Genomic DNA, 230,686 nt, shown 5'->3' on the forward strand with positions numbered 1-230,686 from the left:
TACCATAACTCCAGCTGTTTCTGCTCTGCAATACTTTCCATAATGAGCTCTAAAGCATCAGGCACATTTTTATTAAAAAGCACCTGGCCTGGCCGGACAAGTATTTGCGATTCCAAAGCACTGATCCAATCCTTATCCTTATTTCTCATCACCGACTTTACTTTGAACATTGCCGAAGTAAAATACGCACCAAGGGTTTTATCGGTCATTTGTTGCATGAGTTTTTCTGCGGCAACAAAACTACCGGCTTCCTCGCGGGTAAACATAACCGGAGGCAGGCGGTATCCCTCCATAATAGAATACCCGGAGCCGGCTTCGGATAAAATAGGTACACCAGAGCTCTCCAGACTACGGATATCCCGGTAAATTGTGCGAAGGCTAACCTGAAAACGATCGGCAAGTTCCTGTGCTTTTACAATCCTGCTGGACTGCAACTGGATAAGTATGGCTACGATCCTGTCGAAACGTTTGGGGCTTTCATCGATCATTTTATCATTATTTGTTACCTGCTAAGATAACCATTCTCTGAACAAAAAATATTGAACCCCAATCTGTATTTCTTTATTCAAAAGAGGTTCTAAATGTAACCGGTGACACAGACATCTTGTTCTTAAAGAGCTTATTAAAGGATTGAGGATATTCGAAACCTAGTTTATAGGCAATCTCACTCACCGATAAACTTGTTGTTGTCAGTAGCTCCTTAGCGCGCTCCATCAATTTGTTTTGAATGTGTTGTTGCGCATTCTGACCGGTAAGCTGCCTTAGCATATCACTCAGATAATGGGGAGAAACGTTTAATTTCGCGGCAAGCAGTTGTACTGTAGGTACACCTTTCAGGATTAAACTGTCATCTTCAAAAAACGCAGTCAATAGCCCTTCAGCGCTGACTAACAGATCATGACTCACATGTTTCCTCGTGATAAACTGCCTGTTGTAAAAACGGTTACAATAGTTCAGCAACAATTCTATCTGAGAAATCATCACATCCTGGCTATACTGATCAATAGGAGAAAGGTATTCTTGCTGAAGCGACTTCATGATAGCGATCACCTGAAGTTCTTCTTTATCAGATAAGTGTAGCGCTTCATTGACGGCATAAGAAAAATAACCATACTCCTTTATGGCTTTAGACAGCGTATAATTTAAGAGAAAGTCGGGATGAATTACCAGCCACCAACCGGACAGCTTTAAATCAGGGGTAATTTCTGTAGTTACGACCTGATTTGGCGAAAAGAAAGACATCACTCCCTCATCAAAATCGTAGTCATTCTGTCCGTATTTCATTTTCCCTTCAAAACCTTTTTTAAGTGCAATACAATAAAGACCATAAGCCAGACTTTTGTAAGCTTCATCTGAAAAGCATGTTATTTCTTCAAAATCAATCACACTAACCAATGGATGTTCCGGTTTTGGCAACGCCAGGATACGGTGCAATTCAGAAATCGAATGGATGACATAGGGCTTATGGTTCTCTTTTTTCATGACCTGAACAAGCTAATGATAATTTATTGGTTAATCGTATTCATATCTATGACAAAGCGATACCGTACATCTCCTTTCAGCATTCTTTCAAATGCAGTATCAATGTTTTTAATATCAATCAGCTCAATATCCGAAACGATATTATTTTCCGCACAGTAGTCCAGCATTTCCTGAGTCTGAGCCAGGCCACCTGCACCAGATCCAGCCAGGACTTTATTACCGCCAACAATTGAAAATGGTGAAACGCTAAGCGGTTCAAGTGGAATGCCGACACAGATATGAACACCATTCGCTTTTAACAGCGATAAATAGACATCAATATCATGTTTGGCGGAAACCGTATCAAGAATAAAATCAAATGAAGATTTCACAGTTGAGAGTTGCGCCTCATCCTGAGTGACCACAAAATTGTGAGCTCCTAAAGCTTTTGCAGCTTCCCTTTTTGATTCTGAAGTACTTAAAACCGTTACCTCCGCTCCAAAGGCTACACCAAATTTCACGGCCATGTGTCCCAATCCCCCTAAACCTAGTACGGCTAATTTATGTCCTTTACCAACTTTCCAGTGGCGAAGTGGAGAATAGGTCGTAATGCCAGCACAAAGTAATGGTGCTACTGCGGCAAGTGACAGTTTTTCAGAAACGTTCAGGACAAACTCTTCTCTTACCACAATATTATTGGAATAGCCACCATATACCGGTAAACCATCCCTGCCGATATGATTATAAGTTTGTACGCCTGTAGCACAAAATTGTTCCTGGTGGTTATGGCAATTTTCACATTCCAGACAGGCATCCACCATCACACCAACACCAACTAAATCTCCTGTTTTAAATCGGCTGACCTGATTGCCAACCGAAGCTATTTTACCTACAATTTCATGACCAGGGACCATCGGAAAAACACCGGAAAACCAGTCGTTTTTAATAGCATGGAGGTCAGAATGGCAAACGCCACAGTATAAAATATCAATCAACACATCATTTTCTCCGGGGGTTCTTCTTTCAAAATCCCATGGAGCTAAATTCGTATGTTCATTTTGAGCAGCATATCCTTTTGATGGTATCCTGCTAATTGTTTTCTCTTCTAGCATTAAACAAAGATCTTTTATACCTAATCGCCAAATGTATCCACATTGAAGCTTTTTGTATCCGGATTGAATGAAAACAAAGGTTATTCCAGTTCTATTAATAATTCAGTGCAATTTACAAGTCAGATCTGCCCTTCAGTAGGTGTCATATTCTCCCACATCCAGTTGTGATGTGTAATGACCTGCACTGCACTTAAATGCGGGCGATCGGCTGTAGTATGGCCATCTCGTACGACTGTAACCGCATAATCATACTTAACTTTTCTAATAATGATTTCAGGCCGGTTTGATAAAATGAGTCATTGGCTGTCTTATTTATAAAATGATCCTAATTTGCATCTATTTTGGCCGCAAATCTAAAGTATCTGGCCGTAAAACTTCAATGCGGAGCGATAAATAGCAAATCGTTTGCTAACGTAAGTTAAAAATCAATCACCTGCTTATCTTTGATAAATCGGGTATTTTTTACCGCACCTGTGCCATTGAAGCGATATTGCAGGCCTATGATATCAGCAGGCTTACCAGAAAACGTAAGCGAGTAAGCTTCATTGTCATTGATAAAAAAGCGTATGTGTTGGTTTTTTGATTCTACCCTTATTTTCACCCATTGATCCAGGTTACAGCCAAATTTTGACAGATCAGCATCAATGCTCTGTACCTTCGTACCTGCTACATACAGAGAAAGATCCCCTACACAGCCTTTGGAACAAAGCGGTAACTGATGACATCATCTTTACATAGAATCAGCACGTCTACGCGCTGACAGGCCGCAGTCCCCTGGTTAAAATCGCTTTTCAAAGTCGTCTCAAAAATAAAGTGATTATTCTGTATCCCGGCGATATCCCGTACATTAAAAAAGCGCAATTTCGGCAGTGATGGCTGTAAAGGTATATTATACCGGGACAATAAATCCTCATTGACTTCTACTTTATTCTTTGTCAGCACCTCTTTTGTTTTAAAATAAAGCGGAACACCTCCATTGTTTTCTACCATTGCCAGCCAGCCGCCGGATGAAATCATTAAATCATGCTCCTTTACGATTTGATTGCCAACGATTAACTTAGCCCTGTAATAGCCCGGATTATAATAGATAGCAGAATGAATATGCTCCAATGGAGATACCGCTACTTTCCGGTTCAGGTCCCAGGACTGCGCAATAAACACAGAATCAGTCCCGGCAGCGGCTGCATTAAAATTGAAAACAACAGAGTTTGGTACTCCTTCCATTTTGATCTTATTACTCCTAAATACGTATGCTGTATGATTAGCTGGAGCTTTAATTTCGGCATTCGAGAAAAATACCAGGCAGCCAATAATCAGTAATGAGATCAGTCCAGGGAGCCAATATTTCGATTTCAAGAACTTTTTATTTGCATTCTTTGCTGCTGATCTGGCCTCAGGAAGTATTACCGGTGTTTCCTCCAATGACTTTTGGTGTTTAAACGTTCTCCAATTGTCATATCCAGCAAACTTTGCTAATGTATTTAATGTGGTGGTAGTGGGTACATTCGTGTATTTCAGTTTCCCCCAAAGACGTTTTAAGGTGGTTACACTTAGTATTACACCTGTCCCCTTTTTGATCTCAACACTCAACCGCTCAAAATCCTGTCCTGTCCATTCCTTGCCTGATCCCCACCCAAGCCTTTCCTCTATTACTTCCAAACACTTTTTAACACGCTCGACCTCCAAATCATTATCCATTATATATCAATCAGTTAACACAACAGTATCTATTTTGCACGAGTTTGCACGCTTTTGGCGCGACCTTGAATAGCTTTTTATCAAATAATTGTTCACATTTGACAAACTTATTCTTTTAAAGGTAAACAATTTACAACAAAAATAGCACACACTAATATAAACCCCATGTATAGGAGAGAAATAACATCAACAACCACTGCTTTATTGCTCATGATCTGCACCATGGTATGCGTTTCCAATTGCGTCAGGGCCCAGAATTTAAAAGATAAGTTTAGATTGGTCAACCGTACGGTCAGTCTGGAGCAAAAATCCGGAGCAGTACACCTGAATGAAATGGACAGTGCTGGCATTGCATGGATAATTGGCAAGGAATTTACAAAGGGTACAATTGAGTTTGATCTTAAGGGAAAAGATGAGTTTCAAGGCAGCTTTGTTGGAATTGCTTTTCATGGACTAAACGACACAACCTACGAATCCGTTTACTTCCGGCCGTTTAACTTCCGTTCAACCGACTCAAATAGAAAGGCCCATGCCATACAATACACAGCCCTTCCTGCATATGACTGGCCAATACTGAGGGAGAATTTTCCAAATAAATACGAACAACCGATCTCAGCTGCCATTGATCCTAACCAATGGTTTCATGTAAAAATACAAATATCAGCAAATCAGGTCAGCGTTTACGTAAATGGAGCTAAACAACCAGCCCTTGATGTGCGGTCGTTGGCCCACACACAAGGAAAAATGATTGGTTACTGGGTAGGAAATGGCTCTGGTGGGAACTGGAAAAATCTAAAGATCACACCAGAACGATAATCATTATAATGATGCAATTTAGTTTTTAGGAAGTCTTTCAAGTAGCTTTGCCGATTCTTTTTTAGACAACACTTTTGGCGTAAATGTAATTGGCTGTAAAGGCAGGTCATTTTTATCTGTTGGGGATAAATTGATGGCATCAGCAACCTCCATGCCTTCTACAATTTCGCCAAACACCGTATAATCCAGATCCAGACGAGGGATTCCTCCGATAGTTTTGTAAGCTGCTCTTTGTGCCAAAGAATATTGGTGACCTTTCTTTTTTTCCATCGCATCCAGCGCTGCGTCAGTCTGTGGTTTACCGACTACCAGGTAAATTTGGGTCAGATAAGAACTGTGTTCCGGATTGTCATTTCTACCGGCCCCCAATGCTCCCTTTTTATGAAAAAGGGCAGGAACAATCTCCGCAGGGATACGCGCTAAAGGCTTTTCAGGGCTCAGTTTTTCTCTGTCGAGGATAGTCTCATCTAACTCTCCCCCCTGACTAACAAAGGCCTTAATCACCCTGTTAAAAGCGGCATCATTATACAAACCTTTCTTTATACTTTTCAAAAATGCATCCCTGTGTTTGGGTGTTTCCTCGTAAAGCATCAGGGTGATATTCCCCTTATTCGTTTCCAAACGTACAAATCGTGGTTGTGTGTAACCAATAAGGGTAATTAGGACTAATCCTAAAGTGATCAAAAGAGATTTCATGTATTAAATTTTTGGCAGGCTATAACCGTTGTGGTATGGAGCCATTAAGTATTTACTGTTAATTTGTTTATTGGTAAACTGGTTTTTCTGCGCATCCCAGGTTAGCTTTTCACCGCTTTTATAAGCGATATTGCCCATTTGCGCAATGCTGGCCACATGGGCACCTGCCTGAATGGAACAATTCAGCTCTTCTCTTTTCCTTGACCTCACACAGTTAAAGAAGTTGATCATGTGGTTATTAAGACCATTATCTGAGGCTTTTACTAAAGGTTTACTGACCTTATTTCCGCTTTGTCTTTCTTCTATTACTTCCCACCCTCCTCTATTCAGAATTAGCGTTCCGTTGTTACCGATATAAGCGATTCCATGGTCTCTGTTGTAAGAACCATTGTCGATACCCATCGCAGAATCCCATACCATATTGAATTTATCAAACTCGTAAAGTGTGGTCAGGGTATCGGGTGTTTCTTCGTACAAATCCGGATAGGCAAAACGGCCGCCTAATGCAGAAATACTTTTCGGAATGGGCGATCCCATACCCAGTAAACCATAGTCCAGTAAATGTACGCCCCAATCCGTCATTAAACCTCCTGCGTAATCCCAAAACCAGCGAAAATTAAAGTGATATCTGCTGGAGTTAAATGCTCTTTTTTGCGCTGGTCCTAACCATAAATTATAATCTACACCTGCCGGAACTGAAGCATCCGGAACGATTGGTCCAGGCTTCATCCAACCCTGATAACACCATACTTTAACGGTCCGGATGTTGCCGAGTTGTCCGCCTTGCACAAAATCTACCGCATCTTTGAAATGCTGCTGACTCCGTTGCCATTGCCCTGCCTGCACTACCTTGTTATATTTTTGTTGTGCATCCACCATCGTTCTACATTCCAGGATTGAATTGCCAACAGGCTTCTCTACATACACGTCCTTCCCAGCTTCACAAGCATGGATCATCATTAAGGCATGCCAATGATCCGGCGTTCCGATAATGACCGCATCAATATCCTTATTATCCAGCAGGGCACGATAATCCTTATAAGTTTTAACCTTTGAAGCATCCACATTTAAGCCTTTCAAGTCTCCCATCCGTTTATCCAGTACATTTTGATCTGCATCACAAAGGGCCATCAAATTAACTCCGGGAACTTTTAGCGCTGCCACCAGGTCCGACCACCCCATTCCGTTAATGCCAATTACCCCGATATTGATCTGGTCGTTGGCACCAATAGTCCGTTCATACAAAGCATAAGCAGGATTGTCTAGTGCAGAAAGCAGGACAGTGCTGCCAATTGCGCCGGCACTATTGCGGATAAAGTTTCTTCGGTTGAGCATCGTATTTTCTTTAAAGGTTCATAATGAAGGTAAAATACTTAAAATCTTTCATCCTACCAAAACACGCCCTATTGACGTTTAAAGCATGTTGATTAAAAAAAGAAAGTATTATAACTTAAATTGATAGTATTACTATTACATTTGCAGTAAAGACATTTAAAATGGATCAGTTACTCGCAAACATCAAAATACAGGTGAACGACAAAATTTATGTCAAGGACCCTGAAACCACTACGCTCGGAAGGAAGATCATCAAGAATAGTTTAATCATGATGGATGAAATTGGCTTTGATAATTTCACCTTCAAAAAGCTTGGGGAGCTGATTGGTTCCAATGAGAGTTCTATTTACCGTTACTTTGAAAACAAGCATAAATTATTGGTCTATTTATCCTCCTGGTATTGGAGTTGGATTGAATATAAGATGGTATTTGCCACGGCCAACATTACTGCTCCTTTAGACCAATTACTAAAGGCACTGGAAATCGTGACCGAAAAAATTGAGGACGATCAGAACACACCTTACATTAATGAAGCTTTATTGAATAAAATCATCATTGCAGAATTCACTAAGACATTTTTAACGAAAGAAGTTGATGAAGAGAACAAAGAAGGCTTCTTCCTGATCTATAAAAGAGTGATCAACAGAATGGCCGCGATGGTGATCCTGATCGCGCCGGCATACCCTTATTCCAAAAGTTTAATTTCCAGCATTGTGGAGGGTGCACTACACCAGCATTTCCTGAAAGACCATTTCAAAACCATTACTGATTGCAACGAAATGGTTAGTCCTTCAGATTTCTACAAACACCTTATTCAGCACCTTTTAAGCCCTAAATCATGAGCCCCGCAAAAAGATTTTTCAGTCTGCTAAAACTTGATAAAAAAGATGTTACGCAGATATTTTTCTACGCGATAATTGCCGGACTCATCAGTCTCTCCCTGCCTTTAGGGATTCAGGCAATTGTGAATTTTCTTCAAAGTGGCAGGGTTAGCGTTTCCTGGATCATCCTGGTGATTGGCGTAGTTACCGGCGTTGCTTTTGTGGGCATTTTGTCGCTCATGCAATTGCGGATTACAGAAAATCTACAACAGAAAATTTTTGTACGCTCTTCTTTTGAATTCGCTTACCGGCTTCCGAAAATCAAATTCGACGAGTTGTACCAGGATCTCTACCCTCCTGAAATTGCCAATCGCTTCTTTGACACTTTAACCATTCAGAAAGGCGTTTCAAAGCTGTTGCTGGACTATTCTTCTGCCTTGCTTCAAATTGGTTTTGGAATCATTCTGCTGTCGCTATACCACCCCTCCTTTATCCTTTTTGGGCTATTGCTGGTGATCTTACTGTACCTGATCTATAAATTCTCCTATACGCGTGGAATTGACACGAGCATGAGTGAGTCAAAATACAAATATCGTGCAGCAGAATGGTTACAGGAGATTGCGCGTAATAAACATAGCTTCAGAAAGTCATTGAATTTCGACTATGCGCTTCAAAAGAACAACACTTTAACCAATAATTACCTGGATTACCGCGAGAAACACTTCAACATCATCAAGCGTCAATATGGGCAGTTGATTATCTTTAAAGTGATCATTACGGCTGGCCTGCTTCTGATTGGAGGTTATCTGGTATTGAACCAGCAAATGAACATCGGCCAGTTTGTGGCCTCAGAAATCATCATCCTTTTAGTCATTAATTCGGTAGAGAAAATTGTACTTGGTCTGGAAACTTTTTACGATGTACTGACTGCGGTAGAAAAGATAGGAAAAGTAACGGATATGGAGATTGAGGAAGTCCAGGAAAGTGAACGTAAGCAGCTTTATGATTGCATCACACTAGAAGCTGATCAATTGTCTATGAGATTCCCGGATTCCAAAAAAGACATGTTAAAAGACATTTCTTTGAAAATTGAGCAGGGCGAAAAAATCATTCTGAATGGAGGAAATGGTGCTGGAAAAACCACCCTAATCCGAACCCTTTCAGGAATATTAAAACCTACCAGCGGGGCCTTGTTTATCAATGATGATACTTTCCGAAAAATTGACATCAACCAGTACCGTTCACAAATTGGCACCATCATTCAGGGGGAAAGCCCTTTTGAGGGTACTATCCTGGAAAACATCACATTCAATGATCCTGCAATTACTGATCAGGATATACGCTGGGCACTAGATGCCGTACAGTTAAGCAGCTATATTAAGACGCTTCCTAATGGCCTGGACACTAAAATACTCCCTGAAGGCAAGCAAATGTCATCTTCCAACGCACAGAAAATTCTGCTGGCGAGAAGTATTATCCGTAAACCTGCAATCCTGCTTTATGAGGACCCGACAGACAGATTGGATCCCGACACTGCCGATGCAATTATCGACTTCATTTGTTCCGAAAATCAGGCCTGGACGGTTGTTGTATCTTCTGCTAACCCAACCTGGAAATTGAAATCCAACCGATCCATCACCATGGAAAACGGAAAAATTATCAGCGACCTAAAAAAATAAAGACATGCTCCATCTATCTGATCAGAATCATACGCAAAAACATTTACTCGAACGCTATAGCGCGGTCAAAAACCTGAGTAACCGGCCGCACTACAAGGTGCTGAACAGGGTGATTTTAGCACTCTTTGTCATTGGAATTATTGTGCTTTTTCTTCCATGGACGCAAAACATATCCGGTTCCGGAGCCGTAACCGCCCTAAAACCCAACCAGCGTCCACAAACCATAAATACGGTCATTCCCGGTAAAATTGAAAAATGGTACGTGCAGGAAGGGGATTTTGTAAAAAAAGGAGATACGATCATTTTCCTTTCAGAAGTAAAAGAAGATTATTTTGACCCGAACCTGCTGCAAAACACAAAAAACCAGGTTGACGCCAAGAAGATGGCATTGGAATCTTATGGCGGAAAAGTAAATGCATTAAATACTCAAATCACGGCATTGGAAGGTGAAAAAGCCCTGAAACACCAACAGGCAAAGAATAAAATCAAACAGTCTCTTTTGAAAATAAAAAGTGACAGCATGGATTTTGAAGCGGTAAAAACACAGGTAAAAATTGCAGGTACACAATCTGAACGCTCCATACAGCTCCACAAAGAAGGACTTAAACCCTTAACTGATGTTGAAGAAAAGCGGTTAAAACTTCAAGATGCACAGGCAAAACTGATCACCCAGGAGAACAAGCTATTGACTTCAAGGAATGAGTTCATCAATGCAAGATTGGAAATAGACCGCCTCTCTGCAGAGTATGCAGAGAAAATATCTAAAACCAGCGGTGATAAATATACCGCAATGAGCAGTCAGTTTGATGCCGCAGCACAACTGAGTAAACTGGAAAATCAATACGCCAATTACAGTATCCGTAATGGCCTGTACTACATCAAAGCTCCACAAGACGGTTATGTAAACCGTGCATTACAATCAGGGATAGGCGAAACCGTAAAAGAAGGCGTCGCTGTTGTCAGTATCATGCCCGCAGTTTACGAGCTGGCTGTGGAGACTTATGTAAGTCCGATAGACCTGACGCTTTTAAAAAAGGGCGAAAAGATCCGCGTTTGGTTTGATGGATGGCCGACAATTGTGTTCTCAGGATGGCCTGACATGTCTTACGGCACCTTTGGAGGGCGAATTGTGGCCATTGAGAATTTCATCAGCCCAAATGGCAAATACAGGGTCTTAATTGCGCCCGATGAAGCTGAAGATCCATGGCCGAAACAATTGAGCATGGGCTCCGGCGCAGAAACCATTGCACTTTTGGAAACCGTCCCTGTCTGGTTTGAAATATGGAGAACTCTAAACGGCTTCCCACCTAATTATTATCAATCGGAAAAACCTGCTACTTCTAAAAAATAAAGGCATGAAAATCAAATTATTTGTATTGCTGCTGTTCCTATTCGTTTGCCGTACACCAGTCAGCGCCCAACAGTTTAAACCAGAAGTACTGAGCTTTAATGAGTTTCTGGGCTATGTAAAAAAGTATCATCCGGCAGTGCGTCAGGCAGATTTATTACTCAGCAAAGCCGAGACCACACTCCTGATGGCTCGCGGTGGTTTTGACCCAAAGCTGGAAGTAGATTTCAACAATAAACAGTTCAAAGGAACAGCGTATTACTCCCTGTTTAACAGCAGTTTTAAATTACCTACCTGGTATGGAATAGAGGTTAAAGCTGGTTTTGACACCAATGAAGGCTACTATCTAAATCCACAAAACAAGACACCGGACAATGGTTTAGCTTCATTAGGGATTACTGTTCCTTTGGCACAGGGCTTACTTATCAATCAGCGGATGGCCGACTTGCGGATTGCAAAAATCCAGCTACAGTTGAGTAAATCCGAACGCCAGTTGCAGGCCGTAAATGTAATTTATGAAGCCACTACAGCTTATATCAACTGGAAAAGGACTAATGAGGAAGCAAAACTTTACCAGGAATACCTGTCTTTCGCAGAAAAAAGGGCGACCGCTGTAAAAAACTTGATTAAGGCTGGAGATAAGGCTCCTGTCGACAGTATAGAGGCAGGAATTGTTGTTAAAAACAGGCAATTAAATGTAGCTGAAGCCCTGTTAAAATTAGCCAAATCAAAACTCGAACTCTCTAATTACCTCTGGATCGAGAACACTCCTATGGAGCTAAGAGAATCAATCATCCCTGAAGATGACCTGGAAGATGTGATTAAGCTAGCGCTCAATTTTGAGGAGGCAGTAACGGAAGACCTGGTTTTAGCTAATCATCCTAAGTTAATGGCAATGCAAAACAAAATTGAAATACTGGGTATTGAACAAAAATTAAAACGCAATATGTTATTGCCGAAACTGGATGTTGGTTACCATTATTTATCTGACCCTTCTTATCTTAACGATTACCAGACTGGCAATTATAAGTTTGAACTAAAATTCAGCGTCCCACTTTTCCTGAGAAAAGAAAGGGGGGCTTTGAAATTAGCAAAGCTGAAAATCTCAGATCAGCAGCTCGACCTAAATCTGGAACGCTTACAATTGAAAAACAAAATTACCGCCCAGCAGGCAGAAATAAAGTCCATTCAACAACAAATTGCCATTACCGCTTCGCTGGTAAGCGATTATAACAAAATGTTGCAATTTGAGGAAAGGTTGTTTCTAATGGGAGAAAGCTCAGTCTTTTTACTCAATTCCAGAGAAAACAGCCTTGTTAGCACTAAATTATCCAGCATTGCACTTCAAAACAAGTTCTTGATTTCCAATGTAGACCTGTTTAAAATGAAAGCAAATACAGAATAAGGAGTTTAGGTTTTAATAATGCATTTTAATGACCATACTCCTGCCTTGTTCCTGTTTAAACCTGGTATCTTCAAATTTTGGTGCCGATAATTTAGGGATGAAATTTCTGGAAAAGGCGTAACCTTCTTTTGGAATACCAAGTATATTGGTGTTACATTTTCCATCACTGTTTTCGTCATGATATAAGGCTACAGCGTACTCTCCTTTAGGCAAATCATTGAAAGTAAAAGTCTCCGTTCCTGATTTCACCTCCCTGATCATTGATTTGTATTCCTTTCCTTTTTTAATAAACGAAGCCTCGCTATTGTACAAGCTGACCTGAATTTTCCCTTTCAGCTCTTTGATATTAGTAACCGTGATTTTTAAGGGACTTTGCTGCGCGTAACCAATTTGAACAGCAAATAACAATATTATTCCAATTAGATTTTTCATAGTTATACATTTTTTAATGGTCAGAAAACGACCATAGGTCATGATATTATAGTTCATTAAAAAACCGCGAGGCCATTTCCTTATCCTTATGAAGGAGGGCATGAAAGGGTTCTGATTTTTTCAGCAGTTGCTTTTTAACGGTGCCACTAAACACTGCCGCCAGTGTTCTTTTTATAGGCGAGACTGAATGTTTCAGTTTTTCAAAATAATCCTCGAGGGTATCCCTTCTGAAATGCAGCAGTTCTTCCAGCTCATCACCATCGGCATAATATCCGCAGTGAAAATTCTTCTCCGCAAAAGCGTGTTCCGGAAAATCCATTTCACCAAGTCCAAAAGCCTTAAATGAGCGGCTTAGAAACTTCTCGTAAGTTGTGCGGCACAATGCCCCACCTCCAAGATTAAAGGTCCTGCCGGCCAATGATGTCCGGTGTTCGATTCCATTTACAAAGGCTCTGGCGGTATCCTCAGGTGTCAAAATCTCCATCGAGGTCGCCAAAGGCATGTGGAACATGATACCGGAAGGCTTGTGATTGTTTAAGCCCATAATTGCGGCAAGGCGGAAAATGCAGAAATCCAGTCCGCTATTACGGATCAGCTGTTCAGACTCGATTTTGGTGACCGCGTAATGGTCTTCCGGGCTCGGTGACAAAGAATCTGTAATCTTAATCCAGGGTGTATTTAAACGATCCCCATAGACTGAAATCGAAGAACTATACATCAAAAATGCCTTCGGCGAATGTTGCTGTAAACCAAGAATCAGGTTTTTAGTACCATTCACATTGACGGCATGCGCCAGTTCCCGTTTTTCATCTGCTAATGGTGGGATGATTGCCGCCAAATGAATCAAACAGTCCTTTTCCATGCAAACCTCCGCTACTTTTTCCGGATTAGTAATATCCCCATAAACCACTTCCAGCTGTTTTTCAAAAGGAGCTAATAATTTTACGGAGTTGTCTGTCTTTTGATCAAAGGCGGTAATCTCATATTTATCAGACTGCAATACCAACTGTTTCAACACTTCGTAACCAACTGTTCCTGAAGCTCCTGTCAATAAAATTCTCTTCTTCACTTTCATATCCGCTATTTAATTTTGTAGACAAGAATTTGTTTATTATTCCTGATCATTTATTAATAAGCATTTATTATTCCAAAAAATTCAAATTCTAATTTATAGCCTGGTCGGCCCCCCTAAAAAGAGCAGATAATCTAACCATAATGCCACAAGCCAAACACCAGACTAATCCCAATAATATACAGCTCATTCATTTTATATTTCTTCATTAAGATCAGGGTGATAATAATCCAGATGATGGCCGCTATATCCATGTTTTGAAATCCGACTCCTCCGGGAAAAACAATATCTTTTCCCAGGAATAAAGTCAGGTTAAGAATAACCCCGACCACCGCAGCAGTAACGAAGCTCAGCACATTGGTGATTTTCTGATTTCCATGCGCCTTTTCGATGATTGGGCCTCCAACAAATATGAATAAAAATGAAGGTAGAAAAGTGTGAAAGGTGGTTAGCAGCAAGCCCAGAATACCCATGGAAATGGAGGCATCAAAATGATTGTATGCGGCCATAAATCCCACAAAAGCAACCACAATAATTAGTGGCCCCGGGGTACTTTCAGCCAGAGCAAAACCATCGATCATCTGCATTTTACTCAGCCAATGGAGTTTAGTAACGGCGTATTGCGCCACGTATGGCAATACCGTATACGACCCCCCGATGGTCAGGAAGGCGGTTTTAGAGAAAAAGAAGGTCAGCTCCCGCCAAAAGGCAAAATCACTGGTAAAATAATATAGAGCGACGGTAGGCATCAGCCAGAGTAGCATAAAAACCAGGATTTGTATTCCTGAACCTTTCCAGGTGGTGCCCGTTCCCGCAGCAACAGAATCCTTGTTGAAATAGTATTCATTTTCCTGTACCACAACCTGATTCTTTTTGCTATGCTCCTGATGAATTAAATCAGGCCATAAATAATTGAATACTATTGCCAATCCGATAGTTCCAAGAATGATAAACACCATAGAAATATTGAAAAAGAAGATGCAGGAAAAAGCGATTGTGGCGATGACAACATGATAACGTGTACGGAGTGCTTTTTTTCCGATTCCCAGCAAGGCCACTATAATCATGGAGATCACAGCAGGTTTGAAGCCATCAAACATGGCAAACATCCAGAGTTGATTTCCGAAGTAAACATAGCATACACTCAATAAAAGAAGGATAAACATGGCGGGCAGGACAAAAAGTATTCCTGCTGCTAAACCTCCCTTCCTCCCATGAAGCTGTCTGCCCATATAAATGGCCAGTTGTTGTGCTTCCGGTCCGGGCAATAACATACAAAGATTTAATGCATGAAAGAAACGGCTGTCACTGATCCATTTTTTTCGCTCCACCAGGAACTCATGCATGATATTAATGTGCCCGACAGTCCCGCCGAAGCTAATCCATCCTAATATAAACCAAAATTTTAATGCGTCCTTGAATAAGGGTTTTTCTGTCATGTGGTGTTTTTTCTGCCCATAGCAATGCCCTTCCCCGTATGGGGGATGTTAAATCAATTGCTAAAATTATGCAGGTTTAAAAAAATCAAACTGAACGGCTGTCGTCCGGAATTAGCCGCAGTTTTGTTAGTTATTTCTTGTTTCTGACGTGAAATTAGGCAAAAACAATGGACCACCAAAGGTATTTATGATGTATTTTTAGTTGCGATTTAAGGCCGGAATAAGGCTTTTTAAGCACAGAACACCAGCGTTTTTATATCGGGGGTTGCGGGCAGAGCATCAGAGTCTTAGAACTATTTAAAGCGCCGCCGGATTTAACCTTAGTTCCAACTCCTGTTTTTACCTTTCCTAAAAGAGAATTGCTGAAATACAAGAAGCAGGAAAATACAGTTATAAAAAACTGATTCGGTTTTAAACAGGAACGAAGATCTCGTAAGTAAAATCTCTTTAAGTAAATCAAGATAAACACCTTATTATCAAATCAATTCTTGTTAAACTATGTTAAATTAAAAATAAAGAATATCCATCCTGGTAATTTAGCCCTGCAAGCCTACCAAAACCAAACCTTGATGATTACGCTCCATAAACATTTATTGATATCCCTCCTCTTATTGGGCAGTGCTACGCTACATGCACAAACCAAAGCTCCGGCTTACCAGATCAAAGGAAAAGTCCTTGATGAAAATCAACAGGAATTAATCTATGCTTTGGTTAATTTATATCAATCGAAGGACAGTGCACTTGTGACCGGAACATTAACGAATGAGCAAGGTGAGTTCAACTTTTTAAAAGCTCTGGAAGGCAGTTATTTGATTGAGGTAGAATCAATGGGTTATCAAAAGAAATTCCATGGCCCTTTTTTAGTAAACACAAGCCATCAAATGATCACCATTACAAATATTGCGATGCAGCCGGAAACAAAACAGCTAAATGCGGTGACGATTTTCGCTAAAAAACCATTGATAGAAAGGAAAAACGGGAAAGTAATTCTGAATGTTGCCAGCAGCACCATCGCATCAGGGAATACAGCCATGGAAATACTCTCAAAAGCGCCTGGTGTTACCGCAGACAATGAAGGTAATTTCAGTTTAAGAGGAAAAGCGGGCGTCAACATCATGATTGATGGCAAGCTAACCTATCTATCAACAGCCCAACTCAGCCACCTGCTTCGCGCTACCCCTGGAAGTTCCATTCAGAATATAGAAATCATTTCCAATCCTACAGCTAAATATGATGCCGCAGGAACCGGAGGAATCATCAACATCAACCTGAAAAAAAACAGCAGTTATGGCACCAATGGCAACTTTCAGATTGGCGGAGGTTACGGTACCTTTTATAAATCAGACGTTGGCATCAGCCTCAACCACCGCAGTAAAAAAGTAAATATTTTCGGGAATTACAATTACGGCAATAACAAAGAATATGAAGATCTGTTTGTCAAAAGAAGTACGAAAGCTCAGGAATCGCTGACCTATTTCGATCAGGAAGCCAAACAGAATTATTTCAAAAGAAACAACACCTACAAAGCGGGGATCGACTACTATTTAAACGACCATCAGATCATTGGGTTTATGGCCAGTGGTTATGTCAACAATAACAAAACCACAGATCTTATCCTGACCAAAATCGGAGCTCATCCAGGGACAACCGATTCTACAGTACTTGGCGACAATCCTGGCAAAAGCACTTTCCGGAATCAGAGCTATAACTTAAACTACAAAGCTGTACTAGACACCTCAGGACAGGAATTCAATGCAGACATAGACTATTCAAGGATCAAAAACACGGAGCAAACGACTTACCAGAGTCAATTTACCGATGCTAATGGAACCGCATTCAAAAGCCCTTTGATTTTTCGGAATTCGACCCCTGCAAAAATCAATATCTTCGCTGCAAAACTAGATTACGCCTATCCATTTAATCCTGAACTAAAACTGGAAACCGGCCTGAAAAGCAGCTATGTAAACACCGATAACGACTTCCAATCGGCAGAATTACAGGACAACAGCTGGATAAACGACCCCACAAAAAGCAATAGATTTACTTACAAAGAGTCTATCAATGCGGCCTATGCAGCACTTCATAAAACGTTTGAAGGAGGCACGAATGTACAAATCGGATTACGCACAGAACTCACACATTCTGAAGGAAATTCCATCACTTTACAAAACCTATTAAAACGCAGTTACCTGGATTTCTTCCCAAACTTCGCCATCAATCACAGCTTATCAAAAGACCATGACCTGGGCTTTTCTTATAGCAGGAGAATTGACCGGCCGGGCTACCAGTCGCTGAACCCATTTATTTATTATGCGGATTTATACACTTTATCTCAGGGCAATCCCGCACTCAAACCGGAATATGCAAATGCCTTAGAGTTGACTTATGGTTATCAAAAGAAAACAAACTTTGCGCTTGCCTATACCAAAACCAAAGATGTGATTGCAACCACCCTGCTGACGGATACCATAAAAAAAACGCTCTTATTATATGAGCAAAATCTGGCTTCCAGAAGCACCATCAGCTTTAACATCAACAGGCCTGTGGTCCTGACAAATTGGTGGAGTACCAATAACGATGTGACGCTCTATTACAGTCGTTTTTCATCTCCGGAACTGATGGGTGCTCCTTTCAAAAACGGCAAAACAACCTTTATCCTGAACACCACACAAACCTTCCTGATCAACAAAACCCTGAATGCAGAATTAGCGGCCAATTACACCTCCGGACAAGCGTACGGCACTTATATTGCAAAACCAATCTATGGAATAGACCTGGGCATCAGCAAATCTTTTGCCAGTGAACGCGCCAATCTAAAATTCGCCATTAATGATGTGTTCAACACCAGAGAGATCAAAATTAACAGTGCAATTCCGTTACAGGATTACCGGCTTTCTCAGAAGCAGGAAAGCAGGATTTTCAGGTTAACCTTTAACTATAACTTTGGAAGCACGGTTATTAAACCGGCCAGAGAAAGATCCAACAGTTCTGAATTGGAACAGAACAGGGTAAAGTCAGGGAATTAATAAGCCTTACCATCTTAAAGATGGCAGCTTTCTTTTTTCTTCGGGGAGCTGCTTAAATTCTTTATACGCATCCATGATATACAACTTAAGACCGGCAATATCCAGACGTTCCAAATCTTTGAAAGCCGGCCGGTACAACACCATAAAGCAGTCTAATTCCGCTCCGTTTAATGGACATATCGCCTTTACGGCTGCATTATTGAAACGTTGATCGACTTTTCTTTCGACCAGCTCCAGTTCCATTCTGCGTTTAAATTTCCTGCCGGATTTCCCCTTTTTACTAAAAAAACGGAAAGGACTGAATGCCAGCGGACGGTTAACCCCAGTATTAAAAGCCTTTGCTTCGCGGAAAGCATCAGGATATTCAGCTCCCGGATCAAAAGTCCTTCCTTTAATCTCCACTGTACTTAAATCGTATCTGTTGTGTTGGAGGTATCGTTTAACAGGCTTTAAACTGATCAGAAACAAGGTGTCCGGCTTATATCCCGGCTGAATAAAGATAAGGACATGGTTTATAGCTGCCGGAATCTTAAACTCCCCTTTTTTATCCGTGACTGCTTTCTGATGGTTGTTGAGATTGAATACCTCTACGTATTCCTGAAGCTCACGAGTCTGCCAATCGGCTACAGTTCCCTTAATTTCCTGCGCAAACAAAGACGCGCTAAATAAAAAATTAATTGCTAAAAAAGCAAGGAGCCTACCTGAACTGATTTTTATTTTTATTTCCATTGACTGCTTGTTTTCTCAAAAAACACTACCATATCAAAGTTTTTAGCAATAGACAATTTTTTATTGACCGGGGTACTTGTTCCGCCTATCATTCTCATTTCACGTGGCTGAATTAAAAATTCATTTAAAACCGGATCCTTCAAAGCATTGGACACCTCAATTATAAAGTTCCTGAACTTACATTGCTTAAAAAAATATTCATATCCTTTGTCTGAATCGACCTCAGGAAAGTAATGCGCCTGAAATCCCAAAACCGGCTTGTTCTTAGCTACATAGACATAAGCTTCACCCTGATTGAAATCTGTAGCAATTGCAAAATACTTAGCACCGTATTTTTTGTCGAGCAAAGTGCCCATTGCAGGAACTCCATACAATTCATCCTTCGCAATATGTCCGTTATGAGCCCATAAAATCAGCTGCTGATCCTTTGCCCGTTCTTTCAAAAAAATTGCATTTGTAGCCATATACTGGTCCCTCGCTCCGATTTTAGTTTCGTAATAGCGATTGACCAGTTGTTGAAGTAAGGTGATATAAATCTTATCTGAGGCATCACCTTCAATTTTTTCCAGATTGTTCAACGTAACTTTCATTGCATTGATTTCTTCCTTTTCTATCTTTTGATAGTCTTTACCTTTAACCTTTTCCAGTAACATTTTATCTGCGGCTTCGATAGATGGATTTACAGCGAGAATTTTGTTAATGATGTTAGGAAAACTCCTTACTTCCAGGCCATAAACATGAACTTTATCTGCCTCTGGTCTGTCCTGATTATGCTTTCTTAACCAGGCTAACATCGGGCTGTTGTTGCTGATTAACGGTGTGCCGGATAGAAAAACTAAACTGTCCGTCTTTCCATTGATATAATCGTCTATATTTTCGACAGACAGGTAATCGCTTTCAAAAGCGATGGCTTTATAACCCATATTGGTTACTAAAAACCGAACCAACCGGTCTTTATATTTAAAAACTTCAGCAGTCCCATGAGTAACCTCCCCAAGGGAAATCAATTCTTTTCCTTTTAAAGTTTCCTTTAGAAAATCAAGGTCAGCAAAGCTACTGTCTGCCTTGAATGTTTCAATTGGCCGGATCAGGTTGTTTAAACTGTTGACAATTTGCGTGTTTTGCTGTTGCGAAAATAACTGGAAGGGCATCCATATCGCAAAAAAGACAAGGAGGAACCGGTGAATTTTAAAGGATTTCATGAGATAGCGGTTATTTTAACTAAAGTTATTATTCATGCGCGTCAAGCGAACAATTTTAACCTTATTTAACACACCCGAAACAACAAACCAGTCCGGCATCTTTTATACCTTTAAAACCTGGATAGATTTTAAAAGTATAAAAGCACCGATAACATACCTCTAATCTAGAATTAATTCTAGTATTTCTTTCAAAAATTCAATGTTCCTACAAACTGCGTCTCCGCAGCAAGTTTTCCATCTAAAGACACAAAGAAAATCCAGCAATGCAAAGGATCGCCAATATAGGATTCAGGTATCGGGATATTGGTTGTCAGATCAGATCGTTGAGGCCCTTCATGTTTTACACAGCGGTCCTTTTCGGAATTGTAAACAAGAATATAAGCCCGATCATCTGCTCTGGTATTGATACTTCTAAACCTTGGCATCTGCCAGCTCAGCGTTAGCATCTCCCCTTCCTGTATGGATAATTCTGGTTTAACCACTGCATCTATTCCTTTATGGAAACTAAGCTTTAGTCTGCTGTAGTCGATTTGACAGTCAGGATACACGCCAATCACTGCATTTTTCAAATGATAAGCGCAGGCTAAATTCATTGGAATAACCCGGTTACCAGCCGTACGGTATCCAATACTTATCAAATCAGAAAACTGACCCAAAAAGCGGTTTAAAAACTCAAACCGCCTGCGATGCGCTAATTGCGCGGCACTTGCTTTTTTAGTCGTTTTTTGGGGCAGATTTTTAACTACATCTTTGCCCTTCCATTTCGTGGCAACAACCTGCCCTACTTTACCTCTGAAGCTACCGAATGCCCCTGGATTATAACTTCCCATATTTCAATATTTAATATAATTACCAATACAATTGACCTGCATAAACGCTGTTGGAGATAGATTGCCTGCTACTGGAAATAAAGGAGAGGTATAATTCCATTAAAGCATTTTTCTTTTCGTAGGTTAAATAGAGCAGATCACTGCCGACATGCCGGTTTGCTCCTGCGGTCACAAATTGTGCAGTCATAGATTCCGGAAAATAAGCCAGCATCATCACCTGGTCAGTCCAATGTGAGCATTCCTCATCAATTTCTGGATTCCAGCTAAAACTCACTCCTTTTTCCACCAATGAAATAAGAACTGCTTCCGGTTTTGGCAACACCCCCTTAGTTAGCCTTACCTTTTCGAAGTCGACTTTAATATCAGGATACTCCCCTTTTAAAGCATTTTTCCAATGGTAAACAAAGGCCGGATTTTGCGGATGTTCTTTATTGAGCTTTGCTATAACCTCATAACCAATTTTGATGTACGGCATAACCGGATTTAAAAATTTGGAAGTCACCTTCGTTTTTTGCATCACTGCCAATTGTAATTTACTGCGTTTTTTAACACTGACTCCAATTGAGCGCGTTACCATTTTTCCATTTAACATGTAGGAGACTGTCCTGCCTAATTTCCCTGTTGGGAGCCTATCTTTTGAAGTTGCCATAATTAATAATTTAAAGGTTAATAATAAATCGAATATACCTATAGGGAATTCAACTGTCCAGTTGACCACCCTATTTTACCTGAAATTACCCAACTTTACCTCCAGATTTACCAAAATTGCCGGAGATTTCCGGAAATTGCCGCTCAACTGCCGGAAACTGCCGCTCGATTCCCCTTGAATGATCAAAAAAAAAGAGACTATTACTTAAAAAACCTTGATAATCAACAAAAATTCTTCGGAATTTCAGTCAACAAAAATCAGGAGTAGTTGATACAGGACTTTTATGGTGTTGCTCTTTGACGAAGGGCTGACGAGGAGTCAATAAAGGAGTGCTGAAGGGGTACCCTTAATCATTTCTACTCCGCATCTTTAACAATCCGTCATCAATCCTTCATCAACCCGGATTTCTACACCAACTCGATCTTAAATATCTCTATGCACAACAACGAGCCTCTAAAACCTCAATACTTTAAAAGCACGAATAGATTATAACAAAAAACCCCGGCCAATGGCCGGGGTTTCACAAAAAACACTTTAAAACTATGGGTTTGTGCTGATTTGCATCATTCCCGCATAATTATAAAAATTACCGTTATTCAGGGTACGCGCTCCACCTCTCACATAGTACAAGGTTCCCGGCTTTAACTTCGCCAGTGTAAATTCATACGTTTCAGCTTCCACCGTCGCATCGGAAATTGCTTCAGTATTAACCACTACAAGTCCATTTTTTGTACCATCAACATTATAATAGTTATTGATATCCACACTAGCTGTAGTTCCTGCAACCACTGCTACTCTGGCGATTTTCTGGGTATTTCCGGCCGCACGGTTCGTTTTAACCCTCACTGTAATTGAGGTTGATGTTTTGGACACCAGCTCACACCCTACTTCCAGGTATGGTGTAACTTTAAGGTCTGCCTGAACATTTCCATTAATATTCAAAGAAAGGGTATCTGTGTAGAAGAATGGTCCTTCTGCTACCACCTTATAATTCCCGCTAAAGATGAAAGTATTGGCATAACTTCCATCCGGCTTAATCGAAGAATTGATTGGCTGAGGATTCTTATAACCCGTTTGATACAAACGAATTTTCGCACCGTTTAAGGTTTGTTGCGGTACATTTCTCCCTGTTAAAGCATCCACAATGTTTCCGGAAATTCCGGCATCGGGTGCTTTATAATTGTCCTTCTTACAGGCGGCACAAAATACTGCTGCCGCGAAAGAAAAGTATATAAATTGTTTTCTCATTGGTTTTTCTTTAATACGCTGTTAATACAAAGGATTTTGAATGTAAGTAGGCGCTCCTTGTGGTACTGGCTCATAGTATAATTTCTCCGGAAAAGTCCTCGAATTTTTCGGTGCCAGTGCTTTTTCAAACGTATATTTCATCGTTTTAGGATCTCCGTTTGCTTCCCACATGATCCATGGGTATAAAGCATGAAACTGAGTATTGTTCAATACCGTTGTCGCTGTTCTCCACCTGCGTAAATCCCAGACACGGTGATTTTCAAAAGCAAGTTCTACTTTTCTTTCATGTCTGATTTTCTCCAGGCTTACGACACTAACTGTTGCAATTCCTGCGCGTTCTCTGATTAGGTTTAAGGCCGTTATCGCTTCCGGAGTTTTACCCAGTTCGAAGGCAGCTTCTGCATAGTTCAATAAAACTTCCCCGAATCTAAACACCATCCATGGCGTTGTAGAGCGTTCATATTGTACCCTGTTTACAGGATCCATAAACTTCTTGATGTAAAAACCAGTTTTAGTCGGGTCGTTAGTCGTCAACGGACCATCTTTACCTACCCTTTTAAATTCAGATTTTGGCTGTGGATATCCGTCACTCAAAACTTCAGAAGTATATTTAACCCCATTATCAATTACACCGCGGCGAATTTCTACCACTCCACCTTGCCAGGCATCAAACGGAGTAAGAATTGTGGCAAACATCCTCGGGTCTTTATCTTTGAATAAGTCGGTTGGCTTATTGTAAACGATAGGGTTTCCTGATCCGTCCAACACTTTTAGTGTACCCGCAGTACCATCAGTATATTCAAATTCTTCCACCATTTCCAGTGTAGGATTTGTTGCATTTCCATAATCTACACGGAAACTTTGTGGCGCATTGTAAAAGTCAAAACTATGCGCTTTATCCGGCGACTGAAAAGTCTTGGTAAAGATCGCCTCAGTAGCAGGTGCGTTTAAGAATAGTTTCTGAAAATTGGTCGCTTTATCCGCATCGCCCTTATAAAGAGAGAACTTGCTCGAGGCCATGATCAGCTCCGCAGCGTCCATTGCTTTTTGCCAGTAGGCATTTGCTAAACCAGCTGGAATCCCTACCAGGCCATTCAGCTGTACCGTTGCATATTTTGCGCTTGAAGCTGCATATAACATCGCTCTGGACTTTAATGCCAATGCGCCATATTTAGTAACACGACTGGCATTTGCCGCATCATAAGACTCCGGCAGATCCACAATTGCTTCATCCAGTTCTTTGGCGATAAAATCGTAAATCTCCTGTTCTTTGGAACGTTGCACTTCTAAGGATGCGGTATTATCACCAGGTGTGTACTGCTGAACCTTAGTCACCAAAGGAACTCCACCATAACGTTTTACCAATGCAAAGTAATGAAATGCACGAATAAATTTACCTTCTGCATTAAAGCGTTTTTTCTGATCATCAGTGATCATCGCTCCCGGCAATTTCTCGATAAAATCATTGACACGTCTAATGCGTGTGTAGTCCCAGCCACCATACCAATTGCCAACCACCGAATTGTTGATATCACCCCATGGATAAGAACGAACGGCTTCATCGGTACTGGTAGAAGCATATCCGGCTTCATTATTGACCGTAGTATTCAGGTCTTCCGTTTGCAAATCATTGTAAAGGGTAACGGTAAGCGCTTCAATACCACTCAAACTTCCATAAGCTTCCGCTCCTGAAACCAGGTTCTTTGGTTGTCTGTTTAAAAAATCCTTTTTACAGGATACAGTACCTGTTGCCAATACGGAAAGCAGGCCATAATATATTATCTTTTTCATTATTCAGTCAATTAAAGGCCAATATTTACGCCCATTGTCCATACTTTTTGTTGAGGGTAATAAGAACCGCGTCCGGTTGGCGCTTCAGGATCCATGTATTTGATCTTATCCGCAGTAAACACGTTTTGTCCGGAGATGTATATCCTCGCTCTGCGAATTCCTATTTTTTCCGTTAATTCTTTGTTAAAGGTGTAACCTAAATCAAAGTTTTTCAACCTGATATAAGTCGCATCTTTAAGCCAGAAAGTAGAATTTTTCTGATTATTAGTACTTCCTGAAATGATGGTAGAAGGATATTTCCCTGGAATCCATGCACTATTAGGGTCGTAAATATCAGCCCTGTGCCAGCGATCTTCAAACATCGCATAGGTATTGGCATTGTTAAACATTGGGTTCTGTAATTCCCCGTCAAAATAGGCGTTAAAATTAGTGGCTCCCTGGAATAGCAGAGAGAAATCGAAACCTTTATAGGCTACACTAACGTCCAGACCATAGAAAATTTCTGGTGTAGTACCTCTTCCAATAATGGTGACATCTGAATCATCGATAATACCATCGCCATTGATATCCTCATAACGGATATCTCCAGGCAATAAGGTTTGATTTCCTTTTTCATCCTGTACAGGTGCATTGTTAATTTCTTCCTGCGACTGGAATTGACCGCTAGCTACATAACCACGATATAGGTTATTCCATCGGTCGCTACCATTGTTTTTCCAGTTGAGCAATGAATTCGTAGAAGGTGCTCTTTCCAGGTATCCATTTTTTGTACGTGTGAAAGATACGTTTGGAGAAACCTTATATTGCCAGTCGCCAACGGTATTTTTATGTGATACCAAAAGCTCAAAACCACGGGTATTGTCTCCGTTAAGGTTTTCCTGTGGCAAAGTAGCACCGAAAGTATTCGGCAGACTTAATGTCCTGTAAGCCAGCAAGCCTGTTCTTTTACGGTAAAAGACATCCATTTCTGCACTTAACAACCCGTTCCATAAGGAGATATCAACCCCAAAGTTCATGGTAGTAGAATTAAACCAGGTTAGCAATGGATTAGCAAGACCTTTATCCGATAATCCGGGAATCAGACTGGTACCAAACAGGTAATTGCCGTTTGGATAGTTAAACCCTGTTAAATACTGGAATGGAAAGATGTAGTTACTGCCAATGCCTGGATCATCACCTCCATCATCTCCTACTTTACCCCATGAGGCGCGGATTTTCAGGTTGTCAATGGCCTTAAATTGTTTCATAAATGGTTCTTCACTGATTCTCCATCCTGCGGATACATTCGGGAAGAAACCATAACGCTCAGATGGCGCAAATTTATAAGTACCATCATATCTGAAACCAAACTCCATTAAATATTTACCGGCATAATCGTAATTCACTTTACCTACATAACCTAATCTCGCGATTTGTGCAGAAGAACCACCGTTGCTTTGATTTTGTGCAACTCCGGCAAATAGTTCATCGATGTTATCCAACAGGAATTCACGTGAAGCCTGGAAATTCGACAGGATGTTTTCCTGACTTTCAAACAATGCCAATGCAGATAAGTTATGCTTTGTTCCGATTGTTTTCTTATAGTTCAATTGAAACTGAAACACCTGTTTATCATTCTGAGCAGTACCTAGATACAACCTATTCGGATCATTACCTACGTAAGCAACATTATACTTATCCGTTGCTGCATCATATTTGTAAAGGTTGTATTTCCTGGTATAATTCTTAACATCCTGGTCTTCATTCTGATAAGAGTACATCCCTTTAGCACTTAAACCTTCTATAAATGGAATATCATACACCAGAGAGAAAATTCCTGAAAAGAATTTCTTTTTGTCGGTGGCATAACCAGAGTTGTCTTTATCCATCAGGAACACCGTGTTCTGGTGTGCATTGTTGGGTGGTGCAAAATAATTCGTATTGTTATTTGCATAGATCGGGAAGGTTGGGAATGACCTTTGAATACCGCCGATCAACGTCCCTGCACCTATTCCCGGATAGGAACGATCTTCCAGTCGACCACCAAGATTCAACTCAGCAGTCAGGTTTTTACCAATTTTAGCATTGATATTACTACGGAAATTGTAGCGTTTAAAATTGGTATCCTCGCTTTTCCAGATACCACCCTGGTTTAAATATCCGATGTTAAAAAAGTATTTCACCTCTTCTGTTCCACCATCTACATTGACGTTATGGTAAGATTGTGGTGCATTTTTACGGATTGATGCGCCAAACCAATCGGTGCTTGGCAGCTCACCGGTTTTATATTTCTCTACTATTTCCCTGGAAAAAGGCAAAGATAACGGAGTATTTGGATTGTTGTTTTTGATCCAGGTGTTGACTGCCGCTTCATTAGACAATTCTGAGAATAAAGCTGCGTTTGCCAGTTCCGGATAAGTAGCAATCCGCTGAATTCCCTGATAAGTGCTGTAATTGATGTTCGTCTTACCTGGTGTTCCCTTTTTGGTGGTCACCAGTACTACGCCGTTAGCGGCACGTACGCCATATACGGCTGCCGAAGCATCCTTCAGGATGGTAAAACTTTCAATCTCATTAGGATCTAACTGCGAAAAGTCTGAAGGTACACCATCCACGATCACAAGGGCATTTCCTAATCCCCTGATGTCGATTCCGCTGGCATCCTGTCCTGGTTCTCCGCTTCGTTGTGTTGCTCTAAGGCCGGGTAAACGTCCTACAAGCGCATTGCTGATGTTTGCCACAGGCGATTTCACCAGCTCTTTACCTTTTATCGTGGCTACAGATCCGGTAACGGATACTTTTTTCTGTGTGCCATAACCTACTACGACCACTTCGCCAAGCTCGTTGTTTTCTTCGGCCAGGGTCACGTTTATAGTAGTTTTCTCTCCAACAGGTACTTCTTTGCTGACGTATCCTACCATCGTAAATACCAAAACATCACCTGATGTGGTGTTTAGCTTGAAAGCTCCGTTGCCATCAGTACTGGTTCCGTTGCCTGACTTATTTTTCACCGATACGGAAACGCCCGGTAATGGCTGCCCTTTGATGTCTTTAACGACCCCCTGTACCATTGCAAAAGTAAAATTTTTGTTTTTTTGTGGTGTTTTTAAGAGGGAAAAACCGGGTGGTTTAGTCGCATGAAAATCAGCGTAGCCCTGCTGATTTATTAACTGCATCGCGATCAACAATGCAGTACCCTTTAAGATGGGTAATTTTCTCTTCATAGAAATAAAGTTTGGTTAGTTTATCGATTTAACACTTAAATTTTAAGCATTTTCATCAGAACCAAGGTATATGTTATTCCATCTGCTCAAAAGAATTAGGGCACACAACCGTTTGCGCTAAGCTCAAAATACTAGCGGCAAGACTACTAAGTCTCAACTAAGAAAAAACCTCAATTGATATAGCTAAATCAATTAATTGGAAGTTTTATTCTTAATTGATGTAAAATTATTCTCTATGTATTTAAATAGGCCACGCAAACGTTTGATATGGACAATGAAAGGAGAAATAAGATAAAAAATAATAATATTCCACAAAACTGGTATATTCGTGGCAATTATGGGTTACGCAAAAGAAAGAGGAAAGCTGGAGAAGCTATCAGGAAAAATTGTTGGTCTGGATATTTATAATGAGAAAAACTTCGCTATTCTCGTTGACAGCCATGAAAAATACTCGCATACAATCAGAATTCTTAAAAATAAGGAACCTGAATTGTTCATGGAGTTATATACTAATGAATTACAGGAACTAAAAGGCGCTAGAAACGCTGTGAAAGAAAGTGAAACTGATGAAGCTCGTCAGGCAAACTTCCTTCTATATAGAGATACGATTGTACGTATTATGGATAAAACCATTCAGATTACAAAACAGACCAACTAATTGGTTTCAAAGTATAAGGCAAGCCCCGGAGAAATCCGGGGTTTGTTTGTTTAAGGATATTACGAAAACAACAATGGCCGTTTTCTTTTCGGAAGACGGCCATTGTTGAGCATTCGGTTATTGATAGCCTGTATTCTGACCAAATTCCCCTTTATTACTTACTGCATCGATTTGTGTTCTTGGGATTGGTTTCAGCAGATTAAAATCTTTGATGTTCAATGCGTTTGGGTTGTACGCTTTTACACGCTCCAAAAGTTTTCCTGTTCTTTTCAGGTCGAACCACCGGATCTGTTCGCCGGCAAATTCCCTTCCACGTTCATCGAGGATAAAGTCCAGTGTCATTTGTCCTGCGGAAACCTGCATCGCAGCAATCTTACCCGCTTTTGCAGCTCTGGTTCTGAGCACATTGATATATTTAGCCGCATCGTCTGGATTTTGCAACTGCAAGGACGCTTCTGCGGCAATCAGGTATAATTCCGCAAGGCGGATTACGAAAACATCGCGGGCACTTTGCGCCTCATTGATACTACTTCTGGTAGGATCATCAAACTTATTCAAAGTCACATAATGCAACTGATCTTTTACGGTCCCATCCGCATTATAAACGGCATTACGGTCGTAGATTTTGTACAATTTACCGGTCGGGGCAAACACTTTTTTTGTGGCAAAAATAGCGGTATCCCCTACTTTCATTCCGGCAGGTCTGGTAGTCCCGTTGGCATACCATACCGTTTTAAACGAGCCTTCATAACGGGCATCATCATCACTAAACAGATCCAGTAAAAAACGGGTCGGCATATAGCGGTCAAAAGGCCTTCCGTTGATGATATCGCGCAACATTCCCGGCTGATCGTCGTATTTCATGGCGAACAACATGTGACTGCTGTTACTGCCCCTGCTATGCCCCAGAGGGTTTAAGATGGGGTCAGCAAGGTCATTTAAAGATAGATTTGTAGAATAATTTACGGCGTAAATCACCTCTTTATTTTTCAGATTCGCCATTTTCCATAGGTCTCCGTAAGCAGGTAAAAGCGAGAAACCATAGCCGCCGTCGATCACATTCAACGCCATTTCTTTGGCTTCTTTATATTTCTTTTGCGTCAGGTACATCCTTGCCAGCAATGCCTGCGCCGCAGGTTTTGTAGCCCTGCCATAATCTTTGGTAGTTGGCGGCAGATTGGTCACGGCGAACAATAAATCCTCAATAATCTGTTTATTGAAGGTCTCTACCGGGGTTTTATTGGCCGTAGTCGTTACTCCTTTAGTTTCATCAAGGGTAAAATGTACACCACCCCAGGATTCTACGATGTGCCAGTTGTAAAAAGCGCGGAGGAATTTAAGCTCTCCTTCTCTGATGGCCTTTGTAGCGGGATCCAGACCTGCACCAGCAATCTTATTGATCCCTGCATTACATAAATTTACGGCGGTATACAGCTGCTGCCATTCTGTGGTGACTGCAACATTTGTGCCCTGCAGATTGATGTATTGCGTTAAATCTGTGGTCACATCTCCCGCACCACTCATCCAGAGGTCGGTCCCCATTTCGGCCATCCCATACCCTTCTTCTTTTCCATACCACCATCGCTGATAAGAATACGCTGCATTCACTAAGGTTTCAAAACCTGCCGGCGTCGTGTATACACTTTCCGCAGTGATCCCGGAAAGGTTCTCTTCATTTAGCATCTTTTTACAAGACGACAAGGCCGCCAGTCCGCTAAAAATTAATAATCCTTTAATTATATGATTTTTCATGATCTATCTTGTTTGTTGATAATAATTCCGTTTAAAAGCTGGCATTCAGGCCAAACGTCCAGAGTTTCGTCATTGGTGCGCCTTCCGACCCGCCTCTTTCCGGATCATATTCCTTTAACAGTTTTGATTTGGTGTAAGTAAAAGGGTTTCTAGCGGTTGCATAGAACCTCAGACTTTTCACAAAGCTCTTTTCAAGCGTCAGTTTTGGAATGGTGTAACCGAGGGTAATATTCCTGATTCTCAGGAAAGAACCATCTTCATAGCCCAGACTCGTAGAATACAAGGTGGAAGCAAGAGAAGTATTCTTATTTGGTCTCGGATACGCGTTTGTTGCATTTTCAGGAGTCCAGTAATCGATGATCGTGGAGCTGTTGTTTACACCCTGTGGATCATAGCGGCGTAGGAAATCCGCGTATATCATCTGCCCCATTCTTGCATAGAGATACACGTTTAAGTCCCATGCTTTATAAGTGAACGTATTCTCCAGTCCGCCACTCCAATCAGGACGGTTGGTGCCTAATATTTTACGGTCGTTGGTACCGTCAATTTTACCGTCACCATTCAGATCACTCACCTTGATATCGCCAGGTTTTTGTCCGTATTTTGTGGCTTCCGCAGCTTCGTCAGCCTGCCAGATACCTATCTTTTCATAGTCGTAATAAGATTGAATCGGAGAACCTACAAACCAGGCATTCTGTACGTCTGCCTGAGCGCCACCAGCCAATTCGATGATGCGCTCCTTATTTCTGCTAAAGCTCAATGCGGTAGTCCATTGAAAGTTTTCGCTGATGATATTTTTAGATGACACGTAGATTTCCAGTCCTCTGTTGCCGGTTTTAGCGACATTCTGAATCACGCTGCTCAAACCTGTGGAGGTCGGTAAGCTTCTGTTCAGGAGTAAATCATAGGTTTTAGAGTCATAATAATCGACAGTTGCAGAGATTCTGTTTTTCAGGAAGGAGATTTCCAATCCGATATCGCTGGTCTTGGTTTTTTCCCAGGTCAGCTGGGTATTCCCTGTTCTTGGCGAATAAGTATAGGCTGGTGCCGCAGCATCATCATAAGCAAATGCAATTTTCGACAAGGTGCTTTCTGTGGAATAAGGACTGATGTTGTCACTTCCTGCAATCCCGTAACTGTATTTTAATTTCAGGTCACTGATTACTTCATTGTCTTTCAAAAACGCTTCATCGCTTATTCTCCATGCGACAGCCCCCGAAGGGAAGAAAGCCCATTTATTGCCCGCTGCTAGTTTTGAAGAACCATCCGTACGTCCGGTCAGGGTAAGCAGGTATTTTCCTTTGAAAGCATAGTTTAAGCGCCCGGCAAAGGAAACCAGGTTGTTCATCGTATAAGAAGTAGTTACCGCCTGATTGACGGTGTTGCCCAGGCCGTAAAACAGCTGAGATTTTAGCAATTGGTTTTCACCGGAAGCGTTCACATTGTCCCCTCTGTTGAACAGTAAACTGTTGATACCAGTTAAGGTAAAAGCATGATCTTTGATCTGCTTGTTGTAAGTCACAAAGTTTTCAATATTGATCAAATGCCCGTTAGAAGCACCATAAGTTGCTTTGGGATTGGAACCATTACGGTCCAGAGAATAACGATCCGCATAAGTACCGATGCGTTCCATGTTTAAGTTTGCGCCAAGGTTAGAGCGAAAAACCAGCCCTTCCAATGGTTTCAACTCCATGTATGCCGACAAAATCGTACGGTTAATCACCGACTCGCTGGTATAAATATCTGGTTGCTCATCCGCCAGTGGATTTACAAACGTTCCAAAAAGCGGGTAAAACATGAATTGTCCTGCATCATCATAAATTGTTCCTAAAGGCGCTACTTTATTTGCTTGATTTAGGGGATCTCTACGGTTTTCCTGCTCATAATGGGTAAACTGAGCCTGTAATCCGGTGGCAAACATTTTCCCGATAGATTGGTCTACGTTTAAACGCGCAGAATAGCGATCCGACTTGTCTTTCTTCAACACACCTTTTTCATTCATGTAGTCTAAAGAGAAGTAAACCTTTGTTTTTTCTGTTCCTGCACGTACTCCGATTTGGTGGTCCTGCTGATGGCCATCATGGAAAAGCAAGTCCTGATAATCCAGAAACTGATTATTTTGAATGGCTGAGTATTCTGCGGTGTTGAAAATCGAAGCATCATCTGCCGGAGTTTTCCAGTTTCCTGTAGTCCGGTTTGCCTCTCTTTTCAGTGCGATATATTGCCCGGCATCCATTACAGAAGGATACCTCGACACTTTAGAAATCCCGTAATAAGAATTTAAAGAGATGGTTGCTTCTCCGCTGATTCCTTTCTTAGTGGTGATCAGGATAACACCGTTCGCCCCTCTTGATCCATAAATTGCGGTCGAGGAAGCGTCTTTCAGGATGTCCATAGAAGCAATATCGTTGGGGTTTAAATCCTGAATACTGGAATATTGCACCCCATCTACAATGATAAGTGGTCCGTTTCCGGCAGAAATAGAGCGGGTTCCACGAATATTGATATTTACTCCCGAAGAAGCAGATCCAGAACTTCTGGTAATGTCTACACCGGGAACTTTTCCCTGAATTGATTCCAGTGGATTGGCGGAAGGAACTTTTGCGATTTCATCGCCTTTAACGGAAACGACTGAACCCGTCAGGTCCCGCTTTTTCACCGTGCCATAGCCCACCACCACGACTTCATTCAGGTCATTTTGTTCGGGCGTTAATTTAATATTGAGGTTTGTCTGTGCACCTACACTGACTTCCTGTTTTTGAAAGCCGACATAGTTTAGCAGGAGAATGGGATTGGAAACGTTTGCAGGAATACTTAAACTAAATTTTCCATTGGCGTCGGTGCTTGTCCCGCGGGTACTTCCCCTGACCTGGACGCTCACGCCGATCAATGTTTCCCCGGTTTTGGAATCGGATACCTGGCCCGAAATTTTGCGGTCCTGGGCGTACAGTGAACTGCATAAAAGACACAGCACGGCCAGTGTTAAATAGAATTTGCTCATTATATTTGGTTAGGTTAATTTCTTTCGTCCTTAAACAAGTCTACAAAGAATCAAACACCAAAATTTAAAACGGAGGATAAAAAACTGTGCAATCGTTCCCGAAACCAGTGAAACAGAATACACTAAGGGGAATTCAGACCATCAAGACTAACTATCAGTGTCTTAGGCGGCACACTTCGTTTTACAAAAGCGAGCAGATGAGATTGGTTTAAACTAAAAAAGGCCATCATGAAGACGGCCCTTTTCTCTTGAAACTATAAAAAACTACTTTGATTTCTCTTTCAAAAGATCTAATTCTTTCTTTAAAAGGTCAATCTGTACCTGTTGTTCTTTGATGGCGGCTACCAATACAGGGATCAGGCTTTCCGTCTGGACTTCACTATATTTCACCACTTTAGAATCATTTTTCCCAGCATTATATTGCTTAGAAACTTCGGCTACCATTTGCGGAAATTCAGGGAGCACATTGCTCACCAGAAAACCATATTGGGCTCCTGCCGGAAGCTCCAGATAATTGAACTTTTTAGTATCGTACTGAAAGGTAACCGGCTCAAGATTCTTCAACTGTTGTGTTGAATTAGCAATCTTGTCTACATTAACTTTCAGTTCTTTTTCATTGATTTTTTGTGCGCTCACACTCATTGCACAGACTGTTAAAACAAGTCCTAATGCAGCCGTTTTCATTAACATTTGACGTTTCATGATTTTAAATATTTATTAAAAATTCACGTTATTATTCTTCTTATTCTTCAGACCAATTTCTTGATCTTTCTACTGCTTTTTTCCAGTAGTGAAGGTAGTTTTTAGCCTGATCTTTTTCCATAGAAGGCTCAAATTTCTTCTCTACATTCCATTGTTTTTTGATCTCCTCTACGCTACTCCAATAGCCAACAGCAAGACCTGCAAGATAAGCTGCACCAAGGGCTGTAGTTTCCAGGATTTTAGGTCTGACTACATTGCTGCCAAAGATATCAGCCTGAAACTGCATTAATGCATTATTTTCTACTGCTCCTCCATCTACTCTTAATTCTGTAGATTTCTTTCCGGAATCAGATTCCATACTTTTCAAAAGATCATGCACCTGGAAAGCGATACCTTCCAATGCCGCACGTGCGATGTGCGCTGCAGTGGTTCCTCTGGTAATACCAAATATCGCACCACGTGCATATTGATCCCAGTAAGGGGCACCTAAACCAGTAAGGGCAGGCACGAAATAAACACCACCATTGTCTTTCACCGAAGCGGACAAGGTTTCACTTTCTGCGGAAGTCCTGATGATTCCAAGACCATCACGCAACCATTGAATCGCTGCTCCTCCCACAAAAACACTGCCTTCTAAAGCATAAGTTACTTTATCATTGATTTTCCAGGCTACGGTAGTCAATAAGTTGTTTTTTGAGAATACAGGTTTATGACCGGTATTCATCAACATAAAACAACCCGTACCATAGGTGTTTTTAGTCATACCTTCGTCTACACACATCTGACCGAATAATGCAGCCTGCTGATCTCCCGCAATTCCTGCAATAGGAATTTTAGAGGCGAAAAGCGTGGTCACCGTATTTCCGTATACTTCAGAACTTTGTCTGACTTCCGGTAACATGCTTTCTGGAATAGTTAGCAATTCCAATAATTCTTTATCCCATTCCATGGTATTGATGTTGAACATCAAAGTTCTGCTGGCATTGGAAACATCGGTAATGTGCATTGCACCACGGGTAAATTTCCAGACCAACCAACTGTCTACCGTACCAAAACAAAGTTCTCCGCGTTCTGCTCTTTCCCTTACTCCTTTAACGTTGTCCAGGATCCATTTCACCTTTGTTCCGGAGAAATAAGCATCAATGACAAGGCCGGTTTTTTCCTTTATCTTATCTGTCCATCCTTGTTCTTTAAGCTCATCGCAATATTTTGAAGTACGTCTGTCTTGCCAAACGATGGCGTTATATACTGGAATTCCGGTTTCTTTATCCCACACAATCGTAGTTTCCCTTTGATTGGTGATTCCGATTGCAGCGATATTCAATCCGTTTAAATCAGATTTAGCAATTACTTCGGCCGCGACAGAAGATTGCGAGTACCAGATTTCATTTGCATCATGTTCTACCCAGCCTGGTTGCGGAAAGAATTGCTCAAATGGTTTCTGCGCTACAGCAACGATCTCTCCATCATGATTAAAGATAATGGCTCGGGAACTCGTTGTTCCCTGATCGAGGGCTAGAATGAATTTTTGGTCTGGCTCCATTTTATATGAATATTTAGAGTTTAAAATTTTAATTAGTTTGTACCGGGCTTAGAATATGGTATAAGTTTTAGCCAGTTTTTTGAAATCTTCGACTTCCTTTTCTACCCATACCTGATCGCGTTTCAGCTCTTCGGCAATAATCCTGGCAACTTCTGGTGCAGCTTCAATTGCAGCCTTTACATCCAGGAATAGCAACCTGAAACGACGGCCTACCACATCTTCTACCTTACGGGCATATTCATTTCTAACTGCCCATACCACCATTGCTTTCGTATATGGATATGCTGAAACAAGTCTTTCCTGAAGGGAAGGATTTTCCTTAATCAGGTTCTGAATACCTTCAAGGTCAGTTCCATAAAAATGAAGCGGATCTGATTTATCAGGTGCGGCAACATAGCCATGAATATGAAGTTGTTCGGTTTTACATGGTTTTGCCGGTAGATATCCCTTTTCAATTGCTTTATCTACGGTATCCTGCGCCATCCTTCTGAAGGTAGTCCATTTACCACCGGTAATCGTGATCATTGCTGAATCTGAAACGATGATTTTATGACTTCTGGAAATTTCCTTAGTTTTTGATCCCTCCTGTTTTGGGGCTGCCAATGGGCGTAAGCCAGCAAAAACAGCCAGTACATCTGCACGGGTTGGTTTTTTTCTAAAGTATTTAGCTGCTGTAGAAAGGATGAATTCGATCTCCTGATCTAATGCCTGAGGCTCTAGTTCCGGGTGATCTCTTAAAGTATCGGTTGTTCCTACAATTAGCTTATCATGCCATGGCACGGCAAATAGCACCCTTCCATCGTCAGTTTCAGGAATCATCAAGGCATTATCACCTTCCATGAAAGAACGGTCGAGCGTAATGTGTACTCCCTGACTTGGGCGTACCATATGCGGTGCTTCAGGTTTATCCATTTGCAGGATATTATCTACATATACACCGGTTGCATTGATGACTACCTTTCCAAATACATCATAAGTCTGACCGGTTTCTATATCTTTCACTTTTACGCCGTTTACTTTTTTATTGCTGTCTTTAAGTAAACCTTCTACTTTCATGTAGTTTAACACGGTGGCACCGTTTTCGATAGCCGTCTGCGCGATGTTTAATGCCAGTCGGGTATCATCAAACTGCCCGTCATGGTAAACTACACCACCTTTCAATCCTTCTCTTTTAATAGAAGGTAATGCGGCGATAGTTTTTTCTTTATTGATATATTTTGAAGAACCAAGGCTTAATTTACCCGCTAAAAGGTCATAGAATTTCAGTCCTATGGTGTATTTCACATTGTCGAACCAAGAGTAATTCGGAATCACAAATGTTTCATTTTTTGTCAGGTGAGGTGCATTTTTCAGTAAAAGCCCTCTTTCATGACATGCTTCGCGCACGAGGCCGAGATCGCCCTGCGCCATATAACGAACGCCGCCATGCACTAACTTGGTCGCCTTACTGGATGTTCCTTTGGCAAAATCCGCCTGTTCCACTAATAAAGTTTTATAACCACGTGTAGCCGCGTCCATTGCAATACCCAAACCTGTAGCTCCCCCGCCAATGATGACTACGTCCCATTTTTCGCCGGTTGCTAAATTTTGTATCAATTTAAGTCTGTCCATAGTAGAAGCTTTTAACAAAATGAAACTTTCAATTAGTTTCGTTTTCTTTCACAAATTTGTCTTTTTATCGTTTAAATTCCAAATTATTATCTTGTTTTTTTCGGGCAGGATTTGTTTAATTACATAGAATTGAACAAAATGCATAAAAAATTACCCGGGCTTTACACAATTGGTCAAGCCAGCCAGGCATAAACTGTAATATTGGTCAAGAGGATAATGAAGAAGAGCGCCAATTTGTTTGACACAGGCAGCTATTTCTGGTAAATAATTTCCCAACACATTTGTTGGGTAGGCTTGAAAGGGAATGAAAGCAGACATTTTTCCGCTAATTCTGATAAGTATCTCCTGGTTAATCCTTGCTTGTACTGCAAAGAAGCCTCATCCCGGCTCCTGACAGAAACAATTGGTCTTTTTTTGTAAAAATATTTCAGCTGTATTTCAATGTGTTACGAAATTTATTTAATTATAGTTCATTTTTTTAGGCAGAGAGTATACGGATTAAAGGAAAATTTCTATCTTTGCACTCCCGAAACAAGGGAACATAAATGATTCCGTAGCTCAGCTGGTAGAGCATTACACTTTTAATGTAGTGGTCCTGGGTTCGAATCCCAGCGGGATCACAGAAAAAGGCCTTTAATCGTATGATTAACGGCCTTTTTACTTTTACAGGGCACCAAAACCTGCACCAATTCGGATCAATGCCAAATGTTGGGTACCCGTTTTTTTCATCGCTTTAGAAGTTACCCGGCAGCTATAAGTTTTATAACTTCTGTTTGATTTGTCTCAACAGCTCGATCTAAAGGACTACCATCATAAGACAACATTTTACCTTTGAATTTTGCTTTTGTTTTAAAATCTACGTTTAGCTCCAGTAAAATTTTAACAATTTCTGTATAACCCAGTCCGCAAATCCAAAATAACAATTCAGATTTTGAGGTTGTTTCGCCTTCAAAAGCTGCCCCAGAATCCAATAGGTATTTTGCGATTTCCGGGTTATTCCTCCAACAAGCCCATTTAAAAGCCGTTGCGAAATATTTATTGTCAATTCCATTTTCAACTAACGTTTTGGTCGCCTCTAAATTCCCACCACCTAAGCTTGTTGTAAAGTCCAGCAAAGAGCTTTTTAAGCTGTCCACCAAATTTATATCAATGCCTTTTGATAATAGTAATTCAATGATTTCCCGATTCCCATAGGAACAAGCAAAATGAATTGGTTGTAAGTTATTTGGTCCTTTAGAATGAATATCCGCAGCAGATTCTATAAGATATTTTGCAATGCCATCATGTTTGTTTGAAATAGCAATTGATAAAGGTGATTGTCTCCCAACGTCTTTAATTTCTTTGTCTGCACCTGCTTCAATTAAAAGTTTTACGATGTCAAGATTACCATTGTTACATACAATTTGCAAGGGTGTTCCTTGAATTAAGTTTGAATAGTCGGTAAGTTTTTTATTAAGCAAAGTCGGCTTAATACCTACCAAAAACTGTTTTACTTCTTTTATGTTTTGGTTGTAACAAGCCTCATGCAAGTCTCCTTTTTCGATCATTTCATTAAATATTAAATCCTATGTTTGGCCGTCAATAGTAGGACCCATAGCACGCTGTTGGTGGTAATTATCTTTTTAGAAAAGCTTATTTTTCCAGTACTGGTATTATATGTTCCCAATTCATTTTTTTCGCAAAGTCCAATGCCATCTCTCCTTGTTTTGTCTTCTCATTTTTGTCTGCACCAACAGACAATAAGACTTCAATGGAGGTCAGGTTTCCTGCTATTGCTTCTTTATGTAATAAGGTCAAACCATGCTCATCAGCATTTACTATTTCATTTGGGTTTTCTTTAAGAAATTCAAAAAGTTTCTCCCTCATGTTTTTACTCATTGGGTGTTCTATTAAATTCTCTGGTTTTTCTTTTTGTTCATTAACCAGCAACACTTCATTATAATCTCCAAAATCTAGCCCCCAGGCATTGTCATGCTCTTTTCGTTCTTGATTTGTCATCTCGGAACGCATTGCCTGAATAGTGAACCCACCATAAACTTTTGGTTTTGGTGTGGAAGAAAACAGTTTAGAAAGCCCTCCTTTTGGTTTATTTTCAGCTATGGCAAACAGCCAATCACTAATATGATTTAAAGGAATATCAACCAGATCTCCATTAGAAATATTGGTTAATTCATGCGGACTATTAATCAGAACACCTTTTACATGATTACCCTCAAATTCCACTTCATTGATCCACATATGTTCAATAATTGGTGCATTATTTTTGTCTGTTTCTTGAGTAAATGCAATTTTCACACAAGCAACATTAAGTGCCGGAACTATTCTTCTATATTCCCAGGATAATTCTCTCCAAAAATATTTAAAAGTGTTTTGGGCATTTTTAAAGGCTTCAATCATTTTGGGGCTGTTCCCATCTGCATAAAATATCTCTGTGTCTTTCATTTATTCTTGTTATTACTTTTGTTACCTGGATGATGTGGAGCGCTTTCTTACAATTTTTATGATCTTTATAATTGCGAAATTGATATAAAAACCTGCTGGCTTTATGCCATGATTAAGCATTTTGCAGGAAGGCAAATTAATATTTTTTTAGTATAAAGTATAATGGTGGCAATGACTGTGCCGTTTATGAGACTATACAGAGCTTAGAAGGATTTATCCTGCTTTTCTGCATTAGGAAAAGCAGCATTTCAGACAGAACCAATTGTTATGGGGGTTAATGAGCATTACGTGATCGACTGCCATAGAAACTGGAGTAATCTGGAAGGAGATGATAACCTTGACCTGTTTTGAATGTAATGATTTCTATATTAGAGATCATCCTGATCTTCCAACTCAAGAGACAATGTAGTTAAATCTTGCTTTATCATTTTAACATAAGATTCAATCTGATCGTACATTTTAGCACGATTATAGAGATCATCAGTGCCATAAACACCTTTATCCTGAAAGTACTGCAATGTAAACTTATTCATCTCTTCTGTATTATCAACCGCCACTTGATTAAAACCTTTCCAGCTTTCTTTAATTTTTTCTCTTAATGAAAGCTCATTTGGTTTAGCTGGATTTTTATAAGTAATGAAATACCATACTGAAGGTGGGAAGATAGAAGAGTCTTGTCCATACCATATATCTTTTAAAACGTTACGCGGATGTTGCAGTTCTGTTATCATACTATTCTTTAAAATAAGAACCCCCAAAATAGCTTCTGCTATACCAGTACCTATGCCAACATAATCCCCGCTATGGCCGGCGTTATCGTTCGATGAAAGGAGGCCTGAAGCTACACCACCGATAGCACCTATTCCAATAGCTGCTACGGTCAGACGGGTTTCCCGTTGCTTTTCCTTCCCCTTTAAAAAATCTGCCACCTGCGTAATTCGTTCCTCCTCGCAATCGAGCTCAGACGCAAAAGAAGAAATTTCCAATGAAGCGAGATTAATCTGCCCGGAAAGTTTCATAGTGGTTTCTATTCTCCTCAACCGGTTTTCTGTAACAGGTGATCGTTTAAAATCTTCTTTAGCCTTTACAAGCTGTTGCAATAGATCCAAAAAACCAAAAGCATTGGCAATATTCAAACTTGCAAAGCCAAAATGATTTATAAGTGCGGTATCAATATTCAGCTCGTTAATAGGACGAGGCTTAAGTGCCCTGGCCTTAAATGTCCTCTGCTGGTGACAACTAATCAACCCGGCGTACTCACTTATTTGCACTTTTTTACCTAATGAACAGGAACTACAGAGGAATGCCACAACAGCAATCAACGCAAGCGGGTTTCTAACAGATTTTATCATCACTAATAAAGATAAGATTTTCCATCCTATATCCATTCTCTGCCCCAATTCAATAGGGTTTTAAGGATGGAAATTCACCCTACTCACCTTAACCGGGCGATGGACTAAAATTGGATAGAGAAAAACATCACCCGGCTTTAATTGCCGCAACAGGGCTTACTCCTGATGCTCTGATTGCCTGATAAAACACCGTAACCAAAGAGATCAACAAGGCTAAAAATCCGGCAACCATAAAGAACCAAAGTTGCAGATCTATGCGATAAGCAAAGGAATCAAGCCAGTTTTGACATAGTAAATAACCAATTGGCAATGCTATAAGGATGGAAATGAGCACTGGCTTTGTAAAATCTTTAGATAATGGACGGTTTATGTTCAGATTTGGACAAATACTATGGTCTACCCTACTCACCGGATAACAGCTATTCGACTAGATATTTTCATCCGATATCAGCTGACTTATTTTCTCTTGAATCAGTTGCTGTTCAGCTGATGTTTTTGCCAATATTTTTGACCTTTCAAAGTATTCTTTTGCCTTCGTTTTATCTATACTTTTATAGAGCTCTCCAAGCAGTATGAAATAAAAATGGTTGTTATCCAGCTTTAACTTTTCCGCTTCAGGTAGCGCAACGGCTGCTCCATTCGCTTTATAGAGCGCAAATGTTCTATTGAGGGCAGCCCCTGGAGAATAATTTATGATCACAAGCTGATTATACAATTGCAAAATCTCTTCCCATTTTTCTACAGTATCTTCTTTTGTACAATGGCAATAAGCAATTTTGGCTTCCAGGTGATAAGTACTTAATTCTTCACCGGTAGCGGAACGCTTCAAAAAATAAATACCTCTGCTCAGCAGCTCTTGATCCCACAGACCTTCATCTTGCTGTTCGTATAAAATCTGTTCCCCCTCACTACTTTGCCGGGCATCAAAGCGCGAAGCGTGAAAACACATCAAAGCGATCAGCGCATTTGTTTTTGGCTGGTTCGTCTTTTCATTTGCTGTAAGCAAGACGCCCAACCGCAATGCTTCAATACAAAAATCCTTTCGCAGAATCTGATTCTGAGTTTTAGAGTAATACCCTTCGCTAAAAAGCAAGTAAATGATATGTAGCACATTATCCAGGCGTTTAACAATTTCATTTTCGGCAGGAAAAGCCAGTTGAATCTGCTCGGTTCGCAGTTTTTCTTTCGCTCTGAACAACCTTTTATTTATGGTTTCCTTGTTGGACAAGAATGCTTCTGCGATTTCATCAATCCCAAAGCCGCAAAGAATACGTAATGCCAGACCAATTTGTGCTTCGCTGGCAATTTCCGGCGTACATATGGCAAAAAGCATTTGCAGCTGGCTGTCCTTGATGTTTTCTTCTGAAAAGCTAAATTCATCTGTACCTTCCAGCAATTCCTGCTTTTGGCTAAGCGCTGGTACTACCTTCTCTTCAAAAATTTTGTTCCTTCTAAAATAGGAAAGTGTCTTTTGCTTTGCGACAGTATAGAGCCACGCGGATGGGTTTGCCGGTAGCCCTTTTATTTTCCAGGTTTCCGTTGCCAGTAGAAATGTTTCACTAACGATGTCTTCAGCCTGTTCTATATGCTGCAACCCGTAGCGCTTACTGATTACAGCAACCATCTTAGAAAACTCCTGCTGGAATAAATGCTTTAAAAATTCCTTCTCCATAAGTATTTACCAGAGCAGTGGTCACAAAACACAGCTGCTCTGGCTTTTATTTTAAACAAAAACCGGTCTGATTTCAACACTACCATTTGCGTCTAGCGCCGGACAACCGTGAGCCAATGTGGTTGCTTCTTCCAGATCGTTAGCCATAATGACAATAAAGCCACCCAACCTTTCTCTGATCTCTACAAAAGGACCGTCCGTAACCACACCTCCCGGCTTAAGTACCTTGCCCGCTGGCTCCAGTCTGGCCCCATGGTTTTTTAATTTCCCCTGTGCCGCAATCCCACCTATCCAATCATTCCATTTTTTATTTAGCACCTCCTTTTCCTGATCCGTGGTATTGCTTTGATCATAGCTAGTCTGGCGAAATACGAATATAAAGTCTCTCATTTTATTAGTTTTTATAATGTCTCAATATATGAATTTGCTTGAATAGCATTTACTTCTATTTTACCAATTGCACTTTATGTTGACCAACCTGGTAACCTCCAGCTGTGGTACGAAATGAAATATTGATTCGATTGTAACTATTAATCGTGGTTATTGCCAATGTCAGGTCAATAAGTTCTTCGTCAGAAAACTGTGCAGCAGCCTTTTCATAGACGTCATCGGCAACATTTCCATCCCTGATTTTCGTCACAGCTTCTGCCCATTCCAATGCAGCACGTTCACGTGCGCTATAAAAAGGAGCTTCCCGCCAGGCATCCAGTAGAAAAATACGTTGTGGCGTCTCCCCTGTTGCAATCAAGTCCTTGGAATGCATATCCAGGCAATAAGCACAACCATTAATTTGTGATACCCGGAAATAAATCAGGTGTAAAAGCTCTTGTTCAATTGAACATTTCCCAAGGTAGGCACCTATACCGTACATTGCTTTCATTGCATTTTGGCCTTTTTCAAAGGCATTAATTCTCTGTTCCATGTTATATTGTTTTATAAAATTTGATTTATACCACAATAATGCATGAGCATATAGAAATTGGACAGCTGATTGAAATTATTTTAAAATAAAAATCTTTTACCCAATTAAGAAAACCTGATTCATGAACAACTTATTAGCGATAGTGGATGTTTTATACCTGCTATTATTTAATGAATTTTAAATCCAATATTGTTATGATACTCCAATATCTTACCAGTGAATTCGAAAATGAAGTAAACAGCACACAGAAATTATTACAGGCGGTTCCAGAAAACTGCAAGATAACTGGACCCTGAAAGTAGGCGAATGGATAGTTCCTGGCCCAATGCCAAGGGGCATCGCGACGCGGGGATTTCTTTTTAATCATCTTTATCACCATCGTGGCGAATTGATCGTTTACCTGCGGGCAACAGGAAACAAAGTACCGGGCATGTATGGCCCTACTTATGAAGACAGTAAGAAAATTTAATCCTCTTACCTCATTATCCTCCAATTAAAACTGTTGGAAATCCCAGAGTAACCGTACCACCATGAGCGGTAGAATCACCCATTCTTACTGCGGGTTTGCCACAGATCAGGACGGTTGCAGATCCTTTTATCACTGAATCCGGAGGACCTACACAAACCGCCATATCCCCCACTAATGCGGCTGGCAAACCACCAATCAAAACCGTAGGGGCTCCGGGCCCAATCAAAGGACCTCCTACATGCGGAATCGGGACTATACCGGGGGTAATCATCGGACATACATGCATATCTGTTATTCTGGCAGCCATCATTCCCATAATTTGCTAATTAATCATTACAATACTTCCTTTAACTATGGTCTGACCCGATGATTTTAACTCAGCGGTGGCACCTCCTTCGGCTATAAAGCCAATTTTAGCTTTATTAGTCACGTTCATGCCTGAAACAACTGCGTCTTTTTTAGCCATCAGCTCTATTTTCCCACTTGCATCCAGGCTAATATCCCCTGATGCTTTAAGACTGATATCTTTGTCACTCACCATGCTAATTCCCTTAGAATCCATGGTGATGATATTGCCATGCTGATCGGAAATTACCATCCTTTTATTTTCATCATCCAGGGCGATTGCATTCCCTCCGGGAGTTCCCAGGGTCATCACTTTCTTTTCATCATCAAAAGAGATTTTAAGATTCCCTTTGGTGATGATAGACTTGATAAAATTGTTATTGTCTTTTGCCGGATGGACAGGTGCTTTTGAATTGCTGTAAAGTGAGCCTATCACTACGGGATAACGGGGGTTTGAATCCAAAAAGCCTACCACTACTTCATCCCCAATCTCAGGAAGAAATCCGGAACCTGCATTTGCCGTAGCATAAAAATTGGAGACCCTCGCCCAGGTACAGGTTTGGTTATCGGCACTTGAATTTAAAGTCAGCTGGATACGATGTAAAGATTGTGGATCTTCAAAAAGATTTTTAACCGTAGCGATCTGTAAGCCGCTGACCGCAGGCAACTGACCTGCAGCAAGAGGAAGATTAAAATTTCCCTGCTCGGCAATGGGTGCAACATCCAGACCAAAGCCAACGGTAGTCTTCCAGGATCCATTTTCAATACAATGGTTTACCGAAGAAACAAAGGCATTTCCGCTATACCTGGAGCCAACACCTTCCAGCAACACCAATTTTCCAGGCAGAACTGATCCATTCCCCTGAAAAGTAACACTCCCCTTCAATGCTGAAAGGCGCATTTTTAACGAAGAAGCATTTGCCCGGGCTTCAATTTCTGCCTTTTCCATGGCTGCGCAGGTAAATATATTGCCTTGATCAGGAAGCCCCGGTTCTGTGGCATTTGCCTTCAGCAAAGTCAGCGTTTTAATATCCCAAACAGAAGCCTCCAATTCCGGAGACTGCATCCGGGCATCGAGTTCTGCATTAAAACTCTGGATACTATCACCAAAAGCAAGTCGCAGTACCGGATCAGCACTCAGCTTTGGCAAAGCAATCTCTACCGTATTACCTTTTACGCAGGTGACTAATAACCCATAAAACGCTGCTCTTGAAAGGATGAAATCCCAATCAGTTGCCCCTTTCTGAGTAACCGTTTCCTGGATAAGCGAAGTACTGTCAACCACTCCCTTCAATTGATTATCTTTGATGATCTTCTTTAGAATATCACCATCCGACAGACCGGTAAACTCCACATCTTTACGATTAAAAGTCATGCCAATCGCCTCATGTTTACAGCTCAGCATTAACCTGAAAACATTGTCACCACTAATCTCAATACTTTGTTTAACAATCACTCCACTGAATATGGACAGTTTATCTTCAGCACCGTAACCACCGAGAATTTCAATCTTATTTCCAGGCACAAAACTATCACTGTCAATGATCGGGAAAGCCATGGTATCCACAGCCCCATCAGCAAAGGTCAGTTCAGCATACGAGATGCGATTTACCTCATGATAGATCTCTACAGAGATCAGGGGATAATAATCAGGAATAATGGTGCCTGAAACTTTCACTACCAGGGAAAGAGTAGGATCTATGATGTCTGCCGGTGATTTGATTGCCATTTAATTTAGTTATACTACTCCCATCCAAATAATTATTTTTTATCGCTTTGCTGGTATTTTTCAAAAGCATCCTTTGAGACTTTTTCTCCCAGGAGGTAATAACTTTCGAAAAGAATGCTTCCATCGGGTTTGTACATGTGCGAAACGCCGTGTCTTTTCCCGTTTTCAAATGTTGAATCCATACTTTTTTTACCCGATAGGTATGATACTGATAAACCGTTTTGCAAATCGTCCTTATAATTATTCTCAGTCACAATTTTACCCCCATTATAAACACGATAAATTCCGTTTCGCTTATCATTTTCATAATTAGCCTCGGTAGTAAGCTGATCGTCAGAATAGGTTAAGGACAAACAATCTTTTTTACCTGCCTTATATGCTGATTTATTGACGATTTTACCCCCGGTATACATTTCGCTTGTACCGTGTTGCTTCCCATCTTTATATTCCTGACGTAACCAAACTTTGTCCTCACTGTCGTAATTTTCTTTTAAACCGTTGCATACACCTTTTTTATAATACAGTTTACATTCCATTCTTCCGCCTTGCGAGTACCAAAAGGCCTCACCCGTAATCAACCCCTTTTTAATGGTGTACAAAGCGAAGCTACTCTCATCTAAAGGAATTTTATACTGGCCTTCCAATAGTTTATCATTTAAGGACAGTACCATTTCTGTACTATCAGCATTATAGGTTTTAACCAGATGTTTCCATTGAATCTCTTCAGGCAACTGCGCAAAAAGGCTTGTACCCAGACCAAGAAAGATAAAGGTACAGCTGAGTTTTAAAATAATTTTTTGATGATTTTTCATATGGAGAACTTATTCTATTCCTTTTACCTTCATTGGCAAAGTGTAAATCGCTTCACGGGCAGTAATGAACAGCACATTCTTATCTTTTCCTGAAAAACAGATGTTACTGGGTCCATGAGGAACCTTAATCCGGGCAATCATTTGCCCCTTAGCGTTGAAAATCAGGATACCGTTACGAGCCGTTAAGTAAATATTTCCATTTTCGTCCAGGGTCATACCATCCGAACCAGACTCCATCAGCAATTGCTTTCCAGCCAGGTCCCCATTATTTTCAATGGAGTATTGGTACGTTTTACCTGCCCCGATGTCGGCGATATACAAATACTTTCCATCAGCAGTTCCAACGATGCCATTTGGTCTGATCATCCCATTGGCAACACGTCTTGGCTCTTTTGCCCCTTTCGGAAGATAGTAAACATCATTGCTACTTAAATCTCTGGCAGTTCTTGTCCAATAATCACGTTTATAATAAGGATCTGTAAAATAGATATCTCCTTTAGCATTGATCCAAAGGTCATTCGGTCCGTTAAATTGTTTTCCCTGAAAATCTGCCAGTAACACCTTTCTTTTTCCATTGGGTTTTATAGCCCATAACTCACCGTTTTCATCAGCACAGGCTACCAGATTCCCTTTTGGATCGAAATAGGTTCCGTTAGCTCTCCCGGATTTATCAAGGAATACCGACAATTTTCCATCCGTACTATATTTCCAGATTTTATCGTTTGGCTGATCAGTAAAAAACACATTCCCTTGTTTGTCCGGGGAACATCCTTCTGTAAAACTGAAATCATTGGCTATCAATTTAAGCTCGTCCTGAACAAAGAGGTTTGCTGTTCCCGGATCAACTTCCTGCGCATATAGAAAGGAAGAACAAAACAACAGCAAGAACATTAAATTAAGCTTACATAGATTCATAGGAGATGGATTACATTTCAAATGTAGAAAAAAGTATCAATTAGTTTTTTCTACATTTTCTTCAACCGCTGAAAGTGCTGATTAAAAAAATAGTGTCGGTATTATTACGGATAAATTTACCATATTAGGTAAAACCTTTAATTTTATGATGGACAAGAAATACCTTATCGCTTTAGGTGCATCAGCGGGTGGGCTCCATGCTTTATCAGAATTCTTTGATAATACGCTTCCTGATGCCGTTTCCTATGTGATTACAACACATTTGTATCCACATCAAAAGAGCACTTTGACTGAAATTATACAAAAACATAGCAGCCTTCAAGTTTGTGAAGTAGAAAATGACATGCAAATACAGCCTAATATCATCTATGTGATGCCCGAAAACAAAGTAATGTCTATAATTAATGGCAATCTGATTTTAACTCAAAGGGACTTATCTATAAAAGTGAACATGGCCATTGATATATTTTTCAGTTCATTAGCTAAGGATACTATGTTTAAAAAAATCGCTGTTATTTTATCCGGAATGGGTAAGGATGGTACTAAGGGTGTGAAAATGATTGCCGAAGCAGGTGGATACGTTATTGCCCAAAGCCTCCTGTCTGCTGGTGAAGATAGTATGCCGGAAAGTGTTATTATTTCCGGATGTGCCAATGAAATCCTGTCCCCTAAACAAATGCCACAAGCTATAATTGATTATGTGGGAAGATCATCATCAAAGAACAATTGAAACCAGGCGAGGTGCCCGGGGAATTAAAAAAGGCTTAGAGAAAATCTAAGCCTTTTTCGTTTAATTTATGGAAAATAACCTGCTATTATTTGTCAAGCAAATCCGTAAGCTTTCCGTCTACCTTGTTATTGCCCAGATCTGCACCTATCACTCTTTCAAAAAGAACTCTTTTTTTATTGCTATGATATGCAGGGTATGCAGTATTGGTAGTGATCCTATTATTTTTAAAAACCAGTCCATTTACCGATTTGGCATAAAGTATAGGTTGATCAAAAGTATCAAACTTATTGTTTTCTATCTTTATACCCGAGTGAAAGTATTTCTTTTGCCCTTTAAGATCAGGTATCTCGGGATAAATGGAAATGACAGCACTGGTAAATTGGTACATACTGGTTAAGGCATTGACAAACGTATTGTTACGAATCGTAATATCTCTACAAGATCCGGTTTCGTACCAGCCATTGCTGTCGCCACACAGCACTATGGCACTGCCCGACGTATGATCAAATAAGTTATCAGCTACCAATGTTGGTTTTGGCGTACTAAATAATGCACCCCTTGCCCTATTGTTGCGGATTGTATTACCGGTAAAAATTACTGATGGCGTCCAGGATAAGTTTTCTATCCCTACATCCGTTTTTGACGGATCAATATCCTTGTCCAAAACATTAGTAAATTCAATCTTAAACTCCTTAACAGGATCTCCGGGATTAGATTTTATAGGGGTAATCGAAGCAATAGTATTCTTCGCATCCCATAAATCCATGGTTTTCGACTGAATAAATTGAATCGTATCTTTTAAGTTTCCCCAGTCAAAACCATAAGATTGCCCTTCCATATATCTGCCAATCACCGTACGATCGTCCAATCTTTTTATCATTTTCAGATAAGTTCCATGAATATTGATCGCATCGTCCATCATGCCTTCGTACAAACCATTTTTAGAGACAATCTCCCCTTTACATCCGGAAAAATGCGTAGCATCTGCTTGAGTAGTAAAATATCTCGGGTCGTTTTTCCCTCTTAAACACACACCAAAACCATCCATATAGATGTTTTCTGTCAGCTGTGCCAAAAGGCCCATTCCTTCTGCATAATGTACTTTTACGTTCAGGAGCGTAATATCCTTCCCTTTATGTACAAAAATACCTGGAGTTGGACGGTGCCAGCTTCTCATGGCGATAACCGTTCCGGGAATCAGCATTTTGTTCTTCCAGTGATGCGCCTTTATCCTTCCGGGGGAAAGCTCAGTTACACCTTTAGTGCCTACTCTGATATCTCCACTATTGTAAATGATATGCTTAGTCTTATTTTCAAAAGCGATCCCTGAAGTCGGATTCATCTCCCAACCTTCTCCTAAATTGTAAAGCACACTATCTTTTATTTTGTAAGTCACCCAGGGAGCTGTTTCATAGATTATAGTACCTGCAATTGGATCATTTTCTACAATCTTGATCTGCGTAATTTGTGGTTTTTCGAAATCAATACTCAGGTTTTTGACTTTCACATTCTGGCTTTCAATTAATGCCAGGGGAATCATACGGCCATGAAACATCAGGTCCGCGCCATTGCCGTCCAATGTAATGTTTTTGAAATGATCTAGTTCAATACCTACTGTCTTTGGGTTATTCTGATCGTGGTTCGAGATATAGTATTCTCTTTTTAGCGCTCCTTCCGGATGAAAATTATACTTCCCTTTCTGGAACTGAATGACAATTGCATCCTGATCAGTAGTCTTGCTTTTAATTTCTTTAAGTAATTCCCCTAATAAAGGGCTTATATTTTCACCAGTATTTGGTTTTATACCATAAGCGGAAAGCTTATATACTTTCGTACTGATTTGTGCTTTTAATGGGACTATTAAACTGAAGGTTAACAGCACCAATAAGATGTTTTTTTTCAAGTGATTAAATTAATTAGGGTTCATGAATTATTTACGAGCGGAATATACAAAGTAAAAAATAAGAGCCCGCGTTAATGGCTCTTATTTTTGACCTTCGTCTATAGTATTATGGTTAGAAATTAATAACCTGTGTTTTGGTCATTTTTCAATAAAGGATTCAAATCCATTGCTGATTGCGGAATTGGGAACAAGAGTAAACGGTTATCCCAGGATTTTTTAACCACCGAGTAACCATTCGGTGCAAAGGTCTCTCTGTTCATTACAGATGCCGCATAAGTGCCGCCATAACGACGTACGTCAACATTATATTTATCAGAAAATTTAGTCCGGTTTTCAATAGATAACTTTATATTTAGTTATGAATAATTCAGTGAAGTATATCGGTTTATTATTGATATGGCTGGTCGTTCTCACCTTTTGTTTCTGGCCTAAGCCAGGCAAGATTGAGGTAGTAGATGACCTGGCCTTGAAAGTTACTGGTGTGAAATGGAACGATTCATTATTTAAACATCTTCCACCAGGAATTGACACCAGTATCCTGGTAAAGGACAGCAAAGGAAAACCCATGAGTTTTCGTCAGTATCTCATTCCTGTTTTTAACCACGAAGCCATGATTTATCAGGATCGTGGCACATGGAGATTACACTGGCTAACCAAAGAAGCTAATGATTCACTGGAAAAGGATGACGATGCGGTTGCCCGCCATGAAAGAGTCTCCGCTTATCGTAGACCGGACGAAGAACAAAGTTGGAAATATAAACTGGAGAACATTGCCCATACGCTTTCCCTGGCGGATCATATTCTAGTCCTCAAGGGCAAACGTAAAATGATCGTTAGCCGAAAAAACAAACCGATAATTTCCTTTAATATAGATCTTGGGTTTAGTCCGGTGGGTAATAAAATAACAGAGGGGGATGGTAAAACCCCGGAAGGCATCTACAGCCTTGATGTGAAATTTACGCGAAGCGATAAGTACTACAAGAGTTTCCTGATCTCTTATCCGAATGAAGCAGACAAAGCATTGGCGAAAAAGTATGGGCTAAAACCAGGTTCTTCCATAATGATTCACGGCACGACCCCCGCAAAAGTTAATGCAAAAGACTGGACTGCCGGCTGTATCGCACTACAGAACAAAGACATTGATCAATTATTTAACCTGGTAAATTCGGGAACAATTATCGAAGTACGAAAATGAGTGGACTATCGGCTTATACCCTTTAGTCAGTCAGAATGATTTTCAATTTAAGGACGGCTGCTTCCATCAATTCCCGACTAAATCCGGTAAAGCCCAGAATCAATGCTGCAGGATGTTTAAAGGCCACAGACAGTTCGTCTACTGCGTATATAAAAACACCATTGGCTCTTGCTTTACAGGCTACGGCTGTGGCTTCCTGATCATTTAACAACCAGGCTGCCAGGTGCATTCCGGCATCTGTCGTATCCACCCGAAGGTAGTCTCCAAGATGCTGCTTTAACAAAGCGACCAATTCCTCCTGAGCTTTGCGGTAAACTAACCTCATCCTTCTCAGGTGTCTTGAATAATGCCCGCCGAGGATAAATTCAGTTAAAATTGCCTGATCAATTACCGGGCTTTGCCGATCGATGACTGCTTTAGCAATCGTAAATTGTTGCGCAAGGGCTACCGAAGGCAGCACCATATACCCAATTCTCAAGGCAGGAAATAAGGTCTTGTTAAAAGTGCCCACATAAATTACTTTTCCAAAAGTATCCAGTCCCTTAAGGGCTGGTATTGGCCTGTTCACATAACGGAACTCACTTTCATAATCATCTTCTATCACCCACATATTTTGTTGTGCAGCCCTTTTCAGCAACTTTATCCTTTCCATTAGCGGCATCGTTTCCCCCAGAGGATACTGATGGGATGGCGTTACATAGGCCAACTTTGCAGCAGGAAAGTGGTGTATGGCATAGTCCAGATCCATACCTGAAGCAGAAATGGGAACCGGACAGATTTTAGCACCGAAACGGGCAAAAGCTGATTTTGCTCTCAGAAAACCAGGATCCTCCATCCAGCATTGGTCCTCTTTTTTTAAAAGCAGTTCCGCAATAAGATGCATCGCCTGACTGGAGCCATTGACCAGGACAATATGATCCGCAGTACAGCTAATCGAACGATTAATCCGAAGGTAATCTGTCAACGCCTCCCTTAAGGGAAGATAGCCCTGTGCACTATCATAACCCAGATGAAGCTTATGAATATTTCGGTACACATTGGCTGCTATCTTTGCCCATATCTGGAATGGGAAATCTGCTAAAGAAGGGATGGAGGGCTGAAAAGGCAACATCGCTTCCTGCCCGATATAGTTTAAAACGAATTTCGCATGTAAGGGAAGCTCTTCCGTTTCAGTAGCAATCAAAGTGCTTTCTTCGGTTCCTAAAATCTTCTTTAATTTTCTGACAACAGGTTTCAATTCATTGAGCTGCTCACAAACATAGGTACCATCACCAGTTTTACTGGTTAAAAAACCTTCCAGTGTCAACTGTTCAAAAGCCAGTAACACACAATTCCTGGAAATACTGAATTCCGCAGCCAGACTTCTGGTAGAAGGCATCCGATCCCCATGCTTAAGCATCCCATCAAACACCCCCCGCTTAATCTCATCATATAACTGAATGTAAAGTGGTGTTTTAAGTGTACGTTCCAGATGGATAAAAGTCAACAGGATCTCGGGTGAAATTTTGCTCATGAATTGGCTCTATTAATTCTTTGTATAATGGCTCTTTACAAAGAACCAATGTAAGCTTAGTTTTGCAGATAACAAATCAGCTTTCCGATCATGCCAAAGACTATTCCGCATCCCCTCCTTACGACACTTACCTTAGGTATTTTAACCGCCATTGGATCTATCTCCATTGACATCTACCTACCTGCATTTAGTGCAATGTCCACTTATTTTAAAGTGCCCATGGTGCGGATAGAGCATACAATAACGCTGTTTCTTTTCGGGATGGCCTTTGGTCAGTTATTCATAGGCCCTCTTTCTGATACCTGGGGTAGGAAAATACCATTAAGAATTGGTTTAGCAGTTTACATTGTTTGTAGTGTTTGTTGCATACTGACCAACTCTTTTACCTGGTTGCTGGCACTAAGGTTTGTACAGGGGCTGGCAGGAAGCTCCTGTCAGGTGATATCCAGAGCATTGGTAAATGATCTTTACAAGGGCCGAAATGTGGCACATGTTTTCACGCTTCTACAAATTCTGATGGGCGTATCACCAATTCTTGCCCCTATGATCGGGGGTATGCTCTCAGATGAATCCACCTGGAAGTATTTATTTTTGATTATGGCTCTGATTTCAGGAGTTGGATTGTTGGGATGTTTGACTGTTCTGCCAGATGGGAAGCCCGGCACTGAAAGTAAAGTATTAAATTTTCAGACCATCCGATACGGTTATCTTCAATGTATTAAGCATCCTGCATTTGTAAATTATGCTTTAGTCAGAGCGGTTAGTAATAGCGCAGCCTTTGCCATGATTACTGGTTCTCCATTTGTATTCACCAATATCTATTCCCTGACCAGGAAACAATTTGGCTTCACCTTTTCTATGTTCGCCGTAGGAATTATCTGCGCAGGGCTGATCAACACCAGATTACTAAAATATTTTGAGATCAAAGTCATTACAAAATTTGCACTGATCTGTCAGCTGATCACCGGGGCGACAATGGTTTTGGTCATCTATTTTAATGGACCATTCTACCTATTGCTTTCGCTTGCGTTTATATTTCTCGCTATGCTAGGTCCGATTTTGCCAAATACAACCGCTTTATACCTGGCTTCCCTCCCTACGTTTACAGGTTCGGCATCAGCACTAATTGGCTCACTGAGTTATTTGTCGGCCTTCCTGATTACCTCAATCCTAAGCTTAGTCCACAACAATACCGCTTACCCTATGATTTCCACCATGTGGGCCTGCACAATAATTGCTTTAGGCTGCTTGCTTTATAGGAAAACAGTCATCGGAACGCTGGATAAAGGGATATAAGTCCTATCTCCTTATATTTTTTTTACCTACAAATCAACAGATTAAACCAAAAAACCATGTTAAATTAAAATTAAGCCCATGTTAATGCAGAAAAGCTGCATAATTTTGATACTTTTGCATTCCCTCAAAAAGGGAAATGATTCCGTAGCTCAGCTGGTAGAGCATTACACTTTTAATGTAGTGGTCCTGGGTTCGAATCCCAGCGGGATCACAAGATTCATAATCAAAACGTACAAAAGGCTGTTAATCGCATGATTAACGGCCTTTTTACTTTTACGGGGGTACCAAAACTTGCACCAATTCTCATATAAAAAGTGAGCGATTAGGTGAGTCATTTGGAAAATCCACCCTACTCACCGAATTGCGCATATTTAGCTACTGAACAGGTAGTTACAAACTGAACATCTTGTAAGCGTTAAACTGCAAAGCTATTTTTGTTTCACCCTTAATCATTAAATGATGAAAACGAACTTCAGCCTGCTTTTCTATCTGAAAAAGCAAAAGAACTACATCAGTGGCAACACCCCTATTTACATGAGAATTACGGTTGACGGTAAACGCGCAGAAATTGCGACCAGCAGGGATTGTAACCCAAGCCGTTGGAGTAAGCGATCCAGCCGATTGATCGGAACTAAAGAAGATGTTAAAATGCTTAATTCCTATTTGGATCAACTGCAAAGTTCCGTTTATCAGGCACATCAGGAGTTGGTTAGTTTCGGTATTGGAATCAGCTCGGAGGCCATTAAATGCCGGTATCTGGGAAAAATGAACGGTTCACACACTTTACTAGAGGCTGTTAAAGATCACAACGTAAAGATGCAGTCTCTCGTCGGCAAAGGCTATGTACAAGGCACATTGAACCGTTATAAGGTCTTAGAAAAACACTTGGCAACTTTTCTCGTTTCAAAATATGAGCTGACGGATATGGATATTAAAAGAGTAGATCAAGCCTTCCTGAATGATTTTGACTACTATTTAAGGTCTGATAAAAACTGCGAGAATAACTATGTGGTTAAAAACGTCAAGAATTTAGGAAAGATCCTGCGCATTGGTTTGGAAAACGGCTGGGTGGAAAAAGATCATTTTCTAGGTTACAAAGGCAAAACCAAGAATGTTGACCGTTATTACCTTAATCAAGAGGAACTGGAACAGATCGCCGGAAAAGAGTTCCTATCTGAAAGATTAAGGCAGGTTCGTGATGTTTTTGTCTTTTGCTGTTTTACCGGACTGGCTTACGTAGATGTATTTAAATTGAAACAGGAGCATATCCAAAAGGGAAATGACGGGGAACGCTGGATTTTCACCAATAGGCAAAAGACAAAAACCAGATCGGCAATCCCCCTGCTACCCACAGCAGTTAAAATAATGGATCGTTATGCAACAAACAAGGTTTGCGTAAATAAAGGGAATTTACTTCCTGTTCCCAGCAACCAAAAGCTAAACGAGTATCTGAAAGAAATAGCAGATCTCTGCGGGATTGACAAGAAACTAACCTCCCACATTGCCCGCCATACTTTTGCAACTACCGTAACGCTTTTAAATGGGGTACCGATTGAAAGCATATCGAAGATGTTGGGGCACACAAACATCAGAACGACACAACACTATGCTAAGATATTAGACATTAAGGTCGGTGCAGATATGGCTTTATTAAGGGAGAAATACCATTAGCAATTCATGAAACTGGCTTCTCTGCCAAAATTCTTACTCTTTTTTATGGCTTTTGAGAAACCCCAAGTTGCGCAGGGGTTTCCCTCCTTTATTTATTCTAGCCTTTTGGGGCTAGAATAAATAAAGGCAAGGAGTTTTTGGGTACCCAAAAACACAACCTGCCGATTACAAAACAAAGAGATTTTGTAACCGGAAGATGAGGTCTAGAAGCGGATTTCTGCATATCATCTGCACAGAACAAAGCTACTATTCCGCTTAGCTAGCCTATTGTTATACTAACTAATCAGCATTACACATAAGCAATTAGTTTACTAAACCTACAGCCATATTGCTGTATAGCTGAATAAGCACCGAGGCGTTGACCTATTTAGCCATTTCGGCATCAGTGTAATCGAAATTTATATCTTTGACTTAGATATCAAATTCTAATTATCTTCAAAATCAGTTTTATTAAAACCAATGGACAACATATTTGACACAAACCACTTATATCCTGAGTATGAGTCAACATTAAAACAACACTTTGGCGACTATTTTGACAGTGTATTCATTGCTTTTTCTCCTTTCTTTCAGCTGAACAACAATGAGCAAGGAGAACTTGAAGTCAGCCCTACAAAAACCATAAGCCTAGTAGAGCTTCAGGAAAGGGATGATATTTTCAAAAATCTCAAACCTTTTGATGGGCGGGTAATTTATACTCAAAATCCTAATTATCCAACTAATGAGGAGATAATTAAGGATGGGGTAATTGTACCCTGGCAATATATATTAGAACATGGGGGCTTTAGCGAATTATCTGAGATTAACCTTGCATTAAGAACATCAATTGGCGCTCTAAGAAAGGATTTAAAAAAAGAAGATCTTCACAAGATACTTGACGAATTCACTAATAAAAATGGCATTTTTCATCCGACTGAAGGGCGTATTGAAATTTTAAGTTTAATTAAGATTTACAATTGCTTAACTGCGTTAGGGAAGTTAAAGCTTGTCGTAACCGATGAATTTTTTGAGGACAGAAAAACACTTAATATATCTGAGTTTACCTGTTCGGAATTTGTATTGCAGGTAAGGGGATATATGTACTTTTTCCCTATTGATAGGTCACTACTTTTTACCATAGACTGGGATAGCTTCTTCTATTTAATTTGTGGAGATCACGAATTACTCAATTATATTATACCTAAATTTGAGTTTGAAGGCTTTTATTGTAATGACGACACAATGCATAATTGGGATTTTTAAACATGGCAAAGAACCAATACATATATAGAAACCTTACAGTAGAAATTTTAGACGAACCAAACTACATATTTGGTTCTGCTGATAATAACTTCAAATATTCGAAACATCACTTTGGAGAAGCAGGGGGTGAATACCCAACTTCAAAACATGGAATAAAAATATTTAATGAAAATCAACTGGTAAATGATTGTATTATTATCGGATCAGGTGGGGCAACAATCATTAATCCAGATTCCTCAATTATCAACAATGATGAATTAATTATATGTTGCTGCGACACTGTTTACTGTTTAACAATAGCTGACTTGGAACTAAAATGGCAAAAAAGGGCCGATCAGGTTACTTGCTTTGGGGTCTATAAATTACAAAATGACTATTTAATTCATGGAGAAGTTGAAATATCTCGGCTTGATAAAGAAGGTAATACCATTTGGAAATTTGGCGGTTATGATATTTTTGTTTCTCTTGATGATGAATCATTTTTATTAAACGTCGATCATATTGAGTTAACAGATTTTTGTAAAACAAAATATAAAATTGATTTTAATGGAAAAGTACTCGACTAAGCCCCACTACTTATACCTGTAAAATTATCTTCCTACCCGCATTTCATAAATCATTAATATAATATAGGCACTAAATACGACCGCAGCTATAATAAAGGGCTTCCTTATTGATTTCGTGCGGTATTTTGTGCTGATTCCAATGTACCTTCCCCAAAACAATTCATACATAAGCAATACACCCACTCCATTAGCTAAAAAGACATAAGATGTCCCTATATTTATGTAATCCGCAACAACTAAAGCTAGTAAATTATATAAAATACCATACAAAATTACTGGCCAGGTTGGCTTATTGGCATCCTTACAATTGGCCGCCAGCATAAACGAACCAAAGAATACTGAAAACAAAATAGAGAAGCAATAAATGGCTCTTTTTGAGTAATACTGCGGAGTATCAAGATTAACAACGACATTTTCATCCCAACCTGAGACTCGTTCGTTCTGCTCCTTTTTCCTTTTAACTTCCAGCTGTATTTCGATATTATCAATTAACCCTTCAGGCAATTGTACATTCCTATTATTCAGTTCTTTTAAGGCCAGACCAACAGCTTCTTCTGTATGTTTATCAATATTTTTAACATAAAACATTAATTCATTATTTGTTTTTTCGGACAAGATTTTCTTGAGAGCGCTCATTTTTATATTTTAGTTGACGAACTTAACCCAAAAATTTCAACTTTAGAAGTTTCTTCAACAGAACAACTGTATGTCTTGTCCGGAAATAGCTATACAGTTATATAGCCTATTGCTTATTTGCTGTTAGCTGCCTACCATCGCATGATTTCAAGTACTTTGCTACGCTCGAAAACACCCGTTTATACAGCCGTAAAAAGGGCAGCCCCTTTTTCATCCAGTCTGATTTCCACAGCCTTTGAATTTGTTCTTAGTTTACCTGTCATTACTCGATAATAACTCCTTCACTCTTAGGTATTCAGGCAGATAAAAGCCGTCCGAAAAACTTTCATAGTAGTGTTGATATTTCTCTTGAAGAATTCCAAAATCCTTTCTCCCTAATAATTTGGCCAATATTAGCCCCTTGGTTCCTTTAAAAATAAACCCAGTTAAAACGGTATTATCATCATTAATTTGATGGTCTACTGCGGGGAGATTATTATACTTTTCAAAAAATGGAGTTCCAACCGACTTAAAGAGTTTAAACAATTCACTCGCTACACGATCGATTTGCGCTTCTTCAAATAAATCAAATCTTGCCTCCAATCCGTTGATGTTTAAATTTTCTATACTGGTACCAAGTGTAGGTGTTCCCTTATGATACTTTTTCTCAAAATTAGATACCTGATGAAACAAGTCTTCTACCACATTAAAGCGTATTAATAAACCTGGTCTAATGTTCCAACCTTCGCTCCTTACAAGGAAAGTAGTACTAAACATATTCCATCCAAACTCAGTTTTTTGAATAAAAGAATCATCAGATTTTTTTAATTTATAATCATAAGGCTTGAGCTTTTCGCTCAAAGCTTTCAAGATCTCATTTTTTAAGAAGTTCCTTTTCGTCATTTTTTATTACCAGTAAAGATCAGAGGTGAGCGATTCGGTTAGTACCAATCCAGAAACTCCAAGATAATGAATAAATCCAGATTTTCGCACTAAGTGTGAATCCCAACGGGATCACGAAAGCCTATCAAATTCTTTCATAAGGCCAATAGCATAAAGTCTTTCATTAACAGTCATATCACCCAAACCTTCTATCTTAGCGATCTCCTTCAGGTAACTTTCATCACTCTTTCCAAACATAGATGTAAGATAGCACTTTGCTTCCATCCTTTCATATTCATGCTTTGTTGTTGTTTATTAAGAGAAAGGTCCGGATCGTGGATATTGTAACTACTGGAAGACTGTAAACATAAAGTTCAGAATCGGAATCCTTAACAGATATAACAGTAACAACAATATTGAAACCAGCAAGTAGGATTTTGCATTAGATAGACTGTGTTTCGCTGTATTTCGGTAGAAACCAAAACCAAGAAACATTAATGCTATGATTAAGGGTAGCCATTCACCTACAAAGGTCATCGCCGGTAGCCTCCCAATTCTATCTGCACTAGCACCACTACCGTAAATGTTCCAGAATACAAACGGAATCAGAAAGATATATAAAAACGTTGTAGCTAATGCGATAGCAAGCAAGATGAATACCAAATGCCACCATCTAGTCTCACTATTAACAATATGTTTAACTTTGTACTTCATTTTAATTGGTCGTAACTTTTTTAAACTGACAGGAACAACTTGTTAATCGATCGTGACGCTACCATAAATCCCCCCTTTCATAGAATTACCCTCATTGTCAAGAAATAGGCCATCTACCATAACGGAATAGTATTGCATTAGTGGCTTGAAAGATGGTTTCAATCCCCTCGGCCGAAGCTCAATTAAGTTGCTTAACAAGATGAAATCTTTAGGTTTTATGAGCTCCACCACTAACCGTTTACCTCCTCTGTCATTGACAATAGTGCCAAAGAGGTTGCCGTTCTTCCAATCATCTGGTTCGTGAACAATTATCCTTACTTGCGTTCCTCTCATAATTACTAACAAACTTACATCATAAATAAGAAAGAGAATGTGCCCTAAAGCAGTCTCAATAGACCAATAACTAAAAGAAATAGTCCACCTATAATGAGATAGTTTGAGTATTTCTTTGCAGAACTCCATCCATCATTGTTTGTCGAATACTTGGCCATTATACCCAGAAATATCAGACAACCAGAAGAAATTAGACCCATGATGATTTAGCTATAGTTAACTTTGTTGGAGCAATATAAATACATTTCTTCAAGAATTAAGCCTCTAATTCAAGTCTTGCAATTAGATTCAGTATAATATGCTCACCAACACGCGAATTGAGAGAGAAATCTAAGCATAGGCAATCCACAGGATGACTGCTTAGTATGCCTTGACGCAAGCCTTTGGCGTCAATATCTGCTTCAAATATGATCACAAAGGTATAGTTTTACTCGACAGAATGGTGAACACGTAATGAAGGAGAGCTGATGTAATTAAAAATAAATTGAACCCAGTGATTGCAGATTATGAATGCGAGGAAACCTATCACGTAATCGGGACTTTGTGGAAATCATTAAGTATAACAGATATAGTTTAGACTGAATGAATCCAGGATAAGTACTTATCCTAGATGAACGAAGGCATATCTGGTGTCGTTAATGCACCTACTTAGTAGCGGTGGAATACCTTATTTCCAAGCACCAGCCGAAATGCCATGTTTTGCAGAAAGTGCTGTCGATCCAATTCTACCCTCAAGAAGCTCTTTGACCAAAGACTCCTTGAAACTTACACTAAACTTTGTTTTTCTATTCATAAAAATGCCCCAAGAAAGTGTCTAACTTTTTGGGGGCTGTGCAGTCTAACTTTATGGGGGCATTGCATACTTTACTCCCCCCTTTTTTTTTGATCAACCACTCGAATACCGACTTCATTAACCTGTGGAATAATCAGATACCGATCAATAAGATTCCAATCTCCAAAAGATGTTAATCCAATTTTTGGGTCATCAAATATTGAATTATGATGAATTATATGAGGGCTATCAAAAAGCCCCATTAAAAAATATCGAATATCAAAAATTTCTTCTATTTCTTTTAAAATAGATTCAATATCCGGTTTTGTTATAAAAAATACAGTCTGTTTACTACCCATTGTTTTTTAACTAACCCTAACCATCATCCCTATTGAAAAAAGGCTGCACTCACCTCAAAACTTTCCATTAGAAAATAATTATTTACATTTGTACGTGACAACACCAAGCACTTCACCTCAGAAAAAACTACTTTGTTCTTTTGCTTCAATTTCTGCTTAATAATTAAGTTACCATCTAATTCATAATAAAAGATATTCCAAAATAAAGAAATGCTCAATGACCCAAGAATTTAAACCTAAATTTAATTTCCTAATTCCAATTTTTCGATTGATTTATTGCGTTTTTCTATCGGGAATTACTGTCATATTTGCCTACCATTTAGTCCTAAGCATTATGGATACAGAACGCGCCCCAATAGAAATCGGTGCTATTCTATTAGGCTTATTATTGTTTTATTCCTATAGTTATGTAATTACAAAATCATTCTTCCTCCAAACTAAGAAAATTGCCGTTACAAAAGACTTTTTAAAAGAAATCAATTATTTAAGGAATACCACTAGGTTAATAACAAAAGAAGATATCATTGGATTTAGTACTTCTGTAATACCATATAAAATTGGCAGATTCTCACAAATCATAGTTTATCTAAAAGATAATGAAAAGATAGAACTTATACAGTTTTGCTATTTCAACTTCAAAGAGATTGAACCTGTATTACTTAACTGTGGGTACAAATATTTAGGCTTTGAAATATACCGGTGGAAGTGGTTTGATAGTAGACACTATAAATACGAAACAGCAGCATCTCCAAACAACCAAAACTAGTTTAACTCAGTTATTATCACTTTTTAGTATATTTACAATGTAGCAATTGTAGCAAAAACGTACAAATAAAAGGTGAGCGATTCGGTTAGCACCAATTCAAAAACCTCCCAGATAATGAATAAACGCTGATTTTCGCACTAGGTGTGAATCCCAGCGGGATCACAGAAAGGCTTAGAGAAATCTAAGCCTTTGTTGTTTTAAACCCTATAAATTGTACTACTAACCGTTTTTAAAAAAAAAATTAGAGGTTGCCAAACGATTCACCGAATGGCATATATTATTAATTCTATATTGCACCATCCCGTTTTTCAATATCATGAACTGTTCGGCAATACTTGTCGTATATCATTTCAAAAGGTTCATAATTACTTTCTGGCTTCCACTTTTCTATTGTGGTATGCGTCTCTCCTTCCGTAAACGTTTTCGAATCTATTAAAGTCCCTTTTCTACTGTCTTTAAATTCAAAACCAACTTGATCGTAAATACTTTTCAACCAGATCAGGTAGCGCTTTAAAATTTATAGCATCACTTTTTATTCTTATTTTATTGTTTTTTTGCTTGTAGGGGAATAACCTATTTAGCCACCATGGTTTTTCCTTTTGAGTACATATTGGTAATTCATTAACAAAAATGATATACTCAGCGCAATGCTCATTTCTGGAATCTGAATAAATAATGGTATCAATACTATTCCATTTAATGAAACAAGAACAGTCAAATAAAGTCATTTCAAAATCAATTCCATCCGGGTTGAAAACCAATTGGTTTCTATTGGACTCTATGGCTTTGCAAGGGCTGAAACCAAATACCTGCCCATATGTCAATAATATTGGGATGATGATAAAAGCTCCAATAACAATCCAGCCATAGAATGGAATGATTTCAATTTTTTGGACTGCGAAATAAAGCAATGCACATCCTATTAAAAAGAAAATGATAAGCGGAATAGCAAAGATTAAAATGGGATTTTTTTTCAATTATTCTCTTCATAAAATTTCAATAAACTCACATGAAATTCCTTCCTAATCGCTAAGTAAGTTGAAAAGAAAGCTTCAGCAGGCTGATTAATACTCAAATTATAATGTTGCCATATCAATTACAAACCTGTAACGTACATCTCCTTTTTCCATACGTTCATAAGCAGTATGAATATCTTTCATGTCAATCATTTCTATTTCAGAAACAATATTATGTTCTGCACAAAAATCAAGCATTTCCTGAGTTTCAGCAATCCCTCCGATACCAGAGCCTGCAACGCTTTTTCTTCCCCCCAGCAAACTGAAAGGCTGTATTTCTGCTGGTTTAGGTGGAACGCCCACACAGATCAGCGTACCATCAGTTCTCAGTAAAGATAAGTACATATTAAAATCATGCTCTGCTGAAACCGTATCCAGGATAAAGTCAAATGTGCCCATTGCAGCCTTAACCTGAGCTTCATCTGTAGTCAGAACAAAATTGTGGGCGCCCAATTTTCTTGCATCTTCTTGCTTTTTAGGGGAAGTACTTAACACAGTTACTTCAGCACCAAAGGCAACGCCAAATTTTACAGCCATATGCCCCAGTCCACCAAGCCCCAATACGGCAAGTTTATGACCTCTTCCTACTTTCCAATGCCTTAAAGGAGAGTAAGTAGTAATACCGGCACACAATAGCGGTGCTACGGCAGCCAGGTTTAACTTATCTGATACATGCAGTACAAACTCTTCCCTAACCACTACGGTATTGGAATAACCGCCATAGGTTGGTGTTTTACCGTCTCTTTCTAAACTATTATAGGTACCCGTACTTCCTTCCAGACAATATTGTTCCAGGTCTTTCTTACAGTTTTCACAAACCTGACAAGAGTCTACCATGCATCCGGTACCGGCAAGGTCGCCTACTTTGAATTTTTTCACATGGTCGCCAACTTTAACTACACGACCAACAATCTCATGTCCGGGAACCATTGGGAATATACCTGGAAACCAATCGTTTTTAATTTGATGCAGATCTGAGTGACAAACACCACAAAATAAGATATCAAACTGTATATCATGCGGACCAACTTCCCGGCGTTCAAAAGCCCAGGGAGCCAAATTTGTATCTGCGCTTTGCGCAGCATATCCTTTTGTTTCTATCATCTTATAAAGATAAGTAATTGTACAATTGGCTATTCATTAAATTGGTCCCTTTTGATAAGGGAGTCCTGGATGTCCTCTTAAAGTATTTGAAGTATATTCTTCGCATAGCAATCCTCGTTTCTGTAAAATTGGAATTACTTGTTCCACGAAACCCTTAATTGAGGAAAGTCCAGAATCCGGGACCACACTAAACCCTTTTCCCACTCCGGCTTCAAACCATTGCTGAAATTTATCGGCAATAGCCTCAGGTGTCCCTAAAAAGATCGGATGGTAATTGATAGGGCCAAAAGCCAATACCTCCCTGATTGTATAACCCTTCCTGGCTAACTCATAAGCATACATTGACCTTTGTAATAAGATGATTGACCCGGTTTCCGGCAAATGTATTGGCTGCTATCGTTTGCGGGGCAGAGCCATTCATTTTAACAGTTCCTGCTGATGTTTCAAATGCCCCGGAATTGTTGATCTATCCTGTTATCTCCAATGTTCCACCTGTTATAGTTAGTGAGGCATTACTTTGAACAGTTACATTTTTTACAGCACCTGTTCCTGTATTTAACAGTGGGTAACGAGGAACACCTGCAGGCACTGTCATATTGGTTGTGGTGGTTGATCCTGTCCAGGTTGTTTCTAACGAACACATAGCAATCGTTGCAGACAGGCCATCAATCGCTATCGCTCCTAAAGTAGAAAATAACCTTCCTTTAAGCGTGCCTCCGGCCATAACTGTTGAAGCACCCGTTATTGCCCCTTCAACTTTCCAATATACATTACACCCACTAATTGGGTTGATGGACAAACCTGTGGTTGAAGAATAGGTACCTCCAGCTGTCCCTGTTCGGGTTACTGTAGCAGTTGCCATATCTGAACGGTAGGGAGAACCGGAATAAGTAATCGCCGCAGATGGGCCGGCTGTAATGATAACCGTGATGATTGCCGGCAAACTAAGACATCCATCTGTTTGTGTAACTATATAATTTGTAGATCCAATTGTTGTTGTAGAGGGAGTGGGAGCCGCTAAGAAGTAAATTGAGGATTTCACCGACTTTCATATAAAGCAACGATTATCTGTAATGTAAACACTTAAACGACTATTATCTCACTAAACACAGAACTATGGCAATAGCGAGCAACTAAAAGATGAACGAGTATTTAAATGAAAATGCTACCTGGTGTGAAATTGATAAACCACTTAACATTACATAAATATTTTCGTTATTAAATCCTTAGCATAGCGTTTCAAAACACCCCGGATCGACAAATTAACCGCCTTGTTTTTAAGCAGTAGCATAATTCACTCTGCTGATTTGTCGGTACTGATCAACATAATCCCGGGGTGTTTGGCCGATAATATGCTTAAATACCCGATTGAAATTGGTGATACTATTGAAGCCAACTTTAAAGGCTACACCGGAAATGCTTTCCGGGCTTTCCCCTAACACCAGGCTTTTGCAGGCGTCATTCACGCGAACCTCGTTTAAAAAGGAAACAAATGTATGGCCGGTATGCTTTTTAAAATAGCGGCAAAAGCCTTGTCTGGTCATACATGCGGCATCAGCAACATCTTCCAGGGAGATCTGATGATTGTAATTGAGGGTAATAAAATTGATGATTTTACTTAAACGCATCCCCTCCGATTCTGAAAAATCAGGAGAATAAAGATTGGAACACAGCGACTCCGCGCGCTCACTGATCCCATTTAACCGATCCACAAATTCCAAAAAATGGTGTAACATATTCGATCCGCTTGCGGTATGGATGTCCAGCATTATTGAAGTAAGCTCATTCCGCATGGATGCCGGAACTTTAAATCCATGTCTCATTTTCAAAAGGAAAGAGGTACTCAACTTCATCTCCGGCAGATTAAACAAGGGTGCCATTAGTCCTGCCGGATTGAAGTAGAGTGAACATGCCTGGATTTCGATATTACTATCCGGGGCAAAATATTCAGGGTTACTTTTAAAGAGGTGTGGCAGTTTTGCGCCTATTACATAAACATCTCCGGATTGAAAGGCATGAAGGTCATTTCCAGCCAGTAAAGTCCCTTCTCCTTTTTGTATCCAGGTCACCTGCCATTCATCGTGGCGATGAAAATGAGGATAAAAGTAAGGTTGCGCTATTATTTCTGAAATGACGCTTTTATCGTCTGGAACAAGAATTGTAAATGGTAATACCTTCATGTTGATAGCTTTATTGACCTGATATTAAAGCTACCAATATTCGCCTTTATTACAAAAGAAACTAAGCATTTCGGTTAATATACTACCATATATTTAGACAAAACTGCAAAACTAATACCCTAACGGTCAGGAGAAAACATGGAAACATCCATTTCCAGAGATTCCTCTCCAATCAACTGGCTCACCAAAAAACCGGTTGCCGGCCCTAAACTAAGGCCCATCATTCCATGCCCTGTAGCCACAATTAGATTCGTCAGCTGTTTTGTTCTACCAATATAAGGTAAGCCATCTGGCGAAGAAGGTCTAAACCCAAACCATACCTGCTCTGCTGATGGCAACGCTGGCTTTAAATCAGGGAAATATTTGGGTACGGATTCAACGATTCCTTTTACCCTTTGCATATCAATCCTGTTATTAATTTTATCGAGTTCCATGGTACCGCCAAATCTCAAACTCCCATTCATCGGCGTAATGGCAACCCTGGCCTCACAAAGCAAAGCCGGAATAGTCATTCTTTCTTCTTTTTCGGGCTCCATAAATGAATAGCCTTTACCTGGCATAATGGAAATACTCAGACCAGCTGTCTTTGCAATCGCCGGCGACCAGGAGCCGGCAGCAAGTACGTAATGATCTGCTTCAAAAACGCCATTTTCGGTATGAACACACACGATCTTTCCCTCTTGCTTTACGATGTGCTGAACTTCTTCGCCTCTCCGGATCTCCACACCGTTGTTTTCCAAATAGCTGCTGAGTGCAGAAATTAGCTTTGCAGGATATAAATGGGCATCACAGCGGTAATGAACCGCGCCTAGTACATCAAGATTAAGCTTTGGCTGTAACTTCCTGCACGCATCGGCATCCAGTACTGCCATATCCAATCCTAACTCATTTCCTTTAGCGGCAAGGTGTGCCTCTTCTTCTGCCGCCTTTTCCGTTTTATAATAGGCCAGGATACCATGATTGCTCAGCTCAAATTTAAAATCCTCTTCCCTTGCGAGATCCTGGTACAGTTTTTTACTGAGCAAGGAAAGATCCCGCAAGGGAATTGCTGCTGCTGAGACATGTTTCTTGTTGGCATACCTCACAAATTTAGTCCCCCATTTCAGCAGATCCATATTTAAGGAAGGACGCACATAAAATGGACTTTTACGATCAAACATCCACCTGATTCCCCGGGTAATCATTCCAGGTGAGGCCAAAGGCACAAAATGGCTGGGTACAATCATACCTGCATTGCCTAATGAACAACTATCTCTGATCTCCCCCTTATCAATGATCGTAACCTGATATCCTTTTTTTTGTAAATAATATGCTGTGCTGAGCCCCATTATGCCCGCACCGATAATTAAGACCTTAGACATAATTCTGTTTAAAATAATTATTGATATATTTTTAAATGACCTGAAAGCCATGGGCATAAGGATCATCGCTATCTATCTTGATGGTATTATAGCCAAATACCCTGGCCCAGCCTTCAACACTTGGAACAATAGCCTTGATCCCATTAAGATCAACCTCTTCTTCTACACGGCCAATAAACTTGCTGCCAATAAAGCTTTCATGAATAAAGTCTTCCCCTATCTTGAGCTTTCCTTTTGCATACCATTGGGCTAATCTGGCAGAAGTTCCTGTACCGCATGGAGACCTGTCAATGGCCTTATCGCCATAAAAAACCGCATTTCTAGCGGTTGAATTCTGATCCAGGGTTGCTCCCGTCCATAAAATGTGGCTGCAACCATTAATAGTGGGGTCCAATGGATGGACAAAAGTATAAAGCTCATTGATTCGCTTCCGGATCGTCTGACTCCAGCTAATCAACTGTCCTGCCGTATAATTTTCCAGGCCTGGAAAGTTTTTCTGGGGATCTATGATTGCATAGAAATTGCCTCCATAGGCTACATCAAAATTCAGCTCCCCTAAATCCGGACATTCCACACTCATATTTTCTCCTGCGAGGTAAGCTGGAACATTCCTCAATTTAACAGACTCCACCTTATTCCCCTTTTGGGTGTATTCAATTAATACCAAACCTGCAGGAGCCTCCATCCTGATGATTCCAGGTATTTTCGGTTTAATAATCCCCTCCTCAATGGCTATGGTGATGGTGCCAATTGTTCCGTGTCCACACATCGGAAGACAGCCGCTGGTTTCAATAAAAAGTACAGCAACATCATTTTCCAGGTTGTGTGGCGGATATAGGATACTGCCCGACATCATATCATGTCCACGGGGCTCAAACATAAGCCCGGTTCTAATCCAATCGAACTCCTTCAAAAAATGTTGTCGCTTTTCGCTCATATTGTTGCCGGTCAATTGAGGGCCGCCACCTGCAACCAGTCGTACAGGGTTTCCACAGGTATGGGCATCTATGCAAAAAAAGGTTTTACTTGCCATTTTATTTCTTTAATTGTTGATCAATTTTTCTATAAATCCCTAATGGATTACCATCCTTTAATGCATTTGGCAGCAACTCCTGCGGCCAGTCCTGAAATGCCAGTGGTCTGACAAATCTGTAGATAGCTGACGTTCCTACGGAGCTGAAACGACTATCATTGGTGGATGGAAATGGCCCACCGTGTTGCATTGCAGCGCAAACCTCCACCCCCGTAGGTACACCATTAAGAATGATCCTTCCGGTTTTTGACTTTAAACATTCTACTATATTTTGATGCGCCTGAAGGTCCTTGACTGTTGCCATTAGTGTGATCGTGAGTTGGCCATCCAGTTCAGCCAACGCTCTTTCTAACTCCAGCCTGTTTTCGCAGAATACCAATAGCCCATGCGGTCCGAAAACTTCCTCCATTAAGCCCTTATTTTTAATAAAACCTGAACCACTTACCGCCAAAATTCTAGGAACAGACTGACATTGCAGATTTTCATTGATAGCTGCTGATTCCGCTAATAAGGAAACACCTTTCTCTTTCAACATGGCATTAGAGCGGGACAGGTAATTTTCTGCAATTCCAGGGGTTAGCATCGTTGCAGAGGGTGTTTTGGAGATCGCCTCAGCTAATGAAGATTTGAAACGGTCTAAGCCATCACCTGAAATAGCAAACGTTATCCCTGGATTGGTACAAAATTGTCCGGCACCTAAAGTAATGGATGCGGCCAGCTGTCTGGCCATTTCTTCAGGCCTGTTGTCCAGCATTTCAGGAAATAAAACTACCGGATTAATGCTGCCCATTTCGGCAAAAACAGGAATGGGCTCGTCCCGTTCCTCTGCCAGTTTGATCAGTGCCATCCCCCCCTTAAACGATCCTGTAAAAGCGACTGCTTTAGTCAATTTATGTTGTACCAGGGCGGCACCAATGTCCAAGCCATTATCAAAAAGCAAAGCGAATATTCCCTTTGGCATTCCCGTTTCTGCTGCCGCTGAAATGATGGCCTGACCAACGAGCGCACTGGTCCCAAAATGCGCAGGATGTGCTTTCACAATTACCGGACAACCTGCCGCTAACGCCGATGCTGTATCGCCTCCGGCCACTGAAAAAGCCAAAGGGAAATTACTGGCTCCAAATACCACAACGGGTCCAATCGGAACTAACATTTTTCTGATATCCGAACGAGGCACAGGACTTCTTTCCGGCATGGCGGTATCAATCACAGCATCCACCCAGGAACCTTCCAATACAAGATCCGCGAATAAACGCAACTGCCCGGTTGTTCTGCCCAATTCTCCCTGGAGACGGGGAATCGGAAGACCACTTTCCTCCGAAGCTCTGTTAATAATCTCTTCTCCGTTCGCCACTAATGCATCGGCTATAGCTTGTAAAAAGAGCGCTTTCTTAGCCTGATCAATCTGCTGATAAATGTAAAATGCCTGTTCGGCAGCCGCTAAGGACTCCTCCACGATTTTAGCATCAGCCTTAAGAAAGGTACCTGCTAACTTTTGTCCGTTTGCAGGATTAACTGCATAAAGTTCTACCCCGCTCATACCTCTGCCGTAACAGATGCTCCCCAGCTACCCACCGGAAGTAATGGGCGTTCCGCTAAAGCATCATTTATAATCTTAAGCACGCTCAATCGCTCTTCCCCTGTTAAAGGTAGACGCGGTGCCCTCACTGCTTCCGTTCCAATTCCAGTGGCGACTTCCGCAAGCTTAATATATTGAACTAATTTAGCGTGAATATCGAGTTCCAATACAGGCAAAAACCAACGATAAATGGTAAGGGCTTCCGGAATTCGGTTTTCTTTGATTAAGTTGAAAATCGCTACAGTTTCTCTAGGGAAAGCATCCACTAAGCCGGCAACCCAACCATGAGCACCCATTACGATACTTTCCATTGCCAATGGATCTACACCGGTAAAGATCTTAAAGCGATCTCCAAACCTGTTGATCAACCTGGTTACATTTGAAACATCCCTGGTTGATTCTTTAATCGCCTGAATATTCGGATATTGGGTTAGCACTTCAAACATATCCAGGGTAACTTCAATCTTATAATCAACAGGATTATTGTAAATCATGATCGGAAGTGGTGTACTCTCTGCTATAGCGCCAAAAAAGGTTAAAGTTTCTTCAGCCGATGCATTATAACGCATTGGAGGCAGCAACATTAATCCATTTGCGCCAATTGATGCTGCTTTTTGTGCAACTTCAATTGCCCTTTTAGTGGTTCCTTCTGCAATATTTAACAATACAGGAACTCTGCCCTTTACAAATTCCAGCGTATGAGACAGCAATGTGAATTTCTCCTCATCGGAAAGCACACTAGCTTCGCCTAAACTACCCCCAAGTATAATTCCGTTAACTCCGGCCTCGAGCTGTGCGGTAAGGTTTAGATCAAAAGTCTCTAAATCAAGTTCGTCGTTTGCTGTAAATTTCGTCGTTACAGCGGGGAAAACCCCGGTCCAGTTAATACTCATTTCAAATCGGTTCTTTAAGTTTATGATGGTAATAAACCAAAGGTATCATCCATAAAAATGAGAAACCTACCTGATATTAGCCGATAATAACTACATAATATCTTATTAATCAGAGAACTGGAAAAACATACTTCTGACCGCTACATTACTGTAATTCCCGAAATTGAAATGCCTGGCTATGCTCCAGCTGCATTAACGTTCTATAGCTATTTAGGCTGTACCGGTGGGCCATACAAAGTTCAGGTAACCCGGGCCATCAAACCTTACAGTTATGTAACCAAAAAAATGTATCATCTATATCACCTTTGTACCGGATATTCCTATTAAAAAGGTACCTATTATATAAAACATTTTGCGTTGCGGCATGTTAACACCAAAGAGTGATTAATGAAATATGACCCCCTATTAGAACCTCTAACCTAGTGGATAGAGAATGTATATCTAGTTCTAAAAGTTTTCATTATGCCAGTTCATAGCAAAATATCTTTTGATTATCTGACGCATCTAAAAGATGCCGGGGAGATGGGGTATTTAATATACTCAACCAATTGGTCTAACTCCAGTTTAGGTAGTACGGAGACATGGCCGCAAAATTTACTAACCGCTCTGGACATTATTCTAAACTCAAAATTTCCAATGTTTCTATGGTGGGGCCCTGAGCTTATTCAATTTTATAATGATGCTTATAAACCAACCCTGGAAAAATTAAATAAGCACCCCGAAGCATTAGGGACAAGAGCTCAGGATTGCTGGCTGGAAATCTGGCCGGCAATAAAAACCCGTATCGGAATGATGATGGCCGGGGACACCATGTTGTGGCATGAAGACCAATTAATACAAAAACAAACCAATGGTCACCCTGAAAATAGTCACTGGGTTTTTAATTGCAGTCAACTCTATAATATCGAAGGAAAAGTTGGGGGACTATTGGTTACCTTTTATGAATCCAATAGCCAAATAAAATCTGAGCATCAGCTTTATGACACTTTAAGACAACTTTCAGAACGCGAAGCCAGATTTAGATCACTGCTTGCTGATGCACCTGTAGCCATTGCGGTTTTTAGAGGAAGAGATCTGATTATCGAAACGGCAAACGAAAAAATGCTTGAAGTTTGGGGTAAACATGCTACAATTATAGGAAAACCGCTTAAGTTAGCCATACCTGAGTTAGAAGCCCAGGGTTTTCTCCAGATCATGGATGAGGTTTACATGAATGGCACTCCTTATTATGGAAATGAAATGAAAGTTTTTCTGAAACATAATAATAAAACAGAGGAAGTCTATTCAAACTATGTCTATCAGCCCTTGAAAGACACAAACGGTAAAACTGTCAGAATAATGCTGGTAGCCAACCTAATTACAGAACAGGTAAAGGCAAGGTTACGAGCCGAAAAAAGTGAAAAGCGATTCCGGGCTTTAATCAACGCGCTTCCTCAAATGGCAATGACCAATACAATCAAGGGAAAAATGACTTATTTTAACAACCGTTGGTATGATTATACCGGGCTCAATCCCACTGAAACATACGGCAGCAAATGGCTCAAAGTGATTCATCCAGATGACGTACATGAAACACTTCGCAAATATAATTTAATCAGGTCAGGTCATGAAGGAGGAGAATTTGAAAACAGATATCGCAACACTGAAGGAATCTACCGTTGGCATTTAAACCGAATGCAACCAATTCTGGAAGATGGGATGGTTGGCCTTTGGATTGTAACGGCAACCGATATTCAAGAGCTAAAACAGCTTCAGCAACAGAAGGAAGATTTTGTTAGTATTGCTGGTCATGAACTAAAAACACCAATTACGAGCTTGTCTGCTTTTATGCAACTCATCAGCCGACTCCATGAGCAGCCACAAACAGAATCTTTGCCCATTCTAATTGAAAAGGCTTCCAGAAGTCTGGATAAAATTACCATACTGGTTGATGATCTGCTAAACGCAAGTAAGTTAAATCAGGGGGAACTTTATATAAAAAAAACCTGGTTCACCATCTCTAAATTGATAGGAGACTGTTGCAATCACCTCAAAATTGAAGGCACCTATAGTATTAAAACTACCGGAGACCTGGATTTGAAGGTATATGCAGATGCTGATAGAATCGATCAGGTGATCATAAACTTTGTCAATAATGCCCGAAACTATGCCCCGGAATCTAAAGAGATTATTGTTGATATTCAAAAAATAAAAAAAAGAGCAAAGGTTTCTGTTATAGACAAGGGCCCGGGAATACCAAAAGATCAGATCCCGCATTTGTTTAACCGTTATTACAGAGGCGATAAAAGTCGAAGCCACTATTCAGGTTTAGGCCTTGGCTTATATATATCGGCAGAAATTATAAAAAGACATGATGGTGAAATTGGAGCAGAAAGCGAGCTTGGAATTGGTAGTGTTTTTTGGTTTACACTACCAATTAAATAGTAATGAGTTGTTAGTTCTATTTGACTCTGTTCCAGGTTTCATTGAGCTGGAATTTTTCCTGCCCATCATTTCCCTTGATCACCCCCTTTAAAGACAATTGGTTTTTATCAGCCGAGAAACTATACTTCAGTTTATAAGTCTCTCCACTTAACTTTCCATTACTCTGTGCCGATTGACTCTCAATAATTTCTTCATAACTGTTATCATCCAGGACAACAAACTTGCCTTTGTGCGAAAGCCTGGATTCAACCGGAGTAAATGCCAGGTTTTGAAAGGTTCCGTCTTCACTGAAAATTTTAACCAGATGAACTAAGACCAGCTGCTTTCCATCGGGTGTTGTTACTTTTGGGCCATCCAACTCCCAAATCCCTTTGAGAAAAGTTTTATTGGTTTCCTGTGCGTTAGCATAAGAGATACTTGTGAATAGACAAGCAGACAAAATGATGGTTTTTAAGGCGTTTTTCATGTTTTGGTTTAGGGTTAAATTTAATTACGAATCAATATGGCCAGGCTTCATTGTCAACCCGGGGCGATAAAAATCGTAGGAGGTCGCAAATACCCCCTTAGAAAGTCCTGTTCACACAGTATCAATTTTAGAAAACCAACTTAACTTCGAATATCAAAACAAATTAAGTATTTAAATTAATTATGGCAACTAAGATTTTTGTGAACCTCGCAGTTAAAGAACTGAAAATTAAATTCTTATTTGGCCATTCACAAAGTACCCTAATTTTCAACCCTTTAAACTTAAGCACATGTCATTTCAAGGATATCTAAAAACTATCAAAGAGAAAACCGGCAAAGGTCCGGCGGATTTTAAAGCACTTGCAGCCGAAAAAAAATTCCTGCAAGATGGCGAGTTAACTGTAAAAGCAGGAGAAATTACTGCCTGGCTTAAAGATGATTTTGATCTTGGTCATGGCCATGGCATGGCTATTTATGCCCTTTTAAAAGGTATTAAAGATGAAAATAGTAAGTAAATATTAAGCGAAGAGAATAGTAGCTCATATTGTATACATTTGGTTAACCAAATATATACAATATGAAAGTAAACCTCCCCCTACTTACCCTGATCGCATTTTGCTACCTTAGTCTGGCTTGTAAAAAACACATAACCAGCACTCCTCCGGTTAAAAATGAGGAGCGTGTTACCTTAAGTGCTGATGGTAAAACGGACACTTATGCCTTGATAAATAAGTTTTTTGGAGGCAGTGGTGATGTTGTTGAAGTTCCGGACTGTGGCCATCTGGCTTTTGGAAAACACATTCAACAAGTCTTTGACAAAGACCTCAATACCTATGTATTTCTTTTTTTCTTGCACGTTAGTCCGGACAATGACCGTTGTACCCCTAAAACGGATCGCCAGCGCATTGAGATTAAAACCTATGATAAATCACCTGATTCCCTGATCGCAGCATTGAACGATACATTTGTGTACAAATGGAAAATGAAGCTCGACAAAAATTTCCAGGCCTCCCCTTCATTTTCTCACCTTCACCAAATTAAACCAGGCGATGGCGATGCAGACATGCCCATGATTACCCTGACTGCCAGGAATAAAAAGGCCGGAAATAAACTGGAGGTTATCCATAATGGCGGCGGAGATGACCAAACCAGTCTTGGGAAATTGTATGAGGTACCGCTCAAAGAATTTGAAGGGCAATGGGTTGAATTTACCGAAACAGTCCGGTTTTCTGAACATGGTAGTTATGAAATCAAGGTGACCAGAGTCGCTGATAAAGCGGAACTACTCCATTTTAAAAAAGAAGATCTAAATCTATGGCGCAAGGAAACCACTTTTTGCAGACCTAAATGGGGCTTATACAGGAGTTTAAATGACAAAGGCTTTTTAAGAGATGAAGAGATTCGTTTTAATGATTTCAGCATTCAAAGGCTAAAGAAATAATTAAGCTGAATATTTTGCTAATGTAATTATGTTTTATATATTTGGTTTACCAATTAATTGGTAAACCAAATATAACGTATGAAAGCTTTTATTGAAACGATTAAATCAATCGAGATAGAATCGCCCGTTGATAAAATAATCGGGCAATTGAAACAACTGATTACTTCCGGACAATTACAACCTGGCGACAGGCTACCTGCAGAACGAATGCTTGCCGAGAAATTTGGTGTAGGCAGAAGCTATGTAAGGGAAGCGATTTTGAAACTGGAGTTTTATGGTTTGTTACGCACCAATCCCCAAAGTGGCACCTATGTATCTGGCTTAAGTATCAAAGTATTGGATAATATTATTACAGATATTATAAAATTCAATAAAGATGATTTTAATGCCCTACTTGAAGCCCGCTATTACTTAGAACTTGATGCCGTAAAACTTGCTGCCGAAAGAAGAACAGAACAAGACCTGATTAGTCTGAAGGAAGCCATGATTGATTATGAATCTAAGGTAGACAGCGGACAGAATGCTGTGGAAGAAGACATGATCTTCCACATTCGAATTGCAAGGGCGACCAAAAATCCTGTCATTGAATCTATGATCCTGATTCTTATCCCTGACCTCATCAAAAACATTGTAGAAAATAAGATATGCGGCGAGAATCGTGGTATTCAGGCTAAAAATGAGCACCGTCTGATTTTTAAAGCCATCGAAGATCAGGATATTGATGCTGCAGAAAATGCTGTAGCGACCCATCTTGATGATATGTTTCAAATCAGCAGAGCAGGATTTACTGCGCAAAAACTAATTCAAAAAATTTAACTCTATGACTTGGCTCCGCTCCTGATCATTCTCTATCAGGAGTAATCCTTTTCTTTAATTCATCATTATGAACTGCTTTAAGAAGTTAGTATTAGGTTTCTTGTGTCTGTTTTTTTCATTGACTTTGGTCGCCCAGGTGCATCCTGGTTTAATGATGACCAAAGAAAATATACCTGCAATCAGGAAAGGAGTGTTGACCTATCCAATATTAAAAAACTCTTATGAAGTGGTTAAAAAAGATGCTGATCTGGCCTTAAGTCAGCCAATAGTAGTGCCTACTCCTGCTGATGCAGGAGGTGGTTATACCCATGAACAGCATAAGAAAAATTACACCCATATCCTGAATTGTGGGATCGCCTGGCAAATTTCCGGTGATAAAAAATATGCAACATATATCAGCAATATCTTATTGAAATATGCTGAGGCTTATGAAAAATGGCCCCTACATCCTAAACGTAAAGATGGTCACCAGGGTGGTCGAATTTTTTGGCAGAGTTTAAATGATTTTGTCTGGCAGGTTTATACCATTCAGGGTTATGACCTTGCTTATGATGCCATTACCGCACAAGACAGGGCAATGATTGAAAAACACCTGTTCAAGCCCATGATGACGTTTTTCACCGTCGACTGTAAAGAAACTTTCGATAAAATTCATAACCACGGTACCTGGGATATTGCTGCAGTAGGTATGACCGGCTATGTCCTCAATATCCCTGAATATGTTCAGATGGCTATTAAAGGTTCCAATAAAGATGGCAAAACCGGCTATCTGGCCCAGGTAGATCAGTTGTTTTCTCCGGATGGTTATTACACCGAAGGTCCCTATTATCAACGCTATGCTTTGTTACCATTTGTGATATTTGCGAAGGCTATCAACAATTACCAGCCTGAATTGAAAATTTTTGAATACCGTAGTCAATTGCTCGCGAAAGCTATAAATACCTCCCTGCAGCTCACCTATACCAATGGTTTCTTTTTCCCGATTAATGATGCCATTAAAGACAAAACTTATGAGTCTGCAGAATTGGTATATGGGGTAGATATTTCCTATGCAGATATTAAGGCCCAACCTGAATTACTGGATATTGCAGAAAAACAAGGTCAGGTGGTCGTTTCAGATGCGGGTTTAAAAGTAGCAACTGCGCTCCATGAAAATAAAACCAAACCCTTCGTATATCAATCACAATGGATTGGTGATGGAGCCGGGGGACTGGATGGTGGTTTAGGGATATTGAGGTATGGCAAAAACAGCGATCAGCAATGTCTTTTACTAAAAGCAGCATCTCAGGGAATGGGACATGGACATTTTGACCGTTTAAATATCCTGTACTATGACAATAATGTGGAAGTCTTCCCTGATTATGGTTCCGCACGTTTCATGAATATTGAATCTAAGAAAGGTGGCGATTACCTTCCTGAAAATAAAAGCTGGGCAAAGCAAACTATTGCGCACAACACCCTGGTGGTTGATCAGACTTCTAATTTTAAAGGAGACTGGCAGGAAGCACAGAAACATCCTGCTGTTAAACTCTATTTTAACAAGGAGGCGACCCGGCAAGTGGCAAGTGCGATGGAAGCGCAAGCCTATCCCGGGGTAACCATGAAAAGAACTTCCGCACTGGTAAAAGTACCATCGCTTGCTAAACCACTACTACTGGACGTTTTCCAGGCATTGTCTTCAAAACCTCATCAATATGACCTTCCGTTTTGGTATAATGGCCATTTAATTGATGCCTCGTTTAAGATTAATGCTTATACAAACAATTTAAAAACGCTGGGCAGCAAAAATGGTTATGAGCATATCTGGGTCAATGCGGATCAGACTTTACCCGCTTCAGGCGGATACATTACTGTGCTAAACAATAAACGCTTTTATACCACACATTTTGTAACCGACTCCCCTATTCAGGTAAAATTGCTTTCTCTCGGAGCCAATGATCCTGATATGAATCTGGTAGAAAGCAAAGCTTTTTTACTTTCTCAAAAACAGGCAGAAAATCAGGTATTCTTTACCATTACAGAAGCCCATGGCGGTACAAATCCAGTGACTGAAACTACGGTCGGTTCGGCTAGTGTAGTCACTGAACTAAAAATCAGAAGTGCCGACGATAAAAGTGTAGCTGTTTCATTTAAAGTTAAAGGTAAGGTTTATGATTATAGGATAAACTACCAGGATAAGGACAATTATATACAACTCACAAATGCAGATATTACAAAGTAATTTATTTCAGATAGAAGAAGAAACAACCTGGGAAGACCTGGGGAATGGTGTAGCCCGGAAAGTTTATGGTTATGATGACAGGATTATGCTTGTTAAAGCAAGGTTTGAAGCCAAAGCCGTAGGGACTTTACATGAACATCACCATTCGCAGGTAACTTACGTTGATAGTGGTGTTTTCGAAATGACCATTGGTGAAAATGTAAGTATCATTAGAAAAGGTGATGGATATTATGTGCCTCCTCATGAAATACATGGATGTATTTGTATTGAACCAGGAATATTAATAGATATTTTCAGCCCACACCGCGAGGACTTCCTGAATCGCTAAAAATTAATTAACCTCCTTAAAAACAATTAACTATGAAGTCAATATTCATATTATGTGGATTGCTATGCGCAAATTTTACGCTCTATGCTCAGGAAATTGAGCCTAAAAAAGTTCAGTATCCGAATGGCTTTACCGAACAGCTGAATGTGGTTTATACCAAAGTTGGCGATTGGGAAGGCAAGCTGGATCTTTATTTACCTCCCCTGACTAAAGAGCCTACGCCTGTTCTCATTAACATTCATGGTGGCGGTTGGAATAAGGGAACCAAAGAATCTCAAACTGGTTTTAGCCGCTTTTTTAAAAAAGGCTATGCAGTAGCTAATATTGAATATCGGCTAACAGGTGTCGCTACTGCTCCGGCGGCTATTGAAGACAGTAGATGCGCTTTGATTTATATCATCAACAATGCTAAAAAACTAAATATTGACCCGGATAAGATCGTGATTATGGGTGGTTCGGCAGGTGGTCACCTGGCTTTAATGGCTGGACTACTAGAGAACAACCCTGTCTTTGACACCAATTGTGCTACGAATACACGGGTTAAAGTGGCTGCAATCATTGATAAATATGGAATCACTGATGTCTGGGATTGGGCATACGGGCCAATTAAAACCAGTAAATCTGCGACCAGTTGGTTAGGAGAAAAAGCTAAAGATGATGCTTTCATTAAATCAGTGTCTCCATTATATCAGGTCAAAAAAACAAGTCCGCCAACTTTTATTGTACATGGTGATGCAGATCCTACCGTCCCTCATCAGCAATCCATCGCCCTCAAAGAAAGGTATGACAAAATGGGTGTAAAAAACGAGTTAGTGATCGTTAAGGGCGGCTTGCATGGTAAGTTTTCTAAAGAAGACAACAGTATGGTAGATGGAAAAATAATGGACTTCCTGAAAAGCTTAGGACTTTAAATACAATCAAATTATAGATAAAAAATGAAGATCAAAGGATTAAGATGGTACATTATAGCGCTGATTGCCCTTGCAACGGTAATCAATTATATCGATAGAAGTGCCATTAATATTTTATGGCCTTATATATATAAAGACTTCGGAATTGCAGACGAGGACAATAAAAATGCACTTGCATTAATTACGACCTTTTTCATGATTGCCTATGCCCTTGGGCAAACGTTTACCGGAAAATTGATGGATGCCGTAGGTACAAGATTAGGAATGACCATTTCTATCGTTAGCTGGAGCATTTCAATCGCTTTACATGCTTTTGCAAGATCACTATTCTCTTTCAATATCTTCCGGTTTATGCTTGGTTTTAGTGAAGCAGGTAACTGGCCCGGAGCCACAAAAAGTAACGCAGAATGGTTTCCTGTTAAAGAACGTGCTATTGCACAAGGTATTTTTGGTGCGGGAGCGGCTATGGGTTCCGTGATCTCCGCTCCGATTATCGCCTTACTTTATATTGCTTTTGGCTGGAAAACAACTTTTGTATTGATTGGCGCATTAGGGCTGATCTGGGTTATTCCATGGTGGTTTGTCAATAAAGCAACACCCGACAAGCACAGTTGGATTACCGAGGAGGAAAAGGTTCATATCCTGGATGAAGGCACCAATGCAACACACACAGCTGACCTTGCCCCGGTTTTAACCTGGAGAGAACTACTGAAATTCAGGAACACCTGGGGTATCCTTGCAGGCAGGTTTTTTATTGACCCGGTCTGGTGGCTGTTTGTAACCTGGCTGCCCACCTTCCTGAAAGAGCAGTTTTTGTTCGACATCAAACAGATTGGTGCCTTTACCTGGTTGCCTTATCTATTTGCTGCTGTTGGCAGCTTACTTGGTGGCTATTATTCTTCCTGGCGGATTAAAAAAGGTGTGAATGCCGTAAAAGCCAGAAAAGATGCCATTGCTATCGGTTGTGCCATTATGATTAGTGCTTTGATAGCCATCGTATATTTCCTGAGTATACTCAAAGAAAACCCTACACTGGCCATGTTGCTTATCGGTGCTACCCTTTTTGGTTTTCAATTTCTGATTGGCAATATCCAGACCCTTCCGAGCGATTATTTCCATGGAAAGAATGTAGGTACGGTAGCAGGAATGGGTGGCACGGCTGCTGTTGCAGGTACGCTATTAACCACATGGGCAGTTCCTATCATCACAAAAACAAGTTATGAATCCTTCTTTGTACTGGCCGCTGTGCTGGTACCAATCACCTGGGTTTGTATCAAATATATAACCTCAAAAAAAATAATCATTTCATAAATAAATTAATTATGCGTCTAAAAAATAAAGTAGCGATTGTAACTGGTGGTTCAAGGGATATAGGTAGAGCCGTTTCTATCGGATTAGCTGCGCAAGGTGCCAAAGTGGTGATTAACTATCATGGAAGTATTGAGAATGCGGAAGAAACACTTCAGATCATACAGGAAGCAGGCGGAGAAGCTATTATTGTTAAAGCCGATGTGACCAAAACCCCGGAAACACTGCGTCTTGTTGAACAAGCCAGACAAGCTTTTGGCGAAGAAATTCATATTCTTGTGAATGTTGCCGGCGGCATGGTTGCCAGAAAAACAACAGCAGAACTTGATGAAGACTTTTGGGATCAGGTGATGGACCTAAACTTAAAAAGTGTGTTTCTGGTTTCTAAAGCGACCATCCCTTATATGCCCGCCGGATCTTCGATCATCAACTTATCTTCTCTTGCCGGCAGAGATGGTGGCGGTCCAGGTGCCAGTGCCTATGCAACCGCAAAAGGTGGTGTAATGACCTATACACGCGCCCTTGCCAAAGAACTAGGTGTAAATAATATCCGCGTAAATGCAGTATTACCCGGCATGATTGCAACCACCTTTCATGATACTTTCAGCAAACCGGAAGTAAGAGTGAATGTAGCTAAGGCCACACTGCTTAAACGTGAAGGAGATTCAAAAGAAGTGGCAGACCTGATCATTTATCTGGCTTCCGATGACGCTAGTTATATCACAGGAACAAATATTGACATTAACGGAGGATTAAACTTCTCCTAACACTGATTTGGTCAGCAGATAAACTGCTGACCAATACCAGCAGTTTTCTACCCCCCAAAACCGAGGTAGATTTTAGCAAAATGACCTTCATGCTTTTAAACCAATCCACACTGGATTGGGTATAAAATAAATTCTAACCAAATAGAAACTAATATGAAAAAATTTTATTTGCAATCTATTCAGCTTGCAGTATTATTTACCTGCCTGTTGTTTATGAATTCTGCTATTGCTCAAACAAAAGTAAAGGTTCAGGGCCTGGTAAAAACTGCAACAGGAGAAACGCTACCTGGCGCTTCAGTGAAAGTAAAAGATGCGAAGCAGGGTACGATGACCAACCCAAAGGGGGAATTTACCATTACTGTTGAAACCGGAAAAACACTGGTATTTAACTACCTCGGTTACCAGCCACAGAGCCACTTAGTTACAAAGGCTGAAAACATCAACATCATACTTCAGGAAATTAAGAATGTAATGGATGAGGTAGTCGTTATCGGCTATGGAGTGCAGAAGAAATCTTCCGTTACCGGTGCGGTGAGTAAGCTCAAAAATGACAACCTCGACGAGATTCCTACCTCAAGACTCGATAATGCACTAATCGGAAAAATTGCCGGTGTAACCATACAGAATGTAAGCTCAGAAGTTGGAGCAGATCCTGTAGTCCGGGTTCGGGGTTTCAGTTCGATCAGTGCCGGTTCTCAACCTTTAGTGGTAGTAGACGGCTACCCTGTCCCCGATGGTCTTTCGTTTGTTAACCCACAGGATGTGGAATCAATCGAGGTCCTTAAAGATGCGGCTTCAAGCGCTATTTATGGCTCCAGAGCTGCAAATGGGGTCATATTGATTACCACCAAAAGCGGCGTTTCCGGTAAACCCAGCTATACCTTTAAAACTTATTACGGCTTTAAAAAGCCTTACGAGCTTAACCCGATATTGAGTGTTACCGAATACACCAACCAACTTTTTGCAGATGCCGCATTGCGGGAAAATGATCCAACGGTACCTGCTAATGAGAAGAATTTAATCACCCCGGCAGAAAGAGCCGCTTATATTATTGAAAACCAAATTGCCGGGGGGCCTACCGACTGGCAAAGGGAAGCGCTGCAAGATGCTTCGATCAAGAATATCCAGCTAGGTATTTCCGGTGGCAAAAAGGAACTAAAATATTACTTATCTGCCAGCGGACAAAAAGATGAGGCCGTATTAAAATATAGTGAAAACACCAGGTTAAATGTAAAAGCAAAGGTTGATGGTGCCCTAAGCAAAAGAGTAACGTTCAGTTTCAACTTCAATCCTTCATACATTAAAACACAGCGACCAGCCGTTAATTTTACCGATTACTTTAGGTTTGGCTCTTTTCTTCCGGTTCAACATGATGAGTTTACCGCAGCTTTTGTTCAGCAAAACTCACAGTGGACAGGTGTTAAGGCCGGAGATTTTGTACAGGCGAGGCATTTTAACGGGCTAAATTATTCCGGCTTAATGCCAGACGGTTCCCTTTGGAGTAGTAACGGTCCGGTTGAACCTTTTGCAACCAGTAACAATACACCCGCATCTATTGCTGCAAGGGAAAACAGGTCACAGGAAAACTTCCGGATGCTTGGCGGTGGAGACCTGAGTGTCAACATTTTAAAAGGCCTTAGTTTCAAAACTTCTGTAGGCGGATATTATACCAACCAGGAAAACTCAACATTTACTTTATCAGATGCCCGTAAAGATGGGGATGTAAACGAGGCGACCATTTATACCCGTCAATACCTCGATTTTTTATGGGAGAATACCTTGAATTACACGCTGAAAAAAGGCAATCACAATTTCACAGGATTATTAGGGTATACCACGCAACAAACTAAAATCAAGGAGAGCAATATTGTGGGGAGAAATTTCCCTACAGACAACTTTAAAACCTTAAATCAGGCGGGGCAAATTGACCAGGCCCTGACCAGAACACTCGAAGACCGGAGCGGATTAATTTCCTATCTGGGTAGGATTACCTATGATTACAAAAGCAAATACCTGTTTTCTGCCAGTTTCAGAACAGACGGAAGCTCTTATTTCGCTGAGGGACAAAAGTACGGTTCTTTCCCTGCTGTTTCGGCTGGATGGGGCATTGGCAGAGAGGACTTTATGAAAAACGTAAACTGGGTTAGCAACTTAAAATTAAGAGCAAGTTATGGTGCTACAGGGAACAATAATATCCCAAGTTTCTCTTTTGTTAACCTTCTTTACCCGGGCAACTATTCCTTTGGTTCGGGTACAGGATCAGTGGATTTGGGCTTATCCCCTAACAGTGATGTTTTAGCGAATCCAAACATTACCTGGGAAAGAACTTTTGAATTCAATTCAGGTATCGACTTTGGTTTTCTGAAAGACAGATTTTCATTAACCCTGGAATATTATAATGCAGTTACCGACCGCTTGTTATACAAACAGGCCACACAGTCCTTTAGCGGTTCTTTTGAATACATTAACAATGCCGGAAAAATCAGAAACCAGGGACTGGAATTAGAATTCACGTCTAATACCATAAAAAACAAAAACTTTAGCTGGACCACTAATTTTAACATCTCCGGAAACAGAAATGAGTTGCTGGAATTGGGTGGTGAGCCATTCCAGTATAATTACGGCGAGCGTAATGAAATTTATGCCGCTATTGTGGGTAAGCCTGCTATCCAGTTTTTTGGTTATAAAACGGATGGCATATGGACTTCTCAGGAAGAAATTAATGCCGCTAAAGCAAGCGGACAAACTTCTACCCTATCCAAGTATTTTGCTGCCGGTGGTTTAAAATATGCGGATGTAAATGGGGATCAGAAAATTGATGTCAACGACCGCGTCATCATTGGCAGTCCATTTCCGGATTTCATCTGGGGCATCAATAACTCTTTTAAGTATAAAGGCTTTGACTTGAATATTATGATCCAGGGTGTACAAGGTGGAAGTGTAATTAACGGGGATGCAAACTATAACGAATCCAGGAAATACAATAAGAACTTCACTGAAAACCGCTGGATTAGTGCTGCAAATCCTGGTGACGGCAAAACGCCTTATTATACCAATGGGGAGAACTGGTTGTTAACAGATTATGTGATCGAAGACGCTTCTTATGCTGCTTTGCGAAACATCATTTTCGGTTATTCTTTGCCCGGTAAACTGGTTAAAAAACTAGGTGTAAATGGCGTAAGAGTTTACAGCTCTATTGATAATGTACTTTACCTGATGGGAAAAAGTTACAGAGGCATTAACCCTGAAGCGAGAGCCACCAGCGCTGCCTATGCTTCTCCCCTGGTAAGCGGCTATCAACGTGGAGCGTTCCCAATCGCCAGAACTTACACTTTTGGATTAGATGTTAATTTCTAGGCATAAACCCAATTAAAAAACTGACCATGAAACATTTAAAATATTCCTTTTTTGTAATTATATTTTTCACAATTAGCTGCAAAAAGATAATTGCTATTGACCCCATCTCAAATATAGGTGTAGAAAATTTCTACAAGAATTATGAGGAGACTAAAGTTGGACTTACCGGTAGTTATAATGGATTGCAATTGCCATTGGAAACGGAATGGATGCTAACCGAATTGAGGTCTGACAATACCAAACAAGGGGTTCCTAATAGTTCAGCTTCAATCAATGTAGAATTTAATGAGCTGGACATGTTTACCTTGAATTCTTCTCATGATAAGGTTTACAGATATTGGCTACATACCTATAAAAATATCCGGTCTGTCAATTATGTATTGAAGAGCCTGGGCCTGATCTATGAAAATGGCAGCCTCAAATTTACAGAAGGATCAGCAAAAATGACTGAGGCACAAAGTAATCAATTGGCGGGTGAGGCTTTGTTCCTTAGAGCTTACCATTATTTTAACCTGGTTAGGTTGTATGGAGGCGTGTTTTTAATCACCACACCTGTTGATCCCAAACAATCTAAACAATTAAACAGAAGCTCAATACAGGATTGCTATCAATTGATTGTGGCCGACCTTTCTAAAGCAAAAGACCTGATGTCTCCGGCTTCGTATGGCGCTATCCCTGATGCTGACCGTGGAAGGGCAACCAGCTGGGCAGCAAAAGCATTGCTGGCTAAGGTTTATTTAACTTTAAATCAGAAAAATCTGGCTTTGCCCCTATTGGATGATGTGCTCCTGAATAGCGGTTATGGTCTGCTTAATTCCTATTCGGATGTATTTTCCATCAACAATGAGTTGAATAAAGAGATTCTTTTTTCAGTTCGGTTTAAAGCCGGTGGATTTGGCCTGGGCAACAAGATGGCAAATTCTTTTGCACCAACTTCCAGTGGCAATGCCGTGATTAATGGCGATGGATTAGGCTATAATTTCCCAACAGCAGAATTGGATGGTAATTATAAAATATTAGCAGGTGCTCCTGTAGATCAAAGAAGAGATATAGCTATTGGCAAATATGGTTCGAAGTTATATGTAAAGAAATTTATATCACCGGTTCTGCTGAAAGATGATGCAGAGAATGATTTCCCGGTCATCCGTTTTTCTGATGTCATGCTGATGAAAGCAGAAGCTTTAGGATTTGATGGTCCGTCCGGAGTTGCTATGGGTCTCATTAACCAGGTCAGGGAAAGATCAGGTGCCGCAAATTTCGTTGCTGGTGATTTCAAAACTGGTTTTTATAAATACCCGTCAGATGCAAGTCAGACGAATGCAGTAACAGATGACGGAAAGTTTATAGCTGCACTTTTTAATGAAAGACGATTGGAATTTTCATTTGAAAACCAGCGGTTCTTTGATTTATTGCGCAGCGGACAGGCAATTGAAGTCCTGAAAGCCCATTTTTCCACTGAATTCCCAACCCACTACAAGAGCATTGTACCAGCGATAACAGTGGTTCAATTACAAAGTAATGTGGTAGACAACCGGATGCTATTACCAATTCCACAAAAGGAAATTGACAGCAATGATCAGCTTAAAATCACTCAAAACAATGGTTATTAAAACTGTAATCAAATGAAACAAAAGCTAAAATTAACGGTACTTATTCTTTGCATCTCCGCATTAGCAGCCTGCAAAAAAGATAAGATAGCAGAAAAAGGCACAACTAAGGTTACTGCTAAAGAATTCAGTTATAATATGGCCTTAAAAGCGATAACACCTGATGAAGTGATCAATGGGAATATCAGCTCTGGTTCGGGAATTAAACAGATTTACGGCTACCTCGTTCGTTTGAATAAAACCGATTCCCTGATCTACAGAAGTACGCAGGATGCGATCAATCAAAATGATTTTCACTTCGTTATTCCTACGGTAAGTTATGCTTCAGCAAATCTTGAAAAGATGCAGGGCATTAAGTTAACGATCAGGGATATGGATAACGACACGTTTGAAGGCTTTGTCAAAGTGACCGCTTTTAGTCCTCCTATGCCGCAGTTAAATAACATTCCTACGCGTTTGCTGCCAGACGAAAGTGGGAAAATAATGATCACTGGAACCGCTTCATCAGAAAATGGAATTAAAGAAATCGCGATTTACGATGATTATCAGGGGATTGATGCCTTAGTTGATAAAATTGACTTGCTCAACAAGGAGAAAACTTATGATTTGAATTACACGTATACGTACCGTAAAAATGCTTCCAGACTAAAGGTGGTGATTACTGATCTTTATGGTTTAACTGCAAGTTCGGTTACTACTATTCCATTGCTTAATTACAATCTTTTTAAAGGCATTGAAATGATGGCGAATGGCACTACCGCCAGCCCATCTACCAGTAGCTTTTTTATGGGTGAAACGGGTACTGTGACCGGAAGTTGTAACATTAGCGGACAAGAGCAAAAAACTGACTTTGTAGGTTATTGCACGAGTACTTTTATTTACACCATTTACAGTCCGGCGAATACAACTACCATTTCAAAAAACTTTAAATGTGGTACAGCTATCTGGGAACCAAATGCGGCTAATTTAAAGGCAACGAAGTTCAGGGTTTTAGTACCCGGCACCTCAGCAGTAGATCAGGTTTATGCAGCATTTAATACAAATACGATTACAGAGCTTAGTGATGCATTTTTTAATGGGATTCCTGTTCCCGCCGGGAATACCGCAAAATTCGATGCCAATCCGGCAAACCAAACAACCGCAATATTCAACCTGACCAACGCCTGGTTAATTTGGGTACGTGTACCAAAAGCTGACGGATTAACCTTTACAAACCAACTACTTAGGGTTAAAGAGGTTAACATTGCTTCAACAGCGGCACTTTCAACTATTAAATTTGACATTTTAGTATCTAAATGATGAGAAGATTAATATTGATTTTCCTGATGTTTAATGCGATCAGCTCCATTGCCGGCATAGTTGTCCATAATCCGGAAGAACTTCGAAAGACCGTTCTAAAGGCAAAACCTGGTGATACCATTGTACTAAAAAACGGAGCATGGAAGGATGCTGCATTAATTCTGAATGGTAAGGGTACTGCTAAAAACCCAATTGTCATCAGACCTGAAACCCCTGGCGAAGTAGTCCTGACCGGCAACTCTTATTTGCAATTAGCCGGTGAATATCTACAGGTCATGAATCTCCACTTTAAGGACGGTTTTACACCTAACAGAGCTGTGATTTCCTTTAAGACAGACCATAAAAACCTGGCTAATCATTGCAGGGTTACTGGTTTAGTGATCGAAAATTACAGTCAGCCACAACGCCTTAAAGGGGATACCTGGGTAATTCTTTATGGAAAACACAACCGGATAGACCATGCTACATTTGTTGACAAACTGAATTCCGGGCCAGTAATTATTGTGGAGCTGGATGATGAGCGAAGTCAGGCGAACTACCATCGTATTGATAGCAACTATTTCAAGGGGCGTAAGCGCTTCGGTTCCAATGGAGCCGAAACGATCCGCGTAGGAGTTTCCAGATATTCTTTGACCCCTTCCAGAACCAGTATCAATCATAATTATTTCGAGCGCTGCAATGGAGAGGTGGAAATAATATCCATTAAGTCCGGAGAAAACAAGGTTAGTTATAATACTTTTTATGAAAGTGAAGGTGGTCTGGTTTTAAGACATGGTTCGAACAACCTGGTGGAAGGCAACTTTTTCAATGGTAATAACAAGCTATTTACTGGCGGCGTAAGGATTATTAACCCCGGTCACAAGGTCTTAAACAATGTCTTTTATCAGCTTAAAGGAACTCAATTCAGAGCACCTTTAAGCATTATGAACGGGGTACCTAACTCTTTAATCAACCGCTATTACCAGGTTAAGGATGTAATTGTAGAAAAAAACACTTTTATTGATTGTACAAATCTCCTTTTTGGGGCTGGAAAGGACGCGGAAAGAACACTGTCCCCTCAGAATGTAGTCTTCAAAAACAACCTGTTTTTTAGTAAGGATTCAACAATTTATGAGAATTTAAACGATGACAATGGGCTGAAATTTGTTGACAATGCCCTCAGCGCAGAAAACATTGGGGATCTGCCTGCTGGTTTCAAAAAAACAAAGGTAAAACACTTGCGCCTAAAAGGATTTGAACTGCCCTACGACTCCGGGTACGGAGCTGATCTGAAGCAAATTTCATTTATTGAGGCCAAAAACACAGGTGCCTCATGGTTTCATCCAGTTGTTAAAACTGCAGCGCGCAAAGGCAGAAGTTTTAAGGTAAGCGCAGCGCAAAGTGAAAACTTTAAGAGTTACATTCAGCAGGCTTTGTCCGGGGATACCATTATCCTTACTGATACAGGTTATTATAAAATGAAGGAGAGCATTCAAATCAATAAAACACTGATGATTATGGCTGCGAAAAACCTGACTAAAAGACCAATACTCTTAAATGCAACTTTCAGTAGTATGCCAGCATTTTTTATAGTTGAGAATGGCGGTCGCCTGAGTGTAGAAAATATAGCCTTTAAAGGGACTTTTGAAAGTTTTTCTGGTGTTGATGCAGGTATTAAATCTACTGAATTGCCAATGAACAGGCCTTATTATTTAAATGTCAATGGCTGTGAATTTTATGATTTTAACGAAAGTACACAGAGTGGAATTGCGGGTTCAAAAGGTACACTTGCAGATAGCCTGCTGGTCAGTAATTCTATTTTTCATCACCTTTCCGGGACTGGTATAAATCTGGCTTCAGAGAAAGACGATAAAGGTATTTACAATGCTGAAATTGTAAGTATTACCAATTGCGTATTTACAAATTTATTGGGAAGTGCCATAAATATATATCGTGGGGGAAATGATGAAAGTACCCTGGGGCCTTTTGTAACGATCAATTATTGTTCATTTAATGAAGTTGAAAATAGAGAACAAGGTGCTGCCATCAAACTTATTGGTGTACAGCAGGCGAAGGTTACTAACTCCGGGTTTTCAAAATGCGGTCAGGGAGGCCGTTCGATACAGTTTCAGGAGTACCGAACGGACAATATTCTTGTTGATTATTGTAATTTCTACAAATCCGGAAAAATAGAATCTTTTTATAATAAAGTTGCTGGTCAGCATGTGTATACTGAGGAACCGGAATCACTAAAACTTACAACCGCATCAAATAGTCAGCAGCCCCTTGGGGCAAGTGTTCCACTACTTCAATCCTATAGCTATTAAACTCAGCATTATATTTCACTAATTATTAACAGGTTGTGTTGCTTCCGAATTTCGAACAAGCACCATGTATTGAAAGTAGTCTGTTGTATATTTTCCTTTTTCATCCAGGAGTACCCGCATGTTTTTCGGCATCATATCAGCGTATTTAATATTTAAACTTTTAAGCAGATATGGTGATCCTTTAGCCTTTAAATTAAATAAGGTTGCTGTATTCGGTTTTGTCACCGCTTTAAAATCCGCTATCCCCTCCACGTTGAGCAGCGGACCATCATGATTAAACTGAGTAATCATGCTAAATCTTTTTCCTTTGTCCTGCCAGGCTTCCGGAATTGCAAATGTAGGAATCATCATCTTTGAATCTACATAAAGCATAACGATAGAAAGTATTTTACCTTTTAGTGGTAGGTTTTCATTTTGAGCAAGCAGAACTGCTAATGATTTTCTTTTCCCCGGATTTACCTCAGCTTGAATGACATGACCAAAACCAAAAAAACCATACAGTTTTTTATCCTTCCAATTTCTTACTTTAAACAGGTCTACGAAATTATCATGCAACAAAGTCTCCCTATCAGAATTTATCATCATACAATTTTTTAGGGCAAATCGTAAGTCTTCAAATTTACTGACGCTTTTAAATTGCGGATTAAGTTCAAATTCGCTCTTTAAACCTGTTGAAATAGATATAATTAAGCTGTCATTTTTTGCCTCTAAAGCATTGATTAAAGGATGGAATGCTTTGCTTATTTTCTGTAAGGACGGGTCTTTCAAAACTTCTTTAAAATACCTGGCAGCTATCACTGTATTTTCTATATGATCGATGCCTTCAAAATATATTCTTTGATTTGGTTTGAGTTGCTGATTGTAGAGCCTTATCTTCCTGATCTTATTTTGAAAATCCTTGTTCCCCCACTGAATATCCTGCTTTACCCAATCGTCAAAGACATCATCTATTAACTTTTCATTTCCAGTTTCCAGGTATTGGTTTAGAAAATATGCTTTAGCAAAGTCAAATTCTGCAACATACGTGTTTAAGTTAATTTCACGATTTAACATAGTGACCATTGTATAGTCAATATCTTGCCCTTTTTGAATACCATGTATTTCACTTAACAGGAAAAGCTTATGATTAAAAAATGAACTATCGAGTTCATTCCTATTTAAGATGTCCTTTGACAGGTCAATAGCATGATTAGAAAGATAGCTCTTGACAGTTTGAGCAGCCCCGTTCAATGATAGAAATAGAGTAGCTACTAAAAATAAATTTTTGATAAGCGTCATAAAGTTGTATGTTTTCACAATGCGGTCTTCGACATACTTTGAGAAAGCACGCAACACATTTAGTGTAAAAATGTTAATTATATATTGTAATTATTTAATTATTTACCATTAATTAACTTAAACGCCGACAACAGAAAACACAGATTATCTAAGTGCCGGATTAGCTGCTTTAAAATATTTTTTACCAGGGACATCAGTAACTTAATTTTGTTTAAATTATATTTTGTACAATTTCCGGACTAATCTTTACAATATATTTGAGCCAGCATCATAAGACCCCAATCATTAAACCATGAAACCAAAATCCATGCTCGCCTACCCCTGTTTTCTTCTATTTTACCTGGGATTTATTATGGTAGCTCCAGCACAAAAAATAAGTTCAATTTAACTAAACAGATCCAGTCGGTAGTTTCCAAAGACAGTTTGCCTGGCCTTGCTGTAACTATTGTTGACACCAAAGGTGTCATATATAAAAAAGGCTTCGGATTTGCCAACATCCAGGCAGCAGAACCTTATACCTTGAAATCTATACAACCTATTGGGTCAGTCAGTAAAATGATATTAGCTGTAGCACTTATGAAGGCAACAGAATTAGGCTACTTTACTTTAGATACCGATATCAATGAGATTCTTCCTTTTAAAGTAATTAATCCTTATCAACCTGATCATGTAATTACAATAAGAAAACTGACGACCCACACCTCCGGCTTATTAGATAATCCAATTACTTTCCCCAATACTTACAAATTTGACCTGAAACGCAGGCCTTTCAGCAAGGATCTTATGCAGCTCATGAAAAGCATGGGTTATCAGCAAAAAATCAAGGACTCTACACTGAAAGAATTCAATTATAACTATTTATCTACTGAAGGCAAATACTACAGTAAGGATAATTTTGTGAATATTTCTGATAGTCAAAAGTATGTTTACAGCAACATTGCAACAGCACTTATTGCCTATATAATTGAAATTAAATCCGGAACTTCCTATAGTGCCTTTACCTCTGAATATATTTTCAAACCACTATCAATGAACCATTCAAGCTGGTTCACCGCTAATGTAAAGCTAAAAGATCAGGCAAGACTATATCACAACTCAAATCTCATCTTCCCATTATATGATTTCATTACTTATCCGGATGGAGGATTGAAAACTAATGCATCCGACCTAAGTAAGTTCCTGGTAGATATGATCAATGGATTATCAGGAAGATCCGTTTTATTAAAACAAAAATCTTTTCAGACCATGTTTACACCTCAATTTTCTAATCAGGATCCACCAAAGGGAATAAAGCTTGAGAGTAGAAACAAGGGTATCTTATGGAATTTGTACACAAATGCTACAATTGGACATGATGGAGACGATCCGGGTGTTAGTGCATATATCCTTTTTAATCCCTCAAATGGTTTAGGAGGATTATTTCTCTGCAATAAATATCTGGAAGACAAGAGCCCCCTTGTAAACATCCTTACACAGACTGTAACTGAGGGTAAATAAACTTTTCACATTGCAACTTATTGGACAGATTGAAAACTTTGATAAAAGTGTTCGGTAAGATAAAGACAGCATCACAAAACAACTCAGTGCAGCCTGAGGTGTTTTGTGAAATTCAATTCTAAGCTCGTTCTACCCTATATCCAATACGCTTGTGCTTTAATATTTTTCGGAATCACGCCCATCATCTTTAAAGCACGTCTAAACCTTTGAATTGACAAACCATTTCCTGTGAGGTAAAAAAGCCCTTCTTTAAACATATCCGGACAATCATTCCTCATCACTTCCAGACAAGATATTGCATTTTTAGCGGGGTTTCCCGGCGATTTTAAAACACCATGAACAGACAAGTCCAGCCGCTTTATAACCTCTAAATTCTCCATCCTAAGTTCTAGTATTCCATGGTAATATTGGTTGTTGTTTCTAATTTCCCTGGCAAAGAGACTTACCAGACTTAGGCTTGTTTCGTCGCCAAAAAAGAAATGATATTTCTTCTCTTTTTCAAGCATTTTTCTCCCCCTGGGAATGACCATTTTCAGCTGCTCCCCACCTAAAAGATGTGTGGCAAAATGACTGCCCGGCCCGGCTCCATGAGTATGAAATATAATCTCACAACTCCCCTCTCCCTTATTAAACGCTGAAAGGGTGTAATTGCGAAATTCATGATCGCTTACGCGGAAAGCGACTGCATCTCCAGGGTAAAAATCTGTTTCAGAAAAATCACCGGAAAAGCTTATTTTCTTAATTTCAGGAGTCAATTCTAAAACTGAACTTACCCTCACCGATAGATATTTTGAGGCTAGTAAGCGCTCCATCGTATCACCGACCCACTTAAGTATTACACTCTTATTTCTTTCCATGTCCTTCCGTTTTTTGTTGGGACAAAGTAATGGAAAACAAGAAAATCAATCAATGAACAGATCTGCGGAAACACAGGACTATTTGCGGTATTAAGAACTATATCCTATGTTTTTTCCGAAAATGCATGGGAGGAATACCGACTATCTTAGTAAACAGCCGGATAAAATAGGCCGGGTCAGAATAGCCTAGGTTATAAGCGATCTCTTTGACCGTATTATCAGAATAATAAAGCATCCTTTTAGCCTCCATAACAATTTCCTGATGTATCCAGTAGCTTACCGGATAACCGGAACTCTCCTTCACTGCTTCATTCAGATAAGATGGCGATAAATTTAGGGATGCGGCATATTCAGACGGACTTTTCATTGTCCTGTAGCTCATTAACAACAAGCTTCTGAATTCACGGTTAATAATTGTTGTACGGAGATTGGATGGAGAAGATGACCGGATTTTCTTTTGATAACCTACAGTGAACAAGCTCAGACAAACATCAAGCATGGCACGTTTTGGCTGCTCATCAAAACTACCATACTTTTCGGAATCAAATGTCTGCAACAATTGAATGCAATCTTTTAACAGGGTTGATTCATCCTGGTCTATGTTAACCAGCGTGTTTTGAATACCAGCTTCCATTAAAACCATACGGAACGGATCTTGAATACAAACCGGGTCTACTACAATGACGTATGAAAGAGTCTCTTCGGTCGAAATTCCGTAGTGTACTTGTCCCGGAAATATGCAAAAAATAGCAGCGCCTTCAATTACCACCTCCTGAAAATCAACCATCAATCTGGTACTTCCAGATTCCTGATGTATCAATACATAGTAATCATCCCGATGCGCCGGATGAGTTGACAATGTATACCACTCAGGCTCTAATTGTAGGACTTCGAATAAAGCTTTACCCCTTTCCTGTAACTTGAATAAAGGTATTGGGGAGGACTTGTTCGTCATGAATTATATAGTAACAGTTTAAAACTGTAAAGTACGGTATATATCTGTAGAAAGGTAGACAAGAGATCAGAATCACTGGACTTTTTAGGGTATATACATCTTCATTGATAACTAATTACATGACCTACTCAACGAATAAACACGTTGTATGTATAAGCTGGCAGAGCCGATTCCGTTTTAAATTGGCAGATATTTACTATCGTATCATTGCCAAAAAAAACGGCAAGAAACTCTCGACAACTTGTTTAAAAACAGGCATTGGAAGATCATTAGCTTAATGATATGATCAGAATTTCAGGATGGTTTCCCAGGCATGTGTTTCAATTTCTCTTTTAAAACATGGTATTCTTTTTCCAGATGTCGGAAAGCGGCTATAAATTCTGGACGCTGTAAGCGATAGTATAATTTAATCCGGTTGATTCCCCTACGATGATACTCCTTTACCTTTTGTCTTGCTGCTCCGTGTGTTTCCATCATTGCATGTCCAATATAAGGTACCCGTTGTTCCTTTGAAATTAACGCCCCACCGGCTATAAATAAGTCTACATTATCCGGTTCAGTCTGTTTCTGCCATTTTAAAAGCGGCTCTAACCAGTTTTCTGGTTGTCCCATTGTTAATACCGTGGTCGTTCCAAAAGGCAGGTACTGAGCGGAAAGTCTTTTACGAAAAACCTTCAAAGAATCCCTAGCCAGAAAGACAGGTGCTTTCTTATAATCGCCGAACACATCGGTTGGATGAATGTGCCTATCAATAAAACCAGATGTGACCAACTTTCCCTGCGCATCAATTTCCTTTTTTGTCTTGAATTTGACTGAGCTTTCGGGTATAATGCTCTCAATGTTACTCCAAAGTAAAAAAACAATAAAAAGCATATCATTACAACTGCCGGTCGTACAAGGTATAAATTCATCAATCTTTCTTTTAGAAGTTTTAGGTCTAAACCAAAATAGCATAACCTATTTAAATTCCCATTACCTAAATGTATCCAAATTAATCTAACAACAAACCAATTAACCCTGTAAACCAAACGATAACACTCAGCTCTCACTGGAAAAACCACTAAAAAAGGTAATATACCGATCCCGAAATACCTTAGAGAAATCCAGGTTTTTCAAACAAATTTCGTTTTACACTAAGGAAAAACTAAATTGAATGCAACGTTCTATCTCAGAATCATCATATCTCTAAAAAACAATATGAAAGCGCTCTTAATCCTCCCGATATTCTTATTAATACTCAGCTGTAGCGAGGCTCAAACCCCGACTGAATCCTATGTTTTTGTTACTTACACTAATGAACTCAATAAAAAAGTTAGTGCCGAGGATCATGAATATTTTGGCAGAAGCCAGGGTCTTTTTAAATACCCCTTAAAGCTCCACCATTGCCTTGATCACACCATAATCAGGATCCAGCCAATTTTCAAATTCACCTTTAACTTCGCTAAACATCACGCGATGTGTGATATATGTTGAAGGCTTAACCTGTCCGGTTTTCATAGAGGCAATCACATGATTAAAATCCTCAGAGGTCGCGTTCCTGCTACTCATTAAAGTGGCTTCACGCTTGTGAAACTCCGGATGATTGAAACTGATATCGCCTTTTTGTATACCAACTAGTACATATCTGGCACCATGTGCGAGGTATCGAAATCCATCATTAATAGCCTTTAAGCTTCCTGTAGCATCGATCACTACGGTCGGCATATCGCCATTAGTGATCGAAGTAATGGCTTCCAGACTATCTTCTTTCAGCGGATTTACGGAATGTTGCACCTCGAGGTTATCTGTACAAAACTTTAAGCGATTGTCGTTAATATCCATGGCAATTACCTTTGCTCCTGCAATACGGGCAAATTCCATGACTCCTAAACCAATTGGTCCGGCGCCGATCACCAGCACAAATTCACCAGAAACGATATTCGCTCTCCGGACGGCATGTGCGCCAATAGCAAGCGGCTCCACAAGGGCCAGTTCATCATAACCTAGCCCCTCGCCATGAACCAGCGAATACGAAGGCAGATTTAAATATTCAGTCATCCCACCATCAATGTGAACACCGGCAACATTCATTTTAACACAGCAGTTGGGCTTATCCGATTTACAGGCAATGCAGACACCGCAATTAAAATAAGGAATACAGGTGACCATTTCTCCGTTTTCAAAACCCACAGCGCCGTTGGCCTCGATTAATTCGGCCGAAAGTTCGTGTCCGAGGATACGAGGGTAATTAAAGTAGGGTTGCGTCCCCTCAAACGCATGCAAATCAGTTCCGCATATGCCAATTCTCTTAATTTTGACCAGCGAATATTCTTTCTCTACTGACGGAATTTCCTTTTCTGAATACACCAGATTACCGGGTGCCTCGCAAATTAATACTTTCATTTTTATACCTTATTTATTTTATGCTCCGTAATGGCCGTTGTAATTTGATCAAAAATATCCTCTGGCAATGCGCCCATAGTCCAGTCCTCAATTGTACGTTGTATCTGCACGATATTTCTCGCTCCCATCACCACACGTGTGGCTTCCCGGATAGAAAACAAATAGCGTTGCGCCAAAGTAGCAAGCGGTATATTGTACATTTTTGCGATTTCATTAACTTTTACAGCATGGCTGATGTCCTGATTGCTAATCAGATCGCTGCCCGGAGGATTTTCCCTGTACGCTTCAAAGCGATTTCCTAGTAGGGAAAAATGCAGTGAAGAGGCCGCGTAATAAGAGATATCATGTGCTTTGAGGTAAGGAATATCGCTTTCGAATGCAGATAAGTTACAAGCATCCAGCTTACAAAAACCTGATACTACCTGAAAGTTCTCCCTGGTGATATATGGTCTGAATTCAGCTGTTGGATTCCCTCCAACACCGATCATTTTTGTGAGTCCATCCGCCTGAATCCCCTTTAAAGTCGCTATAATCTCCTCAATTTTGTCCAGAGGAACGCATTGAGGCTCATGTAAAAACAGCAGATCAACCTGATCCACACCTAACAAGTCCAGGCTTCTTTTCACGCTACTCCGCATGCCTTCAGGCGAATAGTCCAGCTTAAAATCATACGCTCCTGCTGCCTGCAACCGGCCTACTTTAGTACTGATGAAAGGACGTTCTCCAGTCCAGCTTTTTAATGCTTTCCCTACATATTTTTCAGAATTGCTATAGGATGGCGCTGTATCCAAAGCTGTGATCCCCTTTTCAAAGGCGTAATGTAGACAAGCTATTGATTCTTCGGGATCTACCTCGCCCCAAACGCCCCCTAGACCAGAGGTGCCGTAAACTAATCGACTTCCTGCTCCGGGAAAATCACTTTTATAAATGTCCGGTTTAAATGTTGGTGTGAATTGCATGTTTAAATTTGGTTAAATAGCTGCGTTTTCCTGATCTTGCCAGTCACCTTGCGAATCACCGGATCAATCAACTTTTCAAATAAACGCTGTTTTCTAAAACATAATCCCTGAAAATTGTCCAATCATTAAGATATATTGTCATCATCCGCGAATAAATGATGACTTTAGGTATAATTATGAAGCCGCAACTGCTAAAAGTACTTTATGAAAATGACCATTCTTTTGGTATCAGAAAAGAAATGGTGCCAAATATTAACAACAGGTGGCATTATCATCCTGAAATTGAACTCATACATTTTCATGCAGGTGGCGGCACTCAATTCATCGGCGATCATATTTCTCAGTTTGAACCGGGGGATGTCGTATTGGTTGGACGTAACCTTCCTCATTTCTGGAAATATGACGAGGTATTTTTGAATGATCAAACAGGTGCGACCCCTTATTCTACCGTCATACATTTCTTTGAAAACTTCATTGGGGAGCGTTTTCTTCACCTGCCGGAAGCGAGGCAGATCAAAATATTGCTGGAAAAATCGGAAAGAGGAATCCTGCTAAAAGGAGATTCGGCAAAAAAAACAGGAAGTTTAATGGAGCTCATTTACCAATCAGCGGGCATCCAGCGGATTTTAGCATTAATAAACTGTTTATCTGAACTATCAACCAGCGACAACCTGATTCCCTTATCCTCTTTAGGTTTCAAATATAATTTCAGGGAATCGGAAAACCACCGCATCACCCTGATCTATAATTATTCCTTAAATCATTTTCAGAAGAAAATCAGGCTGGCAGATATTGCTGAAGTTGCCGGGATGACGGCCAGCTCATTTTGCAGGTATTTTAAGCACCATACCAGTAAAACGTATTCCGATTTTTTAATGGAAATAAGGATCGGTTACGCTTGCAAACTGTTGCTGGCGAATCAGACCTCAGCAAAACAGATATGCTATGAAAGTGGGTTCAACAATTTCTCCAGTTTCCATCAGTGCTTTAAAAAAGTAACTGGCAAGACGCCTCAGGACTATAAAAAAGAATACAAATCCTAAAGAAAAACAGGCTGTCCTTCATTTTCGGACAGCCTGTTTTTAAAGATTAAGTACTCAAGAATATCAGGCATTCAAGCCACCATCAATTGTAATGGCAGTTCCGGTAATGTATCTTCCTTCTTCGCTGGCCAGATAAGCAACCAGACCAGCAATATCCTCGCCTGTTCCATAGTCTGAAAGTGCCATGCGGCTCCTCAGAAAATCGGCCAGGTCAGTATCTGAAGGGTTCATATCGGTATTAATCGGGCCTGGCTGTACAAGGTTCACCGTGATGCCCTTAGCACCCAGATCTCTGGCTAATCCCTTGGTAAAACCTGCAAGCGCAGCTTTACTCATGGTATACAAAGTAGTTTGAGGACTACCTGCGTTATCAGCCATATTGCTGCCAATGGTGATGATCCTGCCATTGCCGGGCATCTGAGGTGCCGCAGCAAGGGCTGCTACATATACCGCCCGAACGTTGATCGCCATGATTTCTTCGTAATCTTCGAGTGTGTGTGATTCAAATTCCTTACCGATATATATTCCGGCATTGTTCACCAGAATATCAATAGGACCAAGTTCTGCAATGGTTTTTTGAATGGCAGCTGTTAAAGCTTTCGGGTCGATACTGTCTGCTTCCACAGCTGAGGCTTGTCCGCCATTCGCGTTAATTTCTTCAGCTACAGCGTCTGCTTTTTTCCTGGATTTAGAATAGGTTAATACGACAGTTGCACCTTCTTCTGCCAGTCTTTTGCTGATTGCGGCTCCCATTCCACGGCCACCGCCGGTAATAAATGCTATTTTGTTTTCTAAACGTTTCATATTATTTTGTTATTGATTTCTATTCAAAAGTAGATACTAATAACTATTTTTGTGGGTAAACACTAAATTGTCAGGTACTAACAAAAAGGTAAGAAATGAGAAAGGAATCATCTACGAATGCTATCAATGAAAAACAGATCAAAGACAGTTGCGGTATGGCCTATTCATTATCGGTATTAGGGGGCAGATGGAAGCCTGCGATACTTTGCCGGTTGATGTACCAAACCATGCGCTATAGTGATCTGAGAAATTCGATAGAACAAATTTCTGAAAGGATGTTGGTTTCGCAATTGCGTGAGCTGGAAGCTGATCAGGTGGTCAAACGGACGGTTTACCCGGTTGTTCCGCCAAGGGTAGAATACGAACTAACCGCGCTCGGTTTAAGTATGAGACCGATGCTGAAAGCCATGTCCGACTGGGGCAACATGCACCGCAGCAAGGTTAATCCGGATGCCGATATTGTGGTTTCGGAATTTTAGTTACGTTAAAAAAATATTATTCATGACGAGCTTTTCTTTAAGCATCTCAATCTTTCTGTCTTTTCGTTTAACCTTCTCTTCCAGTTCCTGAACCCGTTTCGTTAAAAGCTCCTGATATAATCCTCTTTCCAATAAAACCCGTTCCAACAAAGCAACATTACCCAGGTCAGTAGCTGAGCTTTGTGCCGCCTGAAGCGAGCTCTCTTGTAATTCTTTTACCAGATCACCCGGCTCAACATCAAAGAATTTAGCTATTTTCAATAACTGATCCACATTGATCATGTTCTGGCTTTCCAATTTGGAATAAGCAGATTGTGAGATTTTCAAGTATTCTGCAACGGTTTCCTGCGAAATCCCTTTATCCACACGGATTTTCCTGATTCTATCTACTATATTCATATTTGCGCTAAATGATAATATAATATTACGAATATTATTCCTGTATATATAACTATACTTATTTCGATTTTTTTTTACTATTGAATTATATATCAATAACATTGATAATGTGATTTCTTAAAAAAAAGCAGCTATTCTGAATCCCAAAAACATGAAAATATAATTTAAGCACATCCTATGTCACCGCCACTTGAAATCAAGAACCTGAGCTATACATTGAAGAATGGGACATTGCTTTTTGACAACCTAAACTTAACCGTACAAAAGGGCAAAATCTTCGGATTACTTGGCCCCAATGGGACTGGAAAAAGCACACTGTTTAAGCAGATACTAGGCATCACGAGATACCATGAAGGCGAAATTCTACTTTTCGGAAATCTAATGTTAAGGGAAGATACTGACAGCAGAGCAGTCTTAAAGCAAGTGGGCAGTTTAGTAGAACACCCTTCGCTTTACGATCATTTAACAGCCTCCCAGCACCTTAAAATGCAATGTAATGTGTATGGCATCAATCCGGAACAGATCAATAGTACGCTTGAATTGGTTAAGCTTACTCCTGCAAAGGACCAGAAAACGAAAACCTTTTCTATGGGAATGAAACAGCGTCTTGGCATTGCTATGGCCTTAATCACCCGGCCTGAATTTGTCTTGTTAGATGAACCATTAAACGGGCTGGATCCGGATGCAATTATTGATATCCGGAACCTGATCATCAGCCTGAATAAAGAACACCATACTACATTTCTCATCTCCAGTCATATTCTTTCCGAAATGGAACTTGTTGCAACGCATTTAGGGATTCTGCATCAAGGTAAACTGGTTTACAATGACATCAATCCATTGGGCCGAAGGGAATGTATCCTGACCAACAACGACTCGATAGGCCAGCCCTTTCTGGAAGCTCTATCCGCATCCAGCTTAAAACACCATATCCGGATTAACCAGATCGCCATTTACCTGCATACGGATCATGAGGAACAGCTGTTTGAGGAACTCATAAAGGATTATCCCGGAACACCACACCTCATCAGTGAGGGAAACATCGAGAATCTGTACAAAAGATATACAAGTGCATGAGGGAATTACTGAAGAACGAATACACGAAATTTAGCAAGGCCATTTATGTGTGGATCATCGTTGTAGTGCCCGTGTTAATCTGTATCATTTCATTTTGCATTTCCAATTTAATGACCACAGCCAACCTTGAATTCCTGATGGAGAAAACAGGAATCAGGAACCCCTGGGTTTTTGTTGAAGTTACTCCTCTTACCCTCTTAAGCATCATACTTCCTTTGATTACCTGTGGTTTATGTGCCTATAATTATGACGTTGAGCAGCAAGCCTATGGCTGGAATAAAATGCTGAGCTACCCCTTTTCAGGGCGCTTGGTGCTACTGGCAAAAGCAATATCAATGAGTGCATTGCTACTCGGTAGCCTGATTTTTAGCCTGATACTTTCTATTGTACTAAATAAAGTACTGATCTTAACCAGACCCGAATTCCAGTTAGACCAGCACCAGCTAAATCATTATGTCCTTATGGCAGCCGGTCTTTTTCTTGTATTTAAATGTTTCCTGGTGATCACCACGGTTAACCTATGCCTTTTCCATATCAAACAAATCTGGCCTGTGGCGATTGTATGTGGGGTACTTTTTTCAGTGGCACCGCTGCTTTCATTCCAGAATTTCGATGGAAATCTGATTGACAGTTATAGCAATCAGGATATTGGTTTTGTATTCCGGGAAATGCTGGGTGGCAAAATGCAACTTATGCTGGGAGGTCTATTGGTATTAGTCCTCACTTTATATAAGTATGCTCCTGCTCAAAGATTAACACAATAGATTATGCTGATCAGACTTTTACGCAATGAATGGATCAAATGCAGTAATGACAAGGCACTCTTGTTCATCCTTTTTTTACCCGCTGTTTATCCATGGTATTTCGTGTTTGAGCAGTACCTCAAAACGGATATACGCCTTATAAATGATATTGATAGCGGACAAAACGACATCCGGAACATTTACCTCCTGCTCTATCACAAGATTTATATTACTTACGTATTTTTGATCCTCCCCTTATCTACAACTTTTCTGATCTCATTTTACGGTCGGACGATGCTTAAGAAAAAAGAACTGAGCACTTTGATGGTCTACCCGGCAGCTCTGGTTTCCATTACGAAGAGCAAACTGATCAGCCTTTGCGCTTTAGTGATTGTATCCGGAATCATCTTCTATTTATCGACTCAGACCGCGCTTTTTTTGCTATTTAAATTTAAACCACAGCTCAGCCTCTATATCATTACCTTATCCGTTTGGGATGTTTTCTCCCTGACCTTCCTATACCAGTTGATTTTTATATTTTTAAGTCTTCCGGTAGCCTTTTTATGCTACATCATGGCCCTTAAGTTCAGGTATGCCATTCTCTTGAATCTGATCATTTCGGTACTCCTGCTGATACTTGGATTACTTAACACGGTACTTGCGAAGATCAGCCTGTTCATTTTTCCTTTTAAATATTACATGAACATCGCGCAAAAGCTGAGAAGAGATTTGGTTCCACCAGCTCCGGGCAACATTCCTCTGGATTCAATATGGTTACTCAGCACCGTTATTTTCACGATGTTACTTAGTTACCTTATCCATCGGATGATATTAAATTATGAGGACAAATAGTCTTCAGGTCTGATCCGAATAATTCAACCAGAGCCGCGGCTATTCAAAAATCAGGCAGTTTAAAAGACAAAAAACATCTGGAATTCTTCAACAGCTTACTTTGCAGAGAGCTGCCTTGTCAAGGGGGAAGCTTTGGACGCAATCGGCGGGACACGATAAACCTATTCATTAAATAGCTTATCAAGGTCCTCATGAAAAATGAAACGGCCACCTTTTTAGGGGCGGCCATTTCAACAAAAGGAATCAGCCCAACCGCAGATTCCAATAAATTTAAATCCGACTAATAACCTGGATTTTGCGTTAACCCATTATTTCCGGAAATCGCCTTGGTAGGTACCGGGAACCGATTTAAATGTATGGATCCAGAAGGCTGATGATCCCACCAGGTACCGCTGGTAAACATTTCCCATCTGATCAGGTCTGTCCGCCTTCTACCCTCTCCTAAAAACTCAATACTCCATTCGTCCAGCATTCTGTTGCCATCCAGATTAGCAATTGTTACCGGATTAGGATCTACCCCGTTTGTAAAATCACGTTTCCTCACCTCGTTAATCAGGCTTACTGCCCCGGCCTTATCGCCCGCGCGCAATTTACATTCCGCCAACATATATTGAATTTCGGTCAGCCTGATTGCCGGGTTATCAGCAGCCCATCTCAAGCTTTTATCCTGATCACCGGGAATTGGTACTTTTACCAACCTGATGCCGGTATTTTCTTCTCCTTGCGACATCTTTGAAGGAAGTTCTGAATTAGAAGCATATTTTTTGCCCGGGCCAACTTCAGAGAACCGACCTACCTGATCCAAAAAGACCAATGGTTTATCTTTATATTCTTCCCCACCATTAATAATCCCTCCGGCAGGTGTAAGATGTGGTCCAACGATAAACATCCCTTCATAACGACCGCTACCAAGGTATTTATAGCCCTTTTTACGAAGGTCCCCATTGTCAAACTTCTCAAAAGGAGAGCCCAGTTTAAAGTCGGCGCTATACAAGGTTCCATCAGGTTTTCTAGACGGTGTAAGGTGACCACCATTATCGGCACCCATATCTACCCCAAAATACTGTCTGGAATTGTAATGATAGAAATTGGAATAAAACCAATTGTATTGCAGCTTATTGAACTCTGAAGGTATCGACCAAATGAGCTCCGGAGATTTATCATTTGTAAAAGTATGCGGTCCACTCCAGGTGGCATCAACCGAATACACTCCATATTTTTGGTCTATGATATCCTGAGTAATCTGCTGGCATTCTACGAACATATTTTTACCGATGTATGCTTCCGCATTAAAATATAAGCTCGCCAACATTGCCGCTGCACCTGCTTTTCGGATAGCGCCTTCTTCTTTATCACCTGCTTTTTTTGCCGGAAGCTTTTCAATCGCGTTTTTAAGGAGGTTTTCGATATGTGTAAATGTTTCCAGATCAGTACCCCTTAACACCCCCTCTTTATCAAGCGAATCGAAGATTGGTAATCCGCCAAAAAAATCTAGTCCCCGAAGGTAGAAATAAGCGATTAAAGCGTTCAGCTGGTTCACATGGTCATCCTGATCGGCTTTGCTCATTGCGAACTTAGAATAATCCAGTTTTTCAAGATCATTTCTGGCATCCAGAGACAATGCAATACCCATCAGGGTTCCACGCCATGTTTCCCAGATCCATCCATCATCCGGTGTCCAGCGATGGTAATGATACCGCTCATTTTCTCCTCCATTATACCAGTGACGGCCCTTAGTCGTAATGGCAAAATTATCCGCCGTAAATTCCTGTAACCTCCAGCGGTCAGCACCAAGATACCAGTGGACATGAGTAAACGGTCTATACAAAGCAGCCATGATGTCTTTCTTGCTTTTGAAAAAAGTTTCGGGAGTTACCTTATCATAAAACTCCTGATCAAGTTTTGTACATCCTCCGGAGATCACCAGGAATAACACCAGCACTCCTATTTTTATGTTGATTCTATTTTTCATGGAATATAATTATCTTTCAATCGTTATGAAGCTATCATAAGCCTATTCATTGCTTTTTTTAAGCGGTAAGCTTATGATGGTTTCATTAGAATGTGTTTTTTGGTTAGGAAACGATTTGTGAATTGGACCTGTATTAGAAACCGACCTGCACACCGAACATAAAAGTTCGTGTTTTAGGATAAGCATTTCGCTCTTCAAATCCGGGATCAAGACCATTGATATTTACTTCCGGATCGAGCCCACTATACCTGGTTAAAACAAACAAATCTCTACCCGTTGCATATATCCGCAGGTTCTTAAGTGACTTAATCAGGTTCTGCTTAAAAGTATAACCAAGGCTAATGGCATCTACCTTCAGGAAGTCGCCTTTTTCCAGCCAGTAATCACTCAGTTCCTTCTCTCCTTTGATGTCTTTATGTTTCTCGTAGGCTTCACGCAATACATTTTGCCCCTGCACATTCGGAAGACTATAGTACATATTGATCATATTAAACACATCATATCCGAGCCAGCTTCTCAGGTAAATCCCCGCATCAAAATTCTTATAAGCGACAGAATGGCTCCAGGAAAGAATGACTTTTGGAATCGCATTACCTACAAAAGCTTTATCAGCAATGGTTTTAGAACGCTTGGTTACGTCAAAGGCCTGTCCGTCTTTATCGTAAAGCATCCAATTCCCTTCAGGGGTAAAACCGGCAGAACGCCAAAGGAAAAACTCACCAATATCATGGCCAGGAAAAAGACGCACTGCATTTCCCGGAGATCCCGGTGCTGGAAAACCCATTCTATCCGCAAAAGTCTGGCTACCGGACAGCGTGGTCAGGCTACTTTTATTTCCCGACATCACAACCCCCGTCGTGTATTTAAAGTCGTCACGGTCTATAGCATTCCAATTCAACTCGACTTCAAAGCCCTTATTTTGCATACTTCCAATATTCACGGTCGTAGTTTCATAAATAGCAGGTGGCTGAGAAACATTGATATTATAGATAATATCATCGACTTTACGCTTGTAAAAATCTAATCTACCAGTGATTTTGTTGTTCAGCAATGCAAAGTCCATCCCCACACTAAATTCCTTTTTAACCTCCCATTTAAGGTTTGGATTTTGATTGTGCCGAACCCCATATGTACGTTGCCATTGCCCATCAACAAGCCACCAGGCATCCGGAGCATACATTCTATAGGCTACATTGGCATCGAAATCCGCATTCCCGGTTTCGCCATACCCGCCTCTAATTTTAAGGTCGTTGATAAACTTCAGGCTTTTCATAAAAGGTTCTTCCGAAATTCGCCAGGCCAGAGAAACACCCGGGAAAGTTCCCCAACGCTTACCCGGCGCAAACTTGGAGGAGCCTTCTCTTCTCAATGTTCCGGTAACGATATACCGATTCATAAACGAATAGTTTACCCGACCAAAAAAAGCAATCAGTTTCACGGCCGGATCTTTGAAAGAGGTCATATTAGCTCTGCCATCGGTTAAGAAAGTACCATTATTCATATCATTTTCGCCAATTCCATCTACGGAAAAATCAGAATTCTCCGCCATAAATCCCTGTCCGTTGAAGTCCTGGTAAGAATAACCAGCTACCGCATTAATACTATGGTTATCGATCACCTTATTATAGTTGGCAGTCCATTCGAAAGTACGGTCGGTATAGCGCTTATACTCCTGTTTGGCATAACCATCAACCCCATCCGTTCGGGAGATCCGGTGTTGCGAAGAGCGATAATATATTGGGTTCTCGCTATTGTTCTTTACTGCGACCATAGCTGAAGTATACAAATCTTTCGTCAGGTCGACCTTCAATACAGAGCTCGCCAACAGATATTTATTCTGCCTTTGTTCTTTACGAAGCCTCACCTCAGCTACAGGGTTCCAATAATCATAACCACCTACCATCACGTTTAAACCAGTAATATCATTCGGATCGTATGGTGATTGAGTGGGGTTAAGAACCAGTGCCATATTAAAAATATTGTTGTCCGTAAGATTGGCATCTACATGGTTGTAGCTTACATTCGTACTCAGCTGCGCTTTCCCATCAAAGAACTTGAAAATCGTGTTGATTCTCCCACCAATTTCTTTTCTATCTGAACCTATTGCAATCCCTTTAGCGTTACGCATGGTTACGGTGGAATAAACCTGTGCGTTTTCGCTACCTCCATTGGCATTTAACACATACCGCTGACTAAATGGTGATTTATTGGTCACCTCCTGATACCAGTCTGTACGCGAACCAAAATCAGTGCCTAATCCTTTTTCAATGAACTCATCACCGCTCAGCGACTCCGGACGTCGTCGGATACTTTCGGTAAACAGCTCCGTAGTAAAAGTAATATTGGCCGGGCCTACTTTTGCTCTTTTGGTAGTGACGAGGATCACCCCTCCAGAGGCCCTCGTACCATAAATTGCAGCAGCCGAGGCATCCCGCAGTACGTTAATAGACTCTATATCTTCCCGGGCAACCGAATTGATGCTTCCACCGGGAACCCCATCTATCACAATTAACGGCCCTTGTCCGGCATTGATAGAATTGACACCACGAAGTTGTACGGTTACATTGGCATTAGGATCGCTGCCATTAGAGGAGCTAATTGTTAAGCCCGGTACTTTCCCTTGTATCGAAAGTAAAGGGTTTACAGAACCTGAGATAAAATCTTTTGGCTTAATGGTAGACACTGCACTGGTCAGGTCTTTCTTTTCAATGGTTCCATAGCCGACCACCACCACTTCATTCAGGTCATTTTTTTCTTCGGTGATGACAATTTCAATTGTTTTTCGGTTATTCACAGGCACCTCCATTGGGGTAAATCCCAATGCAGAGACTACCAGCACCGCATTTTCAGGTACACTCAAAGAGAAATTACCGTTAGCATTTGTAGAAGTCCCCCTTCCTTTAATACCTTTTACAATTACTGATGCACCGGGAACAGGTTTTCCTAAGGCATCTTTAACCGTCCCTGTTACGGTGATATCCACATTTTTTTTATCATTGACGATTATTGTTAAGGAGGAGACCGTATAACTCAAGGGTTGATTGACAAAGCACTCCGCTAATACGCCTAATAGCGGGGCATTTTTCGCATCAACAGTAACAGGTCTGGCTTTTTTGATCAGGTTAGAATTAAAAATGATATCGTAATCGCTTTGCACTCCGATTTTTTCAAGAACAGTTTCCAGGGGAGCATTCTTTTCTGACAAGGTAATTTGCGCCAGTACTGAGGCATTTACCTGCACAGAGAGCGAAAAAACCAGGACAGTGATCAGCTTTGTTTTAAACGCAATCTTATCTTTTACACAGGTAAACCTGCATAAGTTAAACTCGTAAAATTTCATACATTTGGTTGGTTAGGTTGTTTGACACTCAGCGCATTAAACAAACAGACACATGATCTTCATCGACCATGTATTATTCAGATTGAAAAGGAATAATGTTCTATTTGGTTAATCATTACAATTGTTGGTATCGGCAGACAGCGTAACTAAAGTTTACCCCCGGAAATGTGACCGCATTTCCGGGTTTCTTTTGATTACCTGCTGCTAAGATCATGGCATAACGCTTACCCTCCTTCCTTCGACTTTAAATTTAACATCACCTGTAAGCGTCAATACTTTAAGTACTTCGCTCAGGTCTTTGGATCTGGAAATTTTTCCGCTAAAATTAAGTCCATCCAGTTTCCCATGATATTCAGGATCGATATCATACCAGCGGGATAGCTTTCTCATGATGTCCTGGATACTTGTTTCCTTAAATAAAAAGTATCCGTTCTTCCAGTCTATAATCGAATTTGTATTCACCATCCTGACCTGGAAAGCCCCCTGATCCATCAGGCATTGCTGACCTGGCTTTAACATGGTGGAATGGTTCCCCCGGGTCACCTTTACGCTGCCTTCCAGCAAGGTTGTCCGGATAAATGACTCATCCTCATAAGCATTTACATTGAAATGAGTTCCATATACCTCCACTTCTTCCTTATTGGTGATGACTTTAAAGGGCTGAGATTTACGTTTTGCTACTTCAAAATAAGCTTCTCCATCGAGCATTACTTTTCGCTCTGCGCCGGCAAACTGCGCCGGATACTTCAAGGAAGATGAAGAGTTTAGCCAGACATTCGTTCCATCAGGCAAGTGGATTTGATATTGACCACCTTTCGGGGTTTCTATAAGGTTATAAGTAATTTGTCCTTTTTCAGGAGCATTACCATTATCAGTAGCCGTATAAACCAATTGTCCTTCGCGGTCCTTTTTAATCGTAAAGCCAGCCTGTTTTGCGAGAATACCATCACCTGCATCATCCAGATTAATAACCGATCCATCACTAAGGGTTAACCTGGCTTTATTCCCACCAGGTTTGATGACTGTTACACAGGCAGATTTTGGTGCCGCAGGTTTATTTATGGCAGTATCCGGCCTGTGATACAGGAAACTGAACACCCCAATGATTACGAAAATGGAAGCGGCTATACTGAACCAGGTTACATAAGATGTATTCCGGGGAATCACCCGCTCTTCCTTTATACTTTGCATGATCACAGATTTCAATGCAATCCCATCAGGTTCAGGGAAATTTAAAGCGGCTCCTTTATCATCCATCCGCTCATAATATTCCTCCAGCAGACGACTTTCCCCGGGACTTGCCTCATCATTTAAATAGCGATCTATCAGTATTAAAAAAGTGTTCTTGTCCATAGGCTATACTTATAAGTACCAAAACTTACCGGATACCCTATGGTATTTTTCGTTTTTCTTTTAAGATGGAAAAACAAATGAAAAAAAAGAAGTATTTGAAAGTAATTATTGATGAAATTCACACCAAAGGAGGATGGTGATACAGGTTTCTACATTCAGTCCGGCCCGAATCGCTTTTAGCGACTTGGAAATTCTCTTTTCGACGGTCTTTTGTGAGATACTTAAATAGCTGGCAATTTCTTTATAGGTCATTTCTTCCTCCCGACTCAATAGAAATGCTTCCTTACATTCATCAGGAAGGTTATTTATCAGGTCTTGAATGAGATGTTGCTGTTCTTTAAAAAGCAAGGGATTTTCAGCGATGATCTCGGTGGTCACATCCGCCAGTCTTTCATAAAACTGCTGATCGGTTTTATGTTTGCGGATTACTTTTAGCACGCTAAATCTTAGCGCCTGATGGAGGTAGGGTTTCAGCGCCAAAATATCTACTTCCGTACGGCGTTGCCAAAGTCTTAAAAAAAGATCCTGCAAGACATCATCCGCCGCCTCTGGATCTTGCAATATATTGTTTGCTTTTCGATAAAGCTCCTTCCAATATCGATCATAAATCTCACCGAATGCCTGCTCTTCCCCTTTTTTTAAAGCAGTTATTAATTCAGCATCGGACAGTAGATCACAGCTCATCATCTATTTTAAGGGAAAACCGAATCTAATAAAAAAAGATGGAACTCCGCTGCCAATCAATAGACCTTGTTTCTACCTGAACATTTTCATCAAGTATTGTATGCTCCTTTTTTTACTTGCGCTTTCAGGTAGCTGACCATCCCTTCCACTTTTTCCGGATAGACATATCGTGTTTTTAAGGATATCCTTACGGAGTCCAGCAGTTAGATGTTTTTTTAGCAGTCAAAACTTTATTTGGCTTTACCTGAGAAAAACCATTAAAGCTGACAAAAGAGCCAAGTAAAGCGGCTAGCACAACAATAGACTTTTTCATAGGAACTTAATTTTCGATATTTACTTAGAAGAATGAAGATAAAGGATAAGCATCCATTTTAGCTAACACGAATTGCAATTGTAGAATTTGCCGGTATTTTTAATAACTTGTAGTCATAAATACTTTACATGAAAACGCCAAACTTAATTTTAGACCTGAGGAATAATGGCGGTGGGGCAGACTTTGCCTACGAACCAATCGTACCTTATCTCTATACCAATCCTTATCAGGTTATTGGCTCAGATCTACTTGCTACGGATGACAACATCAAAGGTTGGATGGCGCTTACTGGCACAGAAGGTCTGCCTGCCAACCAAATCGCCTCAATTAAAAAGGTAGTTAAAAAAATGGAACAGCACAAAGGGGCGCTTTTCAATTTCTATGCGGATCAAAGTTTCTCCTTAGATAGTGTTTCTACCTATCCCAAAAAAGTCATTATATTGATGAATCAAAATTGCGGTAGTACTACTGAACAGTTTCTTTTCTTCGCTAAACAAAGTGCTAAAGTCACCTTAATGGGCGACCGAACCAGGGGTGTTTTGGATTATTCAAATATGAGAAGCGCGGAGTTTGGCTGCATGCCATATATGCTTTATTGGGCCACAACAAGAAGCAGAAGAGTTGATGCCGGTCAGGCTATCGATAACGTCGGTATTCAACCTTCGGTAACTTTGGGAAATGACGAAAATTGGCTGGAGCGCGCTAAACGCTATGCTGAAGAGGGTTCAAAATAGCTATCATAAATAGTTTTGATCCTGCATATCTATAATACATAACATTTGTTAAACCATAAACTGCTCGGTTATGAAAAGTTTTGACTGGACTTCCTTTACTAAAACTATAGCCATTAAGGCTCCCTTAACAGACATTTATAATGCATGGACACGCACTCAAGAATTGGAAAAGTGGTTTCTCCAACAAGCGATCTTTACTGATGCCGGTACAGTGATTGACCGGAAGCAGAATGTGACCACTGGATGTTCTTATAGTTGGTTCTGGCATTTATATCCGGATCCAATGCCCGGACTGATCAAAGACACAAATGGCAAAGACTTTTTACAATTCAGCTTTGAAGGAGAATGCCTGGTCGATGTAAATTTGACGGAGAAAGCCGGATATACCATTGTGGAGTTAAGCCAATACAATATCCCTACAGATGATCAGTCTAAACAGTTTATCAGACTAGGATGTGCAAGTGGCTGGGCTTTTTATCTGGTTAATCTAAAGTCTGTTTATGAAGGCGGACTGGACCTTAGAAATAAGGATGGGAATTTGCCCCCGATGATCAACAATTAGTTTATTGTGATAAGCTCTCTTTACGAAGCTTTAAACAGTGATTTCTTCCTGTTTTTTCTTTGGCAAGCTGTTAAAAACGAGGTCATAAGAATGATCTATCAACTCCTGCAACTGCTTCATCGTTAAACGACCGTCCATATAAACCGTATTCCAATGCTTTTTATTCATATGATAACCTGGTATGATTTCCTCATACTGTTCCCGCCATTCTATGGCGCGTTCCGGATCACATTTGGCATTAAACCGATTGCCGGTAACCAAACTACAGAGTAAAAAAACCTTTTCTCCGACTTTAAAAACCAGGGTATCTTCCCCAAAAGGAAAACCTTCCGTTGCTCCCTGCTTTTGCAGACAATAATCCCGTAATTCTTCTATGTTCATAGTATACCAAATGTAAATAATCTATTGCTAATTGCTACCTTTATTCATGATGACAAAAACCAGTTATAAAAACTACCTGCCTTTCTTGTGCCTTTGGCTTTTAGCGTTTTTGCCAGAGAAATTGTTGGCACAAACCTTTCGGTATCCTCAGATATTTGATTTTTGGAGCGATGCCGTCAGCTTACATCCACAAATGTTAAAGAAAAAAGGTTTTACAGAAGTATATGGTGGTCCCAAAAAACAAGGTGGCTTTATTTATTTATACCATAACAAAAAAGCACAGGAATACCTGTTCATTCACTATACAGATTCCTCAAAAACTTCCTCCATTACCTATTATCTGCCTACAAAAGCAAAATATTTAAACTTTCAGATAGACAAAAAAACATTAAATCCAGGCGAAGAGATGAGCCCTCATGGAACGACCACTTACAATGACGGAAAAAAATACTATCAGGTTAGTTTTATGCGCTCAATCCGTTAATATCGGTAGTCAGTACTTCACTCATATAATCGAGAAAAGGACGCATATTTTTAAAAGTCTGACCTACCTCTTTTAGAAAATCAGGACTTAGCACCTCTTCGTCAGAAAACTTACGGAGCAGCAAATACTGCTTGTAGCGTAAAAGATCTATGGCCTCATCATTGGCATCAAAACCTTTGGGTGTCGTCTTCAATTGCTCCCCTTTTAAGTTTTCAAATGTAGCGCTAAATGACTTGCTGGCTAAGATTTTCCGCAGTGGTGTTGAATCAAATGAGAGGTCTTCCCTGATCAGTTTCAGATCATTGGTATTTGGACCCCAAAAGCCACCCCCGATAAAGCTATTGCCCGGTTCAATATGAAAATAATATCCTCCTCTACGGTTTTTTCCTGCCCGTTTAAAACTGCCACTCCAATGTGTTTTATAAGGAGTTTTGTCTTTAGAAAAACGGGTGTCCCTATAAATACGGTATACGCTTTTGGCGCCTGAAGCAGTTTCTATCACATCATGCGTATTCAAATCCTGTAATAAAGCCTCCGCAAAGTTAACAACCATGCTTTGCTCTTGTAAGAATTCCTCTTTATTGGCATTGAACCAATCCCTGTCATTGTGATCCTTTAGTTTGTTTAAAAAAGCAAGGTTAGATGGAACTATTTGTGTTGTGATTTTCATACTTATGTAATTTCAGATCTTAGATAACCCTTGTTGTGCTGTAAAGTTCGCAAACTAGCTAATATTGATACACTTTAACCCAATCCACAATCATTTGCACCGGTAACTGGTCCTGGTTTACTTTTCCAACCCAGCTACCACCCAGCTGTTGATCAATCATCACATAAAAGGGCTGATCGTATGGCCACTGGCTGGCATCAACGCCTGTTACACGCGGATAACGGAAGGTTTCTACGCCGTTAAGTGTAAACACTAAGCGATCCGGATACCATTCCAGTCCGAAAGTATTGTAAGTATTGATGTTTATTTTTGCAGTACCACCATGCGGAGGGTTGTCTTTTTGCTTCAGATTGAGGGTATAATGAGAATGTGTGGTCTGATAAATGATCGAATCCCGATTCAGGTGTTCCATGATATCTATCTCCCCGTTATTCGGGTACTTTCCATACTTATTCTTCTCTGCCAGCATCCACATTGCAGGCCATGCTCCTGCTGCACATTCCAGCTTTGCATGGATTTCAATTTTACCATATTGAAAGGCAAATTTTCCCCTGGTGTATAGTCCACCAGTAAGGAAAGGTCTTGAATCTGTTAAAGTATCCGGATTTTTAATGCCTTTCAGATACAATTTCCCGTCCGATTGCGCATAACAGGAAGGGTCGCTGCTCATGTGTTTATTCCAATCCGCAGTCCCTTTCGGGATTTTACTCCACTTACTGCTGTCGATCACAGCGCCATTGAAATCATCTTCCCAAATCAGTTTCCAGTTTGGATTCCCTGTTTTCTCTTTTTGCAGGTAAATATAATTGTCTGCTTTCCGGTAAGGTAAAACGCTGCAGGAGGCAAGCAAAATAGCCGGGCAGCAGATTAATAGTAAGTATTTATTCATAATTAAAGCTCATTTTTTTATGGCTGATAACAATTTCCCTGTCCTGATTCCCCCGCTGCAAAGTCCTGAATACACGCCGTTATTTATCAATACATATATTAACTTTAGGTTGCTGCACTAAATATCAGTTTTTAAACAATTAAAACCATGAGTAATCACAACTTTACCACGACCATTTCAGTAGACCAAACGCCACAGGAAGCATTCGATGCCATTGTTAACGTTCGTGGATGGTGGTCTGAAGAAATTGAAGGAGGTACCGAAAAAATAAACGATGAATTTACCTATCATTATCAGGACATACATCGCTGCAAAATAAGGTTAGTTGAAGTTGTTCCAGAGGAAAGAGTAGTATGGCTGGTTCTTGAGAATTATTTTGATTTCACGAAAGACCATACGGAATGGACTGGTGATAAAATTAGTTTTGAAATCTCCATAAAAGACAACAAAACAGAAATCAAAATGACGCATTGGGGCCTCGTTCCAACCTATGAATGTTACTCTATCTGCTTTGAGTCATGGAACAAATTCATCAACGAAAGCTTGTACAGTCTGATCACTACCGGTAAAGGACAGCCAATTTTAAAAGAAGAGCAGAAAACGCTAGAGCGGTAAATCAGGTTGGGCGACTTTTTCTTTTGCCCTTTCTGAAATGATATTGATCATTACACCGGTCAGGATAAACGCGATCCCAATGATTAAGCTAAGGGAAAGACTTTCATGAAATAACATCACACTGATCGCTACTGCGACAACAGGTTCCAGTGCGCCTAAGATGGAAGTCGGCGTGGATCCGATTGTTTTAATTGCGTAGACCAGCGAGGACATAGAAAGTACCGTCGTTACAAAAGCAAAGGCCGTAAAGTTGAAAAACACGGCTACATTAGGGATGGCCAGTGATTCTTTCAACAACAGTGTTTTGCCAAGGTAAAAAACCGCCGAAAACACCAGGGAATAGAATGTAATCTTGAATCCGGAAGCGGCAATCTTTGCTTTATTCACCACTACCATGTACAAAGCGTAAAAAGTTGCACTCAGGAGCGTAATTAAAAGTCCGGTTAAATTGATATTCAGTGCGCCATCCTTAGCACTTAGCGCTATGATACCGCCAATGGTAATAATCAGCGAAAGTACGGTGAGTCCTGTAATTTTCTCTTTGAAGAAAAACGTCATGACAAGTGCTACTATAACCGGGTAAACAAAGAGTATTGTAGAGGCAATTCCCGGCGAAAGGTAATCATAGCCCAGGAACAGAAATTCAGCAGAAAGTGCATAAAAAAGTCCGAGTATCGCCAGAATCATAAACTCCGATCTATTAACCCTCAGGCTCTCCTTTTTATAAACCAGATAGCCCAAAAGAAACAATGCAGAGATAAAAAAGCGGTAAAACAAGGTGGTATCCAGGGAAAAGTGACTCGCTTTTACGGGTAAAATAAATAACGGGATCAATCCATAAGAGATAGCCGAAATGGCGGCCAGAGCATACCCTTTAATTTTCATGTTTTCTAATGCTTTATTCGCTGCTATACAGCTTATTTTGTGAGGAATTCACAGAATTTTGGCGCAAAGATATAGATATATTTTGGAAGAAAACACGAATGTTTCAAAAGGAGATTAACGCTTTGAATATTGCTTCGGTTTTATGCCATGATGCTTTTCAAATAAACGGGAAAAATGACTGAGGTTAGTAAAACCAAGAAGGTAACCGATCTCTGCTACTGACTGCCCTTTTCCAGACAATAACCGGGCTGCTGCGTTCATTCTCAAGGTCTGATAATAATTATAAATACCCGTCCCAAAGATCTGTGCGAACAGTTTTTTCATTTTACTCTCACTCATGCCGCTGGCCTGTGCCAATTCCGGAAGTTTTGGCGGAACACTTAAATCCTTCATCAAGCCATCACGAATCGCGTAGATCAGCTTCACATCTGCCTCATTTATCGGATATCCGGGCGCCGTCCCTCTTTTTAACAATTCCGCAAAAAACAAATAGACCAGTTCTTCCGCTTTTACCCTGAAATAGAAATCAGACAGACTTTGCTCTATCTTAGCCTCCAATACCTGAATCACCACTTCCTGCATTTCCGGTGATATAAACGCTTCATAAAAAAACGCCTGATTACCAGAAAAGATGGTTTGTAAGCGCTCGTCATCTTCCTTTGGCTTGAGCAATGATTTTAGAAATTCGGAATGAATCGCGATGACAACCGTATTTACATGGGAATGAATCGGAAAGAAATCCTCATAATTAATTCCAGCAGAAGTAATCTGAACAGTCGGTAAATGATCTTGAATCGTAGGAGCGGCCTTCAATTCCGCTTCCGTATAAAAATTATGGAAAGCCAGCACGATGGTCTTTGTTCCTTCTTCCATTGCAGTCCGGAAAATGGCTAAATCGGCATACAATTCATACCTGCGGATCATCATTTTTAACTGCGGATGAAGATCAAACCCTCTAAAATAACCTTTACCAAGCTCCGCGGGGAAATGCACATAGCCGTTTTCAACCTTGCTGCCGATTGCTTCCGCAAATGCAGTTAAAAACCCTAGTCCCTTTTTTCCATCAAACTTAAAGATCATAATGCCGTTTAGGACTATTTTTAAGTCAAAAGTAGCTATTTTATCCTATAATTGTTGCTGATTTTTGTGTCCTGAGGATTGGCATCATTAACAACCTCAGCGAATAAAGCCAATTTCTTGTTCCGGTTGAGCCGGAATTTAAGGACCTAAAATTCAATACAATGATCATAAATAACAAAAAAATAGCCATTATAGGAGGCGGCCCCGGTGGGTTAACCCTTGCCAGACTCCTGCAACTACAAGGTGCATCCGTAAAAGTTTACGAACGCGATATCGACCAAAACCAACGACAACAAGGCGCAACACTGGACCTTCATGAAGAATCCGGACTAAAAGCCTTAACAGCGGCAGGTCTTATCGAAGAATTCAAAAAACATTACCGACCGGGTGCTGACAAGATAAAGCTCATGGATGAGCAAGCCAATGTCCATTTCAGCGACCATAATGATCAGGCAGCTGATTTTGGACACCCTCACTTCAGGCCCGAAATAGACCGCGGACCTTTAAAGAATCTGTTGATGAACTCCTTAGAGGAAAATACCATTCTATGGGACAGCCAGTTCATGGCGATGAAAAAACTAAATCAGCAATGGGTATTGAAGTTCAAAAATGGAGAAACTGCCATTGCTGACCTGGTCATTGCCGCCGACGGTGCGAATTCAAAAGCACGACCGTACCTTAGCTCAACAGCAGCCATTTATTCTGGAGTTACGGTGATTGAAGGCAATATATACCATGCCCATAAGAACGTCCCTAAATTGAATAATTTGCTGCAAAATGGGAAGATATTTGCCCTTGGTAAAGAAAAATCCATCATTCTAAGTGCCAAAGGCGATGGCTCCCTCTCCTTCTATACCGGGATAAAAGCGGCAGCAGAATGGATCGCAGAAAGCGGGATCGACTGGAACGACAAGAACAGTGTGCTGGCCTGGTTCAAAACACAATTCGCAGATTGGAGCCCAATATGGCAAGAGCTTTTTGCTACAGATGAAATGTATCTTGTAGCGAGGTCCATGCGCCATTTTCCCTTAAACCAAAGCTGGGAACCGCAGCCAGACCTGACCATGATTGGTGATGCTGCACACCTGATGCCACCTTATGCTGGTGAAGGAGTCAATATGGCCATGCTCGACGCCCTGGAATTGTCCAGATGTTTAAGCGATAATCGGTTTAGTACTTTACTGGAAGCTATAGCTGGCTTTGAACAACAAATGTGCAAGCGTGCCGCGGAAGTTACTGCGTTCACACTGGAACAAACCGAAGCCCTGCTTGCTCAGAACGCACTTCCTTACCTGGTTAATCTGTTCAGTGACCATGCTTAAAAACAAGGTAACAAAAGAAAACACCGGGGATTGCTCAAAAAGAAAGGGTGGTCTTTTCAGACCACCCTTTCTTTCATTTTCAGCCCTGGTAAAACCAGCTGTCAAATGCGCAATATTACCATCCCGGATTCTGGATTAGTTTCTTGCTCACCGTAATCTGACTCAAAGGAATTGGGTACAGATACATAGCACGCGAAAATAACCTGGGTGCACGGTCATAATCATTGCGTTGATAAAAGCTTAGATCATCGGCTCTACCATCCATGTTCATCCCATGGAAAACACCTCCCTGACGACCTTCCGGTTTATCGGCAATCATCCATCTGCGCACATCAAAGTACCGCTGACCTTCAGTGAACAATTCCACCTGACGTTCCTGTCTGATTGCTTTTGCCTGCGCGGCATATTGACCGATCACGCCTGTTTTACTGCTATTCGCCTGCATCGCCAGATATCCCGGAATACCGGCCCTTACCCTCACCTTATCCAGATAAGTGATGATTTCAGGATCAGCTGGATTCACCTCGTTCAATGCTTCCGCATACAGCAGGTAAAAATCCGCCAGGCGAAATATAATCGATGGTCTGAATACCGTTCTGATACCCGACCCAACAGTTGGATGAATCGTTCTGTTACTTCGTTTGTAACACAGATATCCTGTACTTGGGAATCCACCGGTACGGTTGTCATTGTTTGCAATCCCACCATAACCTGGCAAAGGATTAACCGAAGAAGGAACATCTCTGGCAAACAACACTTTTGTTGCTTTTGAAGTGGCAGCGGTAGTGCCTTGCAAAGCAGCATTTGAAACCACATCATGCCAGCTTTTCCCCTGATACGTTACCGATGCATAGAAACGAGGCTCTCTGTTGGCATACATATTTGAAATATTTGCATCCGTCATGATCACCGTACTTCCACTTTTTACAAATCTGGTTGTTGGATTAGGAACACTTGAAAAACCAGTCTCTGTGTATTGAGAACCTGCATCATGGATATCCAATCCATCTTTGGTAAAGAAAGCATCCACCATCTCCTGTGTCACCCCAAGGTTGGCCCCCATGCCCCCACCTGCTGTAACCGAAATATCACGTGGCGTTTGGTTGGCCTCTACTGTAGCAAAATTCTGAATAGGGTTAGCCCAGATAATTTCTTTGTTATAACGCTGAAACAGCTCATAAATATTTAAATGCGGGTTGTTTGCGGTGGCACTATAATACAACTCATAATTACCCGCATTGGCAAAATCTATAAAATCTTTCACCGCATCTTTCGCTTTTATCCATTTGTTCTGATCTTTCGTAGGAAACAGTTTTTTTCCATCGCTGTTAGCCAGTGCTAAAGCTTCCGAATAACCGCCATTGTATAAAGGAGAGGCGGCATACATCCATAGTTTTGCGCGGATAGCCAGGGCAACACCTTTTGTGGGAATGGCCAGTTTATTCTCATCAAAACCACTGGCAAAGGAATTTGAAAACCTATTTTCCGATAAATCTTCTTTGGCCTTTAGCAAATCTGCATCTATTGCCGCCACAACCTCATCTACAGAATTCCTGAAGAAATCAACATTAGGATCTGTAGGATCAGCTTCTGTAGTCATAATTGGAATAGGTCCGTATTGTTCAAACAAGAGGTAATGAGAATAGGCGCGGAAAAAATAAGCTTCTGCTTTTAACTGTTTTAATTCTGGTTCATCAATAAAATCAGGGTCCCCCTGTGCACCGATTACCCTTCCTGAATCAATATAAATGGTGGCCTGACGAATTACTTTATACAAAGTTTGCCAGCGGTGAAAAGTATTCCCTGCCGCTGTATTGGCCGTATAACCCTGAGTAACGATGTTCCTGAGCACCCCATTTGCGTTATTTTTGAGCTCATCGCTCATACTCGCCCATGGATTTCCTAACCCGTTGGCATTAGAACTAGCCGCCGAATAGTCGGAATAATCAGGCATTGCTTTATAGATGTAACGTTGAAACCTTCTGGACTGACCAGGGTTGGTAAAGATAAATCCCTTACTATCTGACTCCGAAAAGTCGTCGCTAACATCCAGATATTTTTTGCAGGAACTGAAAGTAAGTAGCATTAGTACTTCTACAAACAGTATTAGATAGGTATATTTTCTCATGACTTTTTAAAACTTTAATTCTACTCCGAAATTAATTGTGCGTTGAATAGGATACCTCAACCCTGAGGAAGCGTTACCTTGTTCTGGATCATAAAACTTAATATCATCCCAGATGATGCCTAAGTTTTGTCCGAGTGCATACACCCTTAAACCTTGAATGCCTATTTTTTCCAATTGCTTTTTAGTGAAGGCATAGCCCAATTCCATGTTTTTGAACCTTAAGAAACTTCCACTTCTAAGGAACCAGGTGCTTCTGCGATTGTCATTCAAATTGGTATTGTTCAACTGCAAACGTGGTAGCATTGCCGATGGATTCGGGTTTTCTACCGACCAGCGATCTGTTGAAAAGCTCTTTGCCGAGGTGGTCATCGGATCAACTCCGATAAATGGCATCGTTAATGAAGGCTCTAAATACAAACTTGTATTGCCCACTCCCTGAAAAAAGGCGCTGGCATAAAATCCTTTATAGGTCAAATTGAGACCAAAACCATAAATGATCTCAGGATTTAAAGGTCTCGCATTCGGAGGTAATTTAGTCCAGTCGCTGTCATCAACTACACCATCATTGTTTAAATCCACATACTTGATGTTTCCAGGATAAACCGGACCGAATTTCGATACTGGTATTCCTTGTTTTAAGACGTAAGATTTAGCACCATTTACCGCATTGGTGCTGATGTCAAAATCATTGTCGGTATACAAGCGTTCTGCCACCCATGCATCTACCTGAGCGATACTTGTTCCCGTAGAATTTTGATAAGCATTGGGTCTCGGAATTTCATCCATTTCGATGATTTTATTGTGCGCATAGGTGAAAGTTCCCCTTACACTTACACCCAATTCGCCAAACTTTCTGTTGGCATTAAGACTCGCATCAATCCCTTTATTGGTCACGACTCCAAAATTCTGAAATGGGTTGTTCATAAAACCAGCTACCTGATTTACCGTGTTCCGCTGTAAAAGGATATCGTGTCTTCTGTTGTTAAAGTAATCAATCGTAAAATCAAGCGCCCCCTTAAAGGCCATCAGGTCAATTCCTATGTTTCGTTTTTCTTCGATCTCCCAACTGATATCCGGGTTATAAGCTTTGTTTTCATAGATCATATTGCCGGTATTATTTGTCCCTCCACCGGAAGTCATACCTAGATTTGTGCTTTCAGAAGACCAGGTCAGCGCCTCTTTATAAGGGAATCTTGCATTGGAAACCTGATCATTTCCTGCACGTCCTATCGATAGTCTTAACTTTAACCGGTCCACACCTATGGCACTGAACATACTTTTCAATCCTTTTTCATTAGATATGGTATAGCCCAGGCCCAATGCAGGGAAGAATCCAAATCTATTTCCTGCTGCAAAGTTCTCACTTCCGGTAAATCCGAAACTGGCATCAAAAAAGTATTTGTCTTTATAGCCATAGCTACCGCGTCCAACAATACCTTGTTTTTTATACAAGTACGGGTTGTTTTGCAGCTGACTTTCCTTCTGCATGTACAACAGTAAGCCGGACACAGAATGGTCTTCAGAAAAAGCGCGGTTATAATTCAAGGAAGTTTCCATATAAATTCGCTTATTACCCTCTGAAAACCCACCACCAGCAGCTTCAGTAGCAGTATTTAATCCGTTTATAATTTTCCTGAAAACCAGATTCCCGTCCGCATCCCTTCCTGTGGCCAGAAACTGACTTGGGGTACGTGTACGGGAAACCAGAGAGTTAAAGTCGGTATCAAAACTTACATTCCCTTTCAGCAGTAAACCTGGTATAAACGGTAATTTTTGCTCCAATCCTACATTCGTTTGTAAAGCCACACGATATTCTTTGGTGTAGCCTGAGAAGTTCAACTGGTTGTAAGGGTTTTCATATCCGGCGGCAGCACTATACCTGGATGGAAAATTATTAGAGTAGATCATCGGAATCAGATGAGGGGCACTCCGCATCATATTGGAAAATATGGTGGCTGTTCCTGTACCCGGATAATTGGTAGTCAGGTACTGACCGCTCATATCAACACGTAAAAGGGTCGTTTTACTAATGTCCAAATCTACATTAGACCTTAAATTATAACGGTCTAAGCCAATATTGGTATTGTACTTTGCCGTTTTCGCAAATTCATTGGCATCTACCGGGTTGGATTTAAACAATCCTTCTTCGGTATAATAAGAAGTGGCCACAAAAAAGCGTAGTTTATCGCCACCACCACGGAAATTAAGGGCGTATCTTTGGCTGATTGCATCTTTTTTCAGCAGGTCCATCCAATTGGTACTCGGGTATAAATCGGGATCCTCGCCACTGGCATATTTAGCGATTTCGGCCTCTGTTTTATATGGAATAAAAGAGCTCATATTCGGATTGCCTTCTGTATTCCATTTTGCTTCATTATAAAGACGGAGGAAATCAGCAGAGCCCAAAAAATTGATGGTTCTTGTTGGTTGATTCACATTGTAGTCTGCCCTGAAATCTATCGTAGTTTTTTGATTCTTCCCTCTTTTGGAAGTGACCAGGATTACCCCATTCGCACCTTCAGCACCATAAATTGCCGTTGCCGAAGCGTCTTTCAAAATGGTGAAAGTTTCTACTTCTTCCGGACTGATGTCCGATATTTTCCTGGGTACTCCATCTACCAGCACTAATGCTCCGGTTCCTCCGGCAAAGGAACTGATTCCCCGGATCCAGATTTCGGCGTTGTCATATCCCGGCTCTCCGCTTCTTTGAACAGCAAACAAACCGGCAACCTGACCGGCTAAGCCATTCTGTAAACTCCTGCCCGGCAATTGCAGCTGTTCGCCCTTAATCGTGGAGATGGAACTCACCAGTTGTGAACTTTTTTGCTTGCCATAACCTACCACAAGTACTTCATCGAGACTTCCCTGAGTAGGCTCCAGTACCACATTGAGGTCCATTCTGTTACGCACAGGCATGATTTGTTTCTTATAGCCGATATAAGAGAACTCCAGCGTGTCTGTTGGTTCTACTTCGATGGTATATTTACCCTGGCTATTGGTGCTTGTTTTATGGCTGCCATGTACGACAACCACGTTTACACCCGGAATTGGGTTTGATAATTCATCGCGCACTTCCCCGGATATTTTATAGGAAAATGCGGCTTTAATTTTCTGAACCGCCCCCTGCTTCTCCTGAACAATGATCGTTTCGGTATCAATGGAGTATTCAAACGGTTGATTTTTAAAACAAATCTTTAAGGCTTCCTCCAGAGAAACATTACTTACGGAGATGTTTACCGGAGCAGCTTTTGCGAGTGTACTGGAGACTACAACAAGGTCAAAACCGCTTTGTTTCCCGAGGGTTTTCAATATACTCTCCAGTGAAGAATTACGTGCGGTTACCGTAATGTTTTTCTGGGCATAACCCGCCGCACTGACTTGTAGGATGGCTGTGGTGACCAATAAGATAATTAGTTTCATAGTGCATATTATCCTGGTTGCTGTGCTGGAATTCCAGCACGCACTTATATTACAAAAATTCATACATTTGGTTAGTTGGTTTAATGAAACAGGTGGTTAACTCCTGTTTCCGGTTTAGTTGATTGCTTGAAATGATTCGACGGAAACCATAACCCAGCTCATTTAACCGGAAGCGTTCCCGCGCTTTCGGTTCTTTCACCAGGTCATGTATTTGGGTAGCTTTATGGCATGACGGTGACCCTCCTTCCTTCGACTTTAAATTTAACTTTACGGCTCAGCTGGATTACCCGCAATACCTCTGAAAGTTTCTTTTTGCGGGAAACTGAACCCAATAATCTGATCTTGCTGAAATCACCTTTATAAATCACTTCGACATCGTACCATCTCGCGATTTTACGCATCACAGCTTCTACGGATTCATTTTCAAATGTGAACTTTCCATTTTGCCAGGCTACCGCACTCTCTACATCTACCTGCTGTACCTCAAATTGATCCTCATTTATCAAGGATTGCTCTCCCGGAACAAGGAGTTTTGCTTTTTTACCGGTCGCCGCCACCCTGACACTTCCTTCTAATAAGGTGGTTTGTGTGAGGTCCTCATCGGCATAAGCATTAATGTTAAAATGAGTCCCCAAAACAACGACTTCCTGCAAGGCCGTCTGAACTTTAAATGGTTGGTTTTTATTTTTAGCCACTTCAAAATAAGCTTCGCCCTTTAAGCTGACACGACGTTCGTTTTTTGACTCGAAAGAAGTGGGAAAAGTTATCGAAGAAGCGGTGTTGAGTGTAACTAGAGTTCCGTCAGGAAGGACGACTTCATATTGCCCCCCTACCGGAGTTTCAATGGTATTTGATAAGTTGCTGTCTCCGGTTTCCCTGTTCTTTACTATATATACCAGTTTACCATCTGCTGTTTTGGTGATATTGATGCCCGATTGATTCGCTACACTTCCATTTTTTGCGTCTGTTAAAGAGATCCGTTTCCCGTTGGCCAATATTAAGAATGCCTTATTTCCTCCGGGAAGAATGTCCTGAAATGCAATTTTTACTTTTTCTGAATGATCTTGTTGTTGATTTACATAATAGCCGATACCAACTCCGATCAGCAGCACTGCCGCAGCGGCGATTGATGGCCATAATTTGATTTTCTTTGGATGAGTTTCCTGATGGATGGTCTCCCAGCTCTGTGCTTCAATCCTATCCAGCTCATCCAGGGTTAAACCAGTCTCCTTTTCCAGATCCAGCTGATGAAACCAGTTCTGTAATTGAATCCGTTCCTCTTCAGTACATTGGTTCGCACGATATTTCTCTAATAGCTCTTTAGCCTTCATAAGGTATCCGGGTCATAATCTTAAGAATCCTGCAGGTTGCCTGATTAACGGTAACTGAGGCTCTTCGTAATCAATAACAGGTAAGTAATGACCTTAAGGTACAGGCTAGAAAAAAATATGTAAAAAAATGCAAGTTCCCAGTTTAGTTCGTAATATTTTGAGTGCCCTTTTGATCTGAGTAGCTACGGTATATTCAGATATGTTCAACTCCAAAGAGATCTCCTTATAGGATAAATGGCCTTTTCTGCTCAGTTCAAAGACCTCCCGCATCTTTGGAGGCAGTCTGTCGATTTCAGCGGCAATCCATGCGGCAATCTGACGCTCGCGAATCAGATTATCGGCACTATCATAATTACGCTCTAAAAAGTCATCTAAAGATTCCAGGTATTTATTCTCGATCTCCCGGTGTGCAAAGATATTTAAGGCCCGGTTTCGTACTGCACGATATAAATAACCGGCAATAGACACCTCAGCGCTTAGCGTGTTGCATTTATTCCAAAAGGAAATGAATACCTCCTGAACTACATCCTCGGCTTCCTCCTGGTTGTTTAATTTTCTAAAGGCATAAAGGAACAACAAACGCTGATATTTTTTATAAACCTGCAGATATGCCTCCCTACTTCCCCCTTGAAGTAGCTGCAATAATTCCTGATCCCCATCGGTTATATTGTATGACATAATAATTATATAAAGCGAATATATATAATATTCAGATAGATAGCAACCTCCGATTTTCTTACCTAAAAAGAACCCTCAATCGTTAACAACAACGATTAAGGGTTAGAGAACGTAAAAACCATTGAATAATTAAAGCTATTGAACTTAAAGTCCATTTTGCAACAGACAATAAATTGATCAATAAAGACCAATGTTGTATTACATATTAATTGAACCGGGGCTAATAATCCTGAAATAACTACCTCTTTATTCTAATTATTTTCCTTCAAGCAATCCATTTAATTAGGCTACTAAGTCCGGATTTGAGGGGCTTTTCGTATCGTTATCAATTACTTTTCCATCAGGACCAATCAGGATAAACCCTGGTATGGAAGTCAGGCCGAATTTTTTAACAAAATTCTTTTCAGAAACCTGTTTGTTCTATTATTGATCAAGGGAAATGGCCTTATAGTTATAACAGCAAAGCTTAACATCAGACATTACCTGATCACAAAAACATTTAGTACTTTTAATACCAGGGTATAAGTCTGCTGTTAACCAAAAAAGCACCATACCTGGCATTAAATGATGTTCAATCTTAAATTAATAACATATGAAATTAGGTGCCTGCTCTATCAGCCTGAATGTAAAAGACATTAAGGCTTCCAAACAATTTTATGAAAATCTTGGGTTCAGTGTGTTTGCCGGCAGTCTGGACATGAATTACCTCATTATGAAAAATGGCAATGCTTTAATTGGTTTATTTGAGGGGATGTTTGAAAAAAACATGATCACCTTTAATCCGGGTTGGGATGAGCATGCGAAACTCCTCGACTCCTTTGATGATGTCAGGGTTATTCAGCGTCATTTGAAAAATGCAGGCGTTAAATTAGAAACTGAAGCGGATGAAAACACAAGCGGACCAGCCAGTATTATTCTGATCGATCCGGATGGGAACCCTGTTCTTATCGACCAGCACGTTTAAATTAAGAAAGAAACACGCTTTATCAAGGCTATAGAACAGAACGTTCTACAGCCTTTTTTTATTTATTTTCCGGTTTTTGCTTCCAGATCGGTAATTGCCGTCCACAATACCCCTGCTTCGCCTCTAAAGCTGGCAGAACCCTTAGGTTTATTATCCGGCGTGTACCATTCATAAAAGCCCTTGTTTGCAACTACACGGTCCAACATTGGCTTCATGGCCTCGCAAGCCTCTGCGATCAGGTCATAACGTATCAGTTGAGTAACCATTCTTCCGCCAAACCAGGTCCAATCTCCCCCATTCTGGTAAGAATAAGGTCCCATTCCTGCGTTTTTGAAAAAGCCCTCAGGGTAAACCGGATAAATGGTTAGTCCGATGCTGGCAGCATTGGCTTTCTTAACATTTTCCTGCATCCTTTGATAAGCATGACGAACTTCTTCCTTACTCAACAATCCTGCTTCGATCGCCACTGCGGTTCCTCCATGGTAATAAATCTCCGACTCGTTGAAAGAAGCTGGAAACGGCGAGCCTTCCAGATAAATATGTGGAATGAATTTCTGTTGTTTCTTATCCCAAAGATGTTTCCTGGTATTGGTAGCAATGCTGTCCCTGATACCTTTCCAATGTTTCTTCTGAGCATCAGATAAATCAGCAATACTTAAAAAGTCGTTGATGGCGATGATAAACATCGCATTATCATAGATATCAATGGTCCTGTGAGAGTTAGAATCTAACACTACGCCCCAGCTATGCTCTGGCTGTACATCTCCCCAGTCTACCGTAGTAGCTCCCCAGATCAATCCGTACTTTTTCACAAAACGATCCTTTAACAGAAATTCCATGGCACGTTCCAAATGCCTTTGCACCGGCTGACCCTCAATTTGTTCTTTAAGAATCGAGTGATCCCCTGTTCCCTTTATATATTTCGCGACAGCTTGTACTAAAGAAGTTTCCTGATCCGTTTCTACCGTATTCTTATGTCCCGCATAGTTTGGAGCCAGTTTAGAATGGTAAAAATTATAGGAAACACCACCAGGTTTTTTCGGAACATATCCATCCAGAATAGCCCCATCTGGCTGCTGGAAATCGAAAAACGTCAATAAATGCTTTTTGATCTGCGCTTTATCATTTACTTCACAAGCAACGGAAACAAAAGTATTTAAATCTCTGATCCACACTTCAGCATAACCATCGCCTGCTGTAAATCCGGATTTCACCAGCTTTTCAGCCATGCGCTTTACCGAATCCGCCAGAGGAGTAATTGCCTTAACTTCCTTTGCGGCGCTGGTATTCAATACCTTTTGCGCATTGGTATTACTGTATAAAGCAACAACACCAAGACAACCTAATACTACTGTTTTTATTTTCATGTGTGATCTGTTTAAATCCTTTTAGATTCGGCAAGGCTCCCTGGAACAGCGTCCATCAGCCTTATTCAAGCCTGGCTATCTACCTGATTATATTGTATGTACATATTTACACATTAATTTTTAAACCACAAATTTTATTTTATACGGAACCGGCGAACAGCATTTAAAAACACTCAAAACAAGAGCATTAACAATGATACATAGACATAGAACAAATGACGCAACATGTATATACATATAAAGAGCACCTGAATTAAACCAGGGGAAACAACTGGTATCAAAGCGCAACACTCATCAGCCTTAGATTCATGCACAGGCGGCCGTCGATTTTGTCCTCAGCCCATAACATATACCGTTCAACAGCCTGTTTGCCATCTAAAATAATTATCTTCGCCCCTTTGATTCAATTACAAGAACATTTTTAATATAAGGACCATGAAACTGGAAGAACAATTGCAGAATAGAAGTGAAAACAAATGTGAATTATGCCAATCTGCGGAAACGCTTAGCGTATATGAAGTGCCTCCTCAAACTGCAAACACTGCCGATAACTGCATCCTGATTTGTGATAAATGTTTGGCTCAGATTGAGAAAAAAGAAGAACTGGACAGTAAGCACTGGCAATGTCTGAGCGGCAGTATGTGGAGTGAGGTTCCTGGTGTACAGGTAGTTTCCTGGCGTATGCTGAACCGTCTGAGCAATGAAAGCTGGGCAATGGACAACCTGGACATGATGTACCTGGATGAAGACCGTTTGGCATGGGCTAAAGCCGCCGATCTTGACAATGATGCAGCCGTTGAACTTCATAAAGATTGCAACGGTGCTATACTTCAGGCAGGAGATTCTATTGTACTGACAAAATCTTTAGACGTGAAAGGTTCTACTTTAAATGCTAAAATGGGTACCGTAGTAAAAAACATCCGTTTAGTGGATAACAATACCGATCAGATTGAAGGAAAAATCGAAGGACAAGTCATTGTAATCCTTACAAAATATACGAGAAAACAAGGTGCATAACCTTGTTTGACACCAAATAAAAAGCGCGCTGCAAAATTAACTGCAACGCGCTTTTTGTTTCAAGGAATAAAATATCCCATTGGATTAATCGATCTGCAATATCGTTTTGGCCAGATTGATCATGCGTTCCGTGCCTGTATATTTGCCATGCTCATCGGATAGTTTCACCACTTCGGTCCACTCCCCGTCTTTAGGCTGCGCTTCGGTCATTTTGATCACAATATTCATAGGATCCGGGCCGGCATCATTGGTTAAATTGGTCCCGATCCCAAATGACATTCCTATTTTCCCCTGGCAATGTGCTGATATTCGTTCCACTTTATCATAATTAAGCCCATCAGAAAATATAATAGTCTTAGATTTTGGATCAATCCCCATACGCTGGTAATGCCTGATCACTTTATCTGCAAATAAAACCGGATCACCGCTATCGTGCCTTACGCCATCAAATAATTTGGAAAACATCTTGTCGAACTGACTAAAAAACACTTCCGTGGTGTAAGTATCAGACAATGCAATTCCCAGATCTCCACGATATACGTTTACCCAATGCTCTAATCCCATTGCATTAGCCATCTTAAATCCATATTTGGCTGCATGAAACATAAACCATTCATGTGCATGCGTTCCGATAGGTTTAGTCTGGTAGATCATGGCCATATGTACGTTGCTGGTTCCAATAAATGAACCGCTACCGAATTGATTCAAGGCTTGTAATACCGAACGGTGCACCTGATAAGAATACCTCCTTCTTGTGCCAAATTCGGCTACGGTTACCCCTAGTGCTTTATATTTTTCTATTTTTTGTGCAGTGAGCTGCATCACTTCTTCATTGCTGATTCTATGTGAACCATTCATAACATAATACAATTCACAGATCAGGGACATTAAGGGTACTTCCCATAAAATGGTGCGGTACCACAACCCTTCCACACGGACTTCCAGCTGATCTCCCTCCTGTTCAATCTGCACTTCTTCCGGCTGGTAGCGATAACCTTCCAGAAAATCCAGGTATACCGGATCAAGATACGGGCAGGTTACCTGAAGAAAATGCTTTTCCTCTTTCGTCAGTTTTAGCAATGCCATTTGATCTACGGCAACTCTTAAAGCCTTAGCAAATCCTTCAGGAAAAGAATGTTTCCCCCGGTTGATAAATTTATAGCGTGCTTTTGCTGCCGGAAACAAGCGAATAACCCCCTGCTGCATCGTGATTTTATAAAAATCATTATCAAGAATAGAGGTAAGTGCAGTAGTAGGTTGTATTTGCATCATGAGGTTGTCGACAAAATTTATCCCAAAAGTACCATGTTCTATTCAATTCTCCCTATAAAAGCTTTACAGAACCTCATTATAAAGGTTACAACCTTTATTTTTATAATAAGCAGGGAAAACATCGCCTGAAATTTAAATACACCGAAACAGAACAATAGATAAATTATGTAATTTTGAGAAGAAAAACTAACAAACGAAAAATTTAACCTAAACCAAACAACAATGAAAATTCTTAAAGTGATTCTTGCCGGAATTGTTGGCCTGATCGTTCTGGCCTTAATCGTTGCGTTATTTATTAAAAAGGAATACGCGGTAGAACGCGAGATCGTTATTAACAAGCCAAAACAGGAGGTTTTCGATTACCTAAAACTGATCAAAAATCAGGATCAGTATAGCGTTTGGAACCGACGATTCCCTAATAAAAAAACAGATTACAAGGGCACTGACGGCACAGTTGGTTTTGTGTATTCCTGGGATGATAAGGGAAGTGCCGGAGCGCAGGAAATTACTAAAATAACGGACGGGGAACGCATTGAAATGGCCCTGCGTTTTAAAGTGCCATTTGAAGCGAATGACAATGCCTACATGACCACTGAAGCCGTTTCAGATGGACAAACCAAAGTGAAATGGGGCTTTAGTGGTGCCCTGAAATATCCAATGAACCTGATGTTATTATTTCTCAACATGGAAGATATGCTGGGAAAAGACCTGCAAAAAGGATTGGATGATTTAAAAGTTATTCTTGAAAAATAACAGGATAAACAAAACAGCAATAATTAAAAAAACCAGATGGCCGCTAAGCCATCCGGTTTTTTGTTAATCTACGATACTTTTTAAATGCTTGTAATTGGATTTCACAGTATCCAGCACTTCATCGAATTTCCCGCCCAACATGAGCTTAGTCATGGTTAGCGCCATTCCTTTCATCATTTTGAACTCAATTTTAGGAGGCATGGCCATCGCATTAGGATCCGTCATCACATTTACCAATATCGGACCATCATGCAGAAATGCAGCTTTCATTCCTTCTTCCAAATTATCGGGATCATCAATGGTCATTCCTTTGATGCCCATTGCGGTGGCAAGCATTGCAAAGTCCGGATTCAGCATATCTGTTTCGGAATCCGGAAGACCTGCAACTTCCATCTCTAATTTCACCATCCCCAGAGAGCGGTTGTTAAACACGATCAGTTTAATGGGTAGGTTATATTGTTTAATCGTCGCTAAATCACCTAACAACATGGAAATCCCACCATCACCACACAGCGCAACTACTTGTCGGTCTGGACTAGATAATGCTGCACCAATGGCGTGAGGCATTGCATTGGCCATTGAACCATGGTTAAAAGAGCCCAACATACTCCGTTTTCCTGTAGCCTCAATGTATCTGGAACCCCAAACACAACACATTCCGGTATCTACCGTAAAAATGGCATCATCGGTTGCCAGCTTATTGATTTCAAAAGCGACGGCTTCCGGATGTATAGCATCCTTTTCGCCTTTATCTTTCACGTAAGTATTCAGATGTTCTTTTACCTTTTCATATACTTTCAGCTGTACCTCCAGAAAACTATCATCAGTATTTACATCCAATAAAGGAATTAAGGCCTTCAAGCTGGTTTTGATATCGCCATGTAGCCCCATTTCCAGTTTTGCCCTCCTACCCAGTCTTTCCGGCTTGCTGTCGATTTGCACCAGAACCTTATCCTGTGGAATAAATGGTACGTAAGGAAAATCTGTGCCCAATAGAATGATCAGGTCACTTTCGTGCATGCTATGGTAGGCCGATGGCAGGCCCAGCAGGCCGGTCATCCCTACTTCATAAGGATTATCATACTGTATTCCCATTTTCCCGCGGAAAGAATAGCCTACCGGAGCTTTTAAAATTTCCGCCAGTTTAACAACTTCATCATGGGCTTCGGAAGCACCAATTCCACAAAATATAGCGATCTTTTTATGTTGGTTGATTAATCTCGAAAGTGCCAGTAGCTCTTCCTCTGCAGGGCAGATCGTTGCTTTAGAAAAATAGGTTTTATCTGAGGATAGGTTCTCCACCGCTTCCATGCTACTCACATCACCAGGCAAACCGAGGATGGCTACCCCTTTATGGTGAAATGCATGTTGCAAAGCTGCCTGTGTCATTCTCGGTAGCTGAGCCGCGGTTGTTGCAATTTGATTGTAATGGCTACAATCATCAAAAAGCTTGATGGTATTGGTTTCCTGAAAATAACCGGAACCGAATTCAGTAGTTGGACAGGTAGAGGCAATCGCCAATACCGCGGCGCCGGCACGATGGGCATCATAAAGACCATTGATCAAATGAACATGACCAGGACCACTACTGCCGGCACAACAGGCAAGGCCATGCAGTTCTGCTTCTGCGGCAGCTGCATAGGCACCTACTTCTTCATGCCTCACATGGATCCAGCGGATGTTATCGTTGCGTCTTATCGCATCATTTAACTCATTTAAACTATCACCAGTTACGGCATACACGCGTTTAATACCTGCATCAACGAGCATATCGACCAATTGTTCTGCTACTTTTTTAGACATAGTATGATTTTTTAAGGATCATAACATCACAGATCATCAGGAAATGGATGTTATAAAAGGATAACACCAGGTCTTATTGATAGTTTTAGTATTTTCGATTTTAGCCCGTCAGTTCTTTCATCAGCTGGTCAAATGCAGTTTTCAATTCTGCAAGTTCTGTTTCCAGTTTTACCACACGATTTTCTAAATCTGAGGCAGGTTTCTGAGCTGATTCTTCAAAGGGTTCTTCCGCATTTAAATCTGGTGTACCGGAAAGCAAATGTGCATAACGCATTTCCTTTTGTCCTGCCCTTCTCGGCAATTGAATCACATAAGGAGGCTCCGCATCAGTAAGACGTTCCAGTACCGATTGTACTTCTTCCAATGATTCAAATTCATAGAGTCTGCCGGAATTGGTATTCAATTCTCCCGGAGTCTGCGGACCTCTTAGCATTAATAAACAAAGAATAGCTACCTCCTGAGGCGTTACAGGGAACACAATTGCGAAGTTATGCTTATACTTTATACTGCGGCTGGATCCTCCGGTAGCTGTTGAAATCAGTCCTTTTCTTTTGAGGGTATCCAGCGCCAATACAACCGTCTGCTCATCATACTGCACCACCGGTTTACGGGAGGTCTTCTGATTACAGGCAGCCGTAAGGCTATTGATGGTCATAGGGTAATATTCAGGGGTGGTTTTAGATTTCTCCATTAAAACGCCTAGCACACGAAGCTCCTCTGCGTTTAATTCGGGCAAATTTTGTATAGATTCCATGCCCTAAGTTAAAAAATAAGGTGGAATGCCGTTTCCCTTTTGATCTCTTTTAATACAAAACTACTACTCAAAGTAGAAATGTTAGAAAGTGAAGATAGATGAGTCACCACAAAAGTATGGTAATCGTCTACATCATCCACGACAATCTTTAGCAGATAATCTTGTCCGCCGGCAATACACAAAACCTCCAGGACCTCCTTAAACTGAACTACCGACTCCTCAAAGTTCTTTAAAGTGGCAATAGATTGCTCTTTTAAGGTGACGGTGCACAACACAAGGAGGTGTTTCCCCAGCTTTTCCCTATTCACCAAAGCCACATATTTCTCTATATATCCTTCCGCTTTCAATCGCTTTATGCGTTCATGGGTCGGAGAAATACTTAAGCCAATTTCTCCGGCAATATCTTTTGTACTTAAAGAAGCGTCCTTTTGCAGGATATTCAAAATCCTGGTATCGAGCTTATCTAATTTCTCCATCATAGTATTTTGCTGAAATAGGATCCGGCAAGACACAAATATGGTAGTTTTTACTGTCATAGGTTATCAATACAGGATTTTTTATTGAATATCAGATAAGCAAAGGAAAATATATGGCACTTATCTAATTTTGAAGAATTAAACACCAGATACTTTAACCTTATCCAATGAAGACTCAGTTAAACACCAAAGATAACGATCGTTTAAGCTCCTATATGAAGCAAGCTGAAGAGCGCGCCAGGCACTTCATCGGTTACCCTATTGCACAGGATTTTGATTATTCGGAACTATATCCACTTTTAAAACTGCCATTAAACAATGTGGGTGATCCATGGGTAGAATCTACTTATGACCTGAATTCCCGTTCTCTGGAACTGGAAGTACTGGAATTTTTCGCAGAGCTATTCAATGCACCGGCAAACAACTGGTGGGGTTATGTCACCAATGGTGGTTCAGAAGGTAATTTATATGGACTATATGTAGCGCGTGAACTCTACCCTAATGGTATTGTTTATTACTCTGAGGCCACACATTATAGTGTTCAAAAGAACATTCAACTCCTTAACCTACGCAGTATTGTGATCAGAACCCAGAAAAACGGGGAAATGGATTATGAGGATCTGGATGCCATGGTGCGGATGCACAGAGATCAACCGGTGATTATTCTGGCCAATATTGGCACGACTATGATGGAAGCAAAAGATGATTTGCAGCAAATCCAGCAGATCCTTCGTAAGCAAGCCATTAAGAATCATTATATCCATTGTGATGCTGCCTTAGCGGGTACTTATAGCGCCTTGTTAGATTTAAAACCAGGTTTTGATTTTAACCATGGGGCAGATAGCATGGCCATCAGCGGACATAAATTTATCGGTTCCCCTATTCCTTGCGGATTGGTGCTGGTAAAAAAGAATTATAAAGACAGGATTGGAAAAGCAATTCCTTACATCGGCACAGTGGATACTACAATTACCGGTAGCAGAAATGGACACAGCCCTATTTTCATCTGGTATGCCCTTAAAAAGATGGGTAAAGAAGGATTGAAACAACGTGCTCTGGAATGTCTGGAAACGGCGGCTTACACTGTAAAGAGTTTGAACGATATCGGTGTACCGGCATGGACCAACCCTTCTGCATTAACAGTGGTTTTCCCTGCGCCTTCTATCGCTTTGCGACAAAAATGGCAGATTGCTACCGAAGATGGCAATAGTCATGTGATTTGTATGCCTGGAGTAACGAAAGCACGGATTGACCATTTCGTACAGGATTTAAAAGCAGAGCTTGAATTGACTGCAGCACTGACCTTATAAGCATATTAAGCGGCTGTCTTGAATATTTCATTTAAGACAGCTTTTTATTTCATAAGCTTATGAAGCTAAGATCTGATCAATCTTTTGCAGTTCTTCTGTACTAAAAGTAAGGTTGTTCAGGCATTTTAAAGAATCTGAAAGTTGTTCAGGTTTGCTGGCACCCACCAATACGGAGGTAATGCGGTCGTCCCTTAAAATCCAGGATAAGGCCATTTGTGCAAGTTTTTGTCCCCTGCCTTCCGCAAGCACATTTAATTCATTCAGCTGTCTGACTCTTGCCGGAGTTAACTGCTCTTCCTGCAATGCACCATGCGACTTTGCTGCGCGGGAGTCTGAAGGTATTCCTTTCAGATACTTATCAGTTAACATGCCCTGGGCAAGTGGTGAAAATGGAATACATCCCACACCCTCATTTCCTAATAAATCTAACAAGCCACCTTCAATCCAACGCTCATACATGGAATACTTTGGCTGATGAATCAGACAAGGTGTACCCAATCGCTGAAGGATTTTCATTGCTTCCGCAGCTTCTTCCGCCTGATAATTAGAAATCCCGACGTATAATGCTTTTCCCTGACGCACAATCAGGTCCAATGCAGCCATAGTCTCCTCTAATGGGGTTTCCGGATCCGGACGGTGGTGGTAAAAGATATCTACATATTCCAGCCCCATTCTTTTCAGACTCTGATCCAAACTGGATATCAGGTATTTTTTCGAACCCCAATCTCCATATGGGCCATCCCACATCGTATACCCTGCTTTAGAAGAAATGATCAGCTCATCTCTGTAGCCTTCAAAATCTCTTTTCAGCAAGCGACCGAAGTTCTCTTCTGCTGATCCGGGAGGCGGACCATAATTATTAGCAAGGTCAAAATGAGTAATGCCGTTATCAAAGGCCAGTTTTAAGATGTTACTGCAATTCTCCAGTTGATCTACATGTCCGAAATTATGCCATAAACCAAGGGAAATCGCAGGGAGCTTCAATCCACTGTTTCCGCATCTGCGGTATTGCATTTGAGTGTATCTGTTAGGGGCGGCAGTATAAGGCATGAGCTGGGGAATTAAATAACAGTAGCCCTGGTAAAAGGGCTACTGTCTTCGAATAATCGATATTATTTATCGCTGTTTTTTTTCTCTGTAACTTCAGTACGGATTTCCTGAGCAAGAACTTTTAAATCCTGCATAGCTTTACGTACTCTTGTTCCTGCAGCACTGTTTCCTGCACTATAAAACTTCTCAGCGTCAGCTTCAATAGAAGCTAATAATTCTTTAACTTTTGAAAATTTTTCCATGTTTTAATTTTTTAATTTCTGGCCAAATATATATTATTTTAGAAATAAACGTACATAACTTCCATTCTATTGCGTTTTTTCTACTAAATCTCCCTTTATTTATCCTTATTGGCTCTTTTATAGGACGATTTCAACTCCCCACAACCCTTACTAACAGGCCGGAGAGGGGCTTCTACCCCATCAGCTTTTCTTCATCATGACTGCTAAAATCGTAGGAACGATAACACCAATGTCAATTAAACCCATGAATACCAATATAAATGTCCTTTTACTTTGATATTATAAAAAACCTACCGAGATTAGCAATAATGAAACAAAGAACAGGTAGATATCAGGCAACGTTAATGACTTATAATAAGAGTCAGCTGCAAGTCTATGCCCTGTTCAAAAGGTTTTTCAGGGAGAACTATCCCTTCGGCTTTACTTATCAGATAACCAGTAAAGACTTTATTATTTAAGCCCCGAATCATTTCATTCTACTCTTCGGTTCAGGGGCATTTTTCTTCTGATGAATTTCGTTATTTTATAATTTAAGAAAAAGCAGTACATTGTTTTTTTCTTTTTTTATATTATAAACTTACGCTACGTAAGTGATGAAACCCTAATTTTTCAGTTGTGCCTCCCTGTATCCTTATAAGAAGTTAATTTATTCAATCATTACATTAAGACATTTAAAACATGGAAACAAAAACATTATCACTTTCAAAAAGCGATTTAAAACTATTAAAAGAGCATTTGGAGAAATCCAATATGAGCCCATATAACAAAGAAAAATTAAGAAAAGAAATTAAAGAAGCCACTATATATGCAGATCAGGACCTTCCTGGAGACGTAGTATGTCTTAAGTCTGAAGCGAGAATTGCCAATACCAAAACCGGTAAAGAATTCAGTTTTAAGATTGTGATGCCGGAAGAAGCCAATATTAAAGTACAAAAGGTATCTGTTTTTGCGCCAATCAGCATTGCTTTATTCGGCTATAGAACAGGTGACATCATCAACTGGGAAATGCCTGACGGCATTCAGGAGTTTAAAATCCTGGAAGTTAACAAGTTGAACTAAGCGCCATTATCAGGTTCTAAAACCGCATTCCTCTTTTTTACGCGAGAAGTAAACAAGGCCGGGATTGCGGTTTTTTTTGTCCCCTACCTCCCCGCCAACTTGATCATGCGCTGCGAAAGGTCTTTCCCCAGGTAACGATCAATAATGTAATGTACCAGGTATAAGAAAGGAGTCATTAGGATAGCGACTACAAATTTATAGGTGTAGTTCACCAATCCGATTGCAGCAACCATCTGCCAGCTCCAGTGGTATTGAGGATTCAGGTAAAAGGCAATAAAGATCACGACAAAACTATCTATGAATTGAGAAATTAGTGTAGACCCTGTGGCACGAAGCCATAAAGCACGTTCTCCGGTTATTTTCTTAATCTTATGAAAGATAAACACATCGGCGATCTGCCCCACCAGAAAAGCAACAACAGAACCTACGATAATCCACATCCCCTGCCCGAATATTCCGGCAAAAGCAACATTCATATTGAGTGGCTGGCCATCAATCGTTTGGTTCACCCAGAAATCCGAAGGAGAAAGTTTCATCGCTCCTCCGACCACAAAGAAGGCATAAGAGATTAGTATCGCTGCCAGTATCGATAAAAAACGCACTTGCTTAACCCCAAAATATTCATTGATAATATCCGTCATGATAAAAATCAGTGGCCAGGTGAGTACCCCGGCAGACATATTATAGGAGAGATTTGGAACTCCCAGTAAGTCAATATCGAATGGTTTGATTCCCAGCGTCCCCTCTACCGTAAATATCTTTACGCCTATAAATTCTGAGAGGATGGCATTGGCAACGAAAAAGGAGCCTAGAATCAGTAATAATCTACTTTCTTTGGTTTTAAAAGTCATAGCACGATGAAATTATTAAATAAATCTGATATAAGAGGATAAATATTATTTCTATTTTCGCTGCAACATGATAGCTACACAATCAAAACTACCTGGCACAGGAACGAATATATTTTCGGTCATGTCCAAATTAGCGGAAGAACATCAGGCCATTAATCTTTCTCAGGGATTCCCTGATTATAATTGTGATCCGAAACTCATCGAATATGTAGCCGATGCCATGCGTCAGGGCTTCAATCAATATGCACCAATGACCGGCTTACCTACCCTGCGGGAGGTGATTGCTGAAAAGATGAGCCTTTTGTACGGGGCAAATTACAACCCGGAAACAGAGATTAATATTACTGCAGGAGGCACTCAAGCAATATTTACTGCCTTAAGCGCTTATATCCATCCCGGAGATGAAGTGATCATATTTGAACCTGCTTATGATGCTTATGCCCCTACCATAAAATTATTAGGTGGTCTTGTAAAACCGTATGAACTTGCTCCTCCAAATTATGAGATCGATTGGGAAATGGTTAAAAAACTATTCTCAGCCAATACCAAAATGATCATCTTAAACAGCCCACAGAACCCAACAGGCTGTGTTTTGTCGGAGAAAGACATCAAAGCACTGATCAAATTAACCAAAAATACGGACATCATGATTTTAAGTGATGAGGTCTATGAACATATTATTTTCGATGGCAAGCAGCACCATAGTGTCGCTTTGTATCCGGAACTCCGCGAAAGAAGCTTTATCGTGGCTTCCTTTGGTAAATTACTGCATACCACCGGCTGGAAATTAGGTTACTGCCTGGCTCCGGAACAGCTGATGAAAGAGTTCAGAAAAGTACATCAGTTTAACGTATTCAGTGTGAACACACCCATGCAGGTTGGCATAGCGCGTTACTTAAAAGACCCGCAATCTTACCTCGGACTATCAGCTTTCTTCCAGCAGAAGCGCGATTTGTTTCGCAACCTACTTGCTGAAACCAAGTTTAAATTATTACCTTGCGATGGTTCTTATTTTCAATGCGTTAGCTATGAGCACCTCAGCGATGAAAAAGATGTCGCCATGGCCGAAAGGTTAATCAAAGAATATGGAGTTGCCTCCATCCCGGTTTCAGCCTTCTACATCAGAAATACGGACCACCATGTTTTAAGGTTTTGTTTTGCTAAAAAGCAAGAAACGTTAGAAAAAGCCGTTGAAAGACTAGTTAAATTATAATTTACATCCCTTTAAATTACAATAAATGGAAAGTCCAGATTACCTAAGTATTAAAAACCTGAAAATCACAATTTTCCAGGCCTATTTATTTTGGGAGAATATTGACAAAAACCTACAAAATCTATCTTTAAGATTATCATCAGGCGTTAAAGAAAAAACAGACCTGATTGTACTCCCTGAGATGTTCAATACCGGTTTTAGCATGAATGCTTCAGCACTTGCTGAGGAAATGAATGGTAAAACGATGCAATGGATGAATGAAATTGCACAAAAATATGAGTGTGTAGTGACCGGCAGTCTGATCATCAAAGAAGACGGTCATTATTATAACCGATTGATCTGGATGCTTCCTGATGGTGGCTACAGTCATTACGACAAAAGACATTTGTTCGGTTTAGGCGATGAGGATAAAAACTACTCTCCGGGCAAGGACAAAGTCATTGTAGAATTAAAAGGCTGGAAAATCCGCCTTGCAATCTGTTACGACCTCCGCTTCCCGGTATGGTTGCGCAATCAGAATGAAGAATATGACATCTTGTTATTGATCGCCAGCTGGCCTGATAAACGCGCCATTCACTGGAATGCGTTGATTCCTGCACGTGCTATCGAGAATCAAAGTTATGTGATCGCCGCCAATCGTGTTGGTCATGATGGCAAAGAAGTATACCATAGCGGACATTCCCAGTGTATTGATCCGATGGGTAAAACTGTTTACTACAAACCTGAAGACGAAGATCTTTACACCTTCAGCATCGGCTATGAAGAACTGGCTAAAACCCGCAGGGCTTTCCCTTTCTTAAAAGACGCTGATAACTTTCAAATTATTTAATATCTCCTAAAAACCAAGCTCTATACCAAAAATGTTTAACCGTAGAAAATTCATCAAAGCATCTGCGCTTTCTGCCTCCTTATTAGCTATTGATAGAAACAGCGCCGCTGCAATGATCCCTGGCCTGTCCACTGAACCTGTAAAACCAATCGTGATCTCTACCTGGGATTTCGGTATTGCGGCCAATCAGGCAGCATGGAAAGTTTTATCTAAAGGGGGAAGAGCCCTGGATGCGGTAGAACAAGGTGTTCATGTTCCTGAAGCTGATCCCAACAATCAATCGGTAGGATATGGTGGATTACCGGACAGAGATGGCCATGTAACGCTGGATGCCTGTATTATGGATGATTTAGGTAACTGTGGTGCCGTTGCTGGTTTAGAACATATTATGCACCCTATTTCTGTGGCAAGAATGGTGATGGAAAAAACGCCTCATGTGATGCTTGTGGGTGATGGTGCCCTCCAGTTTGCCTTAGAAAACGGTTTTAAAAAAGAAAACCTGCTGACTAAATCCAGTGAGAAAGCCTGGAAAGAATGGCTGAAAACGGCAAAATACGCGCCGGTAATGAACATAGAAAATAAGCTTTACGACAAAGCCGCTCCAACCAGATTACCTGGAAATCAATATAACCACGATACCATTGGAATGCTTGCTTTAGATGCAAAAGGAAACATTTCGGGCGCTTGTACCACCAGTGGTATGGCTTATAAACTACATGGCCGTGTAGGGGACAGCCCAATCATTGGTGCCGGTTTGTTTGTAGACAATGAGGTTGGCGGTGCCACTTCTACGGGTGTTGGTGAAGAAGTAATCCGTAATGTGGGTAGCTTTTTAGTGGTCGAACTGATGAGACAGGGATATCCTCCTGAAGAAGCTTGTAAAGAAGCGGTAATGCGGATCATAAAGAAGAAACCGGACATTGCAAAAGGCATTCAGGTAGGTTTCCTTGCGCTAAATAAAAAAGGAGAATACGGTGCTTATGCCATTCAGAAAGGCTTCAGTTATGCCGTATGTACCCAAAGTAAGAACGATTTATTAATCCCTGGAAAAAGCTATTACTAACCCGCATAACCGTACAAAATGATTCAAATGGAAGTATGCGCCAACTCCCTTTCTTCTGCTTTGGCAGCACAGGAAGGTGGCGCAGTAAGGGTGGAATTCTGCGACAATTTACCAGAGGGAGGTACCACTCCCAGTTATGCACAGCTAAAGCTGGCAAAAGAATTACTGCACATTTTAGTGTATCCGATCATCCGCCCCAGAGGTGGAGATTTCTTATATTCTGACCTGGAGTTCCGCTTAATGAAGGAGGACATTAAAATCTGTAAATCATTAAATTGCGATGGCGTGGTTATTGGCATACTTAAAGACGATGGCAGCATAGATAAAGCACGTTGTGCCGAATTAATTGAACTGGCCAGACCGATGAAAATCACTTTCCACAGAGCCTTTGACATGTGTAATGACCTGGAGCAAGGTTTAGAAGACCTGATCGAACTTGGCTGTGAAAGAGTATTAACCTCTGGTGCCGCAGCTTCGGCATTGGCAGGTGCAACACGAATCAAAGCCTTAATCAAACAGGCCGCGGGAAGAATCAGTATCATGCCTGGTGCAGGCGTGAAAACAGATAATATTGCGGAAATCATCCGCATTACCGGAGCAACAGAATTCCATGCTTCGGCTAAACATGCCGTAAAAAGCGAGATGCAATTCAGAAATCCGAACCTAAGTATGGGCACCAGCGAAGATGAATTTAGCTATGACCTAACCGATGTCAATACCGTTAAAACCCTGATCCAACTGGCCAACGCTTAGTAATGCTGAAGTCATTACAACATACTATGATTAATTTCCGATAAATTAATCGACTCAAAATCCTATATTTGCGCCACTGATGAAGCACATACGTAATTTTTGCATAATTGCACATATTGATCACGGGAAAAGCACACTAGCTGACCGTCTGTTAGAATATACTGGAACCATTACCCAACGTGAGGCTCAGGCTCAGTTGTTGGATAATATGGATTTGGAACGTGAACGTGGGATCACGATAAAAAGCCACGCCATTCAGATGAACTATAAGGTTGGTGATATTGAATACAATTTCAACCTGATTGATACGCCCGGACACGTAGATTTTTCTTATGAAGTTTCCCGTTCCATCGCTGCTTGCGAAGGTGCCTTACTTATTGTTGATGCATCTCAGGGAATTCAGGCACAAACCATTTCAAATTTATACCTTGCTTTAGAGCATGATCTTGAAATTATTCCGATTTTAAATAAAATGGACTTACCAGGGGCTATGCCTGAGGAAGTAAGTGACCAGATTATTGATTTAATCGGCTGTAAACGTGAAGATATTATTCCTGCCTCAGGTAAAACCGGATTGGGTATTCCTGCTATCATTCAAGCTATTGTAGACCGTGTTCCGGCACCGCTTGGTGATCCTGAAGCACCATTACAAGCCTTAATCTTTGACTCTGTTTTCAATCCCTTCAGAGGAATTATTGCCTACTATAAAGTAGTTAACGGTCAGATTAAAAAAGGTGATAAAGTTAAATTCATCAATACAGGTAAACAATATTTAGCAGACGAAGTTGGTATCCTTAAACTGGATATGTCGCCACGTAGTGTGGTTAAAACCGGTGATGTAGGTTATATCATATCTGGTATTAAAGAAGCTCGTGAAGTTAAAGTTGGTGATACGATCACTACTGTAGACAGACCTTCCTTAGAGTCTATTCAAGGTTTCGAAGAGGTTAAACCAATGGTTTTCGCAGGGATTTACCCGGTGGATACGGATGAGTTTGAAGAACTTCGTGAAGCCATGCATAAATTGCAGTTGAATGATGCCTCTATCGTTTTCGAACCTGAAAGTTCTGCGGCATTAGGCTTTGGTTTCCGTTGCGGATTCCTTGGCATGTTGCACATGGAGATCGTACAGGAACGTTTAGAACGTGAGTTCAACATGACTGTGATCACCACTGTACCCAACGTATCTTATATTGCAAGAACAACTAAGGGTGAAGAAATTATTGTAAATAACCCTTCAGACTTACCAGATCCAAGTAAACTGGATGCGGTTGAAGAACCTTATATTAAAGCGAATATCATTACTAAAGCTGACTTTGTTGGCCCGGTAATGTCGCTATGTATCCAGAAGAGAGGAATTATCGTAAACCAATCTTACCTGACTTCAGACCGTGTAGAGCTTGTTTTTGAAATGCCTATGGGAGAGATCGTTTTCGACTTCTATGACAAGCTAAAAACAATTTCTAAAGGTTATGCTTCCTTTGACTATCATCAGATAGGTTACCGTAAATCGGACCTGGTCAGATTAGATATGTTATTGAACGAAGAACCTGTAGATGCTTTATCTTCGTTAATTCACCGTAGCAATGCTTATGATTTTGGAAAGAAAATCTGTGAAAAACTGAGGGAATTAATTCCTCGTCAGCAATTCGAGATTAAAATCCAGGCTTCTATCGGCGCAAAAGTTATTGCCAGAGAAACGCTAAGTGCATTACGTAAAGATGTAACCGCTAAATGTTATGGTGGTGATATTTCACGTAAACGTAAGTTACTTGAAAAACAAAAGGCAGGAAAGAAACGTATGCGTCAGGTAGGTAATGTGGAAATTCCACAATCTGCTTTCATGGCCGTACTTAAATTAGATTAATAAATAACATCATAAGAATTACATGCAGTTACTTGACGGAAAATTCGCATCAGAGAAAATAAAACTGGAGATCGCAGCTGAAGCTGCTTCTTTCTTAGCAGAGAGTGGCAGAAAACCACACCTGGTTGCAATATTGGTGGGAAATGATGGGGGTAGTGAAACCTATGTTGCCAGCAAAATGAAAAACTGTGAAAAGGTAGGTTTTCAATCTTCCCTGATCAGATACGACAATTCGGTAACAGAAGCAGAGTTGCTACAAAAGATTGAAGAAATCAATCAGGATGCCGGAGTAGACGGACTAATTGTTCAGTTACCCCTTCCTAAGCACATCGATCCTGAAAAAGTAACTGAAACCATTGATTATCGTAAAGACGTAGACGGATTTCATCCGGTTAACCTTGGACGTATGATGAGGAATCTTCCTTGTTTTATCCCTGCTACTCCTTATGGCATCATGTTGATGCTTCAGGCTTACGAAATCGATACTACCGGAAAACATTGTGTGGTAGTAGGCAGAAGTAATATCGTTGGTAGTCCGATGAGTATCCTGATGGCTAGAAACGCTAATCCAGGAAACTGTACGGTAACGTTAACACACAGTAAAACGGCTAACTTAAAAGAGCTGGCTTTACAGGCAGATATTATTGTTGCTGCAATTGGTAAAAAGAACTTTGTAACTGCGGATATGGTGAAGCCAGGTGCGATCATCATTGATGTTGGTATCAATAGAGAAACTTCTACAGAGACCAAATCAGGATTTAAACTGTATGGTGATGTGGATTTTGAAAACGTAGCTCCTAAAGCTTCATGGATCACTCCGGTTCCCGGAGGTGTAGGTCTGATGACGATTGTAGGCTTGTTGAAAAACACATTAGCTTCTGCAAAGAAAGAAATCTATTCTTAAGCAAGATATACCATTACTTAAAAAGCTCTTTAGTTATCTCAACTAAAGAGCTTTTTTATCCAGCTTTCTTTCAGGCCCACATAGATCCCATCGGGTCTTGTTTCTACAGGGTAAGTATCAATATAATCCCCCTGTCCTTCTGCCCCTCTTCCGGTTTGCAGGTTATATTCCCAACGGTGTATCGGGCAAATCAGGTACCCATTTTTACAGGTTCCGCCACTCAGTATTCCTCCGGCATGCGGACAACTATTCTGAACGACAAAAACATGGCCCTGATGTCTGACCAGACATAATTTCTTGCCATTCACCTTAATCTGTTCTACAAAGTCTTCCTCAGGAAAGTTACCTTCCAATTTATACCACTTTAGCATACGCCATATTTAGATAAATGATTAAAAATGAACCTTCTTTTTTCATAGGTTGGTCATATAAATCCGCTCAATATACATATAATCCCATTTCCCGTGATTATTTTATTTACCTTTGCCGAATAATATATGGCACACAATATACCAGCAGACGGCACATTACTTCCATTAATGGAAGAGTTTTACACCATACAGGGCGAAGGATTTAACACAGGAAAAGCGGCTTATTTTATCCGTTTAGGAGGCTGCGATGTAGGTTGCCACTGGTGTGATGTTAAAGAAAGCTGGGATGCAGAATTACATCCGCTAACTTCAGCAGATGATATTGTAGCCAAAGCAGATACCTTTCCGGGTAAAGCAGTAGTCATCACCGGTGGTGAGCCTTTGATCTATAATCTGGATTATTTAACTCAAAAACTAAAGGAAAAGAACATCCTGACCTTTATTGAGACTTCCGGAGCTTATCCCCTTTCAGGCACCTGGGATTGGATTTGTCTTTCTCCAAAGAAATTTAAAGCTCCCCGTCCGGACATCACTCCATTCGCCAATGAGTTAAAAGTCATTGTATTTAACAAGAGTGATTTTGAATGGGCAGAGCAATATGCAGCTACCGTTTCGGACACCTGTAAATTATATCTACAACCAGAATGGTCTAAATCTAAGGAAATTACCCCTTTGATTATTGACTATGTGATGGCGAATCCTAAATGGGAAATTTCCTTACAAACACATAAATATTTAAATATCCCTTAATCACGAACACAGATTTTTCGCTATATTTAATTCTAAATGATTAACAATAGCGGTTTGAAAAGAATATCTGTTGCGCTTTTGCTGTATTTCCTGATTATTGCCGGTGTTAAAGCCCAGACTTCTACGGTCAGGAAAGCTATGGCTAGCTTTGAGGAGGCGCAGGTCCATTTAAATGACAATCACTATGTAGAAGCCATTGCGGCTTTAAAAGAGGCTGTAAAGGCTGATCCGGCATTTCAAAATGCCATTCTCCAGCTGGCAGAGCTCAACAGGAGAATCAAATCTTACGAAGAGGCAAAAGGATATTACCGCAAAGCGATTGAACTAAATGCTCAGCCCGAGCCACGTATGTATTACGGACTTGGGGAATGTGAGCTTTTCAGCGGCGACTATCCCAATGCCTTACAACATCTCAGCTTATTCATCAGCAAATACCCGGGCAATGACCCTGCTTTCCTCGCCAGAGCAAAAAAATATCAGAAGGATTGTGAGTTTGCCATTGAGGCAATAAAGACACCGCAGCAATACGAACCGGTTAATCTGGGGCCTCAGATTAACACTGCCTACCGCGATTATTTCCCTGCCATCACTGCCGACAATGAAACCTTGATTTTTAGTCGTAATATAGACGGAAACGAAGATTTCTTCCTTTCTAAAAAGGCAAATAACGAATGGGCAACAGCGCTTCCCCTGAGTAGCAAAATCAATACCCCGCAATTTAATGAAGGTGCACAATCCATCTCACCAGACGGCTTATATTTGTTTTTCACGGGTTGTAACCGTCCAAATGGACTGGGGCGCTGCGACATCTACGTGAGTCACAAAGAAGGAAATAACTGGGGAGAACCCTTTAACCTTGGAGCACCGGTAAACAGTGCTTATTGGGAATCTCAGCCTGCCATCAGTCCGGATGGCAATACCCTTTACTTTGTCAGCAACAGGCCCGGTGGAATCGGTGGGTATGACATCTGGAAATCCAATCTCAACGGAGAAGGCGAATGGTCTGCGCCTGTTAATCTGGGTCCGGAAATCAACACCCCTTACGACGAAAACACCCCCTTCTTACATGCAGATGGGAAAACACTATACTTTTCTTCGGATGGATGGCCGGGAATGGGTAATAAAGACATTTTCATCAGCCGTATGCTGGACAATGGCCATTGGAGCGCTCCTTTAAATATGGGCTACCCCATCAACACCTTTAATGAAGAAAGTGGATTGATTGTTAGTCCGAATGGTAGCAGCGCCTTCTTCTCTTCCAACCTGAAAGATGGCTACGGAGATATGGACATCTATCAGTTTAAACTACCCGTTGATAAACAACCCCTGCCCGTTACTTATGTAAAAGGAGTAGTTCGCGATAAAGAAAGCCGGAACTTTCTGGATGCCAGAGTGCAAGTCGTTAACCTCCTCACTAAAAGCACGGCCTACAACGATTTTACGGCTAAAGAAAACGGCGAATTCCTTGCGGTAATGCCTATAGGTGCCAATTACGCCTTCAATGCCAGTGCAGATGGCTACCTGTTTTATTCAGAAAACTATGAGCTGGGTCCAGGCAGCAGAACGCAGCCTTTTCTGCTGGAGATTAACCTGGAACGCTTAAAACCCGGCAACAACATGGTGTTAAGGAACATCTTTTTTGACACCAATGAATACCGTCTGCTACCTGCATCGGTTACCGAACTGGGCACCTTAATCGAATTGTTAAAGAATAACCAAACGCTGGAAATAGAAATCCAGGGACATACAGATAATGTAGGAAACGATCTTCAGAATGAGAAACTATCGCTGAATCGTGCTAAAGCCGTATATGACGAACTGATTGTGCAAAAAATAGATCCTTCCAGATTAACCTTTAAAGGTTATGGCGAAAGTAAACCTATCGCTGGTAATGATACCGAAGAAAAGCGTAAGCAGAACAGAAGAACTTCCTTCCTGATTACTAAAATCTAACCTGCATCACAGGCTGAGCGCAAGAACAGGAATGCGAACACTTACAGGAGGAGGCCTCCCGGATATTACTTTCCCTTATAAATAAAAAAGCGGTTAAATAACCGCTTTTCTTATTCTAACTAGTTTTACCAGCAAATCTTCCAGTAAATCAAGGTGTAACATATTCGCGCCATCTGATTTTGCATTTGCAGGATCAGGGTGTGTTTCAATAAACAGACCATCAGCACCTACAGCAATTGCTGCTTTGGCAATGGTTTCAATCAATTCCGGTTTACCACCGGTAACACCAGAGCTTTGGTTAGGTTGTTGCAGGGAATGCGTACAATCCATTACTACAGGCACTCCGAAGCTTTGCATTTCCGGCAACCCACGATAATCAACAATAAGATCCTGATAACCGAAAGTGTTACCACGATCCGTTAAGATTACTTTATTATTTCCTGACTCTACAATCTTTTCTACAGCGAATCTCATAGAACCAGCAGATAAAAACTGTCCTTTTTTTACGTTTACAACCTTGCCGGTTTTCGCGGCAGCGATTAGTAAATCGGTCTGGCGACAAAGAAAAGCCGGGATTTGCAGTACATCCACATATGCGGCAGCCATTGCAGCTTCTGCACTTTCGTGGATATCAGTTACCGTAGGCACATTGAACGTCTTACCTATCTTTTCTAAAATTTTCAAAGCTTTCTCATCCCCGATTCCGGTAAATGAACCACCTTTAGAGCGGTTGGCTTTACGGTAGGAACCTTTAAAAATAAAGGGAATCTCTAACTTATCAGTAATCGTGATGATCTTCTCTGCAATGCACATAGCGATATCCTCCCCTTCAATAGCACATGGTCCGGCCATTAAAAAGAAATTATTTGATTCCTGGTGTTTTAAATTATCTAGTGGAAAATTGATCATTTTTGTGGTTGTAATAATTACGTATTGAGACCTGTTAATTACCTAATTCAGACATGAACTTGATGCGCATCAATTGAATCTCTTCGCGGGAATAATCTGCTTCCCCCAATTCTTTCAGTGCTTCATCAATCGAATCATTTTCGGCAGACTGGAAGTAATCGAATACTTCATCCTGACGATCTTCATCAATCAATTCATCTACGAAATAGTTCAGATTTAGCTTAGTTCCGGAGTTCACGATGGCCTCAATCTCTTTTAAGATATCAAAATAAGTGATGCCTTTAGATTTAGCGATGTCTTCCAGACTAATCTGTCTGTCTACATTTTGGATAATAGATACTTTCAGCTGCGATTTATTGGCCTGAGTTTTAATGATCAGGTCTATCGGGCGTTCAATATCATTGTCCTCCACGTATTTTTTAATCAGCTCAATAAATGGGGAACCGAACTTCATGGCCTTACCATTTCCAACTCCAGAGATCTGTTTCAGCTCATCCATAGCAATTGGATAATGCGTACACATTTCTTCCAGCGAAGGATCCTGGAACACCACGAATGGTGGTACATTCTTTTGCTTGGCGATTTTCTTTCTCAGGTCCTTCAGCAGTTGCAACAACTGTGTATCTAAAGTTCCTGATCCATGTTTCACATCATCTTCGTCATCATCTGCCGCACTTTCTATCGGCTCGTTGAGTACAAATTTAAGGCTATATGGATTTTCGATAAAATCTCTACCGTTATTTGTCAGCCTTAAAAGGCCATAATTGTCAATATCTTTAGAAAGGAAGTTATTTAATACCGACTGGCGGATTAAGGACTTCCAATAATTTTCTCCTTCAACCATTCCTAAACCGAATTCAGGAATCTTACCATGCTCGTAAGCGATAGTCTGAGCTGTTTCTGATCCGGTAAAAATGTTCAGGATATGTGCATCGTCAAATTTCTCGCCAATACGTTGAATCAACTTCAGTAAAACCAATAGGTTCTCTTCCGCTTCAAAAAGTTTCTTAGGCTTTTTACAGTTGTCGCACATACAGTTACAACCTGTTTCATTGAAGTTTTCTCCAAAATAATGCAGGATCTGTTTTCTGCGGCATACACCTGATTCGGCATAGTCGATTACTTCTTTCAGGATCTGTGTACCGATTTCACGCTCAGACACTGGTTTATCCTTCATGAATTTCGCCAGCTTATCTACATCTTTCTGTGCATAGAAAGCAATACATACGCCTTCACCGCCATCTCTTCCAGCTCTACCAGTTTCCTGATAATAGCCTTCCATACTCTTAGGAATATCATGGTGGATTACGAAACGTACATCAGGTTTGTCGATCCCCATCCCAAAAGCGATGGTTGCTACAATTACCTCTACATCTTCCATCAGGAACTTATCCTGTGTATCTGCACGTACTTTAGGCTCCAGACCGGCATGATAAGGCAAAGCCTTGATGCCATTCAGATTTAGCGCTTCCGCCACCTCTTCCACCTTTTTACGGCTCAGACAGTAAATGATTCCTGATTTTCCGGTATTGTACTTGATGTACCTGATCATTTCCTTGATAACATCTCTTTTCGGGCGGATCTCATAAAATAAGTTTGGCCTGTTAAAAGACGATTTAAACAAGGTTGCATCAGACATCTGTAGATTCTTAATGATATCCTGTTGTACTTTCGGGGTGGCCGTAGCCGTTAAAGCGATAATCGGGATATCCTCACCCAGCCCGCAGATCACCTGTCTGATTTTTCGGTATTCAGGACGAAAATCGTGTCCCCATTCCGAAATACAGTGGGCTTCATCAACAGCTACAAAGGAAATCTTGATCAACTTTAAGAATTCAATATTATCTGGCTTGGAAAGAGATTCCGGAGCAACGTATAATAATTTAGTTTGCCCGCTCAACAGATCACTTTTTACCTGGGTAATTTCCGCTTTGTTTAAAGAAGAGTTTAAAAAGTGTGCAATGCTGTCGCTTCCACCAAATGCCCTCAGCTGATCCACCTGATTTTTCATCAGGGCAATCAGGGGCGATATAACAATTGCAGTACCTTCGCTCATGAGCGCGGGTAACTGATAACATATGGACTTCCCTCCACCTGTAGGCATAATCACAAACGTATTCTTTCCTTCGAGAACATTGGTGATGATAGACTCCTGGTCACCTTTAAAATTATCAAAACCAAAAAAGGTTTGCAAGTTATCAAACAACGACTTTTTCACATCCATTACGCGTATAAAATATTCAGTGCTATATTTACTTCAAAATAACATAATTTTGCACTAATTCAAAGCATCAATATACTAATTAATTCTGTTTGAAAAGTAAAAAAGCTATTATCGGGGACGCAGTCAACACGTTACAACTGGAAGCTCAATCCATTTTGGGGCTAATTGACCATATAAATGATGATTTTTGCCAGATTATCGACCATATTCTTCAATGTAACGGACGTGTTATCGTCACTGGAATCGGCAAAAGCGCCATTATTGCGCAAAAGATAGTGGCAACTTTCAATTCTACGGGCACTCCATCAAGCTTTATGCACGCGGCAGATGCGGTACACGGAGACCTTGGAATGATCCAGAAAGACGACATTGTGATCTGTATTTCCAAAAGCGGAAACACGCCGGAGATCAAAGTCCTTGCTCCTTTACTGAAACAATCGGGGAACCTGATGATTGGAATGGTTGGACAACTCAACTCCGATCTTGCCGTACAGGCGGACCTGATTCTGAATACTACCGTAGCCAAAGAAGCTTGTCCGCATAACCTGGCACCTACCACCAGCACTACTGCGCAATTGGCAATGGGTGATGCCCTCGCCATTTGTCTGCTGAATGCAAGAAATTTCAATGAAGAAGATTTCGGCAGGTACCATCCCGGAGGCGCATTGGGAAAACGACTTTATTTAAAATCCGGCGATATCGCCCTGAAAAACCAAAAACCATCCATTCCACCAACGGCTTCGGTAAAAGATGTCATTATTGAAATTAGTCAAAACCGTTTAGGCGCAGTGGTTGTTATTGAGGCGGATACGATTTTAGGAATCATTACTGACGGAGATATCAGGAGAATGTTAGAAAAACATACTAATTTAGCCGATATTAAAGCAAGTGATCTCATGAATCCTCATCCTAAAAAAATTGAAAAAGATCTTTTAGCCATCAATGCACTGGAAATGATTAAGGAGAATAACATCACTCAATTATTAGTGACAGATGGCGGAGCGTACTTTGGGATGATCCATTTACATGACCTTCTACAGGAAGGCATAATTTAATACTTTCGATTTAGCATGAATAAAAATAATTACGCGTTAATAATGGCCGGTGGCGTTGGCAGTAGATTCTGGCCTGTCAGCAGAACAGAATTCCCAAAGCAGTTTATCGACTTCTTCGGAATCGGTAAAACCCTGATTCAAAGTACATATGAGCGTTTTTTAAAAGTCTGTCCACCAGAAAATATCTTTGTTGTAACCAACGAGATCTATACAGGTATCGTTAAAGAACAACTTCCGGACCTGCCCGCAAATCAGGTACTTGCGGAACCAATCATGAGAAATACCGCACCATGCGTTTCTTATGGCTCCATGAAAATTCTGAACCTGAATCCCAACGCAACGATTGTTGTAGCGCCTTCAGATCATACCATTACCAATCAGGACGCATTTATCGCTGCAATAGAGCAATCTTTAAAAGCAGCATCAGAAAACGACTGCCTGATTACCTTAGGCATCAAACCGAGCAGACCTGACACAGGCTATGGCTATATCCAGTATGTAGAAAACACCCTTCCTACCGACGATCAGATCCATAAGGTGAAAATCTTTACGGAGAAACCCAACCTGGATCTTGCAAAATCATTTATTCAGAGTGGTGATTTTTTATGGAATGCAGGGATCTTCATCTGGTCGGCCAAATCGATCACTAAAGCTTTCGCCAGACACCTTCCGGACATGCATGACATCTTCCTTCAGGGCAATCCGATATACAACACCGAAAGAGAAGCCAGCTTCATTAGCGACGCTTATCAGCAGTGCACCAATATCTCTATAGATTTTGGGATTATGGAAAAAGCAGATAACGTATACGTTCTTCCGGCAGATTTTGGATGGTCAGACCTGGGTACCTGGGCTTCGATCTACGAAATTGCAGCACATGATTACGTTGGTAATGCGGTGATTCCGGCAGAAAAAGTAATGATGTATGATTCCTCAAACTGCATGGTCAACGTCCCAAAAGACAAGCTGGTGATCCTTCAGGGCCTTCACGACTATATTGTAGTCGAGTCTAACAACACCCTCATGATCTGTCCGAGAACAGAAGAACAAAACATTAAACAGATTGTTGCCGATGTAAAATCAAAATTCGGCACAAAATATATATAATCAGGACTTTACCATTTTACAAGATGCATCCGGATTCTGGCTAAGGCTGAATTCCGGATGTATTGTTTTTAACAATTTTTGCCTCCAAATTTATCATTACAATGACTAAGTACTTATACGGAATTGACTTTGGAACTACCAATTCTGCCCTATCCATTTATGACGATGAAAAAAAAGAAATCATCGCTACCATTACCGTTCCTTCTATCCTGTACTTCAAAGATGAGGCAACTGAAACAGATGCTCTAACCCACTATGTTGGGGAAGAAGCGATAAACGCCTATATCAATGATGGTATGAAAGGTCGTTTTATGAAATCGGTGAAAAGAGTATTACCAAGAACCAGTTTCATCGAAACCCGGGTATTCAGTAAAAAATACAACGCTTCTGACCTGGTCACCCTGATTTTAAAAGACCTGAAATTCAAAGCGGATCAAATCATCGGCTATGACTGCCAGAAAGCCATTATCGGCCGACCTGTTTTCTTTGATGATGAGAGCAGTGCGAAAGATGCATTAGCCCAGAAACGCTTAAACAAAGCTGCAGAGAGTGCCGGATTTACCAATATTCGTTTTCAGTTTGAACCTATCGGAGCAGCTTTTGCTTACGAGCAAACCATCACTAAAAAAGAAAAAGTACTCGTTGCCGATCTTGGCGGTGGAACAACAGATTTCACCTACCTGGAATTAGATCCGGCAAAAGTGGGCAGTAAAGACCGTAAGAATGACATCTTAGCTACCGGTGGTATTTACATTGGCGGAGACAGCTTTGATTCCTCTTTCATGTGGGATCAGGGAACTCCTCACTTTGGTAAAGACACCCTTTACGAAGCTGCGCCAGGTAAAATGCTGACTGTCCCGAACTCCTATTTCAGCAATATCTGTTCCTGGGAGCAGATGAATTTCTTTAATGGTATCAAAGTAAGGAATGATATCCAGACTTACTACCATTACTCTAAACAAGACCCGAAATTCAAAAACCTGATCACCCTGACCGATCATAACCTTGGTTATTCTGTGTTTCAATCCATTGAGAAAACGAAAGTAGCTTTATCCAAACAAGAGGAAGCCCCATTTACGTATAGCAACATGGCAATCGAAATTGATCAGAACGTAACCTTAGATCAATACAACAAGATTATCCAAAGGGATTTAAGAAAGATCAGCATGTATCTGGAAGAGTTTCTAACGAAAAACAAGATCAATCCGGCGGAGATCGACAGTTTATTCCTGACTGGCGGAACCTCTATGGTATCCGCAGTAAAAGATCTGTTTAACAGCAGATTCCCGGAAGTACCTGTGAACTCAGGAGATAACTTTATCAGTGTAGCCAAAGGACTGGCTTATAGCGGATACTTATTCGAAGAAGCATAAAAAAAGGGAGCCTGTTGCTGGCAGGCTCCCAAAATATCAAGGTATTGTAATATTTATGACTGACGTTGTCTGATCGCTTCGTAAAGAATTACGCCTGCTGAAACAGAAACATTCAGTGAACTGATCTCTCCAATCATTGGGATTTTAGCCAGGTGATTTGCCATTCTCATGATCTCATTTGAAATTCCTTCATCTTCTGCGCCCATTACAATTGCCGTAGGGGCCGTATAATCCGGTGCATAAATCAAATCATTTGTTTTCTCTGTACAAGCAACAATCTGCAAGCCACAGTCTTGTAAATACAAGGCAACTTTATGAAGGTTTGGGTGTCTGCAAACCGGAATACTGAATAAGGCACCTGCAGAAGTTTTAATTGCATCAGCGTTGATCTGAGCCGAGTTTTTCGTAGGTACGATGATCGCATGCGCACCAGCACAAGCTGCTGTTCTGGCAATTGCACCCATGTTACGTACATCTGTGATACCATCCAGGATCAATACCAATGGCACTTCACCTTTCTCATAAACCGCAGGAATAATGTCTTCAATTTTCTGGAAAGAAATGGCAGAGATTACTGCAATCACACCCTGGTGATTTTTCAAGGTCATTCTGTTCAGTTTTTCTACCGGAACATTATGAACCGGCGCATCTACATCCTTCAAAAATCCTTTCAGCTCCACGATCAAATCGCCGCCTAATCCGCGCTGAATATAAATACTTTCAATATCTTTACCAGCTTTAATAGCCTCTATTACAGCTCGTATGCCAAATACGAATTCATTATTTTCTTTAGCTCTCGCAGGTCTCCTCGAATGTTCCATCTTTCTTAAAATTGAAGCGCAAAAATAGCTGAAATAATGCGATTAAAGGAAACCAATTTTCCGAAGGAGCTAACTAACTCTTTTCCACATAGTTCGGTTGATAAAATCCGGCCTTATGGAAAATCATTAGCGCAAATCCAGTATTTCTCCTTTTTAAATGTTCATAAAAGAATTAAGCAAAGGCCCTAATTTTTCCATATTTTTGTGCCCATGAGTAACGACAACGGAAATCAGGGACAAGATAAAGCGAACTTCACAGCCAGGAAGACCAGATTAAACAATTCCATGAACACCATGGGAAAGATACCTCCACAGGCATTAGACCTTGAAGAGGCTGTTTTAGGTGCTTTAATGTTAGAAAAGGATGCCCTATCTACGGTAATTGACATTTTAAAACCAGAAGTGTTTTATGCGGAAGCGCATAAGAAAATCTTCGAGGCGATTGCCTTATTATTCCAGAAATCAAAACCTGTTGATATTTTAACCGTTACCGCAGAGCTTAGAAACCTGGGTCAACTGGAAATGGTAGGCGGTGCTTACTACATTACCAATTTAACCAACAGGGTAGCCTCTGCTGCAAACATCGAATACCACTCGAGGATTATTTCTCAAAAATACATTCAAAGAGAGCTGATCAGAATCTCTTCGGAGATCATTCAGAATGCTTACGAAGACACTACAGATATTTTCGACCTGCTGGATCATGCAGAGAAAAATCTATTTGACATTGCACAGAATAACCTGCGTAGAGATACCCAGAAAATGGATGAGATTGTAAAACAATCCTTAGCCACCTTAGAAGCCCTTCGTGGAAAAAGCGACGGACTAACAGGGGTTCCTTCCGGCTTTACCGACCTTGACCGTATTACCGGTGGATGGCAGCCTTCAGATTTAGTGATCATCGCGGCACGTCCGGCGATGGGAAAAACCGCCTTCGTACTGACTTGTGCGAGAAACGCAGCAGTAGATTTCAAACGTCCGGTAGTGGTATTCTCCCTGGAGATGTCCTCAGTACAGTTGGTGAATCGTTTGATTTCCGGAGAAACCGAAATCGAGCAGGAGAAAATCAGAAAAGGAAACCTTGCAGAGTGGGAATGGCAACAGCTCCATAGCAAAATCGGTACCTTAACAGAAGCACCATTATTAATTGACGATACCCCTGCCCTGAACATCTTTGAATTCAGAGCGAAATGCAGAAGGTTAAAATCACAATACGACTTACAACTGATCATCATCGATTACCTGCAGCTGATGCATGGTAAAGGTGAAGGCGGTGGTGGAAACAGGGAGCAGGAAATCGGTAGTATCTCGAGAGCCCTGAAATCTGTAGCCAAAGAATTAAACGTCCCTGTACTGGCACTTTCTCAATTGAGTCGTGCGGTAGAGAGCAGACCCGGACAAAACGGTAAACGCCCGATGCTATCCGATTTGAGGGAATCTGGTTCCATTGAGCAGGATGCGGATATGGTACTCTTCCTTTACAGACCGGAATATTACGGAATTACAGAAGATGAGCAAGGACGTTCACAAGCAGGTATCGGAGAGGTAATTATCGCGAAACACCGTAATGGTGAAACCGGTATCGTTCCATTACGCTTCATCGGTAAATATGTTAAATTTGTAGATTTGGAGGATAACTTTGCTGCACCAACTTCCTTCTCTATGGACACCAGTGCAGGCATGGCCCCTTCGCAGGACTTTGACCGTCCGGCAGGAAACATCATCATCAAACCATCCAGAATGGATGATATGCATGACGATGACGCTCCTTTTTAAAACAGGATAAAATCTATACGAAATAACCTAGTAATATGCCCGCCAGTACAATTATTGGCGGGCTTATTTTTGTAAAGGTCAGCACCAGAAAAGTGCAGAGCATCACTCCTATTGACAATAGATTTAGGCCCATAGGCTGCACCAACAGCATAAAAGCGGCAATAATAAAACCCACACTGACCGCATTGATGCCCACCATCGAATACTTGATGCGGGAAATCTTTTTCAGGTCTTCCCAAAAAGGTACAATAAACAAAACCAGGATCAGGCCTGGCAAATTTATACCCATTACCGCGACAAAACCGCCCAGAATCTGACCGGTTAGCCCATAACCAAAAGTCTTCATGCTCAACGCACCAACATAACTGGTAAATGAAAACGTAGGACCTGGTAAAGCCTGTTGCAAAGCAAATCCGGAAAGGAAGTTCGTCCCGTTCAGGTAATGCTTCATTTCTACAAACTCCGTAAACATCAGGGGCACCAAAACCTGTCCGCCACCAAAAATGAGGATTCCGTTCCGGTAAAAATTCTCGAACAACCTGATCGGTAAACTAAAAAGAGAGGTACGGTTGATGATGGCACCTAAAGCCGCCAGGATCAGTAACACCCCAATAAAGTAGATCAGTTTTTTAGGGTTGATGTTAGAAAACAAGCGTACCCTAAGCTCACTCTCCTCTTTAGGCGTACCGATCGCGGAGGAGATCATCCCTCCTATTAAAATGGAAATAGGGAACACATAGGCATTTTTCAACACCATCGTAATCACCACTGCAGCAACGGCCAGAAAGATCGTCAGCTGCGAAACCAACACTCTTTTTGCCAGATTAAAAGCACCAAAAGCAACAATCCCTAAAGCGATAGGCTGGATATACACCAGAATCCCGCTGAATTTTTGCTGCTGATCCCATTTCGCAAAGCTGATGGCCGCGAAAGTCATCACCGCAGCCGAAGGAATAATCCAGATGAGAAAAGTAATCAGGGCCAGTTTCAGACCGCCTACTTTGTAAGCGATCCCCACCAGCGTTTGGGTAGAAGCCGGACCTGGCAGCACCTGAGACAGTGCATTTAATTCCAGGAGTTCCTCTTCCGTAATATACCTGACGTTTTGTACAAAATATTTAAGCAATAAAGCAAGATGTGCCTGTGCACCGCCAAAAGCAGTAAACGTAAAAAGGAACACATCTCTGATAAACAACAGTTGTCTTTTGTTCACCATCCCCATGGCTAATCGTCTTCGTAATCCAGGCCGGCAGCAGAATTATAGGCGCCCTGCAATTCAGAAAATGCATGCATATCTCTTTTATTTCTGGCAACAACCATCCCTTTCTGATACGTTTCCAGGGCAGCATCTTTTTGCTGTTCCTTCTCATAAAGCTTGCCAAGATGGTAATAAGTACCTACATAATCCGGGTGATCAGCGGTTAGTTTTAAGTAATATTCAAATGCCTGTTCTACGTCATTTGAATTGTTGTATTCCGTAGCTAAAGCGTACAGAACGAATGGATCATGAGGATCATTGGATAAAAACTCCAATAACTTTGCTAATCGGGTACTTTGCATTTTAAATCCCTGCTTTTTTAATTAGATTTGCAAAAAGACAATTTTATGAAAATATTAGTTTGTATCAGTAATGTGCCCGACACAACGACAAAAATAACTTTTACTAACGATAATACACAATTCAATACATCAGGCGTACAATTTATTGTAAATCCGTATGATGAAATTGCCTTATCAAGAGCAATTGAACTGTGTGAGGGTGGTAAAGGAACCGTTACCGTAATCAATGTTGGAGAAAGTACTACAGACCCAACCATAAGAAAAGCACTTGCCATCGGAGCAGATGATGCTGTCAGAATTAACGCTGCACCTAGAGACGCTTACTTCACTGCTTACCAGATTGCGGAGTATGCTAAAACTACAGACTTCGACATGATCCTTTGCGGTCGTGAATCTATTGATTACAATGGATCACAGGTAGCTGCAATGGTAGGCGAATTTTTAGATATCCCGTCGATCTCTATCATCAAGAAATTGGATTATGATGGAACGACAGCAACTATAGAACGTGAAATTGAAGGTGGAAAAGAAGTAGTTTCTGTAACGGGCAAGTTTGTTGCTAGTTGTGCAGAAGGTACTGCTGTGGCCACCATCCCAAATATGAGAGGTATTATGTCTGCAAGATCTAAACCGCTACAAGTAGTAGAAGCCAAAGAAATCGCGCAAATGAGCCAGGTGACTAAGTTTGAAACCCCTGCCCCTCGTGGTGCGGTGAAACTGATCCCTGCCGAATCCGCAGCAGAGCTGATTGGTCTTTTACACACCGAAGCAAAAGTGATCTAAACCGTTCTATTCCTATTTTTAAAATTATTTAACAAAGATCTTATGTCAGTTTTAGTATATGTAGAACAAGTCGATGGTAAGTTTAAGAAATCTGTTTTCGAAGCAGTATCTTATGCTAAAGCCATTGCAGATATACAAGGAAGTAGTTTAACCGCGATATCTATTGGTAATGTTGGAGAAAACGAACTTAAAGAGCTGGGTAAATACGGCGCTTCTAAAGTGTTAAACGTTGCCAGCGACCAGTTAAAAAACTTCGTAAACCAGGCTTATGCTTCGGTAATCGCGGAAGCCGCTAAAAAAGAAAATGCAGACGTTATCGTATTGTCAAACTCTTTCTCCGGAAAAGGTTTGGGACCACGTGTAGCGGTAAAACTGGAAGCAGGATTGGTAGATGGTGCAGTAGAATTGCCTAAACTGGATGGCGGTAAGTTCAGCGTAAAGAAAAATGCCTTCTCCGGAAAAGCATTTGCCATTACAGAACTGACTTCAGCGATTAAAGTGATCGCTTTAAACCCGAATGCCTTTGGCGTAAAGGAATCTGCGGTTGATACTTCAATTGAAACTTTTACTCCTGAAGTGAAAGCGACAGACTTAGCGGCAATCGTTAAAGAAATCGTGAGAGCAACTGACAAAGTATCTTTACCGGATGCAGAATTGGTAGTTTCCGCAGGGCGAGGTCTTAAAGGACCTGAAAACTGGGGAATGATTGAAGAGCTTGCCGGACTACTTGGCGCAGCTACAGCATGCTCTAAGCCAGTCTCAGACGCAGACTGGAGACCACATTCAGAACACGTTGGACAAACAGGCATTGCCATCAGTCCGAATTTATATATCGCCATTGGTATTTCCGGAGCAATCCAGCATTTAGCAGGCGTAAGTTCTTCAAAAGTAATCGTCGTGATCAATAAAGATCCGGAAGCTCCTTTCTTTAAAGTTGCGGATTACGGTATCGTAGGTGATGCCTTTGAAGTAGTTCCTCAATTAATAGAAGCATTAAAAGCACATAAAGGATAAATAGATATCCGGCTGAAGCATTTGTTTTGGCCGGGTATTACTTAAGATGAAAAAAGTAAAACTCGAAATTATCGGTTTGTCTTACAGCCAAACCCAATCAGGTGCATATGCCCTGGTTCTTGGTGAAGTAAATGGCAGAAGACGTTTACCGATTATTATCGGTGCGTTTGAAGCGCAGGCTATTGCCATAGAAATTGAGAAGATGGTCCCAAGCAGACCCCTTACTCACGACCTGTTCAAGACTTTTGCACAGACTTATCATGTACAAATCACAGAGGTATTGATTTACAACCTGGTAGAGGGTGTATTTTTTGCCAAACTCATTTGCACTGATGGAGAAACCATCCAGGAAATTGATGCCAGAACATCTGATGCCATTGCATTGGCCGTTCGTTTCAATGCCACCATCTATACCTATGAATTTATCCTTTCTTCGGCCGGTATTGTCATTGAAGGTAATGACTTCCTCTTCTTAGAAAACATGGAAAACATTCCAAAAGAACACAGTTCTGAAGACATGAGCACCAGCATCCCTGGTTCAAATTACTCGTCACTTAGTACGGAAGAGCTCAATCAGAAACTTCAGGAGGCCATTGCCGAAGAAGCGTATGAGAAAGCCGCAAGGATCCGTGACGAAATAAACAAAAGAAATTCCGCATAACTAACTATCAATATTATTTTAAATATCTTACCTCAATTTAGATGATCTATTCAAAATAGTTCTATCTTGAAGTATAAATTCAAAAAAAACTAAATTATTATTATGAATGTTAAGTTGCGCTTAACTCTGATGAATTTTTTACAATTCTTTATCTGGGGGTCATGGCTTATTACTATTGGCGTGTATTGGTTCCAGAATAAAGGGTGGTCAGGTGCAGAGTTCGGAGTGATCTTCTCGACCATGGGAATTTCTTCTATTTTCATGCCTGCACTTGCCGGAATTATCTGTGATCGTTTTATCAATGCGGAAAAATTATACGGAACATTTCATATTCTTGGTGCATGTGTACTGTTTTGCCTGCCAATGGTGACTAACCCCGGAACATTTTTCTGGGTGATCCTGCTTAACATGATCTTTTACATGCCCACGCTCTCGCTATCGATTACCGTTGCCTATACTGCACTAAAAAATGCCAAACAAGATGTTGTAAAAGACTACCCTCCGATCAGAATCTGGGGAACAATTGGTTTTATTGCGGCCCTATGGGTGGTGAGTTTAACCGGAAATGAAGCTTCATCCAACCAGTTTTACATCGCCTCAGGCGTTTCTCTGGCTTTAGGTATCTATGCCTTTACCCTACCGAAATGTCCGCCATTGTCTAACAAAGTGGAAAGTAAATCTTTTGTAGATGCCTTAGGACTAAGAGCTTTCACCTTATTCAAGCAAAAGAAATTTGCTGTATTCTTTTTATTCTCTATGTTTTTAGGTGCGGCATTACAGCTCACCAATGCGTATGGAGACACTTTCTTACACGATTTCAAGGAAAACCCGGAATTCACAAACCTGCTTGCAGTAAAGTATCCGGCAATTATCATGTCGATTTCTCAAATTTCTGAAACCCTATTTATTCTGGCGATTCCCTTTTTCTTAAGGAAATTCGGCATTAAATACGTGATGTTGTTCAGCATGCTGGCCTGGGTACTGAGATTTGGTCTTTTTGCCTTTGGCGATCCTGCCGGCGGATTATGGATGATCATTATGTCTTGTATCGTATACGGAATGGCTTTCGACTTCTTTAATATCTCCGGTTCTTTATTCGTAGAGACCCAGATTGACGAGAAAATCAGAGGAAGTGCACAAGGCTTATTCATGATGATGGTCAACGGATTTGGTGCTTTATTTGGAAGTTTCACCAGCGGACTCATCATTGAACACTTCTTCACGGGAGCAAATCAAAGTAAAGACTGGCATGGCATCTGGTTAACCTTTGCAGCTTATACGCTGGTATTGGCAATCACCTTCCCTTTCATCTTCAAATACAAACACAACAAAGCGGAATTAAATGCGATTAATGCATTGAACCATTAAAAACCAACCGAACCAACCAACAACCTACTTACTATTATGTCTGGTAAATACCGTAAAGAAAAGGACTGCTTAAACTGCGGTCATGAAGTAGAAGCTCATTTTTGCTCCTGGTGCGGACAAGAAAACATCGTTGTTAAAGAAGATGCACTACATATGGTAGTGCATGCCGTATCCGATTATTTTCATTTCGAATCTAAGTTTTTTGGCACCATCAAACCTCTATTATTTCAACCTGGCGTATTGACACAAAAATATGTGGAGGGTAAAAGGGCTTCCTATTTACACCCCATTAAACTGTATATCTTTATCAGTATTGTTTTCTTTCTGGTCGCCCTTGGTGGTAAGGACGAACCAGATATAGAAATTAAAAAGGATACGCCTGCGCTAAAAAAAGACACGACCACAAAGCAGGTCGACCCGGCTAAAATAAAAGGAGAATCGATTGATTTTTATGGGCCAAACATTGTTGAGACCATTAAAAAAAATAAAGACCGGGCTAAAAAACGCGCGAAAAAAGCTAACAAAGGTCATCATGTTTCTGCACTCGGTGAGGTACTGGACAGTACGATCGAGGCTTATGAGAAAAGACAACTCAATTTACCAGCCGGGAAACGTGATAACTTTGTCATGGCTGCACTTCAGAAAAAGAACATCAAGTTAAATCAAACCAATGAGTCAGTAGAAAAGTTTGAGGACGGTCTCTTGCACAATGTTCCGAAAATGATGTTTCTTTTACTTCCTCTTTTTGCACTGATCCTTAAACTTGTTTATTTTACTAAAAAGAAATACTATTTTGAGCATTTGATTTACTCCTTCCATGTTCATTCGGCCATATTTCTGATTGTCCTGATTAGTACCCTGGTCACCTGGCTTGTGGGTTATGTTTATGACATCGGTGAGCTCACGTTTGTTCTGAGCTTCTTTTGGATCAGCTGGTACATTTATAAGTCTCTACGGACTTTCTATGGCAATAGCAGGTGGATGACGATATTAAAATACTTCCTGTTGATCGTTTGTTATAGTATTGCAATGACAATCACCTTGATCTTAGGGATTGGAATATCAGCTTTTATGGTCTAGAAAAACAAGCTCATAAAAAAACCGCTTCATCAAATGATGAAGCGGTTTTTTTATGAGCTAAATGAACTAGCGTTTATCTAAAGGCACAAACTCTCTGTTCGTATGACCAACATACACCTGACGTGGGCGACCGATTGGTTCCTTGTTCTCATGCATCTCTTTCCATTGTGCAATCCATCCTGGTAAACGACCTAAAGCAAACAATACGGTAAACATATCCGTAGGGAAACCTAAGGCTCTGTAAATGATTCCAGAATAGAAATCTACGTTTGGATAAAGCTTACGTTCAACGAAGTAAGGATCGCTCAATGCTGCTTCTTCCAGTTTCTTAGCAATCTCCAATACCGGATCATTGATACCTAATTTTTCCAGGATATCATCACAAGCTTTCTTAATGATTTTTGCTCTTGGGTCAAAGTTTTTGTAAACTCTGTGCCCGAAGCCCATCATACGGAAAGGATCGTTTTTATCTTTTGCTTTGTTGATCCATTTTTCAGTATCACCACCATCTTCTTTAATGCGTTCCAGCATTTCAATTACGGCCTGATTGGCACCACCATGAAGTGGACCCCATAAAGCAGCAATACCCGCAGAAACAGAAGCGTAAAGATTACAGTCTGATGAACCTACCATTCTTACAGTCGATGCAGAGCAGTTTTGCTCATGATCAGCATGTAAAATCAATAAGGTATTCATCGCACTTACGACAACCGGATCGATATCAATTTCTTCTGTACGCTGACCGAAGATCATGTTTAAGAAATTGCTGACGTAGTCGTATTTATTTTTTGGATAGATCAGTGGGTGACCTAAAGATTTTTTATAAATGAAAGATACTATGGTTGGGAACTTAGCCAGTAATTTAATCATGGTCAGATCCATGGTTTCCGGCGAAGAGTTTGCATTTAAAGACTCGGGGTAGAAAGTCGACAATGAGCACACCAATGAAGCCAGTTGTGCCATCGGGTGAGATTTAGAAGGATAACCATCTAAAAACTTCTTCATGTCTTCGTGAATCAATGTATGACGGCTGATCGAAACCTGAAAGTCAGTTAATTGTTCTGTTGTAGGTAAGTCGCCATATATAAGCAGGTATGCTACTTCTAAAAAGGTAGATTTTTCCGCCAGTTCTTCGATAGAATAACCGCGGTATTTTAAAATCCCTTTTTCTCCGTCTAAAAAGGTAATTGCACTTTTAGTGGATCCGGTGTTTTTGTAACCAAAGTCTAAGGTAATGTGACCGGTTAAATCTCTAAGTTTCGAAATATCTATAGACTTCTCCCCTTCGGTACCGGTAATAACGGGAAATTCATAGACTTTTCCGTCAATCTTAATTTCTGCAATATCTGACATATATATATCTTAAATTTATAATAAACAAAATTAGCTAATCCAACTTGATTAGCATTTGATCAGTGCTAACAAAGCTGTTAAATAATTATTAAATGTGAGTCAAGGGTAAGTAAGAATCTGCGAAATTACTTCGCTGATTTAATTTCCTCTGTTACGCGACCACATTCCATCATTTCATCCCCGTAATATGGGTTTTGAATTTTCTTTTCAGAAGACAACCAGTCGCCGCCATCGCCTTTATTGGCCATTGGGCAATGTTGTACATAGATGGTTCCTGCTTCCACATCTGCATGTTTAAACAAGGCAATCAGGTCTGCGCTTAAAGTAGTAAAATCTTTTCTTTGGCTGGCGATATCTTTTGCTACAGCCATTTTATTTGCGGTAACAGCAGTGCTTTCGCATCCTTTCTGACTGGTTAAACTTACTTTCAATTCCGCAGCCGCTTTTTGCGCGTCTTCGAATTTAGCGTTAACCAGGGCGTCTTTTAAGACAATATAGCCGTTATAGATGGACTGTACATTGGCGTCCTTTAATTTAATGCTTGCCGGTGTTGCGGCATCAGCTACCGTTGCAGACGTAGAATCGGCGGCACTTAAAGCCACTTTCTGATTCGTGTTGCTGGTACAAGATGTAGCGACCATAATTGCTGCTACAGCGAAGTATCTTTTCATATAAGTTTCTTTGTTTTATGAATAACAGATCTATGATAAGCTGTTTTTTGGTTAAATTACAGTTTTAATTTTAAATAAATAAAAAAGCCCCTGAAAAAAACAGGGGCTTAGTGTAATTAAGTCTTTTTCAGACCTATAATTTAAAGCCATAGGCAACACGTAAAGCAACCTGGCCAGTATTTAAACCGCTCTTAGGTAAGCCTTCATATTTCACACCCAGATCCAGACCACTGCTCCAGGCATAGCCGATTGCAGGAGAATACAGAAATGAAGTACCGGAATTTTTGGTCACCCCAAAGGCCGCCCCCACTTCTCCCATCCCATATAGACCGGATCCACTTGGGTCAAAAAACACTTTCAGACCAGCTTTCAATGGGATATAACCATAATCAGGCACATCAACACCATTCTTGTTTTCACCAAGGAAATGCGTGTATCCAGTTGTAATCGGCACGGAAATTTGTTTTGAAACATCGAACTGCATTCTTGCATCGGCACCTATAGCAAAGCTATAGCCGTCTGTAGTAGGAACACCCAAATTAACACCTACACCAAGTTTCTGCGCATTCACACTCGTACTAAATAATAAAGCTACAACAGCTGCTGTCGAGGCTATAAAGGTGGTAGATTTTTTCATTTTATGATTTCGTTGATATACCAGGACCTTTACAAAAGGTATGCCATTGGAAATAATTTATACTTTAAAAAGACAAATCCTGCTGGTAAGCCGTCATTATTTTTCCATATAAATCCGCTTCATTTTGTGCGGCATCAAACCAGTGAATTTTCAGTCCATCCTTTTCCATTTTCCTGAAAAAGGTCATCTGACGCTTTGAAAACTGGCATATTGCCGTCCCCAGACGTAATTTAAGCTCCTCCATATTTAGGTTACCATCCAGATAAGCGATAATAAACTTATACTCCAAACCATAAAAAATTAAAGTCTCGCGGTCTACCCCCATTTCCAGCAGCGTTTTTACCTCTTCAATCATCCCTTCTTTAAATCTGGCTTCCATTCTGTACAGGATTTTTTGCCTGCGCAACGCGACATCAGTTTGCAGTCCGACGATAAAAGGAGTAATTGACGGCCTTTTTACCGGTCTAAAATCATGATGTTGTAAGTATTCTGCGATCTCCAGGACACGAATCAATCTCTTATGAGAAGAAAGGTCGGCATGGGCAACTACATCTTCCGGATAATTACGCAACATTTTCCTCAGCCCGTCAATATCTTTTGATAATAATTCTTCTCTTAAACTTTCATTTACCGGAATTGCGGTATACTCCTGTTCCAGTAGTATACTATGCACATACATACCTGTCCCGCCACATAAGACCGGCAATACGTTTTTAGCGGTAAGCGATTCAAAAATCCGGTAAAAATCTTCTTTAAACTCGTTTACATTATATTTCTCTCCGGCATCTTTGATATTGATCAGATGATAAGGAATATCTTTTCCATTGATATGGTACTCTTGCAGGTCCTTACCGGTCCCGATGTCCATATTTCTAAAAACCTGCCTGCTGTCGGCACTGATAATCTCCGCAGCAAGTGCTTCCGCCAGCTTTACTGCAAGCTGAGTTTTTCCGGAAGCCGTAGGTCCGAGTATGACCAGTAGTGGGTGATGCTCCATTTACAAGTATAAAATGTATTTTAAATTCCCTGTATTGAAAACAGGAAGATAATTCTGTGTTATTAAAAACTGTCGCTGTCTGGCTTCATCCAGGGGCTTCAACGCATCCTGCAGTGTTGCCGGCAGGCGAAGTAACGTCTTTCGGTTAAAATCCTTTAAATCCAGCCACAAGTCCAGAGGTTCCGTGGTACTGACCAGTTCAAAACCGGAAGAAGCATAGGCATTGCCCAACGACCAGTCTCTGTCTGCATAACTCATCAGGTCATTTGGCTGAACCAGGTTGATAAAATGTTTAAGCAGTTTACTAAAACCGCCAGTCACCGTAAAACCAACCTGACTGGCGAAACGCACCAATTCGTAGGAACGGTAATCAGCTGCAATGCGCGTCATCGGCCTTGCGGCACTAAATAGCGCGACTGCCACGATCTCCTCCCCAATCACCAACGCGAATTTATATTTTGTCTTTGCAGAACCTTGTAAATGATGATTTAAAAGAAACTCATCGGCCTGTACCTGATTAATGGTCATGATTTTGCCTTTACGGCCATGGAGCGTTTTATTCAGACCAAGGATGGAAGCTATTCTTCCCAATACCTGTTCCCTGCGACTGTACCAAATGTCTTCCCATAAATGAACCAGGTAGCAGTTTTGCTCCTGATAACTCCTTTGCAGGGCGATAAAATCTTCCGGACTCCCGCCATCTGTTAAGGAAACCAAATGAATGGCCACCTTTTGCTGGTCCAGAAAGACCAGCTCATTCCCCGCTGTTTCGGTAAAGACGATGCCTTTATCCGTTAATGCGGTAATAAAATCTAATTGCCAAACCGGTCTTAATCTACCCAACCCTTTTCTTTATATAATTTGAATCCCTCTGCCATGGCACTTTCTAACATCGAAAGCAGCTCAAAATCCAGTTTTTTGATGTGGAAACAAGACTTCCCCTTTAAATGCTTCAATAGCTTCAGATCAAAAGTAGTTTTCATTTCCGGTTCTACATATACCGGCATAAAATAAAAGCCAACATATCCCTTTGCGATGACCACACTGGCAAAAAACCACCCTAATCTCTTCTTACCATCAACCAGCACCTCTTTTTCGCTCCACAATTCATAAGCCGTTTCACTATTCACACGGTCATTGAAACCCACAGCCTCATAAGGTTGCATGGTGGCTCTAATCGTTTGAAAAATTTCTACAAAATCAGTTTTCATGAGTATTGGTTTTAGCGGTGTATAAATACAATAACATGATTTACAGGATATTGTTTAGGAGAAAACTAATCCAGATACCATCTTTTCACAGGATAATCCTGATCCAGGACAATGGCCTCCCCTAACATTGGCGTGGTAATTTTCAAATTCATTTCTTCTCCCTTTTTAACCGCTCTGATTACCGGCTCATTCCAGTCGTGCAAAGCCAGTGTAAATTTACCCCAATGTACCGGCAGCAGGACTTTCGCCTTTAAATCTATTGCCGCCTGAACCGTTTGCTCAGGAAACATATGGATCATTGGCCAGTAAGGATTGTACTGTCCGCATTCCAGTATTGCCAGATCGAAAGGACCATATTTATCTCCGTCTTGTTTAAAATGGGTATCATAACCGGAATCGCCGCCCAGATACAGCTTGTGTTTTGGCGTTTGCAGGATAAAAGCAGACCATAAAGATTGGTTTCTTTTAAAAAGCCTACCCGTAAAATGTCTTGCAGATCTGGCTAAAAATTTCAGTCCCACACGTTCCGTCTCTTCTCCCCAGGCCAGTTCCGTAATTTTATCCGCAGGAATTCCCCAGCGTTCCAAATGGGCACCGGCACCTAAAGAAGTGATAAAATGCTTTGTTTTATTTTTTAATCTAAGAATCGTTTGGTGATCCATGTGGTCATAATGATCGTGAGTAATCAAAACCACATCTAAAGCGGGAAAATCTTCCGGCTTTACAAAATCTGTCCCTGCGTAGTTTTTATTGCCCAAAAAAGAGAATGGCGAAGTCCGCGCAGAAAACACCGGATCTACCAGAATGTTCAAACCATCTACCTGCAGGAAGTAAGAGGAATGCCCAAACCAGATCAGTTTAACCCCGGCTATATTGGAAAAATCCGGTTTCACATGCGGAAGCGTTTTCTTAGGGGTCGAATGATCATTTCCTTTGATCATCGCCAGCAACATATCCAGATAACTTACCTCATCGGGTTTCATAGAGGTAGGTGATAAATTCTCTAATGCACCATCCTTATAATTTGGCAAAGCTTTGATCCTGTGGAGGCGTGCCCCTTCAGATAAACTGCCAAACACCGGTAAACTCATCACCCAAAAGGCAAAACCGCCGATCAGGATGACCAGCACTAACAACACATACATAAACTTCTTCATTAAAATCCCGCCTTCATTAGCTAACTTTTGGCTTCATTACTTAACATCCGAAGCCGGAACTGGCGCTGGTGGCGCTAATTTAGCCGCAAGGCCATTTCCTGCCAGCAACATCTCATTGGTAATCTCTTTGGTATATTCTGTAATCTCCGCTTTGAAATCAGCCACAGAAGCTCCTGAACGGATTTCTTCGAGGCGTTTTTCCCATTGACCGGTCAATTCTGCCTGCGCAATTTTCTGGTCTTTCACCACATCATAAACCGCAAGCCCTTTCGGTGTAGGTACTAAATTCCGCTTCTCACGGATGATATATTCTCTGTTGATCAGGGTTTCGATAATTGCTGCTCTGGTGGCCGGAGTACCCAAACCACTGTCTTTCATAGCATAACGCAACTCTTCATCTTCAATATCCTTACCCGAAGTCTCTAAAGCTTTCAAAAGAGAAGCCTCATTGTACATTGGTTTTGGCTTGGTTTGTTTCTCCATGAAGGCCTTGTTCACTACTGGCAACAACTCTCCTGCCTTCACTTTCGGCAATGCCGGATTTTCCTCATCTTTCTTTTCTTCATCAGACTCATTGAATACCGATCTCCATCCCGCAGAACGAATCACTGTACCATTGGCGATAAATACAGAACCGGATTCAACCGTTATTTTGGTGATTTCCTTCACACACTCCTGATGGAATGCTTCCAGCATACGACCAACAACCATATCATAAATGGCCTGTTTGTCGCCGCTCAACTGATAGGCAGACTCTCCGGTAGGCAGAATGGCATGGTGATCCGTAACTTTCTTCGCATTCACACTGCGCTTGTTCAGCTTGGCGGTACTCAGAAACTGGGCTTGTTTACCAAAATCTTTATGGTCTTTTAGCTTTTCAATCAGTGCAGGCACACCGGCAAATACGTCATCACCGATAAACCTACTCCCTGTACGGGGATAAGTAATCAGTTTACTCTCATATAAGCCCTGTAGCAAACTCAAAGTCTGATCGGCAGTAAATCCCTTCTTTTTATTTCCTTCCTGCTGTAAACTACTTAAATCATGCAATAGCGGAGGCGGTTCTTTTCTTGGTTTTGCTTCTACGCTGAGGATTTTTCCACCATTCGGGAAACCAGAGGCTACATCTTCAATTTTATCGAATAATTCCTGTGCTTCTTCTTTCTTGCTAAAATTGGCGATCGACATGGCTCTAAACAGCTGTCCGTCTTTATCCAACTGTATTGCCAGTTGGTAATAAGTTTGGGGCACAAAGTTTTTGATCTCAAGGAAGCGGGAGCAAATCATGGCCAATGTTGGGGTTTGTACTCGTCCCAGCGACAATACAGAGCGGTTTCCTGCGGAAATGCTCAAGGCCTGGGTCGCATTCATTCCTACCAGCCAGTCGGATTCCGACCTGCAATGTGCAGAATTGAATAAGGTATCGTAATCCGTCCCGGGTTTCAGGTTTCTAAAGCCTTCTTTGATCGCTTCATCAGTTTGCGAAGAGATCCAGAGCCTTTTAAACGGCTTTTTACATTTCAGGAAATAATAGATATAGCGGAAAATCAGTTCCCCTTCCCGCCCGGCATCCGTTGCGACAATGATCTCTGTAGCCTCGTCGAACAACATCTTGATGGTATCCAATTGTTTTCTTACCCCGGGATCTTCCACCAAACCATCTTTGGTTTTGATTTTACGGATCGCCAGTTTAAACTTTTTGGGTAACATCGGCAGGTGTTGCCTTCTCCAACCTATAAAACCATATTCCTGCGGTGGCGCCAATTGAAGTAAATGACCAAAGGCCCAGGTAAAAGAATACCCTTTTCCTTCAATGTAACCATCTTTTTTTGTCGTAGCACCGAAGACTTTAGCTAACTCACGCCCTACGGAGGGTTTTTCTGCAATTACAATCTTCATAATTATTCAAAAATATCTAAACCAATTTTAAAAGTATGACAATGTGCTTCCACAATGTCCCGGATGTTTGGGGAATATCCCCCGCCCATACTCACCTGTACGGGCAGGTTGTTGTCTTTGCAAAAGGCAAAAACCACTTTGTCCCGGGCCTTACAGCCTTCTTTTGATAAAGCCAGTTTGCCCAGCTTATCACTTTCCAGCACATCTACGCCAGACAGGTAAAACACAAAATCAGGCTGATGTTTTAACAATTCCGGAAGCGCAGCTTCCAGTTTCCTCAAAAACTGATCATCCTTTAAACCATCTTCAAGCGGAATATCGAGGTTTGAAACCTCCTTTCTAAAGGGAAAATTCTTCTCCCCGTGCATAGAAAAGGTAAATACCCGATCTTCCTTTTCAAAAATCTCTGCGGTACCATTTCCCTGATGAACATCCAAATCTATGATTAAGATGCGTTGCGACAAGCCTTTATTTAATAAGTAATTTGCGGCAATCGCCTGATCATTCAACAAACAAAAGCCTTCGCCCCAATTACTTCCGGCATGATGCGTACCACCAGCCACATTAAAGGCGATGCCATTCGACTGCGCGAAAATAGCGCCGTCAATAGTCCCCTGCGCGATGCGGAGCTCCCTTTCCAGCAATTGTCCGGTTAAAGGAAATCCGATTCGCCTTTGTGCTCTTGCTGGTAAAGTCAAATCCCTCAATTGCGCCCAATAACCAGCTTCATGTGTTAACAGTACTGATTCTTCACTGGCTGGTGCCGGCTCAAAGAGCTGTTTCCGGGTAATTACGCCCTCATGCATCAACTGCTCAGGAATCAACTCGTACTTTAACATCGGAAAACGATGGCCTTCCGGCAAAGGGTGGGCAAATAAAGGATGCCAGGCAATTCTCCCCATTTAGTTTAAAATCTCCCCCACATGTTTCTCAATATTGTTGCAGATATCATCCACAGGAAGGTCGTTCGCATCCTCTCCAAAGGGATCTTCAATCTCTTCAGCGATCAGCTCTAAACCGGCCAGAACATATAGGATAAAGGGCACAATCGGCACCACATAATAGCCTAAACTGAACACCCATCCGATGGGCAGACTGATCACATAAACAAAGATGAATTTCTTGATAAAAGCACTATAGGAATATGGAATTGGCGTTCTTCTAATTCGCTCACAACCACCACAGATATCCATAAACTTCTCAACATCTGCATTAAGTATAATTAACTGCTCATGACTGATCTTTCCGGCGACTTGTAAATCGTATACACGACCAGAAATACTGGTTGCAATCTGAATTGGAATGTGCTTTCCACCATCCACTGCAATCAGCAAACTATTCTTCCCGAAATACTGTTTTTCCCGCAGGTGTTCCTTGAGTGCAAAGGCAAATTTAGGGATGGCATATTCGAAGAATTCCTCATCTTCCTTTGCTAATCTTAAAGACTTGATTTTGATCGCAAAGTTGCGGCTGACATTAGTTAAGCCACCTAATAACCGGCGGCCTTCCCACCACCTGTCGTAGGAAGTATTCGTTCTGAACACCAATAACATGGAAATGACGAAACCCAGCAGGCTGTGCATCATACCTATGTTTTTCACGTATTGCGTCTCTGAAAGTTTCAGATAGTTCAACTCTAAAAATGCGATACCAGCAGAAAAGATCGCCACACTGACCATCAGGGCCCATAGCTTTCTAAAAACATCTGCCTGATCGATATGGAATATAAAGGTTACCCAATCCTTAGGGTTATAATTGATCATACGAGTATCTCCTTACTAATTTTTAGCATCAGCTCAGCTGTCTTAAAAACATCTTCAAAGGAATTGTATAAAGGCACCGGACTGAGGCGAATCACATTCGGTTCCCGCCAGTCGCCAAGCACATTATGCGCCACCAGTTGCTGGAATATTTCCTTCCCTTTGTCTTTTGCAATGATGGAAACCTGTGCGCCACGGTCGGCGGATTCGGTTGGGGTAATCACCTTGAATTGCTCAAAACCCAAATCCTTATTCACCTGATTTACAGCAAAAATAAGATAAGCAGTTAAAGCTTCACTCTTAACCCTTAAAACCTCCATAAAACCTGCTTTCTGAAAGATTTTCAGAGATGCGTGGTATAAAGCCATGGGCATAACCTGGGTACAGCTCACTTGCCAACCATCGGCTCCTGCCTCAGGCACAAAGCCTTTTTCCATTTTAAAACGTTGTTCTTCCTGGTAGCCCCACCAACCTGCAAAGCGATTCAGGCTTTTGTCGGAAAAGTGTTTATCGTGGACAAAAATGCCACTGATTCCACCCGGACCGGAGTTCTGGTACTTATAAGAACACCAGCAGGCAAAGTCGATATCCCAGTCGTGCAGTTTCAAAGGCACATTTCCTGCGGCATGGGCCAGATCAAAACCAACCAGTGCACCTGCTGCATGACCAGCTTTAGTGATCGCTTCCATATCGAACCACTGACCCGTAAAGTAGTTTACCCCTCCAAACAACACCAGGGCAATTTCTGCACCTTGGTCCTTTATCTGTGCAATAATATCTTCGGTACGCAAGGTGTATTCCCCTGCCCGGGGACTTACTTCAATAATGGCTTCTTTAGGATCGTAACCATGAAAACGTACCTGACTTTCTATCGCATACTGATCTGAAGGAAAAGCACCGGCTTCCATGATAATCCTGAACCGCCCTTGCTGAGGTTTATAGAAACTTACCATCAGCAGGTGAAGATTTACCGTCAGCGTATTCATCGGGCAAACCTCTAATGGACTGGCTCCAACGATGGGTGCCATCAATGATTTCAATTCTTTATGATAGAACATCCAGGGGTCTTCTCCCTCAAACCAACCCTCTACCGCAAGGTTTTCCCAGTTGGCCATTTGCTGCTCCAGCACTTCACGTGAGGCTTTAGGTTGAAGACCTAAAGAATTACCACAGAGATATATAAATGGCTTACCATTTTGCTTTGGAAACAGAAAATCATTTCTAATATCAGCCAGTGGATCAGCAAGATCCAGCTCTTTTGCAAACGCTAAAGTGTAGTCAAAATTCATTGTCTCAAATATCAATAAAAAAGGCAAATAAATATACTTACCTGCCTATTTGTTATCCACAACCTATCCCCAATCTGATCAGTCAGCTCCGGGGTTTACTCACATATTTATTTCCTTTAAGGTAGTACCTCCAGGGTAAAAAAGCATGATCATCCGCATAAGCGACACCCACCCTGTGACTTGCCACCACCGTTCCAGGCAACCATTCTTCCGTTGCATCCTCAATCCAGATTTCCGTTCCGTTAAGATCCAGACCATTCAGGCGCCGGTCTATGCCCATCGCTTTTGCCAGGGAACCGGGACCAGCACTAAGGTTCGGTTTCAATACCGGCATACCTCTTCGCTCCAACATCACCTCTATACCGATTACTGGTTCCAATCCACGGATCAGCACCGCATAAGGTGTACCTTTTGCAGCTGTCACCACATTAAACAAATGATGAATCCCGTAACACAGGTATACATAAGACAAGCCCCCTGGCTCATACATCACCCTGGTGCGGTCCGTAAACCGCCCCCCATAAGCATGAGAAGCCTTGTCTTCAATTCCTTTATAAGCTTCCGTTTCTACAATTACCCCCGCAGTCAGTTGCCCATCTACAAAAGTAAAGAGCTGCTTGCCCAATAGCGCTATCGCCAGGGCATTCACATCGTCTTGCTGGTAAAAAGAGAAAGGTAGTTTAGCCATTCAATAAGTTAATTATTTCCTTTAAGTACTTTGCATCAACCTCATCGAAATGAGCAAGATGCTCACTATCAACATCCAATACACCAATCACTTCATCCCCTTTAAAAAGCGGTAAAACGATCTCTGAACGGGAAGCCGTTGCACAGGCAATATGCCCCGGAAAGGCATCTACATCAGGCACAATTAAGGTTTCTTTTTGCAACCAGGAGGCGCCACACACCCCTTTTCCTTTATGAATCCTGGTACAGGCTACAGGTCCCTGAAAGGGACCTAACACCAGCTGATCTTCTTTAACCAGGTAAAATCCTACCCAAAACCAATTGAACTGCTCTTTTAATGCCGCTGCGATGTTTGCTAAATTAGCCACCTGATCTGTCTCTCCGCTAATCAATGCCCCGATCTGAGGGATCAAAGAACGGTACTGCGCTTCTTTACTTATATCTGTTAAAATCTTTAAATCTTCTGCCATATCCGGTTGCTATTAATACCCAAAGATACAAAAGCCCGATACTTTTGTTGCCATCCGGACGTAAAAGCAATCGAATTCAATTGCGAAATTTTATCTAAGTTTGTGGTTTTATAATCACATACACCAACGAAATGAATAAGAAAATCTTATTAATCACTTCCCTGCTCGCTTTTGGCGCGGTCTTCTCCAGCTATAAGCTGTGGGACGAAGGGATGTTTCCTTTAAGCGAGATTAGCAAACTTGACCTAAAGAAAGCAGGCTTAAAGATAAATCAAAATGAAATTTACAACCCTAACGGCACAAGTCTGGTAGACGCATTGGTGAACGTAGGTGGATGCACCGGATCATTTGTTTCAGGCGAAGGTCTGATCATCACGAACCACCATTGCGCATTTAGCGCAGTACAACTAGCCAGCACGCCGGAACACGATTACCTGACCAATGGATTTGTAGCCAAATCACATGAAGAAGAAATTGAAGCAAAAGGACTAACTTGCCGTATTACTGATAGTTATGAAGATGTTTCAGACAAGGTATTAGGTGCAGCAGCACAGGTAGAAGACCCTGCTTCAAGACTACAAATCATCAACAATGCGATGAAAAACATCGCCCTTGAAGCGGAGAAAAAAGACCCTTCTATCAAAGCGGAAGTGTCGGAAATGTTTATCGGAAAAACCTATGTACTGTTCCGTTACAAAACCATCCAGGACGTAAGATTGGTTTACGTTCCGAATCGTCAGATTGGCGAATTCGGAGGGGAGACAGACAACTGGGTATGGCCACGCCACACCGGAGACTTCTCTTTTATGCGCGCATATGTAGCTAAAGACGGCTCTCCTGCGAAGTACTCGAAAGACAACGTTCCTTATACCCCTAAAAAGTTCCTTAAAGTAAACCCAAAAGGTACTAACGAAGAAGATTTCGTATTTATTTTAGGTTACCCGGGGAAAACTTTCCGTCACCGTCCGGCTGAGTTTATCCAGTACCAACAACAATTCTTATTGCCATACACTTCTGAATTGTATGATTTCCAGAACACAACCATGGAAAATGCAGGTAAGAAAAACAAAACTACTGAGATTAAACTAGCCACCAGAATCAAGAGAAATGCCAATGTCATGAAGAACTACCGCGGTAAACTTCAGGGCTTAAAAGGTATTGACCTGATTGCACAGAAAAAACAGGAAGACGCTGCCCTTGCCGAATTCATCAACAACAATGTAGATGTAAAGGCAAAATACGGCTCTTTAATGGCTGATATTGACAACCTATACAAACTAATCAATGGCGATGCACAAAGAGACCTATGGTTCTCTCAAATCTACAATTCGACAAGTTTATTAGGGGTTTCCAAAAACATCAACACCTTCAAAGCAGCACTTGATGCACAACCAGTGGCTCAGAAACAAGCTTTCTTTGACAAAAACATCGACAGACTTAAACAAAGTCTGGCTGTAAATTACGAGGCATACGACCTGGATGTCGACAAAAAGATCTTCAAAAGAATGCTTTCGGATGCCGCAGCCTTCAATCCTATGCAAAAAGTTACTGCCGTGAATAAAATCACCAGCAAAGGAACAAACAGCAACGCCGTTATTGACCAGTTTATCGACAACAGTATTGGCCTGAGCAAGCTTAAAGACGAGTCTTACGTCATGAATACCTTGTTAAAATCACCTAAATCAATAGCCGACTACAACGACGGCCTGTTGTTATTTGAAAAAGACATCGCTAAACAAATCGCCGAAATCAAGCCTGAAAAAGAGCGCCGTGAAGGCCTTTTAAATAAGGTCATGGGGGATTATGTGAATGTAAAAGAGAAGTTCATGAAAAAAGATTTCATCCCTGATGCCAACAGTACCTTGCGACTTACCTACGGTTATGTTAGGGGATACTGGCCAGCTGATGCCTCTTACATGAGACCTTACACCACTGTTAAAGGCATTTTAGAAAAAGGAGCCAGCGGGAATCCTGACTTCGGTTACCCTGCACAAATCAAAGCTTTATGGGATGCTAAAGACTTCGGTCCATATGCCAAAAAAGACCTGGATGACGTCCCTGTAGCCTTCTTATACAATATGGACACCACAGGAGGGAACTCAGGCTCACCAATCATGAACGCTTATGGCGAACTGATCGGTGTTAACTTTGACCGCGCTTACGGTGCTACTATTAATGATTACGCCTGGAACGAAAGCTATAGCAGATCGATTGGCGTAGACATCCGCTATGTATTATGGGTAGCTTCAAAAATCGACAAAGCCGATTACCTGATCAAGGAAATGGGCGTTAAATTATAATCCTAACTTTACATCATCGGGTCGTCTTTAATCAACTTTAAGACGGCCCTTTTTTTTATAACCACAACACATGAGAGTAATCGCAGAACTACCGCATCCGGAATGCAAAATCACCTTGTTCAATATGAACCAGAAATACATCATTAAATTCGAGCAAGGCGGTCTGGAGCAGAGCTACAAATTGTCCGAGCTAGACCTCACAGGAGGTGGAGCAAATGAGATTTTTCAGATACTGGACGAGGCTTTTATCGCCACTGTTGTGGCAAGATTCAAAGAGATGAGATCTGATTTTTCAGCAGCCTACAACCGTCAGCAATATTAGTAGACCAAAACCAAGTTAACAAGCTGTAATACAGAACGATTAACTCAGTAACAGAATTTAATTCTGTAAAATACAACCAAAAAGAAACTCAAAACCTAGCTAACACTCAGTATTACTTTAACTTATTACTATAAATTACACTGAAAAACAAATAGTTAAGATACTACACAAAACTTTATATGGGTAGATAAATTAGCCAAATATTAGGGAGGTTTTGAGTTTTTACACTAAAAAACAGATACCAGAAGAGGTCCTGCTAAGGTAGGTGATTATCTTCAAAAAAGGTATCTTCCCTCCTATTTTGTTCCCGCTATAAAGCCTGAGTCCGCATCAGGAGCCCGTTCTTCTACAGGGCTCTTTCTCCTAAAATCAGCTCCTGGTTTCTATATGAAATCCGTTTTATAATTCCGCCAGTTAAACGTACTTTTGCTGATATGAAAGCGAACTTACTTTTAATAGCGGCTACCCTTTTAATGGCATTGTCTGCCTGCAATAAAGTTTCGGAAAGCATCCAGCGCGATATCATTATTAAACCAGACTCCCTGTTGTTTTCCATTCCACCTACAGCCTTAAGTAGTGATTCCATCGTCATCGACAATCTGCCTGCTACGGTAAATATCATTGATGAGATCAACAACCCTGGCGGAGAAAACTTTAGTCTGGAAAACATCACAAAGGTTAAGGTTTCCGATTTCAGCATCACCTATGTACCCAAAGTAAAGGACAGCGTTGATGCGAAAAACAATTTCAGCAGCATCTCCACACTCAGGGTCAACTTAATTAACGGGCTAAAAAGGGACAGTTTAGCAAAATATGCAAATACCGGCTCAATAGATGCCGTTCCCCTGCGACTGTCATTAACACCTGTAATTGATGGAGAGGTTCTGAGAACCTACCTTAACAATGGAAGCTTAAAATACAGCGTGGTGATCAGACTTAGAAAATCTACTACAGATACCATTAGGGCAAAGCTCAGCGCAAGCTATACCTTAACACTTGAGAAATAACAGGCATTGTCCATATAAAATCCAATTCAACTCCATTTTTTTTGTAAGGTCAAATAAGTGTGGGACAGTTCGGGATACCCTCGTACTGCTGCCGCATTGTGTCCCTACTTCTTTAATCCTTAATAGATCCTTGATAGATGGTTGATAGGTCCTTGATAGGTCCAAATGACCTATCAACGATGGTGCAGGGACCTATTAAACATGGAGAAATGACGAAGACAATCGAGAAGCATACCGAAAGGATGTTGAAGGCAAACTGAAGACAGCAGCAATTGAACGTCTTGCCTGAAGGAAGTTCCGCCATGATGGGATTGCGCTTATAAACCAGCAGCCATTCGAGGCAGCAATGAAAAGCAATCCCAAAAATACACAAACGCAAAAAGGTGCCCAAAACAAATTGAGCACCTTTTTTTAATCACCGGTTAAATCGCCCGGAAACCTCCTTACTTATACTTTTCTTGGAGGAAGTTCGAAAGCAACTGCATCATGCTCAAAATGACCACGGTGAGCTCCATCACAGAAAGGCTTGTTGGCAGATAATCCACAACGACAGATCGACAATGCTGTTCTGCCTTGCAATCCGTATTCATTTCCCTGCATATCTACGATTTCAAAGTCTCCTTCGATCTTCACAGATCCGTTGTTATTTATGGTTAATTTCGTTTTTGACATCTTTAAATATTTTTGACAAAAATAGAAATTGAAAGCTCAAACAAAGCGCCTGATTGCAATTTAGATTCATTCACATTAAGCACAAAAACGTGTCTAAACATCAGCTTTCTTCAATAACCACGATTTAACAATGTTCAAAATTGATTATGAACTTAAAAATGTTTATATTTGCATGAAACGGGATATCATTACAACTATTCTCTTTCTACTTACCCACTAATCAATCTTATGATTAGGTTTCAATTTCTCCAGGTTGCTGATCCGTTGCCTCCCGAGAATTAAATTACATTCTAGCCATTATTGATTCATAAAGGGATCAAATAATCAAGCAAACAGAATAGGTAAAACCAGAGGAGAAGGTTATTTTTTAACTAATACATTGAATTTATGGCTAAATCTCAGGCTACCTTCATGAAGAAGCAACTAGAAAAAAACAGGCAGAAGAAAAAAGAAGATAAAGAACATCGCAAGCAAGAGCGTCAACAAAATTCTTCTGGTGGTGATCTTGAAAGCATGATGGCTTATGTGAATGAATTCGGGGAGATTGTATCTACTCCACCGGAAAAGGCCCCAGAAAAAGGACCAGAAAAGAAATAATAAAATAAGAGAGCTGCTATAAAGCGGCTTTTTTTGTACACTATTGGGTACAGAATACCACAATAACAGGCATTAAACCCCTGTTATCCTATTTTCCCGTTTCCTTAACGGGATTTTTTTTTCTTTATTTTAGAAAAAAAACAACAGTACACTCCCATCCCTTTTCCCCGGAAGACACCATTCTTAAGACCAGACAGGTAAGACTATCCATTGGGATACACATAGTTACCTTATCACTTTACTTCCATTATGTTTATCTCTGTAGAAATAAACCTGCTATTTTACTATTTTTGATTAGGGAAAATGTTTAATTTTCATTAAACATTAGTATTATTTTTAAAACAAGCCTGTTTTTTGATGAACAACAAAATAATAAAAGAGATTAAACGCTAATCGCTATGAATAACCTCTCCAATTTTTCGGATAGAAATACCATTCTGGATTTGTTTGCTGAGCAAGTCAAATCAGTACCCCATCAAACCGCCGTATTATTTGAAGGCCATGCCTTAAGTTATCAGGAATTAGACCAGATTTCTAACCGGCTGGCTCATTATCTGATCCGGAAGGGAATACAAAAAGAGACTTTAGTGCCCATTTGCCTGAACAACCCTGAAAGTATGTTGATCAGCATTTTAGCGGTTTTCAAAGCCGGAGCTGCCTATGTCCCTATTGATGAAGATTTCCCATTGGCCCGCATGAAATACATGGTTCAGGACAGTGCTGCGTCCCTGGTGATCACCGATTTAAAATCCTTACCCTTTCTCACGGCAGCCTCAGGTTTACAGGTGATCCTGGCGGATGAGGACTGGACAATCGCCGCTGAATCACCGGATACCGCAGTTCAGCTGACCATTGACCCGGATCAGGCGGCTTATGTCATTTACACTTCCGGCTCTACCGGATTACCTAAAGGCGTGTTAATTGAACACCATTCCTTAACCGACTATGTGTTGGGTTTAGCCACCCATTTGCCCTTATCCAGCTGCAAAAACTATGCTGTGGGTGCAACTATGGCTACCGACCTTGGCAATACCGCTATCTTTAGCGCATTGACCCTTGGAGGTACTTTACACCTTTTCAGCAAAGAAAACTTTAATACGCCCGAATATATTCACCCTTATTTCAGGGACCATACCATTGACTGCCTCAAAATCGTACCCTCTCACTGGAAATCACTGGCTTTAGATGGTCAGGATTTAATGCCTCAACAGCTGTTGATATTTGGAGGAGAAGCACTGAGTGCCAGCATGGTTAAAGAAATTAATCGTCCTGTATCAAATACCTGCAGGATTGTAAACCACTACGGTCCTACCGAGACCACTATTGGAAAACTCCTGCACCTGGTGAATGAAACCACGGTTTATGACCATACCATCCCTATTGGCAAGCCATTTACCAATGCGAAGGTTTATATTCTAAATCCGGAGTTCCGGGAGGCCGCCGTAAATGAACCCGGAGAAATCTATATCGGAGGCGCTGGCCTGGCTCGTGGGTATTTAAACCGCCCTGACCTTACCGCAGAACGCTTTGTCAAGGATTTCTTTTCTGAGGAACCTGGTGCACGTTTATACCTGACCGGTGATCTTGGCAAAAAACGCGAAGACGGGGAAATTGAGTATCTCGGTCGCATTGATGACCAGGTGAAAATCCGCGGTTACCGGATTGAGCTTGGGGAGATTGAAAGCATCCTTCAAACGGCACCTGGTATCAAACAAGGGGTAATTTTAGCCAGAGAAAACAAGCTCGGTGATAAAAGACTAATTGCTTATGTGGTGGTACAGGAGGATTACGATAAGAAAACCCTGATCAGTTATTTAGAAAGCAAGCTACCAGGTTATATGGTGCCACAGCTTATTGTACCTATGGAGGCGCTGCCTTTTAGTCCGAATGGAAAGGTGGATAAAAAAGCTTTACCAGATCCGGATGCGGCTACCTTATTGACAAACACCTATGAGGCACCAAATTACGAAACAGAAAACAACCTTTCGGCAATCTGGAAAGAGATCCTTGGGGTGAGCAGAGTGGGTATTGAGGACAACTTTTTTGAGCTTGGCGGGAATTCCCTGCTGGCGCAGAAATCTGTTGCTTTATTGAAAACCAGACATGGCTTGCATTTGCTGGTTACCAGGGTGTATCAATTTCCAAGAATTAAAGACATTGCTGCCTTTCTGGATGGCAAGGATCTGGTTAAAACCTATAAAAACAACGTTAAAGCACAAAACGAAGATCAGGATATTGCGGTCATTGGGATGAGTGGCAGGTTTCCAGGGGCTGATTCTGTAACTGAGCTTTGGGAACTCCTTAAAGCAGGAAAAGAAAGCACCAGATTTTTTACTGAAGCGGAAATTGACCAGAGCGTTCCTGCGGAAATCAGGAATCATCCTGATTATGTGAAAGCAAGGGGAATTATTGAGGAAGTACAGGGTTTTGATGCTGGTTTCTTTGGCATCACGCCGAAGCTGGCAGAGCTCATGGATCCGCAGCAACGTATATTTCTAGAGATTGCCTGGCAGGTGCTTGAAAAAACCGGTTATACTGCTGAGCATTATGAGGGCAGAACCGGTGTTTTTGCAGGCGTCCGCGTGAATACCTATTATGCGAACAATGTGTTGCCCAATCCGGATCTGATCGAAAATGTAGGTCGGTTTCAGGTGGTAACCGTTAATGATAAAGACTATGTATCCACAAGAACGGCGTATACGCTCAATCTAAATGGTCCGGCGGTCAATGTGCAATCGGCTTGTTCTACATCGCTGTTGGCAGTCGCACAGGCTGTACAAAGTATCAGAGCGGGCCAGTGTGAGATGGCACTTGCAGGTGGCGCAACGATAAACGCCCCGGTAAATGTGGGCCATCTTTATGAAGAAGGTGCCATGTTGAGCAATGACGGCCATTGCCGGCCCTTTGATGCCGGTGCAGAAGGTACTGTTTTTAGTGACGGTGCCGGTGTAGTCTTATTGAAAAATAAGGCCGCAGCTTTAAGAGACGGCGACCTGATTTACGCGCTTATCAAAGGAGTCGGCATCAGCAATGATGGTGGTGGTAAAGGCAGTTTCACCGCACCTAGTGCCGAAGGACAAGCCGCAGCAATCCGTATGGCTATTGATGATGCAGGGGTCGATCCTGCGCAGATTAGTTATATAGAAACCCACGGAACTGCGACTCCACTTGGTGATCCGATAGAAATTGAAGGCCTAAACCTAGCCTTTGGCAAGCAGAAAAAGAAACAGTACTGTGCTATTGGCTCTGTAAAAAGTAATTTTGGTCATCTTACCTGCGCTGCAGGAGTAACCGGGTTGATTAAAGCCAGTCTGGCCATGCACCATCAGCAGATTCCAGCCAGTATAAATTATGAGAAAGCAAACCCGAATATAGATTTTGAAGACAGTCCTTTTATCGTTAATACGGATTTAAAGGATTGGAAAGGTGATCAACGCCTTGCTGGTGTGAGTTCTTTTGGTGTGGGGGGAACGAATGTGCACCTGATTCTGGAATCTTATACTGATCAGACCCGGGATAGTGCTTCCTCAGCTTCGCATACTTCGCGTCCTTTGCAACTGATCACCTGGTCTGCTAAAAATGAGCAGAGTTTAAACCAGTATGGCGAAAAACTTGTAACGTTCTTAAATGATGCCAGTACTGTGGAGCTTCCCGACATTGCTTATACCTTAAATCAGTTCAGAAAATCTTTCCCTTTCCGTAGGTTTGTATTGGCCTCAGATCTGGAATCGCTTAAAATAGAATTACAAAAAGGCGGCAGTTTAGCTCCTGGACAAACGAAGAAAAACCCCGGAGTAATCAGGGAGACGGTATTTACCTTCCCCGGACAGGGGGCACAATTCCCTGGCATGGGGAAAGCACTATATGACCAGGAACCTGTGTTTCGCGCAGCGATGGATGAATGTAATGCGCTTTTAAAATCTAAATTACAGGAAAGTCTCTTAGATATTATCTATCCCCCGGAGCTGAATAAAGCAGCGGAAGAACAATTGAAAAACACGAAGTACAGTCAGCCAGCCTTGTTTATGATCGGCTATGCCCTCGGTAAATTATGGATGAGCTGGGGGGTATATCCTTCCGCATTTATCGGCCATAGTATCGGGGAATTTGTAGCGGCACATTTTGCCGGTGTACTCGACTTAACTGATGCCTTAAATATCATCGCCACGCGCGGACAACTGATGTCTGAGCTTCCGGGTGGCAGTATGCTTTCGGCGCGGGAAAAGGCGGAAACATTGAGACCACTCCTTCCTGAGGATGTTGCTATTGCTGCCATCAACTCCCCTGATCTTTGTGTACTGGCAGGAACTGATGAGGCTATCGCTGCATTTACTGCCGTCTTAAATGAAAAAGAAATCGCCAACAGACTGTTACATACCAGTCACGCTTTCCATTCTTATATGATGGATCCTGTGCTGGAACCTTTTACAAAAGCGCTGTTACAGCTGAAATTTAATGCCCCTCGCCTGCCCATTTATTCTACGGTAAAAGGAAGAAAAATGACTGATGAGGAAGCTACAGACCCGGGCTATTGGGCCAACCACCTGCGTTCTACCGTTTTATTTGACGATGCCGCAGCCTTGTTGCTTGCAGAAAACCAAGGAAAAGCATTTATTGAAATGGGCCCTGGTAATGCTACAGCTACGTTTTTACGTCAGCAGCCAGCAGGAAAAAACAACCTGATCCTAAGCTCACTGGAAATGCCAAAAGACAATGAATCCGCTTACCATAGCCTGTTAAGGGCTTACGGCGCTTTGTGGTTAAACGGCTACCAACCAGATTGGGCTGCTTTTTATAAAGAAGAAAAGCGGATCAAACTAACGAACCTGCCTACTTATGCCTTTAATAAAACAAAATACTGGGTTCAGCCACCTGCTTCAACCGCAGGTTACAATGCTACCCTTTCCATGGCAGGTTTCAACGCCTCTGTTTCAACGGACGTTTTTACCCCTCCTGTTTATATAGAACAACCCTTTACCTCAAACCAACAAACTACACCAGTAATGAGAAAGCAATCGTTAATCAGTCAGATCAAGGATATTCTGGAAAATACCTCAGGAATAGATATGCAGGACGCTTCTTCGGAGATCAGCTTTATAGAGATGGGACTGGATTCCCTGTTGTTAACTCAGATTGCAATTGCCCTGAAGAAAAGCTTTAATGTACCGGTTACCTTTCGACAATTAAACGAAGAGTTCAGCAATCTTGATCAGTTAGCCAGTTACCTTGACCAGCAATTGCCTCCTGAAACGGCAAGCCCTCCAGTAGCGGCTGTTCATACACCAAACCCATCTGCCGCTGTAAATGGAGCAAGTTCAGCAAACGGAAATCACCCTCCTGCAATGGGTTATCATGCGCACAATTCCGGCGCTGCGATTGAGCTGATTAGTCAGCAAATACAGTTATTGGCCAGACAGGTTGCTTTGTTGCAAGGGAACCCGATAGCGGTACAAAGCGTTGTGGTAACACCTCCTGTTCCACCTGCTATGCCTTTGCCTGATGCACCTGTTCCGCCTCGTAATACTCCTTTATCGAATGCTACAACTCCCGATTTAAGTCCTGAGGAACTGGCAGAGATTAAAAAACCTTTTGGCGCCAGTCCGAAAATAGAGAAACAATCTGCGTCCTTAACTCAGGATCAGCAACAATATCTGGACGATTTAATAGTCAGGTATACTGATAAAACGAAATCCAGTAAGACTTATACCCAGGAAAACCGGTCGCACATGGCCGATCCAAGGGTAGTTTCCGGGTTTAAACCGGCGACTAAAGAATTGGTTTATTCCATTGTGATCAACAAATCCAGGGGCAGCAAGTTCTGGGATCTGGACGGAAACGAGTACATCGATGCCTTAAACGGCTTTGGCTCAAACATGCTGGGTTATCAGCCTGATGTAATCAAAAACGCTTTATTGGAGCAGATTGAGAAGGGTTATGAGATTGGGCCACAGCATGAGCTTGCCGGAGAAGTGAGTAAACTGATTTGTGAATTCACTGATTTCGACCGTTCTGCACTATGTAATACCGGTTCGGAAGCCGTTTTAGGTGCCATGCGCATTGCACGTACCGTAACCGGCCGTTCCTTGATTGTCGCCTTTACCGGTTCTTACCATGGAATTGTGGATGAGGTGATTGTGAGGGGCAGTAAAAAACTGAAATCATTCCCTGCGGCACCGGGTATTATGCCGGAAGCCGTACAAAATATGCTGATCCTGGATTATGGGACAGACGAATCTTTAAGGATTATCAAAGAGCGTGCGGATGAAATTGCAGCAGTTTTGGTAGAACCTGTTCAGAGTCGCAGACCAGAGTTCCAGCCAGTTGCCTTTTTGAAAGAATTGAGAGCAGTTACAGAGAACTCTGGAACAGCTTTAATTTTTGATGAGGTGATCTCTGGTTTCCGTTTTCATCCGCGTGGTACACAGGGTATGTTTGACATTAAAGCGGATCTGGGTACTTATGGAAAGGTAGCCGGTGCAGGGATTTCTATTGGCATTATTGCAGGAAAAAGGAAGTTTATGGATGCGCTGGACGGTGGTTTCTGGCAATATGGTGATGATTCCGTTCCTGAAATCGGGGTCACCTATTTTGCAGGAACTTTTGTACGCCATCCTCTGGCGCTGGCCACCGCCAAAGCCTCCTTAACTTATATGAAGGAACAGGGCCCTGGCTTACAGTCCGGCTTAAATGAAAAAACAAAATACATTGCGGATACTTTAAATGCAATCCTCAAAAAGCTGGACGTACCGATGTTCATCGCACAGTTTGGTTCTTTATGGCGCGTTAAGTTTTTAGAGGACTATGCCTATACCGAATTGTTCTTTACATTAATGCGTTTGAAAGGCATCCATATTCTGGAAGGTTTCTCCTGCTTCTTAACGACTGCGCATAGTCAGGAGGATATTGATAAAATCATCACCACTTTTGAAGTCTGTTTAGCAGAGTTAAAAGCTGCCGGTTTTATTCCCACCTATATCCACCCTGTGGAGGAAAAAATCTCCTCAAAAATGGATATATTTAATAGTCCGCCTTTGCCAAATGCCAGATTGGGAAAAGATAAAGATGGCAATCCGGCCTGGTTTATTGAAGATCACCAGAATCCAGGAAAATACCTACAGGTAAATTAAACATAAAACTTAATGTCTCTACATACTTTTACACCAGTTGATTTTGACCCCTTTGATGATAAGTCAAGGGAGATAGAAAAGATTGTATTCACGAATGAGCCGCAGAAGGAAATCTGGCTGTCCTGCATGATCGGCGAAGTGGCCGCCAACCTGGCCTACAATGAATCTGTGTCTTTGGAGCTTAAAGGTGAAATTCAGTTTGCTCATTTTGGAACTGCCTTACTGGCGGTTCTGGACAGACATGAGGCTTTACGCGCTACGGTGAGCCCTAACGGAGAAACGCTGATCATTTATAAAAATCAGGACATTGCACTTGACTTCCATAATATTTCTGAGGAAAGCGATCAAAAAGCAGTGCTGGATGCGTTTATTGAGCAGGAAATGCAATCTCCTTTTGACTTGCAGGAAGGCCCTTTAATGCGTTTATTCTTACATAAACTTTCTGAAACCCATTACTACTTTACTATTGTTAAGCACCATATTATCAGCGATGGCTGGTCTACCGGGGTGTTTCTGGAAGATCTGAGTAAGATTTACAATGCGCAAGTGCAGGGGAAACCGATCAGCTTAAGTCCTGCCCCACAGATCAGCGAATATGCGGCTGAAATGATCGTTTTTGAGCAAAGTACCGAATATCAGGAAACGCTTAATTACTGGCTGGATATGTACCGTGATAGTGTGCCGGTCCTGGATCTTCCAACGGATTTCCCAAGACCAGCACTAAGAACTTATAAGGCTTCCCGGTTCGACTTACATCTTTCTACGGAAATCGTGGCGAAGTTAAAAAAAACAGGGGCCTCCTCAGGAGCCAGTCTCGTAAATACTTTACTGAGCGCATTTGAGATCTTCTTATACCTGCAAACCCATCAGGAGGAGTTGGTAGTAGGACTTCCTGCCGCCGGACAAGCCGCAACGGAGAAATTCGGATTGGTTGGTCACTGTGTAAACCTGCTCCCTTTAAAAACCAGGATAGATCCGAACTTGTCATTCACTGAATACCTGAAGCAACGAAAAAAAGCTTTCTTTGATGCTTATGACCATCAGAAGTTCACTTTTGGACAATTGGTAAAAGCGCTGAACCTTAAAAGAGACCCTTCCAGGATTCCGCTGGTTCCGGTGGTTTTCAATATTGATATGGGTATGGACAATTCCGTATCATTTGAGGGGCTGGATTATGAGTTGATTTCCAATCCCAGGGCTTATGAGACTTTTGAGTTGTTTTTGAATGCAACCAGTTCCAAACGCGGACTTACGTTGGAATGGACCTATAATTCCGGCCTTTTTACGCCGGCTACTATAGAGAAAATGGCCGGAGACTTTGAAAATCTTTTAAAAGACTTTGTTGCTGATCCGACTAAGACCATACAAAGCCATAGTCTGGCGAATTCTGAATCCTGGCTGAATCAATTGAAACAATGGAATCAAACCACTGTTGATTTCGATAAAAATATAAATATCTCCCGGCTGATTGAAGGGATGGCTTTAAAGTTCCCAAATCAAAAGGCGGTGACTTTTAAAAAGGAACAACTCACTTACTCTGAACTCATTTACCGTGTCAATCAGTTTGCGGCGTATTTGCAGGATAAAGGGCTCAAAACCGGCGATATCGTTGCCATAGCGACCGACCGTTCTATAGAAATGGTAATCGGGCTGCTGGGAATTCTGAAAGCCGGCGGGGTATATCTGCCATTGGACCCTGATTTTCCACACGATAGAATTGTATATATGCTGGAAGATTCCAAAGCGAAAATGCTGCTGGTTTCTAAAGCTTATGCAGGCAAATATGCTGCTGCCAAAGCGGGAGAATTTGTGATAGAAGACATTTGGGCTGCCCTGGATCATCATCCTGGTCAAAATATAGATGTTCCGGTTTCGGGTACTGATCTGGCCTATATCTTGTATACTTCCGGCTCTACCGGCAAGCCTAAAGGGGTTAAGATCATGCATGTCAACCTGATGAATTTCTTGCTCAGCATGCAATCTGCGCCAGGAATTAACCCTTCGGATCGTTTATTGGCGATCACCACAATTTCTTTTGACATTGCCGGTCTGGAATTATACCTGCCGCTTATTACCGGCGCAGAGCTGGTTTTATGTGACACAGAAAGTGCCAGAGACGGGCGTTTATTGTTAGACCTGATTCGGGATCAGCAGATCACAATCATGCAGGCCACTCCTTCTACCTGGAGAATGATGATAGAATCCGGCTGGACCAGCAACATTCCATTAAAAGTATTGTGCGGTGGAGAAGGACTTCCTAAAGACCTTGCCACAGCGCTTTTACAGCGTTGTTCGTCTTTATGGAATATGTACGGGCCTACGGAAACGACGATTTGGTCGACCATAAAAGAAGTTAAAAAAGAAGATGAGGTCATCACCATTGGTAAGCCCATTTTCAATACCAGTATTTATCTGGTCAATGAGAACGGGCAATTGGTCCCTCCGGGAAACATAGGAGAGATTTTAATCGGTGGTGAGGGTCTGGCCGCCGGCTACCTGAATCGGCCAGAGCTAACTGCTGAGAAATTCATTAAAGATATTTTTAGTGGCTCAGATCATGCAAGGCTTTACAAAACCGGAGATCTCGGTAAATTTACCGAAGATGGAGAGGTTATTTGTCTGGGCAGGTCTGATCAACAGGTTAAAATCCGTGGTCACCGGATAGAATTAGGAGAGATTGAAAATGCCATCACGGATCTGGGAGATGTAAAACAGGCCGTAGTCATGGCCAGAGCCGATCAGTTGGGCGAGCAGCGTTTAGTGGCTTATGTGATTCCGGAGGATCTGGAACCAAAAAACACTACGCCTTCCTGGAAAGACAGATGGGACACCATTTATGATATGGCCGCACAATCATCGGCAGGAAAAGCGGAATCTGATCAAAAGATAGACGGGATTTTACTGGAACAATGGAAAAACAGCGATAGTCTGGTGGAGCAGGCAGCGGAATGGCTGAAGGTTTCCGCAGAAAGGATTAAAGCGCTCAAAGCACGGGATATTCTAGAAATTGGCAGCGGCGGCGGTCAGCTGATGTTTGAGCTGGCTCCTTTTGCAAGTTCTTATATGGCTACAGATTATGCGGAAACGGCGATTAAAAAGCTACAGCAAAAACTGGATGCTGATTCGGATAAATGGCAACATGTAAGCACAAAGGCCAATGCAGCTGACGATTTCAGCGGGATTAACGGTCCTACCTTCGATTTGATTCTGATCCATAGTGTGGCTCAATATTTCCCCGATACGGCCTATTTTCTGAAGGTGATCGGCGCAGCGGTAGAACGTTTAAAAAAAGGCGGCTGTCTGTTTATCGGTGATATGCAGGGCAAAAATAGCTTAACCATGTATCATGCGATGGATTACCTCGCCAATGCAAAGGATAGTAGTACGCTTCCTGATTTCCAGGAAGTGGTGACTAACCGGGTAAGAATTGAGGATGAGTTTGTAGCTGATCCGGCATTTTTCTATCTCCTACCGAAGTTGATTCCGGAGATTTCTGGCATAGATGTCCAGTTAAGAAGGGGTTCATCATTAAATGAAACCACCAAATATCATTATGATGTGTGGATTTATGTGAATGCTGATCATAAAACAGTTAGTCCGGATTTAACACTGGACTGGCAACAGCTGAAAAGTGTCGCTGCAGTTGCAGATTTGCTTGAAAAAGAGCAGGTAGATTGCATCACCCTGAACCGGGTATTTAATGCGAGAACAGCCAAAGATTATGCTTTATTGAATTGGATGAATTCCGCAGCGCCGGCTACTTTAGTTGCCGATATTAAAAACCAGCTGGCAAATTTAGAGGATGGAATTCATCCGGATGAATTCTGGGAATTAGGCAGAAAACTGGGTTACAATACACATATCCGATGGAGCACTGACGGGACGGATGGCTGTTACGATGTCGTCTTTATTAAGGTGGGGATTGCAAATGCGATTCCAGCTGCCCCCCTGGCCATTGATCTTACGACAGCTCCTATTTTAGACTTCGCTAAAACACCGGTTTCGACCAACGAGCTTTTCCTTTCTAAAAAAACGATAGCGGAATGGAAAGAAGCCCTGGCGGCTCAGCTTCCGGATTACATGATTCCGGCTGATTTTATCGCATTAAAAACTTTCCCCTTAACGCCCAATCATAAGATCGACAAGAAAGCACTTCCTAAACCGCAGCCAAAGGCCGAAAACCAATGGCAGTCGAGAGAGTTGCCTCAGAATAAAAATGAGCAGCTGGTATTTGATATTTGGTCGGCGGTTTTAGGCCTGGAATATATGGATACTACTGCCGACTTTTTTGAGCTTGGAGGTCACTCCTTACTCGCCGTAAAAGTGATGGCTGCAATTGAGAAGAAAACCGGAAAGAGGTTGCCATTGGCTACGCTATTTGAAAATGCAAACATTCAAAAGCTGGCCAAAAAACTGCATCATGATGAGCCGGAAGTACAATGGGATGCATTGGTCCCGATTAAAACGACAGGTACAAAACACCCGCTATTTATGGTTCATGGTGGTGGATTAAATGTATTGGTATTTCAATCTATGAGCAAGTATCTGGATGAGGATCAGCCGGCTTATGGTCTGCAAGCCTTAGGTCTGAACCGGAAAAGGGAGCTTTTTGATAGTATTGAGGAGATCGCCGCCGTATATGTTGCGGAAATTCTAAAAGTACACCCGGATGGTCCTTATTGTTTATCAGGTTATTCTTTGGGTGGTTTCATTGTTTATGAGATGGCCAAACAGCTGACGAGTATGGGTAAAGAGCTGAAGTTTTTAGGGATTTTAGATACCTATGCCGGGGATGTGGGCAGTTCCGTTCCTAAATCCGTTAAGTTGTTGAATAAGATTAAAAGGCAGTTTTGTAAAGTTCCATTTTTCATTGGCTCTTTCTTCCGTTATCCCGGGGCTACCCTTCATTATCAGTTACAGATGATTAAACGCAGGATGGATGATACCATGCTGCCTCAGGGCCAGGATTACACGCGGCATTTTAGTCCTTATGAGAAGGAGATTTATAAAAGTTACGATCTGGCCCACAATCATTACAGGATGGTTCCGGAAGACCTTAAAATCAGCTTATTTACCGTGAAGAAGCGGTTATATTACCTGGATGACAACCAAACTCTTGGCTGGGCAAAATATGCAACTCAAGGAATAGAGCGTCATCATGTTCCGGGGGATCATGAGACTTTCTTATACCCTCCAAATAATGAAGAATTTGCAAGAATTTTACAGGCTGCTTTAAACAAAATCTAATGGAATCAACTGCTGACAACTTGCTGAACGGACCAATCACCTGGCTCCCTTACGATGGACAAGACCTTTCTATAAAGGGTTTTGTTCATATTTTTAAGATGAAAGCCAGTGATTATTTTAAAAAAATAGAGGCTAAAGAATTATTGTCTGCGGAGGAATTGGCTAAAGCAACACGGTTTCTACACCAGCAGAGCAGGGAAAATTATACGGTCCGCAAGTATTTCTTGAGGAAACTCCTCTCTCATTTTCTTCCTGTGCCGCCCAAAGCATTGGTTTTTCATTTGAAAGACAATAAGAAGCCGGCTATTGATGGGTTATGTTTTAATGTAAGTCATTCAAAAGACCTGATTACTATCGCTTTCAGCGAAAGTTCTATTGGTGTTGACATTGAATATATAGACCCTTATTTTCAATATAAAGAGGTAATAGATCTTTGCTTTTCGGAAAAAGAAAAAGCGATGGTGGAAAGTGCTGCACTCCCCATCCTGACCTTTTACCTGCTATGGACCAGAAAAGAGGCGATTGTAAAAGCTACCGGCGAAGGTATTGTAGAGCAGTTGCCGGAGGTACCCAGCCAGGATACTACGGTTTTAAGAAGTGGACGGAGCTATCAGGTAAACAGCTTTTTTGCTACAGAAACCCATTTATTGACCACCGCTATCCCACTGGATAATAAACCGGTTAAATTCTGGGATCTGGGTACCAGCGGACTGAATTTCTTATAGCTCTCCTTCTCTTTAATACTGCCTTTAGTTTCAGTTATTTTCTTTTAGACTTTTCCCAGGCCGCACTTTGGTTCTTTTTATAATACCTGATGATGCCCGCAATCACTGCATAATTCATCACACAGAAATAGTAAGGGATGAACAGCGCTTTGATTCTGATGTTTCTATTCTCAAAATAGAGTCCGATGAGACTCAATACGTAAAAAAATACCTGAAGGCCAAATAACACCTGATAAAACAGTGAGCCCGTTTCCAGGGCAATGATTCCGTTTAAGATAAAGGCAAGGATCAATAGAAATGGAGTGATGGTCCAGCGCAATACCCGATGACTCAGGTATTGAAAAGTAAAGATGGGGTTATGAAAAGGATTTGCGGCTTTTTTTAACCTTAAGATCGATTGGATTCCTCCTGCTGCAATTCTTATTTTACGTTTCAGTTCTTCTTTTACATCCGCAGAAGCGGTTTCCATAGCATAAGCATTGGCTTCATAGGCAATGATGTATCCGTTTTCGGCGATACGCATGGCGATCATATGGTCGTCTATAATGGTGTCAGATTCTACCGGCTGGTACAATGCTGTGCGAATACTAAACAGCTCCCCTGCTGCTCCCACACCCGAATATAGCGCATAGTCCCATTTTTTCAACAGAGATTCGTATTTCCAGTAAAAACCTTCTCCGGCAGAGCTGGCATCTGCAGTTTCGGGTACCAGTATTCTTTTTTCTCCGGCTACGGCACCTACTTTTGGGTTCTGGTAATGTTTTACCAGTTCCAGCACCGCGTCTTTATTTAGAAAAGTATTGGCATCCGTAAATACGGTAATTTCTCCTTTGATAGCCGGGATTGCGCGTTTAATCGCCGCCATTTTCCCTTCCCTCGCCTCGATATGAAGCAAGGTGATTTCCGGATATTTACGCACCTGATCCGGCGTACTGTCAGAAGATCCGTCAGTCGTAAATATGAACTGTATTTTATCTTTGGGATAGTTCAGTGCAAGGGTGTTTTTGATCTTCTCTTCAATCAGTTCGGCTTCATTATAGGCAGCCACGAGCAAAGTTACGGTAGGTAAGTCCTCCCCCTTTTTGAAAGAAAAGGGTTTTACAAATAAGCTTTTGAGCTTCAGCAACAGGTAGAGCACAAAGCCATAACCTACAAATGTATATACGATCAGAAAAATGCTGATCCAGAAAAGTATGATCATCAATATTATATTTTAAAGCCTAAGTACTTACTGGTTTTGGACTGGCTGAAATTCCATAACACACCTTTAAACACCCATTTCACCAAATCTGTTCTTCCCTTTTTAAGATAGGTAAATATTTGTTTTGGACAGGCAATACCGATATAAAAGCAACTGAAAAGGAGGGTATTTAGCAAACCGGTATTTCTACGGATGAACAGCATCCTGTTCCTGGTCATGAAATAAGTTTTGATGCTGCTTTCTTTCCCCACACTCATCGACTCTTTATGGTAGATTTTGGTCTGGCCGGTAAACCAGATTTTCTTTCCTGCGCGTTTGAACTGTTCACACCAGTCTAACTCTTCATAATATAAGAAATAGTTTTCTGCCATCAGACCGGTTTTGTCCAGGTCCGACCTTCTGCACATCATGGCTGCGCCATGGCAAAATCCCGTTTCTCTGCTATCCTGGTCATACTGACCCTGGTTGTGTTCCATGTTGCCGATTCCCATATTCCTCGCAGTGAGGTAATTCATCTCCGTAAATCCCGCATACTGGATGGTGTCCGGTTGATCATAATAAAGTATTAGTGGAGAAATGATCCCAATTTCCGGATGGTTATTCATCGTCTCCGTTAACACGGTAATCAGGTTAGGACTGATCTCGGTATCGTTGTTCAATAAGAGCAGGAACTCGCCTGTAGCTATCTTAATACCTATATTATTACCTCCGGCGAAACCTAAATTCTGTTCGGAGCGCAGGTATTTCAGGTCGGGATAAGCAGCCGTAAACTCCGCTTCATGATCTTCTCTGCTCCCATTGTCTACTAAAATCAACTCTACGGGAATCCCTGTGGTATTATTCTTGACTGATCGTAAGAACGCTAACGTTACCTCAGGTTGATTAAAGTTAACGGAAATTATTGAGGTCAGTTTCATCTGCTGTAAAAGTAGGATTTTGATTGGTTATTTTTCAAGGAATTAATTTGCAAAAAAGCTATTATTGTATCAGCTTACTTATATTATAAATACAAATACTGCTCCACCTCATGAAACAAAAACATGTCATCACTAAATAAAATATCAAGGGTATTAAAATATGTGGGCATACTCATGAGTACCTCGCTTACGCAATGTAACCGACCGGTAACGGCTGGCCGCCAAATGGAAGCCAGTTCCATTGTGACGCCGATCGTCCTCCCGGCAGTGAATTCAGGAGATACCTCAAGGCTGGTATCCATAGAAATGGACATTAAAAAAGCAAAAATACCTCATTTCCGATTTACTGACCTCGCCTACAATAAAAGTAAGGGCTTCATGCTGATGAAAGATGATGGCCTGGCTTCAGATTATACTATTGTTTATAAAATCCTCAGCGGCGGGGTAGTTAATGGGAAAAAGTACCCCGGTTTTACCTATACCGATGGTGCGGGTAAAAATATTGGCTACAAATATTCTTTTGCTATCAATCCGAATGAAGCGCATGGCAGTTCGGCAAATGTGACCTCCTGGCCACAGATCATGGAAATTATTTCTAAGGGGCATTCCATCATGAACCATACCTTATTTCATGGGGGAACAGATAAGCTGAAAGCCATAAAAGATGCCGAAAAAAACCTGTGGAACCATACGCATTACCGGATGACGGAGATCGTGATTCCTTCAAATGATGAGGGTTTTGTAGCAAGTGGTTTACAGCTGGGGTATCATTTGATTAGTTCAGAATTCGGGGAGCCTATACCTGATGGCAACAATAGTCCGGGAAATGAAAATGTAAGCTGGGGTAGTGTCATCAGAATGAAGACCCAGAATTTCAACAAAGTCCTGATTTCCAGAACTAATTTAGGAGACCAGTGGAATCCTGAAGAGCTTAAAAATGCAAAAAGCTATGTTGATGATGTGTTCAATCACCCTGAAAAAGATAAAAAACTAATCGGGGCTGCCTTTAGTCATGGGCCCTTTGGAGATAAGAAAGAGGGTGCTGAGATTTTCTTTGAATTCATCAATTACATTAAGAACCATCCTGCAAACCGCGATAGCGCCTGGATGACTTCTTCAAAAGAGCTGATGGATTATGAGAAAACAAAAGCGAAGGTAAAAATTATTAAAGAAAAGTATGATCCAGGCACCGGAAAGTACCATATTACACTGGACATGAAGGCCGTAGACCCTAATGTCATTTACAGAAACATGAGTTTAATTGTAAATGGCGGGGAGATTTCTAATGTAAAAGCAACCGGAACAAATGACGTTACTTTTAACGCTAAGACCGGATTGATCAATATTTATAAAACGGACAGGTCTAAAGTCCGTGATCCTTTTAAGGATAAATTACCTCCTCAAATTTCGAAAATCAGTTATCAGGGGAACGTGATTACCATCGTTTACGATATACCCGTAAAACAAAGTAAAACAACAGGTTACGAGATTACCGGAAATAAGGTATTACAATTAAAGGGCTCAGGAAAAGTCTGGCAATTGCTACTGCAAAATCCGGTGACAGAAAAACAGACCTTTTTCTATCGCATGCAACGTGGAGATGCCAGTCAGGCAGATGACCCTTCATTTAGAGTTTGTACTTATGCTGGATCACCTCTTTTAAAGGAGAATTGATCCAGGCTGACAGCGCTCAGAAAAAAATAACCAAGCTTGTAATATTTTAGGCACAATCCGGGTACTGCTAGGATTTCTAACATATTGGCACTATATTTTCATAGTTGAATATTTACTTTAACATGCGTATCGCTCATCTGATCTTAACTTATACCAATCCACAGCAAACCGAAAGAATGATTCGGATGATGTATCATGAAAATTTTGATTTCTACATTCATGTAGACAAAAAATTCGACATCAATCCTCATCTGTTTCTTAAGGCACTTCCTAATGTGTATTTCATCAACAATCGTGTAGATGTGAAATGGGCAGGTTTTAGTACTGTCATTGCAACTTTCGAATGCATTAAAGAGATCGTAGGAACCGGAATTTCTTATCAGTTCATCAACTTTTTAAGTGGCCAGGATTATCCGCTAAAATCACCGGAAAAAATCAATACCTTTTTCAAGGAAAATCTGGGTAAGGAATTCCTCAGTTACCGGGATTTCAAAAACGACTGGAAGGAAGGTTTAATCCGCATGGAAAACTATTTCCTATCGAGCTATAGTTTTCCCGGAAAACACAGGCTGGAAAATCTGATTAACAAGATAATGCCCAATCGGAAATTGCCTTATAATCTGCATCCATATGGAAAATCGATGTTCTGGATGTTGAGTCCGGAAGTGGCCATGTATGTGGTTAATAAAGTCGAAAAAGATAAGAAACTTAGACAATTCTTTTCTTTCTGCTGGGCAAGTGACGAGTTTGTTTTTCAAACTATGATCCTGAACTCCAAATACATGGAAAAAGTGGTCAACAACAATTACAGGTATATTGATTGGAGCGCCGGTGGAGCAAATCCGAAAGTATTAAATGAAACAGACTTTGATAAACTAGAGAAAACTGAAATGTTGTTTGCCAGAAAATTTGACATGGTAAACAGCCCTGAAATATTAGACTTAATTGACACCCAAATTCTAAAGAATGGCACACATCACTAACATTCAAACTTTTAAAGATAGCAGAGGCGTATTAACCGTATTAGACCAGATTGTTCCATTTGAAATCAAGAGATTATTTTACATTTATGATGTAGATGAGACGGATCGTGGTGGCCACAGGCATCATGAGACACATCAGGCTGCAATATGCATTAAAGGTTCCTGCAAAATCACTAATAATAACGGTACCAAAACTGAAATTTTCGATCTCGATAGTCCTGAAAAGTGTTTATTTTTATTGCCGGAAGATTGGCATGTAATGCATGATTTCTCGTCGGATGCAATTTTACTCGTCCTTGCTTCCACTGCGTTTGATCCTAAAGACTATATTTATGAGCCTTATGATACAGTATGAAAATTTAAAAACGCTAAACCGGTCATTTGAAGAAAAATTACGCGAAAAATTCAACCTGTTTTTAGCTAAAGGCTGGTATGTTTTAGGCGAGGAAGTTTCCTTATTTGAAGAAGAGTTTGCCGGTTATCATCAGGAAAAGTATGTTGTTGGGGTTGCCAACGGCCTGGACGCACTCATACTTTCCCTAAAATGCTGCAAATTCAGTCCGGGGGATGAAGTTATTGTACCCTCAAATACCTACATCGCCACCATTCTATCCATTCTGCATTGTGGTTTAACGCCGGTATTGGTAGAGCCTGATCCCGCAACCTATAATATTGACCCTGCAAAGATTAGTGCAGCGGTTACTGATAAAACAGTCGCCATTATGGTGGTACATTTATATGGACAGTGCTGTGAGATGGATCCTATTATGGAAATTGCCACAAAACATGGTCTCAAAGTAATTGAGGATTGCGCACAAGCCCATGGTGCAAAATACAAAAACAAGCTTGCGGGTACATTCGGAGATTTCGGTGCTTTTAGCTTTTATCCCACCAAAAATCTAGGTGCTTTAGGAGACGCAGGTGCCGTAATTTGTAAGTCTGAGGCCGATTATCAACAAATCAGACAACTCCGCAACTATGGTTCTGAAAAGAAATACCACAATAGCGTAGTTGGCTATAATTCAAGGTTAGATGAGTTGCAAGCTTCCTTTTTAAGGATTAAACTCCCCTATCTTGACGATATCAACAACCATAAGCGGGCTTTGGCAGAGATCTATTTTAAGGAGCTGAAGGATGATTTCATTAAACCGCGGATTCATCCTGATTTCCATCATGTATATCATATTTTTAATATTCTTCACCCAAAAAGGGATGAGCTAAAGCAGTATTTACTGGATCATGGGATTGCCACAGAGATACACTATCCTGTTGCACCACAAAACCAGGCTGCATTAAAAGATCACCTGACAAAATTCGACTACCCGATATCGACTAACATTCACCAAAGTACCCTGAGTTTACCATGTTCTTTTGCGCACACTAAAGAAGATATCCACCAGGTGGTCAAAGTATTGAATAAATTTAACGTTTAGCTCCCCTGCCCATGTTTTACCTTGTCAAAGAATTCATTCCTCCTCTTGCCCATAGTTTAAAATGGTATAGTTTTAAATATGGCTGGAAAGGCGATTATAAGGATTATGAAACGGCTAAAGAGAAATGCCAGGGCTATGATGAGGCAGATATTCTAAACAAAATCAAGGAGAGTACTTTAAAAGTGAAAAATAAGGAGATTCCTTATGAACGCGACGGTATCGCTTATGATAAGGTGCAGATGAATTTCCCTTTATTGAGCGTCTTGCTTTACGTGGCTTCCAAAAACGACAATCAACTTACCCTCATTGACTTTGGCGGCTCGCTTGGTACCACTTATTATCAAAACCTCCCCTATTTAAAGCATTTAAAAAAGTTAAAGTGGTGCATTATAGAGCAGCCCGAATTTGTGAAAGCCGGCAAGGAAGGTTTTGAAAATGAACATGTTACTTTTTATAATTCTATAGCAGAATGTATGGCAGTAAACGAGGTCGATTTGTTCCTGATCTGCAATGTGCTTCAGTACCTTGAAAAACCTTATGAGCTATTGGAAGAGGTAAAAAACTCCTCTATTCCACATGTTTTACTTGATTTTATTGGCTATAATGATCAACCAGGGGACAGAATCACGATTCAACATGTTCCTCCGGTATTTTATGGAATTGAAGCTTCTTATCCCTGTTATTTCCCCGACCGGAATCGCGTTGAAGGATCACTGCAAACAGCTTATGAAAAGAAATACGATTTCATTTCTGCTCCTGAAAAGTATTACCTTCAGTTAAAACCCTTCCGATACGAAGGCTCCTTCTGGGAAATTTAGAAATTACACGCTACCTATCTGCTAGTTACAAATAAAATGATCGAATCATTCTCTAATAAAATCAATAAATTAAGAACTAATCTTAATCTGTTAAGGATTTTAAAACTGATTTGGACCGCGTCAAAGACCTGGACTACGATTTCTCTGATCTTTATCATGTTAGAAAGCGCGCTGTTCTTCTCCTCCTTGTATATGTTGAAGTTACTGATTGATACCATCTCCAAACATGGGATCAATAACCTTCAAAATGAAAATGAGGTAATCAAATACCTTGTTCTTGCGGCATTGTCTGCGGTTTTTTATACCGCTACCAAAGCCATTTCCGGCTATATCACCGAGAAGCAATCAGGGGAAGTCGCCGAATATATTGACAGTAAAATTCATGAGAGTGCCATCGGACTCGACCTTTCCTTTTATGAAAGTCCGGAATATTTCGACATCCTGAAAAGAGCAAGAGATATGGGAACTGATCGTCCAAACCTTATTGTTTTTACGATTGTCGACATCGCGAGAAATAGTATTAGCCTGATCGTGATTGGTTCCATGCTGGTTTCCATCGATTGGCGATTGTTTCCGATACTTGCCGTTTTTGTGATCCCTACCTTATGGGTAAGGATTAATTTCGCCGATAGTCAAAATGCCTTGAGGATTGCACAAACTGCGTTGGAAAGAAAATCCGGCTACATGAGTACCTTGCTCACGACCGATATCCATGCTAAAGAAATCAGAAGTTTTGGGTTGGGACATCACCTTCGCAAATTATACTCCGGCATCCGTTTAGACTTGCTTGCCGGCAGACTGGCCATTAGTAAACGTAGAACTTACAAAGAACTAATCACCTCCACCATTGCTGCAATGGGGTTTTTCTCCTGTATTGCTTACATTGCAATTGGCAGTATTCACGGAACGACAAGCGTTGGTGACATCACTTTATTCTTGGTAGCTTTTCCTCAATCCTTTAATGTTTTGCAAGGATTATCATCTAGTATCTCCACGCTTTATCAAAATAACATTTTTGTGAAGAGTATTTTTGAGCTGTTTGATTTGACAAGTAGCTTACCAGAACCCGCTCAGCCCCTACCAATTGCCGAGGACCCGCATATCGATCTGGAATTAAAAAATCTCAGTTTTAATTACCCTCATTCCAGCCAACCGACCTTATCTGACATCAATATCAAACTCCCTTCGGGGAAGATAATTGCCGTAGTGGGCATGAATGGGGCGGGAAAATCTACGTTGATTAAATTGATGTGCAGACTTTATGATCCAAGTTCCGGACAAATCACTTTAAATGGCACGGACATCAGAAAGTTTAAAAGTGTGGATTACCGTAAGCAAATCTGTGCAGTATTTCAGGATTTTGGAAAATACAATGTCAGCGCAGCGGATAACATCCGGTTCGGTGATATTCATGGCGATCGCCCTCAGGAGGAAATTATAGAGGCCGCAAGAAACTCCGGTGCAGATTTGTTTATTGATAAATTCCCCAATGGTTACCAGACCGTAATGGGGCGGATATTCGAGGATGGACACGAGGTGAGTATCGGACAATGGCAAAAGTTAGCCATCGCCAGAGCATTTTATAGCAATTCCCGCTTTATCATTCTGGATGAAGCAACCAGTGCCCTGGATGCCAACGCAGAAAAACTGTTATTCGACTCTTTCCGTGAAAGAATAGGAAACCGTGCAGCTTTAATTATTAGTCACCGGCAATCTGCGGTAAAACACGCGGATTATATATATATGCTTTCTAATGGTCGGATTGTGGAATCCGGTACGCATGAAGAACTCATCGTTATGGCCGGAGCTTATTATAAATTATTTAATAAGAAATCATAGCGGATGAGAAAAATAGCAATTGTAAGTTGTGTGGAGGACTGGGGTGGCAGTGAGGAACTCTGGGCCAGAAGCATTCCTTATCTTCATCATGAGGGCTACCAGACTGTGCTGCTCAAATCCAGGATCAACAGGTCCCACCCGGAATTTATTGCACTCGCAGAAATCGGGGTAAACTTAATTGAACTGGCCCCGGAAACATCCCTTTTAAAACGGGTGTTTAAAAAAGCAATCCGCATTTCTAATCAGCTTGCAGCAGAATTAAAGCTGGTAAAGGCCTATCCAAAAGAATTGAAAACCTTTAAAAAGGCAATCCAAAAAGAAGCACCTTCCCTGGTCATCATTGCACAGGGAATCAATTTTGACGGATTAAAGCTTGCCAATGAGTGCCTGATTCTGGGTATTCCATATGTCATTATTTCGCAAAAAGCAGTAGATTTTTACTGGCCTTCTCCAAACGACCGCGCGATGATGTTAAAGGTTTTACAACAGGCAAAACGTTGTTTTTTCGTTTCTCACCATAACCTGAGACTTACTGAAGAACAATTTGGTAAGAGACTCGCAAATGCAATGGTAGTTTTTAATCCGGTAAAACTAGCCGGTAATCCATTGCCCTACCCTGCAACTTCAGAAAAGTACAGATTAGCCTGTGTAGGTCGTTTATTTATATTGGACAAGGGCCAGGATATCCTACTGCGAATTTTAGCGCAGGAAGAATGGCGAACACGGCCGGTTGTTATTTCTTTTATAGGAAAAGGTCCTGATGAAGCTGGATTGAAAGAAATGGCTAATTTGTTGAAGCTCGATAATGTAGAATTTATAGGCCAGGTGAGTGATATCGGTCAAATATGGCAATCACATCATGCCCTGGTGCTTCCTTCCAGAAGTGAAGGTTTGCCGCTTTCTATGGTTGAGGCCATGTCTGTAGGCAGACCGGTCATCATTACCGATGCCGGTGGAAATGCAGAACTTGTGGAGGAAGGCTTTACCGGATTTATCGGGGAGGCCAATGAGCGCTCTTTTGCATTGGCAATGGAACGCGCCTGGCAACAGCGTGGTCAATGGGAATTGTTCGGCGAGAATGCAGCAAAATATGTGAAGGCTCATGTTCCCGCCAGTCCGGAACAGGATTTCGCAAAGTTAATTCATGACATTTTGAGCGCTTAAGCTATGCAGGAACTCCAGATCTTAACCGAACAAACGATTCTAAAGGGGATAGATTTCCTGGAGGATCATCAATTTCCGAATGGGGAATTCTGCTGTTATATCGGTGATGAGGATGAAATGAAAATGTGTATCACGCAGAGTAATATTTTCCCCACGTCACTCATTGCCTATGCTTTACTTCCTTTAAAGCATATTCCTGCGGTTTTTGAAATGTTGGATAAGGCCGCCGCTTTTCTGCAATATCAAATGATGAGGGGTGGTGTCTGGAATAATTTCAGCATGCTAAATCCTTTGTTTCCGATTTGTCCTCCAGACGTTGACAATACCGTCTGTGCATCAAAAGTATTACAAGTTTTAAATAAAAGTTATCCTTCAAACGAAGAACTGATACTAGCCAACCGCAGCAAATCAGGCTTATTCTATACCTGGTATGCGTTAAGGCCAATTTTTGTACCCCTAAAAGATTTCTGGCTGCTGAGCCTTCGGGCATTAAAACACCCGGTTAGCAGTTTTTTATTCTGGAAAAAAACGGAAGCTTCCCGCTATGATATTGATGCTGTCGTGAATGCCAATGTACTTTTTCATTTGGGCTATACCGCAGAAACCGCGCCCATTGTACCTTATCTGTTGAACATCATCGCCACAGAAAAAGAAGGAGATTGCGACTTATGGTACCGTAACCCCTTTACTGTATATTACTTCTTTTCCAGGCTTTATAAGGCAGGGATTAAAGAAATGGAACCTGCAAAATTAGCCATCAACAATCGTGTATTACTAACGGTCAATACGGATGGTTCTTTTGGAACCGGGGTATTGGATACCGCTTTGGGTATTATTGTACTCCTTAATGGAGATTCTTATTCCCCAAAAATAGACCAGGCTGTAGAGTTTCTGATCCGCAGACAGAAAAAATCAGGTGGATGGCCGCGATGGGCAGTCTATTATGGTGGCCCTAAAAAACATTTATGCTATGGCTCCGAAGAACTAACCACGGGATTCTGTTTAGAAGCTCTTTCGTTATACACGACACAAAACAAGAAGAAAAATGAGCGTATTTAAGGTCATCAGGTCTCAGGAATGGTGGAGCTATAAACTCCCCCCTTTACTCGCTATTGGCTATGCGACGGCTTTAATGTCGGCTGTACCACTTTATAAGGTGGCGCTACACCTTCTTTTCCTGCTTGCCTCATTAATTGTAGGGGCAATTTATGTTAGCGTGGTCAATGACATTACGGACCTGGAAGAAGATCTCGCCAGTGGAAAGTCCAACAGAATTCAAAAGGTTCCTGTAAAACTAAGGTGGTTAATTCCTGTCCTGTGCCTGTTATCAGGGCTCATGTTTGGCTATTTTCTCTATCCAGATTTACTTTCCTGCCTCCTTTACCTGCTTTCCTGGATTGTTTTCAGTCTATATTCCATCAAACCAATCCGCTTAAAAAACAGGGGAATCTGGGGGGTATTGGCAGATGCGACAGGATCTCATCTTTTCACCAGCCTGCTTATGGTGGCCAGTGTAAGCTATGTGACTCATCAGGAGTTAAATATAGTATGGTTTATTGCGGTAGCTGGCTGGTCATTTTGTTATGGTCTTCGTGGTATTTTATGGCACCAGTTTTCAGACCGGGAAAATGACCTTAAAGTAAACCTGAATACCTATGCGAGTCATATTCTTCCTGCTGATTTTGAAATCAGGGCAAGACTAATCATGGGCATCGAGTGTGTTTGTCTTTTGCTGATGTTGTATGAATTGCAATCGGCCTATGCCCTGATCTTTTTGGTTTTTTACTTTATATTGCTCTTTGGAAGGCGCCTGCTGTACCATACCCAACTGATCCTCATTCTTTTCAAAAAAGAAAGACCTTTTCAAATTCTTATGGCAGATTATTACCAGGTATTCTTTCCGGTTTCACTTTTGCTGGCAGCCATATTACTGGATCCTAAAAACATAATTATCTTTGGGATTCACGCTGCATTATTTAGTGATGGCTTAAAAAATGCTTTGAAAGACTACCTTAAGTTTTCCAGATTCCTTTTAACCAAAAAATGACTAAAATAGCCAAAAAAGGGTCTTGTCTTATAATTCCGGAATAACTAAATTGTCATTACCTTGTCTTTAACGACCTATATTTCTATCTTAGTAATCTAAAAAAGGACAAATCTGTGCTTTGCTTTTTTCCTTTATAAACAAAAAATTAATGAACTTTCAGCCACTGGTATCCGTAATTATTCCCACATTTAACAGAGCATCCAAACTCATGGATGCAATAGAGAGCGCAATTGATCAAACCTACAAAAACACTCAGATTATTGTTGTTGATGATGGCTCCAGTGATGGAACTTCGGAGCTGATCAAAAAATACCCACAGGTAGCCTACTATTATCAGAAAAACGGGGGTCAGGCCTCTGCAAGAAATAAAGGCTTAAGCTATGCTGAGGGAACAATAATTGCTTCTCTGGACTCTGATGACATTTGGCATGAAGAATTTCTGGAAAAGTGTGTCCATAAACTGGAATCAGAACAACTGGATTTTGTATTTGCCAACTGGAATCAGGATGCGAAAATAGGTTCCAGCTGGGATTTCCTGGTCAATGATCCTTTTCTTGCTCCTTATCTTGGAAAAGAAAGAGGCAACTGGATCAATTTAGAAGATAATGAAGTCAGGTCCCTTTATATTGAATCCTGCCCCTCTCCCTCTTCGTCTGTTGTGCTCCGTAAATCATCCATTGTATCCGGATGGGATGAAAAGATGAATATTGGAGACGACTGGGCCATGTATCTTGAAATGATCCTTTCGAAACCTTGTCGCGCAGCTTTTACACTTGAAAAGTTATGGCATAAAAGAGTCGATGACATCAATATCTATGATGGCAGAAAGTGGAGTGAAGTCCTGGAATTTCTTCACATTGCTGATTTGAAAAGGAATATGGATAAGCTTGGCAATCTGTTAATGCCGGGAGAATTAAAAATACTGGAAGAGCGTTATATGTCCAGCCTTGTAGAACTTTCCAAACACAATCTGCTTCGGGAATTCAAGGTAATGCACTCACTAAGGCTACTGGGGACTTCATTTGCAACCAATATACCGTTTACCCTTAAAACTATCCCTGGCATCCTATTTCTGGGCATAAACCGCAGGCTGGGATTGGCAAAGAAGAAGCCAAGAAGTTAAGACGAGGCCAGGCAATGGTTTAAATGATAAACTTTGCAGGAATGTTCCGAAATCGGACACCTTCCTGCAAAGCATAAAACAGGTTTACAAACCTTCAACAAAGACCGGGGTCTCCGTTACGGTCATTTTTATAATCCCTCCTTTTGTAGGGACATCTTTAGGTGTCATGGTATCTGATCCTGGTTTTAGCTGATGAATTCTGGCCATCTTTGCTTTACCTAAATCCAATTCATAAGTTTCCCTACGGTCTTTTTCATCAGGCACTAGTAAGACATACATTTTTTTTACGTTGTTGGTGTATACGTCTACAAATGGATCATCATTAATTGTTTTTTCATAGGTGTATTCACCCATCAATTTTCCGGTTTGAAGGAGATAATCGGCAGCAGGTCTGCGTTTGCCTTCATTTAATAACCCAGAGGTCCCAAAAGGAGTTTCCGAATCGGTTCCCGGAGCCATGATATCATAAGCCAGATAAAAGAATACCCGGTTTACACCATGTCTGGCATACATTAATGAAGTTCTTAGAATCCAGTCTGCCTGAGTAATCAATACCGATTTTGCGCCTATAGGAATAGCTCGCTGAATACTTTTGCTATTTAGATCGTAACCAGTTTCTGTTGTCCATACTTCAATGTTACCACCTAGATTACGCGCATAATTGACAAAAGTATCTGCGATATCCGGCATATTACCTAATTCCGGAGCAATCCCTCTTTTAGTGGAGTGAAATTTCGAGAACCAACCCGTATTATCATTGGAATAAAGATGATAGTTGATAATATCAAAGCACAAATCAACACTACCATCTGGTTTATATCCTCTATTCTCTTTACACCATTCTACAATTTCTTTGATATAGTTAATATCAGGTTTCGCAAGGCCTCCTATGACTACCTGAATGTTTGGGTCAGCTGTTTTGGCTCCTACATATTTACCCATTTTACCTTTATTCCCATCATAAAAAGCGGATAGATTTGCAGCATATTCCCTTCCTGTTTGCTGAGCCTTTTGACCCTTCCACCATTTGTCCGGTTCATTATTACATTCTACATACTTCACCAGATCCAGACCTACTTTTACAGTATTAACGACATCTCCATGCCATCTCGGTTTCTTATTTAAGACAATAACATTGGTATCAATATTTTTATTGGAGCCATATCGAGCTACAAACTGATAAATTGCTTTTGCCTGTGCCTCATAGGAGGCTGGTTTTTCGCGGTTAGTTCCATATTTTACAGCGACTACATCTACTTCACGCTCATTTGCCGGGTAGCTTTTGTAAAGCCAGTCAGGAACGTTTATCAGACAGGCCAGCATTACAATTCCTTCTTGTTTAGCTCTGGCATAAACGGCGTCATAGTTCCATCCTCCCCTTGTGGTAGGATTAAATGAATAGATCCCAGGACTATCTTCCAGTTTTTCCCAATCCATATAATGCCTTACGGAAGAGAACGATTTCATCAGTTCCATCTTAGGTTCATATATCCTGCTCCCATCATTCGGGTTATTAGGATCCTGTAAAAAATCCCATTCGAAAGCGTTGATACCAAACAAATCTTTCATTTTCACCTTTTTACCGGTATCGATAGAATTTTCGGGGCGGTCGCTGTGGCAATCTGTTAAAGAGCATCCAAGGAATAAGAGAAGTACTAAGCGTAGAGCGTGAGATTTTTTCATCGTTAATTTTTAGTTGGAAATTTTATATCGTTAATCTGACAGCCTTAATAAACAGCTGAAAAGGTAATAGGGTATACTTTACGCTTTAACGCCAACAAACTGATCTAACTGTTCCAAAATTTTAACGTTTACCTGATTATCAAATTTTCTGGCGTAAAACTTACCTGATGCTTTAATCAATTCAAAGTCGCTATCTGTTAAAATTCTAGGATTAGGTCGCCCGCTTTCCCAGGAAATAAAACGTAAATTATCATTAATAACTTGATCCTTAAATGGAGAATTCATAATTATTGTAGCAATAATGAACTCATCCGATCCCCATGTATATTGCATAAATCGTTCCAGTCTGGGATGGCTCTTCATAAACTCAACAATGTATGCTGCACAATCTGAAGGGATAGTCCACCAGGACGAATCACTGCTCCCATAAAGTGGAATGGACAATGGAAAAGATCTTTTAGGCAGTACTTTATTAAAGATTCCCTGGATAAAATACTTCCCTTTAAATTTAAGGTCAGTAAAATGGTAAAGTTCAGCTCTTGTCACGGCATCTTTCCACCATAAAGCTTTAGGGTCCTGATCATAAGAGATAAAGCATTTTCCCGGATGTGTTGCATAAAGCTGATAAAGCTGATCTGCGGGTTTGATCAGGTAGTCCTGGCCACTCATCAGATTAATGAAACTATAGCTCTCGTTCTTTTTTAAGATTTCGGATAAGGAGCTCATAATGGCTCTTACAAAGGAGAAACCTCCCCAGTTACACAGCACGCGGTTAATGATCAGGCTAACCCCTTTCATACTTTCTAAATGCTCAAATTCTTTGATATCACTCTTAAGGTCCAAATGAATGTAAAAATGGAAATTAGGGTGATTCATCGCCTTAATCATCCGCTCTACCTGTCCTGAATTTTTATATGCCATTATTAAATGGGCAATCTTCATTATTTTCTAATTAAATAAACAGAATCGTACTATTGTTATGAATTGACCACCTCTTTTAATAATCTTCAAAATGCAACATTATCAACTTCTTAAAGCATCCTGTTTAACACATTTTGTGAGTACCAATATAACTATTGTTAGTTAACCCTCAAAGTTTGTATTTAAAAAAAACCAGGGGGATACTTCTTCAACTGTTCTATCCGTGATCATAATCATTTATCCGATGAAAATTCAGACGTATAAAAACATAGCCTCAGCAAATAGCTTGCAAAAATGAATCCAGAGATCAGGAGTAAGTCAACACCAGGCCATGTTCGCTTAAGACAGCTAAAAAATGCTAACCATTTCATAACTAGGTTTTGACGTCCATCAAACACCTGATTAGTCATAGAAAAGTCATATATCAACTGCGCTAAATATTCCATATTTCTGAGAGACATGGGAAAAACATTCCCCACATTGAGGAAAAACCCTTTTTACAATGGAGAAGCAGACCGGTTCAAAATGACCTGAAAAATACAATTACATTTGTTCATTGAAAAATACTTACAATTGCAGAAATAATAGGGGAACGATTATATAATCTTCAAAAAACTTATGAATGTAAAATACAAAATGCCACTTTTTATATTTGGTCTATTCGTCCTTATGGCATGTAAAAAAGGAGACAATACTCCTCCTCCGGAAATTGAAGTTCTTCCTCCAACTACTACACCAATCCCACCCGATCCCACAGCTCCACCAAGCGATGTTCCCGCAGATGCAACCATTATAGAACTTGGTCGCGGTGAAGGAGAAGAGCTCACTATTGATGGCGGAGCACTTAAAGTAACCTCGAATGCTTTTATTAAAATAAAAGGCGGAAGATACAGTTCAATTGTCATTAAAAATATAACAGCCCCGGCAAACAGACCTTTCTTCATTAAAAATGATGGTATCGTAAAAATCACCAGCGTGATGCATACCAGCAACATTAACAATGTGATCATTTCCGGAGATAATGTATCCGGTGAGAAATACGGATTTCAATTTGAGAATATTAGTTTTCGTGCAATCATGATGGATGGTAAAATGAACGGTGTGACCATCAGAAACATGAGTTTCAAAAACGTAAGAGATTATGTAATTGCCGGAGAAAAGAACAACGGCGATAGTTTTGCCTATAAAGGAACAGCTGAAACCAGAACCGAAAATTTCAAAATCATTAACTGTCTGTTCGAAAACGCAGGATCCATTGCCTTTGGAGGGAACCTAAACAGTGATACCGGAGAAGATTCTGGTTTGTTTAAAAATGTAGAGATTGCTTACAACACCTTTATAAATAGTGCTGATGTCGGAACACTATGTTCATTTAGTAATGTTCAGGATTACGACATCCATAACAATATAGTAAACAACATAAACGCTGCAAACAATAACCACAACGGTATATTCTACATGCAGGGTAACGGTAAATTCCATGACAATAAGCTCAGTAATTACCAGGGAAACTCTATTAGAATGTGGCTTTATTCAAGAGGAAGCACCCCTGCTACCAACGAGATTTACAACAATATTTGCTACAACACCAGAAAATACGGTGCCTTTGAATTACAGGCATTCGCCAGAAACATCTACCCGGGTAAGTCTACTTATGCAAATGCTAAAGTATACAACAATACCGCAGGTAAAATGAATACTTCTCATGACTTTGAAGGGCAGGTTCTTGACCTTTATAACACCTTTGGCAGCTTAGAGTATTACAACAATCTTGGTTTTGATTTAAACAGTAAAAAGAGCATCACCAACATGATTAATAATATGAGTGATACTAAGATTACAAGAGACACCAATAACAAATACCTGGCTACACAAGCTGAAGCCGTTTTTGACACCAATACCTTCCAATCTAAATATACCGGTATTGGCGCAGCCGCAATGTAAAACAGAACATTCAGTCAGGACAAACAGCTGCTATATCAGTTGCTGATTGCAACGCTGAATGAGTTTCAATATTAATTATTAAAGAAATGAGCCCGATATTTTATCGGGCTCATTTCTTTAATATCCTTTTTCAGTTCTATGAACGTAGGGTACTTCTTCCGATAGAACAACTGACTTTATGCCATAATGCTTCTTCAGACGGGCTTAATTCGAGATTATTGAGGATCTACATGCCGGAACTTACCGATTGCTCTCCGGTAAATCTTAATAGATTTTAATTGTACAGGGATCGCGCCCCTGTACTGATGATCATCAGTATTACCAGGGAAATACTTCCATTTCACGTTTAAAACAAGAAAGAATGTTTAATTATTTAGAGCCTTGTCTCTATTGAATAGCGTAAAGTATATCTTCCTGACAAATAAAACGAGCTCTTTATACCCCACGACATACATCCCCCAAAAGCTGAAATTATGAAATTTATTAAGCGGGAAGTAAGCAATAATAATAGCAACGATTACCGGAAAAACATCAGCTGCAGCAACTGCATAGACAGAATGAAAAATAGCTATTCCAACATAGTCTGCGGTTAAATTAACGGCAAGCATGATCAGCAACTTATAGAAGTTTATTTTAGGCAGGTGAATTACATCGAGCCCTAAGGAGAAATAACGGTCAGCCGGGAATAAAATGGCCATAGTCATAAATATACGGAACAAATTAGGTGCCTCTGTATCCATATATTTGGCTCCACCAATCAATCCGATAATTGGCTCCGCGAAAATAATAGACACTACTGCAATTCCAAGGATACATATTGATAACATGCCGATCATTTTCTTCATCACATACATCATCTCCGCTTTCTGGCCGTTGTTATAATAGGTAGAGAGACTTGGCATTCCTGAGGCTGCAAAACTCATTAGCGGGATCTCTATGATCTGCATCAGTCTTCCTCCCAGATTGTAAACAGCCAGTGCTGAGGGCCCCAGAAAAAAGTTAATAAAAAAGGCATCGGTCACTCTAAACAAATTTGCGCTCAATCCTGATCCTACACTATACTTTCCAAAATGAAAAATCTCCATAAAGCAGGACCTTGTCATTTTTCTTATCGCTCCTACCCTTGTCCAGCCTAAGCATAACACACATAAGCTGGCGATAAAATTTGAACCAATAAAAGTGAGTACAATGGAGGTCAGAGAAGCTTTTTTAAGAAAAATAAGCACAATTACTGTCCCGGTAAAAAACACCTGATTAATCAGCCTGAGCCATAATAAACGATCAAAACGTTTATCTCCCTGCACTACCAGATTTGCCATAAACAATGGCAGCGTTGCTAAAGATATCAATGAAAAATATTGCAGGAATAAGATCATTCCTTCATTGGTTATATAGGACGACAAGGAGAACGTTAACATATTCAACAGGATGCAGCATCCGGTGATGATCAATGCAAAACACCAGGCAGAACCGATAACCTCGTCTGCACGCTCACGTGTGGTTCCGGAATAAAACTTAACAAAGGCTATGGTTAAAAAACCCGACCGAATGGTGTCTACTAAACCCCATATCATCATAAAGAAGACATATAACCCGATCTCTTTGACTGGTAGTGCCCGATACAAAATGGCAATGGTAACTACACCGAAAACGGCCATTACTCCATTCCCCAGTAAAGATTGAAAATGTATATTTTTAAAGGATGATAGTATCGTTTTTATAAAAGACATAAATATTAGTAGTGGCGCTTGATCTAAAACCTTAAATCATCCCATTCATTTCAAAGCTCTGAACAGGCAACTTTTAGGCCAGCTTTATAAAATCAGTCAGCCAATTAACAAAACTGATTCACTAAAACTCCAGACCAAGTTAATTCATATTTTACAATAATTGCAGCTTTATTTGTCGTTTAATGTAATTAGGGAGATCTTTATATCAAAAGAATTATAAACCTCTTCTTGCTTACCTATTGTAGAAAAATATTGAAGTAATTTTAGTGTTGGATCTGCGCCTTTTTCATAGTACCAGGCTGGTTGGTCGATACCATCGCCAATATCAGTGCGATAATAATCATTATAAACAAACCAAACCCGCTTTTTTCCTTTAAATCCCTCAAAGTCGGACTTCAAACGGTTTAAATAACTATCATAATTTTCTGAGACATGGCGATAGTCATTACCTTCAATCGCTTTATAATGGTTTGGATGAATTTTCTTATATACTTTGTATCCAGGAAGGTTATTCCAATAGACATAGACCACATCCCCTGATTGAAATTTCTCTGCGACTTCCGCAAGACCTTCCTTTTGAAACGAGCGTTTATGGCCTAGAAACTCCTCTGGATAAAGTACAGATTTCATGGAATTGACGAACAACCCCGAACACAGCAGCAGGGTAAAAAAAAATCTAAAGGACTGATTATGAAAACGATTCATCAACCACAAATAACCATTCACAACAAACAAAATGAGGATCGGGCTGATAAACACCCAGAATCGCTCTGTGAGTGGGTATAATTTTAATCCTGAGGCCAGAAACAGGAATAAAAAAGGAAAACACAGCACCAGGAAATCCTGGAGTCGTTTAAACAGAAACGCCACACCTAAAAACAACAAACCGAGTGGCAATACGACCAGCCACTTTACATTCCAAAGGAATCCCAGCGGATAATCAAACAACCGGTACAGATTAACCGCATACCATTTTAAATCCTCCATGGAGCCTGGAGGGAGCGGCATAAAATTGCTATAAAAGTCAAACCACTCCACAATCCATTTAGATTCGGCATGCTTGTGGGTAAAATAGAGGTAATTAATGCCAAAACTGAGGAACCAAATCAGGAATGGAATACACTGTTTCAGGAATAATTCCCGGTCTTTTTTTATTATTCTATAAATGCTGAGTCCTGTCGCCATCCCGGCAAGTATAAAAACACTTGCATAAGAAAACCATAAAATCAGGGCACCCATGAAGCCCCAAAGCAAAAGATCAGGGTAAGTACTTTTGTGCTGGAACTTAATATAACTGTATAAAATCACCAGCGTAGCCAGCATTTCTGTCTGATATTGCTTCACTTCCACCGCATGAAAAACAAGTGGTGTAGCAAACGCTAAAATCCCTAAACCCAGTACAGCCCCCTTTTCATTCGTAAAATACCGGCAAACGGGAATAAATAAAAACAAGGAGAGGATTCCACAAATCAAAGAGAATAGCCGCAATGCCATTTCTCCTGTTCCAAAAACTGCTACAAAAAAGCGGACAGTCCATAAAAAACCGATTGGTGCTTTTTGCTGATAATCCAAAGGTTTAGTGGCCAAATCCAGATAGTCCATCCTGATCAGACTGCTGGAAAGATAAATTTCATCCATCCATAGCGAGTGATTATAAAAAAAATGGTACAACCTTAGCACTATCCCTGAAATCAGAAATAAACACAACCAGACTTTATAATTACTAAACAGGGTTCGCTTCATTTTAAGAACCATTAGTGAATATCAGTATATAAATAATAGAAATATGTTTAAATTTAACAAAATTAATCTCCTATAGGTGAACAAGTTAGACTGGATAAATTTAAAAGCAATCATACTTGATGTGGATGGAACGCTGTACCATCAGTCGAAATTAAGAAAGAAAATGCTATTTCAGCTACTGAAATACTATTTATTCCAGCCTTTGCAAATCAAGGATCTTTTCATTTTATATCATTTCCGTAAGGAGCGTGAACAAATGGCCGGACATCAATACGAGCACCTGGAAGAGGTGCAATACCAGATGTGTGCGGACAAATTAAATCTGCCTGTGAAGCGTATTAAATCAGTCATTTCAAAATGGATCTTAGAGGCTCCAAACAAATATCTAGCGGATTATATTTACCCGGGTTTGGTTCAATTCCTGCAATTAATGAGAAAAGAGGGGATTAAAATCGCGGTTTATTCCGATTATCCTGCTTCAAAAAAACTAGCCGCCATGCAGCTCCAGGTGGATCTGGTAGTCGCTTCTACAGATCCATGGGTGAACACCTTAAAACCAAAGCCTAAGGGGCTGTTTTATATCTTAAACACCTTAGAATACTCCGCCTCACAATGTGTTTTTATAGGCGACAGAGAAGAACTTGATGGTCGCTGCGCCATACAAGCAGGGATGCCCTTTCTTTTGATCAGCAGAAAAAGAAATGAAGCAGACCAATTTTATAATCAATTGATCGAAAGTTATACCACCTATAAAACAAGAAATAACGCAGGTTAAGATGAAAAAAGCGGCCGTTCTCAAAGACTACATTGCCATTGCCCGACCAGACAACTGGCTGAAAAACATATTTATGATTCCGGGGATGTTGTTTGCGCTCTCCATATTTAAAACCCCTTTTGACGGCCATCTGCTCTTCAAAATCATTGTAGGAATAATCAGTACCTGTCTGATTGCTTCAGCAAACTATGTCATCAATGAATATTTAGATGTAGAATTTGATAAATTCCATCCTTTAAAAAAGAAAAGATCACTGGTGGTTACTGAAGTAAATCCGAAACTGGTTTACCTGGAATACGCAGTACTGGCATTTTTGGGCTTATTTATCGCGTACCTGGTCTCCTGGAAATTTCTTTTCACTTCTGCATTTTTGCTATTGATGGGTATCATTTATAACGTACGACCATTCAGAAGCAAGGAAAGGGTCTTCCTGGATGTGCTTTCTGAATCTATTAATAACCCCATTCGATTTGCACTTGGCTGGTTTATCTTTTCCCCTTCACTGGGTATGCCTGATACAAAATGGGATCTCAACTGGATCAACACCTTCCCACCTGCCAGTATCATCATCGCCTATTGGATGGGTGGCGCGTTTTTAATGGCCACCAAGCGATTTGCAGAGTACCGCCTGATTGGAAACCCGGAGCTAGCCGGACAATATCGCAGATCATTTAAATACTATTCGGAGAACAGCCTGTTGGTCTCCATGTTTTTCTATGCCATTACCTGTGCTTTTTTTATGGGGATTTTCCTCATTAAAGACAGGATTGAGCTGCTGGTCAGTTTTCCTTTCTTTGCCCTTCTTTTTTCCTGGTACCTCAGGATTGGCCTTTTGAATGACTCTCCGGTTCAGGGTTCTGAAAAATTACACACCAGAAAGTGGTTTATGCTTTATCTTTTCCTGTTCACCTCCTTATTGTGTATCCTGATGTTTGTTGAAATCCCATGGCTACATTGGTTCCTTCAAAATGCCAACAATTACTAAAGCCATATATATGAAATACAATAATTATGATTTAATTGTGGTAGGCACCGGCTTTGCTTCCACCTTCTTTTTAAAGAAATACCTGGAGAAAAGTAACAGCCCTAAAAAAATCCTTGTGTTGGACCGCGGCCATCTTTTCCCTCATGCAGAGCGATTAAAGCTGAAAAAAGGAGAACATTCTGATTTCAGCCAGAAGGAAGAACCATGGGAAGATGCCATTATAAATGAAAATAAAGCCAAAAGATGGCCCTTTACCTTAGGGTTTGGCGGTTGCTCCAATTGCTGGTGGGGTTGTACCCCAAGATTTATGCCTTCCGATTTCAAAATGAATAGCCTGTTTGGAATAGAAAAAGACTGGCCATTGGACTATGATGACCTTGATCCTTATTACTATGAAGCAGAAGAACTGATGTCTATATCGGGCCCGGAAGACACTCCATTTCCCAGAAAAGGAAAATATCCCCTTCCTCCGCATACTTTTACAGCAGTCGATAAAATTCTGAACCAGACTTATGGGAATAAATACATTAGTCAGCCTAGCGCAAGAGCCAGCAGGGCCACCAAAGGCAGGAATGCCTGTTTTGCAAGTTCCACCTGTGACATTTGTCCGGTAAACGCTAAATTCACCGTTGAAAACTCTGAAATAGGTGTTTATGAAAATGAGCAAATCGAGCTTGTTTTTGGCGCACAGGTCTATAGTCTGGAGACTGCCGGAAGCCAGATCAAAAAAGTGCTTTACGTTAAGGATGGAAAAGATTTTGAAATTGCAGGAGAAGTCATTGTACTGGGTGCCAATCCAATTTTCAACTCCAATATCCTGCTCAATGCTGGAGACAGCAATTTATTCACAGGAAAAGGTTTTGGAGAACAACTGGGGATGCAAGTACTCATTTATCTGGATAACATGAAAAATACCGGCGGCAGTACCTGGGTAAATGCAAATGGTTACATGCTTTACGACGGTGAACATCGAAAGGACTATGCCGCCTGCCTGATCGAAACCAACAATGCTCCCTATTATATCCGTCTGGAACGCGGAAAATGGCTAAATATGGCCTCTTTCCGTATGCTGTTTGAAGATTTACCACTTGATGAAAACTTCATTAAACCCTCTGCCAATAAATTAATTCCAAGAGTAAGTTTTACAAAGCGGTCTGATTACACCATGAAAGGCATCGCCAATATGAAAAAGAAACTTCCTGGCATTTTATCTTGTCTCCCTGTAGAGCAATTAAAATATCTGGAACCTTTTCCTAATGAAGGTCATATTATTGGCGGAACAAGGATGGGACAAACCGCTGCAGACAGTGTTGTTGATAAAAATATGATACACCACCAATATAGAAATCTATTTGTGCTTGGCGCCGGTTCATTTACTACTTTTAGCGCTTCCAATCCTACGCTCACACTCGCCGCATTGTCTTTATATTCCGCAGACCATTCATTTTAGCAAGCCATTTCATTATAACAAACCACTCATTCCAGCTGTCAATCACGCTACGCTTATGAAAAGAAGAACCTTTTTTATCCTCGCAGGCATCTCTACAGGTTTACTGATCCTTCCGCCAGCTTTGTATATTTCAGCACCACCATTAAGAAAATTTGCGATACAAATCATTCAAAAGGAACTCCATTACCTGAAACTGGAACCTTCTGGTGTAGAAAAGTATGTCGATGATTATTTCAACAGCTCGGTAAACGACATGCTGGTCAACTTGCGTTGGAAAACTTTCTATTATTTGAAAATTAGTCCGAATCAATCTGCCCGGGTATTTGAATTGATTAAATACTACCTACTGTCGTCAGATTTCTTTATTCATAAAACCGACGAAAGTAGAACCATTAACTACCTCGGACTTTACAACCCCTATAAAAGCCCCATTCCAAACCCCTATTCCTTCCAGATTTATCCTCCGGAAAGGCCATCAGCATAGCCCTGTAAAATGCGTACCCAATAAAATAACCTTATAGATTTCCTTTTTTAAGCTCATGAGCAGCATACTCGCAGGCCCTTGCGGTGAGCGCCATATAGGTCAAAGAAGGATTCTGGCAAGCAGAAGAAGTCATGCAACTCCCATCAGTCACAAACACGTTTTTAGCTGCATGAATCTGGTTAAAACCATTTAAAACAGAGGTCTTTGGATCTCTTCCCATTCTTGCCGTCCCCATCTCATGTACGGTAGCACCACCGGGTCTGTGATAATTGAAAATCTGAATATCTCTGAAGCCTGCATTATCCAGCATTTCTCCGGAACTATGTTTAACATCTTCCATCATCCGGCGTTCATTATCCTTAAACTCGAAATCAATCTTCAGCTGAGGCAGTCCCCATTTATCTACCTGACGACTATCCAGGCTTACCATGTTGTCATGATAAGGCAGGCACTCTCCCCAACCGGCCATCCATACAAACCATGGTCCCGGAGTGGTCAGTCTGCTTTTAAACTCTACGCCAAACCCATCTTCTGCGGAACGGTCTTGCCATTCTGCGCGCTCTCCATGCCCTTGAATGTTATATCCGCGAACAAAAGGCAGTTCTGTTTCATTTTTTAGGTTCCGGTACCTCGGGATTAAAAATCCACTCGGTCTTCTACCTTTATAATAAGATTCTTTATAACTATCGTGAACGCCATAAGCACCTGAAGAAGAATGATGATCCATCAGGTTGTGACCCAATTCTCCACTGTCGTTACCCATACCATCCGGGAACCGGTTAGACTTTGACTGCAATAAAATACCTGCCGTTGCAATCGTAGAAGCATTTATAAAGATAATTTTTGCATAATAATTGAAGCTTTCCTTAGTCAGACTGTCAATTACCCTAACTCCTATCGCCTTTTGAAGCCGGTCATCATATAATATTTCTGCAACAATAGCATGAGGGCGTAAGGTTAAATTTCCTGTGGCGAAAGCAGCAGGAATAGTTGAACTATTACTACTGAAATACCCACCAAAAGGACAGCCTCTTGAGCATAAATTCCGATTTTGACAAGGACCTCTATGGTCCCATCCTTTAGTCAGATTTGCAACCCTTGCGATGGTAAGCAACCGGCTCTGGTCATTTTTATGAATTGCATCTGCCAGGTGGCTTTCTATACAATTTAATTCCATTGCTGGTAAAAACTCACCATCCGGCAACTGGGAAAGCCCCTCATGTTTACCGCTTACCCCAATAAATTTCTCTACATATCCATACCAGGGGGCAAGATCATGGTAGCGGATAGGCCAGTCTACCCCATGTCCGTCTTTAAGATTTGCCTGAAAATCAAGGTCGCTCCAGCGGTAACATTGGCGCCCCCAGATTAGAGAACGCCCGCCAACCTGATATCCACGAACCCAATCAAACGGCTTTTCCTGGATGTAAGGATGTTCCCTGTCATTCACATAAAAATGTGCATTTCCAGGATCAGAATTTCTGGATTGAACCGGGCTTTCTTCTATTTCCTCGAGTGTATGATTCATTCCATGTTTGAAATCCCAGGGTTTTAACATGGCTGTAGGATAATCCTTGATATGTTCTACTTCCCGGCCTCTCTCCAACAACAATGTTTTCATTCCTTTTCTACACAACTCCATTGCTGCCCAGCCGCCGCTAATTCCAGAGCCGATAACTATCGCGTCATAACTAGTGTTAGCATCATTTGACCTATACATATAAAACTATTTTGTTGCCCAGGATCTCTGGTGTTTGGTGAGCGGAATACAGGCCAGGTAATTATGGGGAATATAATCGTAATCAAGCCCCTGAGTTGCCCCAACTTGCGAAATGCAATAACCTTCAACGGTGAGCTCTTTTAACTTCACAAAGAAAGGTTTACCTAAAAACTTTCGGTCAATCTTATTTAAGATGTTATAATGATAAACAGATTTTTTCTCGAAATGCTTTAGGATGGCAGTTTTATCTTCGATAGAACAATTGGAAAAGGAAGTATTGTAGGTATTTAAAGTATAACTCTTCAGCTCATTTAAACCGTAAATAAAATTATTCTGGGTTTTGATGTCCGTACAGGATTCAATCATATCCACAATAAAGACATCCACCTTTGCGTCTTTTGCACCAGGTGTATGTGTTCCGGGAATGATGACTTCAGCCAAATCTGCAATTAAGCCCTGCATCTCATGAAGAGAATTGTGATCTGGTTTCGCACTTAAGCTAAACCACTTGTATAATGAAAAAGAGGAGATCCCCAATGACGAAAAGACAGCAATGCCTTTAATTAACGTCCTTCTGTTCATTTTGTTTTAAATAACCTAAGCATTTCATCGTAAATATATAGATATATTATCATATTCCGAAAGGAATATTTACTCCTAAAAATAAGTTTAAACCATTATAAGGCACGAATATTGAGTATTCCTGAGTAATTTATTATATTTATTTAATTTTATCCCTATAATCATTTTAATGAGACCTTTATCTATTCCAAAAAACATATCTAAGTTTAACAAAGGTCGGGCCCAACTAGAAAAAGAAATCCCGGGTATTGCTGCAAATTTCAAGAGGTTATATTCCGAAAATCCGCTGATTTCCATCATTATACCCGCGTATAACGAAGAAGAGAACATCCTGAAAACATTATATTCTCTTTCCTTAACAACTTCCTTGCACAGTATCGAAGTTATTGTAGTGAACAACAACTCTAAAGATGCAACGGAATCCCTGGCAAGAGTTTGTGGAGTTACCTGTATTACGGAAACCAAACAGGGTATTACCAATGCAAGGAACGGCGGACTGGCTATTGCAAAAGGCACCTATATTATCAATGCGGATGCAGATACCATTTACCCTGCACCATGGATAGACGACATGGTTTTTCCGCTTATTAATGATCCTTCGGTATCTCTTACCTATGGTAAGTTTTCTTTTGTTCCGATTGCAGAAACGCCTAGACTGGTGTATTTCTTTTACGAATATGTATCCGACTTAAACCGCAAAATCTGTCAGTTATTTAAAGAAGAAGCGCTAAATGTTTATGGATTTAACTCTTCCTGCCGCAGGTTGGAATGTCTTTCGGTAGATGGGTTCAATCATCCTGAGGGAACTAATGAAGATGGTTGGCTGGCAATTAAGCTCCGTGAAAAAGGCTACGGAAAATTCCACTGGGTGACTACAAACAGAAGTATTGTGTGGACCACTGACAGAAGGATTCAAATCGATGGTGGCATCTACAAAGCCACTTACGACAGGCTCGCAAAAAACTTAAGCTTTACTCACTTACGTGCGCGGAACTAAGGTCCTGTAAACCTCTTCTACACTTCTGGTCATTCTGTCGATGTTGAATTTTTCGGCAACAGTAGCTCCTGCCTGTAAACCGAGTCGGTCCCGTAATCCTGTGTTTTCGATCAACACAGTGATGGCCTCCGCAATTTTGTCAGGGTTAGAAACAGGGATAAGAATCCCATTTTCATCATGCTGAATCAAATCATTAATTCCATCAATTTCCGTCGCAACAATCGCCTTTCTCATCGCCATCGCCTCTAACAGCGCAATGGGCAAACCTTCCCAAAGTGAGGGCAGACAAAAAATATCCACCGCATTCAATACATCCGGAATATCACTTCTAAAGTCCTGAAAAATCACACGGTCGTTCAGGTTTAGTGAAGTCGCAAGTTCCAACATTTCGGTTTTCAGTTCCCCATCACCAACAATCAAAAACTTCGCATTTAAATGAACCGGAACCTTAGCAATCCCCCTCAGGAAATTAAGCGGTTCTTTTTGTGCCGTAATTCTGGCGATATATCCTATCAAGACAGCATCTGCCGCAATATTTAACTCCGCTCTAACGTTTTTGAATGTCTGATCAGGATTGAACTTCTGTTGATTGATGCCGTTTAAAATCACGGTAGCATCTTTCATTGGGAATTTCGATAGCCCCTCATTCAGGTTACTTTGGGAAACACAAATGGTCTTATTTGCCATATTCACCAGAAAGCGTTCACTCAGGGTCCGGATGATTTTCACCGCTGACGATTGATCCGGATGAAATGACCAACCATGTACGGTATAAATAATAGGAATACCTAAAGATTTTGCCGTAGAAAAGGTATTAGAATTTGCTCTTGTCCCATGTGCATGAATCAAATTGATCTTTTCCTGCTCCACAATTTTCTTTACTGCCTTCCAAACCTTATAGTTGAAAGGTTTTTCGGTAGGCACCACATAGACTTTGAACCCATCTGCACGCAGTTTTTCAACCATTGGACCTTCAGTGAAGGATAGAATCACAGATTCAAATTCCTCCTTGTTCAATTCATTGACCAGATCCAGCACATGGGTTTCCCCACCTCCTACCTTACCTTGTCTGATCGCCTGAAGGATCTTTACTTTTCTTAACATACGTGTAAATAAAAATTATACCTCGTCAATTTTATGCTCATGATAATGTACCGTTGCAGTAGAAATTTTATTCGCACGCTTTGCTTTGAATAAAGACAAGATCTGTAAAAAGATAAACATTGGGATTTTGCGCAGCGCATGATACACCACTTTAGGCGCTTTAAAATAATTCAATGCAATAAAGAAGATCAGGAAGAAACTCAAAATAGCAAAGCCCCAGAACAGCAACATTCCCGGCATAAGGAACAAGTCGGCTAAAACGCTGAGTCCTGTTAGTCCAACAATGATAAATAAAGGAGGTCTGGAAAAAACCAATCCACATAAAAATTGATTCCAGTTGAAGTTCATCAGCCCAATAACCAGCAGTTTCACCCCCCTTCCTGCGTATTTAAACCAGGTATTGATCCATCGTGCCCGTTGATTCACCAGCTGATCAGGTTTAGACGTTTTCTCATCATAAACGATTGCCTTTTCTGCAAAAGCAATACGTTCTGCACGATCCAAAATACCCATTTGCAGCACCTTATCAAAACCGGCACCTTCAATATTTAAAGACTCCAGACATTCTCTGTAAAAAGCAGTCGTAAAAGCCATGCCTGAACCCGCAAGTGAAGCAGAAGAACCAACATCAAACAACAATTTCCTGTCTATAAAACGATAATACATATCACCTGCCTCATCCAGGCAAGCATAATCCGTATTCAAATTCTTCGCTTTCCGAACCCCCTGAACCGCAATAAATCCTCTGGCAAAAAAGTTATTTAATTCATTCAGATATTCCGGATCTACCAGGTTATCGCTGTCAATAATCGTCAGGTATTCATGCGCTCTTTTGAAATTCTTCACCGCATAAAAATGCGATTTGGTATTGCTGGCCAACGTTTCTTCCGGTCTGAGCAGGATAACGCTATCGCTGTTAAAATTCAAACCTGTGATGTCACAATTGTCAGCAACCACATAAACCAGATAGTTTTTATAATTCAATTTCAAAATAGAATCCACCACCGAAGGCAGCAAATTGGTCTGTTGATAAGCCGTTACAATAATGGCATAATCATATTCTTTTTGATCACCAGCAAGCGCCGGTAACTCCTGCTTTTTAAAATGCAGCAAATACAAGATCAGTGGTAAGATCAAATGAACACCTACCAACACCTGAAATACTACAAAAACAAAGTATAAAACCTCCATATTATAAAAACCCATTATCAGCTAATTCGTAGACTGTTTATTTCGTAGACCGCTCCTTTTGAACCGACCCTATTGCATTATAAATTTCTGCTACACTATTTTCCCAGGTATGTTCCAGTGCAAAACCCCTTCTTGCGTGATGTAGCTCCACCTGATCATTTTCCAGTGCAAGTGCAACCAGGCTAACATAATCTTCTTTTGACTCCGCAAGATAAACGAAATCACTAAAAGTTTCCATCGCTTTTGTAGCGGTAGCCACTACCGGTTTACCCATGGCAAGGTATTCATCTATTTTTCTCGGGTAATTCCCGATGGTCACTTCATTCACCAATTGTGGATTGATACAAACGTCAAAAGCATTGATATAATCCGGCAAATCGGCAATAGGCTTAATTCCGGTAAAAATGACATTAGGAATCCCATGGAGCAAACTGCTTTTAAACACCTCATCCTCAGGTCCAACCAACACAATATTCCATTCGGGTTTGGCCAATGCCAAATGCGAAATAATTTCTACATCTAAACGAATGCTCTGTAAAGCACCCACATAACCAATCACAGGTCCATTTAGTGCTCTTATATCAGCAGGAGCTTCCTTCTCAGCATCTTCTATAAAAACATCCAGATCGCAACCTTGTCCCACATAATAAGAATGGGGATTAAATTGTTTACAATAATCTGCAAGGAAAGTAGAATTGGCCACACAAAGGTCATTGCCGGCAATCAGTTTTGGCTCCAGCTCCAGACCATGTTTTTTCCAATAATCTACGGCCACCATATAATCTCTGGAGTAATAAATGCTTAGCGCAGGTTTTAAGAGCTTATTGAGAAAGAACCCCTTAAACATCTCATTATCATTAAAAAGGATGATATCCTTAAACTTTAGTTGTTCCAAAGCAGGTAAAATTGACCTCGACAGGATTTTATTATTTCGTAAATTCAGGAAATTAAAGACTTTAGTGCTCCCAATCCAGTTGATAGATTCTACCATACAATCCGGATAGAAATTCCACAGGTTATCTTTAATCAGAATCAGGTTTTCTTCTTTTCCCTGAATGATATCCAACCTTTTTTTGATTTTAGGGTCTTTTTTATTTCTGTACAGGGTAATCCGGTCTAAGGGGGAATTGATATATAGTACCCGATTATTTTTACTAAACTCCAATGCGATATTCTTACAATTACTCCCGATCTCCGTATCCCAGGGCTGTTGTCCAATTACTACAATATCCCTATTCCTGATCATATTACTCATGCAGACAGATTAAATTTCTCAACGCTTTCTATTATCATCTAATTCCCGGCAGCATTAATCCGCTCCCAAATCCCGGATGCTGGATTATATTGTTTGATCACTTTTGCCGGATTACCTACAGCTACGCTAAATGGAGGAACATCTTTGGTGACTATACTTCCGGCGCCAATGATACAATGTTTCCCCAGCGTAACACCAGCGGTTATTACTGAATTAGAACCGACCCACACATCATCCTCAATGGTGATCTGCTTACAACTTTCCTTTTGTCTTCTTGGGGAGATTTCAACATCTTCATAACCATGATTCAATGCAGAAATCACAATATTTTGTGCCAGCATCACCTCATTTCCGATCGTTACCGGGCCTATAATCACGTTCCCAATTCCTACTATCGTTTGATTACCAATAATCACATCACCCACCCCATTGTTAATGGTAGCAAAATCCTCGATGACAGACTTAACGCCCATTGTAAATCGATTGTAAGGAAATACATCCATACGCGTTCTGCTCCTGATGATAGAGCCCTTTCCTTTCTTATGTACAAAAGGATTCACTAACCAACTCACCCAAAGTCTCGGACGATGTTCATTGGCAGGGATCATCAACTTCAGCGCAAGCTTCTTTAATGCAGGATTAGATTTAATCTTTTCAACTATAGACATCAATACTGAAATTAGTTTTCATTTTTCTTTTTTCCTTTGAAAAACCCAATCAAGAAGCAGATCAAAGCCGGGATAGCGAATATTTCGAATGGCATTATATTTTTGGTTTTAAACTTCTATTATGCTGACTTCTTATTTCTTCTTCGATTTTAGGGCTGATAAACACGAGGACCCAGGAAATGTAGACTACGAAAGAGGAAGGTGCTGTATTGATGACCTCATTCGCATAGCTACAGAACAAAATACCCGCATAGCCCGAGGTCAATGCCATTGTCTTTATTCTCAAGCCCTGGTCCTCCGTCTTCCAGACAATACCACAACACTTTCCGAGAATATACATCATGATACAGAACCATAAAATGAAGCCTACAATTCCATACATTGCCCAGACTTTTACCCAATAACTATCAGGTTGTACAGTCGAAAGGAATTTATCTTTGTTATAAGTTTCTCCCCAGACACCGATTACACCTAGTCCACCACCGAAAGGTCTGCTATGCAGATAATCCCGTAAAATCTTTTGATTTATCAATCTAACGTTCAACGAAGCATCTTTTGAGTCCAGGGCAGACCTCAATCTAAGGATCTGATAATTTCCATTACCGATATTGGTGAATTTCAAAAAGCCGATAAAAGAAAGTGCTATCAATCCGCCAACAATCATGACTTTAAATTTTTTGCTTAGTATCAGGGCCAACATCAGCCCGATGATCAGTGCAAATAAAGCCCCCCTTGTTCCTGAAATCATCATCCCATAAACCATAATCATGGATGCGATAAGCAACAGGGCTCTCTTCCACCATTTAAACGGCCCCAAGGCAAGAATTAACGCGATTAATGCAATGTGTGCCTGGGATGCTCCAAATTGCCCAGCATCACTATAAAAAGAGAATACCCTTAATCTTCCCCAGATGAGGTGGGTATTCGAAGCTCCTTCATCCAAAAACTTTTGTTCTCCCGGAGACAAGCCTATATACATTTGTTTTAAACCATTAAATGAGGCCAATAAGGACAGGCCGATGATCAAATACAAAAAGGTATTTAAGTCTTTGTTCTTTTTCAATAAAAGAAAACCGAGGGGAACAATTAGAAAAGGATAGAAGGCTGCTGCTCTAATCTCTTGTAGCCATCCCTGAGGGCTGGCTCCTGCAGGATTTGCAACTTCCAGCACACTCACAATCAGCCAGATCGTTAGTAGCCAGACAAAGTCATTATTAAGGACTTTCCAGTCATATCTGTTTGCGGTAAAGATCACAGTAAGCCATCCCATTAAAAGAATCACTTCCTGTAGCGTTCCATAAGGAAAACCTCCTATCTCCCTACCTAAGATGCCGAAGGTAAAGACATAAAAGATCATCAGCCAGATGATCGTTTTAGGTTCCTGAATAAAGCAAATCTGCAGGGCGATCCCACAAGAAATCGCGATGACTAAAACTGGTGCTAAAATCCCTAAATCCACCACAAATAGAGAGGTACAGAGACAAATGAGTATTACAAGAGAGATAATTGTAATATTCAATTTACTGCGCTGTTTAAACCCTGGAGTGCTGTGCATTTAAAATCTTTTAAAAAATCTGTTCATTAAAGATAGAACTCTAAAACTAAATTTTAGTTTTTACTGTTCGTCCGAATTTTGTTCAGAACCCATCCTAACAAACCAGGTTGTTCCTTCAAATAATTAAGTGCATCTCTGTCTGTATCCGAGATCACTCCTCCTACTTCAAAAACAATCAGACTTTTTTCTGTAAACATCAACCATTCCTTAGCGATATTAAGATCTCTCATGCTATTGACATCAATGATAATCAGGTCAAATTCCTCTCTTAAAACATCAAAACCTGCTTTCAGACTTTTATTGCTTTGTAACTCTAATAGAGAAGTATTGTCATTGTTTTTATTCAATACGGTGATGAGGTCATCTGTACGGATTTCTTTTTTAACCAGGAAGGTCTCAAAATTTTCTCTGGTCACCAGTTCTTTCGTATTACTTGCTTCCGGAGTATGGTTTTCGCCACCAATCAAGAGAATTTTCTTTCCGGTCATGGCAAATGCCTGTGCCAGACTGGAAGCCAGGAAAGACTTCCCTTCACCTTCTCCGAGGCTGGTAATGCCCAGAATTTTACTATCATCGGCTTCCATGTGGTTAGAAATCTCCAACCTGATGGACCTCAGTAAATTCTTATAAGCAATATAATCCGGGTTATTGGCATCATTCCAGATGCTTTTGATAGACTTGCCTTGCACATCTACTAAAGTCAGGTTTCCAATTACCGGTAAGCCACTCACTTGTTCCAGTTGCTTAGGCGTGTAAATACTATTGTCCAGAAAGAAAAGCCCTACTACTGCCATAAAGCAAAGCGAGAAACTTCCAATTCCTGAAAGGGCAAGATAGATAATGGCCTTTGAAGGTTCAGGAGTACCTATAAGTCCGTACTGAGCAATATTTAACTTTAAGCCGATATTCTGTTCCGTTCTGGTCTGATTATAGCGATTCAAAGCTTCCATATAATCCTTGGTAGCCAGATCAGCATCCCGCTCATAGTTTTGAATTCCAGCATCAAAAGGTACCATTTTGTTGTATTTCCCCCTCAACATCGACAATTCTCTATCGATAGAAGCAATGCTACTTCTGGCCTGGTCGGTGGCAATTTGTAATGCTGCTCTTTGTTGTATCAGATTTTGTTTTGAAACCGTTGGATCTGTGATGTTATTGTCTGAA

Annotated in this window: 200 protein-coding genes and 2 tRNA genes (2 of these 202 only partly in view); 89 read left to right on the forward strand and 113 right to left on the reverse strand. The window is 40.8% G+C overall.

Annotation, left to right across the window (positions count from 1 at the left end):
• From OQX61_RS00200 to OQX61_RS00220, 5 genes are all read right to left on the reverse strand, one after another.
• A protein-coding gene (locus OQX61_RS00200; protein ID WP_265839622.1) for a YafY family protein crosses the window boundary here: on the reverse strand, positions 1 to 488 show its beginning. Its footprint begins 496 nt before the window's first position; only the first 488 of its 984 coding nucleotides appear in the window; it begins with the start codon at positions 486 to 488; the stop codon falls past the left edge of the window.
• A 73-nt stretch (positions 489 to 561) separates the two neighbouring features.
• The gene (locus tag OQX61_RS00205) at positions 562 to 1,482 is read right to left on the reverse strand and encodes a helix-turn-helix transcriptional regulator (protein WP_265839623.1); all 921 of its coding nucleotides are present in this window, start codon (positions 1,480 to 1,482) and stop codon (positions 562 to 564) included.
• Positions 1,483 to 1,505: 23 nt separating this feature from the next.
• A complete protein-coding gene (locus tag OQX61_RS00210; RefSeq protein ID WP_265839624.1) occupies positions 1,506 to 2,573 on the reverse strand; it encodes an NAD(P)-dependent alcohol dehydrogenase in 1,068 nt (355 codons plus the stop codon).
• Positions 2,574 to 2,991: 418 nt separating this feature from the next.
• The gene (locus OQX61_RS00215) at positions 2,992 to 3,174 is read right to left on the reverse strand and encodes a hypothetical protein (protein WP_265839625.1); all 183 of its coding nucleotides are present in this window, start codon (positions 3,172 to 3,174) and stop codon (positions 2,992 to 2,994) included.
• An 86-nt stretch (positions 3,175 to 3,260) separates the two neighbouring features.
• Complete coding sequence (locus OQX61_RS00220) at positions 3,261 to 4,271, reverse strand: hypothetical protein (RefSeq protein WP_265839626.1); 1,011 nt, start codon at positions 4,269 to 4,271, stop codon at positions 3,261 to 3,263.
• Between the two features lie 165 nt (positions 4,272 to 4,436).
• Between OQX61_RS00220 and OQX61_RS00225 the strand changes: the two genes are divergently transcribed.
• Complete coding sequence (locus OQX61_RS00225; protein ID WP_265839627.1) at positions 4,437 to 5,087, forward strand: hypothetical protein; 651 nt, start codon at positions 4,437 to 4,439, stop codon at positions 5,085 to 5,087.
• 18 nt (positions 5,088 to 5,105) lie between these two features.
• On the opposite strand, the gene OQX61_RS00230 is transcribed toward OQX61_RS00225, so the two are convergent.
• Both OQX61_RS00230 and OQX61_RS00235 read right to left on the reverse strand, forming a co-directional pair.
• Positions 5,106 to 5,783 (reverse strand): peptidylprolyl isomerase, encoded by a 678-nt coding sequence (locus tag OQX61_RS00230; protein WP_265839628.1) that lies wholly within the window; start codon positions 5,781 to 5,783, stop codon positions 5,106 to 5,108.
• 3 nt (positions 5,784 to 5,786) lie between these two features.
• On the reverse strand, positions 5,787 to 7,118 hold the full coding sequence (locus OQX61_RS00235; RefSeq protein ID WP_265839629.1) for a Gfo/Idh/MocA family oxidoreductase: 1,332 nt from the start codon (positions 7,116 to 7,118) through the stop codon (positions 5,787 to 5,789).
• A gap of 161 nt (positions 7,119 to 7,279) precedes the next feature.
• On the opposite strand from OQX61_RS00235, the gene OQX61_RS00240 reads away from it, so the two are divergent.
• Genes OQX61_RS00240 through OQX61_RS00255 form a run of 4 tightly spaced genes read left to right on the forward strand, consistent with a single transcriptional unit; the run spans position 7,280 to position 12,371 of the window.
• A complete protein-coding gene (locus OQX61_RS00240) occupies positions 7,280 to 7,960 on the forward strand; it encodes a TetR/AcrR family transcriptional regulator (RefSeq protein WP_265839630.1) in 681 nt (226 codons plus the stop codon).
• A complete protein-coding gene (locus tag OQX61_RS00245) occupies positions 7,957 to 9,618 on the forward strand; it encodes an ATP-binding cassette domain-containing protein (protein WP_265839631.1) in 1,662 nt (553 codons plus the stop codon). The genes OQX61_RS00240 and OQX61_RS00245 overlap by 4 nt, the downstream gene beginning before the upstream one ends.
• 4 nt (positions 9,619 to 9,622) lie before the next feature.
• A complete protein-coding gene (locus tag OQX61_RS00250; protein ID WP_265839632.1) occupies positions 9,623 to 10,969 on the forward strand; it encodes a biotin/lipoyl-binding protein in 1,347 nt (448 codons plus the stop codon).
• Positions 10,970 to 10,973: 4 nt separating this feature from the next.
• Positions 10,974 to 12,371 carry a TolC family protein gene (locus OQX61_RS00255; RefSeq protein ID WP_265839633.1) on the forward strand — a complete coding sequence of 466 codons (1,398 nt, stop codon included), beginning with the start codon at positions 10,974 to 10,976 and terminating at the stop codon, positions 12,369 to 12,371.
• A 12-nt stretch (positions 12,372 to 12,383) separates the two neighbouring features.
• On the opposite strand, the gene OQX61_RS00260 is transcribed toward OQX61_RS00255, so the two are convergent.
• The 3 genes from OQX61_RS00260 to chrA (OQX61_RS00270) form a co-directional block, all read right to left on the reverse strand.
• The gene (locus OQX61_RS00260; protein WP_265839634.1) at positions 12,384 to 12,803 is read right to left on the reverse strand and encodes a DUF2141 domain-containing protein; all 420 of its coding nucleotides are present in this window, start codon (positions 12,801 to 12,803) and stop codon (positions 12,384 to 12,386) included.
• 46 nt (positions 12,804 to 12,849) lie between these two features.
• Positions 12,850 to 13,878, reverse strand: coding sequence for an NAD(P)-dependent oxidoreductase (locus OQX61_RS00265; protein ID WP_265839635.1), 1,029 nt, complete (start codon positions 13,876 to 13,878; stop codon positions 12,850 to 12,852).
• 131 nt (positions 13,879 to 14,009) lie between these two features.
• The gene (gene chrA / locus OQX61_RS00270; protein ID WP_265839636.1) at positions 14,010 to 15,314 is read right to left on the reverse strand and encodes a chromate efflux transporter; all 1,305 of its coding nucleotides are present in this window, start codon (positions 15,312 to 15,314) and stop codon (positions 14,010 to 14,012) included.
• A gap of 569 nt (positions 15,315 to 15,883) precedes the next feature.
• Here chrA (OQX61_RS00270) and OQX61_RS00275 point away from each other — a divergent pair.
• Positions 15,884 to 18,340 (forward strand): outer membrane beta-barrel family protein, encoded by a 2,457-nt coding sequence (locus OQX61_RS00275; protein ID WP_265839637.1) that lies wholly within the window; start codon positions 15,884 to 15,886, stop codon positions 18,338 to 18,340.
• Between the two features lie 6 nt (positions 18,341 to 18,346).
• Here OQX61_RS00275 and OQX61_RS00280 read toward each other — a convergent pair whose 3' ends face one another.
• The 7 genes from OQX61_RS00280 to OQX61_RS00310 all read right to left on the reverse strand — a co-directional run bounded on the left by OQX61_RS00280 (position 18,347) and on the right by OQX61_RS00310 (position 27,992).
• The gene (locus tag OQX61_RS00280; RefSeq protein WP_265839638.1) at positions 18,347 to 19,069 is read right to left on the reverse strand and encodes a hypothetical protein; all 723 of its coding nucleotides are present in this window, start codon (positions 19,067 to 19,069) and stop codon (positions 18,347 to 18,349) included.
• A complete protein-coding gene (locus tag OQX61_RS00285) occupies positions 19,060 to 20,271 on the reverse strand; it encodes an erythromycin esterase family protein (protein ID WP_265839639.1) in 1,212 nt (403 codons plus the stop codon). Before OQX61_RS00285 ends, OQX61_RS00280 begins: the two co-directional genes overlap by 10 nt.
• A 188-nt stretch (positions 20,272 to 20,459) precedes the next feature.
• Entirely contained in the window at positions 20,460 to 21,101 is a 642-nt protein-coding gene (locus OQX61_RS00290; RefSeq protein ID WP_265839640.1) for a DUF6266 family protein, read from the reverse strand.
• A 19-nt stretch (positions 21,102 to 21,120) separates the two neighbouring features.
• Complete coding sequence (locus tag OQX61_RS00295) at positions 21,121 to 21,750, reverse strand: DUF6266 family protein (RefSeq protein ID WP_265839641.1); 630 nt, start codon at positions 21,748 to 21,750, stop codon at positions 21,121 to 21,123.
• Positions 21,751 to 22,290: 540 nt separating this feature from the next.
• Positions 22,291 to 22,998 carry a DUF3823 domain-containing protein gene (locus tag OQX61_RS00300; RefSeq protein ID WP_265839642.1) on the reverse strand — a complete coding sequence of 236 codons (708 nt, stop codon included), beginning with the start codon at positions 22,996 to 22,998 and terminating at the stop codon, positions 22,291 to 22,293.
• Positions 22,999 to 23,019: 21 nt separating this feature from the next.
• On the reverse strand, positions 23,020 to 24,789 hold the full coding sequence (locus OQX61_RS00305) for a RagB/SusD family nutrient uptake outer membrane protein (RefSeq protein ID WP_265839643.1): 1,770 nt from the start codon (positions 24,787 to 24,789) through the stop codon (positions 23,020 to 23,022).
• Positions 24,790 to 24,800: 11 nt separating this feature from the next.
• The gene (locus OQX61_RS00310; RefSeq protein ID WP_265839644.1) at positions 24,801 to 27,992 is read right to left on the reverse strand and encodes a TonB-dependent receptor; all 3,192 of its coding nucleotides are present in this window, start codon (positions 27,990 to 27,992) and stop codon (positions 24,801 to 24,803) included.
• 337 nt (positions 27,993 to 28,329) lie between these two features.
• Here OQX61_RS00310 and OQX61_RS00315 point away from each other — a divergent pair, with 337 nt between their 5' ends.
• Positions 28,330 to 28,650: a hypothetical protein gene (locus OQX61_RS00315; protein ID WP_265839645.1), complete on the forward strand. Its 321-nt coding sequence runs from the start codon at positions 28,330 to 28,332 to the stop codon at positions 28,648 to 28,650.
• Between the two features lie 117 nt (positions 28,651 to 28,767).
• Here OQX61_RS00315 and OQX61_RS00320 read toward each other — a convergent pair whose 3' ends face one another.
• From OQX61_RS00320 to OQX61_RS00340, 5 genes are all read right to left on the reverse strand, one after another.
• Entirely contained in the window at positions 28,768 to 30,402 is a 1,635-nt protein-coding gene (locus OQX61_RS00320; RefSeq protein WP_265839646.1) for a RagB/SusD family nutrient uptake outer membrane protein, read from the reverse strand.
• Positions 30,403 to 30,433: 31 nt separating this feature from the next.
• Positions 30,434 to 33,403, reverse strand: a complete 2,970-nt coding sequence (locus OQX61_RS00325; protein WP_265839647.1) for a TonB-dependent receptor — start codon at positions 33,401 to 33,403, stop codon at positions 30,434 to 30,436.
• A 264-nt stretch (positions 33,404 to 33,667) separates the two neighbouring features.
• A complete protein-coding gene (locus OQX61_RS00330; protein WP_265839648.1) occupies positions 33,668 to 34,105 on the reverse strand; it encodes a tail fiber domain-containing protein in 438 nt (145 codons plus the stop codon).
• Between the two features lie 40 nt (positions 34,106 to 34,145).
• Complete coding sequence (gene glpK, locus OQX61_RS00335) at positions 34,146 to 35,648, reverse strand: glycerol kinase GlpK (RefSeq protein ID WP_265839649.1); 1,503 nt, start codon at positions 35,646 to 35,648, stop codon at positions 34,146 to 34,148.
• A gap of 48 nt (positions 35,649 to 35,696) precedes the next feature.
• Positions 35,697 to 37,259 carry a glycerol-3-phosphate dehydrogenase/oxidase gene (locus OQX61_RS00340; protein ID WP_265839650.1) on the reverse strand — a complete coding sequence of 521 codons (1,563 nt, stop codon included), beginning with the start codon at positions 37,257 to 37,259 and terminating at the stop codon, positions 35,697 to 35,699.
• A gap of 547 nt (positions 37,260 to 37,806) precedes the next feature.
• Between OQX61_RS00340 and OQX61_RS00345 the strand changes: the two genes are divergently transcribed.
• Positions 37,807 to 37,879 (forward strand) — tRNA-Lys (locus tag OQX61_RS00345).
• Between the two features lie 120 nt (positions 37,880 to 37,999).
• On the opposite strand, the gene OQX61_RS00350 is transcribed toward OQX61_RS00345, so the two are convergent.
• The 7 genes from OQX61_RS00350 to OQX61_RS00380 form a co-directional block, all read right to left on the reverse strand.
• A complete protein-coding gene (locus OQX61_RS00350; protein ID WP_265839651.1) occupies positions 38,000 to 38,806 on the reverse strand; it encodes an ankyrin repeat domain-containing protein in 807 nt (268 codons plus the stop codon).
• Positions 38,807 to 38,891: 85 nt separating this feature from the next.
• On the reverse strand, positions 38,892 to 39,701 hold the full coding sequence (locus OQX61_RS00355) for a DUF2314 domain-containing protein (RefSeq protein ID WP_265839652.1): 810 nt from the start codon (positions 39,699 to 39,701) through the stop codon (positions 38,892 to 38,894).
• Positions 39,702 to 40,069: 368 nt separating this feature from the next.
• A complete protein-coding gene (locus tag OQX61_RS00360; RefSeq protein ID WP_265839653.1) occupies positions 40,070 to 41,089 on the reverse strand; it encodes a hypothetical protein in 1,020 nt (339 codons plus the stop codon).
• 91 nt (positions 41,090 to 41,180) lie between these two features.
• The gene (locus OQX61_RS00365) at positions 41,181 to 41,462 is read right to left on the reverse strand and encodes a hypothetical protein (RefSeq protein WP_265839654.1); all 282 of its coding nucleotides are present in this window, start codon (positions 41,460 to 41,462) and stop codon (positions 41,181 to 41,183) included.
• A gap of 18 nt (positions 41,463 to 41,480) precedes the next feature.
• Entirely contained in the window at positions 41,481 to 42,725 is a 1,245-nt protein-coding gene (locus tag OQX61_RS00370) for a sigma-70 family RNA polymerase sigma factor (RefSeq protein ID WP_265839655.1), read from the reverse strand.
• A gap of 51 nt (positions 42,726 to 42,776) precedes the next feature.
• Positions 42,777 to 43,115, reverse strand: coding sequence for a YciI family protein (locus OQX61_RS00375; protein ID WP_265839656.1), 339 nt, complete (start codon positions 43,113 to 43,115; stop codon positions 42,777 to 42,779).
• 55 nt (positions 43,116 to 43,170) lie between these two features.
• On the reverse strand, positions 43,171 to 43,647 hold the full coding sequence (locus OQX61_RS00380) for a carboxymuconolactone decarboxylase family protein (protein ID WP_265839657.1): 477 nt from the start codon (positions 43,645 to 43,647) through the stop codon (positions 43,171 to 43,173).
• 325 nt (positions 43,648 to 43,972) lie between these two features.
• On the opposite strand from OQX61_RS00380, the gene OQX61_RS00385 reads away from it, so the two are divergent.
• Positions 43,973 to 44,116: a DinB family protein gene (locus OQX61_RS00385; RefSeq protein ID WP_265839658.1), complete on the forward strand. Its 144-nt coding sequence runs from the start codon at positions 43,973 to 43,975 to the stop codon at positions 44,114 to 44,116.
• A 13-nt stretch (positions 44,117 to 44,129) separates the two neighbouring features.
• Here the strand turns inward: OQX61_RS00385 and OQX61_RS00390 are convergent, their stop codons facing one another.
• The 4 genes from OQX61_RS00390 to OQX61_RS00405 are packed head-to-tail and all read right to left on the reverse strand — an operon-like array spanning position 44,130 to position 47,917.
• Positions 44,130 to 44,432, reverse strand: coding sequence for a PAAR domain-containing protein (locus OQX61_RS00390; protein ID WP_265839659.1), 303 nt, complete (start codon positions 44,430 to 44,432; stop codon positions 44,130 to 44,132).
• Positions 44,433 to 44,438: 6 nt separating this feature from the next.
• Positions 44,439 to 46,190: a phage baseplate assembly protein V gene (locus OQX61_RS00395; RefSeq protein ID WP_265839660.1), complete on the reverse strand. Its 1,752-nt coding sequence runs from the start codon at positions 46,188 to 46,190 to the stop codon at positions 44,439 to 44,441.
• A 32-nt stretch (positions 46,191 to 46,222) separates the two neighbouring features.
• Entirely contained in the window at positions 46,223 to 47,002 is a 780-nt protein-coding gene (locus OQX61_RS00400) for a toxin-antitoxin system YwqK family antitoxin (RefSeq protein ID WP_265839661.1), read from the reverse strand.
• A gap of 9 nt (positions 47,003 to 47,011) precedes the next feature.
• Positions 47,012 to 47,917 carry an SMP-30/gluconolactonase/LRE family protein gene (locus OQX61_RS00405; RefSeq protein ID WP_265839662.1) on the reverse strand — a complete coding sequence of 302 codons (906 nt, stop codon included), beginning with the start codon at positions 47,915 to 47,917 and terminating at the stop codon, positions 47,012 to 47,014.
• A 145-nt stretch (positions 47,918 to 48,062) separates the two neighbouring features.
• On the opposite strand from OQX61_RS00405, the gene OQX61_RS00410 reads away from it, so the two are divergent.
• Positions 48,063 to 48,647: a chemotaxis protein CheB gene (locus OQX61_RS00410; protein WP_265839663.1), complete on the forward strand. Its 585-nt coding sequence runs from the start codon at positions 48,063 to 48,065 to the stop codon at positions 48,645 to 48,647.
• An 85-nt stretch (positions 48,648 to 48,732) separates the two neighbouring features.
• On the opposite strand, the gene OQX61_RS00415 is transcribed toward OQX61_RS00410, so the two are convergent.
• A complete protein-coding gene (locus tag OQX61_RS00415) occupies positions 48,733 to 50,550 on the reverse strand; it encodes a hypothetical protein (RefSeq protein ID WP_322973513.1) in 1,818 nt (605 codons plus the stop codon).
• Positions 50,551 to 50,908: 358 nt separating this feature from the next.
• Between OQX61_RS00415 and OQX61_RS00420 the strand changes: the two genes are divergently transcribed.
• Positions 50,909 to 51,745 carry a L,D-transpeptidase family protein gene (locus OQX61_RS00420; protein WP_265839664.1) on the forward strand — a complete coding sequence of 279 codons (837 nt, stop codon included), beginning with the start codon at positions 50,909 to 50,911 and terminating at the stop codon, positions 51,743 to 51,745.
• A 22-nt stretch (positions 51,746 to 51,767) separates the two neighbouring features.
• On the opposite strand, the gene OQX61_RS00425 is transcribed toward OQX61_RS00420, so the two are convergent.
• On the reverse strand, positions 51,768 to 53,258 hold the full coding sequence (locus OQX61_RS00425; RefSeq protein ID WP_265839665.1) for a PLP-dependent aminotransferase family protein: 1,491 nt from the start codon (positions 53,256 to 53,258) through the stop codon (positions 51,768 to 51,770).
• A gap of 90 nt (positions 53,259 to 53,348) precedes the next feature.
• Here OQX61_RS00425 and OQX61_RS00430 point away from each other — a divergent pair, with 90 nt between their 5' ends.
• From OQX61_RS00430 to OQX61_RS00450, 5 genes are all read left to right on the forward strand, one after another.
• The gene (locus OQX61_RS00430; protein WP_265839666.1) at positions 53,349 to 54,554 is read left to right on the forward strand and encodes a multidrug effflux MFS transporter; all 1,206 of its coding nucleotides are present in this window, start codon (positions 53,349 to 53,351) and stop codon (positions 54,552 to 54,554) included.
• A 138-nt stretch (positions 54,555 to 54,692) separates the two neighbouring features.
• Positions 54,693 to 54,765 (forward strand) — tRNA-Lys (locus OQX61_RS00435).
• Positions 54,766 to 55,010: 245 nt separating this feature from the next.
• A complete protein-coding gene (locus OQX61_RS00440) occupies positions 55,011 to 56,225 on the forward strand; it encodes a site-specific integrase (protein WP_322973514.1) in 1,215 nt (404 codons plus the stop codon).
• A gap of 459 nt (positions 56,226 to 56,684) precedes the next feature.
• Positions 56,685 to 57,467, forward strand: a complete 783-nt coding sequence (locus OQX61_RS00445) for a DUF2711 family protein (protein ID WP_265839667.1) — start codon at positions 56,685 to 56,687, stop codon at positions 57,465 to 57,467.
• Positions 57,468 to 57,469: 2 nt separating this feature from the next.
• Complete coding sequence (locus tag OQX61_RS00450) at positions 57,470 to 58,033, forward strand: hypothetical protein (RefSeq protein WP_265839668.1); 564 nt, start codon at positions 57,470 to 57,472, stop codon at positions 58,031 to 58,033.
• A 24-nt stretch (positions 58,034 to 58,057) separates the two neighbouring features.
• Here OQX61_RS00450 and OQX61_RS00455 read toward each other — a convergent pair whose 3' ends face one another.
• From OQX61_RS00455 to OQX61_RS00470, 4 genes are all read right to left on the reverse strand, one after another.
• A complete protein-coding gene (locus OQX61_RS00455; RefSeq protein ID WP_265839669.1) occupies positions 58,058 to 58,669 on the reverse strand; it encodes a hypothetical protein in 612 nt (203 codons plus the stop codon).
• A 252-nt stretch (positions 58,670 to 58,921) separates the two neighbouring features.
• The gene (locus OQX61_RS00460; RefSeq protein ID WP_265839670.1) at positions 58,922 to 59,551 is read right to left on the reverse strand and encodes a hypothetical protein; all 630 of its coding nucleotides are present in this window, start codon (positions 59,549 to 59,551) and stop codon (positions 58,922 to 58,924) included.
• A 735-nt stretch (positions 59,552 to 60,286) separates the two neighbouring features.
• On the reverse strand, positions 60,287 to 60,577 hold the full coding sequence (locus OQX61_RS00465) for a hypothetical protein (protein ID WP_265839671.1): 291 nt from the start codon (positions 60,575 to 60,577) through the stop codon (positions 60,287 to 60,289).
• An 864-nt stretch (positions 60,578 to 61,441) separates the two neighbouring features.
• Positions 61,442 to 61,708, reverse strand: a complete 267-nt coding sequence (locus OQX61_RS00470) for a hypothetical protein (protein ID WP_265839672.1) — start codon at positions 61,706 to 61,708, stop codon at positions 61,442 to 61,444.
• 334 nt (positions 61,709 to 62,042) lie between these two features.
• Here OQX61_RS00470 and OQX61_RS00475 point away from each other — a divergent pair, with 334 nt between their 5' ends.
• Positions 62,043 to 62,474 (forward strand): hypothetical protein, encoded by a 432-nt coding sequence (locus OQX61_RS00475; RefSeq protein ID WP_265839673.1) that lies wholly within the window; start codon positions 62,043 to 62,045, stop codon positions 62,472 to 62,474.
• 461 nt (positions 62,475 to 62,935) lie between these two features.
• Here OQX61_RS00475 and OQX61_RS00480 read toward each other — a convergent pair whose 3' ends face one another.
• From OQX61_RS00480 to OQX61_RS00520, 9 genes are all read right to left on the reverse strand, one after another.
• On the reverse strand, positions 62,936 to 63,451 hold the full coding sequence (locus OQX61_RS00480; protein ID WP_265839674.1) for a hypothetical protein: 516 nt from the start codon (positions 63,449 to 63,451) through the stop codon (positions 62,936 to 62,938).
• 99 nt (positions 63,452 to 63,550) lie between these two features.
• Complete coding sequence (locus tag OQX61_RS00485; protein ID WP_265839675.1) at positions 63,551 to 64,594, reverse strand: NAD(P)-dependent alcohol dehydrogenase; 1,044 nt, start codon at positions 64,592 to 64,594, stop codon at positions 63,551 to 63,553.
• Positions 64,595 to 64,630: 36 nt separating this feature from the next.
• Positions 64,631 to 64,936, reverse strand: coding sequence for a hypothetical protein (locus OQX61_RS00490; RefSeq protein WP_265839676.1), 306 nt, complete (start codon positions 64,934 to 64,936; stop codon positions 64,631 to 64,633).
• Positions 64,937 to 65,060: 124 nt separating this feature from the next.
• The gene (locus OQX61_RS00495; protein ID WP_265839677.1) at positions 65,061 to 65,636 is read right to left on the reverse strand and encodes a hypothetical protein; all 576 of its coding nucleotides are present in this window, start codon (positions 65,634 to 65,636) and stop codon (positions 65,061 to 65,063) included.
• Between the two features lie 235 nt (positions 65,637 to 65,871).
• Positions 65,872 to 66,774, reverse strand: coding sequence for a helix-turn-helix domain-containing protein (locus OQX61_RS00500; RefSeq protein WP_265839678.1), 903 nt, complete (start codon positions 66,772 to 66,774; stop codon positions 65,872 to 65,874).
• A gap of 119 nt (positions 66,775 to 66,893) precedes the next feature.
• A complete protein-coding gene (locus OQX61_RS00505) occupies positions 66,894 to 68,135 on the reverse strand; it encodes an FAD-binding oxidoreductase (RefSeq protein WP_265839679.1) in 1,242 nt (413 codons plus the stop codon).
• A gap of 31 nt (positions 68,136 to 68,166) precedes the next feature.
• Positions 68,167 to 69,168 (reverse strand): 4-hydroxyproline epimerase, encoded by a 1,002-nt coding sequence (locus OQX61_RS00510; protein WP_265839680.1) that lies wholly within the window; start codon positions 69,166 to 69,168, stop codon positions 68,167 to 68,169.
• Between the two features lies 1 nt (position 69,169).
• Complete coding sequence (locus OQX61_RS00515) at positions 69,170 to 70,708, reverse strand: aldehyde dehydrogenase (NADP(+)) (protein ID WP_265839681.1); 1,539 nt, start codon at positions 70,706 to 70,708, stop codon at positions 69,170 to 69,172.
• Positions 70,705 to 71,640, reverse strand: coding sequence for a dihydrodipicolinate synthase family protein (locus OQX61_RS00520; RefSeq protein WP_265839682.1), 936 nt, complete (start codon positions 71,638 to 71,640; stop codon positions 70,705 to 70,707). The genes OQX61_RS00515 and OQX61_RS00520 overlap by 4 nt, the downstream gene beginning before the upstream one ends.
• 117 nt (positions 71,641 to 71,757) lie before the next feature.
• Between OQX61_RS00520 and OQX61_RS24300 the strand changes: the two genes are divergently transcribed.
• Together OQX61_RS24300 and OQX61_RS00530 are read left to right on the forward strand one after the other, a co-directional pair.
• A complete protein-coding gene (locus OQX61_RS24300) occupies positions 71,758 to 71,967 on the forward strand; it encodes a family 20 glycosylhydrolase (RefSeq protein WP_265840311.1) in 210 nt (69 codons plus the stop codon).
• 135 nt (positions 71,968 to 72,102) lie between these two features.
• Complete coding sequence (locus OQX61_RS00530; RefSeq protein ID WP_265839683.1) at positions 72,103 to 74,064, forward strand: PAS domain-containing sensor histidine kinase; 1,962 nt, start codon at positions 72,103 to 72,105, stop codon at positions 74,062 to 74,064.
• Positions 74,065 to 74,080: 16 nt separating this feature from the next.
• Here the strand turns inward: OQX61_RS00530 and OQX61_RS00535 are convergent, their stop codons facing one another.
• Positions 74,081 to 74,530 (reverse strand): DUF4488 domain-containing protein, encoded by a 450-nt coding sequence (locus tag OQX61_RS00535; protein ID WP_265839684.1) that lies wholly within the window; start codon positions 74,528 to 74,530, stop codon positions 74,081 to 74,083.
• Between the two features lie 289 nt (positions 74,531 to 74,819).
• Between OQX61_RS00535 and OQX61_RS00540 the strand changes: the two genes are divergently transcribed.
• The 12 genes from OQX61_RS00540 (at position 74,820) to OQX61_RS00595 (ending at position 90,890) form a co-directional block, all read left to right on the forward strand.
• Positions 74,820 to 75,044, forward strand: a complete 225-nt coding sequence (locus OQX61_RS00540; RefSeq protein ID WP_265839685.1) for a DUF4287 domain-containing protein — start codon at positions 74,820 to 74,822, stop codon at positions 75,042 to 75,044.
• Positions 75,045 to 75,106: 62 nt separating this feature from the next.
• Positions 75,107 to 75,970, forward strand: a complete 864-nt coding sequence (locus OQX61_RS00545) for a heparin lyase I family protein (RefSeq protein WP_265839686.1) — start codon at positions 75,107 to 75,109, stop codon at positions 75,968 to 75,970.
• Between the two features lie 78 nt (positions 75,971 to 76,048).
• Positions 76,049 to 76,786 carry a FadR/GntR family transcriptional regulator gene (locus tag OQX61_RS00550; RefSeq protein WP_265839687.1) on the forward strand — a complete coding sequence of 246 codons (738 nt, stop codon included), beginning with the start codon at positions 76,049 to 76,051 and terminating at the stop codon, positions 76,784 to 76,786.
• Positions 76,787 to 76,853: 67 nt separating this feature from the next.
• Positions 76,854 to 79,007, forward strand: coding sequence for a heparinase II/III family protein (locus OQX61_RS00555; protein WP_265839688.1), 2,154 nt, complete (start codon positions 76,854 to 76,856; stop codon positions 79,005 to 79,007).
• Positions 78,988 to 79,335, forward strand: a complete 348-nt coding sequence (locus tag OQX61_RS00560; RefSeq protein WP_265839689.1) for a cupin domain-containing protein — start codon at positions 78,988 to 78,990, stop codon at positions 79,333 to 79,335. The genes OQX61_RS00555 and OQX61_RS00560 overlap by 20 nt, the downstream gene beginning before the upstream one ends.
• Before the next feature lie 32 nt (positions 79,336 to 79,367).
• Complete coding sequence (locus tag OQX61_RS00565) at positions 79,368 to 80,246, forward strand: alpha/beta hydrolase (protein WP_265839690.1); 879 nt, start codon at positions 79,368 to 79,370, stop codon at positions 80,244 to 80,246.
• 24 nt (positions 80,247 to 80,270) lie between these two features.
• Positions 80,271 to 81,557, forward strand: a complete 1,287-nt coding sequence (locus OQX61_RS00570; RefSeq protein WP_265839691.1) for an MFS transporter — start codon at positions 80,271 to 80,273, stop codon at positions 81,555 to 81,557.
• An 11-nt stretch (positions 81,558 to 81,568) separates the two neighbouring features.
• Positions 81,569 to 82,321, forward strand: coding sequence for an SDR family oxidoreductase (locus OQX61_RS00575; RefSeq protein WP_265839692.1), 753 nt, complete (start codon positions 81,569 to 81,571; stop codon positions 82,319 to 82,321).
• Positions 82,322 to 82,474: 153 nt separating this feature from the next.
• A complete protein-coding gene (locus OQX61_RS00580; RefSeq protein WP_265839693.1) occupies positions 82,475 to 85,678 on the forward strand; it encodes a TonB-dependent receptor in 3,204 nt (1,067 codons plus the stop codon).
• 26 nt (positions 85,679 to 85,704) lie between these two features.
• Entirely contained in the window at positions 85,705 to 87,288 is a 1,584-nt protein-coding gene (locus OQX61_RS00585; RefSeq protein ID WP_265839694.1) for a RagB/SusD family nutrient uptake outer membrane protein, read from the forward strand.
• A 12-nt stretch (positions 87,289 to 87,300) separates the two neighbouring features.
• Complete coding sequence (locus OQX61_RS00590; RefSeq protein WP_265839695.1) at positions 87,301 to 88,584, forward strand: hypothetical protein; 1,284 nt, start codon at positions 87,301 to 87,303, stop codon at positions 88,582 to 88,584.
• Complete coding sequence (locus tag OQX61_RS00595) at positions 88,581 to 90,890, forward strand: polysaccharide lyase 6 family protein (RefSeq protein ID WP_265839696.1); 2,310 nt, start codon at positions 88,581 to 88,583, stop codon at positions 90,888 to 90,890. The genes OQX61_RS00590 and OQX61_RS00595 overlap by 4 nt, the downstream gene beginning before the upstream one ends.
• Positions 90,891 to 90,908: 18 nt before the next feature.
• On the opposite strand, the gene OQX61_RS00600 is transcribed toward OQX61_RS00595, so the two are convergent.
• Positions 90,909 to 92,168 (reverse strand): hypothetical protein, encoded by a 1,260-nt coding sequence (locus OQX61_RS00600; protein WP_265839697.1) that lies wholly within the window; start codon positions 92,166 to 92,168, stop codon positions 90,909 to 90,911.
• 396 nt (positions 92,169 to 92,564) lie between these two features.
• Here OQX61_RS00600 and OQX61_RS00605 point away from each other — a divergent pair, with 396 nt between their 5' ends.
• Positions 92,565 to 93,665: a serine hydrolase domain-containing protein gene (locus tag OQX61_RS00605; RefSeq protein WP_265840312.1), complete on the forward strand. Its 1,101-nt coding sequence runs from the start codon at positions 92,565 to 92,567 to the stop codon at positions 93,663 to 93,665.
• Positions 93,666 to 93,799: 134 nt separating this feature from the next.
• Here the strand turns inward: OQX61_RS00605 and OQX61_RS00610 are convergent, their stop codons facing one another.
• The 5 genes from OQX61_RS00610 to OQX61_RS00630 all read right to left on the reverse strand — a co-directional run bounded on the left by OQX61_RS00610 (position 93,800) and on the right by OQX61_RS00630 (position 98,818).
• Positions 93,800 to 94,522 carry a siderophore-interacting protein gene (locus OQX61_RS00610; protein ID WP_265839698.1) on the reverse strand — a complete coding sequence of 241 codons (723 nt, stop codon included), beginning with the start codon at positions 94,520 to 94,522 and terminating at the stop codon, positions 93,800 to 93,802.
• Positions 94,523 to 94,619: 97 nt separating this feature from the next.
• Positions 94,620 to 95,477: a helix-turn-helix transcriptional regulator gene (locus tag OQX61_RS00615; RefSeq protein WP_265839699.1), complete on the reverse strand. Its 858-nt coding sequence runs from the start codon at positions 95,475 to 95,477 to the stop codon at positions 94,620 to 94,622.
• Between the two features lie 294 nt (positions 95,478 to 95,771).
• The gene (locus tag OQX61_RS00620; protein ID WP_265839700.1) at positions 95,772 to 96,431 is read right to left on the reverse strand and encodes a hypothetical protein; all 660 of its coding nucleotides are present in this window, start codon (positions 96,429 to 96,431) and stop codon (positions 95,772 to 95,774) included.
• 414 nt (positions 96,432 to 96,845) lie between these two features.
• The gene (locus OQX61_RS00625) at positions 96,846 to 97,859 is read right to left on the reverse strand and encodes a zinc-binding alcohol dehydrogenase family protein (RefSeq protein ID WP_265839701.1); all 1,014 of its coding nucleotides are present in this window, start codon (positions 97,857 to 97,859) and stop codon (positions 96,846 to 96,848) included.
• 2 nt (positions 97,860 to 97,861) lie between these two features.
• Entirely contained in the window at positions 97,862 to 98,818 is a 957-nt protein-coding gene (locus OQX61_RS00630) for an aldo/keto reductase (RefSeq protein ID WP_265839702.1), read from the reverse strand.
• Between the two features lie 176 nt (positions 98,819 to 98,994).
• Between OQX61_RS00630 and OQX61_RS00635 the strand changes: the two genes are divergently transcribed.
• The gene (locus OQX61_RS00635; RefSeq protein WP_265839703.1) at positions 98,995 to 99,861 is read left to right on the forward strand and encodes an AraC family transcriptional regulator; all 867 of its coding nucleotides are present in this window, start codon (positions 98,995 to 98,997) and stop codon (positions 99,859 to 99,861) included.
• Between the two features lie 63 nt (positions 99,862 to 99,924).
• Here OQX61_RS00635 and OQX61_RS00640 read toward each other — a convergent pair whose 3' ends face one another.
• Positions 99,925 to 100,665: an SDR family oxidoreductase gene (locus OQX61_RS00640; protein WP_265839704.1), complete on the reverse strand. Its 741-nt coding sequence runs from the start codon at positions 100,663 to 100,665 to the stop codon at positions 99,925 to 99,927.
• 95 nt (positions 100,666 to 100,760) lie between these two features.
• On the opposite strand from OQX61_RS00640, the gene OQX61_RS00645 reads away from it, so the two are divergent.
• Positions 100,761 to 101,144 carry a helix-turn-helix domain-containing protein gene (locus tag OQX61_RS00645; RefSeq protein ID WP_265839705.1) on the forward strand — a complete coding sequence of 128 codons (384 nt, stop codon included), beginning with the start codon at positions 100,761 to 100,763 and terminating at the stop codon, positions 101,142 to 101,144.
• Here the strand turns inward: OQX61_RS00645 and OQX61_RS00650 are convergent, their stop codons facing one another.
• Positions 101,145 to 101,543 (reverse strand): helix-turn-helix transcriptional regulator, encoded by a 399-nt coding sequence (locus OQX61_RS00650; protein WP_265839706.1) that lies wholly within the window; start codon positions 101,541 to 101,543, stop codon positions 101,145 to 101,147.
• Positions 101,544 to 101,720: 177 nt separating this feature from the next.
• On the opposite strand from OQX61_RS00650, the gene OQX61_RS00655 reads away from it, so the two are divergent.
• From OQX61_RS00655 to OQX61_RS00665, 3 genes are read left to right on the forward strand one after another with little or no spacing between them, the layout of a single operon-like run.
• Positions 101,721 to 102,620 (forward strand): ATP-binding cassette domain-containing protein, encoded by a 900-nt coding sequence (locus OQX61_RS00655; RefSeq protein ID WP_265839707.1) that lies wholly within the window; start codon positions 101,721 to 101,723, stop codon positions 102,618 to 102,620.
• Positions 102,617 to 103,384 carry an ABC transporter permease gene (locus tag OQX61_RS00660; RefSeq protein ID WP_265839708.1) on the forward strand — a complete coding sequence of 256 codons (768 nt, stop codon included), beginning with the start codon at positions 102,617 to 102,619 and terminating at the stop codon, positions 103,382 to 103,384. The genes OQX61_RS00655 and OQX61_RS00660 overlap by 4 nt, the downstream gene beginning before the upstream one ends.
• Positions 103,385 to 103,387: 3 nt before the next feature.
• Positions 103,388 to 104,215, forward strand: a complete 828-nt coding sequence (locus OQX61_RS00665; protein WP_265839709.1) for a hypothetical protein — start codon at positions 103,388 to 103,390, stop codon at positions 104,213 to 104,215.
• A gap of 280 nt (positions 104,216 to 104,495) precedes the next feature.
• Here the strand turns inward: OQX61_RS00665 and OQX61_RS00670 are convergent, their stop codons facing one another.
• The 5 genes from OQX61_RS00670 to OQX61_RS00690 form a co-directional block, all read right to left on the reverse strand.
• Positions 104,496 to 106,187 carry a RagB/SusD family nutrient uptake outer membrane protein gene (locus tag OQX61_RS00670; protein ID WP_265839710.1) on the reverse strand — a complete coding sequence of 564 codons (1,692 nt, stop codon included), beginning with the start codon at positions 106,185 to 106,187 and terminating at the stop codon, positions 104,496 to 104,498.
• 133 nt (positions 106,188 to 106,320) lie between these two features.
• Complete coding sequence (locus OQX61_RS00675; RefSeq protein WP_265839711.1) at positions 106,321 to 109,527, reverse strand: SusC/RagA family TonB-linked outer membrane protein; 3,207 nt, start codon at positions 109,525 to 109,527, stop codon at positions 106,321 to 106,323.
• 210 nt (positions 109,528 to 109,737) lie between these two features.
• On the reverse strand, positions 109,738 to 110,880 hold the full coding sequence (locus OQX61_RS00680) for a FecR domain-containing protein (protein ID WP_265839712.1): 1,143 nt from the start codon (positions 110,878 to 110,880) through the stop codon (positions 109,738 to 109,740).
• Between the two features lie 105 nt (positions 110,881 to 110,985).
• Complete coding sequence (locus tag OQX61_RS00685; RefSeq protein WP_265839713.1) at positions 110,986 to 111,567, reverse strand: RNA polymerase sigma-70 factor; 582 nt, start codon at positions 111,565 to 111,567, stop codon at positions 110,986 to 110,988.
• A gap of 184 nt (positions 111,568 to 111,751) precedes the next feature.
• A complete protein-coding gene (locus tag OQX61_RS00690) occupies positions 111,752 to 111,877 on the reverse strand; it encodes a hypothetical protein (RefSeq protein ID WP_265839714.1) in 126 nt (41 codons plus the stop codon).
• 128 nt (positions 111,878 to 112,005) lie between these two features.
• Here OQX61_RS00690 and OQX61_RS00695 point away from each other — a divergent pair, with 128 nt between their 5' ends.
• Both OQX61_RS00695 and OQX61_RS00700 read left to right on the forward strand, forming a co-directional pair.
• Entirely contained in the window at positions 112,006 to 112,611 is a 606-nt protein-coding gene (locus OQX61_RS00695; RefSeq protein WP_265839715.1) for a S41 family peptidase, read from the forward strand.
• Between the two features lie 70 nt (positions 112,612 to 112,681).
• Positions 112,682 to 113,173 (forward strand): SRPBCC domain-containing protein, encoded by a 492-nt coding sequence (locus OQX61_RS00700; RefSeq protein WP_265839716.1) that lies wholly within the window; start codon positions 112,682 to 112,684, stop codon positions 113,171 to 113,173.
• Between the two features lie 30 nt (positions 113,174 to 113,203).
• On the opposite strand, the gene OQX61_RS00705 is transcribed toward OQX61_RS00700, so the two are convergent.
• The gene (locus OQX61_RS00705; RefSeq protein WP_265839717.1) at positions 113,204 to 113,554 is read right to left on the reverse strand and encodes an MmcQ/YjbR family DNA-binding protein; all 351 of its coding nucleotides are present in this window, start codon (positions 113,552 to 113,554) and stop codon (positions 113,204 to 113,206) included.
• A 46-nt stretch (positions 113,555 to 113,600) separates the two neighbouring features.
• Here OQX61_RS00705 and OQX61_RS00710 point away from each other — a divergent pair, with 46 nt between their 5' ends.
• Positions 113,601 to 114,038 (forward strand): hypothetical protein, encoded by a 438-nt coding sequence (locus tag OQX61_RS00710; RefSeq protein ID WP_265839718.1) that lies wholly within the window; start codon positions 113,601 to 113,603, stop codon positions 114,036 to 114,038.
• Here OQX61_RS00710 and OQX61_RS00715 read toward each other — a convergent pair.
• A complete protein-coding gene (locus OQX61_RS00715) occupies positions 114,019 to 114,708 on the reverse strand; it encodes a DUF2461 domain-containing protein (protein WP_265839719.1) in 690 nt (229 codons plus the stop codon). The two genes, OQX61_RS00710 and OQX61_RS00715, sit on opposite strands and share 20 nt — an antisense overlap.
• A 58-nt stretch (positions 114,709 to 114,766) precedes the next feature.
• Entirely contained in the window at positions 114,767 to 115,597 is an 831-nt protein-coding gene (locus tag OQX61_RS00720; RefSeq protein WP_265839720.1) for a glycoside hydrolase family 16 protein, read from the reverse strand.
• Between the two features lie 147 nt (positions 115,598 to 115,744).
• Between OQX61_RS00720 and OQX61_RS00725 the strand changes: the two genes are divergently transcribed.
• Positions 115,745 to 116,212, forward strand: a complete 468-nt coding sequence (locus tag OQX61_RS00725; protein WP_265839721.1) for an SRPBCC domain-containing protein — start codon at positions 115,745 to 115,747, stop codon at positions 116,210 to 116,212.
• Here the strand turns inward: OQX61_RS00725 and OQX61_RS00730 are convergent.
• Complete coding sequence (locus OQX61_RS00730; protein ID WP_265839722.1) at positions 116,201 to 117,097, reverse strand: DMT family transporter; 897 nt, start codon at positions 117,095 to 117,097, stop codon at positions 116,201 to 116,203. The genes OQX61_RS00725 and OQX61_RS00730 overlap by 12 nt on opposite strands.
• A 114-nt stretch (positions 117,098 to 117,211) precedes the next feature.
• Positions 117,212 to 118,177, reverse strand: coding sequence for an AraC family transcriptional regulator (locus OQX61_RS00735; RefSeq protein ID WP_265839723.1), 966 nt, complete (start codon positions 118,175 to 118,177; stop codon positions 117,212 to 117,214).
• Positions 118,178 to 118,338: 161 nt separating this feature from the next.
• Between OQX61_RS00735 and OQX61_RS00740 the strand changes: the two genes are divergently transcribed.
• Positions 118,339 to 119,499 (forward strand): NAD(P)/FAD-dependent oxidoreductase, encoded by a 1,161-nt coding sequence (locus OQX61_RS00740; protein WP_265839724.1) that lies wholly within the window; start codon positions 118,339 to 118,341, stop codon positions 119,497 to 119,499.
• Between the two features lie 115 nt (positions 119,500 to 119,614).
• Here the strand turns inward: OQX61_RS00740 and OQX61_RS00745 are convergent, their stop codons facing one another.
• The 4 genes from OQX61_RS00745 to OQX61_RS00760 all read right to left on the reverse strand — a co-directional run bounded on the left by OQX61_RS00745 (position 119,615) and on the right by OQX61_RS00760 (position 127,056).
• Positions 119,615 to 121,627 carry a RagB/SusD family nutrient uptake outer membrane protein gene (locus OQX61_RS00745; protein WP_265839725.1) on the reverse strand — a complete coding sequence of 671 codons (2,013 nt, stop codon included), beginning with the start codon at positions 121,625 to 121,627 and terminating at the stop codon, positions 119,615 to 119,617.
• A 6-nt stretch (positions 121,628 to 121,633) separates the two neighbouring features.
• Entirely contained in the window at positions 121,634 to 125,047 is a 3,414-nt protein-coding gene (locus OQX61_RS00750) for a TonB-dependent receptor (protein ID WP_265839726.1), read from the reverse strand.
• A 221-nt stretch (positions 125,048 to 125,268) separates the two neighbouring features.
• Entirely contained in the window at positions 125,269 to 126,378 is a 1,110-nt protein-coding gene (locus tag OQX61_RS00755) for a FecR family protein (protein ID WP_265839727.1), read from the reverse strand.
• A gap of 105 nt (positions 126,379 to 126,483) precedes the next feature.
• Positions 126,484 to 127,056, reverse strand: coding sequence for an RNA polymerase sigma-70 factor (locus OQX61_RS00760; protein ID WP_265839728.1), 573 nt, complete (start codon positions 127,054 to 127,056; stop codon positions 126,484 to 126,486).
• A gap of 592 nt (positions 127,057 to 127,648) precedes the next feature.
• Between OQX61_RS00760 and OQX61_RS00765 the strand changes: the two genes are divergently transcribed.
• The gene (locus tag OQX61_RS00765) at positions 127,649 to 128,020 is read left to right on the forward strand and encodes a VOC family protein (protein ID WP_265839729.1); all 372 of its coding nucleotides are present in this window, start codon (positions 127,649 to 127,651) and stop codon (positions 128,018 to 128,020) included.
• Between the two features lie 62 nt (positions 128,021 to 128,082).
• Here OQX61_RS00765 and OQX61_RS00770 read toward each other — a convergent pair whose 3' ends face one another.
• Positions 128,083 to 129,387 carry a hypothetical protein gene (locus OQX61_RS00770; RefSeq protein ID WP_265839730.1) on the reverse strand — a complete coding sequence of 435 codons (1,305 nt, stop codon included), beginning with the start codon at positions 129,385 to 129,387 and terminating at the stop codon, positions 128,083 to 128,085.
• Between the two features lie 435 nt (positions 129,388 to 129,822).
• On the opposite strand from OQX61_RS00770, the gene OQX61_RS00775 reads away from it, so the two are divergent.
• Complete coding sequence (locus OQX61_RS00775; RefSeq protein WP_265839731.1) at positions 129,823 to 130,404, forward strand: alkylphosphonate utilization protein; 582 nt, start codon at positions 129,823 to 129,825, stop codon at positions 130,402 to 130,404.
• An 84-nt stretch (positions 130,405 to 130,488) separates the two neighbouring features.
• Here the strand turns inward: OQX61_RS00775 and pncB are convergent, their stop codons facing one another.
• The gene (gene pncB, locus OQX61_RS00780) at positions 130,489 to 131,676 is read right to left on the reverse strand and encodes a nicotinate phosphoribosyltransferase (RefSeq protein ID WP_265839732.1); all 1,188 of its coding nucleotides are present in this window, start codon (positions 131,674 to 131,676) and stop codon (positions 130,489 to 130,491) included.
• Positions 131,677 to 131,898: 222 nt separating this feature from the next.
• On the opposite strand from pncB, the gene OQX61_RS00785 reads away from it, so the two are divergent.
• On the forward strand, positions 131,899 to 132,429 hold the full coding sequence (locus OQX61_RS00785) for an SRPBCC family protein (protein ID WP_265839733.1): 531 nt from the start codon (positions 131,899 to 131,901) through the stop codon (positions 132,427 to 132,429).
• Positions 132,430 to 132,492: 63 nt separating this feature from the next.
• Here OQX61_RS00785 and OQX61_RS00790 read toward each other — a convergent pair whose 3' ends face one another.
• The 3 genes from OQX61_RS00790 to OQX61_RS00800 form a co-directional block, all read right to left on the reverse strand.
• A complete protein-coding gene (locus OQX61_RS00790; RefSeq protein ID WP_265839734.1) occupies positions 132,493 to 134,232 on the reverse strand; it encodes a thiamine pyrophosphate-dependent enzyme in 1,740 nt (579 codons plus the stop codon).
• 100 nt (positions 134,233 to 134,332) lie between these two features.
• Entirely contained in the window at positions 134,333 to 134,986 is a 654-nt protein-coding gene (locus tag OQX61_RS00795) for a YceH family protein (RefSeq protein WP_265839735.1), read from the reverse strand.
• An 8-nt stretch (positions 134,987 to 134,994) separates the two neighbouring features.
• Positions 134,995 to 135,465, reverse strand: a complete 471-nt coding sequence (locus tag OQX61_RS00800; RefSeq protein WP_265839736.1) for an Lrp/AsnC family transcriptional regulator — start codon at positions 135,463 to 135,465, stop codon at positions 134,995 to 134,997.
• A gap of 164 nt (positions 135,466 to 135,629) precedes the next feature.
• Between OQX61_RS00800 and OQX61_RS00805 the strand changes: the two genes are divergently transcribed.
• Positions 135,630 to 136,772, forward strand: a complete 1,143-nt coding sequence (locus tag OQX61_RS00805; RefSeq protein ID WP_265839737.1) for a histidine decarboxylase — start codon at positions 135,630 to 135,632, stop codon at positions 136,770 to 136,772.
• Positions 136,773 to 136,829: 57 nt separating this feature from the next.
• Here OQX61_RS00805 and mgrA read toward each other — a convergent pair whose 3' ends face one another.
• Both mgrA and OQX61_RS00815 read right to left on the reverse strand, forming a co-directional pair.
• Positions 136,830 to 137,822: an L-glyceraldehyde 3-phosphate reductase gene (gene mgrA, locus OQX61_RS00810; protein ID WP_265839738.1), complete on the reverse strand. Its 993-nt coding sequence runs from the start codon at positions 137,820 to 137,822 to the stop codon at positions 136,830 to 136,832.
• A gap of 62 nt (positions 137,823 to 137,884) precedes the next feature.
• A complete protein-coding gene (locus OQX61_RS00815) occupies positions 137,885 to 138,064 on the reverse strand; it encodes a histone H1 (RefSeq protein ID WP_182954181.1) in 180 nt (59 codons plus the stop codon).
• Between the two features lie 308 nt (positions 138,065 to 138,372).
• On the opposite strand from OQX61_RS00815, the gene OQX61_RS00820 reads away from it, so the two are divergent.
• A complete protein-coding gene (locus OQX61_RS00820; RefSeq protein ID WP_265839739.1) occupies positions 138,373 to 138,522 on the forward strand; it encodes a hypothetical protein in 150 nt (49 codons plus the stop codon).
• A 220-nt stretch (positions 138,523 to 138,742) separates the two neighbouring features.
• The gene (locus OQX61_RS00825; protein ID WP_265839740.1) at positions 138,743 to 139,123 is read left to right on the forward strand and encodes a GreA/GreB family elongation factor; all 381 of its coding nucleotides are present in this window, start codon (positions 138,743 to 138,745) and stop codon (positions 139,121 to 139,123) included.
• Between the two features lie 83 nt (positions 139,124 to 139,206).
• On the opposite strand, the gene OQX61_RS00830 is transcribed toward OQX61_RS00825, so the two are convergent.
• Positions 139,207 to 139,974: a queuosine precursor transporter gene (locus OQX61_RS00830; RefSeq protein ID WP_265839741.1), complete on the reverse strand. Its 768-nt coding sequence runs from the start codon at positions 139,972 to 139,974 to the stop codon at positions 139,207 to 139,209.
• 67 nt (positions 139,975 to 140,041) lie between these two features.
• On the opposite strand from OQX61_RS00830, the gene OQX61_RS00835 reads away from it, so the two are divergent.
• From OQX61_RS00835 to OQX61_RS00860, 6 genes are all read left to right on the forward strand, one after another.
• Positions 140,042 to 141,187 (forward strand): methionine aminotransferase, encoded by a 1,146-nt coding sequence (locus OQX61_RS00835; RefSeq protein WP_265839742.1) that lies wholly within the window; start codon positions 140,042 to 140,044, stop codon positions 141,185 to 141,187.
• Positions 141,188 to 141,212: 25 nt separating this feature from the next.
• Positions 141,213 to 142,016 carry a nitrilase family protein gene (locus OQX61_RS00840; protein ID WP_265839743.1) on the forward strand — a complete coding sequence of 268 codons (804 nt, stop codon included), beginning with the start codon at positions 141,213 to 141,215 and terminating at the stop codon, positions 142,014 to 142,016.
• A 31-nt stretch (positions 142,017 to 142,047) separates the two neighbouring features.
• The gene (locus OQX61_RS00845; protein ID WP_265839744.1) at positions 142,048 to 143,079 is read left to right on the forward strand and encodes a N(4)-(beta-N-acetylglucosaminyl)-L-asparaginase; all 1,032 of its coding nucleotides are present in this window, start codon (positions 142,048 to 142,050) and stop codon (positions 143,077 to 143,079) included.
• A 27-nt stretch (positions 143,080 to 143,106) separates the two neighbouring features.
• On the forward strand, positions 143,107 to 143,832 hold the full coding sequence (locus OQX61_RS00850) for a copper homeostasis protein CutC (RefSeq protein ID WP_265839745.1): 726 nt from the start codon (positions 143,107 to 143,109) through the stop codon (positions 143,830 to 143,832).
• 79 nt (positions 143,833 to 143,911) lie between these two features.
• A complete protein-coding gene (gene lepA, locus OQX61_RS00855; RefSeq protein WP_265839746.1) occupies positions 143,912 to 145,699 on the forward strand; it encodes a translation elongation factor 4 in 1,788 nt (595 codons plus the stop codon).
• A gap of 22 nt (positions 145,700 to 145,721) precedes the next feature.
• Positions 145,722 to 146,603 carry a tetrahydrofolate dehydrogenase/cyclohydrolase catalytic domain-containing protein gene (locus OQX61_RS00860; RefSeq protein WP_265839747.1) on the forward strand — a complete coding sequence of 294 codons (882 nt, stop codon included), beginning with the start codon at positions 145,722 to 145,724 and terminating at the stop codon, positions 146,601 to 146,603.
• Between the two features lie 38 nt (positions 146,604 to 146,641).
• Here OQX61_RS00860 and OQX61_RS00865 read toward each other — a convergent pair whose 3' ends face one another.
• Positions 146,642 to 146,974: a Rieske (2Fe-2S) protein gene (locus OQX61_RS00865; protein ID WP_265839748.1), complete on the reverse strand. Its 333-nt coding sequence runs from the start codon at positions 146,972 to 146,974 to the stop codon at positions 146,642 to 146,644.
• Between the two features lie 126 nt (positions 146,975 to 147,100).
• Here OQX61_RS00865 and OQX61_RS00870 point away from each other — a divergent pair, with 126 nt between their 5' ends.
• Together OQX61_RS00870 and OQX61_RS00875 are read left to right on the forward strand one after the other, a co-directional pair.
• Positions 147,101 to 147,724 (forward strand): 7-carboxy-7-deazaguanine synthase QueE, encoded by a 624-nt coding sequence (locus OQX61_RS00870; protein WP_062548135.1) that lies wholly within the window; start codon positions 147,101 to 147,103, stop codon positions 147,722 to 147,724.
• Between the two features lie 54 nt (positions 147,725 to 147,778).
• The gene (locus OQX61_RS00875; protein ID WP_265839749.1) at positions 147,779 to 149,677 is read left to right on the forward strand and encodes an OmpA family protein; all 1,899 of its coding nucleotides are present in this window, start codon (positions 147,779 to 147,781) and stop codon (positions 149,675 to 149,677) included.
• Between the two features lie 93 nt (positions 149,678 to 149,770).
• On the opposite strand, the gene kdsA is transcribed toward OQX61_RS00875, so the two are convergent.
• A complete protein-coding gene (kdsA, locus tag OQX61_RS00880; protein WP_265839750.1) occupies positions 149,771 to 150,586 on the reverse strand; it encodes a 3-deoxy-8-phosphooctulonate synthase in 816 nt (271 codons plus the stop codon).
• Positions 150,587 to 150,620: 34 nt separating this feature from the next.
• Positions 150,621 to 152,810, reverse strand: coding sequence for a DNA helicase RecQ (gene recQ, locus OQX61_RS00885; RefSeq protein WP_265839751.1), 2,190 nt, complete (start codon positions 152,808 to 152,810; stop codon positions 150,621 to 150,623).
• Between the two features lie 89 nt (positions 152,811 to 152,899).
• Here recQ and OQX61_RS00890 point away from each other — a divergent pair, with 89 nt between their 5' ends.
• The 3 genes from OQX61_RS00890 (at position 152,900) to OQX61_RS00900 (ending at position 156,345) form a co-directional block, all read left to right on the forward strand.
• Positions 152,900 to 153,865 (forward strand): KpsF/GutQ family sugar-phosphate isomerase, encoded by a 966-nt coding sequence (locus OQX61_RS00890; RefSeq protein ID WP_265839752.1) that lies wholly within the window; start codon positions 152,900 to 152,902, stop codon positions 153,863 to 153,865.
• 15 nt (positions 153,866 to 153,880) lie between these two features.
• A complete protein-coding gene (locus OQX61_RS00895) occupies positions 153,881 to 154,972 on the forward strand; it encodes a mannose-1-phosphate guanylyltransferase (protein ID WP_265839753.1) in 1,092 nt (363 codons plus the stop codon).
• Between the two features lie 101 nt (positions 154,973 to 155,073).
• Positions 155,074 to 156,345, forward strand: coding sequence for an Hsp70 family protein (locus OQX61_RS00900; protein WP_265839754.1), 1,272 nt, complete (start codon positions 155,074 to 155,076; stop codon positions 156,343 to 156,345).
• A gap of 53 nt (positions 156,346 to 156,398) precedes the next feature.
• Here OQX61_RS00900 and rlmB read toward each other — a convergent pair whose 3' ends face one another.
• Positions 156,399 to 157,166: a 23S rRNA (guanosine(2251)-2'-O)-methyltransferase RlmB gene (rlmB, locus tag OQX61_RS00905; protein WP_265839755.1), complete on the reverse strand. Its 768-nt coding sequence runs from the start codon at positions 157,164 to 157,166 to the stop codon at positions 156,399 to 156,401.
• Between the two features lie 210 nt (positions 157,167 to 157,376).
• Here rlmB and dnaB point away from each other — a divergent pair, with 210 nt between their 5' ends.
• Complete coding sequence (gene dnaB / locus OQX61_RS00910; protein ID WP_265839756.1) at positions 157,377 to 158,942, forward strand: replicative DNA helicase; 1,566 nt, start codon at positions 157,377 to 157,379, stop codon at positions 158,940 to 158,942.
• 13 nt (positions 158,943 to 158,955) lie between these two features.
• On the opposite strand, the gene chrA (OQX61_RS00915) is transcribed toward dnaB, so the two are convergent.
• Positions 158,956 to 160,158: a chromate efflux transporter gene (chrA, locus tag OQX61_RS00915; RefSeq protein WP_265839757.1), complete on the reverse strand. Its 1,203-nt coding sequence runs from the start codon at positions 160,156 to 160,158 to the stop codon at positions 158,956 to 158,958.
• Between the two features lie 8 nt (positions 160,159 to 160,166).
• Positions 160,167 to 160,502: a tetratricopeptide repeat protein gene (locus OQX61_RS00920; RefSeq protein WP_265839758.1), complete on the reverse strand. Its 336-nt coding sequence runs from the start codon at positions 160,500 to 160,502 to the stop codon at positions 160,167 to 160,169.
• Between the two features lie 45 nt (positions 160,503 to 160,547).
• On the opposite strand from OQX61_RS00920, the gene OQX61_RS00925 reads away from it, so the two are divergent.
• The 5 genes from OQX61_RS00925 to OQX61_RS00945 all read left to right on the forward strand — a co-directional run bounded on the left by OQX61_RS00925 (position 160,548) and on the right by OQX61_RS00945 (position 165,408).
• Positions 160,548 to 161,285 (forward strand): electron transfer flavoprotein subunit beta/FixA family protein, encoded by a 738-nt coding sequence (locus OQX61_RS00925; RefSeq protein ID WP_265839759.1) that lies wholly within the window; start codon positions 160,548 to 160,550, stop codon positions 161,283 to 161,285.
• A gap of 42 nt (positions 161,286 to 161,327) precedes the next feature.
• Positions 161,328 to 162,299 carry an electron transfer flavoprotein subunit alpha/FixB family protein gene (locus OQX61_RS00930; RefSeq protein ID WP_265839760.1) on the forward strand — a complete coding sequence of 324 codons (972 nt, stop codon included), beginning with the start codon at positions 161,328 to 161,330 and terminating at the stop codon, positions 162,297 to 162,299.
• Positions 162,300 to 162,345: 46 nt separating this feature from the next.
• A complete protein-coding gene (locus OQX61_RS00935; protein ID WP_265839761.1) occupies positions 162,346 to 162,960 on the forward strand; it encodes a bifunctional nuclease family protein in 615 nt (204 codons plus the stop codon).
• Between the two features lie 102 nt (positions 162,961 to 163,062).
• On the forward strand, positions 163,063 to 164,328 hold the full coding sequence (locus OQX61_RS00940) for a nucleoside permease (RefSeq protein ID WP_265839762.1): 1,266 nt from the start codon (positions 163,063 to 163,065) through the stop codon (positions 164,326 to 164,328).
• A 36-nt stretch (positions 164,329 to 164,364) separates the two neighbouring features.
• Positions 164,365 to 165,408 (forward strand): DUF3667 domain-containing protein, encoded by a 1,044-nt coding sequence (locus OQX61_RS00945; protein ID WP_265839763.1) that lies wholly within the window; start codon positions 164,365 to 164,367, stop codon positions 165,406 to 165,408.
• 66 nt (positions 165,409 to 165,474) lie between these two features.
• Here the strand turns inward: OQX61_RS00945 and OQX61_RS00950 are convergent, their stop codons facing one another.
• From OQX61_RS00950 to OQX61_RS01010, 13 genes are all read right to left on the reverse strand, one after another.
• Positions 165,475 to 166,761, reverse strand: a complete 1,287-nt coding sequence (locus tag OQX61_RS00950) for a citrate synthase (protein WP_062548119.1) — start codon at positions 166,759 to 166,761, stop codon at positions 165,475 to 165,477.
• Between the two features lie 125 nt (positions 166,762 to 166,886).
• Positions 166,887 to 167,432: a DUF3347 domain-containing protein gene (locus OQX61_RS00955; RefSeq protein WP_265839764.1), complete on the reverse strand. Its 546-nt coding sequence runs from the start codon at positions 167,430 to 167,432 to the stop codon at positions 166,887 to 166,889.
• 133 nt (positions 167,433 to 167,565) lie between these two features.
• On the reverse strand, positions 167,566 to 168,069 hold the full coding sequence (locus tag OQX61_RS00960) for a hypothetical protein (protein ID WP_265839765.1): 504 nt from the start codon (positions 168,067 to 168,069) through the stop codon (positions 167,566 to 167,568).
• Between the two features lie 64 nt (positions 168,070 to 168,133).
• Positions 168,134 to 169,066 (reverse strand): tRNA (adenosine(37)-N6)-dimethylallyltransferase MiaA, encoded by a 933-nt coding sequence (miaA, locus tag OQX61_RS00965; protein WP_265839766.1) that lies wholly within the window; start codon positions 169,064 to 169,066, stop codon positions 168,134 to 168,136.
• Positions 169,067 to 169,909, reverse strand: a complete 843-nt coding sequence (locus tag OQX61_RS00970; protein ID WP_265839767.1) for a hypothetical protein — start codon at positions 169,907 to 169,909, stop codon at positions 169,067 to 169,069.
• Complete coding sequence (locus tag OQX61_RS00975) at positions 169,897 to 170,277, reverse strand: hypothetical protein (RefSeq protein ID WP_265839768.1); 381 nt, start codon at positions 170,275 to 170,277, stop codon at positions 169,897 to 169,899. Before OQX61_RS00975 ends, OQX61_RS00970 begins: the two co-directional genes overlap by 13 nt.
• A 65-nt stretch (positions 170,278 to 170,342) precedes the next feature.
• Positions 170,343 to 171,434: an MBL fold metallo-hydrolase gene (locus tag OQX61_RS00980; protein ID WP_265839769.1), complete on the reverse strand. Its 1,092-nt coding sequence runs from the start codon at positions 171,432 to 171,434 to the stop codon at positions 170,343 to 170,345.
• A 36-nt stretch (positions 171,435 to 171,470) separates the two neighbouring features.
• Positions 171,471 to 173,333, reverse strand: coding sequence for a DNA topoisomerase III (gene topB / locus OQX61_RS00985; RefSeq protein ID WP_265839770.1), 1,863 nt, complete (start codon positions 173,331 to 173,333; stop codon positions 171,471 to 171,473).
• Positions 173,334 to 173,335: 2 nt separating this feature from the next.
• The gene (locus OQX61_RS00990) at positions 173,336 to 174,235 is read right to left on the reverse strand and encodes a histone deacetylase (RefSeq protein ID WP_265839771.1); all 900 of its coding nucleotides are present in this window, start codon (positions 174,233 to 174,235) and stop codon (positions 173,336 to 173,338) included.
• The gene (locus OQX61_RS00995; protein ID WP_265839772.1) at positions 174,236 to 175,096 is read right to left on the reverse strand and encodes a bestrophin family ion channel; all 861 of its coding nucleotides are present in this window, start codon (positions 175,094 to 175,096) and stop codon (positions 174,236 to 174,238) included.
• The gene (gene kynU, locus OQX61_RS01000) at positions 175,093 to 176,382 is read right to left on the reverse strand and encodes a kynureninase (protein ID WP_265839773.1); all 1,290 of its coding nucleotides are present in this window, start codon (positions 176,380 to 176,382) and stop codon (positions 175,093 to 175,095) included. The genes OQX61_RS00995 and kynU overlap by 4 nt, the downstream gene beginning before the upstream one ends.
• A gap of 82 nt (positions 176,383 to 176,464) precedes the next feature.
• Positions 176,465 to 177,070 (reverse strand): DNA-3-methyladenine glycosylase, encoded by a 606-nt coding sequence (locus OQX61_RS01005; RefSeq protein ID WP_265839774.1) that lies wholly within the window; start codon positions 177,068 to 177,070, stop codon positions 176,465 to 176,467.
• Complete coding sequence (locus tag OQX61_RS01010) at positions 177,063 to 177,539, reverse strand: GAF domain-containing protein (protein ID WP_265839775.1); 477 nt, start codon at positions 177,537 to 177,539, stop codon at positions 177,063 to 177,065. The genes OQX61_RS01005 and OQX61_RS01010 overlap by 8 nt, the downstream gene beginning before the upstream one ends.
• A gap of 131 nt (positions 177,540 to 177,670) precedes the next feature.
• On the opposite strand from OQX61_RS01010, the gene OQX61_RS01015 reads away from it, so the two are divergent.
• The 3 genes from OQX61_RS01015 to OQX61_RS01025 all read left to right on the forward strand — a co-directional run bounded on the left by OQX61_RS01015 (position 177,671) and on the right by OQX61_RS01025 (position 181,168).
• The gene (locus OQX61_RS01015) at positions 177,671 to 179,839 is read left to right on the forward strand and encodes a S46 family peptidase (protein ID WP_265839776.1); all 2,169 of its coding nucleotides are present in this window, start codon (positions 177,671 to 177,673) and stop codon (positions 179,837 to 179,839) included.
• Positions 179,840 to 179,909: 70 nt separating this feature from the next.
• Entirely contained in the window at positions 179,910 to 180,161 is a 252-nt protein-coding gene (locus tag OQX61_RS01020; protein ID WP_265839777.1) for a hypothetical protein, read from the forward strand.
• A 434-nt stretch (positions 180,162 to 180,595) separates the two neighbouring features.
• The gene (locus tag OQX61_RS01025) at positions 180,596 to 181,168 is read left to right on the forward strand and encodes a hypothetical protein (RefSeq protein ID WP_265839778.1); all 573 of its coding nucleotides are present in this window, start codon (positions 180,596 to 180,598) and stop codon (positions 181,166 to 181,168) included.
• Between the two features lie 447 nt (positions 181,169 to 181,615).
• On the opposite strand, the gene OQX61_RS01030 is transcribed toward OQX61_RS01025, so the two are convergent.
• Positions 181,616 to 181,840, reverse strand: a complete 225-nt coding sequence (locus OQX61_RS01030) for a CDGSH iron-sulfur domain-containing protein (protein WP_265839779.1) — start codon at positions 181,838 to 181,840, stop codon at positions 181,616 to 181,618.
• A gap of 411 nt (positions 181,841 to 182,251) precedes the next feature.
• On the opposite strand from OQX61_RS01030, the gene OQX61_RS01035 reads away from it, so the two are divergent.
• The 4 genes from OQX61_RS01035 to OQX61_RS01050 all read left to right on the forward strand — a co-directional run bounded on the left by OQX61_RS01035 (position 182,252) and on the right by OQX61_RS01050 (position 195,536).
• On the forward strand, positions 182,252 to 182,437 hold the full coding sequence (locus OQX61_RS01035) for a hypothetical protein (RefSeq protein WP_265839780.1): 186 nt from the start codon (positions 182,252 to 182,254) through the stop codon (positions 182,435 to 182,437).
• A gap of 398 nt (positions 182,438 to 182,835) precedes the next feature.
• Positions 182,836 to 189,564 carry a polyketide synthase gene (locus OQX61_RS01040; RefSeq protein WP_265839781.1) on the forward strand — a complete coding sequence of 2,243 codons (6,729 nt, stop codon included), beginning with the start codon at positions 182,836 to 182,838 and terminating at the stop codon, positions 189,562 to 189,564.
• A 12-nt stretch (positions 189,565 to 189,576) separates the two neighbouring features.
• Positions 189,577 to 194,811 (forward strand): non-ribosomal peptide synthetase, encoded by a 5,235-nt coding sequence (locus OQX61_RS01045; protein ID WP_265839782.1) that lies wholly within the window; start codon positions 189,577 to 189,579, stop codon positions 194,809 to 194,811.
• The gene (locus tag OQX61_RS01050) at positions 194,811 to 195,536 is read left to right on the forward strand and encodes a 4'-phosphopantetheinyl transferase superfamily protein (RefSeq protein WP_265839783.1); all 726 of its coding nucleotides are present in this window, start codon (positions 194,811 to 194,813) and stop codon (positions 195,534 to 195,536) included. The genes OQX61_RS01045 and OQX61_RS01050 overlap by 1 nt, the downstream gene beginning before the upstream one ends.
• A gap of 34 nt (positions 195,537 to 195,570) precedes the next feature.
• Here OQX61_RS01050 and OQX61_RS01055 read toward each other — a convergent pair whose 3' ends face one another.
• Both OQX61_RS01055 and OQX61_RS01060 read right to left on the reverse strand, forming a co-directional pair.
• On the reverse strand, positions 195,571 to 196,737 hold the full coding sequence (locus OQX61_RS01055; RefSeq protein WP_265839784.1) for a glycosyltransferase family 2 protein: 1,167 nt from the start codon (positions 196,735 to 196,737) through the stop codon (positions 195,571 to 195,573).
• Positions 196,738 to 196,742: 5 nt separating this feature from the next.
• Positions 196,743 to 197,654 carry a glycosyltransferase family 2 protein gene (locus OQX61_RS01060; protein WP_265839785.1) on the reverse strand — a complete coding sequence of 304 codons (912 nt, stop codon included), beginning with the start codon at positions 197,652 to 197,654 and terminating at the stop codon, positions 196,743 to 196,745.
• 123 nt (positions 197,655 to 197,777) lie between these two features.
• Here OQX61_RS01060 and OQX61_RS01065 point away from each other — a divergent pair, with 123 nt between their 5' ends.
• From OQX61_RS01065 to OQX61_RS01110, 10 genes are all read left to right on the forward strand, one after another.
• Positions 197,778 to 199,328 carry a hypothetical protein gene (locus OQX61_RS01065; RefSeq protein WP_265839786.1) on the forward strand — a complete coding sequence of 517 codons (1,551 nt, stop codon included), beginning with the start codon at positions 197,778 to 197,780 and terminating at the stop codon, positions 199,326 to 199,328.
• A 122-nt stretch (positions 199,329 to 199,450) separates the two neighbouring features.
• Positions 199,451 to 200,311, forward strand: a complete 861-nt coding sequence (locus OQX61_RS01070; protein ID WP_265839787.1) for a beta-1,6-N-acetylglucosaminyltransferase — start codon at positions 199,451 to 199,453, stop codon at positions 200,309 to 200,311.
• Positions 200,295 to 200,666 (forward strand): FdtA/QdtA family cupin domain-containing protein, encoded by a 372-nt coding sequence (locus OQX61_RS01075; protein WP_265839788.1) that lies wholly within the window; start codon positions 200,295 to 200,297, stop codon positions 200,664 to 200,666. The genes OQX61_RS01070 and OQX61_RS01075 overlap by 17 nt, the downstream gene beginning before the upstream one ends.
• Positions 200,644 to 201,744 carry a DegT/DnrJ/EryC1/StrS family aminotransferase gene (locus OQX61_RS01080; protein WP_265839789.1) on the forward strand — a complete coding sequence of 367 codons (1,101 nt, stop codon included), beginning with the start codon at positions 200,644 to 200,646 and terminating at the stop codon, positions 201,742 to 201,744. Before OQX61_RS01075 ends, OQX61_RS01080 begins: the two co-directional genes overlap by 23 nt.
• Positions 201,745 to 201,755: 11 nt before the next feature.
• A complete protein-coding gene (locus OQX61_RS01085; RefSeq protein ID WP_265839790.1) occupies positions 201,756 to 202,562 on the forward strand; it encodes a methyltransferase, TIGR04325 family in 807 nt (268 codons plus the stop codon).
• A gap of 36 nt (positions 202,563 to 202,598) precedes the next feature.
• Positions 202,599 to 204,401 carry an ABC transporter ATP-binding protein gene (locus OQX61_RS01090; RefSeq protein ID WP_265839791.1) on the forward strand — a complete coding sequence of 601 codons (1,803 nt, stop codon included), beginning with the start codon at positions 202,599 to 202,601 and terminating at the stop codon, positions 204,399 to 204,401.
• 3 nt (positions 204,402 to 204,404) lie between these two features.
• Positions 204,405 to 205,565 carry a glycosyltransferase family 4 protein gene (locus OQX61_RS01095; RefSeq protein ID WP_265839792.1) on the forward strand — a complete coding sequence of 387 codons (1,161 nt, stop codon included), beginning with the start codon at positions 204,405 to 204,407 and terminating at the stop codon, positions 205,563 to 205,565.
• 3 nt (positions 205,566 to 205,568) lie between these two features.
• Complete coding sequence (locus OQX61_RS01100) at positions 205,569 to 206,624, forward strand: hypothetical protein (protein ID WP_265839793.1); 1,056 nt, start codon at positions 205,569 to 205,571, stop codon at positions 206,622 to 206,624.
• Entirely contained in the window at positions 206,611 to 207,612 is a 1,002-nt protein-coding gene (locus OQX61_RS01105; protein WP_265839794.1) for a UbiA family prenyltransferase, read from the forward strand. Before OQX61_RS01100 ends, OQX61_RS01105 begins: the two co-directional genes overlap by 14 nt.
• A 148-nt stretch (positions 207,613 to 207,760) precedes the next feature.
• Positions 207,761 to 208,735 (forward strand): glycosyltransferase family 2 protein, encoded by a 975-nt coding sequence (locus OQX61_RS01110; protein ID WP_265839795.1) that lies wholly within the window; start codon positions 207,761 to 207,763, stop codon positions 208,733 to 208,735.
• 84 nt (positions 208,736 to 208,819) lie between these two features.
• On the opposite strand, the gene OQX61_RS01115 is transcribed toward OQX61_RS01110, so the two are convergent.
• Positions 208,820 to 210,418, reverse strand: coding sequence for a hypothetical protein (locus OQX61_RS01115; RefSeq protein WP_265839796.1), 1,599 nt, complete (start codon positions 210,416 to 210,418; stop codon positions 208,820 to 208,822).
• A 78-nt stretch (positions 210,419 to 210,496) separates the two neighbouring features.
• Positions 210,497 to 211,360: a beta-1,6-N-acetylglucosaminyltransferase gene (locus tag OQX61_RS01120; protein WP_265839797.1), complete on the reverse strand. Its 864-nt coding sequence runs from the start codon at positions 211,358 to 211,360 to the stop codon at positions 210,497 to 210,499.
• Positions 211,361 to 212,008: 648 nt separating this feature from the next.
• Here OQX61_RS01120 and OQX61_RS01125 point away from each other — a divergent pair.
• Positions 212,009 to 213,283: a hypothetical protein gene (locus OQX61_RS01125; protein WP_265839798.1), complete on the forward strand. Its 1,275-nt coding sequence runs from the start codon at positions 212,009 to 212,011 to the stop codon at positions 213,281 to 213,283.
• 86 nt (positions 213,284 to 213,369) lie between these two features.
• Entirely contained in the window at positions 213,370 to 213,561 is a 192-nt protein-coding gene (locus tag OQX61_RS01130) for a hypothetical protein (RefSeq protein ID WP_265839799.1), read from the forward strand.
• An 87-nt stretch (positions 213,562 to 213,648) separates the two neighbouring features.
• On the opposite strand, the gene OQX61_RS01135 is transcribed toward OQX61_RS01130, so the two are convergent.
• Positions 213,649 to 215,013, reverse strand: a complete 1,365-nt coding sequence (locus OQX61_RS01135) for an oligosaccharide flippase family protein (RefSeq protein ID WP_265839800.1) — start codon at positions 215,011 to 215,013, stop codon at positions 213,649 to 213,651.
• Positions 215,014 to 215,181: 168 nt separating this feature from the next.
• Positions 215,182 to 216,651: a glycosyltransferase family 39 protein gene (locus tag OQX61_RS01140; protein ID WP_265839801.1), complete on the reverse strand. Its 1,470-nt coding sequence runs from the start codon at positions 216,649 to 216,651 to the stop codon at positions 215,182 to 215,184.
• Positions 216,652 to 216,832: 181 nt separating this feature from the next.
• Here OQX61_RS01140 and OQX61_RS01145 point away from each other — a divergent pair, with 181 nt between their 5' ends.
• Genes OQX61_RS01145 through OQX61_RS01160 form a run of 4 tightly spaced genes read left to right on the forward strand, consistent with a single transcriptional unit; the run spans position 216,833 to position 220,450 of the window.
• The gene (locus OQX61_RS01145; RefSeq protein ID WP_265839802.1) at positions 216,833 to 217,531 is read left to right on the forward strand and encodes an HAD family hydrolase; all 699 of its coding nucleotides are present in this window, start codon (positions 216,833 to 216,835) and stop codon (positions 217,529 to 217,531) included.
• Between the two features lies 1 nt (position 217,532).
• The gene (locus tag OQX61_RS01150; RefSeq protein ID WP_265839803.1) at positions 217,533 to 218,516 is read left to right on the forward strand and encodes a UbiA prenyltransferase family protein; all 984 of its coding nucleotides are present in this window, start codon (positions 217,533 to 217,535) and stop codon (positions 218,514 to 218,516) included.
• A 10-nt stretch (positions 218,517 to 218,526) separates the two neighbouring features.
• Positions 218,527 to 219,966: a GMC oxidoreductase gene (locus OQX61_RS01155; RefSeq protein WP_265839804.1), complete on the forward strand. Its 1,440-nt coding sequence runs from the start codon at positions 218,527 to 218,529 to the stop codon at positions 219,964 to 219,966.
• A 55-nt stretch (positions 219,967 to 220,021) separates the two neighbouring features.
• Positions 220,022 to 220,450, forward strand: coding sequence for a hypothetical protein (locus OQX61_RS01160; RefSeq protein ID WP_265839805.1), 429 nt, complete (start codon positions 220,022 to 220,024; stop codon positions 220,448 to 220,450).
• Between the two features lie 31 nt (positions 220,451 to 220,481).
• Here OQX61_RS01160 and OQX61_RS01165 read toward each other — a convergent pair whose 3' ends face one another.
• The gene (locus OQX61_RS01165) at positions 220,482 to 222,170 is read right to left on the reverse strand and encodes a GMC family oxidoreductase (protein ID WP_265839806.1); all 1,689 of its coding nucleotides are present in this window, start codon (positions 222,168 to 222,170) and stop codon (positions 220,482 to 220,484) included.
• A 6-nt stretch (positions 222,171 to 222,176) separates the two neighbouring features.
• Positions 222,177 to 222,752 carry a gluconate 2-dehydrogenase subunit 3 family protein gene (locus tag OQX61_RS01170; RefSeq protein WP_265839807.1) on the reverse strand — a complete coding sequence of 192 codons (576 nt, stop codon included), beginning with the start codon at positions 222,750 to 222,752 and terminating at the stop codon, positions 222,177 to 222,179.
• Positions 222,753 to 222,921: 169 nt separating this feature from the next.
• Here OQX61_RS01170 and OQX61_RS01175 point away from each other — a divergent pair, with 169 nt between their 5' ends.
• Positions 222,922 to 223,749, forward strand: coding sequence for a glycosyltransferase family A protein (locus tag OQX61_RS01175; RefSeq protein ID WP_265839808.1), 828 nt, complete (start codon positions 222,922 to 222,924; stop codon positions 223,747 to 223,749).
• On the opposite strand, the gene OQX61_RS01180 is transcribed toward OQX61_RS01175, so the two are convergent.
• The 6 genes from OQX61_RS01180 to OQX61_RS01205 form a co-directional block, all read right to left on the reverse strand.
• Positions 223,732 to 224,853: a glycosyltransferase family 4 protein gene (locus tag OQX61_RS01180; protein WP_265839809.1), complete on the reverse strand. Its 1,122-nt coding sequence runs from the start codon at positions 224,851 to 224,853 to the stop codon at positions 223,732 to 223,734. The genes OQX61_RS01175 and OQX61_RS01180 overlap by 18 nt on opposite strands.
• A 15-nt stretch (positions 224,854 to 224,868) precedes the next feature.
• Positions 224,869 to 226,059, reverse strand: a complete 1,191-nt coding sequence (locus OQX61_RS01185; protein WP_265839810.1) for a glycosyltransferase — start codon at positions 226,057 to 226,059, stop codon at positions 224,869 to 224,871.
• A 22-nt stretch (positions 226,060 to 226,081) separates the two neighbouring features.
• Entirely contained in the window at positions 226,082 to 227,299 is a 1,218-nt protein-coding gene (locus OQX61_RS01190) for a glycosyltransferase (protein WP_265839811.1), read from the reverse strand.
• A gap of 38 nt (positions 227,300 to 227,337) precedes the next feature.
• Positions 227,338 to 227,967 carry an acyltransferase gene (locus OQX61_RS01195; protein WP_265839812.1) on the reverse strand — a complete coding sequence of 210 codons (630 nt, stop codon included), beginning with the start codon at positions 227,965 to 227,967 and terminating at the stop codon, positions 227,338 to 227,340.
• A gap of 94 nt (positions 227,968 to 228,061) precedes the next feature.
• Positions 228,062 to 229,486, reverse strand: coding sequence for an O-antigen ligase family protein (locus OQX61_RS01200; RefSeq protein WP_265839813.1), 1,425 nt, complete (start codon positions 229,484 to 229,486; stop codon positions 228,062 to 228,064).
• A gap of 89 nt (positions 229,487 to 229,575) precedes the next feature.
• Positions 229,576 to 230,686, reverse strand: the 3' portion of a protein-coding gene (locus OQX61_RS01205) for a Wzz/FepE/Etk N-terminal domain-containing protein (protein ID WP_265839814.1). The gene runs 1,040 nt beyond the window's last position; only the last 1,111 of its 2,151 coding nucleotides appear in the window; its start codon lies off the right edge, out of view; it ends in the stop codon at positions 229,576 to 229,578.

Source organism: Pedobacter sp. PLR, assembly GCF_026239675.1.
In the GTDB taxonomy this organism is placed as follows: Bacteria; Bacteroidota; Bacteroidia; order Sphingobacteriales; family Sphingobacteriaceae; genus Pedobacter.

What these genes read in the sequence shown, in the direction of transcription:
- OQX61_RS00790 (WP_265839734.1), bottom strand. Translation starts at nt 134,232, where the DNA reads ATGTCTAAAAAAGTAGCAGAACAATTGGTCGATATGCTCGTTGATGCA.
- OQX61_RS00975 (WP_265839768.1), bottom strand. Translation starts at nt 170,277, where the DNA reads ATGAAAACTGATTTTGTAGAAATTTTTCAAACGATTAGAGCCACCATG.
- OQX61_RS00390 (WP_265839659.1), bottom strand. Translation starts at nt 44,432, where the DNA reads ATGGGAATGATGGCTGCCAGAATAACAGATATGCATGTATGTCCGATG.
- OQX61_RS00265 (WP_265839635.1), bottom strand. Translation starts at nt 13,878, where the DNA reads ATGAAAGTGAAGAAGAGAATTTTATTGACAGGAGCTTCAGGAACAGTT.
- OQX61_RS00815 (WP_182954181.1), bottom strand. Translation starts at nt 138,064, where the DNA reads ATGGAAAAATTTTCAAAAGTTAAAGAATTATTAGCTTCTATTGAAGCT.
- OQX61_RS00225 (WP_265839627.1), top strand. Translation starts at nt 4,437, where the DNA reads ATGTATAGGAGAGAAATAACATCAACAACCACTGCTTTATTGCTCATG.
- OQX61_RS00260 (WP_265839634.1), bottom strand. Translation starts at nt 12,803, where the DNA reads ATGAAAAATCTAATTGGAATAATATTGTTATTTGCTGTTCAAATTGGT.
- OQX61_RS00690 (WP_265839714.1), bottom strand. Translation starts at nt 111,877, where the DNA reads ATGAAAAAGTCTATTGTTGTGCTAGCCGCTTTACTTGGCTCTTTTGTC.
- OQX61_RS00470 (WP_265839672.1), bottom strand. Translation starts at nt 61,708, where the DNA reads ATGGGTAGTAAACAGACTGTATTTTTTATAACAAAACCGGATATTGAA.
- OQX61_RS01110 (WP_265839795.1), top strand. Translation starts at nt 207,761, where the DNA reads ATGAACTTTCAGCCACTGGTATCCGTAATTATTCCCACATTTAACAGA.
- OQX61_RS01060 (WP_265839785.1), bottom strand. Translation starts at nt 197,654, where the DNA reads ATGAAACTGACCTCAATAATTTCCGTTAACTTTAATCAACCTGAGGTA.
- OQX61_RS00930 (WP_265839760.1), top strand. Translation starts at nt 161,328, where the DNA reads ATGTCAGTTTTAGTATATGTAGAACAAGTCGATGGTAAGTTTAAGAAA.
- OQX61_RS00330 (WP_265839648.1), bottom strand. Translation starts at nt 34,105, where the DNA reads ATGAAACGTCAAATGTTAATGAAAACGGCTGCATTAGGACTTGTTTTA.
- OQX61_RS00945 (WP_265839763.1), top strand. Translation starts at nt 164,365, where the DNA reads ATGTCTGGTAAATACCGTAAAGAAAAGGACTGCTTAAACTGCGGTCAT.
- OQX61_RS01020 (WP_265839777.1), top strand. Translation starts at nt 179,910, where the DNA reads ATGAGAGTAATCGCAGAACTACCGCATCCGGAATGCAAAATCACCTTG.
- OQX61_RS00515 (WP_265839681.1), bottom strand. Translation starts at nt 70,708, where the DNA reads ATGAGCGGGGTAGAACTTTATGCAGTTAATCCTGCAAACGGACAAAAG.
- OQX61_RS00430 (WP_265839666.1), top strand. Translation starts at nt 53,349, where the DNA reads ATGCCAAAGACTATTCCGCATCCCCTCCTTACGACACTTACCTTAGGT.
- OQX61_RS00860 (WP_265839747.1), top strand. Translation starts at nt 145,722, where the DNA reads ATGCAGTTACTTGACGGAAAATTCGCATCAGAGAAAATAAAACTGGAG.
- OQX61_RS00600 (WP_265839697.1), bottom strand. Translation starts at nt 92,168, where the DNA reads ATGACGCTTATCAAAAATTTATTTTTAGTAGCTACTCTATTTCTATCA.
- OQX61_RS00750 (WP_265839726.1), bottom strand. Translation starts at nt 125,047, where the DNA reads ATGAAACTAATTATCTTATTGGTCACCACAGCCATCCTACAAGTCAGT.
- OQX61_RS00250 (WP_265839632.1), top strand. Translation starts at nt 9,623, where the DNA reads ATGCTCCATCTATCTGATCAGAATCATACGCAAAAACATTTACTCGAA.
- OQX61_RS00490 (WP_265839676.1), bottom strand. Translation starts at nt 64,936, where the DNA reads ATGTATGCTTATGAGTTAGCCAGGAAGGGTTATACAATCAGGGAGGTA.
- OQX61_RS00370 (WP_265839655.1), bottom strand. Translation starts at nt 42,725, where the DNA reads ATGGAGAAGGAATTTTTAAAGCATTTATTCCAGCAGGAGTTTTCTAAG.
- OQX61_RS00870 (WP_062548135.1), top strand. Translation starts at nt 147,101, where the DNA reads ATGGCACACAATATACCAGCAGACGGCACATTACTTCCATTAATGGAA.
- OQX61_RS00705 (WP_265839717.1), bottom strand. Translation starts at nt 113,554, where the DNA reads ATGAACATAGAAGAATTACGGGATTATTGTCTGCAAAAGCAGGGAGCA.
- OQX61_RS00575 (WP_265839692.1), top strand. Translation starts at nt 81,569, where the DNA reads ATGCGTCTAAAAAATAAAGTAGCGATTGTAACTGGTGGTTCAAGGGAT.
- OQX61_RS01005 (WP_265839774.1), bottom strand. Translation starts at nt 177,070, where the DNA reads ATGGCTAAACTACCTTTCTCTTTTTACCAGCAAGACGATGTGAATGCC.
- OQX61_RS00775 (WP_265839731.1), top strand. Translation starts at nt 129,823, where the DNA reads ATGAAACTGGAAGAACAATTGCAGAATAGAAGTGAAAACAAATGTGAA.
- OQX61_RS00785 (WP_265839733.1), top strand. Translation starts at nt 131,899, where the DNA reads ATGAAAATTCTTAAAGTGATTCTTGCCGGAATTGTTGGCCTGATCGTT.
- OQX61_RS00535 (WP_265839684.1), bottom strand. Translation starts at nt 74,530, where the DNA reads ATGAAAAACGCCTTAAAAACCATCATTTTGTCTGCTTGTCTATTCACA.
- OQX61_RS00745 (WP_265839725.1), bottom strand. Translation starts at nt 121,627, where the DNA reads ATGAGAAAATATACCTATCTAATACTGTTTGTAGAAGTACTAATGCTA.
- OQX61_RS00235 (WP_265839629.1), bottom strand. Translation starts at nt 7,118, where the DNA reads ATGCTCAACCGAAGAAACTTTATCCGCAATAGTGCCGGCGCAATTGGC.
- OQX61_RS00670 (WP_265839710.1), bottom strand. Translation starts at nt 106,187, where the DNA reads ATGAAAAATAGAATCAACATAAAAATAGGAGTGCTGGTGTTATTCCTG.
- OQX61_RS00740 (WP_265839724.1), top strand. Translation starts at nt 118,339, where the DNA reads ATGATCATAAATAACAAAAAAATAGCCATTATAGGAGGCGGCCCCGGT.
- OQX61_RS00710 (WP_265839718.1), top strand. Translation starts at nt 113,601, where the DNA reads ATGATGACAAAAACCAGTTATAAAAACTACCTGCCTTTCTTGTGCCTT.
- OQX61_RS00680 (WP_265839712.1), bottom strand. Translation starts at nt 110,880, where the DNA reads ATGGACAAGAACACTTTTTTAATACTGATAGATCGCTATTTAAATGAT.
- OQX61_RS01170 (WP_265839807.1), bottom strand. Translation starts at nt 222,752, where the DNA reads ATGAACAGAAGGACGTTAATTAAAGGCATTGCTGTCTTTTCGTCATTG.
- OQX61_RS00725 (WP_265839721.1), top strand. Translation starts at nt 115,745, where the DNA reads ATGAGTAATCACAACTTTACCACGACCATTTCAGTAGACCAAACGCCA.
- OQX61_RS01135 (WP_265839800.1), bottom strand. Translation starts at nt 215,013, where the DNA reads ATGTCTTTTATAAAAACGATACTATCATCCTTTAAAAATATACATTTT.
- OQX61_RS00315 (WP_265839645.1), top strand. Translation starts at nt 28,330, where the DNA reads ATGGGTTACGCAAAAGAAAGAGGAAAGCTGGAGAAGCTATCAGGAAAA.
- OQX61_RS01070 (WP_265839787.1), top strand. Translation starts at nt 199,451, where the DNA reads ATGCGTATCGCTCATCTGATCTTAACTTATACCAATCCACAGCAAACC.
- OQX61_RS00520 (WP_265839682.1), bottom strand. Translation starts at nt 71,640, where the DNA reads ATGAGTATTAACTGGACCGGGGTTTTCCCCGCTGTAACGACGAAATTT.
- dnaB (WP_265839756.1), top strand. Translation starts at nt 157,377, where the DNA reads ATGAGTAACGACAACGGAAATCAGGGACAAGATAAAGCGAACTTCACA.
- OQX61_RS00220 (WP_265839626.1), bottom strand. Translation starts at nt 4,271, where the DNA reads ATGGATAATGATTTGGAGGTCGAGCGTGTTAAAAAGTGTTTGGAAGTA.
- OQX61_RS00865 (WP_265839748.1), bottom strand. Translation starts at nt 146,974, where the DNA reads ATGCTAAAGTGGTATAAATTGGAAGGTAACTTTCCTGAGGAAGACTTT.
- OQX61_RS01130 (WP_265839799.1), top strand. Translation starts at nt 213,370, where the DNA reads ATGAGCCCGATATTTTATCGGGCTCATTTCTTTAATATCCTTTTTCAG.
- glpK (WP_265839649.1), bottom strand. Translation starts at nt 35,648, where the DNA reads ATGGAGCCAGACCAAAAATTCATTCTAGCCCTCGATCAGGGAACAACG.
- OQX61_RS01175 (WP_265839808.1), top strand. Translation starts at nt 222,922, where the DNA reads ATGAGACCTTTATCTATTCCAAAAAACATATCTAAGTTTAACAAAGGT.
- OQX61_RS00450 (WP_265839668.1), top strand. Translation starts at nt 57,470, where the DNA reads ATGGCAAAGAACCAATACATATATAGAAACCTTACAGTAGAAATTTTA.
- OQX61_RS01015 (WP_265839776.1), top strand. Translation starts at nt 177,671, where the DNA reads ATGAATAAGAAAATCTTATTAATCACTTCCCTGCTCGCTTTTGGCGCG.
- OQX61_RS01050 (WP_265839783.1), top strand. Translation starts at nt 194,811, where the DNA reads ATGGAATCAACTGCTGACAACTTGCTGAACGGACCAATCACCTGGCTC.
- OQX61_RS00640 (WP_265839704.1), bottom strand. Translation starts at nt 100,665, where the DNA reads ATGAAACGTTTAGAAAACAAAATAGCATTTATTACCGGCGGTGGCCGT.
- OQX61_RS01040 (WP_265839781.1), top strand. Translation starts at nt 182,836, where the DNA reads ATGAATAACCTCTCCAATTTTTCGGATAGAAATACCATTCTGGATTTG.
- OQX61_RS00755 (WP_265839727.1), bottom strand. Translation starts at nt 126,378, where the DNA reads ATGAAGGCTAAAGAGCTATTAGAGAAATATCGTGCGAACCAATGTACT.
- OQX61_RS01035 (WP_265839780.1), top strand. Translation starts at nt 182,252, where the DNA reads ATGAAGAAGCAACTAGAAAAAAACAGGCAGAAGAAAAAAGAAGATAAA.
- OQX61_RS00210 (WP_265839624.1), bottom strand. Translation starts at nt 2,573, where the DNA reads ATGCTAGAAGAGAAAACAATTAGCAGGATACCATCAAAAGGATATGCT.
- OQX61_RS00500 (WP_265839678.1), bottom strand. Translation starts at nt 66,774, where the DNA reads ATGAAGGTATTACCATTTACAATTCTTGTTCCAGACGATAAAAGCGTC.
- kdsA (WP_265839750.1), bottom strand. Translation starts at nt 150,586, where the DNA reads ATGATCAATTTTCCACTAGATAATTTAAAACACCAGGAATCAAATAAT.
- OQX61_RS00275 (WP_265839637.1), top strand. Translation starts at nt 15,884, where the DNA reads ATGATTACGCTCCATAAACATTTATTGATATCCCTCCTCTTATTGGGC.
- OQX61_RS00255 (WP_265839633.1), top strand. Translation starts at nt 10,974, where the DNA reads ATGAAAATCAAATTATTTGTATTGCTGCTGTTCCTATTCGTTTGCCGT.
- OQX61_RS00295 (WP_265839641.1), bottom strand. Translation starts at nt 21,750, where the DNA reads ATGGCAACTTCAAAAGATAGGCTCCCAACAGGGAAATTAGGCAGGACA.
- OQX61_RS00245 (WP_265839631.1), top strand. Translation starts at nt 7,957, where the DNA reads ATGAGCCCCGCAAAAAGATTTTTCAGTCTGCTAAAACTTGATAAAAAA.
- OQX61_RS01190 (WP_265839811.1), bottom strand. Translation starts at nt 227,299, where the DNA reads ATGAGTAATATGATCAGGAATAGGGATATTGTAGTAATTGGACAACAG.
- OQX61_RS00760 (WP_265839728.1), bottom strand. Translation starts at nt 127,056, where the DNA reads ATGTCATACAATATAACCGATGGGGATCAGGAATTATTGCAGCTACTT.
- OQX61_RS00920 (WP_265839758.1), bottom strand. Translation starts at nt 160,502, where the DNA reads ATGCAAAGTACCCGATTAGCAAAGTTATTGGAGTTTTTATCCAATGAT.
- OQX61_RS00305 (WP_265839643.1), bottom strand. Translation starts at nt 24,789, where the DNA reads ATGAAAAAGATAATATATTATGGCCTGCTTTCCGTATTGGCAACAGGT.
- OQX61_RS00925 (WP_265839759.1), top strand. Translation starts at nt 160,548, where the DNA reads ATGAAAATATTAGTTTGTATCAGTAATGTGCCCGACACAACGACAAAA.
- OQX61_RS01055 (WP_265839784.1), bottom strand. Translation starts at nt 196,737, where the DNA reads ATGATCATACTTTTCTGGATCAGCATTTTTCTGATCGTATATACATTT.
- OQX61_RS01045 (WP_265839782.1), top strand. Translation starts at nt 189,577, where the DNA reads ATGTCTCTACATACTTTTACACCAGTTGATTTTGACCCCTTTGATGAT.
- OQX61_RS00440 (WP_322973514.1), top strand. Translation starts at nt 55,011, where the DNA reads ATGATGAAAACGAACTTCAGCCTGCTTTTCTATCTGAAAAAGCAAAAG.
- recQ (WP_265839751.1), bottom strand. Translation starts at nt 152,810, where the DNA reads ATGGATGTGAAAAAGTCGTTGTTTGATAACTTGCAAACCTTTTTTGGT.
- OQX61_RS00585 (WP_265839694.1), top strand. Translation starts at nt 85,705, where the DNA reads ATGAAACATTTAAAATATTCCTTTTTTGTAATTATATTTTTCACAATT.
- OQX61_RS00825 (WP_265839740.1), top strand. Translation starts at nt 138,743, where the DNA reads ATGGAAACAAAAACATTATCACTTTCAAAAAGCGATTTAAAACTATTA.
- OQX61_RS00765 (WP_265839729.1), top strand. Translation starts at nt 127,649, where the DNA reads ATGAAATTAGGTGCCTGCTCTATCAGCCTGAATGTAAAAGACATTAAG.
- OQX61_RS00550 (WP_265839687.1), top strand. Translation starts at nt 76,049, where the DNA reads ATGAAAGCTTTTATTGAAACGATTAAATCAATCGAGATAGAATCGCCC.
- OQX61_RS01140 (WP_265839801.1), bottom strand. Translation starts at nt 216,651, where the DNA reads ATGGATGAAATTTATCTTTCCAGCAGTCTGATCAGGATGGACTATCTG.
- OQX61_RS01155 (WP_265839804.1), top strand. Translation starts at nt 218,527, where the DNA reads ATGAAATACAATAATTATGATTTAATTGTGGTAGGCACCGGCTTTGCT.
- OQX61_RS00955 (WP_265839764.1), bottom strand. Translation starts at nt 167,432, where the DNA reads ATGAAAAGATACTTCGCTGTAGCAGCAATTATGGTCGCTACATCTTGT.
- OQX61_RS00400 (WP_265839661.1), bottom strand. Translation starts at nt 47,002, where the DNA reads ATGAAAAATCATCAAAAAATTATTTTAAAACTCAGCTGTACCTTTATC.
- OQX61_RS00840 (WP_265839743.1), top strand. Translation starts at nt 141,213, where the DNA reads ATGGAAAGTCCAGATTACCTAAGTATTAAAAACCTGAAAATCACAATT.
- miaA (WP_265839766.1), bottom strand. Translation starts at nt 169,066, where the DNA reads ATGGAGCATCACCCACTACTGGTCATACTCGGACCTACGGCTTCCGGA.
- OQX61_RS00320 (WP_265839646.1), bottom strand. Translation starts at nt 30,402, where the DNA reads ATGAAAAATCATATAATTAAAGGATTATTAATTTTTAGCGGACTGGCG.
- OQX61_RS00405 (WP_265839662.1), bottom strand. Translation starts at nt 47,917, where the DNA reads ATGAATCTATGTAAGCTTAATTTAATGTTCTTGCTGTTGTTTTGTTCT.
- OQX61_RS00950 (WP_062548119.1), bottom strand. Translation starts at nt 166,761, where the DNA reads ATGTCAGATATTGCAGAAATTAAGATTGACGGAAAAGTCTATGAATTT.
- kynU (WP_265839773.1), bottom strand. Translation starts at nt 176,382, where the DNA reads ATGAATTTTGACTACACTTTAGCGTTTGCAAAAGAGCTGGATCTTGCT.
- OQX61_RS01085 (WP_265839790.1), top strand. Translation starts at nt 201,756, where the DNA reads ATGTTTTACCTTGTCAAAGAATTCATTCCTCCTCTTGCCCATAGTTTA.
- OQX61_RS00645 (WP_265839705.1), top strand. Translation starts at nt 100,761, where the DNA reads ATGAGAAAGGAATCATCTACGAATGCTATCAATGAAAAACAGATCAAA.
- OQX61_RS00795 (WP_265839735.1), bottom strand. Translation starts at nt 134,986, where the DNA reads ATGGAATCTATACAAAATTTGCCCGAATTAAACGCAGAGGAGCTTCGT.
- chrA (WP_265839636.1), bottom strand. Translation starts at nt 15,314, where the DNA reads ATGACAGAAAAACCCTTATTCAAGGACGCATTAAAATTTTGGTTTATA.
- OQX61_RS00835 (WP_265839742.1), top strand. Translation starts at nt 140,042, where the DNA reads ATGATAGCTACACAATCAAAACTACCTGGCACAGGAACGAATATATTT.
- OQX61_RS00935 (WP_265839761.1), top strand. Translation starts at nt 162,346, where the DNA reads ATGAAAAAAGTAAAACTCGAAATTATCGGTTTGTCTTACAGCCAAACC.
- OQX61_RS00375 (WP_265839656.1), bottom strand. Translation starts at nt 43,115, where the DNA reads ATGAGAGACTTTATATTCGTATTTCGCCAGACTAGCTATGATCAAAGC.
- OQX61_RS01195 (WP_265839812.1), bottom strand. Translation starts at nt 227,967, where the DNA reads ATGTCTATAGTTGAAAAGATTAAATCTAATCCTGCATTAAAGAAGCTT.
- OQX61_RS00290 (WP_265839640.1), bottom strand. Translation starts at nt 21,101, where the DNA reads ATGGGAAGTTATAATCCAGGGGCATTCGGTAGCTTCAGAGGTAAAGTA.
- OQX61_RS00300 (WP_265839642.1), bottom strand. Translation starts at nt 22,998, where the DNA reads ATGAGAAAACAATTTATATACTTTTCTTTCGCGGCAGCAGTATTTTGT.
- OQX61_RS01150 (WP_265839803.1), top strand. Translation starts at nt 217,533, where the DNA reads ATGAAAAAAGCGGCCGTTCTCAAAGACTACATTGCCATTGCCCGACCA.
- OQX61_RS00445 (WP_265839667.1), top strand. Translation starts at nt 56,685, where the DNA reads ATGGACAACATATTTGACACAAACCACTTATATCCTGAGTATGAGTCA.
- OQX61_RS00595 (WP_265839696.1), top strand. Translation starts at nt 88,581, where the DNA reads ATGATGAGAAGATTAATATTGATTTTCCTGATGTTTAATGCGATCAGC.
- OQX61_RS00655 (WP_265839707.1), top strand. Translation starts at nt 101,721, where the DNA reads ATGTCACCGCCACTTGAAATCAAGAACCTGAGCTATACATTGAAGAAT.
- OQX61_RS00980 (WP_265839769.1), bottom strand. Translation starts at nt 171,434, where the DNA reads ATGAAGAAGTTTATGTATGTGTTGTTAGTGCTGGTCATCCTGATCGGC.
- OQX61_RS00505 (WP_265839679.1), bottom strand. Translation starts at nt 68,135, where the DNA reads ATGTCTAAGGTCTTAATTATCGGTGCGGGCATAATGGGGCTCAGCACA.
- OQX61_RS01065 (WP_265839786.1), top strand. Translation starts at nt 197,778, where the DNA reads ATGTCATCACTAAATAAAATATCAAGGGTATTAAAATATGTGGGCATA.
- OQX61_RS01075 (WP_265839788.1), top strand. Translation starts at nt 200,295, where the DNA reads ATGGCACACATCACTAACATTCAAACTTTTAAAGATAGCAGAGGCGTA.
- OQX61_RS00990 (WP_265839771.1), bottom strand. Translation starts at nt 174,235, where the DNA reads ATGGGGAGAATTGCCTGGCATCCTTTATTTGCCCACCCTTTGCCGGAA.
- OQX61_RS00675 (WP_265839711.1), bottom strand. Translation starts at nt 109,527, where the DNA reads ATGAAATTTTACGAGTTTAACTTATGCAGGTTTACCTGTGTAAAAGAT.
- OQX61_RS01180 (WP_265839809.1), bottom strand. Translation starts at nt 224,853, where the DNA reads ATGTTAAGAAAAGTAAAGATCCTTCAGGCGATCAGACAAGGTAAGGTA.
- OQX61_RS00285 (WP_265839639.1), bottom strand. Translation starts at nt 20,271, where the DNA reads ATGAAATCCTTTAAAATTCACCGGTTCCTCCTTGTCTTTTTTGCGATA.
- topB (WP_265839770.1), bottom strand. Translation starts at nt 173,333, where the DNA reads ATGAAGATTGTAATTGCAGAAAAACCCTCCGTAGGGCGTGAGTTAGCT.
- OQX61_RS00540 (WP_265839685.1), top strand. Translation starts at nt 74,820, where the DNA reads ATGTCATTTCAAGGATATCTAAAAACTATCAAAGAGAAAACCGGCAAA.
- OQX61_RS01120 (WP_265839797.1), bottom strand. Translation starts at nt 211,360, where the DNA reads ATGAAGATTGCCCATTTAATAATGGCATATAAAAATTCAGGACAGGTA.
- OQX61_RS00395 (WP_265839660.1), bottom strand. Translation starts at nt 46,190, where the DNA reads ATGGCAATCAAATCACCGGCAGACATCATAGATCCTACTCTTTCCCTG.
- OQX61_RS00700 (WP_265839716.1), top strand. Translation starts at nt 112,682, where the DNA reads ATGAAAAGTTTTGACTGGACTTCCTTTACTAAAACTATAGCCATTAAG.
- OQX61_RS00565 (WP_265839690.1), top strand. Translation starts at nt 79,368, where the DNA reads ATGAAGTCAATATTCATATTATGTGGATTGCTATGCGCAAATTTTACG.
- OQX61_RS01025 (WP_265839778.1), top strand. Translation starts at nt 180,596, where the DNA reads ATGAAAGCGAACTTACTTTTAATAGCGGCTACCCTTTTAATGGCATTG.
- OQX61_RS00695 (WP_265839715.1), top strand. Translation starts at nt 112,006, where the DNA reads ATGAAAACGCCAAACTTAATTTTAGACCTGAGGAATAATGGCGGTGGG.
- OQX61_RS00730 (WP_265839722.1), bottom strand. Translation starts at nt 117,097, where the DNA reads ATGAAAATTAAAGGGTATGCTCTGGCCGCCATTTCGGCTATCTCTTAT.
- OQX61_RS00465 (WP_265839671.1), bottom strand. Translation starts at nt 60,577, where the DNA reads ATGAGAGGAACGCAAGTAAGGATAATTGTTCACGAACCAGATGATTGG.
- OQX61_RS00805 (WP_265839737.1), top strand. Translation starts at nt 135,630, where the DNA reads ATGAAGACTCAGTTAAACACCAAAGATAACGATCGTTTAAGCTCCTAT.
- OQX61_RS00940 (WP_265839762.1), top strand. Translation starts at nt 163,063, where the DNA reads ATGAATGTTAAGTTGCGCTTAACTCTGATGAATTTTTTACAATTCTTT.
- OQX61_RS00630 (WP_265839702.1), bottom strand. Translation starts at nt 98,818, where the DNA reads ATGCAATTCACACCAACATTTAAACCGGACATTTATAAAAGTGATTTT.
- OQX61_RS00665 (WP_265839709.1), top strand. Translation starts at nt 103,388, where the DNA reads ATGCTGATCAGACTTTTACGCAATGAATGGATCAAATGCAGTAATGAC.
- OQX61_RS00455 (WP_265839669.1), bottom strand. Translation starts at nt 58,669, where the DNA reads ATGAGCGCTCTCAAGAAAATCTTGTCCGAAAAAACAAATAATGAATTA.
- OQX61_RS00615 (WP_265839699.1), bottom strand. Translation starts at nt 95,477, where the DNA reads ATGACGAACAAGTCCTCCCCAATACCTTTATTCAAGTTACAGGAAAGG.
- mgrA (WP_265839738.1), bottom strand. Translation starts at nt 137,822, where the DNA reads ATGCCTTATACTGCCGCCCCTAACAGATACACTCAAATGCAATACCGC.
- OQX61_RS00425 (WP_265839665.1), bottom strand. Translation starts at nt 53,258, where the DNA reads ATGAGCAAAATTTCACCCGAGATCCTGTTGACTTTTATCCATCTGGAA.
- OQX61_RS00205 (WP_265839623.1), bottom strand. Translation starts at nt 1,482, where the DNA reads ATGAAAAAAGAGAACCATAAGCCCTATGTCATCCATTCGATTTCTGAA.
- OQX61_RS00350 (WP_265839651.1), bottom strand. Translation starts at nt 38,806, where the DNA reads ATGATCGAAAAAGGAGACTTGCATGAGGCTTGTTACAACCAAAACATA.
- chrA (WP_265839757.1), bottom strand. Translation starts at nt 160,158, where the DNA reads ATGGTGAACAAAAGACAACTGTTGTTTATCAGAGATGTGTTCCTTTTT.
- OQX61_RS00770 (WP_265839730.1), bottom strand. Translation starts at nt 129,387, where the DNA reads ATGAAAATAAAAACAGTAGTATTAGGTTGTCTTGGTGTTGTTGCTTTA.
- pncB (WP_265839732.1), bottom strand. Translation starts at nt 131,676, where the DNA reads ATGATGCAAATACAACCTACTACTGCACTTACCTCTATTCTTGATAAT.
- OQX61_RS00280 (WP_265839638.1), bottom strand. Translation starts at nt 19,069, where the DNA reads ATGGAAATAAAAATAAAAATCAGTTCAGGTAGGCTCCTTGCTTTTTTA.
- OQX61_RS01115 (WP_265839796.1), bottom strand. Translation starts at nt 210,418, where the DNA reads ATGAAAAAATCTCACGCTCTACGCTTAGTACTTCTCTTATTCCTTGGA.
- OQX61_RS00625 (WP_265839701.1), bottom strand. Translation starts at nt 97,859, where the DNA reads ATGAAAGTATTAATTTGCGAGGCACCCGGTAATCTGGTGTATTCAGAA.
- OQX61_RS00650 (WP_265839706.1), bottom strand. Translation starts at nt 101,543, where the DNA reads ATGAATATAGTAGATAGAATCAGGAAAATCCGTGTGGATAAAGGGATT.
- OQX61_RS00735 (WP_265839723.1), bottom strand. Translation starts at nt 118,177, where the DNA reads ATGATCTTTAAGTTTGATGGAAAAAAGGGACTAGGGTTTTTAACTGCA.
- OQX61_RS01080 (WP_265839789.1), top strand. Translation starts at nt 200,644, where the DNA reads ATGAGCCTTATGATACAGTATGAAAATTTAAAAACGCTAAACCGGTCA.
- OQX61_RS01095 (WP_265839792.1), top strand. Translation starts at nt 204,405, where the DNA reads ATGAGAAAAATAGCAATTGTAAGTTGTGTGGAGGACTGGGGTGGCAGT.
- OQX61_RS00830 (WP_265839741.1), bottom strand. Translation starts at nt 139,974, where the DNA reads ATGACTTTTAAAACCAAAGAAAGTAGATTATTACTGATTCTAGGCTCC.
- OQX61_RS00715 (WP_265839719.1), bottom strand. Translation starts at nt 114,708, where the DNA reads ATGAAAATCACAACACAAATAGTTCCATCTAACCTTGCTTTTTTAAAC.
- OQX61_RS00475 (WP_265839673.1), top strand. Translation starts at nt 62,043, where the DNA reads ATGGATACAGAACGCGCCCCAATAGAAATCGGTGCTATTCTATTAGGC.
- OQX61_RS00995 (WP_265839772.1), bottom strand. Translation starts at nt 175,096, where the DNA reads ATGATCAATTATAACCCTAAGGATTGGGTAACCTTTATATTCCATATC.
- OQX61_RS00385 (WP_265839658.1), top strand. Translation starts at nt 43,973, where the DNA reads ATGCCAAGGGGCATCGCGACGCGGGGATTTCTTTTTAATCATCTTTAT.
- OQX61_RS00685 (WP_265839713.1), bottom strand. Translation starts at nt 111,567, where the DNA reads ATGATGAGCTGTGATCTACTGTCCGATGCTGAATTAATAACTGCTTTA.
- OQX61_RS01165 (WP_265839806.1), bottom strand. Translation starts at nt 222,170, where the DNA reads ATGTATAGGTCAAATGATGCTAACACTAGTTATGACGCGATAGTTATC.
- OQX61_RS00380 (WP_265839657.1), bottom strand. Translation starts at nt 43,647, where the DNA reads ATGGAACAGAGAATTAATGCCTTTGAAAAAGGCCAAAATGCAATGAAA.
- OQX61_RS01125 (WP_265839798.1), top strand. Translation starts at nt 212,009, where the DNA reads ATGGCATGTAAAAAAGGAGACAATACTCCTCCTCCGGAAATTGAAGTT.
- OQX61_RS00240 (WP_265839630.1), top strand. Translation starts at nt 7,280, where the DNA reads ATGGATCAGTTACTCGCAAACATCAAAATACAGGTGAACGACAAAATT.
- OQX61_RS00720 (WP_265839720.1), bottom strand. Translation starts at nt 115,597, where the DNA reads ATGAATAAATACTTACTATTAATCTGCTGCCCGGCTATTTTGCTTGCC.
- OQX61_RS00310 (WP_265839644.1), bottom strand. Translation starts at nt 27,992, where the DNA reads ATGAAGAGAAAATTACCCATCTTAAAGGGTACTGCATTGTTGATCGCG.
- OQX61_RS01030 (WP_265839779.1), bottom strand. Translation starts at nt 181,840, where the DNA reads ATGTCAAAAACGAAATTAACCATAAATAACAACGGATCTGTGAAGATC.
- OQX61_RS00325 (WP_265839647.1), bottom strand. Translation starts at nt 33,403, where the DNA reads ATGAGCAAATTCTATTTAACACTGGCCGTGCTGTGTCTTTTATGCAGT.
- OQX61_RS00420 (WP_265839664.1), top strand. Translation starts at nt 50,909, where the DNA reads ATGAATAATTCAGTGAAGTATATCGGTTTATTATTGATATGGCTGGTC.
- OQX61_RS01010 (WP_265839775.1), bottom strand. Translation starts at nt 177,539, where the DNA reads ATGGCAGAAGATTTAAAGATTTTAACAGATATAAGTAAAGAAGCGCAG.
- OQX61_RS01160 (WP_265839805.1), top strand. Translation starts at nt 220,022, where the DNA reads ATGAAAAGAAGAACCTTTTTTATCCTCGCAGGCATCTCTACAGGTTTA.
- rlmB (WP_265839755.1), bottom strand. Translation starts at nt 157,166, where the DNA reads ATGGAACATTCGAGGAGACCTGCGAGAGCTAAAGAAAATAATGAATTC.
- OQX61_RS00635 (WP_265839703.1), top strand. Translation starts at nt 98,995, where the DNA reads ATGAAGCCGCAACTGCTAAAAGTACTTTATGAAAATGACCATTCTTTT.
- OQX61_RS00545 (WP_265839686.1), top strand. Translation starts at nt 75,107, where the DNA reads ATGAAAGTAAACCTCCCCCTACTTACCCTGATCGCATTTTGCTACCTT.
- OQX61_RS00340 (WP_265839650.1), bottom strand. Translation starts at nt 37,259, where the DNA reads ATGGACAGACTTAAATTGATACAAAATTTAGCAACCGGCGAAAAATGG.
- OQX61_RS00845 (WP_265839744.1), top strand. Translation starts at nt 142,048, where the DNA reads ATGTTTAACCGTAGAAAATTCATCAAAGCATCTGCGCTTTCTGCCTCC.
- OQX61_RS00620 (WP_265839700.1), bottom strand. Translation starts at nt 96,431, where the DNA reads ATGCTATTTTGGTTTAGACCTAAAACTTCTAAAAGAAAGATTGATGAA.
- OQX61_RS00570 (WP_265839691.1), top strand. Translation starts at nt 80,271, where the DNA reads ATGAAGATCAAAGGATTAAGATGGTACATTATAGCGCTGATTGCCCTT.
- OQX61_RS00460 (WP_265839670.1), bottom strand. Translation starts at nt 59,551, where the DNA reads ATGACGAAAAGGAACTTCTTAAAAAATGAGATCTTGAAAGCTTTGAGC.
- OQX61_RS00410 (WP_265839663.1), top strand. Translation starts at nt 48,063, where the DNA reads ATGATGGACAAGAAATACCTTATCGCTTTAGGTGCATCAGCGGGTGGG.
- OQX61_RS00820 (WP_265839739.1), top strand. Translation starts at nt 138,373, where the DNA reads ATGAAACAAAGAACAGGTAGATATCAGGCAACGTTAATGACTTATAAT.
- OQX61_RS00580 (WP_265839693.1), top strand. Translation starts at nt 82,475, where the DNA reads ATGAAAAAATTTTATTTGCAATCTATTCAGCTTGCAGTATTATTTACC.
- OQX61_RS00900 (WP_265839754.1), top strand. Translation starts at nt 155,074, where the DNA reads ATGACTAAGTACTTATACGGAATTGACTTTGGAACTACCAATTCTGCC.
- OQX61_RS00850 (WP_265839745.1), top strand. Translation starts at nt 143,107, where the DNA reads ATGGAAGTATGCGCCAACTCCCTTTCTTCTGCTTTGGCAGCACAGGAA.
- OQX61_RS00530 (WP_265839683.1), top strand. Translation starts at nt 72,103, where the DNA reads ATGCCAGTTCATAGCAAAATATCTTTTGATTATCTGACGCATCTAAAA.
- OQX61_RS01185 (WP_265839810.1), bottom strand. Translation starts at nt 226,059, where the DNA reads ATGGGTTTTTATAATATGGAGGTTTTATACTTTGTTTTTGTAGTATTT.
- OQX61_RS00555 (WP_265839688.1), top strand. Translation starts at nt 76,854, where the DNA reads ATGAACTGCTTTAAGAAGTTAGTATTAGGTTTCTTGTGTCTGTTTTTT.
- OQX61_RS00360 (WP_265839653.1), bottom strand. Translation starts at nt 41,089, where the DNA reads ATGGATATAGGATGGAAAATCTTATCTTTATTAGTGATGATAAAATCT.
- OQX61_RS00230 (WP_265839628.1), bottom strand. Translation starts at nt 5,783, where the DNA reads ATGAAATCTCTTTTGATCACTTTAGGATTAGTCCTAATTACCCTTATT.
- OQX61_RS00800 (WP_265839736.1), bottom strand. Translation starts at nt 135,465, where the DNA reads ATGATGGAGAAATTAGATAAGCTCGATACCAGGATTTTGAATATCCTG.
- OQX61_RS00590 (WP_265839695.1), top strand. Translation starts at nt 87,301, where the DNA reads ATGAAACAAAAGCTAAAATTAACGGTACTTATTCTTTGCATCTCCGCA.
- OQX61_RS01105 (WP_265839794.1), top strand. Translation starts at nt 206,611, where the DNA reads ATGAGCGTATTTAAGGTCATCAGGTCTCAGGAATGGTGGAGCTATAAA.
- lepA (WP_265839746.1), top strand. Translation starts at nt 143,912, where the DNA reads ATGAAGCACATACGTAATTTTTGCATAATTGCACATATTGATCACGGG.
- OQX61_RS00355 (WP_265839652.1), bottom strand. Translation starts at nt 39,701, where the DNA reads ATGAAAGACACAGAGATATTTTATGCAGATGGGAACAGCCCCAAAATG.
- OQX61_RS01090 (WP_265839791.1), top strand. Translation starts at nt 202,599, where the DNA reads ATGATCGAATCATTCTCTAATAAAATCAATAAATTAAGAACTAATCTT.
- OQX61_RS00510 (WP_265839680.1), bottom strand. Translation starts at nt 69,168, where the DNA reads ATGGCAAGTAAAACCTTTTTTTGCATAGATGCCCATACCTGTGGAAAC.
- OQX61_RS00895 (WP_265839753.1), top strand. Translation starts at nt 153,881, where the DNA reads ATGAATAAAAATAATTACGCGTTAATAATGGCCGGTGGCGTTGGCAGT.
- OQX61_RS00560 (WP_265839689.1), top strand. Translation starts at nt 78,988, where the DNA reads ATGCAGATATTACAAAGTAATTTATTTCAGATAGAAGAAGAAACAACC.
- OQX61_RS01100 (WP_265839793.1), top strand. Translation starts at nt 205,569, where the DNA reads ATGCAGGAACTCCAGATCTTAACCGAACAAACGATTCTAAAGGGGATA.
- OQX61_RS00610 (WP_265839698.1), bottom strand. Translation starts at nt 94,522, where the DNA reads ATGGAAAGAAATAAGAGTGTAATACTTAAGTGGGTCGGTGATACGATG.
- OQX61_RS00660 (WP_265839708.1), top strand. Translation starts at nt 102,617, where the DNA reads ATGAGGGAATTACTGAAGAACGAATACACGAAATTTAGCAAGGCCATT.
- OQX61_RS00960 (WP_265839765.1), bottom strand. Translation starts at nt 168,069, where the DNA reads ATGAAAAAATCTACCACCTTTATAGCCTCGACAGCAGCTGTTGTAGCT.
- OQX61_RS00485 (WP_265839675.1), bottom strand. Translation starts at nt 64,594, where the DNA reads ATGATAGAAACAAAAGGATATGCTGCGCAAAGCGCAGATACAAATTTG.